Genomic DNA, 226,819 nt, shown 5'->3' on the forward strand with positions numbered 1-226,819 from the left:
TCGACACGGAGGTGGGCCCCGGGCCCGCGCAGCGCGTCCAGGGCGTGCTCATCGCGCGCAAGGGCAAGCTCGTGCTGGAGGAGTACTTCTACGGCTACGACAAGGAGCGGCTCCACGACTTGCGCTCGGCGTCCAAGACGCTGGCGCCGGTGCTGGTGGGCACCGCCATCCAGAAGGGCGCGAAGCTGTCTCCGCAGACGCCCGTCTACTCGATGTTCCCTGGCCATCAGCCGAAGGGGCCCCAGGACGCGCGCAGGGCGGGGCTGACGCTGGAGCACCTGATGACGATGACGTCGGGGTTCGACTGCGACGACGACAACGAGGAGACGCCCGGCAACGAGAACAACCTCCAGAATCAGGAGGGGGACTGGTACGCGTACACGTTGGATTTGCCCATGGCGCGGGCGCCGGGTGAGACGCAGGCGGTGTATTGCTCGGCGGGCATCAACCTGGTGGGCGGCGTGGTGCGCAACGCGACGGGCACGTGGTTGCCGGAGCACTTCGAGCGCACCGTGGCCACGCCGCTCCAGTTCCGTCACTACGCGATGAACCTGATGCCGGACGGGGAGGCGTACCTGGGCGGCGGCCTCTACGCGCGGCCCCGGGACGCGCTGAAGCTGGGGCAGCTGTACCTGTCGGGCGGCGTGTGGAACGGCAAGCGCGTGGTGTCCAGGCAGTGGGTCGAGCGCTCCACCGCGCGGCACTCGGTGATGAGCCCCGAGCGCACCTACGGGTATGCGTGGTGGCGCCACGAGGTGCGCGTGGGCGAGCGCGTCTACACGGAATACGAGGCGGGCGGCAACGGCGGGCAGTACGTCATGGTCATCCCCGAGCTGGAGCTCACGGTGATGTTCACCGGGGGCAATTACGGGCAGTTCAACGTCTGGAAGACCTTCCGGGAGGAATTGCTGCCCCGATACATCCTCGCGGCCGTGCGGCGGTAGGGGCGGGGGAGGGGGCGTCGGGCCCGTGTCTTGGCTCGACGCCCGGGGCGGAACGTGGGTAGAAGGCCGGTGCAATGGAGCCTGTTTCGAAGCCCAAAGTCTCGCTGGTGACCGAAATCTCGAGGGAGTTCACCTTCGAGGCCGCGCACTTCCTCCCCAACGTCCCGCCGGGGCACAAGTGCTCGCGCGTCCACGGGCACAGCTATCGCGTCGAAGTCACCGTGCGCGGTCCGGTGGACCCCCACTACGGCTGGGTGGTCGACTTCGCCACGCTCACCGAGGCCTGGCAGGCGATGCACGCGCAGCTGGACCACCGGCTGCTGAATGACGTGCCGGGGCTGGAGAACCCCACCAGCGAGCTGCTGGCCGCCTGGGTCTTCAGCAAGCTGAGCTTCCCCACCGCGAAGGTGGTGAAGATTCGCGTCGCGGAGACCTGCACGTCTCAGTGTGTCGTCTATCCCGAAGAGGGCTGACTCACTCGCGCAGCAGCAGCCCGCCGTCGAGCACCAGCTCCGTGCCGGTCATCCAGGACGCGCCCAGCAGGTGGCGCACGGCCTCGGCGACGTCCTCCGGATGTCCCAGTCTGCCGAGGGGATGCAGAGAGCGCAGGCCCGCGAGCTGGGCCTCCTGACGGCGGGTGTACTCCTCGGGCGGTGGCGTCGCCTCGCCCGGTGCGAGCCTCACCTCGCGCACCATGTCCGTCTCCACGACTCCGGGCAGCACCGCGTTGGCGCGGACGCCCCGGGCCGCGCCCGCCAGCGCGAGGACCTTCATCACCTGGAGCAGGCCCGCCTTCGCCGCGCTGTACACCGCGCTGGTGACGATGGGCCGCGTGGCCAGCGTGGACGCGACGAAGACCTGCGCGCCGCCGGGCTCCAACACCTCCAGCGCCTGCTCACCCAGGCGCAGCGGCGCGACGAGGTTGATCTCCAGCTGGGAGCGCAGCGCGTCCTCGCCGATGTGTCCCGGCGGTTGATGCACCACCTGGCCCGCGCTGTGGACGAAGCCGTCCAGGCCGCCCAGCAGCTCCGCGGCCCGACGCAGCAGTCCCTCGCGCTCCTTGGAGGACGACACGTCACAGGGCAGGGCGAAGGCCTGTCCTGGCCACGCGCGTGACACCTCGTTGAGGACGTCCGCGCGACGACCCGTCACGACGACGCGGCCACCCGCGCGCAGCAGGGCCTCCGCCACCGCGCGGCCGATGCCCGTCCCGCCTCCGGTGATGAGCACCTTCCGGGTGCCTGTCGGCGTCATGAGCAGCGCTCCCATCGCACGTCCACCTGTGCGCGGCGGTCGCTCACGGTGACGGGCGTTCCGGCAGGGCTTGCGTCACCTGGAAGGGCGTCGTTCGAGCGGGAGTCTCTCCTCGGTCCTTCATGCCCGGTCAGGTGCTCGTCCGTTGCCACCGCGCTCATGACCGCGTCCCCGTCGAGGACTCCGAGGCGACCAGCTCATCGTGCGGATAGTAGGAGGTGCCCGTGACGGGTGTCAGACCCTCGGCGGGGGCCTCGGTCTCCACCTCGTCCGACGGGATGAAGCCGGGCTTGTCGACACAGAGCACGGTCTGCTCGGTGGACGAGGGGTTGTCGTAGCGATGCGGGAAGCCGCGCGGCCAGTGGAACGCCTGTCCCCGGGCCACGGGCCGGTGTTGCAGGTGCAGCCCTCCGCCCAGCACCAGCTCGCTCTCCTCCATCTTCTGGTGCACGTGCGTGGGGATGTGGCCTCCGGGCCTGACTCGCAGCCGGTAGACGCCGTAGCCCGTCCCCTCGTGGATGATGTCCACGCGGCCGAAGGACTTCTCCTCCTTGCCGTAGACCATCTCCTGCGCGCTGCGGTGCACCTGGAGAGAGGGAATCGCCAGCCCGCCCAGCGCGTGGGGCTTGGTGACTCGCACCGTGGCCGCGTGGACCTGAGCGCGCGGCACGTCCTCGGTGGGTGGCGCCAGCACGTAGCGGCAGATGGCCTCGGCGGCGGACTCGAGCAGCTCGAAGCGACACGACTCCAAGAGGAAGCGCAGCTCCCCCGCGAGCCGGCCGTAGTTCACCGTGTGCGAGAGCTTGCCGCCCGCCGCGGAGCGCGTGTCCAGGAACAGCGCCACGTCGACTTGCAGCGGCTGGGCGGAGATGCGCTCCCGATTGAAGATGCCCACGATGCAGTCCACCGTGAGGCCCCGCACCTCGATGACGTCCAGAGGTCGGCCCTCGGCCGTGGTGATGGTGGGGGGATGGAAGGCGTGCTCGATGCTCATGGCTGTCCTGGAATGTAGGCCGCCCATCGTCCGAGGGAAACGCGGACGAGGGCTCCCGTCTCCTCAGTAACAGGCCGGGGCGGTGAAGGCACCGCCGACGGGCTCCCTGGCCGTGCCCGAGCGGCGTCCGGGCCCCCCTGCCTCCGAGGCCCCCGGTGTGGTCGTCCCGAGGCGCTCGTTCCTGTTTCCCGGCTGGAGGTGCAATCCAGTGGCATCGAGTCCTCCAGGTCCTGGCCTTGGGGGCGCGAGTTGCGCGATTCTGCGCGGTACATGCTCCTCGTCCTCCTGGGTGTGCTGCTGTCCGCGAAGCCGGCGCCGGCCGCGAAGGTCTTCGTGCCGTGTCCCCAGACCACGCCCGAGTGGAGCGCGGCCCACGAGCGCCTCGTCGCGCTGGACGCGAAGCTGGAGTCGCTGCCCGACGGAGCCGACGGCAAGCCAGGCGTGACGGCGCTGCGCGAGCTCTTGTCCTCGCGCTGCTTCGAGCTGAGCCGCGAGGTGGACGAGCCGGTTCCCGCGGACGTGTCGCTCCTGGCCCTGAAGGACTGGTGGCGTCGGGGCGGGCGCACGTGGGTGGAGTCCTATCTGGAGCTGGGCAAGCCGGGCGTCCGCACGGTGGTGTTGCCACCGACGGTGCGTGCGGTGCTGATGCTCGACACGGTGAAGCCGGACCACAAGCTCGCGCCGTGGCTGTGCGCCATGGGGGACAGCGCCTGTGTAAGGGAGACCGAGCCCTGGGTCGTCCGGGCCGAGGCGGCCTTCGCCGCCCACCGGGAGAAAGAGGCGAAGCATCTCGCGAGCGTCGTGGATGCGGCCACCGCCGATGAGGGCTTCGGACCCGCGTTCTGCGAGAAGGAGGCCCGCAAGAAGTCCAAGCGCTGGCGATATCCCGCCTGGCGCTTGTGCCTGTCCAACCTCGGGGCCTCGGTGGAGCTGCTCCCGCTGGCGGGCTTGCGAGTCCCCTCGGAGGGCTGGCTGGTGTTGCGCGGGCGTCGCGGGCACTACTCCTTCTGCGACGAGGTGCGCGCCTACCACCTGGGCACGGGCACGGCGTGGGTGTCGCAGAGCTGCAGCGAGCTGGCCCTGTACGAAGACGCGGAGCACATCGGCAAGGTCGACGTGAAGACCACGGACGCGAACCGGAAGGCACGCGTGGCGGCGGGGACGGTGAGTCGCGACGGGCTGCGAGAGCTGACGTGGATGCTCCTGTTGTCGGGCGAACTCGACGACGTACGGCGGCTCGCCCCCATCCGGCAACGGGTTCCCGAGGGCTTCGCCATCGAGTGGCGGGAGCTCCCCGACGACTTCACCACCGTGGGCGGCGTCTCCGGGGGCGTGGTGTGGGGCAACACCGGGCAGACCGTCCTCCGGTGGTCGTGGTTCCCTCCCGAGCGTGGCGAGCCGCTCTCGGGAGATCTGACCTGGCCCGAGGCCTCGGACCCCGGCGATGACCATGCGGACTCCTTGGTGGAGGCGCTCGAGCAGACCTTCCAGGCGGGCTGTCCGACGCGCCCCGTGCCCGTGGACCTGCTCGACTTCACCCGTCCGACCACCGTCAGTCGGGTCGACGCCCCCGAGGGCGTGGCCCAGGTCCAGGATGCCCGTGTCACCGCCCTGCGCGAGTGGACGCCGCCCCCGGGCTGCACCGTCCCCGGCAGGTGAGGCCCCGCGAGATTGCGTTGCGCTCCGGGGCGCCGGGCAATTAGTAATGGGATATGTTGCAAATTACCTCGGCGGTGAGGCGCGCCGCGCCTCGGGCGTTCCGTTCATCGGGACGCTGTTGTCCCTCCATGTGTCGTTAGCGTCGTCATCGGACCTCGCGCGGAGGGCCGGGCCATCTCACGGGTCCGGTGCGTCGCGCCGTCGGCTCCGAGCTCCTCGATAGGTACCGCCGTCCTCCCATCGGTGACGCGTGCACCGGAGGGTCGACGTGTGCCTCCACACCCCAGTGTGTCGCCTCCGGCGGCCCTTGCGCCGAAGGGGTGACGTGCGCGTCGTCTCCCGTCCTGTCCGCTTGAGTCCATGACGTCGTAATCCCAGCCACCTCCATGTCCTCCGCCGGCGACCGCGCGCGCCGGACGGCAGACGTCCGTGAAGTCGTAGCCCCAGACACCCCTGTCCCCCGTCGGCGACCTCGTGCGCCGCACGGGAGATGTCCTCGAAGACGCATTCCTAGAGCCACCCCAGTCCCCCGTCGGCGACGTCGCGCGCCGCACGGCGGACGTCCGTGAAGTCGTTCCTCGTCCTGTCACTCAGGGACCGTCGGCGGTGGGCGCGCACGAGCGCGAACGCCACCGGTGTGTCCCGACCCTTGGAAGAAGTCGGAGTCCCCCATGAATTGGAAGCGTGCAGCAGTCGGAGGGGCCCTGTCCCTCCCTCTCGTCATCGGTGGTCTGGTCCTCGCGCGGAGCGAGAGCGCGGATGCGTCCGGTGGAGCAGGTGGCGCGAAGATGGCGGCGGCCCCCGTTGTCGCCGCGGAGGTCGTCACCCGGCAGGTGGCCGACAGCGCCGAGTTCACCGGTACGTTGGCGGCGGTGCAGAGCGTGGAGCTGCGGCCTCGCGTCGGCGGCTACATCGACTCGGTGCGCTTCGCGGAGGGCGGGCTGGTGACGGCGGGGCAGGTGTTGTTCCAGCTCGACTCGCGCACCTTCGAGGCCGTGTTGGACAGGGCTCGCGCGGACCTGCGTCAGGCCGAGGAGCGCCGCACGCTGGCCGACAAGCGGTTCGAGCGCGGCGAGAAGCTGGTCGCCGAGCAGGCCATCTCCCAAAGTGACTTCGACGTGCTGACGGCGGAGCGCGCGGAGTCGCGTGCACGCGTCGAGTCCGCCAAGGCGGCGGTGCGAGGCGCGGAGGTCGACCTGCAGGACACGCGCGTGCGAGCGCCCGTGAGTGGACGGGTGGGGCGGGCGGTGGTGACGCAGGGCAACCTGGTCAGCAGTGGCGCGCTGCTCACGACCATCGTCTCGGTGGAGCCCTTCTACGTCTACTTCGACGTGGACGAGGCCACGTACCTGCGCTTCGCGGGCACGACGTCCGGCGCGCGCGGGAAGGATGGGCGCGTCAACGCGGTGCCGGTGCGCGTGGCGCTGACGGGGGACGAGGGCTTCCCGCGCGAGGCGCGGCTCGACTTCCTGGACAATCAAGTGGTGGCGGGGACGGGCACGGCGCGAGCGCGCGCGGTGCTGCCCAATCCGGACGGGAAGCTGACGGCGGGGCTCTTCGCGCGGGTGCGGCTGGAGACGGGCGCGGCGCGGCCCACGGTCCTCATCCAGGACCTGGCGGTGGGCACGGACCAGAAGGGGCGCTACGTGCTGGTGGTGCGTCCGGACCAGACGCTGGAGCAGCGGCGCGTGGAGCTGGGGACGACGGAGGGCGGCCTGCGGGTGGTGCGCTCGGGGCTGGCGGCGGGTGAGAAGGTGGTGCTCAAGGGCCTGGCGAGGCCGGGGATGGCGGTGGCGCCCACGCTGGTCGCCATGGCCGGCTCCGAGCACGCCGAGGGGGCGCGGCCGTGAAGTTCGCGCACTTCTTCGTCGACCGGCCCATCTTCGCGGCCGTGTTGTCGGTGCTGCTCCTGATTGGCGGCGGCCTGTCGTTGTTCCAACTGCCGTTGAGCGAGTACCCGGCCGTGTCTCCCCCCACGGTGGTGGTGCGAGCGGCCTATCCCGGCGCGGACCCGGCCGTCATCGCGGAGACGGTGGCCGCGCCGCTGGAGCAGGAGATCAACGGCGTGGAGGGCATGCTCTACATGTCCTCGCAGGCGACGAGCGACGGCCGGGTGGCGGTGACGATTACCTTCGGCATGGGCGTCAACCCGGACACCGCGCAGGTGCAGGTGCAGAACCGGGTGGCCCGCGCGATTCCGCGGCTGCCGGCGGAGGTGCAGCGGCTGGGCGTGCTCACGGAGAAGTCGAGCCCGGACCTGCTGATGGTGGTGCACCTGGTGTCCCCGGAGGGGAAGCAGGACCCGCTCTTCCTCTCCAACTACGCGGTGCTCCAGGTGCGGGACGTGCTCCAGCGCGTGCCCGGCGTGGGCAGCGTGAACGTGCTGGGCGCGGGTGAGTACAGCATGCGTGTCTGGCTGGACCCGAGGTTGCTCGCCGCGAGAGGCCTCACCGCGAGCGACGTGGTGGCCGCCATCCGCGAGCAGAACGTGCAGGTGGCCGCGGGTGTCATCGGTCAACAGCCGGACGAGCGCTCCGCGTTCCAGCTCACCGTCACCACGCAGGGGCGGCTCACGGAGGAGGAGCAGTTCCGCGACATCGTGGTCAAGGTGGGCGAGGAGGGCCAGGTGACGCGCCTGCGGGACGTGGCCCGCGTGGAGCTGGGCGCGAGCTCCTACTCCGTGCGAGCGCGACTGGACGGCAAGTCGGCGGTGGCCATCGGCATCAGCCAGGCGTCCGGCTCCAACGCGTTGGATGTGTCCGCGGGCATCCGTGCGCGGATGACGGAGCTGAAGGAGGCCTTCCCCCAGGGCATGGAGTACAAGATTGCCTACGACCCGACGCTCTTCGTGCGCGCGTCCATCCGCAACGTGGTGACGACGTTGTTGGAGGCCGTGGTGCTGGTGGTGTTGGTGGTGCTGCTGTTCCTCCAGACGTGGCGCGCCTCCATCATCCCGCTGGCCGCGGTGCCCGTGTCGCTGGTGGGAACAGCGGCGATCATGCAGATGCTGGGCTTCTCGCTCAATACGCTGTCGCTCTTCGGCCTGGTGCTCTCCATCGGCATCGTGGTGGATGACGCCATCGTCGTCGTGGAGAACGTGGAGCGGCACATCGCGCAGGGCGTGAATCCGAAGGAAGCGGCCCGCAGGGCGATGACCGAGGTGACCGGTCCCATCATCGCGATTACGTCCGTGCTGTCGGCGGTGTTCGTCCCCACTGCGTTCCTGGGTGGTTTGACGGGACAGTTCTACCGGCAGTTCGCGCTGACCATCGCCATCTCGACCATCCTCTCGGCGTTCAACTCGCTCACGCTCAGCCCGGCGCTCGCGGGTGTGCTGCTGCGCGGTCACCACGGTCCGAAGGATGGCCTGACGCGCTTCATGGAGAAGGCGTTCGGCGGGTGGCTGTTCGGGCCGTTCAACCGCTTCTTCGACCGGGCATCCTCGGGCTACGTGTCCCTGGTGCGCAGGGTGGTGCGCGTCAGCGGAATGGCGCTCGTGGTGTACGGCGGCCTGCTGGTGCTCACGTGGCTGGGCTTCGCGAAGGTGCCCGCGGGCTTCGTGCCGATGCAGGACAAGTACTACCTGGTGGGCCTGGCGCAGCTGCCGCCCGCGTCGTCGCTGGAGCGGACGGACGCGGTGGTGAAGAAGATGTCGGACCTGATGCTGGCGGAGAAGGGCGTGGCCAACGTCGTGGCCTTCTCGGGCATCTCCATCAACGGCTTCGTCAACTCGCCCAACTCGGCCGTCGTGTTCGCCATCCTGGACGACTTCGAGAAGCGACAGTCGCCGGAGCTGTCGGCCGGGGCCATCGCGGGGAAGCTCCAGGGGAAGTTCATGGGCGTGCAGGAGGGCTTCGCGGCCATCTTCCCGCCGCCGCCGGTGCCGGGCATGGGCTCGACGGCGGGCTTCAAGCTGCAGGTGGAGGACCGGGCGGGGCTGGGCTCGCAGGCGCTGTACGAGGCCACGCAGGCCCTGGTGCAGCGTGCGTCCGCGGACCCGCAGGTGATGGGGTTGATGTCGGGGTTCGAGATCAACGTGCCGCAGCTCCACGCGGAGGTGGACCGGGTGAAGGCGAAGCAGCAGGGTGTGCCGTTGGGCTCGGTCTTCGAGACGCTCCAGATTCACCTGGGCTCGCTGTACGTGAACGACTTCAACCGCTTCGGTCGGACGTACCAGGTGAACGTGCAGGCGGACGCGAAGCACCGCATGGAGCCGGAGGACATCGGCCGGCTGCAGGTGCGCAATCCTCAGGGAGGCATGGTTCCGTTGGCCTCGCTGGTGGACGTGAGTCCCTCGTTCGGGCCGGACCAGGTGCTGCGCTACAACGGTTATCCCTCCGCGGACATCAGCGGGGCGGCGGCGCCGGGTGTGAGCACGGGACAGGCGGTGGCGGCGATGGAGCGGCTGGCGGCGGAGACGCTCCCCGCCGGCATGAGCTTCGAGTGGACCGACCTGACGTACCAGGAGAAGCTCGCGGGCAAGGAGGGCCTGTTCGTCTTCCCGCTGGCCATCCTGTTGGCGTTCCTCATCCTGGCGGCGCAGTACAACAGCTGGTCACTGCCGCTGGCGGTGCTGCTCACGGTGCCGCTGGCGTTGCTCAGCGCGATTGCCGGGGTGGGGCTGGTGGGTGGGGACAACAACATCTTCACGCAGATTGGCCTCGTGGTGCTGGTGGGGCTCGCGGCGAAGAACGCCATCCTCATCGTCGAGTTCGCCCGGGCGCAGGAGGATGAGGGGATGGGCGTGGTGCAGGCGGCGCTGGAGGCGTGCCGGCTGCGGCTGCGGCCCATCCTGATGACGTCCATCGCGTTCATCATGGGCGTGGTGCCGCTGGCGGTGGCGACGGGGGCGGGCGCGGAGATGCGTCAGGCGATGGGCGTGGCAGTGTTCGCGGGCATGCTCGGCGTGACGCTGTTCGGCCTGGTGCTGACGCCCATCTTCTACATCGTCATCCGGAAGCTCGCGCTGCGCGGCGAGGAGCGGGAGGCTCCGGCCATCCCCGCCGGAGCGACGGGGGCGGAAGGGCACTGACGTCGTTGGAGTTTGTCGGGGGTCGAGGGGCCGTCTTCTCAGGGGGAAGACGGTCTTTCGTGTTTGGGGCGGGGTGCATGGCTCTGGACGAAAGGTGCCGACGTGTGGGGGCGTGCCTGGTTTGGCTGCCAGGAGGTGCACGTGGCGAAGTCAGGGGCGCGGTCCGGTAGGAGGCGGCACGCGACGAAGGTGCGGCGCTCGGACACGGCGCTGCTCATCATCCACGAAGAAGCGCGTCAGTGCATGTCATGGCCCCTTCGGTGAGCGAAGGGCGACGCCCAGGGGACTCTTGTGCGGATGGAGTGGATTCTATCCATCCATCCGCACAACCCTCACCCCTCGCGCGAGCAGTTGGCGCAGCAGTTCCAGCCAGGGGCACGGCCAGCAAGTGCCCATCCTCGCTGCGCCGCTTGTAGCGGCCCAGGACGGCCTGCGCCGAGCCGCTGGCGCGGGAGCGGGCTGCCAGCGCTCGAAACGACGTGCCCCAGCGGCGCTGGTGCGCCTTGGCGTGCTGCTCGGGTTCCGACGCCCAAGACGATCTCGAAATAGATTCAGACGCCGCGTTATGGATCGTCTTGGGGAGAAGGACTTATTGAGAGGGTGTGGACAACGCGGAGGCCCTGACACGGCTCCGACGCTCACCCAGGAGATAAGTGATGCCCCAGGCAAGACTGAAGGCGACCCACGGCTTCCATGCGACGATGCGAGCTCGTCCGGGGCGGGCCGACGCGCTGATCGATGCACTGCTCGCGGGAGCGCCGACGAGCAACGAGAACTGCCTCGTCTATCTCGTGGGGCGCTCGTCGAGCGAGCCCGACGTCATTGACGTCACCGAGGGCTGGACTTCGAAGGAGGCCCACGCCGAGGCGTTCGCGAGCGCGTCGGCGCAGGCGCTGATCGCGAGGCTCGCGCCGCTCGTGACTGACGCCGCGCAGTACCGGGATGTCGTCCCAGTGGGCGGCTCCGTGCGCGGCTGAAGTGAACCCCAAACCCCAAACCCCCAACCCCAACCACCGAAGGAGATTTCCATGAACACCACGAAGACCCTCAAGACTGTTCTCATCACCGGCTGCTCGTCTGGCTACGGCGAGGCGACGGCCCGCTACTTCCACGACCAGGGCTGGAATGTCATCGCGACGATGCGCACCCCTCGGCTCGGCGAGCTGCCGAAGTCCGACCGGCTCCGCGTCCTGGCGTTGGACGTGACGAAGCCCGAGACCATCGCAGCAGCCCTCGAGCAGGCGGGGCCCATCGACGTGCTGGTCAACAACGCCGGCATCGGCGTCGTCGGCGCGTTCGAGGCCACCCCCATGTCGACGATTCGCGAGGTCTTCGAGACCAACACCTTCGGCGTCATGGCGGTGCTCCAGGCCGCGGTGCCTCGGTTCCGCGAGCGCCGGGCGGGCGTGATCGTGAACGTGACCTCGAGCGTGACGCTCGCGCCGATGCCGCTCGCCGCCGTGTACACGGCCAGCAAGCTCGCCGTCGAGGGCTTCACCGCCTCGCTCGCCCACGAGTTGGGCGCCTTCAACGTGAAGGTGAAGCTCGTCGAGCCTGGCTACGGCCCGGGCACGCGCTTCACCGCGAACGGCACCACGCGCATGCAGGGGTTGATCCCCAAGTCCTACGAGGCGTTCGCGCAGCCCATCTTCGCGGCCTTCGCGCAGCCGGGGCTCACGACGACGGCGTCCGATGTGGCCGAGGCCATCTGGCGCGCGGCCAACGATGAGACCGGGACGCTCCGTTTTCCAGCCGGGCCAGACGCCGTCGCGCTCGCGAAGTCGGCGTCGCTCATCAAGGTCGCCTGACGTCGGCACCCACTTCAACCTCAACACCCAGGAGAGAACACCATGTCACAGCTCAACGCGGAACATCGTCTCTTCATCAACGGCACCCTCGTCGAGGCCGAGGGCGGCGCCACCTACGACGTCATCAACCCGGCGACGGAGGAGATCGTCGGCGTCGTAGCCGCCGCCTCCGTCGCGGATGGCGACCGCGCCATCGCCGCTGCCCGCCGCTGCTTCGACGAGTCGGACTGGTCGACCAACACCGCGAGGCGCATCCGCGCACTGACGCAATTGCGTGATGGCCTCAAGGCGGTCAGCGAGGAGTGGCGGCGTCAGGTCGTCGCGGAGAGCGGGTGCCCCCTCGCGTTCACGCATGGCCCGATGCTCGACAGCCCGGTGGCGGACATCGACTACTCGCTGAAGCTCCTCGAGACCTACGACTTCGAGCGCGAGCTCGAGGACCTTGGCTCGCCCATCGGCGGCCCCGCGCGTCGCCTGGTGTGCAAGGAGGCCGCCGGGGTGGTGGTGGCCATCACGCCGTGGAACGCGCCGGTGCAGACCAACATGCAGAAGAGCATCCCCGCGCTGGCCGCGGGCTGCACGGTGGTCCTCAAGGCGGCCCAGAATACGCCGTGGGCGGCGACCATGCTCGGTCGCGTCGCGGCCCAGTGCCCGGACCTGCCTCCGGGAGCCTTCAACGTGCTGACGTCGACGGGGAGCGGCTCGCTCGGCTCGATGCTCACGTCCGACCCGCGCGTCGACGTCATCTCCTTCACGGGCTCGACGGCCACGGGACGTCGCGTGATGGAGAGCGCGTCGAAGACCATCAAGCGCACGCTGCTCGAGCTGGGCGGCAAGTCCGCGATGATCGTCCTCGACGACGCGAAGTTCCCAGAGGCGCTGACGGGCGCGGCCTTCGTCTGCGCCAACGCGGGCCAGGGCTGCGTGCTGAACACGCGCTTGCTCGTCGCGCGCTCCCGTTACGACGAGGCCATCGCGATCCTCGAGCAGATCTACCGCGACGTGCCCTACGGTGACCCGGCCGACGTGAAGAACATCATGGGCCCGATGATCAGCGCGGGGCAGCGCGAGCGCGTGCTCGCCTACATCGAGAAAGGCAAGGCCGAGGGCGCTCGTCTCGTGGTGGGCGGCGGCACGCCGAAGCACCTCAGCAAGGGCTACTTCGTCGAGCCGACCCTGTTCGCCGACGTCGACAACTCGATGACGATCGCGCAGGAGGAGATCTTCGGCCCGGTGCTCGTCGTCATCCCGTTCGATGACGACGACGACGCGGTCCGCATCGCGAACGACTCCATCTACGGGCTCTCGGGTTCGGTCATCTCGGCGTCGCCGTCGCGCGCGATGCGGGTGGCCCGTCGCATCCGCACGGGCTCGATGAACGTCAACGGCGCCTTCTTCTTCTCTCCGAACGCACCCTTCGGCGGCTACAAGCAGTCGGGGCTGGGCAGGGAGAACGGCGTCGAGGGCTTCGAGGAGTACCTTGAGACCAAGACCATCGCCGTCCCCAGCGACTTCCCGCGCCTGGTCGGATGACATCATGGGACGCCTTCTTCCGCTCGTCGTGTACCTCCCCGCCGGCGTCGCCATCGTCGGCGGGATCCACTACTACCTCTGGGCGCGGCTCGTGCGCGACGTGGGCTTCGGGCCGACGACGGCGTTCGGATTGAAGGCGCTCCTCGTGTTCCTCGCGGCGAGCGTTCCGCTCGGCGTGATCGCGAGTCGGCTCGTGCCCTATCGATGGTCGGTCTGGTGGCTCGAGCCCATCTACCTCTGGCTCGGCACCTCCATGCTCCTCGCGATGGGGTTGGCCGTGATGGAGGTGCTGCCCATCACGACGTCCCGAGCGTCGAGCGCGGCTGTCGTCCTGGTGATGGGCCTCGGCGCGGCCGCGTTGGCCGCGCACGAAGCCCGCAGGGTGCGTGTCGAACGCGTGGAAATCCCCCTGCGCAAGCTGCCGCGAGAGTTTGATCGGCTGCGCCTCGTACAGCTCTCGGATCTGCACATCGGCCAGACGCTCGGGCGCGCGTTCCTCGAGGAGGTCGTCTCGCAAGTGAACGCCCTCGCGCCCGACGCCGTGCTCATCACGGGCGACCTGGTGGACGGCCGCGTCGCGGACATCGCGGCCGACATCGCGCCGCTTGCCGCGCTCACCTCGACCTACGGCACGTTCTTCGTCACCGGGAACCACGAGTACCACGCGGATGCGCCCGAGTGGTGCGAGCATCTTGGCAAGCTCGGCGTCCGAGTCCTACGCAATGAGCACGTCGCCCTCGAGCGCGCCGGACAGGTCCTCCACCTCGCGGGTATTGATGACTACGAGGCGGCGCACTTCGACGTCGGCCATGGCCCCGATCTCGCGCGAGCCGTCGAGGGCCGCGACCGCAGCAAGGTGCTCATCCTCATGGCGCACCAGCCGAAGGCCGTTCAGGAGGCTGTGCGGCACGGCGTCGACCTGCAGCTCTCCGGGCACACGCACGGAGGCCAGTTCTGGCCACTGCGTTGGCTGCTTCGGGCGGGCCAGCCCGTCGTCGATGGGCTTCGCAGGGTGGGAGACACGCTCGTCTACGTCAGCCGAGGCACGGGCCACTCAGGGCCACCCATGCGGCTCGGCGTTCCGCCGGAGATGACCGAGCTCGTGCTGAGGAGCGAAGACGATGTATGATGTCGAAATGGCAAAACGTTCGCCAGCGTCCGACACGCCGCCGCCCACGCACGAATCCTCCGACCCGCTCGCGGCGGTCATCTCCCTGCTCCGTCCGCAGACAGTCTTGCCCAAGGTCATCAGCGGCGCGGGGCAGTGGAGTGTGCGGTACCCGGCGCACAACGAGCCCGGCTTCTGCATCATGCTGGAAGGGACATGCTTCCTTGATGTCGACGGCGTCGACGGGGTGCAGCTCGAGGAGGGCGACTTCGTGCTCCTGCCTTCGACGCCGGGCTTCACGATGTCGAGCGCCCAGGGGCTGAAGCCGAGGCTCATCACCGCGGCGGACGGCAACGAGCTACGGCACGGTACGCCCACGGGCCGCCCGACGATGCGCCAGCTCGGCGGCTACTTCCTCGTGGACCGCGCGAACGCGAGTCTCCTCGAGAAGTTCCTGCCCGTGATGATCCTCATCCGACGCGATGATCCCGGTGCCGTGCGTCTGCGGCGGCTCGTCGAGCTCATCGCAGACGAGGCGGCGACCCGTCGAACGGGGCGTGCGCTGATCCTCGAGCGGCTCGTCGAGGTGCTGCTCGTCGAGGCGCTGCGCCTTCGACCCGCGGAAGCGGCGGGGCGGGAGACGGGCTTGCTCGCTGGCCTCGCTGACCCTGACCTTGCGCGTGCTCTTCGGAAGATGCACGCCGACGTCGCGCACCGGTGGACCGTCGCGGAGCTCGGACGCGTCGCCGGCATGTCGCGCGCGGTGTTCGCCGAGCGATTCGCGAGAACGGTGGGCATGCCGCCGATGGAGTACCTGCTCGAGTGGCGCATCGCGATCGCCAAGGACGTCCTGCTTCGCGAGCACACGCCCCTCGCCGAGCTCGCCGAGAGGATCGGCTACCAGTCGGCAAGCGCCTTCAGCGTCGCGTTCTCGCGTCACGCCGGGTGTTCCCCGAGCGGGTTCGCGCGCTCGATGCGCGCGTGACCGGAGGCCCGCGAGGGGCCGTCTTCTCAGGGGGAAGGCGACCTCTCGTGTTGGGGGCGGGGTGCACGGTTCTGGACGAAAGGTGCCGGCGTGCGGGGGGAGTGCCTAGCTTGGCCGCCAGGAGGTGCACGTGGCGAAGTCAGGGGCACGGTCCGGCGGGAAGGCGCGCGCGACGAAGGAGCGACGCTCGGACACGGCGCTGCTCATCATCGACGTCATCAATGACCTGGAGTTCCCGGGCGGGGAGAAGGTGCTGCCCTGGGCGCTGCGCATGGTGGAGCGGCTGGGGCCGCTGGCCCGGCGGATGCGCTCGGCGGGGGTGCCGGTCATCTACGTCAACGACAACTTCAACCACTGGCGCAGCAACTTCCGGGACGTCTATCGGCACTGCACCCGCAAGGGGATTCGAGGGAGGCCGGTGGCGCGGGCGTTGAAGCCCGAGCCGAGGGACTACTTCGTCCTCAAGCCGAAGCACTCGGCGTTCTTCGCGACGTCGCTGGTTCCGTTGTTGGAGCACCTGGGGACGAAGAAGCTGCTGATGGCGGGGATGGCCACGAACCTGTGCGTCTTCTTCAGCGCGCATGACGCGCACATGCACGAGTACGACATCACCGTGCTGAGCGACTGCTGCGCGGCGGAGAGCGACGGGGACCATGACCTGGCGTTGGACCAGCTCCAGCGCTTCCTGGGCGTGCGCGTGTGCCGGGCGGATGAGGTGAAGCGCACCCGCCGCGCTCGGAAGCCGGCGCATTCCGCCAAGGGGGCAGGGCGGTTGTGACGTTGGGACGCAAGGTTTCCCGAATCGAGCGCCGCCGCGTCTAGACTGCCCTGCGTGTCCAGGTCTTCCGAGCAGAGCCCCGTGGGCGGCTTCCGCGCCCGTCTCCACACCATCATCTTCGAGGCCGATACACCGGCGGGGAAGGCGTTCGACGTGGCCCTGATGTGGGCCATCCTGTTCAGCGTCATCGCGGTGATGCTGGAGAGTGTCGCCCCGGTGCGGGAGCGCCATGGCACCGCGCTCTCCATCGCGGAGTGGGCCTTCACCGCCATCTTCGCCACGGAGTATGTGCTGCGGCTCGTCGCCGTCCGCCGTCCGCTGGATTATGCGCGCAGCTTCTTTGGCCTCGTGGACCTGCTGGCCATCCTGCCCTCGTTCCTGAGCGTGCTGTTCCCGGGCGCCCAGACGTTGCTCGTCGTCCGAGTGCTGCGCCTGCTGCGCGTCTTCCGCGTGCTGAAGCTGGGGCACCTGTTGGGACAGGCGGAGATCCTCATGACGGCGCTGCGCGCGAGCCGGGGGAAGATCACCGTCTTCCTCGGCTTCGTCCTGACGGTGGTCGTCATCATGGGCTCCGTCATGTACCTGGTCGAGGGCGAGGCCCATGGCTTCGACAGCATCCCCCGCGCCATGTACTGGGCCGTGGTGACGATGACGACCGTGGGCTTCGGTGACATCACGCCGAAGACGATTCCGGGGCAGTTCATCGCGTCGGTGTTGATGATCATGGGCTACGGCATCCTCGCGGTGCCCACGGGCATCGTCTCCGTGGAGCTGGCCGCCGCCGCCCGTGGCCCCGTGGACACCCAGGCGTGCCCCGGCTGTGGCAACCAGGGACACGACCTGGACGCGCGCTTCTGCAAGAGCTGTGGGTCGGTGCTGGACTGGACGCCGCCGAAGCCTCCACCCACGCCCTGAGTCGCGCCGTTGTTCGACGCAGGCCACCTGCTCCAGTCGGGATGTTCATTGCTGGCCGGGGCGTGCCCGGCCCGTGCATCAATCCGAGGCTCTCCGCTCCGGGCGCGGCACAGTGAGGCCCTTCCTTTCCTGGAGACCTCACGATGAACCTCTTCATCACTGGCGCCACCGGCTTCATTGGCGGCTCGCTGGCCGTGGACCTCAAGGCCCGGGGCCATTCGATTCGGGGACTGGTGCGCGATGAGGCCAAGGCCCGGAAGCTGGCGGCGCTCGGCGTCGAGCCCGTCCTGGGGGACCTGGACAACGTCGCGGTGCTCACGGCCGAGGCCCGGCGCGCGGACGGTGTCATCAACGCGGCGAGCAGTGACCACGAGAAGGCCATCCGGGCCCTGATTGAAGGCGTGAAGGGCTCGGGCAAGCCGCTGCTGCACACCAGCGGCTCCAGCGTCATCGGCGACGACGTGAAGGGCGACGCGCTGTCACCCAACGTGTTCGACGAGGACACGCCGTTCATCGTCGAGCCCGAAAAGCAGGCGCGGCACGCGCTCGACAACAGCGTCCTCGCGGCGCCGGGGGCTCGGGGCATGGTGCTGTGCAACACGATGATCTACGGCACGGGGAAGGGCCTGAGCCGCGACAGCGTGCAGATTCCTCCGCTGGTGGCGCAGGCTCGCAAGAGCGGCGTGGTGCGCGTCGTCGGCAAGGGCGTCAACCGCTGGTCCAACGTCCACATCGACGACGTCACGGCGCTCTACGCGCTGGCGCTGGAGAAGGCCCCGTCGGGGGCGTTCTACTTCGTGGAGAACGGCGAGGCGTCCTACGCGGAGATTGGCGAGGCCATCGCGGCGCGGCTGAAGCTGGGCCCGGTGCGGTCCTGGTCCGTGGAGGAGGCGTCACGCGAGTGGGGCGAGGGCCACGCTCGCTACTCGTTCGGCTCCAACAGCCGGGTGCGCGGGAAGCGCGCGCGGCGCGAACTGGGCTGGGCGCCTCGCCATGACTCGGTGACCCGCTGGATTCGCGAGGAGATGCCCCTGGATTGAGGCGGCTTGCGTCCGCCGTCCGACATCCCCACATCCTTTTCGCGCGAGGCTCGCGGCACTTCGTGTTTGCTGCGCGTCGTTCGTCCCACCTGGAGGAGTGTGCTCATGCGTTCCCTGTTGGCGTCCCTGGCTTGTACTTCCCTGCTGACCCTCGCGGGGACCTCGCATGCACAGCCCGCGGGCAAACCCGCGGACCAGGGCGGCAACCTGGCCCCCGGGCAGGCAAAGGGCAGTCAGCAGACGGATCCTCGGCAGGGCCCCAACCCGACGGGCGCTCCCGTCGAGCAGGCCCCGCCCAACGTCCCCGAATTCAAGCCGGCCTTCCCCGGCCAGACGCGCGCGCCCGCCGTCAACACGCGCACGGCCCTGCAGGTCACCGAGGTCGCCTCCGGCTTCAACAAGCCCTGGGCCATCGCGTTCCTGCCGGACAAGCGGATGCTCGTCACGGAGAAGCCGACGGGGAAGCTCTTCATCGTCACGCCCGAGGGCAAGAAGTCGCCGGCCATCGCGGGCCTGCCCAAGGTGGATGGTCGCAACCAGGGCGGTCTGCTCGACGTCGAGGTGGGGCCGGACTACGGCACCAGTGGCCTCATCTACTGGACCTATTACGAGCCCCGGAAGGGCGGCAACGGGCTCGCGGTGGCGCGCGCCAAGCTGGTGGATGGACCCAAGCCCAAGGTCGAGGGCGTGAAGGTCATCTTCCGCATGGAGCCGACGCTGGAGTCCACGCTGCACGCGGGTGGCCGACTCGTCTTCACGCCGGATGGGAAGCTGTTCGTCACGCTGGGCGAGCGCTCCATCATGGAGGGCCGCGTCCAGGCTCGCGACCTCAAGAGCGACTTCGGGAAGATTGTCCGCATCAACCCGGACGGCTCCATCCCGAAGGACAACCCCTTCGTGGGGCAGAAGGACGCGCGGCCGGAGATCTGGACGCTGGGGCACCGCAACATCCTGTCGGCGGCGCTCGACAGCAAGGGACGCCTCTGGGAGGTGGAGATGGGGCCTCGCGGTGGTGACGAGCTCAACCTCATCGAGCGCGGCAAGGACTACGGCTGGCCCACCATCGGCTACGGCGAGGAATACTCCGGCGAGCCCATCCACAAGACCACCCAGGGCCCGGGCATGGAGCAGCCGGTGTACTACTGGGACCCGGTGATTTCGCCCTCGGGCATGACCATCTACTCCGGTGCGCTGTTCCCCGAGTGGAAGGGCAACTTCTTCATCGGTGGCTTGTCCAGCACGGCCCTCGTGCGACTGGTGCTCGAGAACGACCGTGTCGTGGGCGAGGAGCGGCTGTTGATGGACCAGAAGGCCCGCATCCGCGAGGTCGTCCAGGGCCCGGAGGGCGCGCTGTACCTGCTCACCGACGACTCGAACGGCAAGCTGCTGAAGGTGACGCCGCGCTGAAGCCAGGCGGGGTGCTCGCGTGCGGGGGCGGGCCCGGTTCGCCTCCGCGCGCGGTGGTTGACCGCAACAACCGGGTCGCCTTGCGTCATCACGTGCGTCATTCCTGAACCGTGTCCGAGCGCGAGCTTCATGCCTCGGTGACGAACGGGAGTGGGCACATGCGGAGAAGCAGGGTGGGGTTGTCGGGAGTCCAGCTGAGAGGGGCGTCGTGAGTGCCCGAGCCCTTCGTGCGCGGCCGATGCGCAGCGCCGTGTCGGTGGAGACGAAGCTGGAGGCGCTCGACTGGACCGGGCTCGGCGCGGAGCTGGATGCGCGCGGGTGCGCCACCCTGAGCGGCTTGCTCACGCCCGAGGAGTGCGGCGCCTTGTCGGCGCTCTATCCGGCGGATGCACCGTTTCGCAGTCGGGTCGTCATGGCTCGCCATGGCTTCGGGCGAGGGGAGTACAAGTACTTCGCCTATCCGCTCCCTGAGCTCGTGGCTCGACTGCGGACCTCGCTCTATCCCGGGCTCGCGTCCATCGCGAATCGGTGGAACGAGGCGCTGCGCATCGACGCGCGATACCCCGAGACCCACGCCGCTTATCTCCAGCGGTGTCACGCGGCGGAGCAACTCCGGCCGACGCCGCTGCTGCTCCAGTACGGAGAAGGGGACTACAACTGCCTGCACCAGGACCTCTACGGCGACGAGGTCTTCCCGCTCCAGGTGGCCATCCTCTTGTCCGAGCCGGGGCGCGACTTCGCTGGTGGCGAGCTGGTGCTCACAGAGCAGCGTCCCCGCATGCAGTCTCGCGTGGAGGTCGTGCCGCTGCGGCAGGGGGATGGCGTCATCTTCCCGGTCCACCATCGCCCCGTGCAGGGCACTCGCGGCGTCTACCGCGTCAACATGCGTCACGGTGTCAGCCGCATCCGCTCCGGTCACCGGCACACGGTGGGCATCATCTTCCACGACGCGCGCTGACGCGGGGACAGGTCGCCTCCTCGTCGCGCCTGGTGTCGGCCGTATCCGCTCAGGGCGCTGCGCGATGGGGTTCGGCAGCCCAAGATGCTTGCTGCTGCGAAGAGAGCCTCTCTTCGCGCTGCCGGCAGGGCGTGCGCATGAAGGGCCTCGGGACAGGCCGTGTCTCGTGCCGGTTCCTTGCTGCGGTGTGTCCTGGGAAACCTGCACGGAGGGCGGGCTCGCGCGGCTATCCTGGCGCCCAGGCAGGTGGGCGCGCGATGGACGACTTTCAGGCGATTCTCGACGAGGTGATGACGGCCGTCCTGCCGGTGGTGGGGCAGGGCCGTGTGGCCAACTACATCCCCGCGCTGGCCGCAGTGGACCCGTCGCGGTTCGGCATGGCGCTGGCCACGCTCGATGGTCAGGTCTTCGGCGTGGGCGATTGGCGCACGCCCTTCTCGGTGCAGAGCATCTCGAAGGTCTTCGCGTTGGCGCTGACGCTCGCGAGAGACGGGGACGCGCTGTGGCGCAGGGTGGGGAAGGAGCCCTCGGGCAATCCGTTCAACTCCCTGGTTCAGCTCGAGTACGAGCAGGGAGTGCCCCGCAATCCGTTCATCAACGCGGGCGCCCTGGTCGTTACGGACCGGCTGCTCAGTCTCACCGGGGACTCACGCGGTCTGCTGCGGGAGTTCCTGCGCGAGGAGAGCGGAAATGCCTCGGTGGACTTCGACCCGGTCGTCGCCGCGTCCGAGGCCGAGCATGGCCATCGCAACTCCGCGCTGGCGCACTTCATGGCGAGCTACGGGAACATCGAGAACCCGGTGCCCCGAGTGCTCGAGCACTACTTCTGGCAGTGCTCGTTGCGGATGAGCTGCGCGGACCTGGCGCGTGCTTGTGGATTCCTGGCGCGGCATGGGCAGGGCGCCTCGGGGAGGCGGCTGCTCACGCGCAGTCAGGCCAAGCAGGTCAACGCGGTGATGCTCACCTGCGGCACCTACGACGCCGCGGGCGAGTTCGCCTATCGCGTGGGTCTGCCGTGCAAGAGTGGTGTCGGTGGCGGCATCATCGCCGTCATCCCGAATCGCTGTGGGTTGTGTGTGTGGAGCCCCGGGCTGGATGCCCACGGGAACTCGGTCGCGGGCGTGGAAGCCCTGGATCGATTCACGACGCTCACGGGCCTCTCGGTGTTCTGACGTCGCCGCGTGGATGAAGGCGAACCGGTCCTCGCGAAGTTACGCTTCCGCCGAGGACCGGCTCCCACCGCCCATCCTTCACGCCCGAGCCGTCTCACCTTGTTGAAGCGGTCTCCCGCCTCGCTCGCTGCGACACGCCCATCCAACCCGCCGCCCGTACCGCCCCGAACTACCCCGTACCGCGTGCTGCTCGTGCTGCGTGCTGCCCCGTCCGACCCGCCGCCCGTACTGCCCCGTCCGACCCGCCGCCCGTACTGCCCTGTCCTGCGTACTGCCCCGTCCGACCCGCCACCCGTGCTGCCCCGTGCTGCCCGTCCTGCGTACTGCCCCGTCCGACCCGCCGCCCGTACTGCCCCGTCCCGCGTGCTACCCCGTCCGACCCGCCGCCCTTACTGCCCCGTCCTGCGTACTGCCCCGTCCGACCCGCCGCCCTTACTGCCCCGTCCTGCGTACTGCCCCGTCCGACCCGCCGCCCGTACTGCCCCGTGCTGCCCGTCCTGCGTACTGCCCCGTCCGACCCGCCGCCCGTGCTGCCCCGTCCTGCGTGCTGCCCCGTCCTGCGAACTACCCCGACCAACCCGCCGCCCGTCCTGCCCCGTACCGCCCCGTCCTACGTGCTGCCCCGACCAACCCGCCGCCCGTCCTGCCCCGTACCGCCCCGTCCTGCGAACTGCCCCGACCAACCCGCCGCCCGTACTGCCCCGTACCGCCCCGTCCTGCGTGCTGCCCCGACCAACCCGCCACCCGTGCTGCCCCGTACCGCCCCGTCCTGCGTACCGCCCCGACCAACCCGCCGCCCGTGCTGCCCCGCCCGACCCGCCCACCGCTGCGTCATCTTCGCTGCGTGCTCTACCCCATAGCAGGGCGCGTGCCGTCCGAATGACCTCCACTGATCCAAGTTTTTCCAAGCACTTGCACCGCACCCCCAGCAAGTGAGTCACGCGGTCCAGTAAGAAGTCCGGTGCCGTCCTTCCGGAATACCGAAAGCGCGTCACCGCGTTGACCCTGAATGCCCATCAAGACCCGTCGCTGGTGTGTCCCTGGCGAGCCCGATGACGGCTGGAGAGTCCTCATCTGCCGCTACAGGCCCCGCGGCCTCCCCAAGGCCAAGGAGACCTGGGACGAGTGGCGCCGCGAGCTCGCCCCCAGCCCCGACCTCTTCGACGCCTTCTATGGAAAGGGCCAGACGCCCATCACCCTGGACGCCTATCGCGCCCGCTATCTCGAAGAGATGCAGTCCCAGCGTGGAATCATCACGTCACTGGCCCGGCGCGTGGACGCGGGCGAAACCGTGACGCTCCTCTGCTCCAAGGACTGCATCCTGGAGCCGGTGTGTCACCGCACCATTCTCGCCGAGCTCATCCAGTCCGCCCGAGGCACCTGAACCCTCACCTCCCCGGACACGACTCCGCCGGCGCGGTGAAGGAGCCTGGTCGCTCCCTCACCGGCCGGCGGGCCCGTACCGCCAACCTTCAGGGCGCGTGGGCCGGCGCCGGCAGCTCGTCCTCCGACGCGTCACGCCGGGACGTCTCGCCGCGCACCTTCTGCATCAGCACGTAGAGGCCCGGGATGAAGATGAGGTTCACGATGGTGGACACCAGCATGCCGCCGAACACCGCGGTGCCCAGCGAGTTGCGCGCCGCCGCGCCCGCGCCCTGCGCCAGCATCAGCGGCACCACGCCCAGCAAGAACGCAATCGACGTCATCAGGATGGGACGCAGCCGCACCTCGGCGGCCTCGACCACCGCGTCCAGCGCGCTCTTGCCCTGCTCGCGCAGCTGCTCGGCGAACTCCACGATGAGAATCGCGTTCTTGCTGGCCAGGCCCACCAGCATCACCAGACCCACCTGACAGAACACGTCGTTGGCGTAGCCCCGGAGCAGCTGCAACGCGACCGCGCCCATGATGGCCAGCGGCACCGACAGGATGATGACGAACGGCAGGCTGAAGCTCTCGTACTGCGCCGCCAGCACCAGGAACACGAACAGGATGCCCAGGCCGAAGATGATGAGCGTCTGCCCGCCGCTCTCCTTCTGCTCCAGGCTGATGCCCGTCCACTCCGCCGCCATGCCCTGCGGCAGGTTCTGCGCCGCCAGCGCCTCCATCGCCTCGATGGCCTGACCGGAGGACACCCCCGGCGCGGGCTGGCCGTTGATCTCCGCCGAGCGGAACAGGTTGTAGTGCCGGATGACCTGCGCGGACACCGTGGGCGTCACCTTCACCAGTGACTCGAGCGGAATCATGTCCCCGCTGTCGCTGCGCACGTAGAACGCGCCGATGTCCTGCGGGCTGTCGCGGAACTGCTGCTCGGCCTGCGTGTACACGCGGTAGGTGCGGTTGGCGTAGTTGAAGTCGTTGACGTACTGGCTGCCCATGTAGACCTGCATCGTCCCGAAGATCTGCTCGATGGGCACCCCGAGCGCCTTGGCCTTCTGCCGGTCCACGTCCACGTCCAACAGCGGCGTGTTCGCGTTGAACGCGGTGAACACGCCGCGAAGCTGTCCGCCCTCGTTGCCCTTGTTCACCAGGTCGTCCGTGGCCGAGGCCAGCTCGTCCAGCGTGCGCGAGCCCGCCACGTCCTCCACGATGAACTGGAAGCCGCCCACGCTGCCCACGCCGCGAATCGCCGGCGGCTGGAAGGGCAGCACGCGCGCCCCGCCGATGCGGCTCAACGGGCCGCGCAGCCGCTCCACCAGCGCCGCCACGGTGCTGTCCTTGCCGGGGCGCTCCTCCCAGGGCTTCAAGCTGCTGAAGACAGTCGCCATGTTGGCGCCGGAGCCCTGCATGGAGAAGCCGCCGATGGCGAACATCGCGCGCACCTCAGGCTGCGCCTTGAGGATCTCCTCCACCTGCACCAGCACCTTCTCCGTCTGCGCCAGCGACATGCCCTCCGGCCCCTGCACGGAGATGATGACGTAGCCCTGGTCCTCGTCCGGGATGAAGCCCGTGGGCGCCACCTTGAACAGCACCACCGTGGCGCCGATGCAGGCGAGGAACGCCAGGAGCACCAGCACCGGGTGGCGGAGCATGGCGCGCAGGCCCCGGCCGTACGTCGCCTTCGTCGCGTCCAGCACCTTGTCCACCCAGCGGAAGAACACCCACTTCTCACCATGGTGGTGCTTGAGCATGCGCGCGCTCAGGGCGGGCGTCAGCGTCAGCGCGCAGAAGGTGGACAGCGCCACCGACGCGGCGATGGTCAGCGCGAACTGGCGGTAGATGGCGCCCGTGGTGCCCGGGAAGAGCGCCACCGGCACGAACACCGCCACCAGCACCACCGAGATGGCGATGACGGCGCCGGACACCTCCTTCATGCCCTCGCGCGCCGCCTGTCGGGGTGACAACCCCCGCTCGGCCATCAGTCGCTCGATGTTCTCGATGACGACGATGGCGTCGTCGACGACGAGGCCCGTGGCCAGCGTGAGGCCGAACAGGGTGAGCGTGTTGATGGAGAAGCCCAACAGCTGCACGAAGGCGAACGTGCCCACCAGCGAGACGGGCAGGGTGAAGGCGGTGATGAGCACGCTTCGCCACCCGTGCAGGAACAGGAAGATGACGAGGATGACCAGGATGATGGCTTCCACCAGCGTCTGGAGCACCTCGTGGATGGAGGCGCGCACCGCCAGCGTGGTGTCCGTGCCCGTCAGGTACTCCATGCCCGGGGGGAACTGCTCGGACAGCCGGTCCAGCTCCCGGTACACGCCGTCGCGCACGTCCAGCGCGTTGGCGGTGGGGAGCTGGAAGATGCCCATGCCCACGCCCACGCGGCCGTTGAAGCGCAGGATGGTGCCGTAGTTCTCCGCGCCCAGCTCCACCCGGCCCACGTCCTTCACGCGCACCGCCTTGCCGCTCGGGTCGCGCATCAGGACGATTTCACCGAACTCCGCCGGCTCCACCAGCCGGCCGCGCGCGCGCACCGCAATCTGGTACGGCTGCTCCTCGGTGGAGGGCGGCTGGCCCACCTGGCCCGCAGCCACCTGGAGGTTCTGCTCTTGAAGCGCGCGCGTCACGTCCATGGGCGTGAGCTTGCGGCGGGCGAGCTCGGTGGGGTCCAGCCACACGCGCATGGAGAACTTGCGCTCGCCGAAGATGCGCACGTCGCCCACGCCGCGCACGCGCTTGATGGCGTCCTTGAGGTTCACATCCGCGTAGTTGGAGAGGAACTGCGCGTCGTAGCGGTTGTCCGGGCTGGACAGGGCCACCGTCATCAGCATCTGGCTGGAGGCCTTGTTGACCACGATGCCCGTCTGGTTCACCTGAGAGGGCAGGCGCGAGGCGGCGCGGCTGACGCGGTTCTGCACGTCGACGGCGGCGACCTCGATGTCGCGCGTGGGCTCGAAGGTGACGGTGATTTGACTGGTGCCGTCGTTGCCGCTGGTGGAGGTGATGTAGCGCATGCCCTCCACGCCATTGAGCTCCTGCTCGATGGGGATGGTGACGGCGCTCTCCACCACCTCGGCGCTGGCGCCCACGTACGTGGACGTCACCGTCACCTGCGGTGGTGCCAGGTCCGGGTACTGGGAGATGGGCAGGGTGGGGATGGCAATCAAGCCCACCAGCGTCAGCAGGATGGAGCAGACGATGGCGAAGACGGGTCTGCGGATGAAGAAGTCGACGAACACGGCGTTCAAGCCCTCGAAATCATGGTGGGGGCCGGGCCTCGCGGCGTGCCGTCCGAGGCCCGGTCCATCCAGCGCTTCAGCGGCTGCCCGCCGTCGCCGCGCCCGCGCCCGTGCTCGGGGCGCTGTCCGCGGACTTCACCTTCACTGCCATCCCGTCACGCAGGGCCTGCAGCGAGGACACCGCCACGCGGTCCCCCTGCTTCAGCCCGTTCTCGATGACGTAGGCCATCTCACCCAGCGCGCCCAACGTAATCGGGCGGCGCTCCACCACCGTCTTGCCGTCCTTCTCCTGCACCACCATGGCGAAGGGCTGGCCGCTCAGGCGCACCACCGCGAGCGCGGGAATCTGCAGCGCGTCCCGCTTCGCGTAGACGATGCGCGAGCGCACCAGCTCGCTGGGGCGCAGCCCCACCGTGTTCTGGAACGCGGCCTTCACCTCCACCAGCTGCGTGCGCGGGTCCGCCTGCGGCGCGACGAAGAACAGGGGGCTGGTGAGCAGCACCTTGCCCTGCGCGTCCAGGACCTCCAGCTGCGTGTCCGGCTTGAGCGCGCGCGCCCGCTCCGAAGGCAGCGACACGCTGACCTCCAGCACGTCCGCCTGGGCGATGGTCGTCAGGGGCGTGGTGGCGCCCACGAAGTCACCCAGGCGCACCAGCACGTCGCCCACCGTGCCCGCGAAGGGCGCGCGCACGGCGTGGAACTGCAGCTGCACCTGGCGCTGCGCCACCTGCGCGGCCGCCGAGCGCGCCGCGGCCTCCGAGGCCTCCAATTGCGCGCGGCCCTGCTCCAGCTCCTGCGCGCTGGCGAGGCCCTCCTTGTAGAGCGCCTCCGTGCGCGCGAAGGTGCGCCTGGCCAGCTCGCGGTTGATGTTCGCGGAGCTCTGCTGCGCCTGCGCGCTGTCGAGCGCGGCCGTCTCCGTGCGCGAGTCGACCTCCAGGAGCGTCGCTCCCGCCTCCACCTTCTGGCCGGGCTTCACGTGGATGCGGCGCACGTAGCCGGCCACCTGGGGCAGCACGGTGATGTTCTGCCGCGACAGCAGCGAGCCCAGGTACTCACCCGTGTCCCGCACCTCGCTGGGCGACAAGGTCAGCACCTGCACCTCGCGGGGCGGAGGCGCGGCGGGCGCCGCGGCCTTGCCCGAGCACCCCGCCGCCATCAACAGGGCCGTGCTCCACACCGTCATCTTCAGCGCCATCAGGGGGCGCACCCGTCTCACCAGTCGCACCGGGCCTCCGTCAAGAATGCGTCCAGGCGCGCCTGGACCGCCTCGAATTCACGCAGCGCCAGGGCCAGCTCCGCCTGGCGCAGGGCCGCGCCGCTCTGCACCAGCTCCAGGCTGCTGCCGCGGCCCACTTCAAAGGAACGTCGCGTCAGCCGGTCCGTGCGGTCCGCCAGCTCGCGCGCCTCGCTCGCCGTCTTCACCAGCGCGTCCGCCACCTCGACGCTGCGCCGGGCCTGCGCCACCTCGACGGACACGTCGCGGCGGTTGCCCTCCAGCGTCTCGGCCGCCTGGCGCTCGATGCCCGTGCGCTCGCGCACCAGGCCCCCGCGCAGGCCACCCTCCCAGAGGGGCACGGCGATGACGGCGGAGATGGTCCACGTGGAGAAGCGGCCGAAGCCCGGGTCCGTCGTCACGCCGTTCAGGTTGGAGGCCAGGCCCAGCGTGGGCAGGTAGCCCGCGGACGCCTGACGCCGGCTGTCGCGCGCGGAGTCCACCTGCGCCTTCGCGGCGACCAGGTCCGGACGGGACTCCAAGTCCTGGAGCGGCGTGCACGCCTGGCGCGCCTCCTCCATCAGCCCGTTGAGGTTGAAGGAGGGGTCCACGCCCACCGCGTGGCCGAAGCCCAGCGCGATGCCGAGCGCCTCGCGCGCCCGCCGCAGCTGCTCGTCACCGGCCACGAGCGACCCGCGCGCCAGCGCCACGTCCTGGTTCACCCGCACCACGTCCAGCTGGTTGCTCGCGCCCAGGTCGAACGAGCGCGTCGTCAGCGCGGCGCGCTCCAGCGCCTGGAGCAGGCCCACGCGGTTGAGCTCCGCGGCGCGCTCGGCGGCCACGGTGGCCACCAGCGTGCGCGCGAGGCCCAGCGTGAGGCGACGCCGGGTGTCCTGGAGGCTCGCCACCGCGCCCCGCTCGGCCGCGGACGCGGCGGAGAGGTTGCGCCACGCGCCCACGTCCACCAGCGACTGTGTCAGCGAGGCCGTCAGCGTGCCCAGGATGGGCGCGGTGGGCGTGCGGCCGTCGAGCGCCGGGGAGGGGAAGACACCCACGGCGGTGTCCGGGTTGAGCAGGTCGTGGGCCGCCGTCGCCCGGGCGTTCGCGTTGGGCAGGAGCGACGCCAGGGCCTGACGCCAGCGGCCCTCGGCGCGCTGCACGCCCGCCTCGGCGGAGCGCAGGTTGGTGGAGCGCTCCCGGACGAGCGTCAGGGCCTCAGCCCAGGTGCGCACCTGCTGCTGGGCGGGCGGGACGGGGGCCAGCATCGGGTCCTCCACCTTCGTCTGGAAGGGCTGGGGCGGAGGGACGGAAGGGCTCGACTCGGGCGGCGTCGAGGTCGCGACGAGCGCCAGGAGGATGACGGTGGGGGCGGACATACCAAGGGGGTAGGCAAGGGTGACGACAGGTGCGACTGGACTCCCCCCGTGCGGCCAGATGCGCCGAGCCGATGTAATTGACAACCGTTGTAGGTGACAACTATTTCGGAAGTCAGATGACTTTCGCGGAGCAACTCGCTTCCTTGCGTCGTGCCATCCGCCGCCACCTCACCGAGAAGCTGGGTGCGCGGACGAACCGGCCGTTCAATCAACTGTTGGCGTTGAAGGGCATTTCCGAGGGCGCGCGGCGACAGGCGGCGCTGGCGGAGCGGCTGCTGGTGGACGCGCCCGCCGCGAGCCGGCTGGTGGACCGGTTGGAGGAGGACGGGTTGGTGCTGCGGCGCGCGGGAGAGGACCGGCGCTGCGTGCGGCTGGAGTTGACGGCCGCGGGTGAGCGCGAGCTGTCCTTCCTGGTGGACGCGCTGCGGGAGCTGGATGGAGAGCTGGGGGAATACCTGCCCGCCTCGGAGGTGACGGAGCTGCAGCGGCTGATGGGCAAGCTCCAGGAGGGGCTGGTGACGCGGCAGTCCGGCGACGGCGCGCCCCCGACGGACGGGTGCGAGTGACGCCTCGGCGCGCGCGGGGGCCGTGAACGACGAAGGGCCCGGCCCACCGGAACGGATGTCCCGGAAGGCCGAGCCCCTCGGGCTCGACAGGCGCGGCGTGGGGCTCAGGCCTGCTGCGCGGACTTGGCCTCGCCGTCGGCGGCGTGCGAGTCGGTGGCGGCGGGGGCCTCGGTGGCCTGCTGCTGGGCGGCGGCCTGGGCCTCGGACTCGGCGCGCACGCGCGAGGTCTCCTCGGTGCGCTGGTCGCTGGCGGCCATCTCCTCGGGGGTGAGCTCGGTGCGCTCGGCGAGGATGCCCGTCTTCTTCTCCAGGTCCTTGATGGCGCGGCGCATGAGGTCGCGCTCGAGCAGCGTCCGGTTCAGGCGCTTCTCCAGGGCCTTGTACTTGTCCTTCATCAGGTCCAGGTCGTGCTTCGTCACGGTGTAGACGCGCTGCTGCGTCTCCGCGCGGCCCTTGACCCGGCGCACTTCCTTCTCCAGCTCCACGGCGCGCAGGCGGTCCTTGTTGGCCGCCTGCTCCAGCCGGTCCATCTTCTCCTTGTCCGCCTCGCTCAGCTCGCGGATGACGCGGCGGGGCGTGCGGTCCTCGCGCGCGGCCTCGGCGGCGGGCACCACCGGCACGGCGGCGGCGACGACGGACTCACCCTCCTTGGCGGGGGCGGAAATCTGCGGCGCGGGGGCGGCGACGGGCGCGGGAGCCTGGGGCTCACGGCGGCGGCCCTTGCCCTCGGACTCGGCCTTCAGGCGCTGGTTCTCGGTGAGCACCTGCGCCAGCTCCAGGCGGGTCTGCTCCAGCTGGATGGAGGCGTTGCGCTCCACCTCGGCGCGGGCCTTGGCCAGGTCATTGGAACCCTTGTCGGACTCCTTCTGCTCGAAGACCTTGCGCTTGGTCTGCTTGAGCTGCTCCTTCACCTCCTGCAGCTGGACCCGCTGTTCGTCGAGCTCCTTCTGCTTGCGCTGCAGCTCCGCCTCGGCGCGAGCGCGCGCGGCCTTGTGGTCGGCCTCCAGCTCCACGCGGGGCGCGTTGGTGGAGGCGGAGGAGGACGACGGGAGCGCGGCCTGCTTCGCGCCGCCGAAGAGGTTGAAATACAGCGAGATGGCGAGCCCGACTGCCAGGGCGATGACCAGGAACGACACGGGACGACCTCCACGGGAGGGATCTGCAAAAAGCGGGGCAGCCTACCGTCCAGCACAGGCGCGTCAAGGGTGCGCTGGGGGCGTGCGCGGGGTTCACCGCCTCCCTGCCTCGTCCGTGCGCGGGGGGACTGCTGGAAATCTCCACGAAGCCGGGCGTCCGGCTGGTCGGGGTCTTCCCCGCCCCGTCGTGAGCCGCGATGCTGCACCGCCGTCGATCTCCCCGTCGAGGACCCGCCTGACATGGCGCACCTGGAGCTGAGACCCAAGCCGCGCATCTCCAGCTTCCGCAAGCTGGCCCTCGGTAGTTGGGCGGCGCCGTATGACCCCACGGTCTACGGCTCGCTCACGGTCCGGATGGACCGGGCGCTGGCCTACATGGACGCCTTCCAGCGGGGCACGGGGACGCGGCTGACGGTGACGCACCTGGTGCTCAAGGCCCTGGCGGTGGCGCTGCGCCGCTGTCCCGACGCGAACGCGGTGCTGCGCTTCCACCGGCTCTACCTGCGCGAGCGCGCCACGGTGGCCGCGCTGCTGGGGGACACCTCGGGTGGGGAGGCGCGGTGGAGTGCGGTGCGGGTGGCGGACGCGGACCTCAAGGGCCTGCGGGACATCGTCGCGGAGCTGGAGGCGGGGCCGCGCGACGTGGAGGCGACTTCGCGGGGTTGGCGGTGGGTGGAGCGGATGCCTGGGCCGCTGATGCGGGGCTTCACCCGGTGGGTGTCGTTCCTGGCGGTGACGCTCAACGTGGACTTGAGCCGCTTCGGGCTGCCCCGGGACGCGTTCGGCGCGGCCATCGTCACGGACGTGGGGGCGCTGGGGCTGGACGCGGCCTATCTACCGCTGGTGCCCTTCACCCGGGCGGCGGTGTTCCTGGCGCCCGGCGCGGTGCGCGAGGTGGCGGTGGTGGAGCAGGGGCGGGTGGTGGTGGGGAAGGTGATGAGCCTCAACGCGTCCATCGACCACCGCTTCATCGACGGCTTCCACGCGGGCGTGCTGGCGAACACGTTGAAGGTGCTGCTGGAGGACCCGGAGGCGGCGTTCGGTCCTCCGGGGTGAAGCGCGGCGGGAGCCCGGTGTCCTGGGCTCCCGCGCTCGGCGGTTCCGTCAGTACGCGTACTCCCAGCCGCCGCGGCCTCGGGCGCGCGAGCCGCCCGCTCGGGCGCTCATGGCGCGCAGCCGGCGCACCCGCTCGGGGATGGGCGGGTGGGTGGAGAACAGCGCCATGACGCCGCCCCTGTGCAGCGGGTTGACGATGAACAGGTGCGACGTCGCCGGCGCCCGGTCATACGGCATCATCTCCGCGCCGCGCTCCATCTTGAGCAGGGCGTCCGCGAGGGCATCGGGGTCCCCGCTCAGCTCGGCGCCGGTGGCGTCCGCGCCGTACTCGCGCGAGCGGCTGACGGCGAGCTGCAGCAGCGTGGCGGCGATGGGCGCCACCAGCAGCAGGCCCAGGTTGGCGAAGGCGCCGGCGATACCGCCGCCCTCCTCGTCATCGCTCCGGCCGAGCATGGAGCCGCCGAACCAGAAGAGCATCTGCGCCGCGTAGCTGATGATACCGGCGAGCGTGGCCGCCACCGTGCCGATGAGCGTGTCGCGGTTTCTCACGTGACCGATTTCATGGGCGAGCACGCCCTCCAGCTCGCGCTGGTCGAGGATCTCCATGATGCCGGCCGTCACCGCGACGGCGGCATGCTTGGGGCTGCGGCCGGTGGCGAACGCGTTGGGCGCGCGCGTGGGCAGGATGTAGACCTTCGGCTTGGGCATGCCCGCGCGGGCGGACAGCCGCTCCACCATCTGATGGAGCCAGGGGGCCTGCTCGTAGGGCAGCGGCTGGGCGCCATGGATGGCCAGGGCGATCTTGTCGCTGAACCAGTACGAGCCGAAGTTCATCACCACGGCGAAGAATCCGGCGAACATGAGGCCCTGCGCGCCGCCCAGCCGCTGGCCGATGACGAGCACCAGCGCGGTGAGGCCCGCGAGCAGCACCGTCGTCTTGAGCGCGTTGCCCAGGCGGTGCCACCCACCGCCGCCGTGCAGCGCCGGACGTCCGCCGCCGTTCCGGGAAGTTTCGTGGGTGTCGGTGAAAGCCATGTCGTCTCGTTCCTTTCCCCCGCTCAGGGGCTTCAGAAACGTAAACAGGGGCGCTGGCTCGTCAATGAAAGCCCGTGGAGAGGCCCGTGAATCCAGGGGCTTGCGGCCGCTCCGCGTCGACGGTCGGACTGTCCGTTGGCGGGCTGGCGGGCAGGCGCCTGTATGCATGTATCGGCACCGTGAGCGCGATGCGCGACAGGCGCCGACGTTTCACTCGGGTGTCTGTTTGAAAGACGGGAGGGTGACCGCTGCGCGGCTTCGCTCGCTCCAGGACGCGAGAGCGGGACTCCCGTGTAGGGTCGGAGGCCGAACAACAACATTCGGACGTTCACGCATGTCTCGAACATGCACGACGAGTCGGCGCATCGCGCGGGCGCAGCGCGTGAGCATGCATCCTGTGCCGATGATCCGCCGTGCAGGTGTCACGCGCCTGCGTATCGCTCAATCACGCGCCATTTGCTGACGCAGTGTCGGAGCACAATGTGCAGCCGCATCGCTCGCGCACGTGCCGATGCTCGGTCCAAGCACGTACCCCTCGCCGACGCGCAACTTGCGCACGCACGACATGATGCGGGGGCCGGCAGACATGTGCTGCCGCATCGCTCGCGCACGTGCCGATGCTCAGTCCAAGCACGTCCCCCTCGCCCACGCGCAACCAGCGCACGCACGACCTGATGCAGAGGCCGACTGACCCGCGGCACGCGAGAGACGTGTCCCGCGGTGCCGCGGCCATCGTCGCGTGTGACTCAATGCACCTGCGCGCGCCACGTTGGGCGCAGCTTCACGGGAGGCGTCTCGGGCGCCGGGAGGATCCACGGCTTCGCGGCGAGTCCATCCTCCACGCGCGCCAGGTCCACGTCCGGGTCCACGAGCAGCTGCGCCGCGCGCCCGTTCAACGACACGCGCACGTCGGCGCGCACCTCGACGGGCCCCAACCCCCTCGCCTCGAAGTCGCGAGCGATGTGCCGCGCGAGCTGGAGGATGAGGTCCGGCTGCACGGACATCTCGCGCTCCTGCAGCCGCGTGAGGTAGTCGCTGGGCGGCACGTGCCACTCACGCCCCGTGGAGGGCGAGGTCACCACGAACGTCGCGCTGCCGTTCTTCTCCCGCGCCATCACCCGCCAGGAGAAGCGCATGCCCTGCTCGTGCCACAGCACGTTGCCGCCATACAGGTGCGTGCGCAGCGGCATCGCGACCTGGAGCACGCCGTACACCACGGCCACCGCGAGCCCCGCCCACGCGAGCCGCGTCACGGGCTGAACAGGGACGGGAAGGGCAGGCACGGACACTGGAGCCACCGTCCCTCGCCGCCACGCGCGCACCCGCGCCGCGATGCGACGAGGCCACGACGCGTCGAAGAAGACGAGCGCCGCCGTCACCATGATGAAGGGGAACATCCCGATGGGGAACAGCACCGACGTCGCCGCGTGGAAGCCCACCACCACCACGTACGCGAAGGGCCGCAGCCTGCGCGACAGAAGGAAGGCGACGATGGTCGTGTCGAACAGGAAGCCGGCCCACGCCGCCGTGTACGCCACCCAACGCTCATCCAGGAACGGCCCCACGAGCGGGAGGCTCGTTCGCGCGGACAGCCAGATGTTGAGCGGCTGCGCGTGCACGAGCCAGTCGGACGTGAGCTTCGCCAGCCCCGCGAACACGTAGACGACGGTGACCTGGAAGCGCAGCAGGTACGTGCACCACGCCGGCAGCGTGTCGCTCCTCAGCACGGGCCTGCGCCACGCATCGAGCGAGAAGGCGCGGTGCGCGGGCACGAAGACGAGCAGCCCCAGCAACAGGCTCACCAGGTAGTAGTGGTTGAGGTAGTTGCTGACGTCGACGAACTGCACGTACGAGAACGCGACGAACAACAGCACCGTCGTGGCCCGGTAGAACAGCCCCGCCGACAGCAGCACCCCGAGCACCGCCAGCCCCGCGAACAGCGCCTGCATCCACGGCGCGGGCAACGCCCGCACCCAGCCGAAGCCCCAATAGGTGAAGTGGTAGCGCGGCCCCGTGAAGAGCACGTCCACCCAGCCGTAGGCCAGGAAGCGCACCGACGAGACGGTGATGAGCGCGCCAAGCGCCACGCGGAACGCCACCAGCGCCGCGATGTCCCGCGGCGCCAACAGCCAGCTCCAGAGCCGCGCGGCCCCCCGAGCCTGCTCAGTCATTGTCCCCTTCGACGGACTGCGGCAGCTCCAGGTCCAGCACCGTGACGAGCTCCGTCTTCAGCACGTCCGTGACGCCCTTGAAGGCGTCATGCAGCGCGCGCACCGACGCCTTGTCCTGCGCCAGGGCCTGGTGCAGGTCGTCCTCCTCGATGGCGGAGAGCGCGGCCTCCGCGGCCACCACGCGCTCGACCAGCTTCTGCGCCAGCGCCTCCGCGCCCGCGGCCTTCAGCACGTCGTCGAAGCCCGTGCCCTGGTAGCCCTCCTCGCAGCCCTCCGCGAGAAGCCGGAAGCCCTTCACGTTGGCGCGCAGGTTCGCCTTCGAGCGGTGCGCGAACTGGGACTCGAGGTGCTCCGGGCACGTGTCCGTGGAGCACTCGCGCATGCCCAAGGGCCGTGCCAGCTTCAGGTCCTTGCCCTCGCGCTCGAAGTAGAACATCGCGTCGCTGATGGAGTTGAGCGCCGCCTGGCTCGTGGGGAACACCGCGTTGCCGGAGCCCGCCGACGCCAGCGTGTTGGCGAAGTTGTCCTGGTCCGCCGCCCACGCCTTCACCAACTGCGCGGCCTTCACGTCCACCTCGCGCGCCACCACGGCGGCGTACGCGCGCTTGCGCGAGGCCCGCTCCTCCGTGGACAGCGCCGCCCACGTCCCCTGCGCGACGATGGGCGAGGTGCCCTGGCACACGGTGTCCTCGCCCGCGTAGAACATCAGATACTCCAGCGCGTACAGCCCGCGCCGGCTCACCAGCGACGTCGGGAAGCCCGGGGCCTCATAGCCCTTGGAGACGAGCTGCTCCTCGATGGCGCACCGGCTCACCAGCGGCCACGAGTAGATGTTGTCGCGAAGCTCCGCCCCACCCGCCGCGCTGCGAGGCGCCGCCGGGCCCACCTGCATCACCTCCGCCACTTGCCACGCATCCATGGCCGCGTGGTACGCCGCCTTCGCCTGCGCCAGGCTCGCCGCGTCCGGCTGGGCCGCCCACGCGGACACCGCCTGCGACAGCGCGGTGCTCGTCGTGTGGAACTCGCGCGCCGTGCGCTCCACGCACACGCCCGTGGCCTTCAGGAGCGCCCCCCGAGACGTGTCCGGACCACCCGGACCGCCGGGCCCCGCGTCGTCCTTGCCGCGCTCGGACTCCTTGCAGCCCCCGAGCGTCGCCAGGGCGGTGATGAGAAGCAGCGCGCGAGTGCTCCGCGCGCGAGGGGAGGAAACGGAGGGGAAAGACATGGATTCTCGCTTGTCTCGGTCGGGTTCGCGGCTCTTGCCTTGACACCCAGTGAAGCCCTGGGCTAGGAGCCGCATCCGATTTTGAGAACGATTATCGTTAGCAGGTTACTGCTTATTACCATCACCCGGGAGCGGGGCCACCATGAAGCGAAGCAGTGAGCAGCGAAAGTTCGTCGGCGTAGCATTCCTCACGGCGGCGTTGGCCGTTTTCAGCAGCGCGTGCGGTGATGACGACGAGAAGCAGCCCCAGCAGCAGACCCCGGATTCCGGCACGCCCGACGCTGGCACGCCTGACTCCGGCACGCCCGACGCGGGCCCGGGCACGGCGCTGCTCGACAGCGACATCGGCCTGATGCGCTTCAACGCGGACGGCACGGTGGACACGACGTTCGGCGCGGGTGGCACGACGCGGCTGGACCTGACCACGGTGGTGCCGGGCGGCGCCCGCGACTCCGTGTGGGGCGTGGCGGCGGATGCCACGGACCGGCTGGTGGTCTTCGGTGCTCGCCGCGGTGACGGTGACCGCGTGGACGCGGACCGCGTGGTGGTGCGCTTCACGGCCAACGGCGCGCGCGACACCACGTTCGCGACCGAGGGCGTGCACACGCTGAACATCTCCAACCTGAGCGACGGCGCGCGCAACGGCATCGTGCAGGCGGACGGGAAGATCCTCGCCTCGGGCTACACCAGCCAGCCGACGGGCGCGGGCACCCAGGCGGCCAACCGCATCGTCCTGCTGCGTCTGGATGACGCGGGCAAGCCGGACAACAGCTTCGGCTGGAAGGGCGTGGTCAACGACGCGCCGTTCGGTCGGGTGAGTGACGTGAACCCCGAGTGGGGCATGGCCGAGGCGTACACGGCGGGCCAGCTGTCCGACGGCAGCTACGTCACCACGGGCTACGGCCGCAGCGCGTCCACCGGCACGGTGGACATGGTGAACTTCAAGTACAAGCCGAATGGCGAGCGCGACCTGACGTTCGGCACCGGCGGCGTCGTGCTGCTGGACCTGGTGGGCGACAACGACCGCGGCCGCAACCTGGTGGTCCTCAACGACGACCGCGTGGTGACGGTGGGCAGCGCGACGCCGGCGGCGCAGAAGATCCAGGGCCTCATCCACATCACCGACAAGAACGGCGTGCCCACCACGCAGCTCGGCACGGACGGCTACAAGCTGTACGACTTCGAGCGCCCGGAGCAGGCGTTCTTCGGCGTGGCGAAGTCGCAGGACGGCAACTGGGTGGCCGCGGCGGGCTACCGCGCGGGCGGCGACAACGATGACGACGCGGTGCTCGTCATCCTCCCGGTGGGCGCGAATCCGGGCGCGGACATCGCGATCGCCGCGCCCATCTCCGAGACGGAGAACGACCGGTTCTGGTCGGTGGCCTTCGACTCGACCAACCGCATCTACGCGGCGGGCTTCGTCACCGAGGGCGGCGACAACCGCCTGGCGGTGGCGCGCTACACGACGGCCGGCGTGCTGGACACGTCGTTCGGCACGGGCGGCGTCGTGAAGCACAACTTCTCCGTCGGCAAGACGGAGGAGGCGGTGCGCGGCATCGTGGTCCAGTCCGACGGCAAGATCGTCGTGGCGGCCACGGTCGAGAAGTAGTCACGTAGGAGTGGTCAGTGCCGGAGCCGGGGAGGTGGGTCCATGTCCGGACCCGCTCGCCCCGGCTCCTGGCGTCTGACACAGTGCCACCGCAGCACCGGGATAGAGGCGTACTTCGCAGATGGCATGGCTCAAGGACAGGTTGAGGCGGGCACGAGGCTGGGCGGCCCCGGTGCTCCTGGTGGGAATCGTCGCGGCCCCCGCGGCCGGGCACGCGCAACAGGCGTCGGGCGCGGAGGGTGCCCCCGCTCCGACGGACGCTTCCGTGGCTGCGCCCCCCGACAGGGCGCCGGCCGCCACCGGGCAGGTGTCCCTCCCGACAGGGGCGGCACCGGTCCAGCCCTCCTCCGAGCAGGGCTCCGCCGCGCCGGCTGAAGCCACGACGCAGTCGGCCGAGCAGGGCGCCGCCGCGCCGGCTGAAGCCGCGACGCGCACCGCCGCTGAGCAGGGCGCCGTCGCTCCAGACGCGACCCCGGCCGGAGCCCCGCCCGCGGCGGCGGGTGACGCCTCCGGCGAGGCTGCGGGAGCGCCGCTGTCCGACCCCGCGCCCGGGCTTCCGGGTGACGCGCCGACGCAAGCCTCGACCGAGGCGCCTCCCGCGTCGCCGGACCCGACGCCCGAGCCCGGGCAGCGCAAGTTCGAGAGCGTGGTGGTGGGGACGTCGGAGACGCGCACCAGCGGCTCGGTGCATGTCCTCAAGCCGTCCCAGCTGGAGCGCTTCAAGCGCGATGACCCGAGCATGGTCCTGATGACGGTGCCCGGCGTCTACGCGCGCGGCGAGGACGGCTTCGGGCTGCGGCCGAACGTGGGCCTGCGCGGCGTCAACCCGGACCGCAGCAAGAAGGTGACGCTGCTGGAGGACGGCGTGCTCTTCGGCCCGGCGCCCTACAGCGCGCCCGCGGCCTACTTCTTCCCGCTCGTCACGCGCATGCAGTCGGTGCGCGTGCTCAAGGGCCCCTCGGCCATCCAGCAGGGGCCGCAGACGGTGGCGGGCTCCGTGGAGTTCATCACCCGCGACATCCCCGCCTCGGAGTCCGCGTGGCTGGACATCGCCGGCGGCGGCTACCTGTACGGCAAGGCGCACGGCGTCTTCGGCGCGAGCACCGAGCGCGCGGGCTTCCTCCTGGAGGGCCTGCACCTGCGCAGCAACGGCTTCAAGGAACTGGACGGCGGCGGCACCACGGGCTTTCGCCGCAACGAGTGGATGGCCAAGGGCCGCTACTGGCTGGTGCCCGACGGCGAGGTGCGCCAGAGCCTGAACCTCAAGCTGGGCTACTCCGACGAGGTCTCCAACGAGACCTACCTGGGCCTGTCCGACGAGGACTTCCGCGCCAACCCGCTGCGCCGCTATGCCTCCAGCGCGCTGGACCGGATGGAGTGGCACCGCACGCAGGTGGCCGTCAGCCACGTGCTGGAGGCGGGCTCGCTGGCCATCACCACGACGGCCTACCGCCACGACCTCACGCGCGCCTGGCGGAAGATCAACCGCCTGGGCGGCGCCGCCATCGCCACCGTGCTCGCGGACCCGACCAGCGCGCGCAACTCCATCTACTACGGCGTGCTCACCGGTCAGCTCGACAGCTCGTCCTCGCAGGAGCTGCTCTTCATCGGCCCCAATGACCGGACCTTCGTGTCCCAGGGGGTCCAGAGCGTCGCGCGGTGGACCACCACCACGGGTCCGCTGAGCCACAACCTGGAGTTCGGCGCCCGCTTCCACTTCGACAGCATCGACCGGCTGCACACCGAGGACGCGTTCCGCATGGCCGGCGGCGAGCTGGTCGCCACCCACACCGCCACGTCCACCACCGCGAACAACAAGGACGCCACGCACGCGCTCGCGCTCCACGTGACGGACGCCATCGCCTGGGGCCCGCTCGTGCTCACGCCCGGCGTGCGCCTGGAGGTCATCCGCTCCCGCTCGTACGACCGGCTCACCGGCGAGGACACGAACGGAGCGCTCGAGGTGCTGATGCCAGGCATGGGCGCGTTCGGCGCGCTGACGCCGAACCTGGGCCTCTTCGCCGGCGCGTACCGGGGCTTCTCACCGCCGGCGCCCGGCCAGCCGGACTCGGTGGGCGCGGAGCGGAGCATCAACTACGAGACGGGCGCGCGGTGGACCCGCCGCGGCGAGCGCCTCGAGGTGCTGGGCTTCTTCAACGACTACTCGAACCTCACCGCCATCTGCACCTTCTCCAGCGGCTGCGTGGACGACGACCTGGACCGCCAGACGGACGCGGGCCGCGCCCACATCTACGGCCTGGAGGTCTTCGCGGAGAAGGTCTTCCGTCCCGGCGGCGGCCTGACGTTCCCCGTCACCGCGTCGTACACCTTCACGCGCACGGAGCTGCTCGAGGACTTCCAGTCCGCCGACCCGCAGTTCGGCAACGTGAAGGCCGGCGACGAGCTGCCGTACGTCCCCCGGCACCAGCTCTCCGCGTCCGTCGGCGTCGAGGGCCGGCTGGGCGGCGTGGCCGTGAGCGCCCTCTACATCGACACGATGCGAGAGAAGGCGGGGCAGGGCGAGGCCCCTCCCGGGGAGCTGACGGACTCGCTGCTGACGTTCGACGTCAACGCGAACTGGAACTTCTCGCGCTGGGGGCAGCTCTACCTGAGCGCGCGCAACATCCTCGACACGGTGGAGATCGCCTCCCGCCGGCCGTACGGCGCGCGCCCCAACGCGCCGCGCACCGTCATCCTGGGCTTCAAGCTCACCCACTGAGGCCCGCTCGGGCCCCGCCCCGGGCCGTGACTCCCGGGGCGGCGTGGGCCTAGAGGTAGAAGCGGTCCGTCACCCCGGCGGTGCGCTGGAGGATGGCGCTCCAGCCCAGCCAGAGCGGGATGCGGCTGTCGCCGGTGAGCGCCTCGCCGCCCAGCGCCCCGAGCGAGCCGGTGCAGCCCGCGAGCGTGCACAGCCCTGAATCCGTCAGGTGCTCCAGCAGCGCGCGCAGCGTGGGCATGCCCCGGGACTCGAAGCGGTCCGCCACGTCCTCGCGGCCCGCGAAGTCCGGCTCGTCCAGCGCGTCCTTCAGGAAGCGCTCGAGCGCCCACCAGAAGAGGTAGATCTCCGCGCGCCGTCCCGCCGCCGTCGCCGCCGCCGCGATGGACAGGCCCTGGTGCACGCGGTCGTAGTCTCCACTGTGAAGGAAGACGACCACCTTGGGCGACGCGGGGACGCTCATGCGGGCCTCATACTGTCCCGCAGTGGATTTCGTCCATTGGCATGCCCTCTTGGACCGCTCGGCCCTTTGGCTTGCACCCCTCCCCCGGCGCTTGCTAGGTAACTCGGGCCTTCCGCACACCTCCGCCTTGTCGGGCACCCGGGACGGACCCACACCAAATGGTCGAGGACATCACAGCGCGGCGCAAGGACGCTCACCTCGACCTGTGTGCGACGGGTGACGTGGAGCCCGGTCAGAACAGCACCCTGCTGGACCTGGTCCACCTGGTCCACTGCGCCATGCCGGAGATGTCCGTGGAGGACGTGGACCTGTCCACGCCGTTCCTGGGCAAGCGGCTGCGCCACCCGCTGCTCGTCACGGGCATGACCGGCGGCACCGAGCGCGCGGGGGTGGTCAATCGCGACCTGGCCCTGGTGGCCGAGCGCCACGGCCTGGCCTTCGGCGTGGGGAGCCAGCGCGCCATGTCGGAGGACGCGACGCGGGCGGCCTCGTTCCAGGTGCGGCAGGTGGCGCCCACGGTGGCGCTCCTGGGCAACATCGGCCTGTACCAGGCGGTGCGGCTGGGCGTGGACGGCGTGCGGCGGCTGATGGACGGCATCGGCGCGGACGGAATCGCGCTGCACCTCAACGCCGGGCAGGAGCTGACCCAGCCCGAGGGCGACCGGGACTTCCGCGGCGGCTACGCGGTGGTGGAGTCGCTGGTGAACGCCCTGGGCGAGCGGCTGCTGGTCAAGGAGACCGGGTGCGGCATCGGCCCGGAGGTGGCGCGGCGCCTGGTGGAGTTGGGTGTGCGCAACATCGACGTGTCCGGGCTGGGAGGCACGTCGTGGGTCCGGGTGGAACAACTTCGGGCCACGGGCGTACAAGCCCAGGTGGGCGCGGAATTCAGCGCGTGGGGCATCCCCACGGCGGCGGCGGTGGCCACCGTCCGCGGGGCCGTGGGCCCGGACGTGCGGCTGGTGGGGAGCGGAGGCATCCGCACGGGGTTGGAGGTGGCGAAGGTGCTGGCGCTGGGGGCGGACGTGGCGGGCATGGCCCTGCCGTTGTTCCGGGCGCATCATGCGGGCGGGGTGGCGGCGGCCGAGCAGGCGCTGGAGGTCATCCTGACGGGGCTTCGTCAGGCGCTCGTGCTCACCGGAAGCAGAAGCTGCGCTGAGCTGAGGCGGCGGCCGCGGGTGGTGACCGGTGTATTGAAGGATTGGATGGCGGCGCTGTAGTGGGGACCGCCAACGCAGGAAGAGGGAAGACTCATCATGTCTGAGACGGTGACGTCCCGGCTATCCGGGTTCCACAAGCTGCCGATGGACGAGCGCCTCGCGACGCTCGCCCGCATGTTCCGGCTGTCGCCCGGGGACCTGGAGCAGCTCCGTGGGACCGAGGCGCTCCAGCCGGTGCTGGCCAATCAGATGATCGAGAACGCGGTGGGGACCTTCTCCCTGCCGCTGGGCCTGGGGCTCAACCTCCAGGTGAACGGGCGCGACTACCTGGTGCCCATGGCGGTGGAGGAGCCGTCCGTCGTGGCGGCCGTGTCCTTCGCCTCGAAGATCGTCCGCGAGAACGGTGGCTTCAGCGCCGAGGCGGACGAGTCGATGATGATCGGCCAGATCCAGGTGACGCGCTTCGGCGACCCGACGGAGGCGGCCGAGAAGATTCTGGCGCACAAGGAGCAGCTGCTGGCGCTGGCCAACAGCTTCCACCCGGCCATGGTGGCGCGCGGCGGCGGCGCCCGGGACGTGGAGGTGCGCATCCTCCCGGCTCCGGAGGGCCCCAGGGGCGAGCCGCTGCTCGTGGTGCACATCCTCATCGACACGCAGGAGGCGATGGGGGCCAACCTCATCAACACCGTGGCGGAGGGCGTGGCGCCGCTCGTCGAGCAGATCACCGGCGGCAAGGTGTACCTGCGCATCCTCTCCAACCTGGCGGACCGGCGGCTGGCGCGCGCCACGTGCCGCATCCCGCTGGCGGCGCTGGCGGACTTCGAGATGCCGGGGGAGATCATCGCCGAGGGCATCGCCCAGGCCAGCCGCTTCGCGGAGGCGGACCCGTACCGCGCGGCCACGCACAACAAGGGCGTGATGAACGGCATCGACGCGGTGGCCATCGCCACGGGCCAGGACTGGCGCGCCATCGAAGCCGGCGCGCACGCCTTCGCCTGCCGCAACGGGCAGTACCGTCCGTTGTCCACCTGGTACCTGGAGGAGGGGCACCTGGTGGGCCGCATCGAGCTGCCCATGGCGCTGGGCATGGTGGGCGGCCCCATCAAGGTGCACCCCGGCGTGCAGATGGCGCTCAAGCTCTTGCGCGCCTCGGGCGTGCGCGAGCTGTCCATGGTGTTCGCGGCGGTGGGGCTGGCGCAGAACTTCGCGGCGCTCCGGGCGCTGGGCAGCATCGGCATCCAGAAGGGCCACATGGCGCTCCATGCGCGCTGCGTGGCGGTGACGGCCGGCGCGCGCGGCGACTGGGTGGAGAAGCTGGCGGACCTGTTGGTGAAGGCGGGCCACGTGAAGGTGGAGAAGGCCCGGGAGATTCTCGCCAGCCTGTCCGCCGAGGACGCCAAGGCCGCCACCACCGGTACCACCGTCTAGCGCGCCCGTGGCCACCTCGCCCCCACTGTCCACGTTCGGCGCCGGCAAGGTCATCCTGCTGGGCGAGCACAGCGTGGTGTACGGCCACCCCGCGCTCGCGGGGCCGCTGTCGCAGGGGGTGAAGGCGCGGGGCGTGCCGGCCCGGAAGTGTCAGCTGACGCTTCCCGCCACGATGAGCCGCGCCCAGCGCGCCCAGCTCACCGGCGCCTTCCTGCGCGCGGCGAGGCTGGTGGGCGAGCCTCCCGTGAAGGTGTCGTTGGACCCGGAGCTGCCCCTGTCGGCGGGGCTCGGCAGCTCCGCAGCGGTGTCCGTCGCCTGCGCGCGCATGTTGCTCTGTGCCGCGGGCCGGGAGCCCACGCCCAAGGAGGCCGGACGCCTGGCGTGGGAGATGGAGCAGGAGTTCCACGGCACGCCCTCGGGCGTGGACCACACCACCAGCGCCCATGAGCAGCTGCTCTTGTACCGCCGCGCGCCGGGCTCCTCCGACGTGGGGCGCGGCAAGGTGGTGGACAGTCCGCGTCCCTTGCGCGTGGTGGTGGCGCTGGCCGGTGAGCGCAGCCCCACGAAGAAGACCGTCGGGGCGCTGCGCGAGCGGCAGGCGCGCTGGCCCGAGCGCTACCAGCGCCTCTTCGCGCAGATGGGGAAGCTGGCGTCGGAGGGCGCGCGGGCGGTGGAGGCCGGTGACCTGGAGGGCCTGGGCGACGCGATGAACGTCAACCAGGGCCTCTTGGCGGCGCTGGGCCTGTCCTCGCCGGCATTGGAAGAGATGGTGTACCGACTGCGGGGCCTGGGAGCGCTGGGCGCCAAGCTCACCGGAGCCGGTGGGGACGGCGGGGCCGTGGTCGGTCTGTTCCTCGAACCCGAGCCCGCGGTGGACCAGCTCACCCGGCTCGGCGTGCGCTGCTTCAGCAGCCAGCTCGCGGGTCCGCGAGCGACCTAGGTGTCCGCATGAAAGCCACTGTCCTGGCGCATCCCAACATCGCCCTGGTGAAGTACTGGGGGAAGCGGGACGACGCCCTCATCCTGCCGCACCAGTCCAGCCTGTCGCTGACGCTCTCCCCGCTGTCGGTGACGACGACGGTGGAGTTCGGCGTCCCCACGGACGCGGTGGAGCTCAACGGCCACGTCGCCAAGGGCAGCGAGCGCGAGCGGGTGCTGCGCCTGTTGGAGTCCGTGCGCGCGCAGGCCGGCGACAAGTCCCTGGGCCCGGCGAAGGTCGTCTCGCGTGGCGACTTCCCCATGGCGGCGGGCCTGGCCAGCAGCGCGGCGGGCTTCGCGGCGCTGGCGGTGGCGGGGCGCGCGGCGGCGGGCCTGCCGCGGGACACGAAGGCGGAGAGCATCCTGGCCCGGCTGGGCAGCGGCTCGGCGTGCCGCAGCGTGCAGGGCGGCTTCTGCGAGTGGCAGCGCGGTGAGCGCCCGGACGGCGACGACAGCTTCGCGGTGCAGCGCTTCGACGCGGCGCACTGGCCGGAGCTGCGCATGGTGGTGGCCATCCTGGACCGCGGCGAGAAGGACGTGAAGTCGCGCGACGGGATGAAGCAGGCGGTGGAGACCAGCCCCTACTACGCGGCCTGGGTGAAGGACGCGGAGGCGGAGGTGCCCCGCGCGCGCGAGTACATCGCCCGTCGGGACTTGCAGGCGCTGGGCGAGATGTGTGAGCGCAACGCCTGGCGGATGCATTCCACGTCGCTCGCGGCCGACCCGCCGCTCTGCTACCTGAACGCGGCCACGGTGGGGCTCATCCACCACCTGCGTGAGCACCGCAAGAAGGGCGTGCCCGTCTGGTTCACGCTGGACGCGGGCCCCAACCCGGTGCTGCTGACGGACGCGGCGAACGAGGTGGCGGCGGAGGCGCTGGCCCGCGCGTGCGGCGCGCTGGACGTGATTCGCTGCGTGCCCGGTGGTGACGCGACACTGAAGTCGGAGCACCTCTTCTGATGGAGCGCGCGCTCTCGGCTCCGGGCAAGCTGTTCGTCTCCGGCGAGTACGCGGTGCTGTGGGGTGGGGTGGCGCGGCTGGTGGCGGTGGCGCCCCGCACGCACGCCTACGTGCGGCGGCGCGAGGACGCGCGCGTGCACGTCTGCCTGGAGGAGGGGACGCTCGCCGGGAGCATGACGCCGCGCGGGGTCCGCTGGGAGCGCGACGTGCCGGCGGGCTTCTCCTTCGTGGCGCGCACGCTGGACGAGGCGCTGCGCGCGCACGGCCGGGCGAGCCAGGGCTTCGACTTCGCGGTGGCGCCGTCCGCGGTGGGGCCCAACGGCCAGAAGCTGGGCATGGGCGGCAGCGCCTGCGCCACGGTGCTGGCGTCGGAGGGCGCGCGCTGGGTGCTGGACGAGCGCTACGACGCGCTGAAGCTGGCGCTGCTGGCGCACACGCAGGGGCAGGGCGGCAAGGGCAGCGGCGGGGACGTGGCGACGAGCTTCGCGGGTGGCGTGCTGCGCTACCGGCGCTACGACGTGGCGGCGCTGGTGGAGGCGAGCAACCACGGCCGACTGAGCGCGGCCATGACGGAGTCCGCGTCCGTCGACGTCTGGCGGCTGCCTCCGCCCCGGGTGCCCATGGCGTATGCCTTCACGGGCGAGAGCGCCTCCACGCGGGTGCTCATCGGCCAGGTGGAGGCGCGGCTGGAGGAGCGGGGCCGTCAGGCCTTCGTCGCGCGCTCGGACTCGGTGGGGCAGGCGGTGGAGGACGGGCTCGCCGGCTGGGACTTCCGGGCGTTCTCCGAGGCGGTGAAGGCCCAGCACGCGCTGCTGCTGGAGCTGGGCCCGCTGGAGACCGAGGGCATGCGCCGCGTGCTGTCGCTGGCGGCGGCCTACGGTGGTGTCGGGAAGCTGTCTGGCGCGGGCGGAGGGGATGGCTGCATCCTCTTCGCGCCGGACGTGGCGGCCCGCGCCGAGCTGTGTGAGGGCCTGGAGGCGCGCGGCTTCCACACGCTGCTGCTGGAGCCGGAGCCCGGCGTCCGCGGCGAGGCGCACCTGGACGCGCGCCTGCGGGCCTGGGTGGACGCGCTCGTCTGAAGCGGGGCCCCGGTGGGCCCCTCAGGCATCAGCCGACCGAGAGGCGCGGCCCCTCGTCGAGGAGCTCCTGGGCGGGCTCGTTGCTCGCGCGCGCGCGCCGGGCGTTGGGGCGCCGGGCCACCACGGGGGCGTTGCCGCCGAGCCAGTCCCACTTCTCTCCGTCCCACAGCTGCTCCCGCCAGCCCAGCTGGGTGGCGGCCTCGCGCGCCTTCTCGCCGTGGGCGATGAGCGCCCAGCCCGCGCGCGACTGCTTGCACTCACCGCTCTTGAACTTCAGCAGCCGGTGCTGGCCCTGGGCCTCGTCACGGTCCGCGTCCCACAGCGCCTGCTGCTTGCCGCCCGTCCCCTCGTAGTCGACGCCGTTCCACTCACACCAGGCGATGACGTCCTTGAGCCGGACCAGCTTCGCGCTCCGCGACAAGGAGAGTTCCGTCACGGCCGCCACGAGGAGGCCAGGGGAGATGACACGCATGGAAGAAGCCCCGTTGCAGGTCAGCGATTGCAGCCAACCTACAGCGGGGGTGGTGTCGGAAGGTCCATGACGACTCCATGCCTTTGTCATGGTTCTGTCATGCCTCACGCGGAGCTTGACTCGCAGCGTTGAAGACAGCGCGCGGCGTCATGGCGAGCAAGCGTCAGAACATGTGGCCGAAGGTGATGTAGACGCGCTGGCGTCCCGTCTCGGTGGAGCGCGCGTAGTCCATGCGGACCACGGCGGCGCGGCGCATGAGGCGCAGGCCTCCGCCGATGCCCGGGTGCCACTCGTGCCACTTGCCGTCGGGCACGCCCGGGTGCCACACGCGGCCCAGGTCCAGGAACATCACCGCGCCCACCTTCATGCTCTTGCCGAACACCTGGAGGTTGGCGGCGTGGTAGCGCAGCTCCGTGTTGCTGAAGGCCTTCACGTTGCCGGAGAAGCGGTTGCGCTCGATGCCGCGCACGCTGCTCATCCCGCCGATGCCCTCCGACACGTTGACGCCGCCGGTGTTGCTCCACTCGAAGAACGGCACCTCGCCGAAGAGCATGTCCAACGTCAGCCGCTGCGCCAGCGTCAGCCGTGACGACAGCTTGAGGTAGCGCCGCTCGCTCAAGGTGATGCCCGCGTACTGGTACCGGCTGCCGGTGGCCATGCCGGAGACGCGCAGGGCGATCTCCTCCACGCCGCCCTCCAGCGGGTCCGTCTCGTCGTCGCGCGTGTCCCACAGCGCGCCCACGAGCAGCTGCCCCGTCATGCCGCCCTCGATGCCCAGCGGACGCTGCTGGTGGAGCATCGATTCGTCGTACGTGTCCACGCTGGTGTAGCGCAGCGCATAGCCCACGTAGGACTGGAGCGGATGGGTGGGACCGAAGGGCCGCCCCCGCAGCCGGAACCAGCCGCCCGGCGCGCCCTTGTCGAAGGTGTAGCGCTCGTTGTCCAGGTCGCCCCGGAAGTCGGGCGCCGAGAGGTTGCCCGCGCCGAAGAAGGGGCTCTTCAGCTCGCGCCTGTACTCCAGGCCGGCCTCCAGGCGCAGCGGGCCAATGAGCCGGGGCCCGTCGTAGCGTACGTAGTGGCTCTGCACGCCGCGGCTGCTGAAGAGCACCTGCGCGCCGATGCCGTGCGCGTACGGCGTCTTGCCGGGGCCGTACAGGTAGATGCCGCCGACGGCGCCGTAGCTGATGCCGTGGTCCGAGCTGAACGTCATCATCGGCAGGGCGATGATGTCCGAGCCGGAGTCCGCCTTCGTTTGCGGCAGCCCGGGCGCTGGACGGGAAGGCGACTTCACCGGAGCGGCGCCGAGCACGACGAGGAGGACAGCGGGAAGGAGCATGGGGACCGTGGTGACGTCTCTCTGAGTCGGAACCATCCCGACAGAAGGACGGCGCTACCTGCCCGCCTGCTTTCCAGGAGGGCTGCCTTCGACTGAAGGCGGCCGTCCCCCCGAGTGCTCATTCTGGCGGGTGAGGGAGGGGAGGCGTCAACGTGAGTGGTGTGATTACTCCGGCGTCCTGGATGTGGGCCCATGGGCTCGCGCGGCGGATTGGAACGAAAGTTCCGCCCGCAGCGGCGCATCGGCGCAGGAATCTGCTGCTCATCCACCTCGACGGCGTACCCAAGGCCCTGCTGGACGAGGCGATTGTCGCCGGCAAGCTCCCGTTCGTCTCACGACTCATCCGCTCCGGCACGTTTCAATTGGATGACGCCTTCTGGGGCGCGCCCACCTCCACGCCGTACTTCCAGGCGGGGCTCCTGTACGGCCTGCGGAATTCGAACCTGCCCGCATATTCCTGGTTCGACAGGGAGCTGGGACGACAGGTGCGGATGAGCACGCCCACGGACGCACACGTCATCGACGAGCGCCTGCGAGGCCAGGGGCGCGAGAGCCTGTTGGATGGAGGCGGCCACGGCTACTTCTCGCTGTTCCGCGCGGGCGCCCGGAACGCGCTCAGCATGAGCACGCTGGCGAGCTTCAAGCAGATGTCGCGCGCGTTCTCGTACGAGATGATGGGCCTGTCGGCGGGGCGCACGCGCGGCCTCTGGGACTTCCTCGGCGCGTTCGGCATGGACACGTGGCGCTCGGCGCGCGAGGTGGCCCGCTGGGCCCACGCGCTGCACGACTGGCGGCACGAGCAGTCCTTCCTCGTCAGCCGCGTGTTGTTGCAGCGGCTGGGTTGGAGCTTCGCGTACACCAAGGCGCTGGTGGACATGGTGCGCGGCGTGCCCGCCATCTACCTGGTGTTCGGAAACTACGACGAGGTGGCCCATCGTCGGGGACCTCGCTCGGAGCTGGCGCTGGCGGAGCTGCACCGCGTGGACGGGTACCTCGAGGACCTGTACGCGATGTCCCAATCGGTGGAGCGCCCCTACGACGTCGTCATCCTGTCGGACCACGGCCACGTGGACAGCATGCCGTTGGAGCAGCGCCAGGGACGACGACTGGAGTCGCTGCTCCTCGAGGGCTCCCCCGGCGAGCTGGCCGAGGACGTGGTGCGCGGACTGCGCGACGGACGTCCGCTTCAGGACTCGGTGCCGAGCGCGCCCTTCGAGCCCGTCATCGTCGAGTGCGGCAACTTCGCGCACGTCTATCTCTCCGGTGCGCGAGAGCCGCTGGAGGCTCGCGCGCTGCTCGCGCGACATCCGGAGGTGCTGGCACGCGCCACGCGCAGCGAGGACATCGGCATCATCGCGCTGAGACGAGGTCACTCCGCGGTGGCGGTGATTCGCGGCGGCGTGTACGGCCCGGACGAGGTGGAGCGCGCGCCGCTGTCACCCGAGTTCAGCCGCCGCGCGGTGGCGGACTTCCTGCGAGGGTTGCCGGCGATGACGACGGCGGGAGACCTGGTCGTCTTCGGAGAGGCGGTGCGCCGGGGCGGCACGGTGGGCTTCGCGTGGGAGTTCGGCTCGCACGGCGGGCTGACGCGCACGGAGGCCAACAGCCTGGTGTGCTGGCCCACGAACGCGCCGGTGGACCTGTCCGGACTGGGGCACTGCGCCCAACTGCATGACCGGCTCGCGGAGGTCTATGTGCGGCAGGCGCCTCGCTTGAGGTGGGTGCAATGAAGGCCCCTGGGCGTCGCACGAAGGCCGTGTGGCCCAGGCCGTCCGCGCGGGGCCTGAGCCTGCCCAAGGTGCTGCTCGGCGTGGTGGGGCTGGTGCTGTCCGTCGTCCTGCTCTCCACGGCCTTCTTCCACTGGAACCCGAAGGGCCCAGGCCCCCTGCTGCAGCCGCGCTTCCCGCTGGACGACTTCCTGAGGGACCTGCCCGGTCACCTGGTGTGGCTGGTCCCCTTCGTCATGCTGCAGGGCTCCATCATCCCGCTGCGCGCGGTGCAGTGGCAGAGCACCCTGCGCAAGCGCGTGCCCTTCCGCGAGCGCTACCACCTGGTGGCCATCGGCGCCTTCGTCCACAACGCGCTGCCGGGGAAGCTGGGCGACATCCTCCGCTCGTTCCTGCTGTCGCGCACCGAGCGCATCCCGTTCCTGCGCTGCCTGGGCACCGTCGCCGTCGGCAAGCTGATGGAGTTCGCCGCGCTGATGATGCTGGTGACGCTGTCGCTGCTGGGGCCCTTCGGCTCCACCCTCACGCGCTTCCAGGGGCAGCTGAAGGTGGCGGTGTCCCTGTGCGTGGGGCTCGTCGCGCTCGTGGTGCTGCTGGCCCACTGGTCGCTCCCGCTGGCGAACGCGATGCACCGGCGCCACCGCTTCCCGCGGCTGGAGGGCTTCCTCCACCACGTCAGCGACGGGCTGGGCTCCGCGCGCTCCTTCATCGGCATGGGCAAGGTGCTCTTCTACTCGGTGGGCCCGGTGCTCGCGTCGGCGCTGGCCTACGGGCTGGCGCTCCACGGCATCGGCATCTCCGGGGGTCTCTTCGCGGGCGCGGTGGTGCTGGGCGCCATCTCCCTGGGGCAGGCGCTGCCGGGCGTGCCCGCGGGCATGGGCATCTACTACTTCGTCACCAGCTGGGCGGCCCGCAGCCTGGGCGCCACCCCCGAGGACGCGGCCGCGTTCGCCACGCTCACCCACCTGGGCACGGTGTTCAGCCAGGCCGGCGTGGGCGCCGTCTCCGTCTACATCCGGAAGATTCGAATCCGCGACCTGAGGAAGGGCGGCAGCCTGGCGCGCGAGGCCGCGCAGCACGTGGCGCATGAAGCGGTGGAGCCGGCGCCACAGTGAGCCGGGCGCGAAGCGCGGACCCCTGAAAAGCGAAAAGGGGCCCCGGTTTGAAACCGGGACCCCTTATCGACTTTGTGCCCAGGAGAGGACTCGAACCTCCATGCCCTTGCAGGCGCTAGACCCTGAATCTAGTGTGTCTACCAATTCCACCACCTGGGCAGGTGGCTTCACCGCCTCGGCGCCGTGGCGTCGCTGCGATGGGGCGGACATATAGGTGTCCTGCCCCGGCTCGTCAAGAACTACGTAACAACCTCACTTCTTCAGCGGCCATTTCCCCTCGGCCTCCAGGGCCCGGCGGATGACCGGGTTCTCGTCCATGAAGGCCGTGAGGGACTCCTCGGTGATTTCGACCACCACGTCCTCCTGGCTGACCTCCGTCTGGCAGCTCAACCGGGAGTACGGACGCACGTCGAACCCCATGTCCAACCGGTCCGCCTCCGCGTCCGATTGCTCGCTGAGCGAGTCCAGGCCCTTGCGGACCCAGATGTGACAGGTGGAGCAGCCGCAGACCCCGCCACAGCTGTGGCCCACCTGGGCCCCCGACTGTTCGGCGGCGTCCAGGAGGATGGTCCCGGGGGGGACGTCCACGCTGACCTCGGCCAGCGGGCTCTTGAAGGTGACCTTGGGCACGTCAGTACTCCTCCACCGAGTGGCCAGCGACAACCTGGGTGATGGCCTTGTTCATCACCCGCTCGATGAAGGGCCGGGACGTCTCGTCCAGGGCGTGCACGGCCTCCTTGAGCTTCAGGTAGTCGTTGCCCTGGGCCGCCTCTCGCACGCGGGCGATGGCCGCGTCGATGGTGGCCTTCTCCCCGTCCTGGAGCAGCGAGGCGTGCTCGCCCAGCTGACGGTCCGCCTCAGCCAGCACGCGCTCGGCGTCCACGCGCTGCTCGCGCAGCTGCCGGGCCTGGATGTCATCCTCGGCGTACTCGATGGAGTCGAGCAGCATCCGCTCGATTTCATCCTCGGTGAGGCCGTGGCTGGGCTTGACGGTGATGGACTGGGTGGCGCCGGTGCTCTGCTCCTTCGCGGAGACGGAGAGGATGCCGTCGGCGTCCACCTGGAAGCGCACCTCCACGCGCGCCATGCCGGCGGCGAGCGGGGGGATGCCGGAGAGCGTGAAGCGCGCGAGGCTGCGGTTGTCCTCCACCAGCTCCCGCTCGCCCTGCACCACGTGCACGTCCAGGCCCGTCTGCGCGTCCTTGAACGTGGTGAACACCTGCGCCGCCGCAGTGGGGATGGTGGAGTTGCGCTGGATGAGCTTCTCGGTGATGCCGCCCATCGTCTCGAGCCCGAGCGACAGCGGAATCACGTCCAAGAGCAGCACCTCGTCCTGCCGGTCCGCGTTGGTGAGCAGGTCCGCCTGCACCGCGGCGCCCAGCGCCACCACCTGGTCCGGGTCGATGTCGCCCAGCGGCTCGCGGCCGAACATCTCCGCCACGAAGCGGCGCACCGCCGGCACTCGCGTGGAGCCGCCCACCAGGATGACGCCGTCCAACTCGCCCGCCGCCACGCCCGCGTCCTTCAGGGCCCGGCGGCACACGATGCCCGTCTTCGCCACCAGCGGCTGAATCCAGGCGTCGAAGTCCGCGCGCTTCACCGCGTGCGTCCGGCCATCCACCGTGACGGTGGCCTCGGCAGCGTCGGTGAGGGCCTCCTTGGCCTTGCGCGAGGACGCGAGCGCCTCGGCGACCAGGGCAGGGGAGGGCGCGGTGATTCCGAGCGCCTCGAACACCTTCGTGGCAATCGCCCGGTCGAAGTCGTCGCCGCCCAGGGCCGAGTCGCCGCCGGTGGACTTCACCTCGAAGACGCCGTCCACCAGCTTGAGGATGGAGATGTCGAAGGTGCCGCCGCCCAGGTCGTAGACGGCGAACGTGCCCTGGCTGCCCTTGTCCAGGCCGTACGCGAGCGCGGCGGCGGTGGGCTCGTTGAGCAGGCGCAGCACCTCCAGGCCCGCGAGCCGCCCCGCGTCCTTGGTGGCCTGGCGCTGGGCGTCGTCGAAGTACGCCGGCACGGTGATGACGGCCTGCTCCACCTTGCTGGAGAACTGCGCCTCGGCGCGGCGCTTCAGCGCACGCAGGATTTCGCCGGAGACCTCAATCGGCGTCACCGGGTTGCCGCCCGACACATCGAAGCGGACCACCTTGGCGCCGGGGACGAACTTGTAGTGGCCCAGCTTGCGCGTCTCGGCGTCCTCGGGGCCTCGGCCCATGAAGCGCTTCACCGACGCGATGGTGTCCGTGGGGTGCGAGGCCGCGAGCGCGCGAGCCCGGACGCCCACCACCACGCCGCCGTCCTGGCCGTAGTGCACCACGGAGGGCAAGAGCAGCGAGTCGCCCTCGTCCACCGGGACGCAGCGGGGCTTGCCCTGCGTCACCGCCGCCACCAGCGAGTGGGTGGTGCCCAGGTCGATGCCCACCGCCTGGCCCTTGGGCTTGAGCGGATCATGGATCTGCAGGTAGCCGTTCTTGCTCACGACAGACTCTCCTCCTCGAACGCTTCCACCTGCTCGAGAAAGCGCGTGAAGTAGCGCACCCGACCCAGGGCATGCGATGCCTTTCTCACCGGAGACTGTGAGTCACCCTCGCCCTCCAGGGCGCGCAGGGCACCGGCCGCCTCGTCGAGCGCCGCCTTGCGCCGCCCCTCCACCTGGGTGCCCATGGCCTGCACCCGCGCCAGGTCCTTCTTCTCCATGGCGGTGTCGAGCGCCTCGCGCAGCTCCATGACCTCCTCGAGGAACTCCAGGGGCATGTCCTTCTGCGCGCCCGCGTCCTCGCGGTCCAGGTCCACGCCGTGGAGCTTGAGCAGGTAGAAGGCGCGGCGCACCGGGTCCTTGAGCGCCTTGAAGGCCTCGTTGAGGGCGGTGGTGCCCTCCAGGGCCTTGAGGCGCTCGCGCGCGTCGGCCTGGGCCACGCGGTCCGGATGCAGCTGGAGCGACAGCTCGCGGTACTGCTTCTCCAGCGCCGGCACGTCCACGTCATAGGCGCGCGGCAGCCCGAAGACGTCGAAGTGGGTCCTCACTCGGTGTGCTCCATGGGGGCAGGGGGCGGATAAACGAAAGGGGCCCGGCGGCTGGCCGGACCCCGCGTGACTGGAGGTCCCCCGCGCGAGGCGAGGGACGAGGGCTGTCCCCACGTCAGACGGAGAAGCTCTCTCCGCAGCCGCACGCGGCCTTGATGTTGGGGTTGTTGAGCTTGAAGCCGGAGGCCATGAGCGTCTGCTCGAAGACCAGCTCCGTGCCGATGAGGTACAGGTAGCTCTTCGGGTCCACGAAGACGCGCACGCCGTCCTTCTCGAAGATCTTGTCGCGCTCGCGGGCCTTCTCGGACCACTCCATGGAGTACTGGAGGCCCGAGCACCCGCCGCCCTTCACGGCCAGCCGCAGGCCGGCCTCGGGCGTCTGGCGCTGCTCCAGGAGCTCCTTGAGCCGCGCCACGGCGCTGTCCGCCACGACGATGCCCTTGGGGGCGGCCTTGGCCACGGGCGCCGCGTTGGCCACCGGGCCGGGCGTCATCTGCTGGGTCGCCTGTTCGCTCATGGGTTCACCTCCTGGAGTCATGTGGAGAGCACCGTGCTCCCAGGACTCAAGATGCCTGGGCCTTGCGCGCGGCGCGCTTCTTCTTGAAGTCCTCGATGGCCGCCTTGATGGCGTCCTCGGCGAGGACCGAGCAGTGGATCTTCACCGGCGGCAGCGCCAGCTCCCGGGCCACGTCCTTGTTGGAGATGGTCATCGCCTGGTCCACCGTCTTGCCCTTCACCCACTCGGTGACGAGCGACGAGGACGCGATGGCGGAGCCACAGCCGAAGGTCTTGAACCGCGCGTCCTCGATGAGGCCGTCGTCCGAGATCTTCAGCTGCAGGCGCATCACGTCGCCGCACGCGGGCGCGCCGACCAGACCCGTGCCGACGTTCGGGTCTTCCTTGTCCATCGTCCCGACGTTGCGGGGGTTCTCGTAGTGGTCGATGACCTTGTCGCTGTAAGCCATGCCAACTCCTTCAACCGATGCTTCGCACCAAAGGTTCCGGCGAGCAATGCCCACCGTCCGGGGAGCCATGCGCCCCGCTGATTGCTCGGGAAGGCGCGCTAATGCGCCGTCCACTCGATGCTCTTGAGGTCGATGCCTTCCTTGGCCATCTCGTACAGCGGGCTCATGTCGCGCAGCTTGCGCACCTTGTCCACGACGAGCTGGACGACGTAGTCGACCTCCTCCTCCGTGGTGAAGCGCCCCAGGCCGAAGCGGATGGAGCTGTGCGCCAGCTCCTCATCCACGCCCAGCGCGCGCAGCACATACGAGGGCTCCAGCGAGGCGGACGTGCACGCGGAGCCGGACGACACCGCCACGTCCTTGATGCCCATCATCAGGGACTCGCCCTCGGCGTGGGCGAAGGAGATGTTGAGGTTGCCCGGCAGGCGGTGCTCCAGCGAGCCGTTGATGATGGTCATGTCCAGCGCGTCCGTGAGGCCCTTGCGCAGCTTCTCGCGCAGCCGGAGGATCCGCGCGGACTCCTCGGCCAGCTCCTCGCGCGCCAGCTGCGCCGCGTGGCCGAAGCCGACGATGGCCGACACGTTGAGCGTGCCCGAGCGCATGCCGCGCTCATGGCCGCCGCCGTCGATGATGGGGGCGATGCGCACGCGCGGCTTGCGGCGCACGTACAGCGCGCCGATGCCCTTGGGGCCGTACATCTTGTGCGAGGTGATGGAGGCCAGGTCCACCTTCATGGCCTCGACATCGAAGGGCACCTTGCCGATGCCCTGCACCGCGTCGCAGTGGAAGAGGATGCCCTTCTTGCGGCACAGCGCGCCAATCTCCGCGATGGGCTGCACCACGCCAATCTCGTTGTTGGCGAACATGATGGAGACCAGCACCGTGCGAGGCGTCATCGCCTCCTCGAGCTTCTCCAGGTTGACCCGGCCGTCCTGCTCCACGTCCAGGTACGTCACGCGCGCGCCGCCGGTGGGCAGGTCCGCCCACTTCTTGTACGTCGCGTCGTTCTCCAAATCATGCTTCGCGGAGAGCTCCGTCACCTCCTCGGGCGACACGTCGCGCTCGGCGAGCTGCGACAGGCGCAAGAGCTTGAGCTCGTCCAGGCGCTCCTGGCGCACGCGCTCCAGGCGCTTGCAGGTGTCCAGGATGGCCTTGTGCTCGGTCTTCAGGGTGATGATGTGGTCACCCTTCGACTTGTAGTACTCGATGACCCCCTTGATGGCCAGGTTGTCGGACTCGGTGGCGCCGGAGGTGAAGACGATCTCCTGCTCCGTCGCGCCGATGAGCTCCGCCACCTGCTGTCGGGCCTTCTTCACCGCCGCCTCGGCCTTCCAGCCGAACACGTGGTTGCGGCTGGACGCGTTGCCGAAGTCCTCGCGCAGATAGGGGAGCATCACGTCCAGCACGCGCGGGTCCAGCGGCGTGGTGGCGTGGTTGTCCATGTAGATCGGCAGCTTCACCATTGCGTCCCACACCTTCCTGAAGGGGCTTGCGACTGCCCCCGCACCCCGGCGCCACCCAGGGGGCGCGCTGCGGCGGGCATACACCGTCTCACATGAATGTGGACCGGACTGGTCAATTATAAAATCGGGTGCCCTCGGGTCAAGCGAACATAAGGCGTACGGGAGACCCGCCGGGACTGGCCGGAAGGAGGGGCTGTCGGCGTTGGAACGGCTGCGCCGGGGTGGATCAACCCGGGTGGGCCGCCCTGGCGCGGGGTGGTCCGGAATGGGGCGAGGCGGGGGCCTCATCGGGCGCAAGCGGCTGATTTCCCGAGGGGCGTGGGGCTGGCCGGGGGGCTGCAACCGGGGCGCGTCGCCAGGAGGCAGGCATGAGCGCGAACGCGAAGCGGGTGAAGGAGTCGTCGGAGTCGACAGAGCAGGGCCGTGCACAGCTCGTCCGGATGGAGGGGGGCGGTGGGGGGATGGATAAGAACCGTTACTCGGACGGCTGGCGTGCGGGGAAGCCCGCGGAGGACCCGGAGAAGATGAAGCGCTGGGGCCTCATCACCGCCCGGCCGAGCGAGTTCCTGGTCCACATGCGCCGCGGCCGCGTGCGCGACATCAGCGGCCAGGGGGCCAGCTGCTTCAAGCTGCCGGGTGACTCGGTGGCGATCGTCCCCACCAGCATCCAGCGGCTGCAGTTCACCGCGGACCAGGTGACGAGCGAGAAGGTGGGCGTGCAGGTGACGGGCCTGGCGGTGTACCGCATCGCGGATCCGCTGGTGGCCTTCCGCATGCTGAACTTCTCCTTCCCGGAGCGGGCGCAGGAGAAGCTGGCGGAGCTCTTGCGCGAGATGTTCGTGGGCGCCGCGCGCAGGCTGGTGGCGAACCTCTCCGTGGAGGAGTGCCTGTCCCGGCGCAAGGAGGGCATCGCCGCGGAGCTGATGCGCGAAATCGCGCCGGTGCTGTCGGGGCAGGGGCGCCTGGCGGACTCGACGGACGCGGGTTGGGGCGTGCTGCTGGACACGATTGAGATCCAGGACGTGCGCGTCCTGTCGTCCACCGTCTTCGAGAACATGCAGGCGCGCTTCCGCCGCGAGCAGGAGCGCCAGGCCCGCGAGGCGGAGCTGGCCAAGGAGCGCTTCGTCCACCGCGAGGAGACGGAGGCCGAGCGGCAGCTGAGCCTCCAGAAGCTCGAGGCCGAGGACGAGGTGCGCCAGCGCCGGCAGACCGCGGACGAGCAGTCGCGGCTGGAGACGCTGGCCGTCGAGGCGCGCGTGGCCGAGGCGAAGCTCGCCCAGGAGCGCACGCTCAAGCAGGAGCAGGCCACGGTGGAGCGCGAGGTGGCGCTCACCAAGCTCGCCGCCGAGCAGGACGTGCGTCAGAAGAAGCAGGTGGCCGACGAGCAGGCCAAGCTGGAGGCGCTCACCGCCGAGGCGCGGCTGGCCGAGGCGAAGATCGTCTCCGAGCGGCAGCTGGCGACGAGCCGCGCGCAGGTGGAGATGGAGAAGCTGTCGCGCGAGCAGGAGCTGGAGGGGGCCCGCGCGCGCATCGCCCTGGAGAAGCTCAAGCGCGAGCAGGACGCGGACGTGGGCCGCGCGAAGCTGGAGCTGGAGAAGCAGAAGCTGTTGCAGGAGGCCGAGGCCGCCCAGGCGCGCTTCGAGCTGGTGCGGCTGCAGCGCGAGCAGGAGACCGAGAGCGCCAAGGCGACCATCGAGCTGGAGCGGCTGCGCCGTGAGCAGGAGCAGCAGAACGCGCTGGCGCAGATGGAGCTGGAGCGGCTGCGCCGGGAGCAGGAGCAGGCGGCGGCCCGGCACGAGGGTCAGCTGGCCGAGCAGCTCCAGGAGGTCGAGAAGCTCAAGGCGCAGCTGCAGGTGGTGCAGTCGCGGCGCGGCATCGCGGAGGCGGAAGTGGCCATCGCGGAGCTGGAGGTGCGGCGGGAGAACGCGCGGCAGGAGCTGGAGCTGTCGCGGGCCCGGGCCCTGCGGGACATCGAGAACACCATCAGCCCGGAGGTCATCCAGATGACGCTGGCGCAGCAGCTCCCCCAGGTGGCGGCCGCGTTCCAGCAGAAGATGGGCGAGGTCCACGTCACGGCGGTGGATGGGGCGAACCCCTTTGGCTACATCGCCGCCGCGGTGGAGGGCGTCATGGGGCTGGCGCGGTCCGCGGGCCTGAAGGTGCCCGCCTCCTCGCTTGCCCCCACGGCGCAGTAGCCCCCGGGCCGGGGCCTGCGTATACAAAGCGGGCCCTTTTTGCTGGGGATGACGGAAGAGAGCGCGCATGGATGCCAAGAAGCTCGGGTTGATGGCCGTACTGGCCGGCGTGGCGGTGGTGGTGGTGCCGTGGCTGTTGCCCACCGGCCCCAGCACGGAGCTCGACGCGGCGCGTTTCCTGGAGTCCGGCAGCCTCTTCCTCGGCGCGGCCATCGTCTTCGGCGGCGGGTTGCTCACCGCGCTGACGCCCTGCGTCTACCCGCTCATCCCCATCACGGTCTCCGTCTTCGGGGCCCGCAAGGCGGAGAGCCGGGGCAAGGCGATGCTGCTCACCACGTCCTACATCGTGGGCATGGGCGTGGTGTTCAGCGGGCTGGGCATCCTGGCGGCGAAGACGGGCCAGGCGTTCGGCTCGATGTTGGGGCACCCCGCGGTGGTGACGGGGCTGGCGGTGTTCCTGCTGTTGCTCGCCTCGTCGATGTTCGGCGCGTTCGAGCTGGCGCTGCCGTCGGGGCTGCAGACGCGGCTGAACTCGGTGGGCGGCGCGGGGGTGGCGGGCGCGTTCCTGATGGGCAGCGTGTCGGGCTTCCTGGCGGCGCCGTGCACGGGGCCGGTGCTCACGGGGCTGCTCGCCTTCGTGGCGAAGACGGCGAACGTGACGCTCGGCGCGTCGCTGCTGTTCATCTACGCCTTGGGCATCGGCGTGCCGTTCTTCATCCTCGGGGTGTCCACGGTGCGGCTGCCCAAGAGCGGCGTGTGGATGGAGTGGGTGAAGAGCGTGCTGGGCATCATGCTCGTCGCGCTGGCGTTCAGCTACCTGAAGGACGCGTCGCCGTGGGCGCGCGACGTGGTGAAGGCGGCGGGCGCGGAGCTGGGGCGTCTGCCGGGCGCGGCGCTGGCGGGGGGGCTCGCGGTGGTGGGCGTGCTCCTGGGCGCGGTGCACCGCTCGTTCAAGGAAGGCGCGCGCGACTTCTCGTTCAAGGCGTTCGGTGTGGCGCTGGTGGTGGTGGCGCTGATGGTGCGCGGCGGCGCGCTGGACGCGGGCCCGGTGGGTGAGCTGTGGGTGCGCCTGGGCATGGCCGAGCGTCCGCGTGCGCCGACGTGGGCGTGGGACCACGTGATGCCCGCGAAGAAGGCGACCTTCTCCCGCGAGGCGTTCGACCAGGTGCTGGCCCAGGCGAAGGCCGAGGGGCGGCCGGTGCTCATCGACTTCTTCGCGGACTGGTGCGCGGCCTGCAAGGAGCTGGACCGCGAGACGTACCCGGCGCCGCAGGTCATCTCGCAGTCGTCCGAGGGGCAGTTCCTCACCATCAAGATCGACGCGACGAACAGCGACGACGCGCTCGACGCGCTGATGGAGCGCTTCGGCGTGGAGGGCCTGCCCACGGTGGCCTTCGTGTCGCAGACGGGCACGGAGCTCAAGCGCCCGCGCGTCACCGGCTTCCTGGAGCCCGTGCCGTTCGCCGAGCAGATGCGCAAGGCGCGCTGCACCGAGGGCGCCTCCTGCTGAGTCCGCTGTCCGCTTCGTGAGACGACGCGACGCTCAGTCGCCGTCGTCCTCGTCACACGAAGGCGCGGGGCCCCGGCCGCGGCTCGCGAGCACGCGGTCGATCATCTTCTCGTGCAGGTCGTAGAGCGGGCGGGACACGTCCTCACCCTCCAGGTACGTGAGCGCGCCGGCGATGGCCTCAATCGTCGACATGCCGTCCGGATGCGGCGGCCTGCGCAGCCGGCGTGAATCCAGGGGCGGCGGAGGCAGCTTCAGTCCGGGCAGCCTGAGCAACCCCGGCAGTCGCTGCACCATGCGGCGCGCCTGTCCCCAGCTGCCATCCAGGACGATGAGCCGCCGGGGCTTCTCGGCCTCCGGCGCGGCCGTCTGCTGCGCGTCCGGGAAGAGCAACCACGTGGAGCCGTCGTCCTCCAGCACCGACGCATCGAAGCGCTGACCCGGCGAGCCATACGAGACGATGTGACAGCGCGGCAGCGCGAGCGCCGCCATGCGCGCGGTGTTCGTCGACTTGAGCGTCTCCTTGTGGTGCCGGATGACGAGCAGTTCCGTGCGCGTGGGGATGCTCGGCAGCTCGGCGCACAGGCACAGCGGGGAAGGCAGGAAGCAGCGCGGACAGCGGCCCGCGAGGTCCTCCGGAGTTCGAGACCTCATTTCCCCTGACGGTAGCGCTCCATCAGGACGCGCGCCTCACGAAGCTTCTCCTCCACGAAGCGGTCATCCGCGTCCGGCTCGTAGTCCGCGTCCGGCACGTCGAGCTGGAAGATGGCGGAGAGCAGGATGGGCGCGACCTCCAGCCACTCGGCCGTGCGGTTGAGCGCGGCCTGCCGACGGCCCGCGAAGGTCTCCGGTCCATCCTCCGGCCCGCAGCGACAGATGCGCGCCGAGTCTCCGGAGACGTCCACGTAGAGCCCCAGCACCTCGGCGTCGACCTCGGCCGCCAGCGCGCACGTGGCCTCGCTGACGTACGCGGCCATGGCCTGCGCCGCCGAGCGCTCCGTGAGCGAGCGCACCAGGTACACCTGCCACCCGGCCTCCGACAGCGCCCCGGACTCCTGGATGGGCGTCAGCTCCGCGGGCGGGGCCTGGATGCGCGACAGCAGCCGTCGCACGGGCGCCTCCAGCCGCTCCAACCTCGCGCTCGACGCGGGGCAGAAGAAGAGGACGCGGTACTCACGACTGTCTGCTGCGGTTTCCATGGGCATACGGCGTCGCAAGCACGGCGCTGCGGGGAGGAGCTGCGTTGGCCCAAGAGGACCAAAGGATTCCCCGACCTTGCAAGTGGGGAGTTGGGTGGAGATTTCAAGACGTGGCGGACGGGAGGGCCATGCTTGACGCGGGCGCCCGACGCTCGGAGGCGACCCAGACCCCCGCGGCCAGCACCAGGAGTCCCCCCGCCACGCCCACGGGTGTGAGCGCCTCGGAGAAGACGGCCCAGCCCACCAGGGAGGCCGTGAGCGGCTCCAGGTACGTCAACGCCCCGGCCGCCGCCGTGGGCACACGGCTCAGCCCCGCATTGAAGAGGCACGTCCCGGCAAGGCCGCACACCGCGCCCCCGGCGAGCACCTGGAGGGTGGCCGGGTCCAGCGCGGTCGGCAGCGCGTCCGTCCCGGCGATGAGAAGCAGCACCCCGGCGGACACCGGCGCGTGCAGCGAGGCCACGGCCAGGGGTGAGTAGGCTCGCGTCGCCGCCTTCGTCCCCAGGACGATGGCCGCGAAGAACAGGGCGCTGCCCGCGCCGAGCGCCGCCGTCATCCCCGTTCCTCCCTGTCCGTCGGGCCGGCCGATGAGCATCACCAGCCCCGCCAGCGTTACGGGCCCGGCCACCAGGGCCCGCACGGAGCGCTTCTCCCCCAGCACCCAGGGCGCGGCGAGCGCGAGCAGCAGGGGCGCGAGATAGTGCGTGAGCACGGCCACCGACACGGGGCCCCGCTTCATGGCGGCGAAGAACAGGCTGATGTTGGCCGCGTCCGCCAGGGCCACGACGAGCAGGGCCACGGTGGCGCGCCGGTCATGGAACGGGGCGCCGCGCAGCAGCAGGGGCACCGGCAGCGACATGGCGACCAGCGCCAGGAACGCGTTCTGCGCCCAGGACAGGCCCGCGGGCCGGAGGAAGAGGGACCAGCACCCCCACAGGGTGGCCCCTGCCGCGACCATCGCGAAATGCCGCACTGCTCATGACTCCTGGTGACGTCGGAGCGCCTCGAGGCGCCGACGGGGCGCACACTAGGAACATCTGCCACACTCCGTCCATGGGGCCCCTGTTCGCCTACAGCCTGGTGCCGGTCCTGTCGGTGTCGCTCCTCTTGTGTTTCACGGCCGCGCTGCGAGGCCGCGACGCCGCGGGGCTGACGCTGTACTGCCTGGCCACCGCGTTCTGGAGCGGCTCGCTGCTGCTGCTGTGCGTGCCCCAGGCCGCGTGGCTCGGTGAGCGCTTCGCCGCCAGTGGCGCCTTCACCGCCGCCGCCTTCTTCCACACCGCGCAGGACGTCTCGCGCCAGCGCTCCCCCCGGCTGGTGGTGCTCGCGTACGTCGTGGCCACCGTCGTCACGCTGGTGGGGGCGCTCTTCCCGGACGCGCTGTACGGCCCCCTGGCGATGAGGCGCGGCCCGCTGTTCTGGCCCACCATGGCGCTGTCGGTCTCCGCGGCGGGCGTGCCCCTGGTGCTCCTGGCGCGCTCGTACCGCAAGGAGACGCCCGAGCGCCGTCCGCTCCTGCGCAGCCTGGGCATCGTCGGCGCGCTCGCGTACTCGGGCGGGCTGGCCACGGCGCTGCTCCTGTCCGCCGGCTACGCGCTGCCCTTCGGGATGTACCTGGTGCTGGCCTCGTTGCTGGTGCTCGTGCACGTCATCAACGCGCACCAGCCGCCCTCCGAGCGCAGGCTCCTGGAGCGCAGCCTCGTCTACTCGGCGATGGCGGCGGTGCTGTCCGCGGGCTTCCTCTTCGGCGTGCTGACGCTGATGGCGGGCAGCGGCCAGCCCTTCCTCGCCGAGTACCGCGCGGGCGCCTTCTTCCTGCTCGCCCTGGCGGCGCTCGCCTTCGAGCCCCTGCGCCAGGGGCTCCAGGAGTGGCTGGGACGCAGGCTGCTGCGAGGGCGCGCCACGGGCACGGAACTGGTGGCGGCGCTGGCGGAGCAGGAGACCCGCGCGGACCAGGCCGCGCGCCTGGCGGAGCTGGGGCAGTTCTCCTCGGCCGTGGCCCACGAGGTGCGAAACCCGCTGGGCGTGCTCGCCGCGCAGCTGAAGCTGCTGGAGCGCCAGGGCGCGGACGCGGACACCCTGGCCGGCATGCGCGAGCAGATTTCCCGCGCGGGGCACTTCGTCGACGAGCTGTTGCGTTATGGCCGGCCCCGCCCGCTGGAGCTGCGCCGGGTGGATGTCCATGCCACGGTGGCGCTGGCGTACTCCACCGCGCGACAGGGATTGGGCACCCTGGCGCCGGATGTCTCCTTTGACCTGGAGGAAGGCGAGCCCCTGGCCGTCGAGGCGGACCAATCCCAGCTCTCCCAGGTGTTTGTCATTGTCCTGGAGAATGCCTTGCTCGCGCTGGGGGAGGTCGCGAGGCCCAGGCTCCAGGTCCGCCTGTCTCAATCCGACACGATGCTCCAGGTCCACGTGGAGGACAGCGGTCCGGGCATCCCACCGGAGCTGTTGCCCCGGCTGTTCCAGCCCTTCGTCACGGGGCGGCGGCGCGAGGGTCCTCGTCCGGGGACAGGGCTGGGATTGGCCATCGCTCGAGGCATCCTGGAGCGCCACGGAGGCACCGTGCGGGCCAGCCGCTCCGAGTCGCTGGGGGGCGCATGTTTCACCCTCACGTTGCCGCTGAAGCAGCCCGCACCGCTCTCCGCCGCTGCGTCATGACACCCCGCGGGGCCGTGTCGTGTTGTCATCACAACACCCCACCTTGGACGTTCCCTCCTCATCCCAGGGGTGGCGTGTTTGTAAGAATAAGGGGGTGTCGGCAATAAAGCAGACCTGACGCGTTCTCTGGTCAAGGAGGAGGGGCAATGCGCTCGAGGCCGCGATTGAGGGTGGTGGAGCCTCCGTCAGGGGAGCCAGGCTCGGACTTCGAGGCCTTCGCCCGTCAGTATCAGCCGCTGTTGTTTGCCATTCTTCGCAAGTACTGTGTCGGGATTGAACACGAAGTGGAGGACTTGGTGCACGATGTATTGCTTCGTGCGCTCCTCCGGTGGGAGCACCTACAGCGATGGGACTGCTTCAAGCAGCGCTCGTGGCTGGGGCGGGTGGCGGAGAACTGTTTCCTGGACCGGTGTCGGCGTCGCCGCAGTGAGTCGGACCGGCTGCGGGGGCTGCTCGAGCTGTCGGTGGACGCGGAGGAGCACGACGGGCTGGAGCAGGACGAACTCTGGGGCTACGTCGGCGTGGAGGACTTGCGGTGGGCGCTGAGCTTCCTGAGCCCCACGCTGCGTCGGACGTTCGAGCTGTATCTCCAAGGGTGGTCCTACTCGCGAATCGCCCGGGAGACGGGCGTGGCGCCGGGCACGGTGGGGGCGCGGCTGCACCACGCGCGCTTGGAGCTGCGCGAGGTCTTGAGGGAGACGGCTGAGCGGCGTCGGCGGGAGCGGAGGCAATGACGGTTGATTGCAAGGACTTGCAACGCTTCCTCGATGGACAGATGCAGGCTCGGGAGCAGGGGAGGTTCCGACAGCATCTGGGGGGCTGCGGCGCGTGCGAGGCGCGCTTCCGGGAGTCGATGCAGCTCGAGCTGCTCGCGCACCTCGCGCAGGCGCAGGAGGTGGCCTCGTCGGACGCGCCCGCGCCATCGGCGCCCGCGGAGCGGCGGGCTCGGCGGACGTGGCTCCGGGGGCTGCGCGGGCTCGAGGTGTTGGTGGCGGGCGTCGCGGTGTGGATGCTCCTGCCCTTCTCCCTCCCGTGGGGCGGGGAGCAGAGCGCCTGGCTGTCCGCGGAAGGCCCTCGCGTGCTGGAGGGGCGGGTGACGTATCGGGCGGTGGATGCCCACCATCGACCGTATGTGCCGGACCGGGGGGCTGACGCGGCGCAATCGCCGGTACCCTCGCTGCCGCTGCAGGACTTGTGGCGGATGGAGGCGCGCGGAGATCTCCACGGCGTCGCCACGGCCTATCTGCTCCATGGCGCGCCCCGACAGGCACAGGCCTTCTTGAAGCGCATGCCCGCCTCGGCGGACCGGGATTGCGACCTGGCGCTGCTGGCCCTGGAGCAGGCGCGACAGGAGGGCTCGCTCGACACCCGACCGGCGCGGCTGGAGGAAGCGCTGGAGCTGCTCTCGGGGGTCCTGCGCGAGTGGCCTCGACACCCCCAGGCCCTGTGGAACCGGGCCCTGGCGTTGAGCGAGCTGGGGCTGCCGCTCCTGGCGGCCGACGCGTTCGGTGAGGTCGCCCGGTTGGGGGAGCCCGGGTGGCGCGAGGAGGCGGCGCAGCGCGAGCGCGTGCTTCGCGAGTCCACCTCGCTGCGCGCCCGGGCCTGGAAGGACGCCTACGCGTCGGTGCGGGAGCTGGTGACGGATTCGTCCGCGCCCCTGCCGCTCGCCGCGGCGCGTGAGCATCCCGGCATCCTCCGGCTCGGCTTCTACGATGCGGTGAGGGCGGCGCCCTCGCGTGAGGCGGTGCTGCGCCTGGAGCCGCTGGCGCGCGTGCTCGACGAGCGCTACGGCGGGAGCGTCCTTCGCACGTGGCTCGCGCGGGTGGCGGAGCGGGACTTCACGCACCGGGGGCCGCTCGCGCGGTTGTATGGGCGGCTCGTGATGGGCTCGCTCGCTCCGGCGGGTGAGGTGCTGGAGACGCTCCGGCGCTCGGGCGAGGAGGACTTGTACCTGGGCGCGCTGGTCCTCGCGGACTCACAGCGGCAGCCCGTCGACTCGCAGGCGGTGATTCGTCTGGCGCGTGCCTCCGGGGACCCGTGGATGCGCGTCCTCGCGGACCAGGAGCAGGCGAAGCTCTGGCAGCGCGAGGGCCAGTGGTGGAAGGCCGAGCAACGCTTGTTGGATGCGCTGGATACCTGCCAGAAGCAGGGGTTGGTGTACCGCTGCCTGGGCCTGCAGCGGAGGCTCGCCGACCTCTACCTGGACCAGCACCGCCCCGCGGAGGCCTTCCAGCACGCGTGGAAGGGGTGGGCGCGCGCGCTGGAGGCCCGGGAGTGGCGCTTCGAGCAGGAGTTCCTCCAGGAGCTGGCGGACGTGGCGCGCTACCAGCACGCGTTCACCACCGCGCGCGCGTATCTGGAGGAGTCCCTGGGCCGCATGCCGGAGGACTGCGCCCAGCGCACGCATGTGCATCGGACCGTGGCGTTGCTGGAGTGGCAGCGCTTCCGACCGGAGGCCGCGCGCGCGGCGCTGGAGCGCGCGATGGAGTGTGAGCGGCCGCTGGGGCTGACGGGCGCCTGGGTGTTGTCGGAGATGGCGCGCTCGGTGCCCCGGCCGCAGGACGGCGCGCTGCTGCGTCGGGCCCTGGCTGACTTGCGACGGGGGCCTGTCTCTCCCGGGCTGGAGTCGCTGCTGCTCGTCATCGAGGGGCAGTTCCTGCTCGCGCAACCGGGCAGCTCCGGCCGTGAGCTGGTGCATCGGGCACTGTCGATGGCGGACCTCGAGCCGGACAGCGTCGATGCGCGCAAGGCCCGCGCCTTCGGCTACTCCGCGCTGCTCTCCGAGGCGGGGCGCACGGGGGCGTGGGATGAAGCCCTGACGCTGATGGCACACGAGCTGCGTGTGGAGCCCGTGGCGCAGCGCTGCCTGCTCGCGGTGTCCGTGCAACACGAGCGGACCCTCGTCCTCGTGCGTGGGCCCTTGGGAGAGCTGAAGGGGGCGTACTCCACGGGGCGCCAGGTGCCGCTGCGCGACGAGGCCACGGGCCTGGTGCCCGCCGAGCTGGAGAAGGAGCTGTCGGGCTGCGACCACGTCGACGTGCTCACCCGTCCTCCGGTCCATGGGCTCGCGGGGTTGTTGCCGGACTCGCTCGCGTGGAGCTACCGCGTGGGGCGGGGGGCGCGGGGAGTGCCTGCTCGCACCGGGCCCTCGACCCACCTGGTCGTCACCGAGGTGGCGAGCCCGCCTTCCCTGCGGCTGTCGAGGCTGGCCCCGTTGACGCCGCCTCGCGTGCCGGACCCGTGGCGCGTGGAGCTGCGCGGCGCGGAGGCCACGGCCTCGCGCGTGCTCTCCGAGATGGCCCAGGCGTCGGAGGTGGAGCTCCACACGCATGGGCTGTTCAGCGCGTCCCAGTCGGATGCGTCCATGGTGGTGCTCGCGCCGGAGGCCGACGGCAGCTACGTGCTGACGGTCGACAAGGTCCGCCAGGCGCGGTTGAGCCACGCGCCGCTGGTGTTGCTGGCCACCTGTGGGGCCGCGAGGACGGCGCCCTTTCCCCACGAGTCCTTCAGCCTTCCCATGGCCTTCATCGAGGCGGGCGCGAGCGCGGTGCTGGCGGCGTCCGTGGAGATTCCCGACTCCGCGGGCGCCTTCTTCGAGCGGGTGCGCGAGCGCATCCGCGCGGGAGAGCGCCCCTCGGTGGCGTTGAGGGACTTGCGCGCCTCGTGGTTGCTCGAGCGCCCCGACGACGCCCGCTGGCTGTCGCGCGTGCTGCTGTTCGAGTGAGCCCGCCTCGCGGCACGCGCGCTCCCTGCCCGCTGGGATGTGGGAGGTTCAACGCAACAAGAAGGACCTGGGGCGTTTTGTTCCATGAGGACCGCGCGCTCCCGCATCCGGCGGGAGAGGGGCGAGGTCCCAGGAGCCGCGTGCCATGACGGGCAGGATGAACGAGGCGCAGTCTTCGGAGCAGCTCACCGCGACGGTGATGCTCCCGGAGGTCCACCCCCCCACTCCGGGACAGTCCTCCGACGTGGAGCCGGGTGGCGCCGGGGAGGTGGCCGTGCCGCCGCCTTCCTCCAAACCGGACGTGAGGGACCCGCCTCCGGGTGGGCCGCCGGGCTGAGCGCGTGCGCGGCCGACGGCGCGCGTTGCTCGTAGGGCATCCGAGCGGGCGTCCGAGGTGCTCGGTGTCAGTCCCACCACGTCCCGGGGCCACCCCCGGCCCCAGGGCCCGGAGCGATGTCCTGGAGCCACCGGAACCCTGCGTGACTGCGTCGGTTTCCAGACGACGACCCAAGGATTCCGGGTGGCTGCGTTTCGAGTGGGCGTGGAAGGAGGGCGAGGGGTCGATGAAGGACCATCGCATTGCCTCGGTGAAGCGATTCGCCGTGGCCTACAGTGCCCGCGTGGCACACGAAGGCTTCGAGGAGTTTGCTCAGCGCGTCAGGCCCATGCTCGTGGCCCTGGCGAAGCGTCTGTGCGGTCAGGGGGGCATCGACCCGGAGGACCTGGCGCAGGAGGCGCTGGTGCGCGCGCTCGTGCACCACGCGGCGTTGTCCGCGCAGCCGGAGCCCGTGTATCGCGCGTGGCTGTGCCGGGCGTTGACCAATCATTTCCTGGACCAGTGCCGCAAGCGCCGCACGGAGCTGCTGGAGCAGGAGCGCCGGGACATCCGGCTCGTGCGCGAGGACGTGGGCTCTCCCGACGCGGTGACGGGGGAGATGTGGGAGCGGATCTCCGACGCCGACCTGCTCAAGGCCATCGCCCGGCTGCCCAACGCCCGCGTGCGTGAGGCCTTCGAGCTGCACGCCAAGGGCCTGCGCTACCGGGCCATCGCCCAGCGCATGGGCGTGCCCGAGGGCACCGTGGGCAGCTGGCTGTTCCAGGCGCGCAAGGAGCTGCGCGAGCTGCTGATGCCGCTGACGGATGGCGGAGGGGACGCATGAGCCCCCCGTGTCACAAGCTGTACCTGTTCCTGGATGGTGAGCTGCCCCCGGTCGACGAAGAGAACTTCCGCCACCACCTGGCGCGCTGTCCCATGTGCGCCACGGGCCTGCACGAGGCGATGCAGCTCGAGCTGCTGGGCTTCCAGGCGCTCCACGAGGAGGGGCTGCCGTCCGATGACGCGCTGACCGCCGCGCCGGAGGTGGTGTTGCCCGCGTGGCCCACGCCGCCCTGGCCCCGGCCGTCGTGGCGACAGCGGCTGCGCTCGCTGAGCCCCACGCGGCCGCGCGCCGTGCATGTCTGGGCCGTGGGAGGCGTGGCGCTGGCCGCGGTGCTGCTGGCGCTGGTGCTGGCCGTGCCGATGTCGCGCGAGGCGCCGCCCGAGGTGTGGGGCACCCATGTCGAGCAGCGAGGGCTGGAGGGGCGCGTGGCGTATGCGCGGGCGGATGGGTATCGGCGCTACGTGCCGATGCGCGCCGGGCCCGGGGCGCCGGAGTCGACGACGCCCCTGCCGCTGAGCGAGCTCGCCGAGCTGGAGGAGCAAGGAGACCTGCACGGCATCGCCGCCGCGTACCTGGTGCGGCAGGACTGGCGTCAGGCGTCGGATTTCCTGCGACGCACGCGGCCTTCCGTCGACCGCGACAGCGACCTGGCCCTCATCGCGCTGGAGCAGGGGCGGCGCGAGGAGGCGCTGGAGCTGCTGGAGGCCGTGCTGCGCGCGGCGCCGGACCATCCCCAGGCCCTGTGGAACCGGGCGCTGGTGCTGCGCGAGCTGGGGCTGTCGCTCCAGGCGGCCGAGGCCTTCGATGCGGTGGTGAGGCTGGCAGAGCCGGGCTGGAGCGAGGAGGCGCGCCTTCGCGCCACGGCGCTGCGCAGCGAGACGAACCTGCGCTCGCGCGACTTCCATGATGCCCGCGCGGCGGCGCAGAACCTCGCTTCGTTGGATGGCTCGCGCCTTCCGCTCGAGGAGGCCCGCCGCTTCCCGGGCGTGGTGCGCCTGGTCTTCTATGACGCGGTGAGGGCCGCGCCCACGCGCGAGGCGGTGCTGCGACTGCTGCCGCTCGCGCGGGTGCTGGACGAGGTCCAGGGGGGCTCCACGCTGGCCGACACCGTGAACCGCGTCTCGCTCGCGGACTTCGAGCGCCGAGGGCCCCTGGCGCGCGACTACGCCCGGCTGCTTCGCCAGGAGCACGCCGCCCCGGACGCGTTCCTGGAGACGCTGCGACGCTCCGGAGAGGACGACCTGTACCTGGGCGCGCTCGTCACGCTGGACGCGGCGGAGCGGCACCTGGACGACTTCGAGCGCATCGCGCGGGCCAGCCAGGACGCGTGGCTGGTGCTGCTGGCCGAGCGCGAGCTGTCCGTGCGCGAGGAGCGCGAGGGGCAGTGGTGGAAGGCGGAGCAGCGGCTGCGCGCGGCCCTGGCGTCCTGCACGGGGCGGGGGCTGGCGTACCGGTGCGCGACGCTGCGGCGCAGGCTCGCGGACCTCTTCGTGCGCCTGCACCGCCCGGCCGACGCGCTGGAGGAGGCTCGCGAGGGCCTGCGTCTGACGCGTGAGTTGGGCGAGTGGAACCTGGAGCAGCAGTTCCTCCAGGAGATGGCGCAGATCGCCCGCTACCGCCACAGCGCCGCCAGCGCGCGCGCGTTCCTGCGCGAGTCGCTGTCGCGCATCCCCGATGACTGCGAGCAGCGCACGTACGTGCACCGCAACCTGGCCTCCGTGGCGTGGGCGGACTTCCGTCCGGACGAGGCGCGCGACGAACTGGAGCAGGCCACGCGCTGCGGACGTCCCCTGGGCATGCCCGGCGCCTGGGTGTTGTCCCATCTGGCCCGCCATGGCGCGCAGGTGCGCGACGAGGACCTGATGCGGCGCACGCTGGGCGAGCTGCGACGCGGCCCGCGCACGCCGGGGGAGCTGGCGCTGCTGTCCTTCCTGGAGGGCCAGTTCATGCTGGAGCGCGAGCGCGCGTCCGGGCGTGAGCTGCTGCTCGGCGCCATCGACGCGGCCCAGGCGCTCCCGTTCGACGTGGACGCGCGCAAGGCCCGCACCTTCGCCTATGGCGTGCTGGTGAGCGACGCGGGCCGCGCCGGCGCGCAGGAGCAGGTGCTGGAGCTGATGGGCCAGGCCCTGCGCGTGCCCGTGCCGGAGCGCTGCGTGCTCGCCGTGGCGGTGGACCACGAGCGCACGGTGGCCGCCGTGAAGGACTCCCAGGGGGCGCTCGTGGGCACGTACGACGACCACCGCACCGCGCCCCTGCATGCTTCCGCCGACGGGCTCGTCCCGGCGAGGCTGGTGGCGGCCCTGCGCGGCTGCGCGCACGTGGATGTGCTGGCCCTTCCTCCCGTGCATGGCCTGCCGGGCCTCCTGCCGGCGGACCTGGCGTGGAGCTACCGCGTGGGTCGCTCGGGCGTCGCCCCGGAGACGCGCGGACAGGCGGGCCATCACCTGGTGGTGACGGGCGTGGAGGCGCCCCGCTCGCTGGGCCTCGAGAAGCTCCAGCCCCTGGAGGCGCCGCGCGTCCCGGACCCGCTGCGGGTGGAGCTGCGAGGCGCGGCGGCCACCCCCTCGCGCGTGCTGCGCGAGATGGCCCAGGCGCGGGAGATAGAGCTCCACACCCATGGCCTCTTCAGCCCGGAGCTGTCGGACGCCTCGCTGCTGGTGCTGGCGCCCGAGGAGGATGGCCGCTACGCGCTCTCGGCGACGCAGGTGCGCGAGCAGCCGCTGCACGGCGCGCCCCTGGTGCTGCTCGCCGCGTGTGGCGCCGCCCGCGCCGCGCCCTTCCTCCACGAGTCGGTGAGCCTGCCGGTGGCCTTCATCGAGGCGGGCGCGCGCACCGTGCTCGCCTCCACCGGCGACATCCCCGACACCGCGGGGCGCTTCTTCGAGTCCGTGCGCGAGCGCATCCGCGCCGGAGCCCCGGCCTCCCAGGCCCTGCGCGACGAGCGCCTGGCGTGGCTGTCGCGCGAGCCCTCCGCGACCTGGCCCGCCCTCGTCCTGCTGTTCGAGTGAAGTGTCCGCTCCTCAAGGATTCCGACCCGCCACGTTCTGGTGTTGACGCTCCGCCACACGTCGCGGCGCGTCGACCTTGAACCGTCGAACCCAGGGGGAGCCTCACATGAGGAATTCGAACTCGAGGATGCCGGGCCTCATCGCCCACGAGATTCCAGATCCACCGCCGGAGCGGGACCGGGGCCTGCGCGCCCCCACGGAGGAGGCCCCCGAGGCCCTCTCCGCCAGGCCCTCCGTCCCGCAGCCTCCCGCCAGCCCCGCTGTCAATCCGGAGCGGTGAAACACGTCTCAGGAGTGACATGACTCTCCCGATTTTCCGGTGAGTTGCATGTTTTGCGGGCGTTTCTCGTGAGGAGGAGCGCCCGTTTTATTTCACCGCGAAACACTCAAGAAAAAGGGCTCGCCGCGTATTTCAGATGGAAGACGGCGGCGGCGGGGAGTGGAGCTGCATCGACTGCATCGCGACAGGGGGGAGTGATGTTCCGATGTGACGCGAGGGGCCAAGGGGAGTCTCACGGGATGTGGGCGCCGGAGGAGCGGGGCGCGGGCGGCGGGAGCTGGGGGGCGTTGGCGGAGGGTGGGGGACGGGAGCTGGGCGGGGGGCGGTGCCGGGGGGGCGCTTCTTCTGAAGAGGATGAGCCGCAGCGGGAGGCGCGTGACGCGGAGCTCCTGCTGGACGACGACCTGGATTTCCAGATCGCCAGCTACTGAGATTTTGGCGCGAGGGTTTGGGAGCGCTTCACACGGGCAGGCGGCGTCGGGGGACGACCGTCGCCTCTGACGGATGGCGTCGTGAAGGTGGGGGAGACGACGCGAATGACTCCAGGTCGTGGGGGGGCGTCATCCGGGAGGGCCTGCGTGGTGCGTGGTGGAGGAAGGGGCAGTCCGCGCCCCAGGTCCTCCGCCTCCGGAGTCTCCAAGGGCTCCGGAGGTGGGGGACTTCGGTGAGTGCCGTCTGGGCGATAGGGTGTGGCTCCTGCTCGACTCGGAGTCCCCAATGACCCTGCTGAAGTGGGCGGCCCTGCCGCTCCTGTTGTTGTCCGCGTGTTCGACGTCCCGGTGTGCCCAAGCCCGGGACGAGAAGCCCCGGCTGTTGCCCATGTCCCAGCAGATTGCGCTGCGGGAGGGCTGGCTGCGGAAGCGCCACGACATGTTGCTGGAGATGATGCGCCGCCATGGCGTGGGCATGTGGATTGTCGTCAACGAGGAGTTCCATGACGACCCGCTGACGCAGTACGTGGCGCCGCCGCGCCCGTACGCCGGCAACCGTGACGTCTTCGTCTTCGTGGACGCGGGGGCCGAGGGGCTGCGGCGCGTGGCGCTGACGGGCTACGCGGAGGAGGCGGTGCTCCAGTTCTTCGAGACGCCCGAGGAGGGCAAGTCCGGGCCGGAGTTCCTGGCGGAGCTGGACGCGCGCCACCAGCCGAAGGCGATTGCGCTGGGCATCGACGGCAAGCGGGGCGTGACGCGCAGCCTGACGCGGGACGGGTATGCGTGGATTCTGGAGGCGCTCGGGCCGAAGGCGGAGGCGCGCTTCGTGAGCGCGGCGCCGCTCATCGAGGAGTACCTGGACTCGCGGCTGCCCGAGGAGTGGGAGCACTACCAGGGGCTGGTGGAGCTGACGGACGAGGTGGTGAAGGAGGCCTTCTCGTCGAAGGTGGTGGTGCCGGGGAAGACGACGGTGGGGGACATCCGCCGGTGGCTCTACGACAGGCTGTGGGCGCTGGGCGTGAGCACGTGGTTCCAGCCGGACATGCGCGTGCAGCGCAAGGGCGGGGTGAACTCCAAGTCGCGCGGCTTCCTCGCGGTGACGAAGGAGGAGGTCGTCATCGAGCGTGGGGACCTCATCCACGTGGACTTCGGCATCAGCTACCTGGGGCTGCATACCGACTGGCAGAAGATGGCCTATGTGCTGCGCGAGGGGGAGACGGACGCGCCCCAGGGCTTGAAGCAGGCGCTGGCGAACACGAACACGCTCCAGGATGTGTTGATGCTGGAGGCGTCCCGGCCGGGGCGCTCGTCGGCGGATGTGTATGACGCGACGATGGCGAGGATGGACGAGCTGGGCATCACGGCGCAGGTCTACAGCCATCCGCTGGGCAACCAGGGCCACGCGCTGGGCGCGTCCATCGACTTCCGCTCGGCGACGCGCAAGGAGGCGCCGAAGCTGCTGCGCGAGGGCTCGTACATCGCCATCGAGCTCAACACGTCCACGCCGGTGCCGGAGTGGGACGGGCAGAAGGTCGCGGTGATGGAGGAGGACCCGGCCTATCTCACGCAGGAGGGCTGGAAGTTCTTCGTGCCCCGGCAGGAGGCCTTCTACCTCATCAAGTAGCGGGCCCTGTCAGAAGCCGACGCCGAGCCCCAGGCCCAGCGCCCACATCCGTGACGCGCTGGGCGCGGGGTGGGCCCGGGGGGCGCCCAGGTCGATGCGCACGCCCGCGCGGGCGAAGGCGGGCCCCAGGCGGACCCGGACGAAGGGCTCCAGCGAGACACGGGAGTCCTCTTTGTCCCAGGTCGCCTCGGTGAGGTGGGGCGTGACGACCTGCACCCGCGCGCCGGGCTCCAGCATGCCGAGCCCGAGCGCGGCCTCCAGGCTGGCCTGCGCGACGAAGTGCGTGTCCCTCGCCGTGCGGGAGACGGGGATGAGCATTCCCAGTGCCACGTCCGCGCGGAGCTGGAAGCCGGGCAGGTCCAGGCCCACGGCCATGGGCAGCACGACGGAGGTGGTGTCGAGCGCCCACAGCCACGGGTCCGCGAGCCCGCGCACCGCGGCGGCGGTGGTGTAGTTGGCGTCTTGTGTCTCCGGTCTGCGCGCGTCGAGCTCGTCGGCGTCCTGATGGCGGGCCAGGGGCACGGCGACGCCCACGCCCATGCGCACGAAGACGGTGTCATCGACGAAGGCGCGGACGTTGTGCAGGCCGACGAGCAGGTTGGAGGAGCCCAGGTGGCTCCTGCGTCCCTCGATGGCGCCGGCGGGGTCCACCGAGGTGTAGGGCAGTCCCCAGTCGAGCCGGAGCTGCGAGTGCTCGGAGAGCCGGAAGCCGGCGGCGAGCATGGGCGAGGCATGCCGGGTGGAGACCTGGCGCAGCCGAGGCGCGGAGGAGAGGGTGACGGACGTGGCGAGGAAGTTGTCCGGCTCCCGCACCTGCGCTTCCACGCGCTGTCCCAGCAGGAGGAGGACGATGGCGATGAGCCACGTGCCTGTCCGGCGACAGGAGTCGAGGTGGAGCTGCGGCGTGGACATGGCGGTGCTTTCGTGTCGAAGGTCCGTCCGGCTCACGGCCCCCCATTGCCTTCAACACCGATGAAGACGCGCTCCGTCACCGTCCTTTGCGTGGCCCGTGCTTTTTTCCGGCGGGTCGACTCCAACGGTCGTGGAAACCCCCGAGGGCCTCCCGCCGCGTCGAGTCAGCTCACATCGGCCCAGGTCAGGCCGAAGCGCGCCAGGTACTTCTTCAGTCGGTCCGCGTCGTTGACGCTCGACTTGCGAGCACGGGACTGAGCGAACAGCACGCGCCCGGCCTCCGAGAGCGAGCGGCTTCCCTGGCACACGCCCAACACGTCCGCGAGCTGCACGCGGTCGAACCGGTCCAGCTCCGCGGCGAGCTCTTCACCGAGCACCTCCGCGACCCGGTCCTCGCCGCTCATGGATGACACAGGGCCCGGGCGGGTACTGCCTGTCCGCCACTGCGCGCGCAGGCGCTCCAGTTCCTCGTCCACGACCTCGCGGGTGATGCGCCCCCCGGGCGCGAGCGTGGCCATGCGCAGCACCGCGGCGTTGAGGTCCCGGAAGTTGCCCGACCAGCGCGCATCAGGAGAGGTGGCGAAGCGCAGGAAGCGCTCCTGGGCCTCCTTGTTCAGCGTGATGCGCGCGCCCATCGCCTCCGATGCCCGGTCCAGCTCGTAGAGCAGGTTCGGCGGGATGTCCTCGGGGCGCTCACGCAGCGCGGGCAGTCGGAAGGTCCACAGGTTGATGCGCGCGAGCAGGTCCTCGCGGAAGCGCCCGCGCTCCACCTCGGTCTGCAAGTCCCGGTTGGTGCCGGCGATGAGCTGGAAGTCGCTCTCCACCTCCTTGTCCGAGCCCACCGGCAGGAACCGCTTGTCCTCCAGCGCGCGCAGCAGCATCGCCTGCTCGTCCGCGCCCAGCTCTCCAATCTCGTCGAGGAACAGCACGCCGCCGTTCGCCTGCCGCAAGAGTCCAGGCCGGTCCTGCAGCGCGCCGGTGAACGAGCCCTTCACATGTCCGAAGAGCGCGGACATGGCGCCGTCACCGCGCAGCGTGGCGCAGTTGAGGTCCACGAACGGTCCGCTCACCGTGCCGCGAGACTTCTTCAGTGTGTAGACGCGGCGCGCGAGCTGCGACTTGCCCGCGCCCGTGGGACCGGTGATGAGCAGCGGCGCGCGCGAGTGGCTCGCCACCTGTTCGATGCGCTCGATGATGTGGTTGAACGCCGCGTTGCGCGTGTCGATGCCCGCCTTGAGGTACGACAACCCCTCGCGCTGCTCACGCTGGAAGCGCGCCGCCAGCGTGTCGTAGCGCGACAGGTCCAGGTCGATGAGCGTGTTCGTCCCCGCGCCCGCCTTGTCCCGAGGGTCCGGCGACAGCTGCACCAGCCGCCCCGGAATCAGCCGGCTCTCCACCAACAGGAACATCGAGATCTGCGCGATGTGCGTGCCCGTGGTGATGTGGACGAGGTAGTCCTCCTCCTCGGGGTTGAAGCTGTACCCGCGCACGTAGTCGAGCAGCGCGCCGTACGTCTCCTCCAGGTCCCACGGGTTTCGGATGTCCAGCAGCGTGGTGCGCACCGTGGTCTCCGGCGACACCTGTCGGATGTCCGCCACCACCGTCGCCGCAATCTGTGTGGCCGCCGGCGGGTGCAACAGCTCCAGCCGGTGCACCACCAGGTCCTCCTGCTGGCACAGCGCCACCGTGGGCCGCCACTTCATCCACCGGTTCGGGCCCTGCCCCGTGTCGAGCGTCGTCCCGAGCATGCCCAGGACCACCGTCTGTCGTGCGCGCTTCTTCGCCATCAGGATAGGACTTTATCCGAACGGATACGCCACGCCAGGGCCCACCGGGCGCTCCCCTCTGGAGCGGGCCTGGCACGCCGGCTGCTCTAGGTCCCTGCGTGCCCGGGAAACAGAGCCCAGGGCGAACGACCGAAAGGTGAAGGCCATGGAGCGCAACAAGGTGAACTACGAGGTGCTGTCGGACGAGGCGGGTCGCCCCATCAAGTCGTGGACCGTGGGCGTGCCGTTCGAGGACGAGGCCAAGAAGCAGCTCCGAAACCTCCGTGGCCTGCCCTTCATCCACAAGTGGATCGCCGCGATGCCGGACGTGCACCGCGGTTACGGCGCGACGGTCGGCAGCGTGGTCCCGACGGTGGGCGCGGTGGTGCCGGCTGCGGTGGGGGTGGACATCGGGTGCGGAATGATCGCGGTGCGCACGACGATGCGCGCGGATCAGCTCCCCGACTCGCTGCGTGGGGTGCGCTCGGCCATCGAGCGGGCGGTGCCGCATGGCCGCTCGGACAACGGCGGCCGTAACGACGTCGGCGCGTGGCGCGTGGCTCCGGCCTCCCACCAGAAGGAGTGGGCGCGTCTGATGGAGGGGTATGACCGCATCGTCGCCAAGCACCCTCGCATCGGCCGTGGGCCGGACCTGGGACACCTGGGTACGCTCGGCACGGGAAACCACTTCATCGAGCTGTGCCTGGACGAGTCGGATGCCGTGTGGCTGATGTTGCACTCCGGTTCGCGCGGCGTGGGTAACCGCATCGGAAGCCACTTCATCGAGCTGGCGAAGGAGGACATGCGCCGCTGGTACATCCACCTGCCCGACGCGGACCTGGCGTTCCTGCCCGAGGGCTCCGAGCACTTCGATGACTACGTCTTCGCGGTGAGCTGGGCGCAGGACTACGCGGCGACCAACCGCGAGCTGATGCTGCGTGGCACAATCGAGGCCCTGCGGCTGAGCGGTGAGCTGCCTCCGTTCGAGCTGTCCGACGCGGCGGTGAACTGCCACCACAACTACGTGGCGCGTGAGCACCACTTCGGGAAGAACTGCTTCGTGACGCGCAAGGGCGCGGTGCGGGCGCGCGAGGGTGACCTCGGCATCATCCCCGGCAGCATGGGGGCGCGCTCGTTCATCGTCCGCGGGAAGGGGAACGCGGACAGCTTCCACTCCTGCAGCCACGGCGCGGGCCGGGTGATGTCGCGTGAGGCGGCGAAGAAGCGCTTCACGCTGGAGGACCACGCGAAGGCGACCGCGGGCGTCGAGTGCCGGAAGGACGCCGAGGTGATTGACGAGACGCCGGCGGCGTACAAGCCCATCGACGCGGTGATGGCGGCGCAGTCGGACCTGGTCGACGTGGTCCACACGCTCAAGCAGGTCGTCTGCGTGAAGGGGTAGGCGGTACCACCCCGACTCCTGCACGCGAGGTGACCATGCCGGGATGACGACATCGAGGCGCCCGCTCCCCCCAAGAGGCCGAAAGGCCGCCAGAGTGGGGGAGCGGGCGCCGCTATTTCAGGGCAGGGCGCTTCAGCGCGAGCGGCCCTGACACCAGCCTGAGGAGCTGCACGTGCGCATGCCGTCGCACTGACACGCGCTCCAGCAGCGGTTGGAGCCGCCCGGGTTCCAGGCCTCGTTCCAGTAATAGCTGGGGCTGGTGCAGCTCACGGCGGGGCGCGCGGTGCCCTGGCACCAGCCGGAGGAACTGCAGGTGCGCATGCCGTCACATTGGCAGCTGTTGGTGCACCGGTTGGGGCCGCCGGGGTTGCGGCCCTCGTCCCAGTAGTAGTTGTAGAACTGGCACTGCGACTGCTCCTGGGACGTCACCTCGAGCGCCGAGTCCTCGGGCGGAGCGGACTGCGTCTCCTGGGCGGGAGCCTCCAGGGTGTCCGGGCCGCACGCGGACGTGAGGACCATGAGCAGCGCCGCGAGGGGGACCATCAGATTGCGAGCAATGAGACTGCGAGAGACCACGACTGCCTCCAATGCAAGACACGCTTCCGGAGTGAGCGCCTCGGAAGCGCAGCTCGTGTAAGGCCAGGCGGAGCCGCTCGGTGGCTTTTCTGGAGGAGCGCTGGGTTGTGGATGCTTCGGGTGTTGACTGACACCGCGCGTGGCCGATAGCGGGCCAGGGTGCGGGGCGTGCTCGCGCATGTCAGATTGCGCGGGTGGGGCCGTGAGGCGTGGGAAGACGGGAGAGACGAGACATGCTGCGCATCGATGGTTCCAAGGGAGAGGGCGGCGGCCAGGTGCTGCGCACGTCGCTGGCGTTGTCGCTGGTGACGGGGACGCCGTTCACGATGACGAACATCCGCGCGGGCCGCGCGAAGCCGGGCCTGTTGCGACAGCACCTGACGGCGGTGAAGGCGGCCGAGGCGGTGGGCGCGGCGGAGGTGTCCGGCGCGGAGCTGGGCTCGCGAGAGCTCACGTTCCATCCGCGCGCCCTGGCCGCGGGCAACTACCACTTCGCGGTGGGCACGGCGGGCAGCGCGACGCTGGTGTTGCAGACGGTGTTGCCCGCGCTGCTGGCCGCGAAGGCGCCGTCCACGCTGATGCTCGAGGGCGGGACGCACAACCCGGCGGCGCCGCCGTTCGACTTCCTGGCGCGGGCCTACCTGCCGCTGTTGCGGCGCATGGGCGCCGACGTGACGGCGACGCTGGACCGGCCCGGCTTCTTCCCGGCGGGCGGCGGGAAATTCCGCGTGGACGTGCGGCCCCAGGCCTTGAAGCCGCTCTCGCTGATGTCGCGTGGGCGGGTGCTGCGCCGCGAGGCGAAGGCGGTGGTGTCGATGATTCCCTTCGACGTGGCGAAGCGCGAGCTGGAGACGGTGGGCTCGCTCCTGGAGCTGCGTCCCGACCAGCTCCGTCCGGAGGAGTTGAAGCGCGGACAGGGGCCCGGCAACGCGCTCGTGGTGGAGGTGGAGAGCGAGCACGTGACGGAGGTCTTCACGGGCTTCGGGGAGCGAGGCAAGCGCGCGGAGACGGTGGCGGAGGAGGTGGCCGCCGAGGTGAAGCGCTACCTGAACGCGGAGGTGCCCGTGGGCGAGCACCTGTGTGACCAGTTGCTGCTCTTGTGCGCGCTCGCGCGGGGCGGGGAGTTCCGCACGCTGCCCCTGGATGGACACGCGCTGACGCAGTTGGAGACGATGGCGCACTTCCTGGATGTGAAGGTGGACGTGGGCGAGGTGGACCGCGACGTCCGCGACGTGGTGGTCCGCGGCTGATGCGCGCGCCGCTGGGGCTCCAGGCCTTCGTGGCACTTGGAGCCCTCGGCGTTCACCGCGCCGTCGTCACTGGCCGGTGTGCAGGAACTGGATGGCGCGCAGCAGCTCCGGGTCGGTCCCGTGGGCGATGTCCTGGAGGGTGGGCGCGACCTCGATGTGAGGGACGATGCCCACGCCGTGGAAGCGGGACTGGTCGGGGAAGAGAATCCCCATGCCGGTGAAGCTGACGGCCATCTGCCCGGGCAGCAGCAGTCGGGTGACGTTGCCGTTCGTCCCCGCGCTGCGCCGGCCAATCACCGTCACGCGCCGGGCGCCGGTCATCATGAACGACATGTCTTGGAAGACCTCCGAGACCCGGCCGGAATGGCTCATCAGGTCGCGCGAGTAACGCAGCCCCACGCGTCGCGATATCTCCCGCCAGGGGCGGCGCTTCACGCGACAACTATTTCCGAATCATCTCGTCGGCCGACGACCTGAACCCGGGAGGTGTTCCGTACTGGATTCCGAAGGCCTCGGGCCCGCGGTTCGATAGCGCGTTCCCGGCGCGTTCGTTCATCCGAAGGTCACCGGCAGGGTGCGCTCGAAAACGGGAGCGACTTCCTCGAGGAGCCTTCGATTCCGTGTCGTGGGCGGCGGGCGGCGAGCACTCGCGCCGACCCTGCTTCGTCTGGCGGGGACCCGGGCGAGCGGGCTCCGCCCATCGTCATGTGACTGGCGCAGCGCCTTCCTCGCACGACAGTAAGGAGGACGGAGGTCGTGAGACGGGATGGCCGAGGTCCCCGAAGTCGAAATCATCACACGAGACCTGCGGCAAGCGGTTCTCGGCCGGCGGATCGCCGACGTCGAGGTGCTCGCGCCCGCGGCGGTCCGCTTCCCCTCTCCGGAGGACTTCGTCACGGCGCTCCGGGGCCGGCGAATCGTCGACGCGCGGCGACGGGCCAAGTTCATCCTGTTGGGGCTCGATGACGGACAGACGCTCGCCCTCCACTTCATGCTCTGGGGCGAGCTGTCATTGCGGCCAGGCGGCGCCGAGCGCCCCTCCGAGACGCTCGTCGTCCTGACGTTGGAGGACGGCGAGGCGCTCCACCTCACTGACACGCTGGGCTACGCGCGCGTGGCGGTGGGGCCCACGGCGGAGCTGTCCGCGAGGCTGAAGCTCGAGGAGCTGGGGCCGGAGGTCCTCGACCCGGCCTTCACGCCCGAGTTGCTCGCGCGCCGTCTCGGTCGACGCAGGAGCCCGCTCAAGACGGTGCTGCTCAACCAGCGCATCATCGCCGGGCTGGGCAACCGCGACGCGGACGAGAGCCTGTGGCGCGCGGGACTCGACCCACGGCGTCTGGTGACCTCGCTGTCTCGCGACGAGGTGTCACGGCTGTACCAGTCGACGCGGACCGTGCTCGAGGAGGGGCTCGCGCTGCGAGGCACGCAGCGGGATTTGTTCGGCGTGAAGGGCCAGGCGAAGCATCGGCGCAACGTCTTCGAGCGCACCGGCGCCCCCTGTCCGAGCTGTGCCACCCCCATCACCCACGAGCGCGTCGGCGGGAGGAACACGCACTGGTGTCCCCACTGTCAGCCCGAGGAGGGCACCGCCACGGGGCCGACCCAGGGCGTACTCTGGTAGGGCGCCCATCGCCCGGGCTTCTCGCGCACGGCAGCAAGGCTTGTCCCCGGCACGCCCCCGCTGCGCTTCCCGCCGCCACGCTGTTATGAAGTGGCTGTGTCCGACGTCCCCGCGCCCGCACCGTCCGAGCTCGACTCCGCGCTGGCCCGCGCCAGTGAGGAGCTGGGCTTTCCCAGCTACTACCAATCCTGTGTGCGCCCGCTGCTGCGCAACCCGGAGGGCCGCTGGCCCCGCTGCTGTGGCGGCGGCTGCGAGCCCTGCGCCCAGACGCTCATCCAGGTGGCCCTGAGGACCCTGGAACTCTTGGGCACCCCGCGCCAGGCGCCCCTGCCGGACTGAGCGCCCATCATGGCCCCCGCCCAGCCGCTGCTGCTCGTCGACGACGACGCCGCCTTCCGCAAGGTCTACGGCCGCCTGCTGCGTGACGCGGGCTACGAAGTGGTGGAGGCCGGCGACCGTCCCTCCGCCCGCGCCGCCTTCGACGCGCGCGACTTCCCCCTGGTCCTGCTGGACTTGATGCTGCCGCCGGATGGCAGCGTCTCCGCGGGCCTGGAGGGACTGGCGGCGCTGCTCGATGCGCGGCCCGGCGCCAAGGTCATCGTCGTCTCCGGCGCGGGCGACACCCGCCACTCGCTGGAGGCCATCCGCCTGGGCGCGCATGACTTCCTCACCAAGCCGGTGGACCCGGACGTGCTGCTCGTCGTCGTGCAGCGCGCGCTCGCCCGCGTGACGCTGGAGCGGCGCGTGGAGACGCTGCGCACGTCCCTGGAGCGCGCCTCGGCGGACGCGGCGATGGTGGGGCAGAGCGCCGCGTTCCTCGCCGCCGTGTCGCTGGCCGAGCGCGTGGCCGCCAGTGATTTGCCCGTCCTCGTCACGGGCGAGAACGGCACGGGCAAGGAGCTGCTCGCGCGCACCGTGCATCTCAAGAGCCGCCGCCACGCGGGGCCCTTCATCCCGGTCAACTGCGGCGCGCTGCCGGAGACGCTGCTGGAGAGCGCGCTCTTCGGCCACGTGAAGGGCAGCTTCACCGGCGCCACGAAAGACCACCGCGGACTCTTCGCGGAGGCGGACGGCGGCACGCTGTTCCTCGATGAGCTCGGGGACATGACGCCCTCGCTCCAGGTCAAGGTGCTGCGCGCGCTGGAGACCGGAGACCTCCTGCCGGTGGGCGCGGACCGCCCCGTCCACGTGGACGTGCGCCTCGTCACGGCCACGCACCGTGACCTGGGCCGCATGCTCCAGGAGGGCACCTTCCGCGAGGACCTCTACTGGCGCGTCAAGGGCGTGGAGGTCCGCCTGCCGCCGCTGCGCGAGCGCGCCACCGACCTGCCGTTGCTCGCCAAGCACTTCCTCAACCAGTGCGCGCACCTGTGTCCGGATGGCCGGGCGCGGCTGCTCTCGGACGCCGCCGCGGAGGCGCTCGCCGCGCACGCGTGGCCCGGCAACCTGCGCGAGCTGCGCCACGAGATGCAGCGCGCGTCCGTGCTGGCCGGAGAGCGCCGCGAGCTCCAGCCCGAGGACCTGTCCTTCACCGGCAGCGAGCGGCCACGCGCGAGCACGTCGGGCGGCACCACCCTGGCCGCGAAGGTGGAGGCGCTGGAGCGCCGTGAAATCGAGAGCGCGCTGGAGCGCTGTCACAACAACCGCACACACACCGCGGAGGCGCTCGGCCTGTCGCGGCAGGGGCTGCTCAAGAAGCTGGAGCGCTACGGCCTGACGTGAGTCAGAACAGGCGCGCCCCCAGGCCCGCCTTCACGCCCCAGCCCAGCCGCGTGTCGGAGAGGCCCACGCGCTCGCGGAACGTCTCCAGGCCCAGCTGCCCCGCGAGCAGGATGGACACGTCGTTGCCCAGGTACACCTCCACGCCTCCGCCGCCGAGCACCTGCGCGCGCCGCGACTCGGACTTGGAGAGGCCCACGTCCACGGGCACGTCGACCAGGCCCAGGAGGGTCACCGTCTCCGCCACCCGCCAGCCCACCACCAGCCCGGGCGACAGGCGCAAGAGCACACCCGAGAAGTTCTGGTCGTCCATGTACGTGGAGCCGGAGTTGAGCACCACGCCCAGCCCCAGCGTGGGCGCCATGGACACCGTGCCGTTGTCCATCACCTTCACCCGGCCCACCAGCTCCAGCGCCGCGGACAGTTGGAACCAGTTGAAGCGCGCCCGCGCCTCCAGCTCCAGCAACGACAGGCCCTGGCGGAAGCCCACGCCCAGCTCCGGCGCGCCCGCGTAGCCGTACACCGCCGTCACCCCGGCTGGCAGCGTCACCGGCGCAATCACCGCGCCCAGCCGGTCCTCCGCGGACTCCATCGCCGTCTGCTCCACGCTGACCGAACCCGCCTCCCCCGGTTGCCCGGTGGCGCCCTGTTGAGCAAAGGCGGCGGAGGCCAGGAGCAGTGTGGACACCAGGACGGAGCGAGGGCTCGAGCGCGTCATGCCGCGCACCCTACCGCGCCAGGGAGGTGACGGAAACCCAACGATTCCGAGGACTTGTGTCCAGGTTGCGAAGTTGTCGAACTTCGCTGGAATAATTCGTTATCCATGGCTGACGCGCTTCCTCATCTCCCCCTGTCGAGCTCTTCCGAGGACCCGGTGCCCTCGGAGGTGGGCTCGCGCCGTCGCGGAGGGCGGAGCCGGGCGCGGGTGCTGCTGGTGGACTCGGACGCGCCCGCGCAGTCGGCGCTGGCGGTGGCCCTGGTGGAGGCGGGCTTCGAGGCGCTGCTGGTGGGCGACGTGCGCGGCGCGCTGGAGGCGCTGGCCTGGGACGGGCCGTTGCCGCGGCTGGTCATCGCCGAGGTGGAGTTGCCGGACGGTGACGGCTTCAGCCTGTGCGGACAGCTCCGCGCGGACGCGCGCACCTCTCGCGTGCCGGTGTTGCTGCTGGCCCGGCGCGAGGAGGAGTTCCACCGGGACCTGGCCGCTGGCGTGGGCGCGGACGACTACCTGGCGCGGCCGGTGGACGTGGAGGACGTGGTGGCGCTGGCGAGGCTCAAGTCGGAGCGGGCCACGGGCGAGTCCACCTTCGAGTCCCACACCGCGCGGCTGCCGCTGACGAAGGTGACGCGGGCGCTGCTGTCGGGCGTGCGCTCCGGGCGGGTGGTGCTGGCGGAGGGCGAGGGCTGGTTCTCGTTCCGGCACGGGCTGGTGGTGGACGCCATGTTCCACGGCGTGCGCGGCAGCCTCGCGTTCCGGAGGATGCTGGGCTTCGCCCACGGCGACTACGCGGTGGCGCTGGGGCCGGAGCTGCACAAGGGCTCGTTCACCATGGACCGGGCCTATCTGTGCGAGACGGTATTGCCGGCGCTGGAGCGCTTCGAGGCGCTCAGGGCGCGCGGCCTGCCGCTGGCGTCGCGGCTCACGGTGGACTTCGCGCGGCTCGCGCGGGAGCTCTCCACGCTGCCCGAGGACGTGGGCGTGCTGGTGAGGCTGTTCGATGGACGACGCACGGTGCGCGCCGTGCTGCTCGAGTGCGACTTCCCGGAGGTGGTGACGTACGAGGCGGCCACGCGGCTGTTCGCGCTGGGCGTGCTCGTCCCCGCCTGCCTCATGGAGGAGCGCGAGCGCGGGGCGGGCTCGGGCGACGTGCCCGGCTTCTTCGAGCCCCTGCCCTCGGTGGAGCCCGGGGCCAGCGTGACGGAACCGGACGCGGACCGACGAGGGGTTTGACTCCGCGCCCCGGGCTGGGAGACAAGGCCGCCACGAGGCGACACCTTCCATGTCCGGTCACAATCGGTGGTCGAAGATCAAGCGCCAGAAGGCCGCGATGGGCGCGACCAAGGGCAAGCTCTATTCGAAGGTCATCAAGGAGATCACCGTCTCCGCGAGGCTCGGAGGAGGAGACCCCGCTGGCAACGCGCGCCTGCGCGTGGCGCTGGGCCTGGCCCGCGACGCCAACATCCCCAAGGACACCATCGAGCGCGCCATCAAGAAGGGCACCGGTGAACTGGAAGGGGAGAGCTACGAAGAGGTGATGTACGAGGGCTACGGCCCCGGCGGCGCGGCCGTGCTCGTCGAGTGCGTCACCGACAACCGCAACCGCACCTCCGCGGACGTGCGCTCCGCGTTCGGCCGTCACGGCGGCAACCTGGGCGCCGAGGGCGCGGTGGCCTGGATGTTCCAGAAGAAGGGCGTCGTCACCGTCAAGCCGGGCCCCTCCGAGGACACGGTGCTGGAGAAGGCGCTGGAGGCGGGCGCCGAGGACGTGGTGCCCCAGGGCGCGGAAGGCTTCGAGGTGCGCTGTGCGCCGGCGGACCTGCACACGGTGGCCACGGCCCTGGAATCCGGGGGCCTTCCGCTGGGCGAGCAGAAGTGGGTGTATCTGCCGCAGAATACGCTCCAGCTCGACGGCGACAACGCCAGGAAGATGCTCAAGCTGATGGATGCGCTCGACGAGAACGACGACGTGCAGAACGTGCACGCGAACTTCGAGATCGAGGAGTCCCTGATGGAGTCCTTGTCGCAGTAGCGGCGGGTGGAACGGAGTCAACGGTGCGCGTCCTCGGTGTGGACCCCGGCAGCCGCTTCATGGGCTACGGCGTGGTGGAAGAGAAGCGGGGCCGCCTGGTGCACGTGGGCCACGGCGTCATCAAGGTCGACGAGAGCGCGCCCCTGGCCTTCCGCCTGAAGGAGCTGCACGCGGCGCTCAGCGCCCAGCTGGCGCACTTCCGTCCGGCGGCGGTGGCCGTGGAGGGGGTGTTCACCTTCCGCAACGCGCGCAGCGCGCTGGTGCTGGGACACGCGCGCGGCGTGGCGCTGCTGGCGGCGGCCCAGGTGGCGCTGCCCGTCTTCGAGTACCCGCCCGCGAAGGTGAAGAAGTCGGTGGGCGCCGGCGGCGCGGACGGCAAGGACGCCGTGTCGCGCATGGTGAAGACGTTGCTGGGGCTGCAGGCGGTGGACCTGGGGCGCGCGGACGCGAGCGACGCCCTGGCCGTGGCCCTGTGCCACCTCAATCACGGCCGGTCCGCCATTCCCACGGCGGGCCCGACCACGAAGAAGCGCAAGGGCGCCGCGGCGCTGCTCGCGGACAGGCTGGCGCCGTCCTATCGGCGTCCGGAGGCGGGATGATTGCTCGGTTGCGGGGAGTGGTGCTGGAGAAGGACGCCGAGGACGCCGTCATCGACGTGCAGGGCGTGGGCTACCGGGTGAACCTCTCCACCCTGTCGCTGGGCAAGCTGCCCCCGGAAGGCCAGCCGGTGGAGGTGCGCATCCGCACGGTGGTGCGCGAGGACGCCTTCGAGCTGTTCGGCTTCCTCTCCAAGGCCGAGGAGGACGTCTTCCTGCTGCTCAACGGCGTCTCCCGCGTGGGCCCCCGCATGGCGCTGGGCGTGCTGTCCGGCATGGAGGTGCCGGAGCTGGTGGCGGCCCTGTCCCGCGGCGAGGTGGCCCGGCTGGCGAAGATCCACGGCGTCGGGAAGAAGACCGCCGAGCGGCTGGTGCTGGAGCTCAAGGACAAGATGAAGAACGTCCACCTGGAGGCGGTGTCCCGGGGCACCGCCCCCGCACCCGCCAGCGCCACCCAGTCCGACCTGGTCTCCGCCCTCCTCAACCTGGGCTACAAGCCCCCGCAGGCGGAGAAGGCCGCGGAGCTCGCCACCAGCCGGCTGGGCGCCGACGCTTCCTTCCAGGACCTGTTCCGCGAAGCCCTCAAGTCCCTCCGGGCAGGGGGCTGATGCCTTCCGGACAGCCTCGTCCCCGGGTGTAGCCAGGAGGCCAATTCAAGACCTCCCTGGACAGCCCGCACAACCGTTTCTCCTCTAAGAAATCGAAACGGTCCGAGGTCCGACGGGCCCGGTGTCCTCCGCGTGGCACCTGTTGGCCTACGTCGCAGCATGGCGGACACCCTGAGCCTCCCGGTTCCCTCGGTGAGTAGCGAGTTCCGCCACTGGTGACACTTTCCAGCCACAGCGGTGGGGTCGCGGCCTCACGCAGGACAAGGAGTTGCTCACATGAAGGCATGGCGTGGCATCCCGGTGCTCGTGTCCGTTCTTTGGGGAGGGCTCCTCGCGGTGGGGTGTGGTCCCGCGGTCGAAGGCGTCGACGCGGAGGGCGAGGCGGCGGTGGAGTCCGCGCGGGCCGAGGTGGTGGCGGCGGGCCGCGCCTGCGCGTCGGAGCGGGTGATGCCCTCGGGCACGAAGCCGGAGTGGCTGGTGCGCGGCGTGGACCGGCTGTTCTTCAGCGCGGACTCGCAGGAGCAGGGCCGCGAGCTGTGGAGCAGCCCGGGTGGCGGTGGCTGCGCGGGCCTGGTGAAGGACATCCGGGCGGGAGCGCAGGGCTCGGTGCCGCGCTACCTGACGGCGCTGGGGCGCTGGGTGCTCTTCGCGGCGGATGACGGGCTGCAGGGGCCGGAGCTGTGGCGCACGGACGGCACGGAGGCGGGCACGGTGCGGGTGCTGGACGTGTGGCCGGGCGAGCGGGGCTCGGCGCCGCGCGCGCTCACCCGCGTGGGCACTCACGTCTACTTCCTCGCGGAGGCGCCGGGAAATGGCCAGGAGCTGTGGCGCACGGACGGCACCGCGTCCGGCACTCGGCGGGTGCACGCGTTCATCCCCGGCAGTGACGTGTTGCAGCTGACGGCCTGGGGTGAGCGGCTCGCGCTGGTCTCCTACGACGCCGAGGCCGCGGTGCTCTGGGTGGTCGAGCCGAGCGGCGAGACGCGCGAGGTGTTCCGCTCGGCCGTGGGCGTGTTCGACTCGCTGACGGCGGTGGAGCGTCGGCTCTTCTTCGTGCGCGACACGGGAGAGGGCATCGTGGAGCTGTGGGTGGTGGCGGGGCGTCAGGCCGTCGCGACGAAGGTGCGCGACTTCAGCGGCGGGGCGCCCTCGGAGCTGACCGCGCTGGGGGACCAGGTGTTCTTCCATGCGGGCTCGGACGGCAACTATGGCGAGCTGGGCGACACGCGGCACGGCGGCGAGCTGTGGCGCAGCGACGGCACGACGCAGGGAACCCGCATGGTGCGGGATATCTGGCCGGGGCCGAAGGGCTCGCTGCCCTCGGACCTGGTCGCCATGGACGGCGTGCTGTACTTCGCGGCGGAGGACGGCTGGCGCGGGCGCGAGCTGTGGCGCAGCGACGGCACGGCCCTGGGCACGTGGATGGTCTGGGACCTCCAGTGGGGACCGGAGGGCAGCGAGCCGCGGCAGCTGGTGGCGCAGGACGGCTGGCTGTTCTTCTCGGCGACCACCGCCGCGCATGGCCGCGAGGCGTGGAAGAGCGATGGCTGGCTGTGGAACACGCGCCGGATGACGGACATCGCCCCCGGTGCGTCGTCGTCGAACCCCCGCTCGTTCGTGCGCTCGGGCCGCGACGTGTTCTTCCTCGCCAACGAGGCCGCCGTGGGCGAGGCGCTCTGGGTGTTGCCGCTCCACGGCGCGTGGCCGTGCGCGGGCCCCCGGGGTGGGAAGGGCTGCTGAAGTCCCCTCAGGCGGCGCGGCGGCTCGCGGGCGTGGGCCGCACGTCGCCGAAGTTGGGCGCGGGCAGGACGATGGTGGGCGACAGCCCCGGCGCCAGCAGGTGGGACGTCAGCAGCGAGGACGGATGGAAGTTCACGAAGGCGCCCTCCACCGCGGAGGGCCCGGCGAAGAGCTTCTCCACCACCATGGAGGAGTATTGCAGCAGGGAGTCCTCGCGGCTGTTGCCGTTGAGCACAACCTCCCAGCCCATGTGCTCGGCGAAGCGGCGCACCCCGGGGATGGCGGAGAGCAGCGGCGTGTAGCTCTCCGTGGCCACGCCGTTCTCGCTGGTGACGAACACCTCGCGCGAGGTGGCCACCGCCAGGGACATGTTGCCGCGCGTGTGGCCCGGCGTGCTCAGGATGGCCGCGCCCGTGCCCAGCCACGTGTGCCCGTCCAGCAGCACCACGCGCTCCTCGGGGATGTCCGCGCCGCCGGGGACGAACCACACCGACTGCATGGGGTGCAGGTCCTTCACCATCTCCCACTCCGCGCGCTGCACCAGCAGCTTCGCGCGCGGGAAGTACGCGGACAGGCCGTCACCGCCCAGCCACCCGCGCAAATCCTGGATGTGCAGGTGGTCGAAGGCGAGGAAGTCCACGTCCCCGGGCGTCAGCCCCAGCGAGGCCAGGTGGCTCTGCACCGTGCCGTGCTGGGTGGACATGACCTTGTCGGAGACGAACGCGCCGTAGCGCTCCCGCAGCGAGCGGTAGAAGGGCGCCGCCTGTCCCCGCTCGTAGTCGGAGGGGTTGAACAGGAGCGTGCGCCGCTCGCCGTTCGCGTCCACGAACTGCACCACCTGCATGCGGTGGGTCATCATCACGTAGGGCGCCGGCGAACTGGCCGCGCCGCTGAAGGCGAACAGCGACGGGTAGGGGAAGGTGACGAGCTCGCACGTGGCCACCGCCGCCACCGGGCCCTCCTGGACGAAGCGCTCGCGGGCCTGGAGCGCCGCGCGGCGCAGCTTCTGGAGGCGCGGGCCGGGCAGCGTCTCGGCGTGGGCCTCGGCGAGGAAGGGCAGGGGACGGAACGCGGGGCTCTGGCTCATGGGCTCACCGTGACTGCGAGAGGTCGATGACCTTGGCGACCGGAAAGGTGATTCGCGAGGGCATGTTCTCGCGCCCCCGGGCCGTCCCGCCAAGTCGCCTGGGACGTGTTTCTCACGAGCGTCCGCCAGTCCACAGGCGCGCCTGCCGGGCGGCCTCACCGCGAGCAGAGGGCGCCCGTGCGTCGACGGGCGTCCGGGGCGGGCTCCCGCTCGCCGGTCGGCTGGTCTCCGGGGCGTCCCGGGGGGCTTGCTCCGAGGATGTGGGCGACACGCGCGGCCTTCCTGTATAGGGTCACATGGTCATGGCGAGGAAGTCCGACACTCTCTCCGAAGAGGTCCTCCCGGAGGACGTCCGGCTCGAGGCCTCCCTGCGTCCGCGCTCGTTCGACGAGTACGTGGGGCAGGGCTCCGTCGTCGAGAAGCTCAAGGTCTACGTGCAGGCGGCCAGGAGCCGGGGCGACGCGCTGGACCACTGCCTGTTCTCCGGGCCCCCGGGCCTGGGCAAGACGTCGCTGGCGCACATCATCGCCAACGAGCTGGGCGTGGGCATCCACGTCACCAGCGGCCCGGCGCTGGAGCGCAAGGGGGATCTGGCCGGTCTGCTCACCAATCTGAACGCGCGCGACGTCCTCTTCATCGATGAAATCCACCGCCTCAACGCCGCCGTGGAGGAGTACCTCTACCCGGCGATGGAGGACTTCCGGCTGGACATCACCATCGACACGGGGCCGGCCGCCCGGGCGATGAAGATCGACTTGCCGCCCTTCACGCTCATCGGCGCCACCACGCGCACGGGCCTGCTCACGTCGCCGCTTCGCGACAGGTTCCAGATTCAGGAGCGCCTGGAGTACTACGACGCCCAGGCGCTGGAGCTCATCCTCCACCGCTCCGCGCGCATCCTAGGCATCCCGCTGGACAGGGACGCCGCGCGCGAGGTGGCCACGCGCTCGCGCGGCACGCCCCGCATCGTCAACCGGCTCCTGCGCCGGCTGCGCGACTTCGCGGAGGTGGAGGGCAACGGCCGCATCTCCCTGGAGCTGGCCAAGAAGTCCCTGGACCGGCTGGGCGTGGACGCCAGTGGTTTGGACTCCATGGACCGGAAGATTCTCCTCACCATCCTGGACAAGTTCGGTGGGGGCCCGGTGGGCGTGGAGACCATCGCCGCCAGCGTGGGCGAGCAACGCGATACGATTGAGGACGTGTACGAGCCCTTCCTCATGCAGGAGGGCTTCCTCCAACGCACGCCCCGGGGCCGGATGGCCACGCACCGCACCTACCAGTATTTCAAGAAGCAGCCACCGCCCACGCCCCAGGGCAGCCTCTTCTGACCTCCCGCGAGCCATGAGCCAGGCCACCTCTCCCGCGTCTCCCGCCTCCGGACCCACCACCCTCCGCGTCGCGCGTGACTTCTACGCGGACCTGATGCGGGCCTCGCAGACGTCGCGCGCGGGCTTCCTCGCCGAGCGCGAGCGCTGGCTGCGCGGCGTGCCGGTGGATGGCCGCGAGGAGCTGCTCTTCGAGTTCGAGATGCTGCTGCGCGCGGTGGAGCGCTACCTCAACCTCACCGCCGTGGTGGACGCCAAGGACCGGCCGCTCGTCACCCGCGACTTCCACGAGGAGCTGGTGGACGTGCGCGACGCCATGGACCGCGCCATCCGCGTCGCCCGCCACCTGCAGGACCCCGACAGCGACCAGAAGATGGTCTTCCGCAAGTACGTGGAGACCCAGCTGGCCGACGATCGGGTGCGCCGCGCGCTCATCGAGGAGGAGCTGGACCAGCAGACCGCCCCGGAGAGCCTCTTCGTGCTTCGAGAGGACCTGGACGCGCTCCGCAACCTCCTGGACCACCTGCTCCAGCTGCCCACCGCGCGGCTCAACCTGTTCCAGGATTTGGGCAAGCTCGCGCTGAAGGAGATCGTCCTCAACCGCTACTTCCGGCCCTTCCGCCCGCTGGAGTTCCGCGTCGAGTACGACCGGCTGCGCTCCGTGCGCATCCTGGACACCCTGTCACAGATGTCAGAGGAGCCGCGGACGGCCTTCGCCACCGCCTTCCTGGGCCTGTTCCGGCTGTTGCACTACCTGTCCTACGTGGACGCGGAAGGGACGCCCCCCGTGCCGCGCCGCGTCCGGGTGCTGCTGGCCCTGGTGCGCAGCGAGACGCACGCCCTGGCCACGTGGATGCACGCGGAGCTGTCCCCCAGGGCGGGCTCCAAGGCGCTCCAGGCCGCCGCGCTGAGGGCCGCGCGGGACCTGGCCAAGGAGGCCGAGCGCATCGGCCGGGAGGTGCTCGCCCACGTGGACCGCGAGCCGGACGCGCCCCAGCGCGCCGCCGCCGCCTTCACCACGCTCCTGCGAACGCAGGTCGTCGCGCTGGTGGAGTCGCTCGCGCCCAACGGCGGGCTGACGGACGGCGTCTTCGACCACCTGGTGAGCCCCCAGGACGCCGCGCTGCGGCTGCGCAAGGACCTGTGGGTCTACGCCCAGCTGTGCCGCGCCGCCGAGGGCCACCTGCGCGCCGACGACGTCCCCGCCGCCGAGCGCGCCCTGGACGCGCTCAAGAGCTTCCTGGGCTACTTCCACGACGGCGGCTACCAGCTGCTGCGCTACGCGGACTACGACGCCTTCGACCGCTTCACCGCGCTGCTGGTGGAGCTGCCCTGGCCGCCCGAGGGCCCCGGCATCCGCTCCCGCCTCGCCGAGGACCTGCGCCGCTTCAGCCAGACGCTCGAGTCCACCTTCCACGCTGTCAGCCGCCGCACCCTCCTGCAGGGCAGGGGCTTCGACCGCCAGGAGGCCGAGGCCCTGAGGGACCGCTTCGTGGCCCCCGCGCCCCGCTGAGCCGCTCAGGACGGGGTTGCGAGGACCCACGCCCACGCGCACCGTATGACGCAAGCCCCCACGACGGGTGCTCATACGGGGCGTGTTTGCTTCCAGCCAGTTCCTTGCGCTATGGACGCCCCCGTGTTGCATGGAAGACACGCTTCGTTACGAAGCGCGTCACGGTGATGGGCGGCGGCGGAGGCGGTGATGGAATCCCGGACACCAATGTCACGGTTTCGGGCGATTTCACCGGGCCTCCAACGGGGGGCGGGTGTCTGGCCACGATGGACACCCACCGCGATGTCAGAAAAAGACCAGCCATTCCAACGGGTTCGAACCACTCAAGGACCCCACGGAGGCCCCCGGGATGTCACGCGGTCGTGGCATGCCACTTGCTGAATCTGCGCGTCGCGTCAGACCACTGTTGAACGATTCCGGCGCCATCTGGCCAGATGACCGTTCGGAAGTCCCGCAGCACGAGCAGCCACGAGGCGACACCGACATGCCCCCGTCTTCCTACAACCAGCGCACCCTCTCGAAGACCGCCAGCCTCCAGGGCATCGGGCTCCACTCGGGCGCGAAGGTGACGCTCACGCTGCGTCCGGCCCCCGCGGGGCACGGCATCGTCTTCGTGCGTACGGACCTGCCCCGGCCGGTGAGCATCCCCGCCCTGGCGGAGTACGTGGTGGACACGGTGCTGGCGACGACGCTGGGCCGCGACGGCGCCAAGGTGGCCACGGTGGAGCACCTGATGTCGGCCATGGCGGGCATGGGCATCGACAACGCCCGGGTGGAGCTGGACGGCCCGGAGGTCCCCATCATGGATGGCAGCGCCGCCCCGTTCGCGGCCCTCATCCAGGAGGCCGGCGTCCGCGAGCTGGACGCGCCCAAGGAGCTGCTCGTCATCAAGAAGCCGGTGTCCGTGGTGGACGGCGACAAGCAGGCCTCGCTCACCCCGTCGCGCCACTTCCGCATCAGCTGCACCATCGACTTCGAGCACCCCGTCATCCAGGGCCAGGCGTTCGACCTGGACTTCAGCGACCGGGACTTCTCGCGCGAGATTTCCCGCGCGCGCACGTTCTGCTTCCTGCGCGACGTGGAGAAGCTCAAGAGCCTGGGCCTGGCGCGCGGCGGCTCGCTGGACAACGCCATCGTCGTGGACGAGGTCTCCATCCTCAACCCCGAGGGCCTGCGCTTCACCGACGAGTTCGTGCGTCACAAGATCCTGGACGCCATCGGTGATGTGTCTCTGTTCGGCAGGCCTGTCATTGGCCACCTGACGGCCTACAAGACGGGGCACGCGCTCAATCACAAGCTGGTGCGCAAGGTCCTGTCGGACCCGAGCTGCTATGAGATTGTCCCGGCGCGTCGCCGCGACGTGGAGGGCCTGGAGCTGGGCCTGCCCGGGCTTGCTGGCGCGCTGGAGCTGGAGCCGCTCGTCGCCTGAAAGGGCGTCTTGCATTTCCTTGCAGGTCGGGGCTGCCTCGACTAAGTCGCGGGCTTATGCCCATGCGTCCAACCCCCGTCATCCTCGCCGCGCTGCTGGCGGCTTCGTTCACCGCCGGTTGCAACAAGGAGAAGGCGCCGGCCACCGCGCAGGCTCCCGCCGCCGCCGCGGCCACTCCGGGTGAGCCCACCCCGGACACCGTGGTCGCCACGTTCGGCGACGGACAGAAGATCACCTACAAGGAGCTCAACGAGCGCGTCTCGGAGCCCCTGGCCAACCTCGAGAAGCAGAAGTTCCAGCTGCGCAAGCGCGGCCTCGAGGGCATGGTGACCGAGAAGCTGGTCGACGCGGAGGCCAAGAAGCGCGGCATCTCCCAGGACCAGTTCCTCAAGGCGGAGATCGACGACAAGGTCGAGGCGCCCACCGAGGAGAAGATCAAGGAGGTCTTCGACGGCGCCAAGGGCCAGCTGCCCCCCGGCTCGACGTTCGAGCAGATGAAGCCGCAGATCGTCGACTTCCTCACCCAGCAGCCCAAGCAGGAGCGCGCCCAGGCCCTGTTCGCGGAGCTGCGCAAGAACGCCAACGTGCAGATCACCCTGCCCGAGCCGCCGCGCCCGCCGGCCGAGCGCAAGCAGGTGGCCGCCACCGGCCCGTCGAAGGGTCCGGACAACGCGCCCGTCACCATCGTCGAGTTCAGCGACTTCCAGTGCCCGTTCTGCAGCCGCGCCAACGCCGCCGTGGACCAGGTCTTCAAGGAGTACGACGGCAAGGTGAAGCTGGTGTTCCGCCAGTTCCCGCTCGACTTCCACAAGGAGGCGCAGAAGGCCGCCGAGGCGTCGCTGTGCGCGGCGGACCAGAACAAGTTCTGGGAGATGCACGACAAGCTGTTCGCCAGCCAGAGCGCCCTGCAGGTGGAGAACCTCAAGAAGTACGCGGGCGAGCTGCAGCTGGACCAGGCCAAGTTCGACAAGTGCCTGGACTCCGGTGAGAAGGCCACCATCGTGAAGACGGACATGGCGGACGCGCAGAAGGTCGGCGTCAGCGGCACGCCGGCGTTCTTCATCAACGGCGTCATGCTCTCCGGCGCGCAGCCGTTCGAGGAGTTCAAGAGCATCATCGACGCCGAGCTGAAGCCGACGGCGCAGAAGTAATCCCGACGCACGGAGGACACGGGCGGTGGCCCAGAAACCCAAGGCCACGCCCCGGCTCGGCGGCGAGGCGGCTTCCCTCGACCTGGAGAAGTCGCTCTCCCAGGGCCTGTCCTCCTCCCGTCCCCTCTCGGCCTGGTTCCACGGGCCGGAGGGGATGGTGCTCCTCCATGAGCCCTCGGGCTTCGCCGGCTTCCTGGCCGGGACGCTCGGGACGTTGTCCGTGGAGGAGGTCTTCGCCCACGTCCTGACGGGCATCCGCAGCGGCCTGTTGGCCGTGCAGCACGGCGCCGTTCGCAGGACGGTGTCCTTCCGGGACGGGCAGGTGGTGTTCGCCACGTCCACGGAGCGCTGGGAGCGGCTGGGCGCGGTGCTGGTGCGGCTGGGGCTGGTGACGCAGGCGCAGCTCACGCAGGCGCTCTCGCGCGTGACGCCGTCGCGGCGCATCGGCCAGGTGCTCACGTCCGAGGGCATGGTCTCCGAGGCGAACCTCTACAGCGCCATGACGTACGTGGTGCGCGAGGTGGTGCTGAGCCTCTTCGAGCTGACGGAGGGCAGCTTCCTGTTCGTCGAGGGGCCCGCGCCCATGGCGGACGTGGTGAAGCTGCCGGAGCGCACGCGGGACCTGGTGCTCACCGGCATCAAGCGCTCGGAGGAGCTGTCGCGGCTCAGGCGCCGCTACCCGGACGACACGCGCGTGGAGGTGGGCCCTGCTGGCGCGCGCGCGGGTGAGGAGCGCTTCTTCCAGCGGATGGGCTCCGGCACGACGGTGGGCGAGCTGCGGTTGGTGCGCGAGAGCGGCGCGCACACGTTCTTCACGTGGCTGGAGGAGTGCGTGCGTGGGGGCCACCTCCAGGTGAAGCCCGCGGCGCCTGCCGTGCCCCCGGCGCCCGCGGTGGAGGGCATGGCCTGGGAGCTGTTGTCCGCGGAGGAGCGCTACAACCTGCTGTTGTCGCTCATCCACCGCGCGCTGCGCGACGCGGGGCAGGACGTGGACTTGATGCGCGGCTTCCTCGACGCGCCGCCCTCGGGGCTGGAGGACGCGTTCTCCGGTGTGGTGCTCGGGCCGGACGGGCGGGTGGACGTGACGCGGCTGCGGGCGAACCTTGCGTCAGGTGGTGAGGCCGTGGCGCGGGCGCTGACGCTGGAGGCGCTGGACGCCATCGTGTCCTATGCGCTGTTCACCGCGCGCAACGTGCTGCCTCCGGACGTGGCGGAGCGGCTGTCCAACACCTACCGCACCCTCCAGGGAGGGCTGGCCTAGCAGGCGCCACATGGCCACGTTCGCGACCACGGCGTTGGTGGTCGGGGGATGCGTGTCATGGGTGTTCTGCGGAAGCTGGCGTGGGGTTTCCTGGTGTTGGGCACGGCGTGCAGTGGCTCGCGCCAGGCCGTGAAGGCCGACGCGGCGGCGACGGAGCCGGGCACGGGCGGCTCCGGTCCCCCGGTGGCGGCTCAGACGGCGTCGGTGTCCGGGCCCTACGTCGACGAGGAGCTGGGGTTCGAAATCATCCGCCCCAGCGACGAGTGGCACCTGGTGGTGACGAACGAGCGCACGCCGGAGGGATTAGCGATTCCCGTCGTCCTGCGCCACCCGCCCTCCAACGCGCAGGTGGTGCTGCAGGTGGCGCCGGAGGTGGTGTCACCCACCCAGTTCGCCGAGCGGCTCGCGGAGGGCCTGCGTCAGCAGCCGGGCTTCACCACCACGGACCCGGTGCCGCTCGCGCTGTCGGACAAGGCGGTGGGCTTCGACTTCCAGGTGGGGGAGGGCGTGCACGGCCGCGTCGCCGTGCGCGAGGGACAGGAGGGCCGCGTGCTGATGATGCTGGCCACCTGGCCCGCGCTGGCGCCCGCCGGTGACATCCAGAACGTGGATGCCCTCATCCAGGGCATCCGGCCGCTGCCGGAGCGCAAGAAGCCGCTGCCGGGCACGGTGCCCCAGGCCGCGCGTCCCTGAGCTTCCTCCGTTGCTGGAGGCAGCCCGGCGCGCCCGAGCCTCGAGCGGCGCCGCGCGCCTGAGGGGTACGCGCAAGCGCCGCTGCCACGAGCTCCACGAAGGCGTGGGGCTCGCGGACACCGCCGACAGGAGGCGTCAGCCGCGCGTGGACTTCTTCGCGCCGCGCGCCTGGCGAGCGGGCTTCGCGGGGGCCTCGGCCACCTCTTCGCCCTGCGTCTGCGCGCGCAGCCGCACCCACTCGACCAGGGTGCGCACGCCCACGCCGGTGCCGCCCTTGGAGAGGTAGCCGCGCTCCTTGGGGCTGTTGGACGGCCCCGCGATGTCCAGGTGCACCCACGGCGTGTCGCCGACGAACTCCTTGAGGAACAGCGCGGCGTTGATGGAGCCGCCCCAGCGCTCGCCGGAGTTCTTCATGTCGGCGACCTCGGAGCGCAGCGCGTCCTTCTGCAGCTCGCTCACCGGCAGGCGCCACATCTCCTCGCCCGCGGTGCGCGCGGACTGGAGCACCTGGTTGACGGTGTCGTCGTCGTCGCCGAAGGCGCCGACGATGTAGTTGCCCAGCGCGACGATGCACGCGCCCGTGAGCGTGGCCAGGTCGATGACGGCGGACGGCTTGTGCTCGCACGCCCACGTCAGCATGTCGCCCAGCACCAGCCGGCCCTCGGCGTCCGTGTTGGTGATCTCCACCGTCTTGCCCAGCCGCGACGTGAGGATGTCACCGGGCTTGTACGCGTTGCCGGCCGGCATGTTCTCGCACGCGCCGATGAAGGCATGCACGGGGAAGGGCGGCTTGAGCTGCGCGATGACCTGCATGGCGCCCAGCACCGCGGCCGAGCCCGCCATGTCCGTCTTCATGTCCACCATGCCCTCGGTGGGCTTGAGCGACAGGCCGCCCGAGTCGAAGGTGATCGCCTTGCCCACCAGCGCCAGCGGAGGCCGCTTCGCGTCGCGCGCGTTCTTCGGCGTGTACTCCACGTGGATGAGCCGCGGCTCCTCGGTGCTCCCGGCCGTGACGCCCAGGAACATGCCCATCCGCAGCTTCTCGATCTCGCGCTGACCGCCGATGGTGATCTTCAGCCCGTGCTCCTTGGCGGACTTGCGCGCCGCCTCGGCCAGCACCGTGGGCGTCACCGCGTTGGGCGGCTCGTTCACCAGGTCGCGCGCCCAGTTGGCCGCCTCGGCCACGCGCTTGCCCAGCGCGAGCGCGTCCTCGAGGTCACGCGACTTCTCCACGCCCTCGGGCAGCACCAGGGACACCTTGACGGGCTTCTTCGCGCCCTTCTCCTCGCGCGCGGAGGACTTGTACTTGTCGAACTTGTACGCGCCCAGCTCCAGCCCCTCCACCACCGCGCGCACCGCGTCCGCCTGCGCGTCCGTGACGGGGAGCGCCACCACGAGCGAGGCCACCTTCAGCCGCTGGGCCGTCTTCGCCGCGCGTCCGGCGGCCAGCCGCAGCACCTCCGGGTGGAAGCGCGCGCGGCTGCCCAGGCCCAACAGCAGCACCCGGCCCGCCGGGATGCGGCCGAGCGTGTGCATCACCAGGGACTGGTCCGCCTTCGCCTTGAAGCCCTCCTGGGTGGCGGCGCCGCGCAGGCGGCCCTCCAGCGCGCTGTCCGCCGCGACGAGACCCGCCGGGGCACCCTCACCCAGCTCACCCTCGAAGAGCGGGATGACGAGCAGCTCGCCATTCGCAAGGGAGGCGTCGCCGGAGACGAAGGAGAAATTCATGGGCCGATGGACTCCTGAACGGATGAGGGAAGACGAAAGGCCGCGGACTGTAACGCCCGCCCTGTTGCACGCAAAGCGTTGGATTTCATTCGAGCGTTGCATTGCCGCGGGGGGCTGGGTAGCAGTCAGGCAATGCCCACCTTGCTGATGCATCTGACCGCCATCGAACGGTTGGCCGCCAACCCCGGAGAGCTGCCTCCGGAGTGGGTGCGTGCGCTCTCGGAGGACCTGCCCTACGCGCGCTTCGGCGCCGCGCTGCCGGACCTGCCCCTGTGCGAGGGCGTCCGAGGCGGGCTCGCCGCCTTCCTGCCCGAGCGCGAGATGCCGCTGTTCTCGCGGCTGTACCACGAGCGCGCGCCGGTGGGCTTCGGCCTGAAGATGGCGGAGCTCGTCGCCACGGGCGCGCTGGTGGGCACCGAGCCGGGACTGGCCCTGCTGTCCGGCTACTTCACGCACCTGTGCATGGACCGCCGGCTGCACCCCATCGTCGACCAGCTCGTGGTGAAGCACCGCCGACGGGGCGAGCGGGCGCTGGCGGCGCACCGCGACATCGAGTGGGCGCAGACGCTCTTCTACCTGCGCGAGCTGCACGGCGTGGACCTGCTCGGCACGCCCCGGCTGCGCGAGAAGTGTCAGGTGGTGAAGAGCCCGGGCTTCCCGTGGCGCGGCATCGGCCGGGGCATCTACGAACTGGTGCGCCTGTCCTCGCAGGAGCGCGTGGGGCAGGCGCCCTCCAAGGCGGACGTGGATGGCTGGGTGCGCGGGCTGTACGTCTCCGGACTCTTCCTCTCCAGCCCCGTGGGCCGCACGCGCGCGCTGCCCGCCTTCGCCCGCCTGTCCTTCCAGGAGCTGTATCGCAACGACACCTTCGACTTCGCCCAGGAGGTCGAAGGTGCGCTGGAGTCGGCGCGTGGAGTCCTTCGGAGGTTGCACGGCTACATGGCCAGGGGCACCTTCACGCCTCGGACGCGGGCGCGCTTCCTGGAGGCCTTCCCCGAGGGAACGCTGGGGGTTCGAGCGGCTTGACGCACCCGCCCCACGCCCTGCGGTGCCAGGGCGTTTCGCGCGCAGAGCAACCGTCCTGCCGAGCCTGCCTGCCGTCGGGGAATGCCGCTGTGCGAGGCGGCTCACCGCTCCTATCCTCGTGGAGGAATGACGGTACTTCTCCTCATGGTGGTGGGCGGGCTCGCGGGGGCGTTGGGAGCGATGCTCGGCATCGGGGGCGGCATCGTGCTCGTGCCCGCGCTGGTGCTGGGCTTCGGGCTGCCGCTGGAGGAGGCGGTGCCGGCGAGCCTCATGTGCGTGGTGGCCAACTCGTGCGCGGCCGCCGCCGGCTATGTGGACAACCACCTGAGTGACATCCGGCTGGGGCTGACGCTGGAGCTGGCCACGGTGCTGGGCGCCATCGCGGGGGGCCTCGTCGCGGCGCTCATCGCGCCGGCGATGGTGGCGGTGGTGTTCGGCCTGTTCACGCTCTACGTGGCGCTGCAGATGATTCTGCTGCGCTCGCCCCGACGCGAGCCGGCGACGCTGGACGACTACCAGCCGACGAACTATCCGCTGGGCATCTCCGGCTCGTTCGTGGCCGGTGGCCTGTCCGCGCTGCTGGGGGTCGGCGGAGGGCCGCTGAAGGTGCCGCTGATGAGCTACGGCATGCACGTGCCCTTCAAGGTGGCCAGCGCCACGAGCAACCTGATGATTGGCGTGACGGGCGCGGCGAGCGTGGCCGCGTACGCGCTGCGCGGGCACCTCAAGCTGGCGCTGGTGTCGCCGCTGGTGGTGGGCGTGCTGGCCGGCGCCTATGTGGGCAGCCGGCTGATGCCGAAGGTCCCCACGGCGGTGCTCAAGCGGCTGTTCGCGCTGGTGCTGCTGACGGTGGCGGGGCAGATGTTGTGGAAGGGAGGGGCGGGACTGTGGCCGAGCATCTGGGAGTGAGGGGTGAGGACCCGGACGGAGAAGAACCTCCAACGGTCTCCGCGGTGATGGCGGAGCCTGCGAGGCTGACGCACAACGCGGTGGCGGCGACGTCCGCTCCGGCCGCGGCGGAGACGGCGCCGGAGCTGGAGTCGGAGCCCGTCACCGCGAGCACCCTGGAGGCACCCGCGCCGAGCACCCCGCGCGTGCGCGACAGGGCGCTGGCCGGAGACCGGTGGATTGCCCGCGTGCTGCGCGTGGGCGCGGTGCTCAGCGGCGGCATGTTCGTGCTGTCGCTGGGGCTGGAGGCGCTGCCGGGCTCGGAGAGCACGCACGTGGCCATCGACCAGCTTCGCAAGGCGGCGGCGTCGCTGCTGCTGGTGACGCCGGTGGCGCGGCTGGGCGTGGCGGGCACGCTCCTGGGCCTGCGCGGAGAGTGGCGCTACGCCGTCATCGCCGCGGGAGTGCTGGGCCTGTTGGCCCTGGCGGTGGGGGCCGGCATCCAGGCGTGACGCGCGGCACCCCGTGAGGCGGTGGGGCGCTTCAGGCGCCCCGGGCGGCGAAGTGGGCGAGGATGTTGCGCACCTTGGCGACCTCGTCCATGCGCCCCTGCTCCTCGTAGAGCGGCAGCACGGCCTCCAGCTGCTCCCGGGCCGCGGGCAGGTCCTGCGTGTAGTAGCAGGACAGGCCCAGGTCCCACCGGGCGCGCGCCTCGTGCACGTGGTCGTGCAGCTCCTGGTACAGCTCCACCGCGCGCAGCAGGTGCGAGCGCGCGCCCTCGTGGTTGCCCAGCAGGCCCTCGGACTCGCCGAGCAGCAGGTGGCCCAGCGCGAGCGCCTCGGGGTCGTCGCCCTGCTCCAGCAGGGGAATCGCCTCGAGGAAGCGCTTCCGGGCCGGCTCGTACTCGGCCTTCTCCATGCGGATGTCGCCGATGTCGAGCAGCAGCCGCGCGGTGCGCCCGGTGTTGCGCGTCTGGCGGTAGAGGATGAGCGCCTCCTGGTACTTCTCCTCGGCGGCCTCGGGCTGGCCCAGCGCGCGCAGGGACTCGCCGACGCAGGCGCGGCACATCGCCTCGCCCTCGCGGTCCTTGGTCTCGTTGAAGAGCATCGCGGCCTTGGCGATGAGCTCCAGCGCGCCGCGGTGGTCCTCGAAGTTCGCCTTGGCCACGCCCATGCCGAAGTACGCCTGGGCCAGGCCCGGCTTGTAGCCGGCCTCCTGGAACATCCCGAGCGCCTCCTCGTAGCACTGGCGGCTGGCGGCGTGGTCCTCGAGCAGGCCGTGCAGCTCCGCCAGGCTCACCAGGCCCTGGCCCACGGTGGTGGGCGTGCCGGTGATGCGCAGGGTGGCCAGCTGGTTCTTCTGCTTCTGGAGCGCCTCCAGCAGATGGGCGCGTTCGGTGTCTTCGGGCGGGTGCATGCTCACGCGTCGCCACCCTTGCGGCGCCGGGCCGCCTTGTCCAACGAATCGTGCTTCTCGCTCCCGTCAGCGCCATTGACGCCTGGCTGAGCGCCGCCGCCATTTCCAGTGGCGCCGTGGGCACCCCCGACGTGGCGCTCCTTCTCCACCTTGTCGGCCTGCTCGTAGCCCAGCAGCGGGGAGAAGAAGCAGTCCTTCTTCGTGTACTCGTCGAACGCGAAGGCGAAGCGGTAGCTGGCCGCCGCGCGCTGGTTGCAGTCGGTGCGCTCGCAGAAGCGGCAGGAGATGCCGGAGGGGATGGCATCCTTGCGCAAGTCATTGGTGGGCAGACCGTACGCCAGGTACTTCGCGTTCTCCGCGTGGGTGCCCAGGCCGATGGAGTAGGCGGTGCCCTTGACGATGGAGCCCTCCGTCGGCTGCAGCTGCACCTTGGCGAAGCAGAAGTACGTGGTGCCGTCCGGCATCATCGAATACTGCCGGGTGAGCTGGGACGGGTTGAGGAACGCCAGGTGCACGGCCCACTTGCCGCAGCTGCCGCCGCCGCTGGCGAAGCGGATGCCGGTGCCGCTGTAGCGCTTGGAGATGTTGCCGGCGATGTCCGAGCGCAGGAAGTGGAACGGGATGCCCGGGCGCTTCGGGTCCGACAGGTTGCACAGCCGGTGGGCCACCGTCTCGTAGGTGGAGCCGAAGATGCTCGACAGCAGCTCCACGTCGTAGCGCGTGCGCTGCACCTCCTTGAAGAAGTCCCCGTACGGCAGCATCAGCGCGCCGGCGAAGTAGTTGGCCAGGTTCACCTTGATGAGCCGCGTCGTCTCGCCGTGCCGGGTGCGCCCCGCGCCGAGGATGCGCTCGACCAGCTTCTCCTTGTCCAGCATGAGCAGGCCGATGGACGCGGCGATTTGAAACTTCAGCGGCTGCTCGGTGAGGTCCGGTGACAGCGTGAGCGTCTGCTCCTCCGGGTCCAGCCGCCGCACCACGGACGAGCCGCTGGGCGAAGCGTCGATGAGCACGCGGTAGCCGAAGCGCTTCTCCAACAGCTGCATCAGCTGCCCGCTGGTGAGCTGGCGCTCCAGGCTCACGTCGCGCCGCAGGGCCTCCGCCTGCTCCTCGATTTCGGGGAAGTAGTTGCGGTGCGTCTCCAGGAAGTCACTCACCTCGTCGAAGGGCGAGTAGTCGAAGCGCACGCCGGGCACCGTGCCGTTGCCGGCGCTGCTGCCTTGGGTCCGCGTGCGCTCCTCCACGTTGAGCTGCGCGAGCACGTTCTCCAGCTGCGTGCGCGTGTTCTTGTAGAGGTTGAAGAGCGCGGCCACGGTGCCGGCGAGCTTCGGCTCGGCCGACAGCGACTGGAGCGACTCCGGGTCGATGTCCAGGCTCTTGAGCAGCGGCTCGTCGAGCAGCTTCGCGAGCGCCTCGTCCACCCGGCCCTCGCCCAGCGTGGACATGAACTGCTCGGGGTCCTGGTCGAAGTAGCGAAGGGCCTTCCAGAGCAGCGGGAAGGGCATCACGCGCTTGCCCTTCTCGATGAGGTTCAAGTAGGCGGGGGAGACCCCCAGGTCCTTCGCCGCGTCCGCCTGCTTGATGTTGCGGGCGAGCCGCAGACCCCGGAGCTTCAGGCCCACGTTGGCGTTCAGTGCGTTGTCGTTCATGGCTGAGTCGGGTCCACCACAGGGCGCGCCTGGCCCTCGCGCCTCACGGACCCTTTCAACCACTTTGCAAATCGATTTACCGATTTGCAATCAGCGTTTTTCGACCGCGCTCCCCCTGTGCGGCCGGCGACGGAACAGCCAACTGCCACCTGTCCGATACCTGTCGAGCATGTGCAACCACATGTAATCGTTGCACTTTGTTCTCGCGCGGATGTGCGTTCCGGGCGGTGCTCGACGCACCTTGTCAAGTGTTTACCGCCGCGATGCGGCATGCGGTTCGCATGCGTTGGTAAACGAGTTTTCGCGGTTTACAGGGGTGATGCGGGACAGGGCTCAGGGGATCAGCCTTCGGAAGATGAGCGACACGTTGGTGCCGCCGAAGCCGAAGGAGTTGCTCATGACGGCGTCGACCTGGGCGGGCCGGGCGGTGTTGGGCACGCAGTCCAGGTCGATGCGTGGATCCAACCGCTCCAGGTTGATGGTGGGCGGCAGCAGGCCCCGGGTGAGGGCGAGGATGCTGATGACGGCCTCCGCGGCGCCCGCCGCGCCGTTCATGTGGCCGGTCATCGACTTGGTGGAGGAGACGGCGACGGAGCGCGCGGCGTCGCCGAAGACGTGGTGGATGCCCTGGACCTCCATGAGGTCGCCCACGTCCGTGGAGGTGCCGTGCGCGTTGATGTAGCCGATGTCGGCGGGGCGCAAGGCGGCGTCCTTCAGGGCCGCGCGCATGCTGCGTTGGGCGCCCTCGTGCTCGGGGGCGGGCGCGGTGACGTGGTGCGCGTCGGCGCTGGCGCCGTAGCCGGTGAGCTCCGCGTGGATGCGGGCGCCGCGGGCGCGTGCATGCTCCAGCTCCTCGAGGACGAGCATGCCGGAGCCCTCGGCGAGCACGAAGCCGTCGCGGTCCGCGTCGAAGGGGCGACTGGCGGCATGGGGCGCGTCGTTGCGCAGGGACAAGGCCTGCATGGCGGCGAAGCCTCCGACGCCGAGCAGGGAGATGGGGGCCTCGGCGCCTCCGGCCACCGCCACGTCGAAGTCGCCGCGCTGGATGCCGCGCATCGCCTCGCCGATGGCGTGGGCGCTGGTGGAGCACGCGGAGTTGGGCGCCCAGGAGGGGCCCTTGAGGCCATGGCGCAGGCTCACATAGCCGGGGGCCATGTTGATGATCATCTGCAGGACGAAGAAGGGGCTGATGCGGTCCGGCCCCTTCTCCAGCGCGCGGCGGAACGTCTCCTCCAGGCTTCCGATTCCACCGATGCCCGAGCCGATGATGGTGGCGATGCGCTCGGCGTTCTCGGGGGTGACCTTCAGGCCCGAGTCCTCCAGGGCCATGTCGGAGGCCACCACGGCGAAGTGGGCGAAGCGGTCCATGCGTCGGGCCTCGCGCCGCTCGATGTGGTCCTCGACCTTGAAGTCCTTCACCTCGCCGGCGATGCGGCAGTCGAGCGCGCTCGCGTCGAAGAGGGTAATGGGGCCCACGCCGCTCTGGCCGCGCACCAGCGCCTCCCAGCTCTTCTCCACGCCCGTCCCACAGGGGCTGATGAGCCCCAGTCCCGTCACCACCACGCGCCGCTTCTGCATCCGCCGCTCCCTTGCATGGCACGCCAGGAGAACACACGGTCCGGCCGTCCGTGGGCCCTCCTTCTTCGCGACGTGCGCTCGATGCCCCTTTGTATTATGGGTATCATTCCATCTGGCAAGCCTCATTGTCGAGGAACGTGTGGATGTCCGGTTCTGGGACGATGAGGGTCATCATTTCATCGAGGGAGAGGCCATGAGCGAGGCGGAGAGCGACGCGCGGACCCGGACGGTGACCTGGCGGGACTACCGGGAGGGGGTGGCGGCGGCGAAGACGATGTCGGGGCTGGAGTACCTGCGCGCCATCGTCCGGGGGGAGGTGCCGGGGGCGCCGATTGCGTCGCTGATGGGCTTCGCGCCGGTGGAGGTGTCGGAGGGGCGGGCGGTGTTCGAGGTGGAGCCGGGGGAGTACCACTACAACCCGATCGGGACGGTGCACGGGGGATTGGCGGCCACGTTGTTGGACTCGGCGCTGGGGTGCGCGGTGCACAGCACGTTGCCGGTGGGGGCGGGCTACACGACGTTGGAGCTGCACGTGAACATGGTGCGGGCCATCTCGCAGGACACGGGGAAGCTGACGTGCACGGGGGAGGTGATTCACGTGGGAGGGCGGGTGGCGACGGCGCAGGCGAAGCTGACGGACGCGAGCGGGAAGCTGTACGCGCACGGGACGACGACGTGCATGGTGTTCAGGCCCGCGGGCCCGGGTGGCCGGGAGTAGGGCGGCGATGCGCTACGCACCCGAGCACAAGCAGGCCACGCGCGAGAGAATCCTGGCGGCGGCGGAGTCGCTCTTCCGGAAGGAGGGGTTCGCGGGCGCGAGCGTGGAGCGCGTCATGCGCGCGGCCGGGCTGACGGTGGGCGGCTTCTATGCGCACTTCGCCTCGAAGGACTCGCTGCTCGCGGAGTCGGTGCGGGCGTTCTTCCAGCATCAGCACTCGCGCTGGTTGGGAGGGCTGGAGGAGCTGCGTGGCGCGGAGTTCCTGAGTCACTTCGTGCGGCGGTACTTGAACCGCCACAACCGTGACGACATGGAGGAGGGCTGCATCCTCCCCTCCGTGTTGTCGGACGTGACGCGGGGCACGCCCGAGGCGCAGGAGGCGCTGGGGCGGGGCGTGGAGACGCTCGCGGCGGAGCTGGGGGCCCGGGTCGCAAGTGGGGAGGGTGTCACCGGGAGGCAGCGCGCGCTGGCGACGGTGGCGCTCCTGTTCGGGGCGATGACGCTCGCGCGGGCGACGAAGGCGACGCCGCTGTCGGATGAAATCCTGGAGGCGGCGCGCGCCTTCCTGCTCGCGGGCGCGGGGGCTCCGGAGAAGAAGCAGAGCGACTGACGTCGAGTGAGCTGTGCCCACCCCTGAGCATCATCGGCGGAGTCGGTGGCTCCGAAGACGCAAGGTGATGGGATCCCACGGCAGCCCGGTGACCTCTTCCTCATGCAGGAAGGGTTCGAGGACCCGCGTCATCTCCCGATAGGGCAGCGGGATGGCGTGATTTTCGGTGTCGATGGCTTCGGGCCACTCTCCCAAGGTGACCAGAATTCGCTCCTCGTCCACGGCTTGGACAGAGACACCTGGCAAGTCGAGCTGTTGCTCCACAATCTCGCGACCTCCAAGCTGACTGAGCAACGGCTGTCCCAGAAACGTGAGCCAGTAAGCGCCTCGTGCGCGCGTACCGATGTTCCGACTGGTGTCTCCCAGACGTGGGAGGTCCAGGCCTAGGTAACGTTGGAGCACCTCTTGGACCTGCTTCCGGAGGGAGAACCAGGCCCCTGATGAGGAGATGAGCGCGGGGCTGGCGTAACCAAAGCTGAACGGAAGCTCACGAGCAATCTCGAGGGCCAGGGTGCGGAAATGCTCCGGGCTATGTGTCATGAGGTACTCGGTGGGGAACAAGAAGCAGAGCCCACTCGTTGCCCTGTCGTCGCGTGAGAAGATGGGGTCATCGAGCTTTCGACCGTCGTATCCGAAGTGGTAGTCGCTGGCCCCGCCGGGCAACTCGGACAGATCAACGAGCCACTCGCCCCCCCAGGCACGTTCGACAATTTGCTGACGGATGTGCGTCCACCCTGCTTCATCCAAGGGGAGCATGTCTCCATCGTCCGCTCCATACCACCCCAGTGCCAGGGGAGGGATGGCACGCCGGTACTTCTCCAGGCAGGACCAGACGCGGTCGGCCACATCCCGGTGTGAGTGACGCATGAAGAAGCAGAGCGCGAGTCCATCACGGGCCACCAGGTCTCCGTGCTTGTTCATCAGTCGGATGACTGGAAGCGAATCGCTCATTGTGTGATTCCCCATCGAGGCGAAATCATGACTGCCTCTCCTTTCAGGGCCTCTCTGTAGACTCGTCCCTGGTTCGAGCCCTGGTAGGCGCTCTTCTCCCCATAGAGAGTCCACCGGGCCTCATTCGAATCGGGGCAGGGGAACTTGAAGTCCAGGATGAGGATTGAGCTCAACAGGTTGGAATCGGAGTGCAGGACCACATCCGGCTTGATGGTGCGCCACAAATCACGCGTGCAGCCCTCTGCGAGAAGTCGAGCCTCTTCGCTTCGGCTGATGGTCTCCAGGAGGTCTGCATGAGGATAGTAACGATAGCGTTGCTCGATGCTGAAAGGCGCCGTCCAGGCTCGCTCCAGCACCTCGCGAGCACATTGGAGCGCCAGCAGGTGCTTGCGCTTCCCAAGGGCCATGGCGCGGGTGACAACGTCACCGCAGCCATCTCTCTCCACTTCCTCACCGCACTCTCTTCGGGTCGGGGAGCGCCCGCCGAAGAACTCATTGTTCACCTGGCGCTCCGCCTGGATGGCGCAATCCACGAGATGCTCTTCAAGCTCATCCACTGCATTGTCATCCTTCAGCACGACAAGCAGAACTGGAGCGAGTTTGATGAGTTGCGAGGCCGTTTCCTGGGTCGCCGCAGCGCCAGTCGCGCTACGCGACACCGCAGCCGCATGGCGAAGCCTCGCAGCGGTTTCTGTGTCGAGACGTAGGTCGACATGCCCGGATCGACTCGGGTTGCTCGCGCACGCTGTCAGCAGGACCAGGGAAAGGCACCATGGCGTGGGCTTCCGGGGATGATGTGGCATCAGGCGCATGAAGTCGGAATGCACGGCGCGGAATCTACCCGTCGCCCTGTGAGTCCGATACGGCGCAGTCATGGGGCGGGGCTCGTGTCCAACGGAGAGGCCCGCGCGGCCTCCAACGCTCCGAGTCCATCGTGCGCCAAGGGGCCTCGGGGGGAGACACGCATCGAGCCATGGGATGTGCCCGCGCAGGCTCTTGAGGGGCTCGGATTGCGGCCCTCCCTCGGACTGGCGCGTCTCGGCCCGAAGGACCCACTGTCCCAGGTCGCTCGGCACCGATCGCGTCCTCGGCGCGCGGAGGGCCCTTCCCACACGCTCGCAGCGAAGCGCCGACGGTCGCTCCCGCGCACGCTTCGCTCCAGGCTAGGGTTGTGCCCGTGATGTCCCCCGCGCGCATCCGTTCGATGCTCCCGCTGCTCTGCCTCGTGGCGCTGTCCTGCCTCGGCGGTGTCCGCCCGCGCGCGGCGAAGGACCCGGCGGCGCTGCGCTACAACCTCACCTACGTCCGCGAACCCACGCCCGCGCTCGACGTGGAGGTCGTCCTCGTCCGAGGCGCACCGCGCACCTTCCGCTTCACCCGCCCCGGCGGCGTGGACTCCGTCAGCGCATTCCGCGAGGACGGCGAGCGTCTCGACGTCCCGGTCCGCGACGGCCTGGTGCAACTGCCCCGGGACATCCGCTTCCTGCGCTATCGCTTTGCACTCGAACCCCGCCGTCGTGGACACGGCTGGGACTTCTTCTCGGGGAGCACCGAGGAGGACACGTGGCACCTCACGGGCCGCATGTACCTCATCCGCCCCAACCTGGCGCCACCCGACCTGCGCGTGGAGCTCGTCGTCGAGGGCATCGATGCCCTGTTGCCCTGGCAACCGGATGACACGGGCCTGTACCACCTGCGCGCCGAGGACCTCGTCGACTCGGGGTTCCACGCCTTCGGCGGACGACGGTGTCAGGTGGTCCTTCAAGACGCGGTGCTGGACGTGGCGGTGCTCGGCCACTTCACCCACCTCGACGACGCGCGCGTGTGTCACTGGCTGAAGCGGACCGCCGACGAAGTGCTCACCGTGCGCCGCGCCTTCCCCTATCCCCGCGTCACCGTGCGGGTCATCCCCGTCCCCGGGCGCGAGGGCCCCGGCCTCTTCGGCATGGTGCTGTGGAGCTCTCCACCCAGCATCTCGCTGCTCGTGGGACAGGACGCCACCGAAGCCTCGTTCGAGCGCGACTGGGTCGCGCTCCACGAGATGCTCCACCTCGCGCATCCCGCCATCCTCCCGCGCGTGCCGTGGTTGTCGGAGGGGCTCGCCACCTACCTCACTGAGATGGCGCAGGTCCGCTCGGGAAGACAAAGCGCCCAGCGCGCCTGGGGCGAGCTGGTGGACGGCTTCGCGCGCGGCCGAGACGTGGCGAAAGCCCGCACCATGAAGGAGGTCGTCGCCGACAGCGACTTCTCCCCAGGCACCTATTGGACCGGCGCGCTCTTCGCCCTGCATCTCGATGTGGAAATCCGCCGTGTCACTGGAAACCGACGTCACCTGGAGGATGTGTTGGAGGGGCTCGCGGCGCGGGGGAGCACGTCCACCTTCGGTGCCTTCGGCGTGGCGGTGGACGAGGTCGCGGGGCGGCCGCTGTTCGATGCGCTGCTCGCCCGCCACCTCGAGCGGCCTGCTTTTGTGGAGCAGGAAGGTTTGCTACAAGCGCTGGGCGTGACGACGGGCGACGAGGGCATCCACTTGGTGCCGGCCCGTGACAGCGCGCTGCGCGAGGCACTGGAAACGGGTGGGTGTAACCCACGTGCGGGAAGTTGCGTATCGGATGCATCCGCGATTCATCGACATCCGTAGATGAGGTCCGCCATGTCCAGAACGACGCTGGCGCTCATCGCGCTTCCAGATGACTCGCGCGCTCGAGCAGTAACCCCCTCAACGCAGTACCGAAAGGAAGCAACCCCATGAACGCGAAGGCTCTTGCGGCGATTGTCGGCACCCTGTCCCTGGCCTCCCTCGCCACCGGCTGTGCCTCCACCAAGTCCGCCGAGGCCCAGCCGGCCGCCGCGGAGAAGGGCGCCGAGGGCAGCTGTGGCGCGCAGAAGGCCGAAGGCGACAAGGGCGCCGAGGCGGGCTGCGGCGCGCAGAAGACCGACGGCACCACCCCCGCCGCGACGCCGGAGAAGGGCACCGAGCACGCCTGCGGCGCGGGCGGCTGCGGCAAGAAGTAGTCGTCACGGGCCGCATCCAGGCCCCCTCCGGGCGGTGGGAACATCCGCTCCCACCGCCCGGTTTCGCATCAACCCCGTAGGAGGTCCCCCGCCGTGGTGGCGACGTACGCGCGAAGACACGGACTGAAGCCCCTGGGCGCGGGCATCGGCCTGCGACGGAGCTTCTACGAGGAGCTGCCGCGCACGCAGCGCACGCTCGACTGGGTGGAGATCATCCCGGAGAACTTCCTGTCGCTCGGCGGTCGTCCCCAGCGCGCGCTGGACGCGTGCGTGGAGCGCTGGCCCGTGTTGCCGCACGGCGTGGGCCTGGACATCGGCGGGCCGGACGCGCTCGACGTCGACTACGTCACGGCGCTGGCCGCGCTGGTCGAGCGCGTGGACGCGCCGTTCTTCTCCGACCACCTGTGCTACTCGCGCCTGGGCGGCGTGTACCTGCACGACCTGTTGCCGCTGCCCTTCAGTGAGGCCGCGGTGGAGCACGTCGTGCCGCGCGTGCGCGAGGTGATGGCCCGCGTGGGCCGCCCCTTCCTGCTGGAGAACCCGAGCTACTACGCGAACATGCCCGGGGGCACGCTGGGCGAAGCGGACTTCCTGCGGCACGTGGTGGAGCAGGCGGACTGCGGCTTCCTCCTGGACGTGAACAACGTCTACGTCAACGCGCTCAACCACGGCTACGACGCGCGCGCCTTCGTGGACGCGCTGCCGCTCGAGCGCGTGGTGCAGGTGCACCTCGCCGGCCACACGCGCTACCCCGACGTCATCATCGACACGCACGGAGACCGCGTCTGTGACGACGTGTGGTCGCTGTATCGCTACGTGCTCGAGCGCACCGGCCCCGTGTCGACGCTCATCGAGTGGGACCAGGACATCCCGTCGATGACGGCCGTGCTGGACGAAGCGGACCGGGCGCGCGCCGTGCTCGGCGACACGGAGCGACGATGAAGCCCGAGCTCAAGCACTTCTTCGACGGCATGGGCGCCTACCTCGCGAAGCCGGGCACGGCCTCACTGGAGCAGCTCTACGCCAGGCACCCGGGGTGGGACGCGCCCGCCCGGCGCGTGTCCCTCTACGGCGACTTCGTGCGAGGCCACGTGCGAGGCGCGGTGGAGAAGCTCTATCCGCTCCTGCGCCGCGCGGTGGGGCCGGAGGCATGGACCTCGCTCGTGGAGGGCTACACGCTGACGCGCCCCGCGCGGCACCACGAGGTGAACCGGCTGGGCGAGGGCTTCCCCGCGTTCATCGCGGACTCGCTCGTGTCCCACGGCCTGCCGGCTTACTCCGCCGAGCTGGCGCGCTTCGAGTGGACGGACTTCGCGGTGTTCTCGTCCCAGGCGCCGTCGCCGGCCCGCGTGGAGACGCTGACGCCGAACCCCACCCTGGCCGTGCTGGAGCACACCTTCCGCCTCTGCGCGCACGTGCGGAGTCGGGGGGAGGGTGGGGCGCCCGAGCGCGGCGAGGAGCTGGCGCTCCTGTGGCGCCACCCCGTGGACCTGGTGACGTACTACCAGGAGGCCACGCCGCCCACGCTGCTCGTGCTGAAGATGGCGGTGGAGGGCCTGTCCGCATCGGACGTGACGGCGGCCACCGGGATGCCCGAGTCCGACGTCCTCGGCGCGGTGGCCCGGCTCTCCCGCGACGGGCTCGTGCTCACGCCGGGCGGGTGACTCAGGGCCCTCAGTCGCGGACCGAGCACACGCGACCGTCCAGGGTGTCCTCGCAGCGCGAGGCGCCCGGGCAGTCCAGGTCCTCGACGCACGGCACGGTGCACTGGCGCTCCACGCACAGGCCCGAGGCCATGCCCAGCCCCTGGCAGCGCTCGTCGTCCATGCACTCCGCGCCGAACTGCAGGAGCGCGCTGCAGCTCAGGAAGCGCTGCGTGTCCGGCAGGCAGCTGCCCGCCTGGCAGGTGAAGCCCGCCTCGCAGCGGCTCGCGGCGAGGTCGTCCTCGTCCACCGTCTCCGTGCAGGACTTCACGCACGTCGGCCCGCCGCCGACGAGCAGCATGCACGCGGAGCCGTCATCACAGCTGCGGCCATTCACGCACGCGCCGCACTGGGGGCCGTTCGCGTTGCAGCGGAAGCCCTTGCACGACATGCCCGCGCCGCACTGGTCGTCCTCCACGCACTCCACGCAGCGGCCACCCGGGCCGCACACCAGGCCGTCCTCGCAGCCCGTCGCGGCGCACCGGTTCACCAGGTCCGCGCGGGGCTGCAACTGGACGCGCAGCTCCTTCTTCTCTCCCGAGCCGACGCACGCCGAGGAGCGCACCTCCGGAAACCCCATGCCGACGATGGACAGCTCGTAGCACCCGTCCGGCAGGGGGCCCACCTGCACGCGCCCCTTGCCATCCAGTTGCAGTTGGTCCAGGTGCGTGCCCAGCACCGTCACCTCCACGCCCGCCACCCGCTCGCCCTGGGTGGACCGCGCGCGCAGCTCCAGGAAGCCCGCGGCCTTCGGCTCGACGCGCTCGACCTCGAGCGCCTTGCCGGCGGAGACCTTCACCTTCACCCGCGTCGCCTTCTCCCGCGTGGCGACGACGAACAGCTCCACGTCCCCGGAGGGGACCTTCTCCAGCTTGAAGCGTCCCTGGTCATCCACCGTCGAGCGCAGCTGTGGCGCGCCCACCACCGACACCAGGGCGTGCGCCGGGTCGTACTCCGACAGCGCCCCTTCGATGGTGCCCAGCCGCAGGGGCGCGTTCTCCAGGTTGCCGCACGCTCCCGCGCCCAGGGCCAGGAGGACTCCCAACGCGATGTGCAGTTTCGAGCGCATCAAAAGCGGTACCCCACACCGGCCCAGCCGCCGGTGAAGCCCACGGCCTGTCCCTTCCCGTCCAACACCACGTACGTCAGCATGAGCTGCGCCTGTCCCACCAACTCCAGGCGCTCTCCCACCCTCAGCACCACGCCTCCGACCACGCCGGGGCTGACCGTGAAGAAACTCTGCCCGGCGGCGTACGTCTCCACATCGAAAGACCGCCCCAGGTACAAGGTGGCCACACGCGGGCCGGCGAAGAGCGTCAGCCGCTCCCAGCGCCACAGGTAGGGGAGCGCCACGCCGGCGGAGAACGTCGTGTAGCGGAAGGGGACCGTGTCCTCCGGCAGGAGCCGCAGCGAGCGGCGGCCCGTGCTGAAGCTGACATCGAACAAGAGCCCGAAGTCGCGCAGCGGACGGTCCTCCAGCCGCAACGACACCGCCACCTCCGGCGCCATGGGCAACAGCTCCCCGCGGCTTCTCGCGTCCGCGAAGGTGAACATGCCGCCCAGCAGCGACAGCGAGCGCCGGGGGAAGGCCTCCGACAACAGCTGCTCCAGGGGCAGCCGCTCCCCGTCACCCACCTCCACCTCGCGGCGCACCAGCACCGCGTCACCCTTGGTCAGCTCCACCGTGCGCTTGCCCGGCACCACCGCCGCGCCGCCCGGCAGCTCCGTGCGCGGCTCCCCGTCCACCTTGAGCGTGAAGCCATCCAGGCGCGGGTTGTAGGAGAACAGCTCCGGCCGGCCCGTGCGGGAGATGCTGCCCGACAGCACCACCGGGTCCGCGCCCACCTCCAGGATTTCCGCCGACGGCCGCTGCCGTCCTTCCGTGAAGGCGAACGTGCGCCGGCGCGCGTAGTCGTGCGCCTCCGTCGCGGTGACGGCTCCGTCCGCGTTGCGGTCAGCGCCGCCGCCCAGCCCCTCGACGAGGAAGTGCGTGTAGATGTCGTTCTGCAGGCCCTCGTCCTCGCGCGCCGTCTCGCCCCAGTCACAGGCGGCGAACACCATGGAAGCCCGCGAGGACTCCTCCAGCGGCCGCGCGTAGAAGCCGGACTTGATGCCCGACAGTTCCTTCTCCAACTCCTTGGGCAACAGCGACTTGCCGTTGCCGCTGTGACACGAGGCCAGCACCAGCAGCCGCCGCCGGCTGGAGAGCGCGTCGAACTCCGCCTTCAGCGCGTCCATGGACAGCGCCGTCTGCGCGATGGCGCGGTAGGACGCGTCCCGCGTCACCAGGAAGCGGCGCAGCTCCCCGGTGGCGTCGCGCGCCAGCGTGCCGTGCGCGGAGAAGTAGACCACCACCACGTCATCCGGGCGGTGCGCCTCCTTCCGGAGCTGCCTGAGCGCGGCGAGGATGGCCGCGCGTGTCGTCTCCTCCGGCCGCGTGAGCACGCGCACCTGGTCGAAGCGGCCCTTCGTCGGGTCCAGCATCGCCGCGGCCAGGTCCTTGGCGTCCTTCGATGGGTAACGCAGCCCCCGCCAATGGGGGTCGTCGAACTCGGAGATGCCCACGAGCAGCGCCATCCGCCGGGGCGTGTAGGCGCTGGAGAGCGCCTCTTCGTCGAGCCGCAGCGGCACGAGGCCGCCCTTCTCCGTCCCCAGGGACGAAGGAGTCGCGCACGCCATCAGCGCCGCCAGCAGGATGGAGAGCAGGGGCCTCACGGTGACTCGGTCAGCGCGGATTCTCGCCGCTTCCCACGCGCACGTCGAACCTCGTCACGGCGAGCGTGCCTTGTTCCCATCGCTCACCTCCTCCCACCAGGACCCGCCTCACCTCGTCGGGCGAGGGCTCCAGGCCCGAGGGGGTGGCGGCCAACCACAACGTCACCGGCCCCGATTCCCCCTCCAGGCTGACGCCCGACAGGCCCTGGGGGTCGCGCAGGTCATGGGTCCCCGCCTCCAGCACGAAGGTGCCCAACAGCTCCGGCTCCTGCTCGGCCCGCTGCTGGAAGAGCAGGCCCGTGCCCGCCTCGGTGGCGTGGTAGCGCAGGAGCAGCACGTCGCCCGGGGCCACCTGGGTGTCCGGGTCCAACCGCCTGAGGCTCCCGTCCGCGCCGCGCGCCACCACCGCCAGCTCCAGGGCAATCTTCCCCACCTGGCCCTTCACGCCCGGCGCCAGCGAGTCCGTGCCCACCTCCACCCCGGCGCCCGACTGGCGCACCCGGGGCACCACCACCACCGCGACGAGCGCCGCGGCCACCGCGCCCGCCACCACGCCCCAGCGCCGCGCGTCCCACCGGGGCGGTGCGCGAAGCTGCTTCTTCACCCGCGCCAGGCCCACCTCGTCCAGGGGGGCCTGGGGGCGCGGAGGCGCCAGGGCCAGGAGCACCGCGTCCACCCGCCCGTCCAGGACGTCAGGGCCGGAGTGGGTGGCGAGGTAGCCCTCACACGCCTCACACGCGGTGGCCAGGTGCTCGCGGAAGTACGTCACCGCGTCCGGCTCACGACGGGCAAGGGCGCCGAGCGCCTCGTCATCCAGGTGTCTCATGACCTCTCACTCCCACCGACCGGCGAGCACTCGCCGCAGCAGCTCTCTCTTGATACGACCCCGGAAGCGCTCGAGTCTCATCGTCACGGCGCTTTTGCCCACGCCCATCTGCTCCGCAATCTCACGCGCGGACAGCTCCCCTTCGATATAGAAAAGCTGCACTGTCCGCTTCTCCTCGCCCTCGGGCAGCTCGGCGATGAGCTGACGGACCACCTCGATGTCGCGCTCGAGCTGCAGGGACTCCGGCACGGGCGGCACCGCCTCCGGCTCCGGGTCCGCGATGTCGTCCTCCAACCTCCTGAGGTGGGCCTTTCGCTCCAGCCGGGTGCGCGCCCGGTTGCGAGCGATGGACAACAGCCAGGCCTCGAAGGCCCCCGGCTCCTTCAGCCGGGGCAGCGCCCGGAACGCCCGGACGAAGGACTCCTGGATGACGTCCTCCACCTCGTCCGAGTCCAGCGGGGCGAACCCCGCCACCAACCTCGCCACGAGGGGGCGGGTGCGCCGATACAGCTCACTGAAGGCGGAAGTCTCCCCACTCGCCGCGCGCCGTACCCACTCCGCCAGTCCCTCCGTGGAACCCACCTGACCTCCAGACCCCCGGGACGGCCCGGTGGCCACGCTGCATTTCCCGTCCCCGGGGCCGCTCCTGGAGGAGGCGGACGAGGGCGGACCGCTTCCTACTGGCTCCCGGGGGGGCGTCGGGAGGAAGAATGGGCCCCGCCGTTCCATTTCGAAGAGGAGCCCTGTCCGCCATGCGCGTCATCAACTTCAACCCCGGTCCCGCCGGCCTGCCCCTTCCCGCCCTGGAGCGCGCCCGGGACGAGCTGCTCGACTTCCAGGGCTCCGGCATGTCCGTCATGGAGCACAGCCACCGCGGCAAGGAGTACGAGGCCGTCCACGACGAGGCCATCGCCCTGCTGTCGGAGCTGACGGGCCTGCCGTCCACGCACCAGGTCCTCTTCCTCACCGGCGGCGCGTCGCAGCAGTTCGCCCAGGTGCCGATGAACTTCCTCACCCCCGACACGAGCGCGGACTACCTCATGACGGGCGTGTGGAGCGAGAAGGCGCTCGACGAGGCGAAGTACTACGGCAAGCCCCGCGTCGCGGCGACGACGGTGCAGCCCGACAAGCACTACACCCGCGTGCCACGCCAGGACGAGCTGTCCCTGGACGCGAAGGCCGCGTACGTCCACGTCACCACCAACAACACCATCTACGGCACCCAGTGGCACACGCTGCCGGACACCGGGCCGGTGCCGCTGGTGGCGGACATGAGCTCCGACTTCCTGTGGAAGAAGATGGACCTGTCGCGCTTCGGGCTGGTCTACGCGGGCGCGCAGAAGAACCTGGGGCCCTCCGGCGTCACGCTGGTGGTGGCCCAGAAGGACTTCATCGCGAAGGGCCGCAAGGACATCCCGAAGATCTTCCGGTACTCCGTCCACGCGGAGAACAACTCGCTCTACAACACGCCCCCCACGCTGGCCATCTACCTGGTGCGCAACGTGCTCGCGTGGATGAAGGACGTGGGCGGGCTGGGCCAGATTGAAGCGTGGAACCGCCAGAAGGCGGACCTGCTCTACGGCGCGCTGGACACGCACGCGGGCTTCTACCGGGCCCCCGTGGAGCGCGCGTCGCGTTCAGTGATGAACGTCGTGTTCCACCTGCCCACGCCGGAGCTGGACGCGGCCTTCGTCGCTGACGCGAAGCGGCAAGGAATGGTGGGGCTCAAGGGCCACCGGACCGCTGGAGGAATCCGGGTTTCCACGTACAACGCGGTGACTGTGGAGAATGTGCGCACCCTCGTCACCTTCATGGAGCATTTCGTGAAGACGCGTGGCTAGTGTGCGTCGGAGCACGTGAAACAACCCACTTGGAGGGATTCATGAAAGCCACCCTGTCCGCCGTCGCGCTCTGCCTGCTGTTCGCCCTGCCTGCTTCCGCCGCTCCGGGAGAGGCCCAGGAGGTCGCCGGGGTGAAGTTCCCCGGAACCGCCAAGGTGGAGGGCAAGGAGCTGAAGCTCAACGGCGTGGGCCTGCGCAAGAAGATGATGTTCAAGGTCTACGCGGTGGGCCTGTACGTGGAGACACCGAGCCAGGACGCCGCGGCGCTCGTGTCCGCGGACGAGTCCAAGCGCGTGCGCATGTACATGCTGCGCGACCTGGACAAGAAGAGCATCACCGACGCCATCGTGGAGGGCTTCAAGAAGAACGCGGGCGACAAGCTGCCCGCGCTCCAGGAGCGGCTGAACACCTTCGCCAACGCCATTCCGGACGTGAAGAAGGGCGAGGAGATCATCCTCACCTACGTCCCGGGTTCCGGCACGAGCGTGCGGAGCACCAAGGTGACGGAGCCCATCTCGGTGGAGGGCAAGGACTTCGCCGACGCGCTGTTCTCCGTGTGGCTGGGCAAGTCGCCGGTGGACGGCGGCCTGAAGGACGGCATGCTCGGCAAGGACTGAGCCGCGCCTTCGTGTCGTACACGCGCCCCATGTCTCCCTCGGGAGGCGTGGGGCGTTTTCGTGAGGGGGCGTGGGGCCTTGAAATACGTGGGCACGTGGGCCGTAGTGGCCTGTGTGGGCCCGGGTGCACGGCGACGCCGGGTCTGATAGCAACCCGCCGGTCAGGAGGATGACATGGGAATCTGCTCGTGGCTGGTGCTGGGAGGGCTCGCGGGGTGGATCGCGAGCATCATCAAGGGAACGAACGCGAGGATGGGAATCTTCGCCAACATCGCGACGGGCATCGTCGGCTCGATGATTGGCGGCTTCCTGTTCAGCCTGCTGGGCGGGCGCGGCGTGACGGGGTTCAACCTCTACTCGTTGGCGGTGGCCACGGTGGGGGCGGTCATCCTCATCAGCATCGTCCAGGCGATACGCAAATAGGCGCGCTCAGAAGAGGCTGAGCTGGGGCGAGGGCGGTGGCTTTCGCGGCGGGCGCTGGAAGGTGTCCGGTGCCGGCTCGGTGATGTACGAGGTGCGCAGGCCCACCCTGCGCGCCGTTGTCTCGAAGAGGCGGTGGATGGTCTGGGCGTAGAGCCCCTCGCCTCGCATGCGGTGCTTGAAGCGGGAGTCGCTGAGCTCCCCGCCGCGCGTCTCCCGGATGCGGTGGAGCACGCGCTCGGCGCGCAGGGGGAGCCTGGCGCGAAGCCGCTCCTCGAAGACGTCCTTCACGGGGCCGGGCAGGCGCACCAGGGTGTAGTGGGCGCGGCGGGCGCCGGCCTCCTTCGCGGCGGTGAGGACGCGGTGGATGTCCTCGTCGTTGAGGCCGGGGATGATGGGCGCGAAGGAGATGGCCACGTCGATGCCCGCGTCCGCGAGGCGGCGGATGGCGAGCAGCCGCCGCTGGGGCGAGGCCGCGTAGGGCTCCATGGCGCGGGCGATGTCCGCGTGGTGGAAGGGCAGGCTGATGCTGACCCACAGCCGCGCGTCGCGGGACAGGCGCTGGAGCACGTCGAGGTCGCGCTCGATGAGCACGCCCTTGGTGACGATGCCGACGGGGTTCTTGTACTCGGCGCAGACCTCCAGGCACGCGCGCGTCAGCCGCATGGAGGCCTCGAGCGGCTGGTAGCAGTCGGTGACGCCGCTGAAGACGACGGTGTCCCCCTTCCAGGAGGGGCGCTCGAAGGCGTCGCGGAGCAGCTCCGCCGCGCGCGGCTTCATCACCAGCTTCGTCTCGAAGTCGGTGCCGGCGCCGAAGTCGAGGTACTGGTGGGTGGGGCGCGCGTAGCAGTAGGCGCACGCGTGCAGACAGCCCCGGTAGGGATTGACGCTCCAGTCGAAGCCCACGTCCGGGCTGTCGTTGTGGGAGAGGACCTGGCGGCTGTGGTCCTCCCAGACCTCCAGCTTCGCGGGAGGAATCTCGTCCAGGTACTCCACCGCGGTGCTCGCCCAGGGGTTGGGCGGATTGTCGACGGGGCGGGCTTTCACCGTCCCAGAGTGGGACTGAAACTCCGTTCAGTCAAGTCCCATGTCTTTCAGGTCGGGATGTCTGTCATTCCAACACGGCTTCGGCTTCATGCGCCCAGATGGGCGAGCATGACGTCCTTGTCGCCCGTGGCCAGGGTGTACGGGGGGCCGGGAGGGATGACGTCCTGGCGTGCCGCGACGCCCTCCACCGCGTCCCGGGCATGGACGAGCTGCACCCCGGCGCCGCCTCCGCCGAGCACGAGCGGCGCGCCCATCTTCAGGTCCAGCACCACCACCTGTCGTCGGGCGGGGCGCGGCTCCGCCATGTCCACGACGACGAAGTCCCCCGCGAAGCGGCGCTGGTCACAGCGGAAGACCCAGAGGTTGCGCTTGCGCTCCAGCAGCGCCTTCACGAAGGGCTTCTCGTTGCTCTTCAAGGCGTAGCGCTCGGAGAGCAGGGCGGCGGTGGAGAGCGGATAGCCCTCCTCCTTCACCAGCAGCAGCGCCCACGGGTTCGCGTGCCGGAGCAGAGGCAGCAGGACGGGCAGGACGATGGGCGGCTCGCGGGGCATGCGCGGACGGGCTCGACGAGCCACACAGCTCGTGTCGGACGGACATTCGAACACACCACCGCGTGTCTCGACGATGGCGGTTGTCTCAGGACTCCCTCAGAATCCACGGCTCTGGTAGAGGGGCGACGCTGTCAACCTACTCCTGGAGTCTCCGCATGTCCCGGTTCTCGCGCCACGCGCTCGTACTCTCCCTGTTGCTCACCTCCACCTCGGCGCTCGCGGGCTCGCAGTGGGCGCAGGCGCGCACGGTGCTCAACACGTGTGGCTACTTCAGCACCTCGCAGGCGGAAATCACCCTGACGTACCGCAACGACGATTTGCCCTGGGGCACCCGCGTGTTCCTCATCTACGGCTGGGGCGGCAGCTCTGGTCCGTCGAGCACGTTCGACTGGGCTCCGGCGCCGCAGACCGTGGAGGTGCCCGCCGTGGCGCCTTGGCACTGGGGCACCACCGTGACGGGGGTCATCCGGTCGCGCTCGTCCACGCAGTACACGAGCCTCAACTACGTCTGGAAGGTGGTCCTCCCGGACGGGCACGAGTTCTACGAGAAGGGCAACGGCTCCACCTACGGCTACTACGCCGCGGACTTCTCGCAGGTGCCCATGCCGTGCACCACCACCGCCGGCACCTTCGTGGGCAACGCGACGCCGCTGACCATCACCACCGTCGTCAAGGACTGACGCCGCTCGTCCCCGCTCGCGCCACGGGGCCTCATGAAGGAAACCCTCGCTTGACGTTGTGAGTCACCACGGGGGGACCTTCTCGAAAAGGGGCCCCCAAGGTAAACCCTGTCCCCGAGGCGGCCACTCGGGGCGGCCGGCAGGAGAGGGGGACGTCTTCGTGTTGAGCGAACGTGGTGCCGAGCGGGAGTACCTTCACGACAACCTCCGCAGCGGTCTGAAGACCGACACGCGCCTGGATGGCGTGATGCCCCACCTCGGGGTGGGGTGGATCGCCTGGGACAGCGGGTTTCGGGGCTCGGGCCTGCGCGTGGGAGACCGCATCGTCGCGGTCGACGGCGAGCCCATCGTCACGCCTCCGGACATGCCCACCCGGCAGCGCACCGGCCCGTATCTGCTGGGCCAGCACGCCGAGAGCCAGACCTGGGCGCGGCAGGGGCGCAAGGAAGGGGACCTGGTCCGCTTGCGAGTCCTGCGCAGGCGCGCGCCAGGGGACGGCTGGGAGACGCTCGAGCTCAGCGGCACGCTGCGCCATGAGCGGCTCTGGAGCATCGGCGAGACGACGAAGCGAATCCTCGGGCCGGGTGGGCCCGAGCAGCTGGGCCGAGACGGCTTCGACGAGTCCTGGTCGGGCTGGGTCGACAAGCGTGTCTCCGAATGGGAGCGCCTCCTCGACGGGACCTTCGGCGTCTGGCGCACCGCGCGCGGGACGCGGATGGAGCTCGCCAACCACCTGGCGCACAAGGCGCGCGTGGACTACCTGGTCGAGCACTTCCCCGGTCCCCTGGCGACGGCGATGCGCGACGACTGGGAGCGGGTGCGGGACTGTCTCGACGGCGACCTCGTCTCGCTCCCCGAGGGCGCCCTCGACTTCCGCAGCCGGGGCGAGGAGCAGGTCAAGGCCATCGGCCTGCGGGCCACCGCGGCCTGGAGGGCCCTGCTGGAGTCGCGCGCCGCGGAGACCCTCGGCGTGTTCCCCGTCGTCGACCCCTTCCGCGGCGACCGCTCGGTGGTGACGGGCAAGCTGGTCGCGCTGCCGCAGGTGAGCCAGCGCGACTGGATTGTCGACATGGGCAATGCCTATCTGGCCTGGAACCAGTCGGGGGCGTGGGTCTTCTGTCCCGTCAACACCCCGGCCATGGCCCGGGTCTTCGCCGCCATGCATCGCTATCAGCGGCTCGTCTCTCCCTCGATTCGGGGCGACATCGCCCTGCTCGGTCGCATCCTGCCGGATCCGCGTCTGCTCGCCGGCTCGGGGCGCACGGCCGCGGGGCTGGAGGTGGAGCCCGTCGCGGCCCTCATCGGCGGCGCGGTCTGCGTCGACGTCACCGACACGCGCGAGGGTGGGCCCCTCTTCGCCGGCGAGGAGTCGCTGCGGCAGGAGACCTCGGGGCCCCTGTCCGACGACGCGAGCCCGCGCGCGGTGCTGGAGGCGATGATTGCCGCCGTGAAGCGCGGCGACCAGGAGACCTGGAACGGCCTCTTCGCCGACTGGCGCGCCGTGCCGGACGAACAGCGGCCCATCTACTACCCGGTCTACACCTGGAACGGCCGCGACAGCGAGTGGGTGCGCTCGCGGCGCCTGCTGCTCGACAAGGTGCTCGACGCGCGGGTGCACTGGTGTGGCGACGCGCGCACCGTCATCCGCGGCGACGAGGCCCCGGGCCTGCCGCGCATCGAGCAGGTGGAGCTGGAGGTCGACCACGTCGGCCTCTTCGAGGGCCAGACGCGCACGTTCAACTCGGTCGAGGTGCACCGGCGCTGGGAGCTGCAGCGCCGCGCTGGCGGCCCCTGGCGCATCACCAGCCAGCAGAGTCTGTGAGGAGCACCCATGGGTGGGTATTCGAGCCGAGTCGCCGAGCTGCAGGACCAGATGACCCGTGCCGCCGAGGGCGCTCCGGACACGGTGAAGCGCGCCTTGGCGGAAGGCCTCAAGCGGGCGGGGCGCGCGGCGGAGGACGCCCTGTCGGCCCTGCTCGACGCGAGCGAGCGCGCCAGTGCCGGCAACCTGGGCACCTGGCGAAAGTGGCAGGACCGCTGCGCCACGGCCCGGGCGGAGATCAGCCGGGCCTTCGGTGATGCCGCCAAGGACCACCTGCTGACGCCGCCCCTCCAGCTCTTCTGGTACCAGGCCCTCGAGCACGAGATGGCCTTCTTCGACTCGCTCGCCAAGGTCCAGACGCCCCAGCTGCACGACGACCTGCTCGTGCATCAGGACGTGCTCAACAAGATGCTCGGGGAGCTGTGGGACAAGTGGACGTTCCTCCTGTCCAAGGACGTCGCGTTCGAGAACGACCAGCGGCAGGTGGTGCAGCAGGTCGCGCAGATGGCGCAGAAGATCGTCGACGACCTGGCCCCCGGCGCCGTCAAGCGCCTCTCCGAGGGCGTCGCGCGCGCCACGTCGAAGTCGCTCGACAAGGCCCGTCAGCTCGATGACAAGCACCTGGGCGGCAAGGGCATCGACCTGGCGAAGTTCATCACCTCGCTGTTCGACATCGACATCCCCGACGGCATCGACCGGGATCTGCTCGACGCCGTGCAGGGCGGCTCGGACGTCTACCAGACGCAGAAGGGCCACTACCGCGCGCTGGTGGCGACCTACCAGAGCCTGGTGCAGGCGGAGAAGGGCAGCGTCCTGTTGCTCTTCAACTCCACGCGGGCGGAGGTGCTCACGTACTACGACAAGAACGACCTGGGCAAAGCGCGCGTCCTGCTCGACCAGGCCAAGGGGCATCTCTCCGACTGGGCCTCCCGCGTCGCCACCTCCGCGCAGCGTGGCGAGGCCTCGGGCTTCAAGGACAAGGTCTGCGCGGCGCTCGACACCGACTGGAAGCTCACCGAGGAGCTCGACGGCAAGTTCCGCGACAGGTTCAAGGGCATCTTCATCCAGTCGCTGGGCAGCGAGACCATCGAGCAGCTCGCGGAGTCCTATCTCTTCAGCAAGCACCTGGAGGAGGTCACCCGCAGGGGCGCGGCCAGCACGCTCAAGGCACTGCCGGGCCGACTCCAGAGCGAGGTGGACCGGGCCGTCGACCAGGGGCTGAGGCCGCTGGATGACCTGGTGGACCGTGTCCCGGAGGAGGTGCGTGCGCTGGCGCGGATGGAGAACCAGGGGTTCAAGGAGCACGTGCGCGCCCGGCTCAAGGACCGCATCCAGACGCTCCTGCCCATCATCATCGAGCTCGCCGAGTTCCTGGAGCCGAGCAACCTCTCCCGGGACTTCAGCCGCGACGAGCTGACGCGCGGCCTGCGCTGAGAAAACACGAACCGGGAGGCCTCGACAGAAGCCCCCCGGTCCGGTGTGTCACTCACGAGGGACGCGGAGCGAGTGCCCCGCTACCCGGCATGTCGACTCAGAGCGCCGCGCAGGTGGACGGCACCTGGAAGCCGTTGGTCGGCGTGGTGCTGGCCGAGCCACCGGAGACGGCGTTGCTGCCCAGGCCGAAGGCGGCGAAGGCCGTCCACAGGCGGCACACGTCCTCGCCGTTGTGCAGGGTGGTGGCGGCGCTGATGATGCCGTCGCGCACCTGGGTGAACGTCGGGCTGCAGGGCGTGCGCTTCAGGCCCTCGGTGAAGTACAGCATCATGCGCTGGTTACCCGCGTTGCCCTGGGCGTTGTAGAGGTTCGCGTCGAAGCCCCAGTGGTTGACGAGCGCCCAGTAGGCCTCCCACATGCCCTGGGTGAACACGGAGCCCACGCCGTGCGGCACGGCCATGCCGTTGATGCTGGCGTACGTCCACGTGTTGCGCGTGGAGTCGAGCGTGTACGGCTGGGTGCGGATGCCGTTGCCCGTGGTCGCCTGGTTCAGCGCGTAGGTGCCCACGCCGCGAATCTTGTTCGCCGTGTCACCCGTGCGCGCCGTGTAGAAGAGCGAGAGGAAGTCGCTGATGCCCTCGCCCGGCTGCTGACGGTTGGAGAGGCAGGACACGTTGCTCGGACCGCCGACCAGGCGGTTGGAGATGCCGTGGCCGTACTCGTGCACGATGATGCCGCTGTCGAGGTCGCCGTCCTTGTCCGGGGTGGGCGCCGTCCAGATGTACATCTGCATGCGCGGGGGCGAGCCGTCCGCGGGCGTGGAGAAGTTGGCGTTGTTGGTGCCGCTGCCGTCCTGCGCCTCGGCCCGGACGTAGTCGTTGCCCGCGCCGCCGCGGCCGTAGTTGTTCTGCTGGAAGTTGCCGGCCACTTCGTTGAAGCCGTACTGGTACTGCACGTCGTGGATGATGTTGTTCCAGTAGAACAGGTTGGTGACGGCCGCCGGGATGTACGTGGAGGGCGCGCCGGTCAGGTTGATGGTGAAGACGCAGTTGATGGCCGCGCCGCAGTCCGGCTGGGAGGCGGGCGCCGCGTTGTTGGCGTCGCGGTCCTCGTAGGCGTGGACGTTGTTGCCGCGCGGGATGGTGTACTCCGCGCCAGCGACGCCGTTGGTGTCATGCCAGCCGTAGGGCGAGGCGACGGCGTTGGCGGGGTTGGTCACCGTGACGCGGCCATCGGAGGGCGGCAGCGGCGAGGTGTGGTTGGGGCTCTCCACGGGCACGGGGTAGACCTTGTACGAATCCGCGGCCACCCAGTCGAAGCGCGTGAGCACCTCGCCCGTGTTGGCGTCCACCGTCACGTCGTAGTCGTGCTGCGAGTCCAGCGTGGACACCTGGAAGTGCCACACCAGGCGCGCCTCGCCGCGGCGCATGGGGAGGATGGCCAGCTGCGCGTTGATGGGCTCGCGCGACAGGCCGTCCACCTCGACGCCCGTGCGGCGCTGCACGCCCGCCTCGGCCTGCAGCGCGCGGGGCTGGGCCGCCAGCTCCACGCCCAGGTGCCGGGCGAGCCCCGCCACGGCCTGACCCGCGTTGATGCGCGGCTCGGTGCCCGCGAGCGCCTTCTCGATGGAGGGCAGGAAGTCGCTGTGCACGCCCAGCACGCTGCCGTCCTTGGCGACGTTGACCTGGAGCTGCGCGTTGTAGACGGGCAGGCCCTTGAAGGTCTGGCGCAGATACAGGTGCGTGGCCCCGCTGACCTCGGAATAGACGCGGTCCGTGACTTCGAACGTGGACACGTCGCTGAGGCTCAGCCCGAGCGCCTCGTGGTGCTTCTGGACGAAGTCCAACGCGATGGACATCGGGTCACCGCTGCTGGGGCCCGTCAGCGCGCCCACGGGGTTGACCAGCGAGCGCACCAGGCCCGTGGACTCGTCCGTCTCGACCATCAGGTCCGGGATGCTGCGGCGCAGGGACTCGACGTGCGCCTTCTGCGTCGTCGAGAAGCTGAAGCGCGCCTGCGCGTTGTAGCTGGTGCGCGCGTCGAAGTGACGCTCGCCACCATGTGCGTGCTCCGGCGCCACTGCGAACGCCGTGGACCCCGAGAGGGTCGCCGTGAAGACCACCGCCTGGAACAGCCGCCTTCGGTATGCACCTACGGACATGTCGTGCTCCTGCGCTGCGGGTGAAGTCGCCCCGTGCGGGGCGGGACTGGCAGTATGAGGAAACACGCATTTCTGGTTTAATGCAAATCAACGGAAATACGTGAAAAATACGCTTAAATTGTAGATGTGGTATTGGCGCCGCCGCGCGTCGGGTGACGGATGCGGCGCGGACGGGCGTGCGTCCGTGGGTGCGGGAGGACCTTGGGAGGTGTTGGTGGCGCGTGTCGGGGTGGCAACTTCCCCAGCAATTTGGCGCTGTTCAGGCGGCGCGGGAGGGAAGGGAGCAGTCGCCAACGTCCTTGACGCTCCCGGGGGGCTGCGGTACACCGGCCGGGTCGCTCGCGGTGGTAGCTCAGTTGGTAGAGCACGAGCTTCCCAAGCTCGGGGTCGAGGGTTCGAATCCCTTCCGCCGCTCTTGAAGGCCGGTAGTCCTCGAGGAGACTCGGGACTACCGGCCTTCTTGTTTCCAAGGGCTACATCGCGATGCAGCCGTAGACCTTCTCGTAGTGGACGGTCTGGGTGCCGGTCAGCACCCGCTCGGGCACGCTGCAGCCGCACTGGAGCTCGCCGACCTTGGTGAGCTTCGCGGCCTCCGCGTAGTACGTGATGACGTAGTCGCGTCCCGTGATGTCACGACACGGAATGGCCTGCGCCTCCGTCTCGGATTCGACGCTGACGTCGTCCTCGACTCCGCCGCAGCCTACGAGCAACCCCATCGCCAGCAGTCCCGCCATGATTCCAGCGCGCATGTGTCTCTCCGTTCGGGGTGTGGTGGGGGTTACATCGTGCAGGTGTACCGGACGAGGCAGCCGCCCGAGTACACCGGGGTGATCGTGCCGAACTCGCAGAAGCCGGGGCCCGGGTAGACGATCTGGGGACAGTTGGCCTTGGCGGCGCGGGGAACACACTCGAAGCCGATGAGGCACGTGCCCGAGTAGATGGGGTAGAGGTCGCCGTCCTCGCACAGCGGAGGCATCACCTCCGGGCAGATGGGAGGCGGCACGCGGCCACCCGCCATGCTGGTGACAGTCTCTTCCGAGGTCTCCGCGACGGGTGCTTCCGGACCGCAACCAACCAGCGCCAACAGGCCGCACATCGCGGCAAGACGTCCAAGGGTGTTCATCCAGGCTCTCCGTGTCAGACCCGCCAAAGCGGCGGGTGTACGGAGCCTCTACCAGCCGCGTCTGACGCCTTCAAACCCAGCACACGCCGAGTGCGGATGTCGCAAGGCTCACGCCGCCGAGAACAGCTTTGTCTCGTGCGACTGCAATGACACACCGTTGGACGGCGGACGTTACAGGCAGTCACCGCTCAAGGGGCCAAGGCTCAGCGGCCCCGTGCTCCAGCCATACTCCGCGGGCTGCGGCCCTTCACCCGGCACGAGCTGCACCTCGAAGAAGAAGCTCCTGCCCTGGTCGAACGGATACTTGCCGGCCTGCAGCTTCCAGGGGCGCGCGGGCTCCTTGCCGGCCGTGATCTCCACGCCACCGCTCAAGGGACGCCAACGGCCCGCGGGCTGCTCCGTCATGTCCTGGAGCGTCTCCACGACGCGCTTGTCCGCCGCGAGGGTGATGCTCTTCGGCAGCTGCCCCGGCCGGAGGAACCACCAGTCGGACGTGGTGCCCAGGATCTTCTCCCGGATGCCCTTCTCCTCCACCAGCACCGAGATGGCCTGACGCCACTTCTTGTATTCATCACGCGCCTTGAGGGCCTTGAGTCCCTGGGTGTCCTCGTCGATCTTCGGCAGGATGGCCTTGGCGTCCAGCTCCACCGCCTTCGACAGGTCGCCCAGCGCCAGGTAGATCCAATTGCGCTCGTAGGCGCAGGAGTCGAAGTCGTCGGCGTCCTCCTGGCCCTGGTTGAGCAGGGTGGTCGTCCTCGCCCGGTTGAGCCGCGCATAGGCGTTGGACGGGTCCTGCTTCAGCGCCTTCTCGAAGAGGGCGTGGGCTTTCTTGTAGTCGCCCTTGCCATACGCCGCGAAGCCCTGGGCATTGGCCTCCGGGGCCTTGGCGAGCACGGGCTGGCTGATGCCCAGACAGAGCATCATGAGCAGCGAACCTCGGGTGGGTTTGCACAGGGAGATGGGTATCACGCTCACGGCTTCTAGCACATTCCGTGTGGGCTGGAATGTGCCGCGGTGCCGTCGGACCGACGGCCAGTTCCAGGTGGCGCAGCGAGATTTCGATGGTACGCTTCGAGCGGCTGGTCTTCACTCCGAGTCAATGAAAGGTCAGTCCCAGTCTCACACTCAGCGAGCTCCTCATGTTCCATGTCGGTGTGCGTCTTGTTCTCCTCGCAGTCCTCTCCCTCATCATTCCCTCCGCTGCGATGGCTGCCAATGCCGTTGCGGGCACTGCGTCTCATGGCCAGGCCATTGCTGCCCCAACGGGGACGAGCGTCAGCGATTGGAACGTCCTGCTCGTCCCGAGGGGAATGGGTTTCCAGGAGCTCGGCTCCGAGGGTGACAATGCCCTCCTTCGCTTCGAGGTATCGGCTCCTCCACTCAACAGCACCGCGTGGTCGGTCTCCGCCCGTTTCAAGTATCGAAACAGCAGTGGGAATGGCACCTGGTATTCCGGCAGCGTCGATTATCTGCTGGTCCGCAAGAGCGTGAGCGTCGGCGGTACGCTCACGAATGGTGAGAGCATTGCCGTGCCAGCGGGCACGTCGATGGCTGACTGGAACATCATCGTCAGCCCCGCGTCGGCCGGGCTGGAGGAGACCGGCGCCGAGTTCGACAATTCGCTGCTGCGGTTCTCGGCGTCCTACTCCGTCGTCAACAGCTCCACCTGGCAGATCCAATCCACCTTCAAGTTCCGCTACTCCAACCAGGGCCTGTCGCTCGTACACTCGGGACAGGCGAGCTATCTGCTGGTCCTGCGCGACGAGAGCTTCGTTGGCTCCACCACGCATGGCCAGAACTTCACGGTGCAGGGCAATACCTCCGTGAGTGACTGGTCGACGCTCGTGATTCCCTCGAGCGTGGGCCACGAGGAGCCGGGCAGCGAGGGTGATAATGCCCTGCTGGGCTTCGATAGCGCCGTGGAGGTCGCGAACACCAACCAGTGGCGGCCGTTCGGTGCATTCAAGTACCGGTTTCATAACGGCGACGGAAGCTGGCAGATGGGGCCGCTCAGCTACATCATCGTCCGCAACTGATTCAAGAGGTGGGGTGGCCGGGTGTGGCGCCCCGCCTGCGCACGCGGCGCGCTACACCTGGGCGCGCCGTGGCTCGTCGCGGCGGTCCGGGCGTACCCTCGGAGAATCGCTCACCGAGCAGTTCGATGAATCGCGCCAGTGGTGCGGAGCGCTGGCGTGAGGCGCGGGTGACGGCGCTCCAGCGGCGTCGGATTCCCCGAGGGGTGAGTCGGACGGTCCGCAATCCCTGGCGTTGCGTCGGCAGCATCCACTCGGGCAGCGCCGTGACACCGATGCCGCCGCGCACCAGCTCGATCAGCGCCTCGGTGAGGGGCACGGGGGAGACACGTTGCGGCTCGAGCCCCGCGGGCCACAGCACCCGCGTGAAGACATCGAGCTGTTCCCGGGGCGCGGCGTAGGTGAGCAGGTGTTCGCGCACCAGGTCCTGCGCCGTGACATGTGCACGCTGCGCGAAGGCGTGCGCCTCGGGGACCACCAGCATGAGCTCGTCCTCGAAGAGGGGCGTTCGTGCGAGCCGTGCCTGCTTCGGGACGTCGGGAGTCAGGGCGAGGTCCAACTGCCCATCGAGCAGCGCTCCGAGCGGCTGACGCGTGGCCTCCAGGACGATTCTCAGCTCGACGCGAGGGTGCTCCGACTGCCACTGCCCGAGGATGGGCGGCAGCCAGCCATACACGGTGTAGCAGCCCGTGCTGAGCCTCAAGAGGTCATCCTGGGGATGCGCGCGACACACGGCCTCCGCCTGGGCGACTTCACTCAGGACCCGCCGCGCGGAGAGGAGCAGCTTCTCGCCCGCGCCAGTCAGCAGCAGCCGTCGCTGGCGACGCTGGAAGAGCTGCACGCCCAGGCGCTCCTCGGCGTCGCGGAGCTGGTGGCTCAGGGCCGAGGACGTGAGGTGGAGCTGCCGGCTCGCGGCGGCCAGACTTCCCGTGTCGGCGACCGCGGCAACCAACTTGAAGTGACGAAGCTCGAGCATGGCCGGGGCAGCTTCACATGAAAACGGTTCAGCATCTTGGAGAAATCGTTTCGCTGCGCTCAGCTCGTGGTGCTCCTTAACGTGGGTGCACCACAGCCAGAGGAGCGGATGGATGCCGCGAACAGACAGCTTCCCGAGAGTGCAGGGCCCCTTCGTCCCCGTGATGATTGACGACGTCGAACCCGTCATCGTGGGGCCCGGCTGCCTGCGGAGGGACTTGCCGAGCACCCGTGACGTGAGGGTCTGGGTCGTGGACATGGCCCCGGGGAGTCAGTGGCCCTTCGTGGACGTCCATGACACGGGGGAGGAGGTCTTCGTGCTGAGCGGTGAGCTCATCGAGGGAGAGCAGCGCCTGGGCCCGGGCTCGTACCTGTTCTTCCCACCGGCGAGCCGTCATCAGCCGAGGACGGAGACGGGGGTGCGTCTCTTCGGCATCAACCCCGTGCGTGCTCCGGAGGCGCGATGAGCCGCCGAGGCTTCTTGCGCGCGGCGCTCTCGCTCTCGGCGGGAGCGGTCCTGTTTCCTCCTGGTCTGGGTCGGGCGGCGAAGCCCATGGAGACCGAGTCGCTTCGCGCCCAGCGCCTGGCCTGGGCCGGAGTGCGGTTGCAACTGGGGAAGGACACGCTCTTCCTGGACCCGTTGAGCGACCCCTCCGTGTGGGGCGCGGCGCTGAAGGACCCGCTGGTCCCGATGGAGGTGGGGGAGGGCAACCGCTACGTCCTGGTGACGCATCGTCACCCCGACCACTTCGACCGACAGGCGGTGCGACAGGCGTTGGGGGACACGGGGACGCTGGTGTGTGGGCCGGACATGGCGGCGACGGCCGCTGCGTCGGGCTTCCGGGTGCGGCCCGCGCCGCTCCACGAGCCCGTCCTGCTCAATGAGTTCACCGTGACGGCCGTTCCTGCGGTGGACGGCTACGGAGACCCGCAGGTGTCGTGGGTCGTCTCCGGGGGAGGGCGTCGCATCATCCACTGCGGAGACACGCTGTGGCATGGCTCCTGGTGGAGCATCGGCCGGCAGCTCGGGCCCTTCGATGCGGCCTTCCTGCCCATCAACGGCGCACGCTTCGGGTGGCGCAAGCCCGTCAGCGACCTGCACGGCGTCCTGACACCGGAGCAGGCGGTGGCCGCGGCGAAGGTGTTGGGCGCGAAGCTCCTCGTGCCCATCCACTACGGCGTCGCGCCCTCCGAGGACTATCGGGAGGTGCCCGATGCGGAAGCGCAGCTCCTCGCCGCCGCCCGTGCGCGGAAGGTGGACGTGGAGCTGGCGCGTCCTGGCGAGTGGCTGACCTGGCGACCCAGGACCTGAGACCGCCGGGCCTCGCGCCGCTCGCGCTACACCGGGCGGAGCGAGGCGCGGTCGATGTCGATGGAGTCCTCTTCATCCCCGAGGTGGACCTCGGTGCCCCGGAAGCGCTGGCCATCCGGCGTCACCAGGTACCAGGTGACGGCGATGGCGGGGTCGCCCGAGGGGGGAGACACGAGGACCTCCTCCCCGAGCAGCACGGCCACCCTCGCGGCCAGCTCCTGCGAGGTGAGCGCCTCTCCGCCGCGGACGCGAGACGCGTCGACGTACAGACTCACGTCCGTGCGGAACCCCGCCGGCCGCGACGTGGTCGTCACGAGGACCATCTCATTCCCCGGCCGGTCGACGTCGAACAGCGACACCTCTCCGACCTGGATGCCGAGCGCCCGAGCGATGCCGTCGAAGAGCCGCTCGTCGCTCAGCGCGGCGCGGACGAGGAACCCCAATGGAAGTCTGTCGGCCATGTTTCCTCCTACCCGGCCTTGAAGGCCTTGAGCGCGGCCTTCCTATCAGCTTCGGGGACCTTCATCTTGTCCAGGACCTCCTTGGCGCGGGGCGTGTCCTTCATCTCGTTGTAGATGCCCAGCGCCTTGAACGCCCCACGGTTCAGCTCGTGGATGCCATCGCCGCGCATGGGGTACAGGGTGCCATCGTGGCTGCCATAGGTCCGCCGGTTGATGGTCCATGTCTGGACCCCGGACTCGTTGCCCTTCTTGGCCTTGCCTTCGTTGATGTCCTGCACGTCCCGGTGGATGTTCACCCGGGACTCCACGACGCTGTTGTCTTCACGGACGTAGGACTTCTGGGTGACCTTGCGGATGGAGTGCCGATCGGCGGGCTTCTTCAGCGGCTTCGCCGGCATGTCACCCGCCCAGGCGGGCATCCCGCCCAGCAACACCCCGAGCACCAACAGCAGGGTCATCGGGAGCGGGACTCGCGAGGTCGTGGAGCGATGCATCGGGTTCCTCCTGCGCAGATGGACGAGCGTCGTTCTGGACCAGTCTGGCTCGACGCGCGAGATTCGAGGAGTGGGTATTCATGAGGCCAGGCGGGTGGAAAGCACCCTCCCGAGGACTCCAGGAAAGGTGCATCCGTGACCGCCGCTCCGACACTCCGTTTCGAACGCTATCGCGAGGTCCATCGCGGCGATGCCCGCCCCGTCATCGAGCGGTGCGAGCTGGTTGCGCCCCAGGGCGTCGACCCGCTGTCCTTGAAGCTCACCTTCCTCCCGTACTTCGGGGAGACGAAGCCCGACACCACGCTGGGCGCGTTCCTGGAGGAGCAGGAGGCCCACGCAGGGAGCGCTCAGCGGGCGCTGTTCCCGTCGAACCTGGAGGGTTGTCTGCGCCACCCGGCCGAGGAGCGCCGCCAGTTCCGCACGCTCGTCGAGCCCCAATCCCAGTACACCGACCTGCTCGTCGTGAGACGCGGCGATGCGCGGTGGTACGTCGACGAGGTCTTCTACCGCATCGAGTCGCTGTCGGGCTGGGCGTCAGGGGCGCGCACGGACGTCGTCGAAGGTCGGTTCGAGGACTTCCGCCGCTTCTCCCCGCTGGTCCAGTTGCGGCTGCACGAAGGGCTTCCGTGGCTCGCGCATCCGGAGGCCGCGCCCGCGCGCTCCGCGGAGGACCACGTCCTCGAGCTGTCGAAGTCGCCCGGCCTCCCCAACACGCGGAGCTTCTCGCTCACCGTCTTCCGGGACGGCCGCTTCCTGCGCCGCTCCACCCTCGAAGGTGAGCAGTCCGGCGCCGACGTCCATCGGCTCACGACCTTGCTCATCGCCGCGAGTCGGCTTGCGCCCATCCAGGCGTTTCCAATGCCGCCGGGCTTCGCCCACGATGCCCAGACGCTGTCGGTCTCCTTCCCCGTGGCGAGGGGGCTGGAGCGCGTCACGTTGGACGAGAACGCGCCGGCCGACGTCCTGGCCTTCGCACGGCAGGTGGCCGCGGCCTACGGCCTGGAGTTCTGAGCCGGCGGCTCAGCGGCGCGAGCGTCGGGGCCGCCGTACGGCGCGCACCTTGCCGCTCGTGCCGCCACCGGCGTAGAGCACGTCACCGCCGTCGGACTCCAGCCCGGTGACGCTCACACCCTCGGGCAGCGTGAGCCTGACGAGCACGCGTCCATCCACGGGGTCGAGTCGCCGGAGGTCGCTCGCGCCATCCTCCAGCGTGCCGTGCCACAGCTCGTCCTGGGCCCAGGTGACGCCGGTGACGAAGCGGTTGGATTCGAGCGTGCGCAGGATGGCTCCCGTCTCGGGGTCGATGCGATGGATTCTCCGGGCGTGGTACTCGCCCACCCAGAGCGAGCCCTCGGCCCAGGTGAGCCCCGAGTCATCGCCCTTGCCGGGCGCGGGAATCGTCTTCAGCACCTGTCCCGTCTCCGGGTCCACCTTCCGGATGACGCCACCGCCGAGCTGGTAGAGGTGTCGCCCATCGAAGGCGGTCCCCGCGTCACAGGCCACCGCGAGCGTGCGCACGGGCTCGCCGCTCGTGGGGTCGAAGGCCCGGAGCCCCTCGTCTCCCGCGAACCAGACCCGCGCGCCGTCATACGTGACGCCATGGATGCGCGCCGCGCCGTCGAAGGGGCCGTATTCGCGGAGGATCTCCGCCGGCTGCGTCTCCTCGACTTCGTCCCGATGCTTGTCCATGGCCCGCTCCATCCCCTTCGGTCCGCTCTAGCCCGGCAGGGACAAGGTGGGGAGTAACAATGTCGTCGTGAACCCGCTGAGCGGAGGTGCCACCCAGCGCCTCGCCCGGCCTCGTCCCAACACGCGGACCTGCCCGGCCGCTTCCAGGGTGGTGAGCACGCGCTGCACCGTGCGCTGGCTCGCGCCGAGCGCGAGTGCGAGCGCGGAGGTCGACCAGTGCTCCCCATCCGCGAGCAAAGCCAGGACGGCGCCGCCCGCGCCCTCGACGGGGGGCGCCAGGACACGGACCTCGACCGCGCCTCGAGGCTCCAGGACGAAGCCTCGGGGCGTGGCCTGGATTCCCGCCACCTCGCGCACCTGGGCGCGCAGCCTGCCCAGCTCGACGCGCAACCGCGCGCGATGCGAGGCGTTCATCCTCCGCGCTCCGAACACCTGTTGAACGAGCTCCTCGCGCGCGGCGTCTTGAGGCCAGGCCTCGGCCAGCACCCGCAGCAGCGAGAACAGGATGGGACGCGTGGACAAGGTCACGACCCGCGGGCCCGCGCGGAGCACCCGACGGCACGCGTCGACGACCAGGTGCTCCGATTCGAGGAGGGCTTCGACCTCGTCGAGCACGACGGGGCGGGCCTCGCCTCGCGAGACGACCCGCGCGGCGGGGAGGTCCAGGGCGCCTGCTGCTTGTTCCACCTCCGCGACGAGCGCGGGGATGCGGGCGCGCCGCGCGGCGATGCGGGCGCGCTCCAGGGCGGCGCGCGCGGTGCGAGGCGTTCCCCTCCGCACGGCCACCTCGAAGGCCAGGAGCCACGCGAGCGTGGACGGCATCGCGGGCGTTCCCCCTGGTACGAGCGGGGCCTGTGTCACCTTGGCCGTAGCGGGCTTCGCGGGCGTTCCCCCTGGTACGAGCGGGGCCTGTGTCACCTTGGCCGTAGAGGGCTTCGCGGGCGTTTCCTCCCGTGCGAGCGGGGCCTGTGCCACCTTGGCCATGGATGGCGTCGCGAGCATTTCCTCCCGCGTGAGCGCGGAGTGTTTTCCCTTCGCCGTAGAGGGCCTCGCAGGCGTTTCCTCCCGCGCGAGCGGGGGCAGTGCTCCCTTCTCCGAAAAGGGCTTCGCGGGCGTTTCCTCCCGCGCGAGTGCGAACAGTGCTCCCTCCGCCTCCTCGATGCGTCCCAGCAAGAGGGCATGTCGCGCCCGCAGAAGCCGTGTGTAGCGCGCGTTCTCCACATCGCCGTGGCGTGTGAAGACGCGGACGGCTCCATCGAGCGCGAGGTCGATGCCCTCGAGCTCCCGGGTCGCGAGCGCCACCTCCGCCCGCGCGACGTCGCAGCGCGCTCGGGCGAGCGTATCCCCGGAGCCATACGCACGCGCCGCCCGCTTCAGCAGCGCCGCCGCCTGGGCGAACTCACCCAACTGCGCCATCGCGATGCCCCTCAGGGCCAACGCCGGCGCGTCCTCGCGCAGCGCCACGCGCTGGAGAGCCCCCAGCGGATCTCCCTCGCGAAGGGCCCGGGCCGCCACGCTGACGAGCGCATCCATGCGGCGCATCCTCCGTCGCTCCCTCGTCGATGGGAAGCCCGTCGTCTTTGTTACTCCCGACCCACGGGCTCGGACCGTTACGTCTGGGTGCATCCAATCCCTGGAGGAAACCCATGTCCCAGAAACTGACGGAGTCGAGGAGTGAGTGGCTGTCCGCGCGCAAGGCGCTGCTGGCGAAGGAGAAGGCGCTGACCCGGATGCACGACGAGCTGAGCGCCGAGCGTCGCGCGCTGCCCTGGCTGCGCGTGACGGAGCCCTACACGTTCGACACCCCGGATGGGGCCAAGACGCTGTCGCAGCTCTTCGAGGGCCACAGCCAGCTCGTCGTCTATCACTTCATGTTCGCTCCGGAGTGGGAGGTCGGTTGCAAGAGCTGCTCCTTCTGGGCGGACTCCTTCAACGGCGCCGTCGAGCACCTGGCTCAACGCGATGTCCGCTTCACCGCGGTCTCCCGTGCGCCGCTGCCCAAGCTCCAGGCATTCCAGCGACGGATGGGGTGGACCTTCTCATGGGTGTCGTCCCAGGCAAGCCGCTTCAACTTCGACTTCAACGTGTCCTTCCGTCCGGAGACGCTGGCGAGCGGCGAGGCCGTCTACAATTACGGACCGCTGGGGGAGTCCAACACGGAGATGCCGGGGTTCAGCGTCTTCGCGAAGGATGCGCGTGGTGACGTGTTCCACACCTACGGCACGTATGGACGAGGCATCGAGGTCGCCAACGCCGCCTATCAGTTGCTCGACATCTCGCCGAAGGGGCGCGACGAGGATGGGCTGTCCTTCTCCATGAGCTGGGTCCGCTTGCGGGACCAGTATGGACGCTGAGCAAATGTCCCAGGGCCCGACAGCGCGGCGCGTGCCGGCCGTGTCCCTGGTCCTGGGCCTGCTGGCCGCGCTTCTCCCGAAGTGCCCTCTGTGCATTGCCACCTGGCTGTCATTGCTCGGTGTCACGGCGAGCGTCGCGGGCGGAATCGGGACCATGGTGCGCCCCGCGGGCATCTGCGTGGCGGCGGTCTCATTGGGATTGCTCATCGCGCGGCGTCTGCGGCGGCGCAGATAGACGGTCCAGGGCGGAGGTCTGCCGAGGACCGCAGTCGATTCCGCGGCGCGGGGCGGCCCGGGCGCTACTCAGCGCTCGTGGTGGATTCCGCGGGGGGCGCCTCGTCCCCCAGGGCCTGCGAGGTGCAGATCCAGTACTCGAGGTCGCAGTCGTTCTGCTTCGCGTCGCGAGCGCGTTCGTCCGACTCGAGTGAGGCCAGGTAATAGCAGTAGGCGTATTCCTCCTCGCAGGTGTTCGCCAGCGAGGGAGGCGCCCACAAGGTCGATGCGGCAATCGGCGCTACCAGGAATCGCATCCACTTGAATGACATGTACGGCTCCTTTCCGGAGGCGCTGACTCTGTCAGTTTCCAACAGATAGGACTAGCGCCTGGCGCAATCGCTCATGGGTGCGCACAAGGAGGGACTCCGCGCACACCTGTGACTCATCTGAACTCCGTCATCTTCCGCAGTCCGAGTCTCTTCATGGCGGCGATGCGTGTCTGGCCTCTTTGTTGGGACACCGCCACCGCCGTGTTCGATTGGAGCGATGCGCAGCCGTCGGGAGGGACCACGCCCCGCACCGCACCCCGCGGACACTCGTCCTCTCGGGCTCTCACAAATGCGCATCAATGACAAACACATCGGACATCGGGCGCGTTGACGGGTTGCGCGAGGATGTCTAGACAGCCCATCGCCTCCTGGAACCTTGTGCCCCAGGATGGCTTGAAGGAGCTGTCATGAAGCAACCTGTCGTTTGGCTGGCCATCCTCGCCGTGCTGGGTTCTGGTTTCGTGGGCTGCGGCCCCGGGACGGAGGCCCCCGAAGTCCCTGTGGATGAGACGTCGCAACCCCCACCCTCGGAGGAGGTCTCGTCCGAGGACAGACCCGTCGAGGCGTTCGCGCGCAACTGCAAGACGACCTGCTCGGGCTTCACCGCGAGCGGCGGCACCTGCAACGTCGTCGGCTTCGGCGCCACCACGTTCCTTGGGGGCTGCAAGAAAGCGTGCCGGTTCGCGCGCCAGGACGCCGATGCGAAGGCGGCCAGCTACGGCTGTCAGCTCGCGCAGTGCAGCGATGCGTGTAACTGACGACTGAGTTCCACCCCCGGCCGGGGACCTCGGGTGTGCTGCCTTCCGTCTCCGGCCTTCTTCTTGGACACGGGCGTGCTGGGCCCTGCTCGCGTGGCACCGTACACTCCCGTGCGTGACGTTCGCTCCCAACGACCTGGCGGCCATCTCCCCTGAGACGGACACCCTTCGCCTTCGTCGCGTGGCTCCCAGAAGACCTGGCACTGCTCCTCGCGGTCGAGGGGCTACCCGCCTTGCGTCAGCTCGAACTGCGCAACCGCGTGTTCGGCGATGCGCAGTGCCGTGAGCTGGTCCACCTGTGGCACGCCCCCAACTGGAGGTGTTCGAGCTGACAGGTGCTGCTCTCTCGGACGAGGGTTCCCCTGCGTCATCGAGACCACTTCCCACGATTGCGGCGGCTCAGCTGTGGCCCCTGGGGTCTCTCCGATGCCCGGTGGACCGAGCTGCGAGGCGAGTACCCCGTCGATTCTTGAACTCCAATGGAGTGGGTGGCGGAGCGTCGAGTCGGCGAGCTGCGGGTGGCTTTACTCCGCATGACATGGCTGGAGGCGACGGCTAGCGTCCGCGCACCAGGCATCTTCCTGGCTCGTGGTCGGAGCAAGCATGTCGACGCAGTCGAATGAGAGCGCGGTGACGCAGGCGGTGGAGCGGCTGAAGTCCTTCGTGGAGACGAAGGATGGCATGTCCGTGGAGTTCGCCGCGCCGGTGGACGCCGCGGCGGTGGCGGGTCTGGAGGCGAAGTACAAGCTGAAGCTGCCCCCCAGCTACGTGCGCTTCATCACCACGCTCGGCACCTTCAAGGTGGTGTACGGCGGGCAGGAGCTCATCGGGATGGAGGAGCCGGGACTGCTGCGCGCCGCCGCGCCGGACCCGTCGGACGCCGTGGATGGCGAGGACGCCGAGGTCGCGGAGGCCATCAACCAGGCCCTGTTCTTCCAGCGCCGCGATGACGACTCGGTGGAGAACTTCTGGTGCTTCAACCCGCGCGCCCGCTCCCCGGAAGGCGAGCTGGCCGTCGTCGCCTACAGCCATGACGAGGCCTTCAGCCTCTCCGACGGCGAAGATGACTTCCGCGACTTCTCGACCCACATCGTCAAGGTCATCGACGACTTCATCGAGACCTACGCGGAGGCGTAGTCCTCGGTACCCGGCGCGGGCGGGGCTCCCCGCCGCGCCCTGGGGGGGCCCATGAAGGTCTGCACCGCCATGCTTCGCTACCACCTGGGCCAGGTCATCCTGACCTGCTTCGTCGACCACAACGAAGTGCCGGAAGACCTCGGTGAACTCGACAGCGACATCGAGACCATAGGCCACGGGGCACAGGCCTCGGGAGACTTGCCCTGGCTGCTCCTGGGCTTGCGGCAGCTCCTCCATGACCCGCGGGCCGACCTCGCGTCCTACGGTGGCGGTGTGTTTCCCCTCGAGGACGGCGACATGCGGGGCATCATCATCCACGTGCTCAGCAGGCTCGATGCCCGCGGTGGATTCTCCTCCTCGCCCGATGTCCCCGTTCAGCGCGAGAGCATGGGCGGCGAACTCTGGCGGACGTACCGCGACCGCTGGGGCGCCTCGTCCTGAGGGACTGACTGCTCGGAATCCCACCGCGACGTGGTCTCACGCTTTCGTGCCCACTTGAGGGGCACCCTCTCGCTCCCTACCTTCCGCCGCTGCGTTTGGAAGGAGCGGTCATGCGTGTCAGGAATGGTGGTGCCCTGGTGTGGTTGGCTTTGCTGGCCTCGGGCTGCGGGGGCCTCGCGATGGAATCCCATGCGGTGACGGCCCAGGCCTGTCCGCCAGGCGTCGTTCTCGTGTCCTCCGGGTGCGGCAGCCGAGTCCCTGTGAGCGCTATCGGCTCAGCGGGTCATCGGGCCGGGTCCCCCGGTCCAGCTCATCGCGGTCGAAGACGCCGTCCAGGTCCCGGTCGATGCCGATGCGCACCTCCGAGCCCTTGGGCACCACCGTGAACGTCAGCTCGTTGCCGGGCAGCGCCATCGTCTGGAGCTGCGCGGCGGTGACGGTCTCCGCCGCGCGGTCGGCCTGGAACAGACCCCCGCCCACATAGGTCGCGCCGCGCGCGATGCCGCCCTGGTTGCCCTTCGCCACCAGCCCCACCTTGCCGCTGTCGGCGAGGGCCTGGAACGAGGCCAGGGTGCTCGTCTGCGCGGGTGTGGGGCTCGCCGTGGTCAGCGTCACCTGCCTGCCCACCGCCGCGTGGGTGTCCTTGCTGTCCGGCCCGGGCGGCTCCGCGACCGTCGTCGTGGTGCCCTTGGGCAGGTCCGAGCCCGAGAACGCGAGCATGAACGCCACCATGTCCGCGACCTCCTGGTCGCTCTGGAGCGTGAACACCGGCTCGGTGATGAAGCGGGCAATCGAGTCCACGCTGCCGTCATGCGAGAAGCCGAAGCCCGCCAGGTTCGACGTCTGGGTGAACTCCATGCCCACCTTCTCGTAGAGGTTTCGCAGTTGTGAAATCTTCATCGTCACGTTGGTGAAGCCATCCACGGAGACGAGCCCCGTGTGACGCTCGCCGTTGGGGCCCGCGTTGACGGGCAGGAACTGGCTCCCGTTCCAGCGCACGTCCGCGCCCAGGCCCGTGGGCAGGGTGTGGCACGTCGAGCAGGCGAAGACGCCCGAGTCCAGCAGGCGCGGCGGCCGGTAGATGCGCAGACCGTTGACCGCGTTCCCGTTGGGCAGCGGCTGTCCCGCGGCGCCGAAGCGCCCCGTGGTGAAGTGCCCGGGCAAAGGCAGGCTCGTGGGCAGCGAGTTGTCGAGGTTCCGGAAGGGATTGGGCGGGAAGGTGAGCGTCGCGAGGAAGTCCTCGAACTGCTGCATCTCGATGACGGTGAGCTGGGTGTCGTCTCCCTGGAGGCTGGTGAAGGCGCCGTTGAACTCCTCGATGCCCGCGCGGTCTCCGCGCCAGTGCAGAGGCTCCTTGCCGATGAGGTCCTGGAGCGTCTGCGTCGTCATCGGGCCCTTCATCGCGTGCCACGGCTGGAAGTTCGACGTGAGCCCGGGGATGCCCATGCCCAGGTTCTGCCCGGTGACGGCCTTCATCTCGCCGGCGGGGTCTCCCAAATCCCACGCGAGCCGGTCGAGCCGGCCGTCGATGTGGCACGACGCGCACGACACGTGTCCCAGGCCCGAGCCCGTGTGCGTGTCGTAGAGGTGCCTGCGGCCGACCTTGATGGCGCCGGGGGAGGGGTCGAAGAACGGCACCCGCGCGACCTCGGTGTTCGAGGTGGTGTCCACCAGGGAGATGCTCGCGGCGAACTTGTTGAGCACGTAGAGCCGCGTCCCGGAGAGCACCACGCCCGTGGGGCCCTCGCCGACCGTCACCTGGGTGATTCTTCCGCCCGCGTCGTCCATGACGGCGACGTTGTTGGAGCCCATGCCGGTGATGTAGACGCGGCTGCCGTCCGTGTTCCAGGCGAGCCCTCGCGGGTCTCCCAGCGCGAGCCGCCGCGTCGCCAGGGGCACCGTGCCCGTGGTGTACGTCAGGTGCGGATTGAGGTCGAAGCGGGAGACGACGGAGGGATTGGTCGGGTCGAACGCGGCGGCGAGCACGCGCAGGAAGCGGCCCTTGAGGTTGGGCTCGAAGCGGACCTCGTTCACCGCGTCCGTGCCCACCACGACGACGTGGCCGCCCGGGTGGACCGCCAGCGCCATGTTCAGGTTCATCGCCCCGCTGGCGTACGTGACGGCCAGCGTGGACGCGTTGATGATGGCCACGTCCCGGTCCGGCAGATCCCAGCCCGGGCGACGTCCGGACGCGGACGCGTTGCTTCCCGAGACGACGCTCGTCCAGTCACGGCTGTTGTCGTCCATCCACTGGCCGCTGGCGTTCTTCTTCACGATGAGCGCCACGGGAGGAGGCGCGGGCGTGCCGCTGCGCCTGGGCGGGTTGAACGCATTGCCGGCGTTGGGGGGCGGGTTGACGCCGCCGTAGGGGCCCAGCCCGCTGCTCACCACGTTGGGGGGGAAGCCGCCGCCGCCCATCGCGTTGCCACCGCCGAGCACCGTGCTGCGATTGCCGGACTCGAAGAAGGCGACATAGACGTGGGTGCCCGCCGCGTTGGTGGCGAGCGCTCGAGGCTCTTCACCTTGCAGCGCGAGCCGCGTGGGCGTGGCGAGGGGGTTGGTCGGGTCCAGCACCAGCACGCGGTTCACCTGCGAGCAGGAGATGAACGCGCGCTGCGGTGAGCCCGCGAAGATGACGTCCGCGGGCTCGTCATCCGTGGGGAGGGTGGCCCTGACGTTGAGCGTGGTGAGGTCCACGATGCTGACGCTGTCGGAGACGTGGTTGACGACCCACGCCTCGGTGTTGCTCCGGGCGCGCACGGACACGGGGTCCAGGCCCACCGGGATGGAGGCCGTGAGCACCGGCGCCCCGCCCGTCACGGAGAACACCATGAGCCGGTTGTCCGCCGTGTTCACCGCGAGCAGGCGCGTGCCGTCCGGCGTCAGCTCCAGCGGGTGGACGTGGGGGTGCTCCCAGTTCACGAAGGTGCTCGGTGACTGGGCCCGCGCAGCGCCCGCCACCAGCACCACGCACAGCAACAACGAGAGCCGCACCTCTCGGACACAGGGCATGGAGCCTCCCGCGCGACACCCTCGTTCGCGCGTGGGTGGAGAATTCAGCGATGACTGCTAAATCTGACTATCCTTAATTGGATGAGTCTTTAGCATGAACCGCTGACGCGCGCTGTGGGGAGGGGGCGCCACCTGGGGGGCAGGTGGCGACGTGGCTCAGGTGGGCTGCGGTGCCCCCGAGGTGTTCGTCACCTTCGCGGGGGCCTGCTGGGTGCTCTCCTGTTTGATGTGCTCCAGCACGTCCTCCATCGTCGCCATCATCGCGTGCGGACTGGTGTCCGACCACGTCCCGTCCGTCTCCATCATCTTGGCGACGCCGTTGCGCGCGCCCGCCACCAGCACCCGGCCCCTGCGGACGGCCAGCGCATCGGACAGCTCGCGCAGGGTGCGAAGCCCCGCCGCGTCCATGAACTTCACCTCGGAGAGGTCCAGCACCAGGAAGTCCGGCCAGGGCGGAGCCTGCAGCGCCGCGCTCACGTTGGCGCAGGAGCGCACATCCAGGTCGCCGCGCACGCGCAGCAACTGCACCGGAGGCCGCGCGTAGGTGTCCTGCCCCTCGGCGCCGAGCGGGCGGAAGAGCGGGCGGCCATCGGGGCGCAGCAGCAGGCTGCGCACATGGGCCCTGGGCCGCGAGAAGAAGCCCCACGCCAGTGACAGCAGCACGCCCGCGACCAGGCCCGGCAGGAAGCCCACCGTGGCGATGAGCAGCGCGGTCGCAACGGACACCGCCCCCTTGCCCGCGTTCTGCCGCATCAGCGCGCGCAGCCCGCGCAAGTCCAACAGCCGCGTGGCGACGACGAGCAGGATGGCGGCGAGCGCGGCCATCGGAATCAGCGCGACCAACGAGCCGGCCAGGATGCAGGCGCCCAGCAGCATCACCGCGTGCAGCACGGAGGCGGCGCGCGTGCGGCCCCCCGCCTGGACGGACACGGACGAGCGGACGATGGCGCCCATCACCGGCATGCCGCCGAACATCGCCGATGTCGCGTTGGCGAAGCCCTGCGCCACCAGCTCCTGGTCTCCGTCCGTCCGGTGGTTCTCCAGCCCGGGCAGCTGGTCCAGCGCCCGCGCGGACAGGAGCGAGCCCAACGACGCCAGCACCGTCAGCGCCAGGATGTCCGGCAGGAGCGCCTGGAAGTCCAGCCCCGCGAAGGAGGGCATCACCGGCATGGGCAGGCCCGTGGGCAGCGCGCCGACGCGCGCCAGGCCCTCGGAGAGCACACCCAGGCTGGACGCCGCGGTGGCGACCACCAGCCCCACCAGCACCGCGGGAATGGAGCGGTGCAGTTTGGGCATGAGGAGCATGCAGGCCACCACCAGCACGCCCACCACCACGGAGGCGCCGTGCACGGACCAGGTGGACCACGTGGAGGGGAGCACCAGCGCGCGCGCGGAGGACGTGCCCTCCGTCACCGCGCCGAGCAGCCGGGGAAGCTGACCGTCGAGCAGCAACAACCCGATGCCGGCGGTGAAGCCACGGGTGACCTCGGAGGGCATGAACTGCGCGAGCCTGCCCGCGCGGGACAGGCCGAGCACCACCTGGAGCGCGCCGCACGCGAGCGTGGCCACGATGACGCCCGCCACGCCGTGCTTCATGGAGATGAGCAGCACGGTGGGCACGAGCGCGGCCTCGGGGCCCGTCACCTGGAGCCGGCCTCCGCCGAGCATCGCCGCGACGACACCGGCGACGGCGCCGCTGATGAGGCCGACCTCGGGAGGTAGCCCCGAGGCCACCGCCAGCGCCAGATTCAAAGGAAGCGCGACACACGCCACTGTCAGAGCGGCGCTCGCGTCACCCGGGAGCGTCCGGCGTGACACCATCTGCTTCCAGTCCGTCCACAACCGCTTCGGACCTGCGGTCCATCCACGGGGCGTCTTGAGCGTAGGAGTCTCGACCATGATGCCCGGGCCATCTACATGGACCGTGCCGACGGCCTCTCCCCTCTGAATGCTGATTCAACTGTCGGCCGAGGCCGACGCTTCGTCGTCACCTGTCGGCCGACACCTGTCTGTCGGAACCGACAGGAAGATTCACGAGGGAACACCCGCTCGAAATTGCTGCGCGACGCTCGTCAGCTCGGTAGTGAGACTTCCGGAACAAGCGCGCCCTCACATGCGTATGAATCGGCCTCATGCGACTCGCTCACCGACTGCTCATCTCCCACGCACTCATGACCGCCGCGCTGCTGGGCGCGGCTGCCTTCTCGGGGGTGGCCATCGTCCGGATGACGTCCCTGCTCACGGAGGTCCGTGAGGAGCAGCTCGGCGGAGTCATCAAGGAGGAGGCCGTCCATCAGGCCGCCTGGGCCGTGGAGGTGGCCGCCCGTCAGGGCCTGTTCGCTTGTGAGCACAGTCCCCAGGAGGTGCCCGCTGCCGCGGCGACGCTCGGGCAACGGCTCACCCACCTGGACGCCCTCCTGAAGCGTCACGGCGCCGCCACACAGCCGTTGCTCCTGCGCGCGGCCGAGGGCTTCAAGAACTACGCAAGCCACATCCTCCAGGGCGACACGTGCGAGCGGCTGCAGAACGCGGCGCTGCGCAACCAGCGCCTGCACCTGGCGGAGCAGCTCACCGACGCGTGGATCAACACCACGCTCGCGCTGCACTCGGCCATCCGTCAGCGCGAGATGCGGGCGCACGACATCGGCTCGTCCGCCATCGCGGTGGGGCTCATCCTGGGGGCCATGGCGGTGGTGGCGGCGTGGGCGGTGGCGCGGTGGGTGGCTCAAGGGGTGACGCGCCCGCTGGGGCAGTTGTCCGCGCTGGCGCACCGGGTGGGGGACGGCAACTTCGCGCCGCTGCCCGCGGTCTCCGGGCCCAGTGAGATTCGCGCGCTGTGGGCGGACCTGGACCGCATGCGGGGCCGGCTGTCGGAGCTCGACCAGCTCAAGGACGCCTTCGTCGCCTCCGCCTCTCATGACCTGCGCACGCCGCTGGCGCGGCTGCGCACGGCCATCGGTCTGTTGGCGGACGGCACCGCGGGCCCCTTGACGGCGCAGCAGCAGCGCGTGGTGGCGCTGGCGCAGGTGGCGTGCGAGCGCGAGATCCGGCTGGTCACCGCGCTGTTGGATTTGACCCGGGTCCAGGCGGGCAAGGCCGTGCGCCGGGACGAGGGGTGTCGGTTGGATGACGTCATCGCGCGCGCCGTCGAGGAGGTCAACGAGCTGGCGGAGGAACGCGGTACGAAGCTGGTGCTCCAGGCCGAGGGCACGACGCCTCCGGCCTCGCTGGATGCCGCGCTGGTGGAGCGCTCGTTGGTGAGCCTGATGACGAATGGTGTGCGCGTCTCCGCGCCCGGTCAGACTGTCTACGTCACCCGCACGCTCATGCCCCGGGGGCCGGATGGCCAGCCCGGGACGTGGGCGCGGATCGAGGTGCGGGATGAAGGCCCCGGCGTGCCCGACGACGTGCGTCCGCGGGTCTTCGAGCCCTTCTTCACCCGCGCGGTGGGCGCCGCCGCCGCGGATGGGTTGGGGTTGGGGTTGCCCCTGGCGCAGCGGATGATGCGGGCGCTGGGCGGTGATGTGCTGGTGCTGGAGAACGCGAACCCCGGCGCGCGGTTCGTGCTGGTGTTCCCGCTGGGGTTGGGAGCACCCGCCCCGGTGGCGACGGAAGCGATGTCCAAGAGGATGGAAGGATGAAGCACCCCCGCGGTGGACATGTGTTGGTGGTGGACGACGACGCGGAGCTGTGTGAGCTCATCTCGTTGAGACTGGAAGCGCGTGGGATGAAGGTCACCACCGCGCTCACGGCGGCCCGCGGGCTGGAGCTGCTCGAGCAGGAGGAGGTGGACGCCGTCGTGCTCGACCTCCGGCTGGAGGGGGCGGATGGGCTGGAGGTGATGGGACAGATGCGGGCCCGCTCGCCGGACCTGCCCGTCGTCATCCTCACCGCGCACGGCACCATCGAGACGGCCGTGGAGGCGATGCAGCGGGGCGCGTATGGCTTCCTCACCAAGCCCTTCCAGGACCACGAGCTGGTCCAGAAGCTGTTGCACGCGACGGAGCGCAGTGACTTGCGGCGGGAGCTGGCCGACCTGCGCCGCATCGTCGCGGGCACCACGCCCGAGCGACTGCTGGGCACCAGCTCCGCCATCGCCGAGGTGAGGGACCGCATCGCGCGGGTGGCCCCGTCCGAGGCGACGGTGCTCATCCTGGGCGAGTCCGGCACGGGCAAGGAGCTGGCGGCGCGGCAGGTCCATGCGCTGTCGCGGCGCGCGAGCGGGCCGTTCGTCGCGGTCAACTGCGGGGCGCTGCCGCCGGAGCTTCTGGAGAGCGAGCTGTTCGGCCACGTGAAGGGCGCCTTCACCGGGGCCACGCAGACGCGCGAGGGGTTGTTCGGCGCGGCGCGCGGCGGGACGTTGTTCCTCGACGAGATTGGCGAGGCGGCGCTCCGGGTCCAGGTGAAGCTGCTGCGCGTGCTCCAGGAGCGGCGCTTCGCGAGGGTGGGCAGCACGGTGGAGGAGGAGGCCGACGTGCGCATCGTGGCGGCGACCAACCGCGACCTGCGTGAGGAGGTCGAGGCGAAGCGCTTCCGCGAGGACCTCTACTACCGGCTCGCGGTGCTCCCCATCGTGATGCCTCCGCTGCGCGAGCGGCTGGAGGACATCCCGATTCTCGCCACGCGGCACCTGGAGCAGGCCGCCGCGCGCAACGGGCTGCGGCTGCCCCGGCTGGCGCCGGAGGTGATGGACCTCTTGCGCTCGCACTCGTGGCCGGGAAACGTCCGCGAGCTGGTGAACGCCATGGAGGCGCTGGTGCTGCTGGCGCCCGAGGACGACATCCGCTTCGAGCACGTGGCGCGCATGTTCGACCCGCCGACGTCCTCCCGCGCGCCAGCGGACGCCGCTCGCGAGGAGGAGCAGGACTGGCTGAGCGCGGAAGGGGAGCTGCCCACGCTGCGCGAGGCGAGAGACCGCTTCGAGCGGCGCTACCTGTCCGAGGTGCTCCGCCGCTCGAAGGGCAACGTGGCCGCGGCCGCGCGCACCGCGAGCCGCAACCGGACGGACTTCTACGAGCTGTTGCGAAGGCACGGCCTGTCGCCCGCGGAGTTCAAGTAGCGCCGGGGACGGAGGGACGACGGGCTTGATTGGTTTTTGCAATCGAGTTACGTAAGCGTCCGATGCTCCGCCCCATGTCCCTTCCAGCGCGCGCCTGCGCGGCCACCCTCGCGGTGTTGTGGCTGACGTTGCCGCTGGTGGGGGTGCTCCATTCGGACGAGCACGCGCACCGCTACTGCGCCGAGCATCGGGCGTTCGAGGAGTTGGACGACGCGGGGCTCCTCGCGTCCGCCGTGCGACAGGGGCCCGGGGCCGAGGTCGCGCTCACGGATGGCGAGGAGGATGGAGATTCGCATGCGCGGTGTGCCCTGGCCTGGGCACAGGCGCGTCAGGCGGTGTTCCTGCCTGCTGGACTCCTGCTGACGGTCCCGTCGTCGCGGCCGCTCCTCACGCTCGAGGAGTCCGTGGGGAATGGCTCCGGAGTTCCGTTGCTGGCGCTCGCACCGAAGGGCTCTCCGCCCGGTCGCTGAGCCGTCGCAGTCCGTCTCGTGTCGCGGGCCTGGGCCATGGCGCCCAGCGCCTCGTCGCGCGCGTTTCCTTCAATTCCTCTCTCAATGGATTCATCATGCCCAAGGGCAATCGGACCATCGTCCATCTCGTGTCGACCGCGAAGACCGGCTACTTCTACACGACGACGAAGAACAAGCGGAAGTCGCAGGACAAGCTCCAGCTCAAGAAGTACGACCCTCGCGTGCGCAAGCATGTGCTGTTCGTGGAGGGCAAGCCATGAGCGAGCCCGCCGTGAAGCGCCGCCTTCCCACCACCGTCCTCTCCGGTTTCCTCGGCGCGGGGAAGACGACCCTGCTCAATCACATCCTCAACAACCGTGAGGGTCTGCGCGTCGCCGTCATCGTCAATGACATGAGCGAGGTGAACATCGACGCGCGGCTCGTGCAGGGCGGCGCCTCGCTCAGCCGGGTGGACGAGAAGCTGGTGGAGCTGTCCAACGGCTGCATCTGCTGCACGCTCCGGGAGGACCTGCTCGAGGAGGTGGGGCGGCTGGCCCGTGAGGAGCGCTTCGACTACCTGCTCATCGAGTCCACCGGCATCTCCGAGCCGCTGCCGGTGGCGGAGACCTTCACCTTCGCCGACGAGTCCGGCCGCAGCCTGTCCGACGTGGCGAGGCTGGACACGCTGGTGACGGTGGTGGATGCGCTCAACTTCCTGCGCGACTGGGAGGGCTCGCAGGGGCTGGCCGAGTGTGGCCTCGCCATCGCCGACGAGGATGAGCGGACGGTGGTGGACCTGCTGGTGGAGCAGGTGGAGTTCGCGGACGTGCTGGTGCTGAACAAGACGGACCTGGTCTCCGCCTCCCAGTTGGAGGAGCTGGGCGAGATTCTGCGCAGGCTCAACCCGGAGGCGCGGCAGGTGCTGGCGGAGCGGGGCAGGGTGCCGCTCGCGGAGGTGCTCGATACCCGGCGCTTCGACTTCGAGCGCGCGAGTCGTGCTCCGGGGTGGCTCAAGGAGCTTCGCGGCGAGCACGTGCCGGAGTCCGAGACGTACGGCATCCGCAGCTTCGTCTTCCGCGGCCGCGTGCCGCTGCATCCCCAGCGCTTCTGGGACTTCATCCATGGGAGCTGGAAGGGCGTGCTGCGCAGCAAGGGGTTCTTCTGGCTCGCCACCCGGATGGACATCACGGGCGTGTGGGCCCAGGCCGGTGGCGCGTGCAGCTTCGAGCCCGCGGGCCTGTGGTGGGCCGCGGTGCCTCGCGAGGAGTGGCCGGAGGAGCCCGAGGCCCAGGCGGAGCTCGAGCGCGAGATGACGGGGCCGTATGGGGACCGGCGTCAGGAGCTGGTCTTCATCACCCGGGATGCGGACCCCGAGGAGGTCCTGGGGCAACTCGAGGCGTGTCTCTTGACGCCCGCGGAGCTCGCGCTGGGCCCTTCCGGATGGTCTGCGCTGGAAGACCCCTTCCCGGCGTGGGAGGTGGTGCGCGACGAGGACGCGGCCGCCGAGGAGCGGAGCGCCTGATGGAGCCCGCCTCGCGGTGGGAGTCACGCGCTCCCGAGTCATGGTCCGCCTCGCACGTCCTCGTCTGGCAGCCCTCGGAGCTGACGGAAATCTATCGCGAGGGTCTCAACCTCTGCGTGTGGCGCCGGGGCCTGGGCTCCGAGCTCAGCCGGTGGTTGGGGACTGTCTGTGCCCGGCACACCCTCCACGTCGTCGAGCGCGTGGATGCAAGACGCCTGGACTTCCGAGGGACACTCGCGGAGCTGTCGGGGGTGGAGGAGCGCGAGGCCTGGTGTGAGGACCTGCGCCAGCTCTGCCAGGTGTACGCGGACCTCCTCGAGTGCCGGTGGCTGGGCGTGCGGCTCACCACGTTGGAGCGGGAGATGTGTCCGCGCTTCCACGTGGACCGGGTCGGCGTGCGGTTGCTCTGCACCTACGCGGGCCCCGCCACCGAGTGGCTGCAGAACGCGGACGCGCTGCGAGAGGGGCTGGGGCCGAAGGGCGAGGTGCTCCGCGCGGGCGGGCGCGTGCAGCGATTGGAGCGCTTCGACGTGGCGTTGTTGAAGGGAGAGTCGTGGCCCGGGAACGCGGGGAACGGTGTCGTCCACCGCTCCCCGGCGCTCGTGTCAGGGCAGCGGCGCATCATGCTCTCCATCGACGCCGTCGACTGAAAGGGCATGGCCTGCGATAACGGGCGGGCCCTGTCCTCCGAGGGGCGGGCACCTGCACCCGGCCCGAGTTGGGGGCGTCAAAGGAGTTGCCGATGGCGTGGGGACTTCGGGTGGCCTCGTACAACCTCCTCGCGGATTCCTACATCCGACCGGAGTGGTTTCCGAACACGCCCGCGCACCTCTTCGAGCCGCGAAGGCGACAGGAGGCCCTGGCCCGACGCATCCTGTCGCTGGACGCGGACATCGTCTGTCTCCAGGAGGTGGAGGCCTCCACCTTCGACGCGCTCCAGCGGTCCCTGTCCTCGCACGGGTACTCCGGTGTGCTGGCGTTGAAGCAGCAAGGCAAGCCCGACGGTTGCGCGGTGTTCCATCGCGTGGAGCGCCACGTGGGGCACCGGGCCCACTACTTCAAGGACGTGCTGGAGGACGGGCGCGTCTCGGGGCACCTGGCGCTGGTCGTCGACTTCGCGGTGGGGCAGGACCGCTTGCGCGTGGCGTGTACGCACCTGCGATGGGACCGGCCCGACAGGCCGGTGGCGCTGCACCAGGGGATGCAGCAGGCCACGGAGCTGCTCGGGGAGGTCGTCCAGGCGGACCCAGGCGCGCTGTGGGTGGCTTGCGGTGACTTCAATGCGCGCCCCGGCGAGCCGCTGGTTCGCGCGTTCACCGAGGCGGGGCTGGAAGACGCCTTCCAGGGCCAGCACGCGCCCACGTGCAACGCGAATGGCGAGGCCAAGGCCATCGACTTCATCTTCCACTCACGGGGCCTGAGCGCCCGCCCCGTTGCTCCGCCGGTCATCGATGACCTGACGCCGCTGCCCTCGGAGCAGGAGCCCTCGGACCACCTACCCCTGGTCGCGACGCTGCGGCGGGCGTGAGGCAAGGCCAGTCCGTTCCGCGCTAGATGCTGATGATGAAGGGGCCGATCTGGAAGGGGCGATGGTCGACACGCAGCGTCTCCCCGCCGCGGTACGGGTCGCCTCGGGAGTTGTTGATCACCGCGTCCTCGTCGAGGAGCAGGACGAAGCGGTGGTAGCCGCCGGGATACCACCGGGCATGGTGTGCGCAGACCTCGGGTGACGCGAGCACGATGTCACAGTCCTCGGCGGAGCCGATGACGATGCCCGTCTCCCGGGAGCAGCGCGCTTCCAGGTTGTCGACGTGGCGTGTCTCCACCTGCCCGGTCCGGGTGTCTTCGATGTGCACGGCAATCTGGCTCATGTGAGGGATTGTAGAGGAACTCCTGGGAAGCCTTCAGTCAGGGGCGGAGCGCCCCGTGGCTGGCGGCCCTCTCCTTGTGGTCCTGGAGCCGCGTTCTCGACGCGCCATGTCGCGGGCCCGTGTGTCCCTCCAGTCGGAAGACGAGGCATGCCGTCTGCAAACCCATGGTGCATGAAGAGGAATCCATGAACGACCGAGTCCACCGCGCCGCATCCTCTCCGTCCCGGGCGCCTCGGATGCGACGGCACCCTGGCCGAGCCCTGGCGCTCGGGCTGTGGCTCGGGAGCACGACGACCCTGGCCGCTCCCACCGAGCCTTGGTTCGACAGGGGTGCGGTCCTGGTCGAGACGCCCGAAGGTGGCGCGTACTACGGGTTGGATACGCAGAAGCGGATCGCCTGCGAAGGTCGCCTCTGTCTTTGGCGCGTGGTCCAGAGCATGGGGCCCTGCTTCTACGGACTCTGCACGAGCCAGCAGATGGTCATGTCGGACCGGGAGGGGAGATTCCTGGGGGCGGCACATGACCTCGACGCGTGGTCCCCGAGCACCCTGCGCTTCATCGACGCGGGGCATGTCGAGGTCGTCACCACGAGCAGGAATGAGCCCTTCAGCATCCCCGCCAATGCATTGGACCCGACCGCCGTATCCCGCCAGGTCCTGAAGGTCGCGTCGGATGGCTCGCGATTCATCGCGGCCCCCCTTCGAACGCCGAAGTGGACGAAGCCCGCGGCGCGGCGTGGGAAGGCGCCAGTCGACCCGAAACCTCCCAGGTCCCTGCCCGTGGATGACGCGCTCCTCGCTCGGGCTCGCGCCCTGTGCCGCGAGGACCTGCGCTTCAATCCCGTGGACCATGCCTGTCGGGACGGGACCTGTTTCCTGCTGCTCTCCGGCGTCGAGCCCTCGTCCGAGGCCGATACCGAGGACGCCTCCCCACCGGCGGAGGCCGGCCTCAAGGGACCTTTCTGTGGCCTCCTGGTGAGGGGGGACGACCTCCGGTCGCTCGGCTTCGACGAGGACGGGGTCGAGGTCCAGGTGTCATCCACCGCGTACGCCTTGTCGGGACCTGTCGGCGCCCGCGGCTCGATGGAGCACATGGAGACGCTCTCCCGCAGCCGGCCGGGCTACATGGTGTTCAGTGACACCGTGGGCGCGGTGGTCGACGGAATCAGGCCGTACCCCGTGCGGTCGGCGCAGTCCACGGAGGCCGCGCTCGCGTTGGCCCCCACGGCCCAGGCCTATACGCCCGCCCATATCACCTGGGGGCTCGCGGGTTGGAAGGACGCGGAGGACCTGGCTTTCGCCTGGCGGCTGGCGCGCGTGGGTGGGGCGCTTGCCCTCCACGTGGAGGTGCACGATGACAGGGTTGTTCCTCTGGGCACCGGTACCGGTGTGCACTCGGACCATGTGGAGTTCACCGTGCACCGGATGCGCACGCCTGGAGCGTTCTCCGAGCTCAAGCTGGGCCTCCTGCTCGCGGCGGGAGGAAAGGTCGAGGCGCGTGACTGGACGGGAGAGGCGAACACCCCCCTTCCCGCCATCCAGGGCACCTGGCGCAAGCGTCCTCGGGGATACGAGATGACGCTCACGCTCCCGTTGGCGGACCTCCTCGGCGCGGCGGAGCCGAATATCTCCCTCGGCGTCTCGCTCGCGGTCTCCGATGCGGACGCGCGAGGCAAGCAGGAGACGCTGATGAAGCACAGCGGAACCCTGATGTTCTGGACCGAGTACCCGCCGAGCATCGACGAGTACCGGCGCCACGGCGCCATGGAATGACGCGCGGGCGGGGGCTACTGCATCGTCGTCAGCACGCAGCCCCAGCCGTCGTAGTCACCCTCGTGGGCCTGGAGGACCTCCAGGATCTCCACCGTCACCTCGTCCGCGCGCCCCTCCGCCAGCGAGTCCTCTCGGGTGAAGGACACGGCCCACCGCGTATCGGGAGGCTCGGGCGCGCGCGGGGCGGAGACCTTGAACCCCTTCTTCGCGAGCTGCCCCCCGGCGCGGGTCGCCTGCTCCTCGCTGGAGAAGTGCGCCAGATGGTCCACCTCGCGCGCCACTTCACTCCGGTCTCCTTGCTTCGCCAGCAGGTCGAGCAGGCTCCGGTTCGACATCAGGTGGCGGTGGAGCTCCGGCGGATAGAGCCAGTCGAAGTACACGGCCCACTCCGGGTCCTCCTCGAGCTCCAGCTCCAGCGTGTAGTCACCCTGCACGGGGGTCACCACGCGCTGGACCTCGGACTGCGAGACGCCGCGCGGGCCGAAGAAGAACGCCTCCGTGAGGCCCTGCCCCACGCTGCGGCCCACGAAGAGGAACCCCAGCGCCCCGAGCGCCGGGACGAACGCATCCTCCAAAGCGAAGAGCGCGTCCGACTCCTCACGCGAGCGCAGGCCGTCCGGCCGGGGCGACTTCATCGCCACGCGCACGGTGAGCCGGAGCGGATGGCTCGAAAGAGGCGCCTGGGACGCCGCCTCCATGTCCAGGAGGAACGACGTGGGGCCGTCCTCCAGCTCCATCAGATACGTATCGAAGTTCTCCTCCCAGGCCTTCACCGCGCTGCTCACTGCTCACCTTCCTCCACCGTGAGCTGGTACGAGTCCTGGAAGTTGGCCTCGCGGTTCTTCGCGTCGCGCACCTCGAAGATGTAGACGCCGGGCTCCGCGCTGAAGCGGATGCTCTCCGGCTGGTCGCCCTTGGCCCGGTCCGCCGTCTGCACCAGCGACAGCTTCCCGTCCGGCTGCACGCGGTGCAGGTACAGGCCCACGTCCACCTTGAGGATGCCCAACAGCGTCGCCTTCAGCGGCGTACGCACCGGACGGTCCGACAGGTCCAGGCGGTAGAAGTCCGTGTCCTTCACCGGGAACACCGTGCCGCGCACCGCCTTGCCGAGCGTCAGCTCCTGCGCGCGCTCCAGGTTGTTGTTCGGCTCGCGCTCCTCGCCGCCGTTGTCCGGCACCGTGGTGATGCTGATGCGGTAGGGCTGCTCCGCGTTCTCGAAGTCCTTCACCCACTTGCCCTCCACCTTGCGCGACGCGCCCTCCACCCGGAACCAGCACGAGCCACTGCACGCGACGTTGTTCAGGCGCTCGGGCTCCTTCAGCGCGCCGTCGTTGGCCCGCAGCAGCACCGTCTCCTGCTGACCGTCACCCTGGGGCGGCTCCACCATGGAGAGCACCAGGTCCAGCCGCTCCACGCCCGACAGCTCCACCTTCGCTAGCACCGGCTCCGTCGTGCGCAGCACGAAGTGGTCCACGTCGCCCTTGGGCGAGATGAAGCCCTCGCGGTAGCCGCCGGCCGTCAGCGGCGTCGCCTTGTACAGCTCGTCGTTGGGCTCCAGCTCCGCGTTCGCGCCGGCCTCCTCCTGTGTCACGGTGAGCGTGTACGGCGTGCCCGAGTTGAACGTGCGGCGCGCCTCCTTGCCCGTCCCCGTCCAGCCGCCCTTCACCACCACGTAGACCACCCGGTCCGTCGCCCGCACGCCGATGTTGCGCAGCGACAGCGCCTCGCCCTCCTTGCCTCGCAGCGAGAACAGCGGCGCCTCGGCCGCCGACAGCACGGAGAGCTCCGGCCGCACGCCCTCCACCGCGGACAGTTCGATCTTCAACGCCACCGAGGGAGGCTCGGGCGGCACGGCGGTGCCCGCGTCCGTCGCCTGCGCCACCGCCGCGCCCTGGGGCCGAGGCGCCGCGGGGGGCTCTCCTCCGGCGAAGGTGCCCGAGGGGGCGGGCGGCGTGTCCAGCGGCGCCGCGCCTTCCTCCGGCGTGCCCGTGGCCGCGCCGCTCTCCGAGCCCGGAGCGGGGGAGGGCGCCTCACCCTGCGCGGCGGCCGCGCCCTGCGCCACGGCGCCCTGGAGCGCCTCGGCTCCCTGGGGCGCGGCGCCCTGCGTCGGCGTGGCCCCCTGCGCGTCGTCCGGCGCGGGGACGCCCTCGCCCGGCGGAGGCGTGGGGACGGCGGCCTCGGGCAGCTCCACCCGGTACCAGTCCTCGTCGCCCGCGTGGCCCAGGAACGCCGTCACCGTCTGCCCCAGCGGCAGGGGAATCGCGTCCACCGCGCGATCATTCGGCTCGTGCTCCTCGCCGTCGTTGGGCGCGCGCATCTTCACCGTCAACGTGTACGCCCCGCCCACGCCCTTGCGCGCGGGCGCCACGCGCACCCAGCGCTCCTTCTCCACGTAGAGGTTGGGGAAGCGCTCCGGCTTGCCGTCGCCCTCGCTGTTGACGGCGGCCAGGCGGTTCCTGTCCCGGTCATGGACCTCCAGGGTGATGTCCCCGCCGGGCAGGCCCGACACGGTGACGTCCACCACCCGGGGCGCGGAGGGCGCCAGCCGGTACCAGTCCTCGTCGGCCTTGTTGGGCTGCGCCGTCAGCTCCGCCGTCACCGTGCTGTCGCGGGTGATGTCGAGCGCCTGCTCGGGCCGCTCATTGGGCTCCTGCTCCGTGAGCGCCGCGGGCCCTGTCTCCACGGGCCCCGCGTCGGGCACCTCGGCCGGCTTGTCGTCCTTGCAGGCGACCAGCGTCGCGGCCAGCACACAGACCCACCCCCAGCGTCGCGTCACGTTCATTCTCCGCATCGTGCCGCATCACTTCCTCGCGGCGTCCGAGTGTCAAGCACCCCAACATCGCGGCGGGCGCTTTCATCCCCCCGGGCCGGGGATCCGCTGTCGCTGGATTCACCGCGAAGACTTCCAGCCAGGGACTGGAGCCGTCGACGCGGGGCGATCCAAGATGGCGCCATGAGCCGCCTCCCCCTCGCCCTGCTGCTGCTCTCGAGCGCCGCGCCCGCCGCGTCCACCGCCCCGCCGGGCTACGCCCAGGCCTCCGACTACCTGGAGCGCGAGCGCCAGCCGGAGCGCTACTCGCCCCTGCACCTGTTGGATGGACGCGACACGACGGCCTGGTGCGCCACGGGGACGCCGCCCGCCGCCGTCACCATCGGCTTCAAGGACGTGGTGACCATCGACGAGGTGCGCGTCTACACGGGCGACGGCACCGACAAGGCCGCGTACAAGGCCCACGCGCGGGCGAAGAAGCTCACCCTCACCACCGTGGACACGTCCAAGAGCCTCAAGGTGGAGGACAAGCGCGGGCTCCAGGTCGTCCCCATCAGCCCCGCCATGACGGGCAACCGCTTCACGCTGGAGGTTTCCGAGCGCTTCCCGGGCACGGCGGAGAACGGCCCCGTCTGCGTCACCGACCTCATCTTCTACTCGGGAGGCAAGGCGCTCAACGGCACGTGGCTTGCGCCCCGGCTGCGCTACGACGCGCGGCTGGCGCCCCTGTTGGGCACGTGGTTCAGCGGCCTGGAGGGCGCTCCGGACCGCTTCCTCTCGCTCTACGTGGACGGGACGTACCGCTTCGCGCACGAGCCGCTGGAGGGCGGCGAGCCCAGCGCCGTGACGGGCACGTATGCCCTGTCCGGTTCCCGACTCACGCTGGAGGTGCCCAAGCGCGGCAAGGTGACGCTGCGGCTGCAGAAGGGCGGCTCGGACGATGCGGGCGCCACCTTGGAGCCCGAGGGGGCCCTGGCCGAGGAGTGGGGCCGCGGTTTCCGCGGCCAGCCCTAGGTCCGTCCGGCGTGCCGCCCGTCTAGAGGGCGGCCACCTTCTTCTTGGCGCTGAAGCGGCGGAAGAAGTCGATGATCTCCTTCTCCGCGACCTTCACGTCGGTGGCGTCCTGGAATTCCGACTCCAGGAAGATGCCACCGCAGGACTCGCAGGTGTCGTAGTGGAGCGGGTGCTGGCGGTCGCCGCCGTCCACGCGGACGAGGTCGACATGGCACTCGGGGCACTGGCCGGTCAACGCCTCCGCGTCCACCTTGCCTCCCTGATGCTCCAGCCCTTGGAGGTTGTTGTGGAGCAGGACCCGGTTCAGGTCCGCGACGTCGATCCAGAGCCCGCCGCAGTCTCCACACTTTCGCAACGTCTGGTCATCCCCCTCGAGATCGGCCATCTCGACGTTGCAGCTGGGGCAATCCATGGGACGGTTCATTCTCCTGCAATGGGGGACGCACGTCCCCAGTGGTCCGAGAATGATAGGTCGCGCGAAATTTGGGATGCAACCCACGTTGCCGCTTCTGTTGGCAACGCGCCGTCTGGGGGTCGAAAGGCCCCGTGCTCCTCAGGCCTTCGCCTTGACCCGGCGGATGTCCGCGCCCAGGGCGCGCAGCTTGCGCTCCAGCCGCTCGTAGCCGCGGTCCAGGTGGTAGACGCGGCTGACGTCCGTGCGCCCCTCGGCGCGCAGGCCCGCCAGGATGAGCGAGGCGCTCGCCCGCAGGTCCGTGGCCATGACGGGCGCGCCGCTCAGGTGCTTGACGCCCTTCACCACCGCGGTGTGCCCCTGGATGGTGATGTCCGCGCCCAGACGGTGCAGCTCCGGCACGTGCATGAAGCGGTTCTCGAAGATGTTTTCGCTGATGACGGATGTCCCCTGGCTCACACACATGAGGGCCATGAGCTGGGCCTGCATGTCGGTGGGGAAGCCCGGGTGCTCGGTCGTCGTGATGTTGACGGAAGTCAGGGTGCGCGGGGCCTTGCAGCGGATGCCGCCGGCCTCGGCCGTGAGGGTGCACCCGGCCTCGCGCAGCTTGTCCATGACGGCGTCCAGGTGCTCGGGGACGGCGTGCTTCACCAGGACGTTGCCGCCGGAGATGGCCGCGGCGACGAGCAGGGTGCCCGCCTCGATGCGGTCCGGGAGGATGGCGTGCTCGACGGGCTTGAGGCCCTCCACGCCCTCCACGGTGATGACGGAGGTGCCGGCGCCTTCGATGCGCGCGCCCATCTTGTTGAGCACCCGCGCCAGCTCCTCGATTTCGGGCTCGCGCGCGCAGTTCTCCATGATGGTGCGGCCCTTGGCCAGCACGGCCGCCATCAGCACGTTCTCCGTGCCGGTGACGGTGATGACGTCGAAGTTGACGGTGCCGCCCTTGAGCTGCTTGGCGCGGGCCTCCACGTAGCCCTCCGTCAGGTGGATGTCCGCGCCCAGCGCCTTGAGGCCCTTGAGGTGCTGGTCGATGGGGCGCGCGCCGATGGCGCACCCGCCCGGCATGGACACCCGCGCCCGCCCGAAGCGCGCGACGAGCGGCCCCAGCACCAGCACGCTGGCGCGCATCGTCTTGACCAGGTCGTACGGCGCCTCCGGGGTGATGTGGCCGTTGACGCCCACCTCGCAGACGTCCTTCTTGCGCGCGGTGAGCCGCTCCGCGCCGCAGCCCATGGTGCGCAGCACCTTGAGCATGGTGGCGACGTCGGCCAGGTCCGGCACGTTGCGGAAGGTGGAGGTGCCGTCCGCCAGGAGCGCGGAGGCGAGGATGGGCAGCGCCGCGTTCTTCGCGCCCGAGACGACGACCTCGCCGTGCAGCTCCGCGCCGCCCTTCATCACGATCTTGTCCATGTTGCTTCCGGCCCTCAGCCCTGTGGCCCGCTGACCGCGGGCTGTGTCCCAAATGCCATGCGCTCCCGCCGCTCGAGGTCCTTCTCCACGCGCGCGTCCTCGTAACCGGCCGCGCGCAGGAGCTCCAGGACGGCGGGGCCCTGCGTCTCCCCCATCTCCAGTGCAAGCAGTCCGCCAGGCTCCAACCACTTCCGGGCCTCGCTGACCACGCGCTGGAGGGCGACCAGCCCGTCGGGCCCTCCGTCCAGCGCCAGCCGGGGCTCGCGCCGCACCTCGGCGGACAGCCCGGCAATCTCCTCCGACGCGATGTAGGGCGGGTTGGACACGACGACGTGGAAGCGGGCGTCGGCGGGCAGCGGGGAGAACAAGTCCCCCTGGAGCACCGTCACGCGCTCGGAGACCTTGAGCGCCTCCGCGTTCTCGCGCGCCAGCGCGCACGCGTCCGGCGACAGGTCCGTGGCCGTCACGGACAGCAGGGGCCGCTCGGCCGCGAGGCTGATGGCGATGCAGCCGGAGCCCGTGCACACGTCCAGCGCGCGCGCGGGCGCGTCCTTGGGCAGCTTGCGCAGGGCGGCCTCCACCAGGAGCTCCGTCTCCGGGCGGGGGATGAGCACGCGCGCGTCCACCTTGTAGGCGCGGTTGTAGAACTCGCGCGTCCCGGTGAGGTACTGCGTGGGCTCACCCGACAGGCGCCGGGCGATGAGCGCCTTGTAGGTGGCCAGCTCGTCCTTGGAGAGCGGGCGGTCCAGGTCCACGTACAGCCGCACGCGCCCGGTCTTCAGCACGTGCGACAGGAGGATTTCCGCGGTGAGTCGCGGCGCGTCCACCTGCCGCTTCTCGAAGTGCTGCGTCGTCCAGGTGAGGACCTTGCGGATGGTCCAGGTCTCGCTGCTCATGCTTCGGGCTGTGGCCTCGGACCGCCGCCCGTCTGCGCCTTGAGGGCCTCGGCCTGGTAGAAGGTCCGGCAGGCGGTGATGATGTCCTCGATGTCGCCCATCATCACGGCCGGCAGGTTGTGAACCGTCAGACCGATGCGGTGGTCCGTCAGCCGGTCCTGCGGGAAGTTGTACGTGCGGATCTTCTCGCTGCGGTCGCCCGTGCCCACCTGCGAGCGGCGGGTGGAGTCGCGCTCGGAGCGGATGCGCTCCTGCTCGATTTCGTAGATCTTCGCGCGCAGCATGCGAAGGGCCATGTTGTAGTTCTTCAGCTGGCTCTTCTCCTGCTGGCACTTCACCACGATGCCCGTGGGCCGGTGCGTCAGGCGCACCGCGGAGTCCGTGGTGTTGACGCTCTGGCCGCCGGAGCCCGTGGAGCGCATGGCCTGCCGGTCGATGTCCGCCTCGTTGATCTTCACGTCCACCTCCTCGGCCTCGGGCATGACGGCCACCGTGATGGTGGAGGTGTGGATGCGGCCCTGCGTCTCGGTGGCCGGCACGCGCTGGACGCGGTGCACGCCGGACTCGTACTTCAGGCTGCTGAAGACGGCGTCGCCCGACAGCGTCACGGTGGCGTCCTTCACGCCGCCCGCGTTGCCGGGGCTCATGTCGATGATGTCCGACTTCCAGCCGCGCGTGTCCGCGTACCGGAGGTACATCTGCATGACCTCCTCGGCGAACAGCGCCGCCTCGTCGCCGCCCGCGCCCGCGCGAATCTCCAGGATGACGTTCTTGTCGTCATTGGGGTCCTTGGGCAAGAGCAGCACCTTGAGGCTGGCCTCGAGCGCGTCGCGCTGTTCCTTCAGTCCGGGCAGGGCCTCGCGCGCGTAGGTCTTCTCGTCGGCGCTGCCGGCGTCGAGCCAGGCTTCGACCTCCTTGAGGTCCGCGAGCACCTGGCGGTACGTCCGGAACGTCTCCACCAGCTTCTCCAGGCCCGCACGCTCCTTGGAGACCTTCTGGAGCCTCGCCGAATCGGCGAGCACGTCCGGGTTGGACAGGTCCGCGGTGAGGCGCTCGAACCGGCGCTCGACGTCTTCGAGTTTGTCAATCATCGTCGTTCCAGGGGGTATTGCCCCTTTGTCCGGCTGCTGGCAAGGGAGGACGGAGTCAAGAAATTCCTTGGCCGCTCGGGCGGTAGCATGAAAGAAGGGCCGCCCTCACCGCCGAGCCTCGTGCCCGAGCGGTCGGTCTCACATCACCTACACGGAGTCCTTCCATGCCCGCCCAGAAGGGAAATCGTTCCAAGAAGAAGGTCGCCAACCGCGCCAAGGGCCGGAAGGCCCAGCTGAAGCGCCGCCGCAGCCGCGCCAAGAAGGGCCAGTCCAACAACAAGGTCTGACGCGCCGGTTACTCCCTCCCGCCTGTCGCGGGGGAGGGAGTCGGCCCGGCCCACGGCTCCAGCTCGGGGAGCATCTTCCCCAGGGAGCGTGAGCTTTCGGCCACCAGGCGCAGCACCTCCTCGGCCGCCGGCCCCGTCACGGGCACCGGCTGGAAGGGGAGCTCCGGGAAGCGGTCCGTGCGCAGCGGCAGCACCTCGCTCTTGAGGTAGCCCTCCGGTCCGAAGGTCCCCTTCCACAACGCGCTGCGCTTGTCGCGCGGGTTCCAGTTCCCCCCGAAGACGAAGTTGCCCAGCGAGTACACCACGGGCCTGCCCTGGAAGAGCTCCATGCCCTGGAGCACGTGGGGGTGGCTGCCCAGCACGCCCGAGGCGCCCGCGTCGATGGCGGCGTGCGCCAGGCGGACCTGGTAGGGCTCCAGCACCTGGGTGCCCTCGCGGCCCCAGTGGAAGTAGGGCAGCACGACGTCCGCCTGGGCCTTCGCCAGGGCGATGTCCTCGCGCAGCATCCGCTCCATCACGTCCACGTCGGAGAAGTGGCCCGCGACGCCCGGCGTGGTGTCGGTGGCGTAGACCTCCGGCGGCTCGATATTGCGCTCGCCCAGGAAGAAGTAGCCCAGCAGCGCCACCCGCAGGCCGCCCACGGTGAGGACTGCGGGACGGCGCGCCTCGGCCAGGGTGCGCCCGGCGCCGAAGTAGGGGATGCGCGCGGCCTCCAGCGTCGCCAGGGTGTCGAGCAACCCCTGGGCGCCGTAGTCCATCAGGTGGTTGTTGGCCAGGCTGACCACGTCCACGCCGCCCGCGGTGAGCGCGCCCACCAGCTCCGGACGGGCCCGGAAGTTGAAGTTCTTGGGCAGCTTCTCGCCCCCTTCGGTGAAGGGGCACTCCAGGTTGATGACGAAGAGGTCCGCCGCGTCACCCAGGGCGCGGACCTCCTTGAAGCCATAGGCGAAGAGCTCCTCCCGGGAGCGGCCCTTGGCCAGCTCGTCGTCGAAGAACTTCTGGTGGTTGTGGCCGAGCGTCACGTCCCCGCCGAACAGGAGGGTGATGGGGCGGGGGACGGCGGGCGGGGAGGGGGGCGCCAGGGCGGCGGGCGTCCCGGCGTCCTCGGTTTGTCGGGCCGGGGCGGGAGGGGTGGGGTCCACCGTCACCGGGACGGGGCGTGGATGACAGGCGGAGAACAGGAGGAGCAGCAGGGCGGCGTGGCGCATGGACGGAGGGAAACTCTACCTTGCACCCGTGTTTGCGCGGCGCGTAGATTGCCCCGCGCTCTCATGGCCCGGGAAAAGGACAACATCGCGCTCTCCGACGAGCACAACACTCGCGGAATCGAGCTGGCGGACCGGGGTTGGCTGGACGAGGCCATCAAGGAGTTCAAGAAGGCCATCGAGCTGGACCCCAGCTCCGCCCATGCCCACGACAACCTGGCCACCGTCTACGCGGAGAAGAAGCTCTTCCGCGAGGCGCTCACCGAGTACCTCACCGCCCTGAAGCTGGAGCCGGAGAGCGCCACGGCGCACTACAACCTGGCCTGCTTCCTCTCCACGCACGCGGGGGAGATGGCGGTGGAGGAGTACAAGGAGGCCATCGAGCTGGACCCCGAGTACCCGGACGCGCACCTCAACCTGGGCCTCACGTACGCGGACCAGGGCCGGGTCGAGGAGGCGATGCGCGAGCTGCAGGCGGCCATCGAGCTGGACCCCCAGGACGCGTTCCCCCGGCACGAGCTGGCGGCGCTGATGATGGACGAGGGCGACTACCGCTCGGCGATTACCTTGCTCAAGGACGTGGTGCGGCTGGAGCCGGACAACTTCGAGGCCCAGTTGGATCTGGGCATCTGCTACGCGCAGAAGGGCTTCTACGCGGAGGCCGAGCGCGCGTACGAGCGGGCCCGGGCGCTCAACGCCGAGGACCTGCTGCTCAACTACAACCTGTCCGCGCTGTACGCCCTGTGGGGGCGACCGAAGGACGCGGTGACGTACCTGAAGTCGGCGCTCACGGCGGACCGGCAGAAGGTGATGGGGTGGTTGTCGACGGACCCCATGTTCGACGCCCTCAAGGGCGACACCGACTTCGAAGCCTTGTTCTGAGCCATGGGCATGGAATGGGTGTTCCTGGGGCTGGCGATCCTCCTGGTCTTCGCCAACGGCTTCTTCGTGGCGACCGAGTTCGCCATCGTGAAGATTCGCGCCACGCGGCTGCAGGCGCTGGTGGACGAGGGCCAGCCGGGCTCCACGCAGGCGCTGAAGATGGTGGAGCAGTTGGACGCGTACCTGTCCGCCACCCAGTTCGGAATCACGCTGGCGTCGCTGGGGCTGGGCTGGCTGGGTGAGCCCGCCTTCGCGAAGCTGTTGGAGCCGGTGCTGACGCGGGTGGTGCCCGAGGGCGCGAGCCCCACGGTGGCGCACACCGCGTCGGTGGTCATCGCCTTCAGCATCATCACGTTCCTGCACATCGTGCTGGGGGAGCTGGCGCCCAAGAGCCTGGCCATCCAGCGCGCGGAGGCGACGACGCTCGCGGTGGCGCTGCCGATGCGGGCCTTCTACCTGCTGTTCTACCCGGCCATCGTGCTGCTCAACGGGCTGGCGGCGTGGGTGCTGCGGGTGGTGGGGCTGCAGACGGTGGGCGAGGCGCACGAGGCGCACAGCGAGGACGAGCTGCTCGTCATCCTCCACAGCTCCGCGCAGGCGGGGGCGATCACGACGGCGCGCGCGGAGCTGCTCGAGCGCGCGCTGGAGATGGCGCAGAAGACGGCGCGGCAGGTGATGGTGCCGCGCAACCAGGTGAAGTTCCTGGACGTGGAGGAGCCGCTGGAGAAGTGCATCGCGGACGCGCGCGCCGCGGGGCACACGTGGCTGCCGGTGTGTCGGGGCAACCTGGACGAGGTCGAGGGCGTGGTGAACGCCAAGGACCTCTTCTTCCTGTTGTCGCGCGGCGAGCTGCGCAGCCTGGCGCAGGTGCAGCGGCCGGTGCTGTTCATCCCGGAGAACGCGACGCTGGAGCAGCTGCTCGCGGAGTTCCGGCGCCGGCGTCGTCAGACGGCGCTGGTGGTGGACGAGCACGGCGGTACGTCGGGCCTGGTCACCATCGCGGACGTGGTGGCGGAGGTGGTGGGCGACGTGGCGGAGCTGGGCCGGCGGGTGGAGGAGGTGCGTTCGCTGCCCGGTGGACGCTTCGAGCTGCCCGGCACCGCGCAGTTGGACGACCTGGAGGAGCGGCTGGACGTCAGCTTCGACCTGGACGAGGACGAAGAGGGCGAGGTGACGACGATTGCCGGCTTCCTGATGTCGAAGCTGGGGCGGGTGCCGGAGAAGGGCGACTCGCTGCGGCTCGACATGTGGCGCATCCTCGTGGAGGAGGTGGACGGGCCCCGCGTGGTGCGCGTGGTGGTGGAGCCCCAGTCCCGCGCCGCGCCCAGGACGCCCGCGGATGGCTCCGCGCCGGCGACGTCGACGGACGGCTCCCCGGGTGAGCCTCCCCCGACGGCTTCCTCGGGCTCGGGCGGCGAGTCCGCCTGACAACGTGAGACGTGCTTGTATGGACGTTCTGGGTGAGGGAGCAGCAAGCGTCAGAAACGCCAGGGATGATTCGCTAGGTCAGACCGAGTCCCGCCCGTTCAAGAGGAATGTGATGACGCCTGTGTCCCCACCGACGAGGGTCGAACTGCCTGATCCGGCGCCGCTATTGCGTTGGTTGGCGCACGATCCCGTAGGGCTCCCGCTCGGCTCTGTCGACCCCATCGAGATGTGGGGTCTGGTGGCGCTCGCGGCGCTTGCGAGGATGGACGGGGCGACTCCGCTGCGTGTGACGCTCGACTCCAACTCGCGCTCATGTCAGTTCGCGCGCGCGGTGGGGTTCGAGGATGTCCTTTCCACGACGGGGCAACTCGCCACCGCGCCTGCGGAGCAGGGCCGTACCGTCAAGCTCACTCGCATCCGCAGGCAGGACTCGACGGAGCCTCCCTCCGACAAAGTCTCTCGACTGCTGGTTCCCGACAGCCGCTTCGAGGACACCCGCCGCACGCTGTACTACGTACTGAACGAGCTGCTGAGGAACATCGTCCAGCACAGCCATGACCCCCTAGGAGGTGTCGTCGGGGCGCAGCTCAACCGGGGCGGACGCAATGCTGCGCAGCCCATGGTCCAGGTTGCGGTCGCCGATGCGGGAATCGGGATTCCCCAGAGCCTCGTGGGCCGACACCCGAGCCTCGTGGATGCCGGAGCCGCGCTGGAGAAGTCGCTGTGGCCTCATATCTCCAGCGCGTTCGACGAGGGAGAGACTGGCAGCGCCCAGAACGCTGGCATGGGCCTGTTCTTCATCTCGGAGATGACCAAGCTGGTCGGTGGTCGCCTGCTCATCGCGACGCGGGGGGTCACACTGACGCTGCAGGGGGATGAGAACTTCGAAGACCCCCACGGCATCCAGCACGTCCTGAGAGACGTGGGGTTCCCTGGGACGTTGGTTGCGTTCGAAATGCCAGCGGAGGCGGAGCAGGACTACGACGGCATGATCGAGACGATTCGTCAGCGCGCCAAGGACCGTACGCCAAGGCGGGCGGTCCACAAGTGGCTCACGTTCGATGCGCCTCCACCCCAGAGCTTGCGGGTCATTGTCCGCTCTACGGGTGTGGAGGACGCGAGGGCGGCTCAGCGCTACTCGGAGGATGTCCTCCTCCCCAGGCTCATCAAGCGGCAGCCCGTCGCGCTGGACTTTGTTGGCATCCCGACGTGCACGCAGAGCTACGTGCACGCCTTGCTCTACGAGGCCCTCCGCCTTGCTTGGGCGCGCAAGACGCCCATTTACGTCCTCAACGCTCAGCCCGCGGTGCGCAGTACGTTGGAGCTCCTGGAGAACTACGCCCTGGGCGGGTAGCTCCAGCGCGCTCAGGGCGCGGACGTGCCCTTCTTGTCGGCCGCGGCCTTCTTCACGGGCCGCTTCTCCTTGCCGGAGGACTTGGCCTGTGCGGGCTGGGGCCTTTCAACCTTGAGCAGCTCCAGATCCGTGCTCTCCGGCGTGGCGAACTTGATGATGCCCACGCCCGGCGCGAACCAGATGTAGCTCTCCATGGAGCGGCCCTCGGAGCCGGGGCGGCTGGCGCGCGCGGTGACGATGTTCTTCACCTTCAGGGCCTTGAACGTCCCGGCCGCGACGGTGACCTCCTCCTCGCCCACCACCGTGGACTCCTTGTCGAACGTCGTCGCGATGATGGGGCGGATGCCGCCCGTCTTGCCCACGGGAGGCTGGAGCTTCACCGACAGGCTGTTCTTCCAGGTGCCACCCAGCACCATGCTCGACGGCGCGGGCACGGCCACGCCCTCGGAGCTCACCACCTGGACATCCATGCCGGACGCCGACAGCAGCGTACCCTCCAGGCCACCCAGGCCCGTGCTCATGCCCAGGCTGCTACAGGTTGCATCCGTCTCGCCCTGTCGGCCCTTGAGCTTCACGGCGACCTTGCCGGTGAGGCCCTCGGGCGTGGGCGTCACGCCGTGCGTGCTCAGCACCATCTGCGAGGACCTGCCCGCCCGGTAGGTGAGCGTCAGCCCCTCCTCGAGGGGGAAATACGGGTTGGGGCAGGCAGAGACCGCCTCCGCCGCTTGAGTGTCAGACCGGGGTGCTACCTCCGGCGTAGGAGACGCTCCCATGAGGAGCGTCACGGCGAGAAAGGGCTGGAACGTATGCAACCTCCGGAAAAGTCAATGGGAAGGTAGGGTGGGGCGCCCAGGGTGCAAGTCCGAGAGAGGACCCTGCTGGCCGACTCCCGTCCGACCGAAGGGCAAGCAGCCGAACGTATGGCCACGCGTGGCATGGTCACGCTTGATCGCCTGGGAGGCGGCTGGTAGTCCTCGGAGAAATCGTTCCGAGGCCGATTTCTAGGCCTCGCGCTCACTTTTCACTCAGTACCTCGCGCGTCTCCCGGGAGCCCGCTGGCATGCGTATCAAGCGGTTGGACATCACTGGCTTCAAGTCCTTCATGGAGCGCAGCGTCTTCACGTTCGACGAAGGCGTCACCGGCATCGTCGGCCCCAACGGCTGCGGCAAGTCGAACGTCGTGGACGCCATCCGCTGGGTGATGGGTGAGCAGAGCGCGAAGAACCTCCGTGGCCGTGGCATGGAGGACGTCATCTTCAACGGCTCGGAGAACAAGCCGCCCCTGTCCATGGCGGAGGTGTCGCTGACCTTCCTGGTGGACGACACGGACCAGCTCGCGCCCCAGTACCAGGGCTTCTCGGAGATCACCGTCACGCGGCGCCTGTTCCGCAACGGGGACTCGGAGTACCTCATCAACAAGACGCTGTGCCGCCTGCTCGACATCACCGAGCTGTTCCTGGGCACGGGCGTGGGCACCAAGGCCTACTCCATCATCGAGCAGGGCCGCGTGGGCCTCATCGTCTCCAGCAAGCCGGAGGACCGCCGGCACCTGCTGGAGGAGGCCGCGGGCGTCACCAAGTACAAGGCGCGCCGCAAGGCCGCCGAGCGGAAGATGGAGGCCACCGAGGCCAACCTCCTGCGCGTCACCGACATCACCAGCGAGCTGGAGAAGCGGCTGGACGCGCTGTCGCGTCAGGCGAAGAAGGCGGAGAAGTACAAGAAGCTCAAGGCGCGCATGCGGGACATCGACCTGCACGCGGCAAGCCACCGTCACCTGGAGCTGCTCGCGGAGAAGCAGGTCCTCCAGTCGCGCCTGTCCAACCTGGGCACCGAGGAGCGCGACAGCCTGGACCGCGTGAAGGAGCTGGAGGAGACCATCGCCCGGCGCCGCGCGGAGCTGGACGCGGAGGCCGCGGCGCTCCAGGCCCTGGCCGCCGAGGTGCACGCGCTGGAGAGCTCGCTGCAGCGCGACACGCAGGACTTGTCCTACGGCAAGCGCGACCTGGAGGAGACGCAGGCCCGCGTGGCCCAGGCCCGCACGGAGCTGGACGGGCTGCTCGCGCGCCAGGCGGAGATGTCCGAGGCCATGGCCGCGCGCGAGGCCGAGCTGTCCGGCATCGCCGGCTCGTGGAAGGAGGACGAGGTGGCGATGCAGGTGGCGCAGGAGGAGCTGCGCCGCGTCACCCAGCTGCAGACGGAAGTGGCCCTGCGGCTCGAGCAGGAGCGCGCGGGCCTGGTCGCCGTGGCCACGCGGCTGGCCAACCACGAGAGCAACCTGGTGGGCCTGGCCCGTCAGCGCACCGATTTGGAGGGCCGCCGCGCCAAGCTGCAGGCGGAGCTGGCGGCGCTGCGCGAGCAGGAGGCGCAGCTGGAGACGGCGCGCGGTGAGGTGGCGAGGCGGGTGGAGGACACCCGGCACCTGGCCGCGGAGCTGGCCGAGCACAAGGCGCAGGAGGAGGACGCCCTGTCGCGCACGCGCGCGGCCTTCACTGAGAACGAAATCCAGGTCATCGCCCTGCGCGAGGAGCTGAGCGACAAGCGGAGCCGCCTGTCGTCGCTGGAGGACATCCAGAAGAACTACGACGGGTTCGACCGCGGCGTGCGCGCCGTCATGGTGCGCGCGGGCACGGTGGCCCGGGAGCAGGGCATCTTCGGCCTCGTCGCCGACGTGCTCACGGTGACGCCGCGCTACGAGCGCGCGGTGGAGGCCGCCCTGGGTGAGCGGCTCCAGCACGTCATCGTCGAGAGCCGCGACAAGGGCGTGGAGCTGGTGGAGTACCTCAAGGGCCACGCGGAGGGCCGGGGCAGCTTCCTGCCCGTGCCCGCGCTGGACGCCCTGCCGCCCGTGGAGGCGCCGGACTTCGAGCGCCCGGGCGTGCTGGCGCACGCGCTGGGCGAGGTGACGTGCGAGGAGGCGCTGCAGCCCGTGGTGCGGCTGCTCCTCGGAGACGTCGTCATCGTCCAGGACCTGGCGGCGGCGCGCGCGTACTCGGAGGCCGGCGGCCCGGCGCGCACGCTCGTCACGCAGGACGGCGAGGTGTTCCGGCAGGACGGCACCATCGTCGGCGGTGAGCGCGAGGGCGCGGCGGTGGGCGCGCTCCAGAAGAAGCGCGAGATCGCGGAGCTGGCCACCGAGGTGGCCCGGGTGGAGGAGCGCTACAACGAAATCCTGACCCGGCACTACACGCTCCAGAAGCAGATGGGGCACACCGAGGGCGTCCTCAAGGGGCTGGCAAAGAACCAGCACGCCGAGGAGGTGAACCTCGCCAGCCAGGAGAAGGACCTGCACAAGGCGGGTGAGGACCTGGCGCGCGTGCGCGAGCGGGTGCGCTCCCTGGAGCAGGAGGACGGGCAGCTGGGGCAGAGCCACATGGCGCTGGCCCACGAGGAGGAGGCCAGCCGCGGCGAGGTGGCCCACGGCCAGACGGACCGCGAGGCCCGCGAGGAGCGCGTCAAGCAGCTCGCCGGCGAGCAGGAGTCCCTGCGCCAGCGCGCGGAGGCCGCCAACGCGGACCTGACGGGCCTGCGCATCAAGGTGGCCGCCGGCAGCGAGCGCGGCGAGTCCGCGCGCAAGGAGCTGGACAGCCTGGTCACCCAGCGCCGGGAGATGGAGACGCGCGTGGCGCGCCTGCAGGCGACCCTGGCCGAGGGCGGCGCGCGCACGGAGGAGCTGGGCAAGCGCACCACGGAGACCGAGGCGGGCCTGTCCCAGCGCGTGGAGGAGCACCGCGTCGCCGCGGAGGGCCTGGAGTCCCGGCGCGCCGCGCACCTGCTCGCCTCCAGCGAGGTGCGTGAGCAGGACTCCCAGTTCCGCGAGCTGCGCGGCCGGGTGGAGGAGCTGATGCAGGGGCTGTCGCAGATTTCGCTGCGCGAGCGCGAGATTGCCCTGGAGCTCGAGCACCTGTCGGCCGGCATCCGCGAGCGCCACCAGGTGGACCTGGCGCTGGAGCTGCACCGCTACCACCTGCTGCCGTCGCTGACGCCGGAGACGGAGGCGGAGCTGAAGGATCTGCGCGCCCAGGTGGAGAAGATGGGGGAGATCAACCTCACCGCCATCGACGAGCACGCGGAGCTCTCCAAGCGCTTCGACTTCCTCACCGCGCAGAAGACGGACCTGCAGGCCTCCATGGGGCAGCTCAAGGAGGCCATCCAGCGCATCGACGCGACCAGCCGCGAGCGCTTCAAGCAGACCTTCGACGTGGTGAACGAGAAGTTCCAGGCCATCTTCCCCCGCCTGTTCGGCGGTGGCCGCGCCAGCCTGGTGCTCACCAATGACGGGCCCAACGGCGAGCCGGGCGTGGAAATCGTCGCGCAGCCGCCGGGCAAGAAGCTCCAGAGCGTCAACCTGCTCTCCGGTGGCGAGAAGGCCCTCACCGCCGTGGGCCTCATCTTCGGCATCTTCCTCATCAAGCCCACGCCCTTCTGCCTCCTGGACGAGGTCGACGCGCCGCTGGATGAGGGCAACGTGGGCCGCTACAACGACATGGTGAAGGAGATGAGCCGCCAGTCGCAGTTCATCCTCATTACGCACAACAAGCGCACCATGGAGGTCTCCAACACCCTCTACGGCGTCACCATGGAGGAGCCGGGCATCTCCAAGCTGGTCAGCGTGAAGATTCGCGAGGCCAACGCGGCCAACGACGACAAGATCAGCGCGTAGTCGCGCGGGTCTGGGGCCGGGGAGTCCTCCCGGCCTCCCTGCTGGCGGCGGCACACAGGCCAGGAACACGGAAGGCGCGGGCCCCGACTTTCGGGAACCCGCGCCTTCGTGCGTTTCAGGCGGTGCCTGGGGCTACTTCTTGTAGCTCTTCTTCGGGCAGGCCTTCTGGTCCGCCTCGACGCGGGCCTGGGCGGTGCTCAGGTCCTTCTGGGTGTTGGTGAGGGCCGTCTGGCTGGCCGTCTCCACCGGCGTCCAACCCTCGGCGTCGGTCGTCTTCAGCTCCTGCACCAGCGCCACGGAGGCCTGGTCCACGACCTGCTGGGCCTCCAGCGCCTTCACCCAGCCCTGCGCGGCCTCGACCAGGCTGTTGCACTTGCCGGACAGCTCGTCGAAGAGCTTGTAGTCCTTGGTCTTCTGGTACTTGGCCACCACGGCCTCGAAGGCCTCGGCCGCCGCGGCGCGGGCGCCGAACGCGATGGCCGCGTCCGCCGCGCGCTGGTTGCGCACGACCTCCAGCTGGAAGAAGCGCAGCTGCGGGGGCAGCGAGGACGTCGCCTCGGTGGCGTTGGAGTTGAAGTGCACGAAGCGGTGCGGGTAGGTGAGCTTGTCGGTGGACACCTTCGCGGGCACCGCGAGCACCTTCGTCTTGAGGCACGCGGCCAGCTGGTCACCCTCGGTGCTGCCGGAGGCGTCGAACGTCACCTCGGCCGTGGGCTGCCCCTTGACGAGCGTCACGTGCGACGTCAGCACGGGCGGCGTCGCGCCCTTGTAGCCGGCGTAGCAGTCACACCACTCCTGCTGGGCCAGGCGCACCGCGCCGGAGAAGTCCGAGCCGTCGTTCACCCCGAACTTCACCGAGGCGCTGCTGCCGGTGTCGTGCTCGAAGGTCGCGGTGGACTCGACGGCCGCGGCGCCCTTGGCGAGCAGCTTCGGCTTGACGAGCTTGTCCACCACGCCCTGGATGCACTGCTGGCCGGTGGGGGTGAGGTTGTCACCGCTGATGGCGTGCGTGGCGCTGGTGTCCGTCACGGTGGTCTTCACCGTCACGACGGTCTTCTCGGCGGGGCCCCGGTTGCTGGGGCTGACCAGACACTCGAGCACCTCCGGACGGGTGGTGAGCATGGCGCCCACGAGCACGCCCTGGTTGGACGGGGGCAGGTCCAGCTCACGCGGGAAGCAGCTGGCCACGTCGAAGGCGGGCTGGTTGCCGATGCGCACGCGCTCCTCGGTGCTCACGGGCTTGCCGCCATTGCCATTGGCCGCCGCATCCTCTGCGGGCTTCTGCTGACCGGCGCAAGCGGCGGTGAAGACGACGGAGGCTACGACGAGACGACGCAACATGCGGTTGTTCTCCCTGGGGTAGGACTGCGAGGGGGCACTCACTTCTCCAGGCCCTCGGCGTTCTTGAGGTCCTTGAGGCGAAGCCCGTTCTTCTTGAGCAGGCGGTAGAGGCTCTGCATGGACAGCCCGGTGCGCTGCTCGGCGGCCTTCATGTCGAAGCCCACCGTGCGCATCACCTCGGCGAAATACAAACGCTCGAAGTCGGCCAGCACCCGGTCCTTGGCCTCGTGGTACGGCATGCCGGTGACGAGCGTGGCCACGTGCGTGCCGGGCGGCTGCCCGTCCGGGCGGCGCGAGGGCTGGGCCAGGAAGTCCAGCCAGCTGGTGTTGCCCGTCTCCTCCATCAGCGCGCCGCGCTCGAGCACGTTGCGCAGCTCGCGCACGTTGCCCGGCCAGTCGTAGCCCTCGAAGAGCGCCAGCGTCTGGGGCGTGAGCGACACGCTGGCCCGCAGCGTCTGGGACAGGGCCTGCGCGAGCGACGGCAGGTCCTCCCGGCGCGTGCGCAGAGGCGGCAGCCGCACGCGCGCCACGGCCAGGCGGAAGTAGAGGTCCGCGCGGAAGCGGCCCTGGCGCACGTCCTCCTCCAGGTTGCGGTGCGTGGAGGCGATGACGCGCACGTCCACCGGCACCGGCTGCCCGTCCAGCGACGGCACCTCGCGCGCGTCCAGCACGCGCAAGAGCTTGCCCTGCACGAGCAGCGGCAGTTCGCCCACCTCGTCCAGGAAGAGCGTGCCTCCGCGGGCGGCCTCGAAGACGCCCCGGGCCTCCTTGTCCTCCGGGTCGCTGGCGCGCAGGCCGCCGAACAGCTCGCGCTCCGCCTTCTCCTCGGAGATGAGGTTGCAGTCGACGACCTTGAAGGGGCCGTGACGCCGCGACGAGTGCTGGTGCACCGCCCGGGCCGCCAGCTCCTTGCCCGTGCCCGTCTCACCCTCGATGAGCAGGCTCATGTCCTCGCGGGCCACGCGGCGCAGCTCCGTGAAGACCCAGCGCATCTTCTCCGACGTGCCCACCAGCGCGCCGAAGGACTCCGCCCCGGCCAGCTCCACCTCCGTGGGCTTGGCGGCCACCTTCACCGCGAGCTTCGTCTTGCCCAGCTCCACCTTGTCGCCGCGCCCCAGGTACGCCTGGAGCACCTGCCGGCCGTCGAGGAAGGTGCCGTTGCGGCTGCCCGTGTCGCGCAGGAGCAGGCCCCTGGGGGTGCGCTCCACCTCCAGGTGCCGACGGCTCACCGTGGTGTCGGTCAGCACCAGGTCGCTCGCGGGGTCCGAGCCCACGCGCACCAGGCCATCCTGGGTGGTCACCTTCTTTCCCTTGTCGGGGCCCGACACCACCTCCACCGTCCACTCGTGAATGGGGATGCGCGTCGTGCGGCCTTCGTCCTTGTCCGTCTGGGTGGTCTGGGTGACCTCGGGCCTGGGTTCCATCATGGGTCCTCTTTAGGTGCGAGGGGACCGGGCGGGCAAGCCCGACGCACCAGCTGCGCGCCCCCACTTCGTGGGGGCAACACGAGTGAAAGATTCTTCCCGGAAGGCAGCTGTAAGCGCGCCTCCAGCGAGAAGGAAAACCCGGGCATCGCGGCCCGGGACCTGGGAAACGTCGAGGGGGGACGCTTCATGGCGAGGGAGGGTTCCGCGCGCGTGTGCAGCGCGAGCGCGGCCTCGCGGGTGGGCTTCGGGAGGACGCGTCGAGGGGCGGCGCCTGGAGCCACAGACGCTCCAGTCAGGGGTCGGCGGCGAGTGTCCACCAGGACACGTTCACCACCGGTCGCGCGCCAGGACGCGTCGGGCTCATGGCGCGCGGCCTCGTCCAGCGCGCGCCGGGGAAGGCGCGCGGGAGGAGAGGCCACGACGTCGTGGGTCCGAGGGCCCCCTCCGGAAGACACGGCACAGCCGACACGCCGCCACGGGGGCATGCGCGCCGGCTCGTGTCGTCCGGGGAGAGAAGGGCCGTTCCTGAAACTCACGGCCGGCATCCAAGACGAACGCCTCGCGCGAATCCAGTGCTCACGCGAGGGCGTGCCTCACTTCAGTACGTCGCCGGCGCGTCGCTGGCCGGGAAGGACTCCTTCGACAGCTCGTCGACGAGGTCGTCGGACGCGTTGCCGCCGGACTTCACGCCCGCATTCACGGGAGCGCCGGCTCGCGGCGTCTTGCTGGAAGCGCTGGACTTGCTGGAGCCCGAAGCGCGCTTCCTGCCGGGCTCCGCGGCGGGCTTCTCCACGGAGGCGAGGCGCGAACCCAGGAGGTTCTTCGCCCGCTCGGCGAGGTGGCGCTGCTCGTCCTGCCAGTCGCGGAAGAACTGCGCCAGCTCCGGGTCGCCCGCCTGCTCGGCGTCGCGGATGAACTGCTCGGCCGTCGAGGCGCCCTTGAGCAGGTGGTACAGCGTGCTGATGACGTTGTAGTGCGCGTCCCGGGTCCCCGTCTGCCGCTCTTCACCTGCCATGTCCGCCTCCCGAGAAAGGGTGGTGTGCCATGGGGGGAAGCTAGCCACGGTGGCGGTGGGCGGCCCCGGGTGGGGCGCCCGCCCGCCTGCCTGCACGTGCTCAGGCTTGCAGCATGGGGTCCAGCTTGCCTTCCTTGTCGAGCTGGGCCAGGTCCGAGTAGCCGCCGACGTGCGTGTCGCCGATGAAGATTTGCGGCACGGTGCGCTGGCCGCCGCTCATCTCCACGAGCTTGGCTCGCGTGTCGTCGTCTCCGGTGACGTCCAGCTCCTGGAAGTCAACGCCCTTGCGCTTGAGCAGGTCCTTCGCGCGGACGCAAAAGCCACAGTAGTTCGTGGTGTAGATCTTCACGGGCTTCACGGTGTCTCCTCCTTCATTCCCAAACGTAAGGGCGTGGCCTGCCCCGCGCCACCCGGGCATGAAAGCACGACGGCCCCCGGCTCCCTGAAGAGGAACCGGAGGCCGTCTGGCGCAGCACTCACCCCGGCCGAGGCCCGGGTGGGAAAATCACATCCCCATGCCGCCCATGCCGCCCATGCCGCCCATGCCACCGGCGCCAGCGGGAGCGTCCTTCTCCTCCTTCGGACGCTCGGCCACCATCGCCTCGGTGGTGAGCATCAGGGAGGCCACGGACGCGGAGTTCTGCAGCGCCGTGCGGCTCACCTTGGCCGGGTCGATGACGCCCGCGGCCAGCAGGTCCTCGTACGCGCCCGTCGCGGCGTTGAAGCCGAACGCGCCCGTGCCTTCCTTGACCTTGTTGACGATGACGCTGCCCTCGAGGCCGCCGTTGCCGACGATCTGGCGCAGGGGCTCCTCGACGGCGCGGCGGATGATGTCCACGCCGAACTTCTCACCCTCGGCGAACGTCTGACCCTCCAGCGCCTTGAGGCACCGGATGTAGGCCACGCCGCCGCCGGGGACCACGCCCTCCTCGACGGCCGCGCGGGTCGCGTTGAGCGCGTCCTCCACGCGGGCCTTCTTCTCCTTCATCTCCGTCTCGGTGGCCGCGCCGACGTTGATGACGGCCACGCCGCCCACGAGCTTCGCCAGGCGCTCCTGGAGCTTCTCGCGGTCGTAGTCGCTGGTGGTCTCCTCGATCTGCGCGCGGATCTGCTTCACGCGCGCGTTGATCTCCTGCTCGCTGCCCGCGCCGTCGACGACGGTGGTGTTGTCCTTGTCGACGGTGATGCGCTTGGCGCGGCCCAGGTCCTTGAGCTCCAGGGTGTCCAGCTTGATGCCCAGGTCCTCGGCGATCATCCGGCCGCCCGTCAGGGTGGCGATGTCCTCGAGGATGGCCTTGCGGCGGTCGCCGAAGCCCGGCGCCTTCACCGCGCACACGTTCAGCACGCCGCGGATCTTGTTGACCACCAGCGTGGCCAGCGCCTCACCCTCGACCTCCTCGGCGATGATGAGCAGCGGCTTACCCGCGCGCGCCACCTGCTCCAGGATGGGGAGCAGGTCCTTCATGGAGGAGATCTTCTTCTCGTGGATGAGGATGAGCGCGTCGTTCAGCACCGCCTCCATCCGCTCCGGGTCCGTCACGAAGTACGGGGAGAGGTAGCCGCGGTCGAACTGCATGCCCTCGACCACGTCCAGCGTGGTCTCCAGGCCCTTGGCCTCCTCCACCGTGATGACGCCCTCCTTGCCGACCTTCTCCATCGCGTCCGCGATGATCTGGCCGATGGTGGCATCGCCGTTGGCGGAGATGGTGCCGACCTGGGCGATCTCCTTCTTGTCCTTCGTCGGCTTGGCCAGCTTCTTCAGCTCGCCCACGATGACCGACACGGCCTTGTCGATGCCGCGCTTGATGTCCATCGGGTTGTGGCCCGCGGCCACCAGCTTCGCGCCCTCGCGGAAGATGGCCTGCGCCAGCACGGTGGCCGTCGTGGTGCCGTCACCGGCCACGTCGGAGGTCTTGGACGCGACCTCCTTGACCATCTGCGCGCCCATGTTCTCGAACTTGTTCTCCAGTTCGATTTCCTTCGCCACCGTCACACCGTCCTTGGTGATGGTGGGCGAGCCGAAGCTCTTCTCGATGACGACGTTGCGGCCCTTGGGGCCCAGGGTCACCTTGACCGCGTCGGCCAGGATGTTGACGCCACGGAGGATGGCCTCGCGGGCGCGCACGTCGAAAAGCAGGTCCTTCGCCATGATGGGGATTCCTTGAGTGAAGGGGTGGGGGCGGGATTACTTCTCGATGACGCCGAGCACATCCTCCTCACGGAGGATGAGGTGCTCCTCGCCGTCGAGCTTGATCTCGGTCCCGGCGTACTTGCTGAAGAGGATGGTGTCGCCGGCCTTGATGTCCAGGGGACGCACCTTGCCGTCCTCCTGCACCTTGCCGTTGCCGACCGCGACGACCTTGCCCTCGAGGGGCTTCTCCTTCGCCGTGTCCGGGATGAAGAGGCCGCCCTTGGTCTTGTTCTCCTCGGCGACCCGCTTGACGATGAGCCGATCCTGCAGGGGACGAATCTTCATGGTCTGCTCCTTGATGGGGCGCCCTCCGTCCGGGGACTCCGGGCGGCTTGGGGCGCCGCTGGGGGTTGAAAAAGGGCCGTGACGACCCGCGGCATTAGCACTCCGACCTCGCGAGTGCTAACGCCTAGGCGCGGCGGATAATAACCAGGGACGATGACCCGTCAAGCGACGCGGGACGCTCGGGCCGTGAGCTGCCAACTGCCCGGCATTGCTGTCTTTTTCTCCTCCCGTTGCGTCCGTGACAGGTAGAGCCCGTCCCCATGCCCGCACGGCTCGGATTGGCACTCGGACGTCACGAGTGCTAGCGCAAGTGCCTGGAATCATTGACGGGCGCTTTTGCGACGCGGAGGGTCGATTGCTACCGTTCCCGTATTCCCGCAGGCCACGCGGGCCGGGCGGGGGGAAGGGAGTGTCGATGAGTCAACTGGTGGCGTCCCTGTCGTTGAAGGAGTTCTTCAAATCGCTCCTGGACGAGGTCACCTCGCGGCAGCGGGTGATGCTGGAAGAGGTGACGGAGTTCTACCTGGTGAACCTGCTGGCGGAGTTCGCCAGCACCGACAACCTGTTCGACCGCCAGGAGGACGGCCGCCGCGCGCGGGAGCCCCTGGCGGTGCTCTACCACCAGGCCCTTCAGCAGGAGCGTGAGGCGCGCATCAAGACGCTGCGGCGGCTGGGCGACGTCTCGCTCTACACCGTGGGGTTCTTCTCCGGCGCGCTGCAGGGCGGGGTGGTGGGGCCCGACTACTACATCCAGATGGGCGGCACCGCGTACGGTCAGGTGGCGGACCTGTCGCCCCGTGCGGGCTTCGCGGGGGTGTACCGGGAGCTGCGCGACAAGTTCCGCGCGGTGGCGGAGGTCCTGGAGGAGATCGCCGCGCGGGGCATGGTGCAGGCGGGGCCCAGCGGGGCGCTCAAGGTCTACGAGACGTGGGCGCGCACGGGCAGCGACCGGCTGGAGCGGGTCCTGGTGGATGCGGGGATGATGCCGGCGCCCAAGGGCCAGCTCCCCAACTGACGCGAGGGAGGTCGCCACATGATTGGCCGCGTTCAGGACCACCTGGAGGCCATCTACGGCTTCACGTGCGAGGCACGGGCGGAGACCTTCGTGGTGGACACGGAGGCCGCCGCCCGGCTGGGCGCCACCGGGCGCAGCGACGAGGAGCTGCTGGTCCACGAAGCCGACGACGCGCTGGAGCTGGCGCTGTACCTGTCCCCGGCGCTCCTGGACCGGCTCAAGCCCTACGAGGCCGGGCCCCTGGGGTACGTGCTGGACGGGGACCTGGCCGGCTACTGCCAGGTGGCCGAGGGCGTCAGCCACTTCCTCTACATGGCCCACACCGCGGCGCACGGGCGCACGGTGTCGCTGCTGGAGCTGGAGGCCCAGGCGGAGGTGGACAAGTTCGCCGTGTGCCTCCTGCACCGCTGGGGCGAGGGCGTGGGGGCCTGGGCGCAGGAGCTGCTCACCCGGCTGTTCGACCGGGTGTCCTACCGCGACAGGCTGTCCTCCCAGGAGCGCTGGCGCTACGAGGAGGCCAACCGGCTGTCCCGGCGGTTCTGCTCGCGGATGATGACGCACGTGGCCGGACGGCGGCTGGAGCGGCTCCTGTCGGACCTGCGGTACGCCTACCGGCTGGGGGCGGAGGCGAAGCTGAGCCACTTCGCCCACGGAGGCTGAGTCCGGGCCCCCACGTCCCGCCGCCATCGGTTAGGGTAGGTGGGCATGCCACGCGAGGCGTCCGCAGGCGGGATTGTCATCCGGGAGAGTGACGGCACCTGGGAGGTGGTCGTCATCCGTCCGCATGGCCGTCCCCTGTGGGCGCTGCCCAAGGGGCACGTGGACCCGGGCGAGACGCCGGAGCAGACGGCGAGCCGCGAGGTGCACGAGGAGACGGGCCTCACCGCCGCGCTCATCGCGCCGCTGGGGGAGATCCGCTACGTCTACCAGTTCCGGGGTCAGCGCATCTTCAAGCGCGTCCACTTCTTCCTCTTCCGCTACCAGGAAGGCGCGCTGGGGCCGCTGCCGGGGCCGCGCGTGGAGGTGGACGAGGTGAGATGGGTGCCGGTGGGACAGCTGGTGCCCCTGCTCGGCTACAAGGGCGAGAAGGCCGTGGCCGCGCGCGCCGTGCGGTGGATGCGCGCCCAGGGCCTGTTGCCCGAGGCCCCTTCCCCGGCCGTGGGGCCCGAGGGGAAGGGAACCTAGAGGGACGGCGGACTACTTGGCGGTGTCGGCCGTGTACTTGCCGGACAGCGCCTCGCGCACGTCACGGTCGAACTTCACGCGGCCGGTGGCCACCTCGCGCAGCGACAGCACGGGGGGCTTGTTCTTGGACTGCTCGATGATGGGGCGGGCGCCGGCCATCAGCTGACGCGCGCGCTTCGCACCGAGCAGCACCAGCGCGAACCGGTTGTCGACGAGGGGGAGGCAGTCTTCGACTGTGACGCGAGCCATGGAACGTCCTTCGGAATTTCGGTGGGGCTACCTGAGAACACTGAAACCTAAAGAGCACCCCGGGGGGAGTCAAGGAAGGACATACCCCCAGGGCCGCCGGGCGGACAGGCGCTTCGTGGATCAGGTGTACCACCAGGCCCAGAGGATGAGGACGCCCTGCAAGGGGAGCCTCGCCCAGAGGGCGGCCTTGGGAATCTTCCGGAAGCGCTCCGGCTCGCGCGCCATCTGGACGTTGGCGGGGAAGACGGCGATGAACAGCGCGATGAGCCCCCAGGCGGACACCACCCGGGTGGCGGGGATGAGCAGCCCCACCCCCAAGAGCACCTCCGCCACCCCGCTCCAGAAGACGAGCGGGCCGTGCCAGGGCAGGTACGGCGGCATCATCCGCACGTAGGCGCGCGGATGGACGAAGTGGTTGATGCCGCCGGCCACCATGAAGAGGGCCAGCACGTACATCAGGACGGTCTTCACGCTCCGGCGAAGGCCTGGGCGACGATGGCGCGGGCCTCCTCGAGGATGGCGTTCAGGTGGGCCTCGTCGCGGAAGCTCTCCGCGTAGATCTTGTACACGTCCTCGGTGCCCGAGGGCCGCGCGGCGAACCAGCCGTTCTGGGCCACGACCTTGAGTCCGCCGATGTCCGCGTCGTTGCCGGGCGCGCGGGTGAGGCGCTGGAGGATGGGCTCGCCGGCCAGGCTCTGCGCCTTCACCGCGTCCGGGGAGAGCTTCTTGAGCACCGCCTTCTGCGCGGGCGTGGCCGCCTGGTCGATGCGCGCGTAGTAGGGCGTGCCGAAGCGCGCGGCCAGGTCCTGGTAGTGCTCGCCCGGGTCCTTGCCGGTGCGCGCCAATATCTCCACGGCGAGCAGGTCCAGCAGCATGCCGTCCTTGTCCGTGGTCCACACCGTGCCGTCGCGGCGCAGGAAGGACGCGCCCGCGCTCTCCTCGCCGCCGAAGCCCAGCGTGCCCGCGAGCAGCCCGTCCACGAACCACTTGAAGCCCACCGGCACCTCGACGACGCGGCGGTGGAGGCTTTGCGCCACCCGGTCGATGAGCCCGCTGGACACCAGCGTCTTGCCCACCGCGGTGCCGGCCTTCCAGCCGGGGCGGTTCTGGAACAGGTAGTGGATGGCCACCGCCAGGTAGTGGTTGGGGTTCATCAGCCCCAGCGAGCGCGTGACGATGCCGTGCCGGTCCGAGTCCGCGTCGTTGCCGAAGGCCAGGTCATACTGGTCCTTGAGCTTCACCAGGTTGGCCATGGCGTACGGCGACGAGCAGTCCATTCGAATCTTGCCGTCGTGGTCCACCGGCATGAACCGGAACGTCGGGTCCACGGTGGGGTTCACCACCGTCAGATTCAGCCCGTAGCGCGTGGCGATGGGCTCCCAGTACGCCACGTTGGAGCCGCCGAGCGGGTCCGCGCCAATCTTCAGCTTCGCGCCCTGGATGGCCTCCATGTCGACGACGGAGCCCAGGTCCTCGACGTACGGCGTGATGAAGTCGTATGGCTTCACGGTGGGCGCCGTGCGCGCCCGCTCGTACGGCGTGCGCTGGACGCCGCGGTTGTCCTCGCCCAGCAGCGCGTTGGCGCGGCGCTCGATGAGCGCGGTGACGTTCGTGTCCGCGGGGCCGCCGTTGGGCGGGTTGTACTTGATGCCGCCGTCCTCGGGCGGGTTGTGGGACGGGGTGATGACGATGCCGTCGGCGAGCCCCGTGGTGCGCCCCTTGTTGAACGTGAGGATGGCGTGGGAGATGACCGGCGTGGGCGTGGCGCCGTCGGTGAAGCGCACCTGCACGCCGTTGGCGGCCAGCACCTCCAGCGCCGTCTGTTGCGCGGGGGCGGAGAGCGCGTGGGTGTCCATGCCCAGGTACAGCGGGCCGTCGATGCCCTGCTGCTGGCGGTACTCGCAGAGCGCCTGCGTCACCGCGACGATGTGCGCCTCGTTGAAGCTGGTGCGGGCCGACGAGCCACGGTGTCCCGAGGTGCCGAAGGCCACGCGCTGCTCGGGGACGCCCACGTCGGGCTTCTCCGCGTAGTAGCGCGCGCGCAGCTTCTCGGGGTCGATGAGGAGGTCTTCGGGCGGGAGCTTTCCGGCGAGAGGATGGGCCATGTCGGCCGCACCATAGGCGCGCGGGCCGACAGTTTGCTCTGCCTTCTCGACCCGCTGTCCTCGGGTGGACCGAGACCCGCCCGAAGTCCCGCTACGGACTGGGCGCGCCGGAGGGGGAGGGGGGCGCCTCCTGCTCGGGCAGGTAGAAGGCCCCGGAGCGCGCGGCGAGCACGGCGGCGGTGAGCAGGCCCACCGTCAACCCGAAGACGATGATGCTCGCCAGCGTCACCCAGTCGGTGACACCCGCCGGCTGGAACAGCGCGCCGAAGGGCGTGGCGAAGTCGAAGCCCGCCTGGGGCGTCTTGCGCAGGTTCTGCACCGCGGTGAGCAGCGCCGTCGTCACCAGGCCCAGGCCCATGCCCACCACGGCCGCGAGCGCCGCGCTGCCCACCATCATCGGCCGGCTCACGGCGCGCGTGGTGGGGCGGCTCTGCACGTCGAAGTCCGGGTCCCTCACGCCCAGCGGCACGAAGCGCGCGAGCAGCAGCAGGCCGGGGATGCCGCCCACCATGGTGAACCAGAAGAAGGGCTCCCAGCCGATGGAGTACACGAGGAAGCCGGCGATGGGGCCCGCCACCACGCGCGGAATCGAGAACAGGCTGGAGAGCAGCGCGAACTGCGTGGCGGAGAAGCGCTTCTGCGTCAGCCGCATCAGCAGCACGGAGAAGGCGCCCGTGCCCAGGCCTTGCGTCACCTGCTCGAAGCCGATGGCGCTGTACATCAGCCACACGTTGGGCGCGCCCGCCCTGGCCACGAGCACGTAGCCGATGTTGGAGACAATCTGGATGACGCCGAACACCCACAGCGCGCGGCCCAGCCCCAGCACCGTCGTCCACGCGCCGCCCACCAGCGTGCCCAGGATGGTGCCGAACAGGCCAATCGTCCCGAGCGCCACGCCGCGGTGCAGGTCGCTGTAGCCCATGTCCACCAGGAACGGGCGCAAGAGCGTGCCGCCGAGGTTGTCGGCCAGCTTGTAGAGGAAGACGAAGGCGAGGATTTCGAGCGCGCGGTGCCGCGACAGGAATCCCACGAACGGATACCAGACGGCGTCCTTGAGGGACTTGGGCGGGGTGAGCCGCTCCTCGGGCTCCGGCGCGAAGCGGGTGATGACGAGCATGGGCAGGTACAGCGTCGCCAGCCCGATGACCACCCACTTCCACGACACGCGGCCCGCGAGGGTGATGGCCGCCGAGCCCGCGATGAACATGGCCGCGCGGTACAGCGCCACGCGCGCGCCCACCGCCACGCCCTGCTCCTCCTTGCGCAAGACCTCCACCGCGTACGCGTCGATGGCGATGTCCTGCGTCGCGGACGCGAAGGCCACCGCCATGGCCAGCGCGCCCACCACCCACGCGGCCTCGGGATGCTCTCCCAGCCCCGCGAGCGCCAGCGTCGTGGCGAACAGCGCCACCTGCGCCACCGCCATCCAGCCCCGCCGCCGTCCCCAGAAGGGCGGCACGTAGCGGTCCATCAGCGGCGACCAGATGAACTTGAAGGACCAGGGCGCCTGCGCCAGCGTGATGAGGCCCACCACGCGGATGTCCACGCCGATGCTGCGCAGCCAGTCCGGGATGGCGATCCACACCAGGCCCAGCGGCAGACCCGAGGAGAACGAGAGCAGGGTGACGGAGGCCGTCCGCCAGGACGCCATGGCCCGAGCCAGGCTGGCCCACGTCCCCGGTCGCTTCTCCCCACTCTTGCCGCCCTGCTCGCTCATAGGCGGCGGACTCTATACCAGCCGCGTGCGGGGCCCAGGCCGTCCCGCGCTCCTGCGCTCGGAGGGTTGGCCGGTCACCGGTCCAGCGCCGACAGGTCCGGGCAGGAGGCTCGCACGCCCTCCGTCGGATTGAAGATGTCCCAGGAGCGGGCGATGAACGTCACCTTGCCCTGGGCATCCCAGCACTCGGTGTACTTCGCGCCCGGGATGTCGCCCTTCAATATCTCCACCGCGCCCAGGCCCCGGCCGTCCGGCGCCCAGCGCGTGGTGAGCGCCATGTCCTCCTTCAACCCCCCGAGCACGAAGTCCGTCTGGGCCAGCTCGAAGGTCATCTCCGCCACGCCGCCCTCGCCCTCCCGGTACACGTAGCGCGAGGGCAGGGGCCGGGTGGTGTCCGCGAAGGTCCAGACCAGCTCCACCCGCGTGGGGAACGTCTGCGTCTGGTAGTGGATCTCCTGCCGGTCGATGACGTCCACGCCCAGGTACCCCTCCTCGCGCGAGCGCTTCAGGTCCAGGATGAGGCCGCCCGTCCCCCGGCGCACGCCGCCGGTCGCCTCGAAGTGGCCGGAGAGGAAGCTCCACCAGTCGCCCTCACCCTCGCCGACGTCGCGAAGCTGGAGGTGGTAGTCGAAGCGGCCCCCCTCACGCGTCATCACGAAGCGCGTGTCGAACTTCATGTCGTTCCTGCCCGGGAACGGCCCCCAGACCCGACGGTTGGGGCCGCGGGAGGTCGCCGGCTGGGTCCGGATGTTCTCGATGGCCTGCAGCATGTTGCCGACCGAGTCGTTGAAGTCGCGGCCCGTCTCGGACGTGTCGCCGACGATGCCGGAGACCTCTCCCAGCCTCCCCAGTCGCAGGGCGTGGACCTTGGACGCCACGCGCAGGGCCCGGGTCTTCGCCTGCTCCTGCCCGAGCACCTTCGCCATCAGGTCCTCGCGCCGGGGGATGGCGTTCTGGAACTCCAGGTCGTCGTTGGAGAAGTCGCCGCCGCACGCGGCCAGGGCCAGACACAGGCAGATGGGCGTCAGGTATCGCATCGAACGCTCCTTCATGGCCGGTAGGTGAGGAGCGCGCCCAGCTCCCAGAAGCCCAGGGAGCGTTGCTCGTCCACGGTGTAGAGCAGGTAGTGGAGCCGGGCACGCCCCGTCACGTGCAGGCGTCGCAAGGGCTGCCAGCGCAACCCCGCGACGAGCCCCGGTGAGAACATCGCGAACTTCTGGTCCGGATACGCGGCCTCCTCGAAGTCGCGCCGCATCACGAGGTACGCCATGCGCGCGCCGACGAAGGGGGTGACGCGTCCCTGGGGCCACTCGGACGCGAGCGTCGTGCCCAGGCTCGTCACCGAGTACCGGTACGCGGGGCCACTCAACGTGGGCAGGTCCAACAGCGCCTGCTTGCGCCCCAGCGCCACGTCCACGCCCCACACCCAGTCGCGTCGGAAGTAGTCGTGCAGCTGCGCCTCCGCGCCCAGCAGGCCCACCGAGAGGAACAGCGACTGGCGCGTGGGCGCGTCGAAGTAGGACTGCACCGCGCCGGACAGGCCCAGCGTCCACCACGCGCCACCGTCCAGGCTCACGCCCTTCACCGGGTCGTCGGAGAAGGGCGCGTCCCTCAAGCGCGACTCCTCCAGCACCACGGGCTGTCCGCGCGACACCTGCACCTCGCCGATGCGCAGCTTGTCCGGGAGCCGGCGCTTCACGCGGTACGTGCCGGGCGCCAGGGCCACGCGGCGCTCCACGCCGTCCGTCTTGTCCAGCTCCGCCACCACCAGCCCGGCCGGGTCCACGAAGTAGTACATGCCCGGAGGCGCCACCCGCGGCACCACCAGCCCGTCGCCACCCGCGCGCAGGTCCGTGAGCACCAGGTCCCCGTTGCCCGCCAGGTCGTAGCTGAACGTGGGGTGCTGCGCGCCGCCGCTGCTCGCCGCGGTGTCCGCCACCGTGCGCGCGTACGCGTGCGAGTACGCCTCGAACAGCGTCACCCGCCCATCACCGCTGCGGTCCGCGTCGCCCAACAGGCCGCTCGCCAGGTGGTGCGAGAAATAGCTGCCGCCCAGCGCGTCCGACTCCTGCGAGTCCTCGTCCGCCGCGCTCGAGGTGAGGATGACCAGGCCCCGCGCGTCGCGCGACGCGCCGGACTCGATCTCGAAGGCCGGGGCCCGCCGCGCGCCCTTGGTGCGCGTCATCGCGCCGGAGCGGCACGAGTCGAGAATCGCGATGCGGATGTCCGCGGGCGCGCTCGACAGCCGGCGCTTCAAGTCATCGAAGCCCAGGCGCGTGTTGCCCAGCCGCAGCGTGCCGTCCTTCGCGTGGCCGGAGTAGTAGACGAGCAGCGCCGTGCGCTCGCCCCGCTCCTGGGCGGCCTTCGCGCGCGCCTCCAGGTCCGTGAGCGCCGCGAGGAAGTCCTTCGACGTCTCGTTGAGCAGGAGCTTCGCGTCGCCGGGAGCCACGCCGCCCAGCCGCGCCAGCAGCCCGTGCATCTTGCGCGCGTCGTCGCGGGCGAAGCGCAGGGGCCGCGTCTCGTCGCCGCCCTCGTCGTTGCCGGCAATCAGCGCGAAGCGGCGCAGGCTGTCCGCGTGCGCCACCGAGGCCACGGTGAGCGCGAGCACCAGGCCCAGGGCCCGCCCGAATGGGAAGAGGGGTGGGCTCATGGCTTGAGCAGCACCCAGTGCGTCTGCGCGCCCTTCACGTCCAGCGGCGCCATCCGCTCCACCTCGCCGCCCGCCGCCGCGAACGCGCGCCGCGTCGCCTCCACCAGCGACTCCACCGCGAAGGGCTCGTCACCCAGCACCAGCACCACGCGCTCGACGCCCGAGCCGGTGAACTCCCAGCTCCCCTCCAGCCAGTGCACCTCCGTGCCGGGCTCCACCGCCACGCTGGCGCCGGACTCCGGATGCAGCGCCGTCACCTCGCCGATGGCATCCACGGACACGGCGGCCATGTACCGGTGCGCGCCCGCCTTGTAGCCCAGCATCACCCGCTCGCCGGGCTCCAGCGCCTCGGGCCTGTCCGGCCGTGCCTCGCGCTGCGGGCCCGTGCCGCCGCCGATGCGCAGCTCCGCTGCGTCGCCGCCACCCTTGCGCCGGTTCCACTCCGGGCCTTGTTCCAGCAGCGGCTTCGCGAGCACCACCACCAGCAGCGACGCGGCCAGGGCCACCGTCGCGGGCACCCAGCGCCGGGGGGGAGGGCGCGGGGCCCGCTGTTGTTGCTGGCGCTCCAGGGCGCGCTCGACGCCCGCCTCGAAGCGCTCGAAGGGGTGCTCCGCCTCGAAGCGCGCCTGGTGCTCCTCGAGTCCCTTCAGCACGGCGCCGCAGGTGACGCAGCCGGCCGCGTGGGCCCGGACGCGATGGGCCTCGGGGGAGGCCAGCTCGCCGGCCCTCAGGCGCCGCAGTGTCCACTCCGACTCGTGCGCGCTCATCGAACCCTCAGCTCCTCTCCGCCCAGATCGGCGAAGCGCTCCAGCCGTTTGCGGATGGTGGGCACCGAGCGCCCCAGCATCGCGGCCACCTCTTCCAAGGTCATCCCGTCCACGTGGTAGTGGACCACCGCCGCCTGCGTCTCCTCATCCACCTTCGACAGCAGCCGGCGCACCAGGTCCCGCGTCTCCAGCTCACCGTCCCCGCCGTGTCCCTCCGAGCGCGCGGCGGCGTCGCGCTCGAACCACTGCCTCCAGCCCGCGCGCTCCGAGCGCAGCTGGTTGAGGCAGTGGTGGGTGGCGATCTTCATCAACCACGTCAGCGGCGAGGCGTCCGCGCGGAAGTCCTCCGCGTGGGCCAGGGCGCGCGCGAAGACGTCATGCATCGCGTCCTCCGCCTTCGCCGCGTCCTTCAACAGATAGCGGCAGCGTCCCATCACGCTGCCGCCGTACCGCGTGTACAGCTCGCGCAGGAAGTCACGCCGGTCCGGGAGGGGACCGCCTTGGATGACCCGGAGGGCCGGCTGGCGCGGAGCTGTCACGCACCCCAGACTAGCGCGAGCCGCCTCACAACGAGGAGTAGACCGCGGTGCTGAACCCGCCACAGGCGCTCACCGCCCCGTAGCCGATGACCGGGTTGTAGCTGGCCGCGTAGTAGGTGCTCATGTGCCCCGGGTCCCAGCACTCGTTGACGGTGGCCTCGCCGAAGAGGTCCCCGCCCGACAGCTTGATGTCCGAGCGGCCAGACCCGTCGCGCTCCCAGCGGCTCTTGATGGCCAGCCGCTCCAGCTTCGCGCGCGTCGGGTCCGCGTCGATGTCCTGCTGCGACACGAAGTCCAGCTCACCGCCGGAGCCCGGGGCCTGCTTGAAGCGATACTTCGCGCTCGTCACCAGGTCACCCGTGTTGGTGTAGTCGAAGTCTGCCTCCACCGACGCCGTCGCGTTCGGCCCGGTGCGCGAGTAGCGGACCTCCAGCGTGGCCAGGGGCTGCTCGCCCGCCTCGTTGCCGGGCAGCGCGCGCTCCTTCTCGAAGTCGATGAGGAACTGGCCGGAGCCGTAGCCCGACAGCCGCTCGCCATCCCCGTCCACGCCCGCCGTGTGCGAGCCGGACAGCACCGTCTTGAAGCCCGAGTCCGGCTCCAGCCGGCCCTTGGCATCCAGCACCCACGAGTACGTGTCGCCTCCGGTGTGCTTGACGGTCAGCTTCCACGTGAGGGGGTCCAGGGGGCCGGTGTGCGGGCCCCACACGGCGATGTCCCCGTCGATGGAGGAGGGCGGGTGCTTGACGATCTCCGCCACCAGCCCGAGCACGCTCAGCGTGGCGGCGTTGATGCTCACGGCGGCGGTGGCGGTGAGGAGGTAGTTCCCCGACAGCTGACCTTCGCCGTAGTACGCGGACGTCTTGCCCTGCCCGTCGCCCGTCGGTCCCGGCGACGACACCTCCACCATCTGCTTGGAGGGCACTCCCTGGCGGAACGACTCCACGTCCTGCTTCTTGTCGGAGTCACAACCCACCAGCATCAGGGCGGCACACAGCAGGCTCTTGCGCAGCATGGTCCTTCTTCCTTCCTGTTCGGATGGCCCCCGGCGGGCCGTGCGGCAGCGTGTTCGCTCCTATGGACACAGCCCCGTCGGAAAACAGAAAAGGCGTCCGGCGGACCTTGAAAGCCTCCGTGATTCCAGGGGGTTGAAGGCCGCCTGGCTGCTCCTCGGGCGACTTCGGGCGGCTTTCGGACGATGGAAATGCAGCGTCCCTACCTTTCGCCCATGGAAAAACGACACCCCAACCATCCTGGCGAGATGGGCACCGACGCGGCGTTGGCCGAGCGCGAGCGCACCTCGGACGAGCTCAACGCGCGAGCGCGGGCCGTGGGGCTGCTGCGTGAGGCGGGGGTGCCCTTCGTGGTGGGCGGCGCGTATGCATACGCCACCTACACCGGCATCTATCGTGACACGAAGGACCTGGACCTGTTCCCCCGCAAGGCGGACGCGGCGCGTGCGCTGGAGGTCCTGGGGAAGGACGGCTGGCGCACCGAGCGCACCGACGAGGTGTGGCTCTACAAGGCCTTCAAGGGGGAGTACTTCGTCGACTTCATCTTCTCGTCCGGCAACGGTGTGGCGGTGGTGGACGACGGGTGGTTCGAGCACGCGCGGACCTCCACCATCTTCGGACACGAGTGCCTGGTCGCGCCCGCCGAGGAGATGATCTGGTCCAAGGCGTTCGTCGCCGAGCGCGAGCGCTTCGACGGCGCGGACGTCAACCACCTCATCCTCAAGGCGGGCAAGCAGATGGACTGGGAGCGGCTGATGCGCCGCTTCGACCGGTACTGGGAGGTGCTGCTCAGCCACCTCATGATGTTCCGCTTCGCCTATCCCTCCGAGCGGGACCTCATCCCCGACTGGGTGATGGCGGAGCTGATGCGGCGCACGCTGGACAGCATGCGCGACGGCGGCTGGGAGCAGAAGCTGTGTCGGGGCAACCTCGTCTCCAAGGTGAACTACCACGTGGACATCCACCACTGGGGGTTCGGGGACGGGCGGGCCTGGGACGAGAGCGAACGACGACTGGGGGGCGAGCGTGGCGAGGGATCCGAGCTCGAAGGTTCGATTGGCGGCGGTCGGTGACCTTCACTGTCGTGAGGACCAGCACGGCCGGTTCCGGCACCTCGTCAAGCAGGTGAACGCGACGGCGGACCTGCTGGTGCTGTGCGGGGACCTCACGGACCGCGGCATGGTGGAGGAGGGCAAGGTGCTCGCCGAGGACCTCTCGGCGCTGCGCGTGCCGTGCGCGGCGGTGCTCGGCAACCACGACTACGAGCAGGGCCACGTGAAGGACATCTGCGCGGAGCTGGCCAAGGCCGGTGTGCACATCCTCGACGGGGACCACTACATCTTCGAGAAGGTGCTCGGCGTGGCCGGGGTGAAGGGCTTCGGCGGCGGCTACGGCAACGCGACGCTGCAGGCCTTCGGTGAGGGGCAGACCAAGGCCTTCGTGCAGGAGGCGGTGACGGAGTCGCTCAAGCTGGAGGCGGCGCTGAGCCACCTGGACACGCCACGCAAGGTCATCATCATGCACTACGCCCCGATTCCGGAGACGCTGGAGGGGGAGAACATCGAGATCCGCCCCTTCCTGGGCACCAGCCGTCTGGCGATGCCCATCGACCACTACGGCGCGGAGGCGGTCTTCCACGGACACGCGCACCACGGCTCGCTGCAGGGGAAGACCAAGAGCGGCATCCCCGTCTTCAACGTCGCCATGCCCCTGCTCACGAAGCACACGCCGGACCAGCGCTACGTGCTGCTGGAGGTGTAGCGCCGCCGCTCAGGTGGTGACGACCATGCCGTCCTCCACCTTCACGGGCCAGGGCGTCAGGGAGGCGCCGTTGCACGGGCCTCCCACGCACCTGCCGTCGTCGGGGCGGAAGAGCGCGCCGTGCCAGCCGCAGACCAGGTGCTGCTTGTCCGGCGTCAGGTACTGGTCCAGCACGCGCGCCAGCGGCAGGCCCGCGTGAGGACACCGGTCCACGAAGCCGTGGACCTGGCCGTTGTGGCGCACGAGGAAGCCGTGGAAGAAGGCCTCCTCTATCTGGAGGACGAAGTTGCGCGCGCCCGGGTCCGAGAGGGAGTCCACCGGGCACAGCGTGACATCAGGAGGCGTCGTCCAGACGCGCTGCCGGGTCGGAAGGCTCAAGGCAGACGGGCCTTCTCGAAGCCCGCCCAGCAGTCGTCGTAGTCGAGCTGCATGGACGACGTCTCCATGGCGAAGCGCGTGGGGCGGATGACCCAGCGCGACTCGAACATGAACGCCATCGTGTCTTGAATCTTGTGCGGCTTGAGCTCCGCCTTGATGGCCTGCTCGTAGCTGGCGCGGTCCGGACCGTGCCCGCTCATGCAGTTGTGCAGCGACGCGCCGCCCGGAGCGAAGCCGCCGGCCTTGGCGTCGTATACGCCCTGCACCAGCCCCATGAACTCGCTCATCACGTTGCGGTGGAACCAGGGCGGCCGGAACGTGTCGTCGGCCACCATCCACCGCGGCGGGAAGATGACGAAGTCGCAGTTGGCCGTGCCGGGCGACTCGCTGGGCGACGTCAGCACCGTGAAGATGGACGGGTCCGGGTGGTCGTAGCTCACCGTGCCGATGGTGTTGAAGCGCGCCAGGTCGTACTTGTACGGAGCCAGGTTGCCGTGCCACGCCACCACGTCGAGCGGTGAGTGGTCGAACCGCGACGCCCACAGCCGGCCCTGGTACTTCTGCACCACCAGCGTCGGACGGTCCACGTCCTCGAAGGCGGCCACCGGCGTGAGGAAGTCGCGCGCGTTGGCCAGTCCATTCGAGCCGATGGGGCCCAGGTCCGGCAGCCGGAAGAGCGCGCCGTGGTTCTCGCAGATGTAGCCGGCGACGGGGCCGTCCGGCAGCTCCGCGCGGAAGCGCACGCCGCGCGGCACGACGGCGACTTCACCCGGGCGCAGCTCCAGCACGCCCATCTCCGTCACCAGCGTCAGCCGCCCCGCCTGCGGGACGAGGAGCAGCTCTCCGTCCGCGCTGTAGAACACCTTGTCGGTCATGGACCGGTTGGCGCGGTACAGGTGGATGGAGATGCCGCAGCTCGTGGCCGTGTCGCCGTTGCCGGCGTAGGTGATGAGGCCCTCGACGAAGTCCGTGGGCTCCGTGGGCACGGGCTGGGGGCTCCAGCGCATGCGGTTGGGCGAGGGCGGCACCTCGTCGAAGGGACCGCCGCGCACCAGCCCCTGGGGGTGGGGTTGATACGCGGGATGGTTGGCGCTCGGACGCAGGCGGTACAGCCAGGAGCGCTTGTTCTCCCGGCGCGCCACCGTGAAGGCCGTGCCGGACAGCTGCTCCGCGTACAGTCCGAAGGGGACCTTCTGCGGAGAGTTGCGCCCCACGGGCAGCGCGCCGGAGACGGCCTCCGTCGCCACTTCGTTGCCGAATCCGGAGAGGTAGTCGCCGGGCGCCTTTCGGAGCCCGCTCTTCGGAGGTACCGCGGTTCGATTCTCGAGGCTCACCGTGAAGTTCCTCCGGAGTCGGGCCGGGAGCTACTTCCGGGACTTCTCCACCTTGATGACGCCGCGGCGGATCTGGTCCAGCTCGATGGACTCGAACAGGGCCTGGAAGTTGCCGTTGCCGAAGCCCTCGTTGCCCTTGCGCTGGATGATCTCGAAGAAGATGGGGCCGAAGAGGTTGTTGGTGAAGATCTGCAGCAGCAGGCCCTCCTGCTCGTTGCCGTCGATGAGGATGCGGTTCTTGCGCATCCGCTCCAGGTCCTCACCGTGGTTGGGCACGCGCTTGTCGACCAGGTCGTAGTAGGCCTCCAGCGTGTCCTGCAGGTCCACGCCGCGCGCGCGCAGCCGCTCGACGGTGCCGTAGATGTCCTGGGTGGACAGGGCCAGGTGCTGGATGCCCTCGCCGTTGTACTCGCGCAGGAACTCTTCGATCTGCGACTTCTCGTCCTGGCTCTCGTTGAGCGGAATCCGGATGGCGCGGTCCGGGGCGATCATCGCCTGGCTGAACAGGCCCGTGGCCTGGCCCTTGATGTCGAAGTACTTCTGCTCGGTGAAGCCGAAGATGCGGTTGTAGAAGGTCGACCAGGTGCGCATCTGACCCCGGCGCACGTTGTGCGTCAGGTGGTCCAGCGACTCCAGGCCCACGCTGTTCTTCGCCTCGGACTCGGCGGCGCCGGGAATCTGCACCCAGGAGTCGTAGAGGGTGCCGGCCGCGCCGTGACGGTCGATGAGATACAGCAGGCTGCCACCGATGCCCTGGAGCACATAGAAGCCCTCGCCCAGGGAGCTGGCGGCGGGGTCCGCGGCGACGGCGCCACGCTCCAGCGCCAGCTCGTACGCGGCGCGGGCATTGGCCACGCGGAACGCCATGGCGTTGGCGGACGGGCCGTGCGCGGCGCGGAACTCGGCGGCCTGACCCGTGGGCTCCTGGTTGATGAGCAGGTTGATGTCGCCCTGCTTGTAGCGGACCAGCGCCTTGGTCGGGTGCCTGGCGTAGGCCGTGAAGCCCAGCTTCTCCACCAGCGCCACCATCGCCTCGGGCGCGGGGCTCGTGAACTCCACGAACTCAAAGCCATTCAGCCCAATCGGGTTTTCCGCCGTGGTCGCCATGACACTGCCTCCGAACATCATCTACGAGTGTGACCAAAAGGTAGGGAGGGGCGGAGGAGGAGGAAAGCACAAAGAATTGCCAGAGAATGTCAGCGGCCCGCACCATCTCCCGAGGGAAGGCCCACGCGAATGTGCACGAGGTGCGCGTCAAATCCGGCGGCGCGCCGCGTCACCTTTCCGACGTAGTGGATTGTCACGATGCGGCCGTGTGCGCCCTCACGGGCCGCGTGCGTTGGCGGGCTCCGCTGCGGGCGCGGCGTCCATCAGGTCCTCGGCCCGCTGGGGCAGGGCGAGGCCCTCGACGGAGACCTCCATCACCTCGGGGCCGGAGCCTCGGGCGTAGCGCAGCTCGGAGGACTCCGGGACTTCGGTGCCCAGCCACAGTCGCGCCAGCTCCTGGCCCTGTGCACCCAGCAGCACCGCGCCGCGCGAGGCGTCGTCGATGCCGTACTTCGCCCAGCTCCGGGGCTTCGCCTCACCGAAGCTCGTGGCCTTGATGGCGCCCAGCGCGCGCAGCAGCGATACGACGCGGAAGTGCTGCGCCTTGCCCTTCACGGGCGCCTCCACCTGCCAGGACTCGGTGCCGCCGTCACCCTCGGCCACGTTGACCAGGGTGATGGCGGGCGCGCCGCCGCCCGGGTGGAACACCACGCGCCGCACGTCCTCGCGGCGGAAGCTCAGCACGTGCTTGTCCTTCAGCTCGAGCACGTCCACGTCCAGAACGTCGAGCGCGCCCTCGGGCACCTCGGCCAGCGTCGCGACGAAGCCCTGCTCCCGCAGCGCGTGGAAGCGAGGTGCTCCGTCCTCCATCACCTGCGCCATCCGGATGCGGACCGTGTCGCCCGAGGTCCGCGTGAAGCGCGCGTCCACCAGCGGCGCCTCCAGGCCGAGCTTCTTGCGAGTCTCCGGTGTGTCCTTGGGGAAGGAGAGCGCGCGGTGCTCCTTCAGCGCCTTGAGCAGCGCGGACACCCGGGCCTCGTCCGCGCGCTCGGAGACGGGCTTCGTCAGCCGCCAGCGCGAGGTGCCCTTCTCATGCTCCAGCACGTAGGTGTGCGTCCGAGCGCGGACCTCGATGCCCGCAAGCGCGGTGACCTCCAGCTCGCCGAGCAGCTCCTTCGAGCGCAGCGCGAAGGTGTCCTTGTCCAGGCTCCAGCGCACGGAGCCCTGCGCCGCGTACACCTTGGGGTCTCCTTCGCGGCGCACGTACACGGAGCCATCGAACGTGTTCTCGACGCCGCCATGCAGCGTCACCGCGTGCGGCGAGCCCGACACCTGGGCCTGCGCCGTCACGGTGAACACGGGCGAGTCGAGCCCGTACTTCTTCAGGTCCGCGTCGGTGGGGGCCTCGGCCACCAGGGTGCTCGACTTCGAGCGCTCCAGGGTCTCGAGCAGGGCCTCCACGGCCGCCGGCTCCGCGCGGGCCTGCACGGGCGCGACGATTCGCCACGAACCGTCCGGCCCACGCTCCAGCTCGGTGGTGTCACCTTGCGCGCGAACGGTGATGCGGGTGAACACGGGCGCCGCGTCCTTGCCCGTCGTCGTCCCTGTCGGAGGCGCGAAGAGCTGCTCCGCCACGGCTTGCTCACGTGGCTCGCGCGGCCCGGACTCCTTGCACGCGGGCAGCGCTCCGGTGCCGAGGACGAGCAGCGCGACGAACCCTCCGCGCGAGGCGCTCACTTGTTCCGCCGCGTCAGCCAGATGGCCAGTCCCAGGCCCATCATGGAGAGGGGAATCAGGTCGGTGGAGATGAAGCGGATGTGGTCCATCGCGTCCGTATCCAGCTCCAGCGTCGACACCTCGCGGTCCGGAGGTCGCATCGTCACCTTGGTCACCTGGTTGGAGGCCCAGCCCAGCGTGTTCATCACCAGGTTGCGGTTGGGCTCGTGGCCCCAGTTCGGGTCCAACAGCAGCTCCGAGTCGCCCACCACCACGAGCCGCGCCTCGTCGAAGCGCTTGTCGGCGGCGTCCTTCGTGTCGCGGACGATGGCGGCCGCGAGCGTGAGCTGGCCCGTCTTCTCTCCATCCGACGGCACCGCGTTCTCGTCGGGCTTCGTCTCCACCCAGCCGTGCTGTGAGGTGTGCACCAGCGGCTCCACGCGCACGCCCTCGGCCATGCCCTCGCGCAGCACGGTGAGGCTGCGCGGCGTGGGCAGCTCCACGTTCAGGCCCCGCTGCTTGAGCGGCGCGACGATGGCGTGGGTGCTGTAGAAGGGGGACTGCACGACGTACGGGTTGCCGCTGTTGAACTGCGCATCCGCGGCGATTCCCTCGTCCACCAGGATGCCGTGCTCGGCGAGCAGCTCGCCCAGTCCATCCACGAGCCCCGCGTCGGTGAAGTAGACGAGCCGTCCACCGCTCGCGAGGTACTTGCGCAGCACGGCCACCTCCGGCTGCGTGTACGGCACGCGGGCTCCCGCGATGACGACGAGCGAGGCATCGCGGGGGATGTCCGTGGTGCCCACCAGGTACATGGCCTCCGCGGCGTAGCCTTCCTGGAGCAGCTGCCGGCGCAGCTCCGACAGCGAGCCGCCCGGGTCCGAGGGCGCGGCTTCATCCTTGTCGAGAGGCCACTCGCCGTGCCCGGTGATGAAGTAGACGCGCTGGGTGCCCACCGCGCCCAGCTTGATGAGCGCGTTGGTGAGGTCCTGCTCGGACACAGCGGCGAGCGTCGTGTGCGACTCGCCGCGTGCCAGCACCACGCTCGCCTGACCTTCCTTGAGCTGGTACTTCGAGGCCATCTCGGGAGAGCGGCGCGGGTCCCTGAACTCGTACTCGAACTTCGCCGGCGCCTCCGCGTGGTAGCGCTGGAAGAGCGTCTCCAGCAGCGCGTAGGACTCGTGCGTCGGGGGCAGGAAGCCGATGGCCTTCACCTTCTCCGGCATCGTGCCCAGGGTGGCGATGGTCTGCGGCGCCAGCGTGTGGATGCGCTCCTTCGTCAAGTCCCACTGCGGCGCCTGCTGATGGGCCACGTAGTTGATGCCCACCAGCGCGCCCAGGACGCCGAGCACGGTGAGGACGGAGGTGATGAAGAAGGTGCTCGACTTGCGCGTGGCGAGCTGGCCGAACTGCTTCAGGTTCGTGGCCAGGTACACGCCGACGAGCGCCAGGCCCACGCCCGCCTTCACCCCCGAGGCGATGAGGCTGCCGGAGGTGATGAAGAGGGTGAAGGGGCTGGAGACGAGGAGCAGCAGCCCGAAGGCGCCCAGGTACCTGCCGATGAGGGTCGCGTTCATGTCCGGGGGTTGCCTTTCACGTGAGGGCGGGCCACGTCACGAGACCCAGCGTCGCGCTTCCACGGTGCGGTGCGTGAGCACCAGCGAGAAGACGATGACGGAGGCGAAGAAGACGAAGCTCTTCACGTCCAGGATGCCCTTGAGCAGGTTCTGCAGCTGCGCGTCGAAGGACAGGTGCATCAGCACCGAGCGCGCCGGCTCCTCGGCCCCCTGCGCCACGCCGGACAGCAGCATCCACGGCAGCAGCACCGCGAAGGTGAGGAAGGCCGCGAGCATCTGGCTCTCCGTCAGCGCGGAGATGAACATGCCCACCGCCATGCACGTCGCGCCCCACAGGAGGATGCCGCCGTAGCCCAGCATCACCGTGGACCACTCCAGCGCGGTGCCGGAGTCCGCCTTGCCGAACGCGGAGAGCACCACCGGGAAGACGAGCGTGAGGCCCAGCGTGGCGCAGATGATGCCGACTCCGCCCAGGTACTTGCCCAGCACGATTTCGATGGGGCGCACCGGCGCGGTCATCAGCAGCTCGAGGGTCTTGTTGCGCTTCTCCTCCGCGAACAGGCGCATGGAGAGGAAGGGGGCGACGAACAGGGTGATGATGATGACGATGCCCCACAGCTGGACGACGACGCCGTCGGTGAGGTTGCGGTACGCGGTGAAGTCCTCGGGCAGCTGGGACCAGTTCGTGCGCCGCGCCATCTCCTGCACCTGCTGGAATCGCTCCAGCAGGCCCACGAAGAAGAACGACGAGAGCGCCACCATCGCCGTGAAGACGCCATAGGCCCACGGGGTGGTGAAGTAGAGGGACAGCTCCTTGCGAGCGATGGCCAGGGCGATGCGCATGGGCCGACGGGTTTCCTTGGAAGAGGGACGAAAGGCGCGCGCTCAGGCGGCGGTCAGCTTGATGAAGACTTCTTCCAGCGACGCGCTCTCGGCGGTGCCCTGGGTTCCGGCCAGCTTGCGGAGGTCGTCGTAGGCGGCGATGCGCCCCTGGTTGAGGATGAGGACCTTCTCGCACGTCATCGTCACCTCCGGGAGGATGTGCGTGGAGAGGATGACGGTGTGCCTGCCCGCGAGGCTCTTGATGAGCGCGCGCACCTCGGCGCGCTGGGCGGGGTCGAGCCCTTCGGTCGGCTCGTCGAGGATGAGCACCGGCGGCGAGCCGAGCAGCGCCTGGGCGATGCCGGTGCGCTGCTTGTAGCCCTTGGACAGGTTCGCGAGGACGCGGCCCAACACATGGGTGACGCCGGTGAGGGCGGCCACGCGCTCCACCTCGGTCTTCTGCTCACGCGAGGGCAGGCGCTTGAGCGAGGCGACGAAGCGCAGGTAGCTCTCCACGGTCATCTCCGGGTAGAGCGGCGGCGTCTCCGGAAGGTAGCCGATGCGGCGCTTCACCTCGAGCGGATGCCGGTGGACGTCGAAGCCACCCACCCGGGCCACTCCCTCCGACGCGGGGAGGAAGCCGGTGAGGATCTTCATCGTGGTGGACTTGCCCGCGCCGTTGGGCCCGAGGAAGCCGAGGATTTCGCCCTCTTCGACGCTGAAGGTGAGGTCGTCGATGGCCACGCGGTCGCGATACCGCTTGGTGAGGTGCTGCACCTCGATCATCGCCATGGGGAGGCTCCAGGAAGACGTGCTCGACCTGGGCCGCCGGCCGTGGAGGTGTGTCTCGGACGGCCCGGGCAGAACCGCCGCCGACTATAGGAGGGGTCTTCGGGGTGTCAAGGCGACGCCCGGCGAGCGGCCTGGGTGCTTCCCTTCGCTGGCCGGGCTCCTGCAAGACTCCACTCCGGTGTGGTTCCCCGGACACGCCCAAGAAGGGTAGTGAGACGCTCATGCCTATCGTGGTCCAGAAGTACGGCGGCTCGTCGGTGGCCGACGTGGAGAAGATTCGCAAGGTGGCGCGCCGGGTGAAGGACAAGCGCGACGCCGGGTACCAGGTGGTGGTGGTGGTGAGCGCCATGGGCGACACCACGGACGAGCTGCTGGCGCTGGCCAAGCAGGTGTCCCCGGACCCCGCGCGGCGGGAGCTGGACATGCTGCTGACGTGCGGCGAGCGCATCTCCATGGCGCTGCTGTCCATGGCGCTCCAGGAGATGGAGGTGCCGGCCATCAGCTTCACGGGCAGCCAGAGCGGCATCATCACGACGGACGCGCACGCGCAGGCGCGAATCGTGGAGGTGCGGCCCTACCGCATCCACGACGAGCTGGCGCGGGGCAAGGTGGTCATCGTCGCCGGCTACCAGGGCGTGTCCTACAAGAAGGAGGTCACCACGCTGGGGCGCGGCGGCTCGGACACGACGGCGGTGGCGCTGGCCGCGGCGCTGGAGGCGGAGGCGTGTGAGATCTACTCGGACGTGGATGGCATCTTCAGCGCGGACCCGCGCGTGGTGCCGGACGCCCGCAAGCTGGAGTCGCTGAGCTACGACGAGATGCAGGAGCTGGCGAGCGCGGGAGCCAAGGTGCTCAACGCGCAGGCGGTGGAGTGGGCGAAGTCGCGCGGCATCGCCATCCTCGCGCGCACGGCGCACGCGGAGGGCAGCGGCACGGTGGTGCGTGAGCTGACCGCGCCGTCGGACAGTCGCATCAAGGGCGTCACCGCGGACGCGGAGCTGGCGGTGCTCGCGGCGGGCGCCGAGGTGCCGCTGGCGGAGCTCCTGGAGTTCCTGGACGCCCGGGGCGTGCGAGGCCGCTCGCTCGGGTACGACGGGCTGACTGGGGGCGCCGGGCACGCGTACCTGCTGGTGCCGCTGGCGGACATCCACGGGCCGGAGGCGCTGCGCAAGGAGCTGGCCACGCGCTTCGGCGCGGCGGTGACGTGGCGCGAGGAGCTGGGCACCGTGACATGCGTGGGCGTGGGCCTCAACGCGGACTGGGCGCCCTTGCGTCAGTCTCTGGCGGCGGCCGAGGAGCTGGGCGCGAAGGTGCATGCCGCGCACACGTCTCCGCTCCAGCTCACGCTCCTGGTGGACAAGCCGCACCTGAAGCCGCTGACGGCGCGGCTGCACCGCGAGCTGCTCGGCGCGTAGAAGCGAAGACCGATGTCGACACGGCCCGCGCATGTCGGATGCGTGAGGCCGTGCACCGCGGGCGGCGGCCGCGAGCCTCGAACTCGCGACTCACCGCGCGAAGCAACCTCCCACGCGACAGCCCGCGTGGGAGGTCATCACCTGAGTGCTACTCGGTGAGCTCCGCCGTCGCCGTCTGCATGGCGGTGGGGCAGTCGGACTCGATGGCGCCCACGTCCGGCGCGGCGCCGCAGTAGGGCAGGCCCAGGTCCATGCCCTTGTCCACCGCGCCCGGCCCGGGCTCGAGCGAGTCCGTGTCGACCAGCGCGTTGAGCGCCTCGATGGAGGTGACGTCCTGGCCCTCCTGCTGCTTCCACGCGGCGAACAACGTCCCCACCCACGACAGCTCGGGGACGAAGAAGTTGCCCGTCGTGAAGTTGGCGCCCGGCCGGTAGAGGTTGGACTCCATCTTCAAGCCCGGCGCGCTGTGGCCCAGGTGCACCGCGTTCTTCGTGTCGAAGATGTTGTTGCGCACGGCCACGTTGGTGGAGTCGCCCCCCGTGCCGTGGCCGAGCACCAGCGCGAACCCGTTCGTCCCCGTCACGGTGTTGTGCAGCACGCGCACGTCCACGCCGTTCTCGATGCGGATGGCGGAGCCCTCGGGCGTCTTCAGGTTGAAGATGCGGTTGCGCCGGATGGACACGTTGGTGGGCGGGGCATTCAAGCGGTTGCCGCCGATGGCGACGCCCAGCGAGGACTGCGAGATGTCGTTGTCCTCGATGATGATGTTCTTCGCGGAGTAGTGCACCACGATTGCCTCGCCCCGCGACGTCGCGGACTTGGTGAAGCCGTGCATCCGGTTGCCGCGCACCGTGACGTCGTGACACGTCTTGATGTCCACCGCGTTCTCGCGGTTGTCATACATGTCGTTGCCCTCGATGAGGACCCCGGCGGCGGGCGCGTCGTTGCTGAAGCCCTCGGGCCCCAGGCACTGCACGGAGTCACCCGAGTTGTCGTGGATGTCGTTGCCGCGCACGGTGATGTTCTTCGACGTGGGGGCGATGACGACGCCGTGGGAGTCGGTGCTCCCCTGGGCGAAGTGGTGGATGTGGTTGTTCTCGATGGTGACGCCCCGCGCGCCGGCGTCGGTGCTGATGCCGCTGCCGAAGGAGCCGTGGTGCAGGTCGTTGTTCGCCAGCACGCTGCCCTGCGTGTCACCGGCGAACGTCACCGCGACCTGGCGCTGGCCGCGCACGTCGAACTCGAAGCCCTCGATGCGCCAGTTCGGCCGCTGCACGAGCGCCATGTACCACCCGCCCGAGGTGGGGACGATCTTCGCCTTGCCCTCACCACGCAGGGTGATGGGCGCACTCGCGGTGCCCGCGCGCACGCTGGAGTCGAACACCAGCTTCTCCGCATAGGTGCCCGCCTGGACGCGGATGATCTCGCCTGGACCCGCCAGGGTGATGGCCTTGGAGATGGTGCGCAGCGGCCTCGACTCGTTGCCGGCCGCGGAGTCGTTGCCGGCCGGACTCACGAACCACTCGCGGGAGTACTGGGGCTCGGTGGGCGCCTCGGGTGAGGGCGTGTCCGGAGTGGTGGGCGTCGTTGGAGACGGTGTTGGAATCTCCGTGACGGGGGGCGTGGGGTCCGGCTCGGGCTGCTGGGGATTGCCGGTGGACGGGAGGGTGGGGCGGGTGGGGTTGGGGATGGCGCCCGAGGGGGAGGTGGACTCCGTGTTTCCGGTACAGGCGAGGCCTCCCACGGAGAAAGCTCCGATGAGGCACAGGCTGCGCAGCGTGGACATGGGGGGTTGACTCCTCTGGGGGGTGAGCGAGCCAATGAACGTCCGGGAGGGCGAGCGCTATTCTGGCTCCCCGCGCCGTCCGTTCCCTCGTGAAGCAGGCGACCTGTCTTCCTTCCCGCGCGAGAAGCACTGGTGAAGGAGGGCCGTAGCTCGGTCCATTCCGGTACCACGAAGCGCCAAGCCGATGGAACGTCACTCGTGCTCGGCCACCTGACGGGCGGCGATGGCTCGCAAGGCCCGTCGTCGAGCGACGAGGCAGTCACTCGCGACGGTGTCCGTTACGCGGCGAACACGAGGGCCTGGAGGGCGAGACAGGAGTCGAGGCGGGCGTGCCTACAGTGCGCCGCCTCGCACGCTGGCCGCTGCGTGGACATCGTGCGACCGGACCCGACAGGAGGAGCGCCCATGGCCCTGCAGAACGACTATCAGGACGTGCTCGAGGTGGCGAAGACGGTTGGCGCGAAGGTCGAGTCCCGAGAGGAGAACGGGAAGCTCATCCTCAAGGGCTCGGTGGACCACGCGTGGGACCGCGACCGCATCTGGGATCAGATCAAGGCGAAGCACGCGAACTGGCAGCAGGAGATCATGGTCAACCTCACCGTGACGAACGCGGAGCCGTACGGCCTCTACACGGTGAAGTCCGGCGACACGCTGGGGAAGCTGGCCAAGGACATCTACGGGGACGTGAAGCTGTACCCCAAGATCTTCGAGGCCAACAAGGACCAGCTCAAGGACCCGGACAAGATCAAGGTGGGCCAGGTGCTCAAGCTGCCGCCCAAGTCGATTGCGCAGGCCTGACGGAGCCGGTCAGGGCAGCAGGCCCGGGATGCTGCCACCGGGCCTCGGCGTGAGGTGGAAGCGGATGGTGCCTGGCGCCAGCAGACACGCCGGAGGCACGGGGGCCGGGAGGATGGCCCGGTGCGGCGGCCGCGAGCACATGCCGAGCAGCGGTCCGGTGGAGTAGGGCGCCCAGGGCCATCCACGCTCCACCCGCTCCGGGAGACGGGGCGGCTCGGGGGCGTCGCTCAGGGCGAGCGAGTCCTCCTCGGGCAGCGGCGTCGTGTCCGGCACGAAGACGATGCCCTCGGGGATGGGCTCCTCGCGCTCCGGTGTCCCGATGATGGCCGCGATGCGCTCGGCGCCCTCATCCCGCGACGCGACCCGTCCCGAAGTACACGCACACAGCACCGTGGCGCCCAGGAGGGCGAGGCGTGCGGAACGGGCTGGGAGGGTCAGGCGAGGCGACATGGCTCTCCGGGGCGCTCGGACCGATGTTCCCCTGGGGCTGACCCGAAAGGAAGATGTGCGGCCGGCCTCACGCGGGGGCAATGTCCCCGGGGGTGAGGTGACGCGCTCATGCGTGTCCACCCTCCGAGGAGCAGGAGGGCGCCTCGTCAGCACGCCTGCTCGTGGCCGAGCCCCACGCCCGCCTCCGTCCCTAGCTTGCCCGAGGGAGTGGAGCGCGGAGGTCGTCGACCATGCTGTGTCAGAACTGTGGAACGCGCCCGGCCGCGGTCCAGCTCAAGAAGCGGATGGAGGGACAGGAGACGACCCTCCAGCTCTGCAACCACTGCGCGAGCGCGATGGGCGTGGGGCTGAGCGGAGCGAACGGCTTCGGCAGCCTGGAGAGCCTCGTCGAGCAGTTGATGGGCCCGCGCCCGCGGAGCCGGGAGAACCTGCTCACGCAGCTGTCGGAGATGGCGCAGCAGGTGTTGGAGCGCGCGGCGCGGATGACGCTCGACTCGGGCTATGAGCGGATGCGCATCGAGCATCTGCTGTTGTCGTTGTTGCACTCGGTGCCGGAGCTGCGCGAGGCACTCAAGCACCTGGGCGCGCCCGTGGACGAGTTCGAGACGCGACTGGACGCGGTGATGCCGCGCCGCGAGCCGCGCAAGGCGGCCGTCGTCGCGCTGTCCTCCGGCGTCAAGCGCGTGCTCCAGATCGCGCGGCTCCAGGCCCTGCAGATGGGGCACAGCTTCATCGGTCCCGAGCACCTGTTGCTGGGCATCCTGATGGAGGCGGAGAGCTTCGCCGCGCAGTTCCTCTCGGGCGTCGACGTCAACGAGCTGCGCAAGCGCCTGATGGCCTCGATAGGGGGCCCGGCCACGCCCGCGCCCGGAGGCGCAGCCCGTCAGGGGGGCGGAGGCCTGCCTCCGAACCTCACGCGCTTCACGCGGGATGTGTCCGCGCTCGCGCGAGCCGGCGAGCTGGACCCGGTCATCGGGCGCGAGAAGGAGATCAGCCGCGTCATCCGCATCTTGAGCCGCAAGACGAAGAACAACCCGGTGCTCATCGGCGAGCCGGGTGTGGGCAAGACGGCCATCGCGGAGGGGCTCGCGCAGCGAATCATCTCGGGGGATGTGCCGGAGGTGCTCAAGGACAAGCGCGTGCTGTCGCTGGACCTGGGCAGCGTGCTGGGAGGCACGAAGTTCCGGGGCGAGTTCGAGGAGCGCTTCAAGGGACTGATGGATGAGATTCGCGCCCTCAAGGGGCAGATCATCCTCTTCATCGACGAGGTGCACACGGTGGTGGGCGCGGGCGGCGCGGAGGGCGCGGTGGACGCGTCCAACCTGCTCAAGCCCGCCCTGGCGCGGGGCGAGCTCCAGTGCCTGGGTGCCACGACGCTGGACGAGTACCGCAAGAACATCGAGAAGGACGCCGCGCTCGAGCGGCGCTTCCAGCCGGTCATGGTGGCGGAGCCCACGCCGGAGCAGGCCATCGAAATCCTGCGCGGGCTGCGTGACGCGTACGAGGCGCACCACCGGGTGAAGATTCTGGACACGTCGCTGACGGCGTCCGTCGAGCTGTCGGACAAGTATGTCAATGACCGCTTCCTGCCGGACAAGGCCATCGACCTGCTCGACGAGGCCTCCGCCATGGTGCGCCTGGGCGCGCGCACCGCGCCGGACCGCCTGGGCGAGGTGGAGGCGATGCTGGAGCAGAAGGAGAAGGACAAGAGCGCCGCGGTGGCGGGGGAGCGCTACGAGGAGGCCAGCCGCCTCAAGGGCGAAATCGAGACGCTGCGCACCGAGCTGGAGGGGCTGCGGACCCAGTGGCAATTGAAACGCGGTGTCACCGAGCCCTCCGTGACGCCCGAGGACATCGCCACCGTGGTGAGCGAGTGGACGGGCATCCCCGCGCGCAAGCTGCAGCAGGAGGAGAGCCAGCGACTCTTGGAGATGGAAGACGCGCTGAAGCAGCGCGTGGTGGGGCAGGAGGACGCGCTCCGGGCCATCGCTGAAGCCGTGCGCCGTGCGCGCGCGGGGCTGAAGGACCCGAACCGGCCCATCGGCTCGTTCCTGTTCCTGGGGCCCACGGGCGTGGGGAAGACGGAGACGGCGCGCGCGCTGGCCGACTACCTGTTCAACGACGAGGCCGCGATGATCCGCCTGGACATGTCCGAGTTCCAGGAGCGCCACACCGTGAGCCGTCTCATCGGCGCGCCGCCCGGTTACGTGGGCTACGAGGAGGCCGGTCGGTTGACGGAGGCGGTGCGGCGCAGGCCCTACTCGGTGCTGCTGTTCGACGAGGTGGAGAAGGCCCACCCGGACGTGTTCAACCTGCTGTTGCAAATCCTGGATGACGGCCGGCTCACGGACTCACGCGGGCGCACGGTGGACTTCAAGAACGCGGTCATCATCATGACGTCCAACCTGGGCTCGGAGGCGATGGGGGCCGCGAGGGCGGCGCTGGGCTTCCAGCGCTCGGAGGACGAGGAGAAGACGGGCCGGGAGCGCGCCAGCGAGGCGGTGATGAACGCGCTGCGCGGCCACTTCCGTCCGGAGTTCATCAACCGCATCGACGACATCATCGTCTTCCATCCGCTCAACCCCGCGCAGTTGAGGCGCATCGTCGACACGATGCTGGAGGCCACCCGCCGCAAGCTGCACGGGCAGAACCTGCGCCTGGAGCTGACGGACGCGGCGCGCGACGCGCTGGCGGAGCGGGGCTTCGAGCCGCGCTATGGGGCAAGGCCCCTGCGCCGCGTCATCCAGCGCGAACTGGAGACGGAGATCAGCCGCATGCTGCTCCGAGGCTCGGTGAGCGAGGGCCAGCGCATCCTCGTCGACTTCCAGGACGGACACTTCGTCTTCACCGCGGACGCCGGTGTCTCCGTCACGCCCGAGCCGACGACAGCCCCGTCATGACGGCGCGCGGGTGCTGTCCAGGATCCAGGCCAGGTAGGGCGCATGGCCACCGGCGATGTCGAAGCGCAAGACTTCCGGCACGTCGTAGGGGTGCAGCTCGACGATGCGCGAGCGCAGGGCGTCGAAGAGGGAGGCGCGCGTCTTGAAGAGGATGAGCGCCTCCGCGTCGTCCTGCACCTTGCCCTCCCAGTGGTAGATGGAGCGCAGCCCGGGGAGGATGTTGCCGCACGCGGCGAGCTGCTCCTCCACGAGGCTTCGCGCCAGCTCGGCGGCCTTGTCGGCGGAGGGCGCGGTGACGAGGACGAGGATGGCGTCGGTCATCCGCGCATTGACGCAAAGGACCCGCGGGCACGTCCACTGTCGTGAGCCGGAATACCCGGCTCCGACCCGGAAGCGCTCAGCGGCCCGCGCTGCGCATTCCCGCGGGCGGGTTGTGCAGCGAGTCCATCTCCTGCCGCGTGCGCCGACGGTCCGGCGTGTCCTTCGGCAGCTCCACGAAGGTGCACATCTCGCACAGGCGGCTGTAGATGCGCTCGCCCACGCGCTCGCGCAGCAGCTCGTAGTCCTTCACCGCGGCGCGCGCGTCCTCCGTGGTCCGGTAGCCCGTGGGCCCGTGGGTGCGCTGCTTCTTCTCCGGCTCCAGCGAGTAGTTCGTCGCGAACAGCGTGGTGCGCCCCGCGTTGTAGCGGCGGGCGATGAGCTCATCGAGCGTCTCCATCTCGAAGGGACTGCCGCGCCCCTTGCCCAGCTCGTCGATGGCCAGCACCTCCACCTCCGACAGCGGCCCGATGATCTCCCCGCCGCTCTTTCCCTCCTGGAAGCCGCGCCGGATGGTGGCGTAGAGCAGCGAGATCTCCACGTACCGCGCCCGCACGCCCACCTCGATGACCAGGTGGCCGAGCGTGGCCGCGAGCAGGTGCGTCTTCCCCGTGCCCACCGGGCCACTCAGGATGAAGCCCTTGGACGTCGCGCCCTTCACGTACTGGTGGCCGAAGTGCATCGCCACGCCGCGGCCCCGGTCCTGCGCCTCGTTGAAGGCCCGGTAGTTGTCGAACGACGCATGCGCCACCACGCCGGGCAGCCGCACCTCGTTGTAGAGCGACACGCGCCGCCGCCGCCGCGTGCACGTGCACGGCTCCATCACCTCGTAGCGCTTGGGGCCCACCTTCTGGCTGAAGACGGCCTCTCGCTCCACGAGCACATGGCCACGTCCCTCGCAGACGGAGCAGCTCTCCGAGCACACGCACACGCGCGCCTGGGCCTGGTCTCCCTGCCGTTCGATGACGTACGTCCGGCCGGAACACACACGGCAGCTGTCGCCGCCCACCTTCGCTCCCACACCCATCTCGCGCATCGCCATAGCAGAGCCCTTCCCCGTCCCCTCGTGAACTGAACGCACGAGCAGTGTCGGGCCGCTTCTCACACTTCCTTCACGCCCAGTCGTCGCCGCACCGCCGCCACCAGGCGAAAGCGCCGCGACAGCTTCCTCGCGCGCACGGACATCACCTGTTGTTCGCTACCCACCGAAAGCGCGTCGCGCCACACCTGGTGACGTTGAGAGAAGGGCAGGGCGCGCAGGAGCACCAGGAAGCTCAAGGACTCCTGGGCATCCAGCGCGGAGGGCTCCTCCGGAACGCGGGCCAGCACCGTCCCACGCAGCCACGCCACCCGGGGCGCCAGCGTGGAGTCCCGCCCCGCCAGGTCCTCGAGCGCGTCCACCAGCCGGGCGTGTCGGGTCTCTTCCCACGACAGCGCCTTGCGACGTCGCGAGGGGGCCTCCGGCTCCGCGGCCACGCCCGCGCCCGCCGCCAGCGCGCGGTACTTCTTGATCTCCGCGTCCACCTGCCGCCGGCACGCGCGCAGGTTGCGCAGCACCGGCTCACCCGGACGCGCATCCCACAGGGCCTTCTCCGCGGAGCGGGAGATGCCTCGCGCCACCACCTCGAAGGGCACGCCCTCCCGGGCCCACGCCGTGAGCAGCTCCGTGTCCAACGCCGACAACATGAGCCCCGCGCCACGCACCGCGAGGAAGTAGTCCTGCACCAGCTCCTCGAAGCTGGCGCTCTCTGGCAACAGGCTCATGATCCAGCACAACTCCCAGCAGGGCGACCGGACAGCCGGCCGTCCGCTCCCCCATACCCGGTGGGTCCGACAAGGCAACCACCTTGTCGTCCTTTTCACAGTCGTTCTGGAAGTTTGCCGGCATGCTTTCCACTTCTGGAGCGGCCAGCCAGTCAGGGTTGACCCTGCCCTTGGAAACCGCGCATAGTGGTTCTCCCCGAATGGAAATTCCCGAAGATTCCCGGCCACTTGGCTGTCTGGCAAGCAACCGGGGACGCCGGTCCCCCCCGCTTAGGAAGACCATGCGCCGTTCGCTCCTCGTCTGCCTCGTGCTCCTGGCCACGGCCTCCGCCGCTCAGGAGAAGAAAGCGCCGCGTGACGCCGACCTCGGCAGGAAGTCCGCCACCGCGGTGGACAAGTCCCTTGCCGGAGACATCACGCGAGAGAAGAAGAAGGAAGAAGTCGCTCCCGCGCTCCAGTACGACCAGTTCCGCCTCGGCGTCGAGTTCCAGGTGGCTTCCAAGCGGCGCGAGCAGATCGCCTCGCTGAAGAAGATCATCTCGCTGTCGCCGGACCCGAAGGAGGTCCCCAGCCTGTTGTTCCGGTTGGGTGAGTTCTATTGGGAGGAATCGAAGTTCTATTTCTTCGAGGCCAACCGCAAGGACGACGACCTGCTCAAGGCGATGAACGCCAACGACGCCGCGGGCCAGCAGCGCGCCAAGGCGGAGAAGGCGGAGCTCGTCGCCAGGCAGAAGGAGTACGGCAAGCTCGCCGTCGAGCAGTACACGAAGATCGTCCAGGAGCACCCGAAGTTCGAGCGCACGGACGAGGTGCTCTTCTTCCTCGGTCAGTACCTGATGGAGGAGGGCCAGGACAGGAAGGCGCTCGTCGCCTTCAAGCGCCTGGTGGAGAAGCACCCGACGTCCAAGTTCATCCCCGACGCGTACCTGGCGTTCGGCGAGTACTACTTCAACAACTCCAAGGGCAAGCGCCCGGAGCTGGAGAAGGCGCTGGTGGCCTACAAGAAGGCCGCCGAGTTCCCCGAGAGCCAGGTGTACGCGTTCGCCCTCTACAAGCAGGGCTGGTGCCACTACAACCTGGGCGACTACGAGGCGGCGAAGGACAAGTTCAAGACGGTGGTGCTCTACGGCGAGCTGGCCGGCGCCAACGCGGTGGAGAAGGACGGCGGCAAGAGCGGCCGTGGCTCGCTGGTGCGCGAGGCCCGCACGGACTACGTGCGCGCGTACGCGCATCAGGGTGACGTGGCCCAGGCGCGCGCGGACTTCGGCAAGGTCGCGTCCAATCCGGACGACCGCTTCACGATGATGAAGCAGCTCGCCAACATGTACTACGGCGACGGCAAGGACCGCGAAGCGGCGCTGACCTTCAACTCCCTCATCAAGGAGAAGCCGCTGTCGCCCGAGGCGCCCGGCTTCCAGGGGAAGATCGTCGACTGCATCCTGCGCATGGGCAACAAGGAGCGCACCGTGGCCCAGGTGCGCCGGCTCGTGAAGATCATGAAGGAGGTCGAGGGCTCCGGCGTCATCAAGGAGGACAAGGACAAGAAGCTGCTCGCCGAGGCGAAGGAGCTGTCCGAGCGCACCCTGTCCAACCTGGCCGTCACCTGGCACAACGAGGGCAAGAAGACGCGCAACGAGGACACGTTCCGCTACGCGGACGCGGTCTACAGCGACTACCTCACGCTCTTCCCGGACAACCCCAAGGCGTACGACCTGCGCTTCTTCTGGGCGGAGCTGCTCAACGACAACCTGCAGAACTACGAGAAGTCCGCCGCCAACTACACGCTGGTCGTCCTGCAGGACGCCAAGGTGCTGGAGGCCAAGGACGACAAGGGCAAGCCCAAGCCGGGCAAGCCGGGCAAGTGGCTGCAGAACGCCGCCTACAACGCGGTGCTCGCCTACGACGAGGTCGTCAAGACGGCCGAGTCGCGCGGCGAGGCGAAGAGCGAGGGTGTGTCTTCCGACATCACCAAGAAGGCCACCATCCCCACGCTGAAGAAGGCGCTGCTGGACGCGTGCGAGCGCTACCTCAAGTACGTGCCCAAGGGCGACAAGCGGGTGGAGATCGCCTTCAAGGCGGCCAACATCTACTACCGCCACAACCACTTCGACGAGGCGGTGCTGCGCTTCAGCGAGATCGCGCTCGGCTACCCCGAGTACAAGTTCGAGGACGGCTCGCGCGCGGCGGAGATCAGCGCCAACCTCATCCTGGACTCGTACAACCTGCTGCAGGACTTCGCGAAGGTGAACGAGTGGGCGCGCCGCTTCTATGCCAACGACAAGCTTGCGACGGGCAAGTTCCGCGACGACCTGGCGAAGCTCATCGAGCAGTCGTCCTTCAAGCTGGTCAGCCAGCTGGAGGAGAAGAAGGAGTTCGCCAAGGCGGCCGAGGCATACCTCAACTTCGTGCACGACTTCCCGCAGACGGAGATCGCCGACCTGGCGCTCTACAACGCGTCCGTCGACTACTACAAAGCCAAGATGCTGGATAAGACCATCGAGGTCCGCGCCCGGCTCTTCGCGCAGTACCCCCGTTCCAAGTACGTGCCGGACTCCATCTACGCGAACGCGGAGGCGCTGGAGGCCATCGGCGACTTCGAGCAGGCCGCGACCACGTACGAGCTGTACGTGAAGGGCTACGAGCGCAGCCTCGGGGAGAAGGGCGGCGGCGGCGCCAAGGCGCGCGGCAAGAGCGCCAAGAGCGCCAGGAAGGGCGGCGGCGACGACAACAAGCCCGCGGTGGTGCAGAAGTGGGACGAGTCCAAGGCGCAGGTGGCGCTGTTCAACGCGTCCACCTACCGCGAGGGCCTGGGCCAGACGAAGGCCGCGCTGAAGAACCGCGAGCGCTACCTGGAGCTGTGGCCGAAGGCGAAGGATGCGGACGACATCCGGCTGTCCATCATCGACCTGACCGGCAAGAGCGGCGCGGCGATGAAGGCCATCAAGATGCTCGAGGAGTACGAGCGCGACAACATGCGCTCGGCCAGCAAGTTCCTCACGGCCGAGGGTCGCATCATCGACCTGTACAAGAAGATGAACAAGACGCGCGACGTGGTGCGCATGTACAAGCGCGTGGGCGAGCACTTCGACCAGCTGCCGCGCCGCGTGCAGACCACGCTGGAGAAGCCCGCGCTGGCCACCGCCGCCCAGGCGCACTTCCTGGGCGTGGAGCCGGACTGGGCCGAGTACAAGCGCCTGAAGCTGTACTGGGGCGCCCCGCCGTCGCCGGACCGCTTCCGCGCCAGCATCCAGGACAAGAGCCGCGCGCTGCAGGTGGTGGAGAAGAAGTACGTGCAGACGGTGTCCCTGGGCGCGCCCGAGCCGTCGCTGTGCGCGCTCAACCGCATCGGCCTGGCGTACGACCACTTCGCCGACCGCGTCACCAACGCGCCCATGCCCCGCGGCCTGGACGAGGAGTCCCAGCAGGCGCTGCGCGACGAGTTCTCCAACCAGGCCCAGCCGCTCAAGGACAAGGCCACGGAGGCCTTCGCCGCCACGGTGGCCAAGAGCCGCGAGCTGGACGTGTTCAACGACTGCGCCGCCGAGGCGCTGAAGATGCTGCGCACGACCTACCAGCCGGACCGCTACCCGGAGATGCACGAGGAGAAGGTCGCCCTGAAGAGCCGCAGCCAGCTCATCGGTGGTGACGTGCTCGCGGGCATCCAGGACGTGCCGCCCCCGGCGCCCACCGCGGTGGCCGAGGCCCAGAAGAAGAAGGAGACGCTGCAGGAGGACCTCACGGACCTCACCGCGCAGCTGCGCTCGCAGACCGAGACCCAGGTGGACACCAAGTCCACCGCCTCCACCCCGGATGGCACCAAGCCCGCCAAGTCGGGCGGCGCCGACGAGGAGCCGGAGGACTTCCTCTAATGAACCGGACGACCCGTACCATGCGCCTGTTCCCCCTGCTGGCCGCCGCGGCGCTCATCGCCGCCGGCTGCTCCTCGTCCAAGGCCACCGGCCCCGCGGCTCCGTCCAAGGGCCCCGTCGCGAAGTCCCCGTCGGACGCGCCGCCGCCGCCCATCTCGAACACGGCCAAGGCCCGCTTCGAGGACGCGGTGAAGTCCTTCGACACGCAGAAGAAGGCCAAGGCGTTCGACTACCCGGCGCTGGAGCGCAAGTTCAAGTCGGCCCTGGAGTCCGACGCGAACCTGGCCGAGGCCGAGTACAACCTGGGCGTCATCGCCGAGCGCCAGGGCAACACCACCGAGGCCAAGGCCCGCTACAAGGCCGCGCTCACCAAGAAGCCTTCGCTGCGCCAGGCGTCGGAGAACCTGGCCGTCATGGAGCAGAACGCGGGCAACGTGGCCGGCGCCGTGGCCCTCTACCAGGAGGTCCTCCAGCGCTACCCGGACGACGCGCAGTCGCGCGCCCGTCTGGCGGAGATCTACCGGCAGCAGAACGACCACGACAAGGCGATGGAGCTGTCGCGCGGCGCGCTGATGCGCGACCCCGCGTCCACCACCGCGCTGAAGGTGATGATCCGCAGCTACCTGGACCGCAAGCAGCTCTCCATGGCGAAGCTGGTGGCGCTGCGCGGCGTGAAGCTGGACGGCGCGGACCCGGAGCTGCACCACCTGGTGGGCATCATCCAACTGCGCGAGGGCAACGCGGACGACGCGCGGCTGTCCTTCAAGAAGGCCCTGGAGGCGCGCGACGACTATGTCCCCTCGCACGTGGAGCTGGCCCAGCTGTCGCTCGACGCGGAGGACTACCCCGGCGCCGAGGAGCACCTGCGCCGCATCCTGCAGGCGGACGGGAAGAACGCCACCGCGCACCTGAACCTGGGCCTCTCCTACAAGGGCCAGGGGCAGTACGACAAGGCGATGCAGGAGTACGACGAGGCGGAGAAGCTCGACCCGGAGCTGGCGGCGGTGAGCCTCAACCGCGCCATCATCCTGCACAAGGTGAAGGACGCCCCCGAGCGCGCCCTGGAGCTCTACAAGAAGTACGTCGCCATGGCGGGTGACGGCGTGGGCCTCTCCGGTGAGTCCCCGGTCTTCGGGCTGCTGCGCGAGGCGGAGACGCTCGTCAACGCCAAGCGCGAGGCCGCCATGGCCGAGCAGCAGGCGAAGAAGATGGAGGAGCTCCAGAAGCAGCAGCAGTCCCAGATGCAGGCCGCGGAGAAGAAGAACCAGGAGAAGAACCAGGCCCCGCCCCCGGGTGGCGCCGTGGCTCCGGTGGCCGGCTCCGGTACGGGCGCGCAGGCCACGCCCGCGGGTGGGACTCCGCCCCCGTCGCCCGCACCTGCGCCCGCGCCCGCGGAGAAGAAGAATGCAGGCACGGCGGATCCTTCCGAGCCGGGTGAGCCCGAAGACGACCTGCTGTGAAAGTTGGGACGTCCCCGGGTGCCTTCGCTGTGGCGGGCCCCGGGGCGATGATGCGAACCTTCGCGGTGTCCGCGTCAGCGGACACACGGTGTGGAACGGGCCCGGCGGGGCCCGCGTGGGAGACAGTGATGCGGAAGGCTCTGATGCTGTGCGCGGTGCTCTCGGCGGCGACCGCGTTCGCCCAGGATGACGACGCCGCCAAGCCGGCGGGTGGTGGGGCGGGCGACGGCAATGTGCGCTACTCGAAGACCACCAACATCGACTTCGAGGACGACACCATCGAAGGCGACCTCACCAAGCCGGACGGCGAGTACATCGAGGCGCGCGACAAGGTGAAGCACTCGAACCTCATCCGCATCCGCGAGGACTTCGAGGACAAGGTGATGCAGTCGGTGGGCGAGCTGTAGTTTCCGCCTTCCTGCGCCGGTGGGAACCTGCCGGCGCGCGCGTTGTCATACCGGGCATTGACCCCACGCAGGAGCCTTCATGGCCGTTCCGCTGACACTCAAGGTCTTCAAGGGCGAGACGTTGGTCACGTCCAAGGACTACGAGCGCGACATCATCAAGATTGGCCGTCTGTCCTCGGCGCACCTGTGCCTGGAGGACGAGAAGGTCAGCCGCATCCACTCCGTCATCGAGGTCGCCGGCGACGGCTCCATGTCCATCATCGACATGGGCAGCGTCGAGGGGACGTACGTCAACGACAAGCGGGTCAACAAGGGCCAGCTGTCGTTCGGTGACAGGATTCGCGTGGGTGGGACGACCATCCACCTGGAGAACCCGGCCGCCGTGGCCGCGGTGAACCTGGCCGTCGCCGCCGCGAGCACCGACGCCACCACGGAGAAGAACCCCGTGCTGGCCGCGGGCGCTCCGGCCGCCGGGCTCGCGCAGGCCGCCGCCGTGGCCGCGGAGCCCGAAGCCCCCGCTCCGACCGCCGCCGCGAGCTCGGGCGCGCTGGATGCCTCCGTCGCCGCCACGCAGAAGAACGCCATCGTGGCCGCCGAAGAGGAGCCCGCTCCCGCGGCCCGCGAGGCCGCCGCCGAGGCCGCGCCGCGTGCTCGCACCGTGCGCCGCTCCAAGTCGAGCGGTCCGCAGGGCGTGGCGCTGCGCTTCTCCTGGGGCGATCAGCGGGTGGGCGAGTTCTTCGTGGGCCCGGGCGCCAAGCGCGCCGTGGCGGTGGGCAGCGCCGCGGGCGTCGACTTCGTCATGGGGGACGCCAAGCTGGGCGGCCCGCGCTTCGAGGTGCTCCGCACCGACGGCCAGTCCTTCACCGTGCGCTTCACCGGCAAGATGAAGGGCGAGCTGGTGCGCAAGGGCGAGACGCAGGAGCTCAAGGCGGTCATCGAGTCCGGCAAGGCCTCGCACGAGGGTGACGCGTACACGCTCACGCTCGACGCGGAGGACTTCTTCTGGGTGGACCTGGGCGGCGTGACGATGGAGGCCGTCTTCCAGTCCGTTCCCAAGCGCGTCGTGGCGCCGCTGGGCGAGTCGCTGGACTACACCGCGCTCAACATCTTCCTGGTGATGTTCTTCGCGGCCACCGCGTTCGTCATCACCGCGATGAATCGCACCGGCGAGGGTGACGAGTACGCGGACGAGCTGTCCGCCAACTCCGCGCGCATCGCCAAGCTCATCATCAAGCCGCCCGAGGTGCAGAAGAACAAGTTCCTCGAGCGCCTCAATCAGCAGAAGGAGGCGAAGAAGAGCGGCGAGATGGCGGCCAAGAGCCGCGGTGACGAGGGTCAGATGGGCAAGAAGGACGCGCCCAAGACCAACAACCGCACCGCGCCCAAGGGCGACCCGAACAAGAAGGACGAGGCGCGCGCGCTGACCGCGAAGATCTTCGGCGGCGGCAAGGGCGGCATCTCCACCGTCTTCGGCAGCAAGGGCCTGGGCGGCGACCTGAAGAGCGCCATGGGCAACATGTTCGGCGCCAAGGCGGGCAACTCGGGCGGCTTCGGCGGCCTGGGCCTGCGCGGCTCCGGCGGCGGCGGCGGCGGCACGGGTGACACCGTGGGCATCGGCGGCATCGGCACCAAGGGCCGCGGCGGTGGCACCGGCAGCTACGGCACCGGCGTGGGCGTTTTGGGCGGCAAGTCCAGCGTGGACGTGGGCATCACCTCGTCCGACCCGGAGGTCATGGGCTCGCTGGACAAGGAGCTCATCCGCAAGGTCATCCAGGCCAACCGCGCGCAGATCCGCTACTGCTACGAGAGCATGCTCAACCGCTTCCCGAAGCTGGGCGGCAAGGTGGCGGTGAAGTTCGTCATCACGGCCACCGGCTCCGTGGCGTCGTCCTCGGTGGCGCAGTCCACGGCGGGCAACGCGGAGCTGGAGACGTGTGTGGCGGGCCGCGTTCGCACCTGGAAGTTCCCCGAGCCCAAGGGTGGTGGCGTGGTGGTCGTCACCTATCCGTTCATCTTCAAGCAGTCCGGCGAGTAGCGCGCCGGATGTTCATTGTCGGACGGGCGGCCCTTCCCCGGGGCCGCCCGCGCAGTCACCCCGGCTCCCGTCCCCCGTGGGAGCCCCCGTCAACCTCAGGACCGCATGAAAGCCCTCGCCCCCATTGCCCTGTGTGCCGCGTTCGTCCTCCCCATGGCCGCGAGCGCACAGCAACCACCCACCACGGCGACGGGCGACCGGCCCGCCACCACGTTCGATGAAATCGAGCGGGGCTTCTACTTCGCGCTGCTCGGCGGTCCGCTGTTCGTGACCAACCCGCCCGCGGCCGAGGGGACGCCCCGGCCCTTCTCCTCCGGCCCCATGGCCCAGGTGGAGGTGGGCGTGGACCTGGGCGAGCGCATCTCCGTGGGCCTGTTCGTCATGGGCTCCAGCATCCGCACCAGCGCCGAGTACATCGGCGAGTCCGGCGGCGCGGTGTCCGGCGACTACTCCACCTTCGTCCCGGGCGCGGTGCTGCGCGCGCGTCTGGTGGGCCTGGCCGACAGCCAGGAAGTGAAGCGCACGTGGTTCTATCTCCGCGCGGGCGCGGGTTATGCGATGTTCTCGCCGAAGCGTCTCCTTCCGGATTCCGACATTCTTGTGTTTGCCGGGCCCGGAGTGGAGTACTACACACGGTTGCGCCACTTTTCCGTGGGGCTCGAGGTCACGGGGAACTACCTCGTTTCCGGAGGCTCGTTCGGATTCGCTGTGGCGCCGAACATTCGCTACGCGTTCTAGCGGGAGATAGACGTGCCTCAGGAGAATGGAAGCGGTGGGCCGCGCCAGGGTGGGCGCGGTCGTGACGGGGGTGCGCCGGGTCAGGGCCCGCGCCGTGATGGTCCTGGCGGTGGATTTGGTGGCCGCGGCGGTCCCGGAGGCCCTGGTGGTGGCAGGGGCGAGGGACGTGGCCGCGGCGAGGGTCGGGGTCGTGGCCGCGACGAGGGCCCCGTGGGCCCGGGCCAGCGGGTCATCTCCGAGCTGAGCGTCCTGGAGAAGGCGCTGTCCAAGACGGACTTCACGGCCGAGAAGGCCCCGCTGCAGGCGATCGTCCGCTCGCTGCGGCCCATGCGGCTGAAGTCCCTGGATGATCTGGACCTCAACACGCGAGGTCGCCTCATCACCACGATGCTGCGCGTGCAGCGTCAGCCCAAGCCGGCCGCGCCGGAGGCTGCCGCCGCCGACGCGGCTCCGTCCGAGGCCCCCGCGGCTGCTGCGGAGGCGGCGGCTCCGGCCGAGGGTGCCGAGGCTGTCGCCACGGAGGGCGCGCCCGCGGAGGCGGCGGCTCCGGCTGCGCCCGCGGTGGACCCGGCGAAGGAGAAGTTCGACTCGTGGACGGAGGTGCTGTTCCTGGTGGGCCAGGTCTGGCGCGCGGCGGGCGACAAGGAGCGCGCCGAGGCGGCCTTCACCGCCAGCGGCCGTCAGCCGGGTCCCGAGGTCGAGGAGCCCCAGGCGCCCGCGCAGGCCCGGACGGAGTCGCGTCCGGAGCGCGGTGAGCGTCGCGAGCGCCCGGAGCGGGGTGAGCGTCGGGAGCGCGGTGAGCGTCCGGAGCGCGGCGCGTCCGGTGAGCGTCGTGAGCGCCCGGAGCGGGGCGAGCGTCGGGAGCGCGGTGAGCGTCCGGAGCGTGGCGCGCCCGGTGAGCGCCGTCCGGTGCCCGAGCTGACCGGGGACTGGAAGGAGCAGGCCAAGCAGCTGGAGGCCATGGGCCGCACGCGTGACGCGGGCCGGCTCCACGAGCGCAACGGCGGCTTCGCCGACGCGGCGCGCCTGTTCGAGGCGGGCGGGGACCTCAAGAGCGCCCTGCGCAACGCCCTCGCGGGTGGGGACAACGACTCCGCGCGCAAGCTGGTGAGCACGCTGCCGGCGGATCAGCTCGCCCCCACGCTGGAGAAGGCCGGCGCCTACGAGCTCCTCATGGAGCACTACGTGGGCAAGGGTGACTTCGAGAACGTGGCGCGCCTGTACGAGCGGGCCCGCCAGTTCGACCAGGCGGCGCTCGCCTATGAGCGCGCGGGCAAGCTGACCCTGGCGCGCAAGTCGTACGAGCGCTCGCGGGACATGGCCAGCGCCAACCGCATCCGCGGGCTCGAGGTGAAGAGCCTGGTGGAGCGTGGAGACCGTCTGGGCGCGGCCACGCTGCTCGTGGCGGCCGGCCAGCGCCGCGAGGCGGTGGAGGTGCTCGGCACGCTGCCTCCGCCCAAGGCGTTCCACTTCATGCAGCGGCTGAAGCTGGACGACGAGGCGAAGGAGCTGGCGCAGCGCGAGCTGGCCCGGGCCGAGTCGGAGCAGAAGCCCGCGGGCCGTGCCCGCTGGCTGGAGCTGCTGGGCGACGTCGCCGCGTCCGCCGAGGCGTGGGAGGCCGCGGGGCGCAAGGACAAGGCCCTGCCGCTCCACGAGAAGCTCGGCAACCTGACTCGCGCCGCCCAGCTCGCGGAGGAGCTGCAGCAGCGCGACAAGGCCGTGGCCCTCTACACCCAGCTGAATGACAGCGCGGGTCTGGAGCGGGCCAAGGCGCTGCCCGAGGCGGCTCCTGCTCCGGCGCCCACCGAGGCGTCCGCCGGGGGCGAGGACGGGGACACATCCCCCGACGCTTCCTCGGCCGAGTAGCAAGAAGGCCAATGATTCCCGCCCTTTGGCGGGTTTTGCACGATTGCTCGGGGGCGCTCGCGGCCGGTAGAGTCCGGCGGCTGGCGCCCCCGCTGCGTTCCATTTTCACCCCCGAGGCCCGCCGTCCCCATGCAACAGCCCACGTCTGCTCGACCCACGCTGCGCGTGTCCGATGACCGGAGCTTCGTCGAAGCCGAGGCCGCCCTGGAGAAGGCCGGCCGTGTGGAGGAGTTGATCCGCCTGTACGAGGGGCGCTCGCGCGACGTCGCCAGTGACGAAGCGGTGCGCCTGTTGTGCCGCGCGGCGGAGCTCGCGCACGAGCGGCAGCGCAACGCGCCGCGGGCGGAGGAGCTGCTCAAGCGCGCGCTGCTGGTGGCGAAGGAGCCGCTGCCGGCGCTTCGTGGCCTCAAGCGCCTGCACGAGTCGCGGCAGGACGCCGCGGCGCTGTCGGACGTGCTGGAGAAGCTGGGCAGCGCGACCCAGGGCGAGGAGAGCGCGGGCCACTACCTGAAGGCGGCGGACCTCTACGAGCAGAAGCTCTTCCGTCGCGACAGGGCGGTGCTGTGCCTGCAGCGAGCGGCGCGCGCGAAGTCGGACCGGGCCATCTTCCGGCGGGTGCGGCAGCTGCTCCTGTCCGAGGAGCGCTTCCAGACGGCGTTCGAGGCGCTGGAGCGCGAGCGCGAGGCGCTGGGCGACGCGGGCATGGCCGAGGAGTACGCGGCGCTCGCCGAGCGACTGGTGGACGACCCCACCGAGCACGAGCTGGCGCAGCGGGTGCTCGACGTCGCGCGGACGTTGGAGCCGCAGAACGCGCGCGTGGAGAAGGCCACCCGCGCGCTGCAGCGCTTCGAGCAGACGTGGCGCGACCGCGTGCGGATGCTGCGCGGCATGTCGCTGGAGGAGCGCGACAGGAAGAGCGCCGCGCGGCTGTCGCTGCTCGTGGCGAAGCTGTTCGCCTGGTACGACCCGGGCTCGGCCGGCAAGGTGAAGGAGGCGTTGGACCGCTGCTTCCTGCTGTGGCCGGGCATGCCGGAGGGCCTGTCCCTCATCGAGAAGATGGCCGCGCGCGCGGGCACGGACTTCGCGCCGGCCATCGAGCAGATTGAAGCGATGGCGGGCGAGGTGAAGGACCGCGGCGCGCAGGTGGACCTCTGGCTGCGCGTGGGCACGCTGCGCCTGGGCCGGCTGAACGACGCGCCCGGCGCGCTGGCGGCCTTCGAGAAGGCGGTGGCGGCGGACCCGTCGCGCGCGGACGCGGCGAGCCTCACGGCGGAGCAGCTGCTGGAGGGCGGCCGGGCGCAGGACGCGGTGGTGGTGCTGGAGCGCTACCTGGGCACCGTGAAGGACAAGTCGGGCCAGGCGGCGATGCGCCTGCGGCTGGCGGAGCTGTGTCTGACGCAGCTCAAGGACGGCGCGGCGGCGCGCGCGCACCTGGAGGCGGCGCTCAAGCTGGACCCCACGCACGCGCTGGCGGCCTTCCAGCTGGCGCGGCTCCTGGCGGAGGACGAGGAGCTGGAGGCGGTGGTGCCGCTGCTGGACCTGGCGCTGCTGGCGCCCCGTCCGAGGGCGGAGCGGGTGGCCTTCTGCGAGGCGCTCGCGCTGATGTTCGAGGAGAAGGACGACGCGCGCGGCGCCTTCGAGGTGCTGTCGCGGGCGCTGGAGTTGGATCCGGCGCGTCCGCTGCTGCTCGGCTCGGTGGTGGAGCACGCGGAGAAGGCCAACGCGCGGCCCGCGCTGGCCCTGGCGCTCCAGCGCGCGGCGCAGGCGGCGCCCGTGGTGGAGGTCGCGGCGACGCTGTGGCGGCAGCTCGCGCAGCTGCTCGAGGGACCGCTGGCGGACCCCGTGCGCGCGGAGGCGGCGTGGCGCGAGGTGCTGGTGCGGGTGCCCGGTGACGAGGCCGCCGCGGAGGCGGTGAAGTCGCTGCAGGCGGCCGCGGCGCTCGCGGACGACCCGAAGGCGCGCATCGAGGCGGAGGTGACGCGGCGCGAGGCCGCGGGCGCTCCGCCCGAGGAGCTGGAGCCGCTGGTCCGTGAGTGGACGCAGCTGGCGCCCGACGAGGTGGGCGCGGTGCAGCGGCTGCAGGCCTTGTGCGTGGCGTTGTCCCGCTTCGACGAGGCGGCGGCGCTGGCGGGGCGGCTGGCGGCGCTGGCGGAGACGCAGCTGGAGCGCAACGAGTGGACGGCGCGCCAGGCCAAGCTGTACGCGGAGCGACTGGGACGTCAGGAGGATGCGGCGGACCTGTTCCTGGGCCTGCTGACGGAGAACGTGTCCACGGGCGTGGTGGTGGGCGGCCTCGAGCGCCTGGCGGCCTCCGGCGTGAGGACGCAGGAAGTCACCGAGGCGCTGGCGGCGCACTACGGGCGCACGGGCGACCACCAGCGTCAGGTGGCGGCGCTCCAGCAGCAGCTCGAGTCCACGACGGACGGGGCCGCGCGCAAGCGGCTGTTCTCGCTTCTGGCGAGCATCCACGAGAAGCAGCTCGCGGACAGCCGCGCGGCCTTCGATACGCGCGTGCGCGTGGTGCGCGAGGACCCTCGGGATGAGTCCTCGCGCGGCGAGGCCCTGCGGCTGGCGAGGGACCTGTCGGCGCACGCCGAGCTGGGGCGCGTGCTGCGTACCCTGGCGGCGGAGGCCGAGGACCCGGCGGTGGCGCTGTCGCTGCTCACCGAGGCGGCGGGGCTGGCGGAGGAGGGCGGGCTGGTGGCGGAGGCCATCGCCGCGCTCGAGGCGGCGGTGGAGCGCGCTCCGGAGTCGGGCGCGGTGTTGCAGCGACTGGTGCGCCTGTACGGTCGCGCGGGTCGCGCGGCGGACGCGGAGGAGCTGCTGCGCAAGCGCATCCAGGGCGCTCGCGGCGCGGAGAAGCTGGAGCTGCTGCTCCAGTTGGTGGACCTGAACACGGAGCTCGGGCGTCCGGCGCAGGCCGCCGAGGCGCTCCAGTCCGCGCTCTCGCACGGCGCCGAGGAGGGGCGGCACCTGCCGCGCCTGGCGGAGCTGTACGAGAAGGCCGGCCGCACGCGGGAGCTGGGCGACACGCTGGCGCGGATGATTGGCCTGGCGGAGTCGGCGGGTGAGACGGACAAGGTCTCGCGGCTGAAGCTGCGCCGCGCGCAGCTGCTGCAGGGCCTGCAGGACGGCAGCGCGGAGGCGGTGAGCAGCTACGCGGACATCCTGCTGCAGCGCCCCTCGGACCCGGACGCGCTCGCGGCGCTGGAGGCCATGCTGGCGTCGGGCACGGCGCGCGAGGCCGCGGCGCGCGTGCTGTTGCCCGCGCTCGAGCGGACCAAGGACTACCGCAAGCTGGTGGCCACGCTGGATGTGCTGGCGGAGGTGGCCAAGGACGACGCGGCGCGGGTGCAGGTGCTGCGGCAGGCCGCGCAGGTGCATCTGGCGCATCTGCGGCAGCCGGAGCTGGCGTTCGCGGCCCTGGCCCGCGCGCTCCGACTGGCGCCCGGCGACGCGGGCCTTCGCTCCACGGCGCGTCAGGCGGCCGAGGACGCCGACGCGTTGGACAGCTACGCGGAGATCATCGAGGAGCTGGCGGAGGAGGGGGACGTGGGCTCCGCGCGCGCGGCGCTGCTGCGCGAGCTGGCCGAGGTGCAGGAGAAGAAGCTCGACGACAAGGCGGGCGCGGTGAAGGCCCTGCGCGCGCTGCTGGTGCTGGAGCCGGGCAACCTCGACAGCCTGCGCGCCTTGCAGCGGCTGCATCGAGGCGGCGAGGAGTGGGCCGCGCTGGCGGAGGTGCTGGAGAAGCTGGCGGCCGCGTCGCCGGAGCCCGCCGAGCAGCTCGGGTTCCTGCGCGAGGCCGCGCTGCTGCACGAGGCCCGCCTGTCGGACCTGGAGAGCGCGGCGGAGGCGTGGCGCGCCATCGCCCAGCGGGACCCCGGCAACCGCGAGGCCGCGGCCACGTTGGACCGGCTCTACACGGAGCTCGGGCGCCATCAGGACCTGGCGTGGGCGCTGGCGCTGCGCCGCAATCAGGAAGGACAGAGCCCGCAGGGCCGCGAGGTCTCCTTCCGCCTGGCCGAGCTGCAGCGCACGGTGCTCGACGACTCGAACGCGGCGCTGGGGCTCTACAAGCGCATCCTCGCGGAGGACTCGGGTCACCCCGGGGCTCGCGCCGCGCTCGAGGCGTGGGTGAAGGCGGCGGTGTCCGCCAGTGGCGCCGCGCTGGATGTGTTGGACCCGGTGCTCGTGCAGGTGGGGGACCATGCCCGCCGCGTGTCGCTGCGCGAGGCACGGATGGAGTCCGCGCTCACCACGGAGAAGATCCTCCTCGCCGGGGAGATTCGTCGCATCTACGAGCGCGACATGAGCCAGCCGTCGCTGGCCTTCATGTCCGCGGTGAAGTCCTTCGCGCAGGGACTGGACCGGGACGGTGTGCGCCCCGACCTGGAGCGCCTGGCGCGCGAGACGGGCTCGCACGAGGTGCTCGCGGAGATCTACGAGACGGCGGCGGTGGAGCTCACCGAGGGTGACCCGGCCGCGCTGGACCTGCTGCGCCGCGCCGCGGAGCTGCGCGAGTCGTTGGACCAGCCCGAGGAGGCCGCGCGCCTCTGGAAGAACCTGCTCGCGGACGCGCCGCAGGACCGCCAGGCGCTGGAGGCGCTGTCCCGGCTGTACGAGAAGGGCCAGAACGCCAAGAGCCTGTCGGAGGTCTACACGCGTCAGGCCCAGCTCTCCCAGGACGCAGAGGAGCGCGTGGGGTTGTTGCTCAAGGCGGGCGAGGCGTACGCCAACGCGGGTGAGGACGCCCGGGCCATCGAGACGTACCGCTCGGCGCTGGCGCTGCGGCGGCTGCCCGAGGGGCTGCTCGCGCTGGAGCGGCTGTACGCGAAGGCGCGGCGCTTCGTGGAGCAGGCGGACGTGTTGGATCAGCTCGCGGACGGCGCGGCCGACGACGCCGCGCGGCGGGGCTGGCTGCTCAAGCGCGCGCAGTTGCTCGAGAAGGAAGTGGGCCCGGCGGAGGCGCTGCCCGTCTATCGCCGGCTCCTGGAGCTTGCGCCCGGGGATGGCCAGGTGGTGGCGGGCCTGGAGCGGCTGATGGCGCACGACGGGCCCCGCGTGGAGGCGGCGCGCCTGTTGGAGCCCGTCTACCGGGGCCTGAACGACACCCGGAAGCTGGTGGAGGTGATGGAGGTGCTGCTGCCTGGCGTGGCGCCGGAGCGGCGGCTGGAGCACATCCAGGAGATCGCCACCCTGCGCGAGGCGCTGGGGCAGACGTCGCTGGCCTTCGTGGCGCGGCTGCGCGCGTTCAACGAGTTCCCGCAGGAGACGTCGGTGCGCGACGAGCTGGAGCGGCTCGCGGCGGACTCCGGCTCGTTCGAGGAGGTCGCGGGCGCGTACGAGGACCAGCTCGAGCGGGACACGCAGGAGCCGCTCGCCGGGGACTTGTGGCGCCGGCTGGCGGCGCTCTACGACAACCGCCTCAAGCGCTACGACCTCGCGGTCCGCGCGCTGGAGGAGGTGAGTCGCAGGGACCCGAAGAACAAGGCGGTGCTGGAGTCCATCGCCCGCGTCCATCGGCGCACGGGGGCTCACCGTGAGCTGGGGCTGGTCATGCGGCGGCAGGTGGCCGCGGAGCCGAACGCGGCGTCGCAGGTGAATCTGCTGTTCGAGCTGGCGCACCTGGCCGAGGAGACGCTCGCGGACAAGGCGCTGGCGGCGCAGGCGTACCGCGAGATCCTTCTGCTGCGTCCGGAGAACGCGAACGCGCTCAAGCTGTTGGGGCGCGTGCTGGCGGAGATGGAGCGCTGGCCGGAGCTGGCGCAGCACATCGAGCGTGAAATCCAGCTCGCCGACGCGCGCGGTGCCCAGGAGGAGTCGTCCGATCTGCGCGTGCGGCTGGGGCGCCTGAAGTTCTCGCGCCTGGACGACCCGCGCGGGGCGCTGGAGCTGTACCAGTCCGTGCTGGAGCGGCGGGCGGGACACGCGGGCGCGGTGGGTGCGCTCGAGGAGATGGCCCGCTCGGAGAGCCCGCTGCGTGGCGCGGCCGCGAGCGCGCTGGAGCCGGTCTTCGTCGCCGTCGGCAACCACCTCAAGCAGGTGGAGATGCTGGAGTCGCGCGTGTCGGCGGAGGCGGTGCCCCAGGAGCGCGCCGCGCTCCTGCGCCGCATCGCCGAGATGTACGCCGGTCCGCTGGAGAACGCGGAGATGGGCTTCCTCGCCGCGACGCGCGCGTTGCGTGAGCTGCCCGATGACCTGCGCTCGCTGGCGCTGTGCGTGTCGCTGGTGGACCGCGCCGAGGCCCCCGAGGAGCTGGGCGCGGTGCTGATGGAAGTGGCGCCCAAGGCGGGAGACGCGGCGCGCGCCGAGCTGTACCGCGCGCTGGCGCGGCTGCAGACGGACCTGGGCGAGCCCGCCGAGGCGCTGGCGTCCTGGAAGCGCGTGCTCGAGCTGCGGCCCACGGACGCCGAGGCGCTGGATGGCACCGTGCGACTGGTGGCGTCGCAGGGCAAGCCGACGGAGCTGCTCGAGGTGCTGCGCCGTCAGCTGGCGGTGGCCGAGGAGCCCGCGCGCCGTGCGGCGGTGCTCTTCCAGATCGGACACCTGCAGGAGGAGCAGCTCCAGGACGCCCTGGGCGCGCTGGCGACCTTCCGGCGCCTCCTGGAGCTCAAGCCGGACGACGTGGCCGGCCTGGAGCGCATGGAGGCGCTGTGCCAGAAGCAGGAGCGCTGGCCGGAGCTGGCGGACGTGCTGGCCCGCCGCATCGCGCTGATGCCTCCGGAGGCGGGGCTGGAGCTGAAGTTCCGCCTGGCCTCGGTGCGCGAGACGCGGCTGTTGGACCGCACGGGCGCGCTGGCGCTGTACGGCGAGGTGCTGACGGTGCAGCCCAACCATCCGGGCGCGGTGGGCCGGATGGAGGCGCTGGTGTCGCGCGAGCCGCAGAACCTGCTCGCGGTGGAGACGTTGCTGCGCGCCTTCCGCGCGAGCGGCGACGTGCCGCGGCTGGCGCAGCTCATCGAGACGCGCGTGGGCGTGTCCACGGATGCCTTCGAGCGCAAGGCGCTGTTGGGCGAGCTGGCGACGCTGCGCGAGTCGCAGGGCGAGTCGGAGCTGACGTTCCTGGCGCTCTTCCGCGCCTTCAAGGAGGACCCGAACGACGGTGAGGTGCGCCGTCGTCTGGAGAACGCCACGGATGCCTCGGACAGCTACGACGAGCTGGTCGCGGCGTACGAGGAGGCGCTGCCGCGCGTGGCCGAGGCCGCCGACGCGGCGCAGGTGTGCCTGAAGCTGGGCCAGCTGCTCGAGTCGAAGTTGAGGGACTCGGACCGCGCCGTCTCGTACTACGAGCGGGCGCGCACGCTGCATGTCGCGGTGCAGGCCAAGGCGCTGGTGGCGCTGGACCGGCTGTACCTGGAGCTGCAGGCGTGGCCGGAGCTCGCGGGCATCCTGGAGGCGCTCGTCACCGGCGCCACCGAGCAGGCCGAGCGCGTGGGCTACCTCTTCCGCCTGGGACAGCTCTACCAGGAGCGGCTGGACAGTCCGGACCGCGCGGCGAGCGCCTACGAGGGCATCCTCAAGCTGGAGCCCGGGCACCTGGCGTCCGCGCGGCTCCTGGAGAGCATCTACGAGGCGGCCTCCGCGTCGGAGAAGCTCTACGCCATCCTCAAGCTCCAGTCGGAGAAGGTGGCGGGGGCGGAGCGGGACCGCGTCCTCGCGAAGATGGCGCAGGTGTCCGCCGAGGGGCTGTCGGACCTGGGCGGCTCCATCGAGCTGTACCGCGAGCTGTTGGCGAAGAACGCGCGCAACGACCAGGCCTTCTCCGCGCTCGAGTCGCTGTACGAGCGGGCGAACCGTCCGGAGGACCTGCGCGCGCTGCTCGAGGGCCGTCTGGCGATGACGCTGGACCCCCGTGAGGTGGTGCGGCTCAACGAGCGGCTGGGGCGCGTGGTGTACCGGCTGCTCAAGCAGCCCGAGGCCGCCGTTCCGTACTTCAAGGCGGCGTTGGACCGTGACGCGCGCAACCGCGCGGTGCTGGACACGCTGCGCGAGCTGTACGACGAGACGGAGCAGCGCGAGGAGCTGGTGGGCGTGCTGCGCCGCCTCATCCCGCTCCAGGAGAACAGCGAGGGCGTGAAGGCGCTGCGCCTGCGCCTGGCGGAGGTGCTCGCTGGGATGGGGCGCCGCGAGGAGTCGCTGGACGCCGCCCGTCGCGCGTTGGAGGTCGAGCCCCACCAGGTGGCCGAGCTGGAGCGCGTGCACACGCTGTTCGTCTCGCTGCGCGCGTGGAACGACGCGGTGCGCGCGCTGGAGCTGAAGGTGCAGGTGCACCTGGGCGCCGAGGAGCGTGAGCGCGCCGTCGCCACGTACTACGAGGTGGCGGATCTGTGGGCGGGGCCGGGCGGCAAGCCCGAGCAGTCCACGGGAGCGCTGGAGAAGGTGCTGGAGCTGGACCCCGCCAACCGCACGGCGTACGAGCGCGTGTGCGACCTGTACCGGACGTACAACGACTGGCGCGCCTACGCGACGGCCGTCGACCGGTACATGCCCCACTTCGTCACGGACGAGGAGAAGATGGCCGCCCTGCGCGAGCTGGCTCGCGTGCAGGAGGAGCGGCTGGGGCAGAAGGACGTGGCCTTCCTGGCGCTCTGCCGCGCGCTGCAGCTGGATGCCTCGGACG

At 70.2% G+C, this 226,819-nt stretch carries 194 protein-coding genes and 2 tRNA genes (2 of these 196 only partly in view); 108 read left to right on the top strand and 88 right to left on the bottom strand.

The window, feature by feature from the left end; genetic code table 11:
* Together K8625_RS24125 and queD are read left to right on the top strand one after the other, a co-directional pair.
* Window positions 1–944, top strand: the 3' portion of a protein-coding gene (locus K8625_RS24125; RefSeq protein WP_223784030.1) for a serine hydrolase. 844 nt of this gene lie to the left of the window's left edge; only the last 944 of its 1,788 coding nucleotides appear in the window; its start codon lies off the left edge, out of view; it ends in the stop codon at window positions 942–944.
* Between the two features lie 104 nt (window positions 945–1,048).
* The gene (queD, locus tag K8625_RS24130) at window positions 1,049–1,417 is read left to right on the top strand and encodes a 6-carboxytetrahydropterin synthase QueD (protein ID WP_370640309.1); all 369 of its coding nucleotides are present in this window, start codon (window positions 1,049–1,051) and stop codon (window positions 1,415–1,417) included.
* Between the two features lies 1 nt (window position 1,418).
* Here the strand turns inward: queD and K8625_RS24135 are convergent, their stop codons facing one another.
* Together K8625_RS24135 and K8625_RS24140 are read right to left on the bottom strand one after the other, a co-directional pair.
* On the bottom strand, window positions 1,419–2,213 hold the full coding sequence (locus tag K8625_RS24135; RefSeq protein WP_223784031.1) for an SDR family NAD(P)-dependent oxidoreductase: 795 nt from the start codon (window positions 2,211–2,213) through the stop codon (window positions 1,419–1,421).
* Window positions 2,214–2,355: 142 nt separating this feature from the next.
* Entirely contained in the window at window positions 2,356–3,192 is an 837-nt protein-coding gene (locus K8625_RS24140) for a dihydroneopterin aldolase (protein WP_223784032.1), read from the bottom strand.
* A gap of 270 nt (window positions 3,193–3,462) precedes the next feature.
* Between K8625_RS24140 and K8625_RS24145 the strand changes: the two genes are divergently transcribed.
* From K8625_RS24145 to K8625_RS24215, 15 genes are all read left to right on the top strand, one after another.
* Window positions 3,463–4,851 (top strand): hypothetical protein, encoded by a 1,389-nt coding sequence (locus K8625_RS24145; RefSeq protein WP_223784033.1) that lies wholly within the window; start codon window positions 3,463–3,465, stop codon window positions 4,849–4,851.
* Between the two features lie 671 nt (window positions 4,852–5,522).
* Entirely contained in the window at window positions 5,523–6,701 is a 1,179-nt protein-coding gene (locus K8625_RS24150) for an efflux RND transporter periplasmic adaptor subunit (protein ID WP_223784034.1), read from the top strand.
* Window positions 6,698–9,883: a multidrug efflux RND transporter permease subunit gene (locus K8625_RS24155; protein WP_223784035.1), complete on the top strand. Its 3,186-nt coding sequence runs from the start codon at window positions 6,698–6,700 to the stop codon at window positions 9,881–9,883. Before K8625_RS24150 ends, K8625_RS24155 begins: the two co-directional genes overlap by 4 nt.
* Window positions 9,884–10,539: 656 nt before the next feature.
* On the top strand, window positions 10,540–10,860 hold the full coding sequence (locus K8625_RS24160; protein ID WP_223745861.1) for a putative quinol monooxygenase: 321 nt from the start codon (window positions 10,540–10,542) through the stop codon (window positions 10,858–10,860).
* A gap of 51 nt (window positions 10,861–10,911) precedes the next feature.
* Window positions 10,912–11,691: an SDR family oxidoreductase gene (locus K8625_RS24165; RefSeq protein ID WP_223784036.1), complete on the top strand. Its 780-nt coding sequence runs from the start codon at window positions 10,912–10,914 to the stop codon at window positions 11,689–11,691.
* A 42-nt stretch (window positions 11,692–11,733) separates the two neighbouring features.
* Entirely contained in the window at window positions 11,734–13,224 is a 1,491-nt protein-coding gene (locus tag K8625_RS24170; RefSeq protein ID WP_223784037.1) for an aldehyde dehydrogenase family protein, read from the top strand.
* Window positions 13,225–13,228: 4 nt separating this feature from the next.
* Window positions 13,229–14,353: a metallophosphoesterase gene (locus tag K8625_RS24175; RefSeq protein WP_223784038.1), complete on the top strand. Its 1,125-nt coding sequence runs from the start codon at window positions 13,229–13,231 to the stop codon at window positions 14,351–14,353.
* On the top strand, window positions 14,346–15,317 hold the full coding sequence (locus K8625_RS24180; RefSeq protein WP_223784039.1) for an AraC family transcriptional regulator: 972 nt from the start codon (window positions 14,346–14,348) through the stop codon (window positions 15,315–15,317). The genes K8625_RS24175 and K8625_RS24180 overlap by 8 nt, the downstream gene beginning before the upstream one ends.
* A 130-nt stretch (window positions 15,318–15,447) precedes the next feature.
* Entirely contained in the window at window positions 15,448–16,095 is a 648-nt protein-coding gene (locus K8625_RS24185; protein ID WP_223745594.1) for a cysteine hydrolase family protein, read from the top strand.
* Window positions 16,096–16,149: 54 nt separating this feature from the next.
* Complete coding sequence (locus K8625_RS24190) at window positions 16,150–17,010, top strand: ion transporter (protein WP_223745595.1); 861 nt, start codon at window positions 16,150–16,152, stop codon at window positions 17,008–17,010.
* A gap of 143 nt (window positions 17,011–17,153) precedes the next feature.
* Complete coding sequence (locus tag K8625_RS24195) at window positions 17,154–18,050, top strand: NAD-dependent epimerase/dehydratase family protein (RefSeq protein ID WP_223784040.1); 897 nt, start codon at window positions 17,154–17,156, stop codon at window positions 18,048–18,050.
* A 105-nt stretch (window positions 18,051–18,155) separates the two neighbouring features.
* On the top strand, window positions 18,156–19,457 hold the full coding sequence (locus K8625_RS24200; protein ID WP_223745597.1) for a PQQ-dependent sugar dehydrogenase: 1,302 nt from the start codon (window positions 18,156–18,158) through the stop codon (window positions 19,455–19,457).
* Window positions 19,458–19,695: 238 nt separating this feature from the next.
* Complete coding sequence (locus tag K8625_RS24205) at window positions 19,696–20,415, top strand: 2OG-Fe(II) oxygenase (protein ID WP_223745862.1); 720 nt, start codon at window positions 19,696–19,698, stop codon at window positions 20,413–20,415.
* Window positions 20,416–20,672: 257 nt separating this feature from the next.
* Window positions 20,673–21,587 (top strand): glutaminase, encoded by a 915-nt coding sequence (locus K8625_RS24210; RefSeq protein ID WP_223745598.1) that lies wholly within the window; start codon window positions 20,673–20,675, stop codon window positions 21,585–21,587.
* A gap of 1,009 nt (window positions 21,588–22,596) precedes the next feature.
* Window positions 22,597–22,971: a DUF488 domain-containing protein gene (locus K8625_RS24215; RefSeq protein ID WP_223784041.1), complete on the top strand. Its 375-nt coding sequence runs from the start codon at window positions 22,597–22,599 to the stop codon at window positions 22,969–22,971.
* A gap of 88 nt (window positions 22,972–23,059) precedes the next feature.
* Here the strand turns inward: K8625_RS24215 and K8625_RS24220 are convergent, their stop codons facing one another.
* The 3 genes from K8625_RS24220 to K8625_RS24230 form a co-directional block, all read right to left on the bottom strand.
* Window positions 23,060–26,206: a multidrug efflux RND transporter permease subunit gene (locus K8625_RS24220; protein WP_223784133.1), complete on the bottom strand. Its 3,147-nt coding sequence runs from the start codon at window positions 26,204–26,206 to the stop codon at window positions 23,060–23,062.
* A gap of 76 nt (window positions 26,207–26,282) precedes the next feature.
* On the bottom strand, window positions 26,283–27,422 hold the full coding sequence (locus K8625_RS24225; protein ID WP_370641975.1) for an efflux RND transporter periplasmic adaptor subunit: 1,140 nt from the start codon (window positions 27,420–27,422) through the stop codon (window positions 26,283–26,285).
* Entirely contained in the window at window positions 27,419–28,795 is a 1,377-nt protein-coding gene (locus K8625_RS24230) for a TolC family protein (RefSeq protein ID WP_223784042.1), read from the bottom strand. Before K8625_RS24230 ends, K8625_RS24225 begins: the two co-directional genes overlap by 4 nt.
* A 143-nt stretch (window positions 28,796–28,938) precedes the next feature.
* On the opposite strand from K8625_RS24230, the gene K8625_RS24235 reads away from it, so the two are divergent.
* Window positions 28,939–29,361 (top strand): MarR family winged helix-turn-helix transcriptional regulator, encoded by a 423-nt coding sequence (locus K8625_RS24235; protein WP_267700192.1) that lies wholly within the window; start codon window positions 28,939–28,941, stop codon window positions 29,359–29,361.
* Between the two features lie 104 nt (window positions 29,362–29,465).
* Here K8625_RS24235 and K8625_RS24240 read toward each other — a convergent pair whose 3' ends face one another.
* Window positions 29,466–30,497, bottom strand: a complete 1,032-nt coding sequence (locus tag K8625_RS24240) for a cell envelope biogenesis protein TolA (protein WP_223745600.1) — start codon at window positions 30,495–30,497, stop codon at window positions 29,466–29,468.
* Window positions 30,498–30,737: 240 nt separating this feature from the next.
* On the opposite strand from K8625_RS24240, the gene K8625_RS24245 reads away from it, so the two are divergent.
* On the top strand, window positions 30,738–31,553 hold the full coding sequence (locus K8625_RS24245; RefSeq protein ID WP_223784043.1) for a 2-oxo acid dehydrogenase subunit E2: 816 nt from the start codon (window positions 30,738–30,740) through the stop codon (window positions 31,551–31,553).
* 48 nt (window positions 31,554–31,601) lie between these two features.
* Here the strand turns inward: K8625_RS24245 and K8625_RS24250 are convergent, their stop codons facing one another.
* The 3 genes from K8625_RS24250 to K8625_RS24260 all read right to left on the bottom strand — a co-directional run bounded on the left by K8625_RS24250 (window position 31,602) and on the right by K8625_RS24260 (window position 35,984).
* Complete coding sequence (locus tag K8625_RS24250; protein ID WP_223745602.1) at window positions 31,602–32,588, bottom strand: zinc metalloprotease HtpX; 987 nt, start codon at window positions 32,586–32,588, stop codon at window positions 31,602–31,604.
* Between the two features lie 746 nt (window positions 32,589–33,334).
* Complete coding sequence (locus K8625_RS24255) at window positions 33,335–34,759, bottom strand: HTTM domain-containing protein (protein WP_223784044.1); 1,425 nt, start codon at window positions 34,757–34,759, stop codon at window positions 33,335–33,337.
* Window positions 34,752–35,984: an imelysin family protein gene (locus tag K8625_RS24260; protein ID WP_223784045.1), complete on the bottom strand. Its 1,233-nt coding sequence runs from the start codon at window positions 35,982–35,984 to the stop codon at window positions 34,752–34,754. Before K8625_RS24260 ends, K8625_RS24255 begins: the two co-directional genes overlap by 8 nt.
* 142 nt (window positions 35,985–36,126) lie before the next feature.
* Here K8625_RS24260 and K8625_RS24265 point away from each other — a divergent pair, with 142 nt between their 5' ends.
* A complete protein-coding gene (locus K8625_RS24265; protein ID WP_223784046.1) occupies window positions 36,127–37,593 on the top strand; it encodes a hypothetical protein in 1,467 nt (488 codons plus the stop codon).
* 265 nt (window positions 37,594–37,858) lie between these two features.
* On the top strand, window positions 37,859–40,312 hold the full coding sequence (locus tag K8625_RS24270; protein WP_370640303.1) for a TonB-dependent receptor family protein: 2,454 nt from the start codon (window positions 37,859–37,861) through the stop codon (window positions 40,310–40,312).
* Between the two features lie 49 nt (window positions 40,313–40,361).
* On the opposite strand, the gene K8625_RS24275 is transcribed toward K8625_RS24270, so the two are convergent.
* Window positions 40,362–40,772, bottom strand: coding sequence for a hypothetical protein (locus tag K8625_RS24275; RefSeq protein ID WP_223784047.1), 411 nt, complete (start codon window positions 40,770–40,772; stop codon window positions 40,362–40,364).
* A gap of 158 nt (window positions 40,773–40,930) precedes the next feature.
* Between K8625_RS24275 and fni the strand changes: the two genes are divergently transcribed.
* From fni to K8625_RS24300, 5 genes are read left to right on the top strand one after another with little or no spacing between them, the layout of a single operon-like run.
* Window positions 40,931–41,989, top strand: a complete 1,059-nt coding sequence (gene fni, locus K8625_RS24280) for a type 2 isopentenyl-diphosphate Delta-isomerase (protein ID WP_223784048.1) — start codon at window positions 40,931–40,933, stop codon at window positions 41,987–41,989.
* 36 nt (window positions 41,990–42,025) lie between these two features.
* A complete protein-coding gene (locus K8625_RS24285) occupies window positions 42,026–43,357 on the top strand; it encodes a hydroxymethylglutaryl-CoA reductase, degradative (protein ID WP_223745608.1) in 1,332 nt (443 codons plus the stop codon).
* A 7-nt stretch (window positions 43,358–43,364) separates the two neighbouring features.
* Window positions 43,365–44,297, top strand: coding sequence for a mevalonate kinase (gene mvk, locus K8625_RS24290; protein ID WP_223784049.1), 933 nt, complete (start codon window positions 43,365–43,367; stop codon window positions 44,295–44,297).
* Window positions 44,298–44,305: 8 nt separating this feature from the next.
* Window positions 44,306–45,295 (top strand): diphosphomevalonate decarboxylase, encoded by a 990-nt coding sequence (mvaD, locus tag K8625_RS24295; protein WP_141325180.1) that lies wholly within the window; start codon window positions 44,306–44,308, stop codon window positions 45,293–45,295.
* The gene (locus tag K8625_RS24300; RefSeq protein ID WP_223784050.1) at window positions 45,295–46,374 is read left to right on the top strand and encodes a mevalonate kinase; all 1,080 of its coding nucleotides are present in this window, start codon (window positions 45,295–45,297) and stop codon (window positions 46,372–46,374) included. The genes mvaD and K8625_RS24300 overlap by 1 nt, the downstream gene beginning before the upstream one ends.
* Before the next feature lie 28 nt (window positions 46,375–46,402).
* Here the strand turns inward: K8625_RS24300 and K8625_RS24305 are convergent, their stop codons facing one another.
* Both K8625_RS24305 and K8625_RS24310 read right to left on the bottom strand, forming a co-directional pair.
* A complete protein-coding gene (locus tag K8625_RS24305) occupies window positions 46,403–46,810 on the bottom strand; it encodes a hypothetical protein (protein WP_223784051.1) in 408 nt (135 codons plus the stop codon).
* Between the two features lie 199 nt (window positions 46,811–47,009).
* Window positions 47,010–48,182, bottom strand: coding sequence for a BamA/TamA family outer membrane protein (locus K8625_RS24310; protein ID WP_223745611.1), 1,173 nt, complete (start codon window positions 48,180–48,182; stop codon window positions 47,010–47,012).
* A gap of 182 nt (window positions 48,183–48,364) precedes the next feature.
* On the opposite strand from K8625_RS24310, the gene K8625_RS24315 reads away from it, so the two are divergent.
* On the top strand, window positions 48,365–49,912 hold the full coding sequence (locus tag K8625_RS24315; RefSeq protein ID WP_223784135.1) for an alkaline phosphatase family protein: 1,548 nt from the start codon (window positions 48,365–48,367) through the stop codon (window positions 49,910–49,912).
* Window positions 49,909–51,024: a lysylphosphatidylglycerol synthase transmembrane domain-containing protein gene (locus K8625_RS24320; RefSeq protein ID WP_223784052.1), complete on the top strand. Its 1,116-nt coding sequence runs from the start codon at window positions 49,909–49,911 to the stop codon at window positions 51,022–51,024. The genes K8625_RS24315 and K8625_RS24320 overlap by 4 nt, the downstream gene beginning before the upstream one ends.
* 75 nt (window positions 51,025–51,099) lie before the next feature.
* Here K8625_RS24320 and K8625_RS24325 read toward each other — a convergent pair.
* From K8625_RS24325 to K8625_RS24355, 7 genes are all read right to left on the bottom strand, one after another.
* Window positions 51,100–51,183, bottom strand: a tRNA-Leu gene (locus K8625_RS24325).
* Window positions 51,184–51,276: 93 nt separating this feature from the next.
* Window positions 51,277–51,654, bottom strand: coding sequence for a 2Fe-2S iron-sulfur cluster-binding protein (locus K8625_RS24330; RefSeq protein WP_046715064.1), 378 nt, complete (start codon window positions 51,652–51,654; stop codon window positions 51,277–51,279).
* A gap of 1 nt (window position 51,655) precedes the next feature.
* Window positions 51,656–53,500, bottom strand: a complete 1,845-nt coding sequence (gene hscA / locus K8625_RS24335; protein WP_223784053.1) for a Fe-S protein assembly chaperone HscA — start codon at window positions 53,498–53,500, stop codon at window positions 51,656–51,658.
* A complete protein-coding gene (gene hscB, locus K8625_RS24340; protein WP_223745614.1) occupies window positions 53,497–54,045 on the bottom strand; it encodes a Fe-S protein assembly co-chaperone HscB in 549 nt (182 codons plus the stop codon). Before hscB ends, hscA begins: the two co-directional genes overlap by 4 nt.
* Window positions 54,046–54,160: 115 nt before the next feature.
* Window positions 54,161–54,562 (bottom strand): iron-sulfur cluster assembly accessory protein, encoded by a 402-nt coding sequence (locus K8625_RS24345; protein ID WP_141325174.1) that lies wholly within the window; start codon window positions 54,560–54,562, stop codon window positions 54,161–54,163.
* Between the two features lie 46 nt (window positions 54,563–54,608).
* Window positions 54,609–55,010, bottom strand: coding sequence for a Fe-S cluster assembly scaffold IscU (gene iscU, locus K8625_RS24350; RefSeq protein ID WP_015351027.1), 402 nt, complete (start codon window positions 55,008–55,010; stop codon window positions 54,609–54,611).
* 98 nt (window positions 55,011–55,108) lie between these two features.
* On the bottom strand, window positions 55,109–56,470 hold the full coding sequence (locus K8625_RS24355; RefSeq protein WP_223784136.1) for an IscS subfamily cysteine desulfurase: 1,362 nt from the start codon (window positions 56,468–56,470) through the stop codon (window positions 55,109–55,111).
* 371 nt (window positions 56,471–56,841) lie between these two features.
* Between K8625_RS24355 and K8625_RS24360 the strand changes: the two genes are divergently transcribed.
* Window positions 56,842–58,668 (top strand): SPFH domain-containing protein, encoded by a 1,827-nt coding sequence (locus tag K8625_RS24360; RefSeq protein WP_223745615.1) that lies wholly within the window; start codon window positions 56,842–56,844, stop codon window positions 58,666–58,668.
* A gap of 67 nt (window positions 58,669–58,735) precedes the next feature.
* Window positions 58,736–60,178, top strand: a complete 1,443-nt coding sequence (locus K8625_RS24365) for a protein-disulfide reductase DsbD (protein ID WP_223745616.1) — start codon at window positions 58,736–58,738, stop codon at window positions 60,176–60,178.
* A 33-nt stretch (window positions 60,179–60,211) separates the two neighbouring features.
* On the opposite strand, the gene K8625_RS24370 is transcribed toward K8625_RS24365, so the two are convergent.
* The 3 genes from K8625_RS24370 to K8625_RS24380 all read right to left on the bottom strand — a co-directional run bounded on the left by K8625_RS24370 (window position 60,212) and on the right by K8625_RS24380 (window position 62,347).
* Window positions 60,212–60,829 carry a tRNA-uridine aminocarboxypropyltransferase gene (locus tag K8625_RS24370; protein ID WP_223784054.1) on the bottom strand — a complete coding sequence of 206 codons (618 nt, stop codon included), beginning with the start codon at window positions 60,827–60,829 and terminating at the stop codon, window positions 60,212–60,214.
* A complete protein-coding gene (locus K8625_RS24375) occupies window positions 60,826–61,374 on the bottom strand; it encodes a hypothetical protein (protein ID WP_141325169.1) in 549 nt (182 codons plus the stop codon). Before K8625_RS24375 ends, K8625_RS24370 begins: the two co-directional genes overlap by 4 nt.
* 103 nt (window positions 61,375–61,477) lie before the next feature.
* Window positions 61,478–62,347, bottom strand: a complete 870-nt coding sequence (locus tag K8625_RS24380; RefSeq protein ID WP_223745618.1) for a DMT family transporter — start codon at window positions 62,345–62,347, stop codon at window positions 61,478–61,480.
* 80 nt (window positions 62,348–62,427) lie between these two features.
* On the opposite strand from K8625_RS24380, the gene K8625_RS24385 reads away from it, so the two are divergent.
* The 9 genes from K8625_RS24385 to K8625_RS24425 all read left to right on the top strand — a co-directional run bounded on the left by K8625_RS24385 (window position 62,428) and on the right by K8625_RS24425 (window position 74,262).
* Window positions 62,428–64,035, top strand: coding sequence for a sensor histidine kinase (locus K8625_RS24385; RefSeq protein WP_223745619.1), 1,608 nt, complete (start codon window positions 62,428–62,430; stop codon window positions 64,033–64,035).
* Window positions 64,036–64,181: 146 nt separating this feature from the next.
* Complete coding sequence (locus K8625_RS24390) at window positions 64,182–64,769, top strand: RNA polymerase sigma factor (RefSeq protein ID WP_223745620.1); 588 nt, start codon at window positions 64,182–64,184, stop codon at window positions 64,767–64,769.
* Entirely contained in the window at window positions 64,766–67,759 is a 2,994-nt protein-coding gene (locus tag K8625_RS24395; protein ID WP_223784055.1) for a CHAT domain-containing protein, read from the top strand. Before K8625_RS24390 ends, K8625_RS24395 begins: the two co-directional genes overlap by 4 nt.
* A gap of 145 nt (window positions 67,760–67,904) precedes the next feature.
* The gene (locus K8625_RS24400; RefSeq protein ID WP_223784056.1) at window positions 67,905–68,096 is read left to right on the top strand and encodes a hypothetical protein; all 192 of its coding nucleotides are present in this window, start codon (window positions 67,905–67,907) and stop codon (window positions 68,094–68,096) included.
* A gap of 226 nt (window positions 68,097–68,322) precedes the next feature.
* Entirely contained in the window at window positions 68,323–68,919 is a 597-nt protein-coding gene (locus K8625_RS24405) for an RNA polymerase sigma factor (RefSeq protein ID WP_223784057.1), read from the top strand.
* Complete coding sequence (locus K8625_RS24410; protein ID WP_223784058.1) at window positions 68,916–71,927, top strand: CHAT domain-containing protein; 3,012 nt, start codon at window positions 68,916–68,918, stop codon at window positions 71,925–71,927. Before K8625_RS24405 ends, K8625_RS24410 begins: the two co-directional genes overlap by 4 nt.
* A gap of 106 nt (window positions 71,928–72,033) precedes the next feature.
* Window positions 72,034–72,207, top strand: coding sequence for a hypothetical protein (locus tag K8625_RS24415; protein ID WP_153882679.1), 174 nt, complete (start codon window positions 72,034–72,036; stop codon window positions 72,205–72,207).
* 239 nt (window positions 72,208–72,446) lie between these two features.
* Window positions 72,447–72,638, top strand: coding sequence for a hypothetical protein (locus K8625_RS24420; protein ID WP_223784059.1), 192 nt, complete (start codon window positions 72,447–72,449; stop codon window positions 72,636–72,638).
* Window positions 72,639–72,924: 286 nt separating this feature from the next.
* Window positions 72,925–74,262, top strand: coding sequence for a M24 family metallopeptidase (locus K8625_RS24425; RefSeq protein WP_223745626.1), 1,338 nt, complete (start codon window positions 72,925–72,927; stop codon window positions 74,260–74,262).
* Window positions 74,263–74,271: 9 nt separating this feature from the next.
* Here K8625_RS24425 and K8625_RS24430 read toward each other — a convergent pair whose 3' ends face one another.
* Both K8625_RS24430 and rtcR read right to left on the bottom strand, forming a co-directional pair.
* The gene (locus tag K8625_RS24430) at window positions 74,272–75,174 is read right to left on the bottom strand and encodes a hypothetical protein (protein ID WP_223784060.1); all 903 of its coding nucleotides are present in this window, start codon (window positions 75,172–75,174) and stop codon (window positions 74,272–74,274) included.
* Window positions 75,175–75,338: 164 nt separating this feature from the next.
* Window positions 75,339–76,961, bottom strand: coding sequence for an RNA repair transcriptional activator RtcR (gene rtcR, locus K8625_RS24435; RefSeq protein WP_223745628.1), 1,623 nt, complete (start codon window positions 76,959–76,961; stop codon window positions 75,339–75,341).
* 145 nt (window positions 76,962–77,106) lie between these two features.
* Here rtcR and K8625_RS24440 point away from each other — a divergent pair, with 145 nt between their 5' ends.
* A complete protein-coding gene (locus K8625_RS24440; RefSeq protein ID WP_223784061.1) occupies window positions 77,107–78,342 on the top strand; it encodes an RtcB family protein in 1,236 nt (411 codons plus the stop codon).
* Between the two features lie 132 nt (window positions 78,343–78,474).
* Here K8625_RS24440 and K8625_RS24445 read toward each other — a convergent pair whose 3' ends face one another.
* A complete protein-coding gene (locus tag K8625_RS24445) occupies window positions 78,475–78,918 on the bottom strand; it encodes a hypothetical protein (protein WP_223745630.1) in 444 nt (147 codons plus the stop codon).
* 233 nt (window positions 78,919–79,151) lie between these two features.
* Here K8625_RS24445 and rtcA point away from each other — a divergent pair, with 233 nt between their 5' ends.
* Entirely contained in the window at window positions 79,152–80,168 is a 1,017-nt protein-coding gene (gene rtcA / locus K8625_RS24450) for an RNA 3'-terminal phosphate cyclase (protein ID WP_223784062.1), read from the top strand.
* A gap of 66 nt (window positions 80,169–80,234) precedes the next feature.
* On the opposite strand, the gene K8625_RS24455 is transcribed toward rtcA, so the two are convergent.
* Window positions 80,235–80,501, bottom strand: coding sequence for a S41 family peptidase (locus K8625_RS24455; protein ID WP_223784063.1), 267 nt, complete (start codon window positions 80,499–80,501; stop codon window positions 80,235–80,237).
* 433 nt (window positions 80,502–80,934) lie between these two features.
* On the opposite strand from K8625_RS24455, the gene mutM reads away from it, so the two are divergent.
* The 3 genes from mutM (at window position 80,935) to K8625_RS24470 (ending at window position 83,511) form a co-directional block, all read left to right on the top strand.
* Window positions 80,935–81,789 (top strand): bifunctional DNA-formamidopyrimidine glycosylase/DNA-(apurinic or apyrimidinic site) lyase, encoded by an 855-nt coding sequence (gene mutM / locus K8625_RS24460; protein ID WP_223784064.1) that lies wholly within the window; start codon window positions 80,935–80,937, stop codon window positions 81,787–81,789.
* Between the two features lie 96 nt (window positions 81,790–81,885).
* Window positions 81,886–82,128, top strand: a complete 243-nt coding sequence (locus K8625_RS24465) for a hypothetical protein (RefSeq protein ID WP_046715044.1) — start codon at window positions 81,886–81,888, stop codon at window positions 82,126–82,128.
* Between the two features lie 9 nt (window positions 82,129–82,137).
* A complete protein-coding gene (locus K8625_RS24470) occupies window positions 82,138–83,511 on the top strand; it encodes a sigma-54 dependent transcriptional regulator (protein WP_223745635.1) in 1,374 nt (457 codons plus the stop codon).
* 1 nt (window position 83,512) lies between these two features.
* Here K8625_RS24470 and K8625_RS24475 read toward each other — a convergent pair whose 3' ends face one another.
* Entirely contained in the window at window positions 83,513–84,226 is a 714-nt protein-coding gene (locus tag K8625_RS24475) for a hypothetical protein (RefSeq protein ID WP_223784140.1), read from the bottom strand.
* A gap of 105 nt (window positions 84,227–84,331) precedes the next feature.
* Between K8625_RS24475 and K8625_RS24480 the strand changes: the two genes are divergently transcribed.
* The 5 genes from K8625_RS24480 (at window position 84,332) to K8625_RS24500 (ending at window position 89,199) form a co-directional block, all read left to right on the top strand.
* A complete protein-coding gene (locus tag K8625_RS24480; RefSeq protein WP_223784065.1) occupies window positions 84,332–85,456 on the top strand; it encodes a PleD family two-component system response regulator in 1,125 nt (374 codons plus the stop codon).
* Window positions 85,457–85,505: 49 nt separating this feature from the next.
* Complete coding sequence (locus K8625_RS24485; RefSeq protein WP_223745638.1) at window positions 85,506–86,255, top strand: YebC/PmpR family DNA-binding transcriptional regulator; 750 nt, start codon at window positions 85,506–85,508, stop codon at window positions 86,253–86,255.
* A 23-nt stretch (window positions 86,256–86,278) separates the two neighbouring features.
* The gene (ruvC, locus tag K8625_RS24490; RefSeq protein ID WP_223745639.1) at window positions 86,279–86,854 is read left to right on the top strand and encodes a crossover junction endodeoxyribonuclease RuvC; all 576 of its coding nucleotides are present in this window, start codon (window positions 86,279–86,281) and stop codon (window positions 86,852–86,854) included.
* Window positions 86,851–87,459 (top strand): Holliday junction branch migration protein RuvA, encoded by a 609-nt coding sequence (gene ruvA, locus K8625_RS24495; protein ID WP_141325881.1) that lies wholly within the window; start codon window positions 86,851–86,853, stop codon window positions 87,457–87,459. Before ruvC ends, ruvA begins: the two co-directional genes overlap by 4 nt.
* Before the next feature lie 276 nt (window positions 87,460–87,735).
* The gene (locus tag K8625_RS24500) at window positions 87,736–89,199 is read left to right on the top strand and encodes an ELWxxDGT repeat protein (RefSeq protein ID WP_223784066.1); all 1,464 of its coding nucleotides are present in this window, start codon (window positions 87,736–87,738) and stop codon (window positions 89,197–89,199) included.
* Window positions 89,200–89,206: 7 nt separating this feature from the next.
* Here the strand turns inward: K8625_RS24500 and K8625_RS24505 are convergent, their stop codons facing one another.
* Entirely contained in the window at window positions 89,207–90,286 is a 1,080-nt protein-coding gene (locus tag K8625_RS24505) for a hypothetical protein (RefSeq protein ID WP_223745641.1), read from the bottom strand.
* A 296-nt stretch (window positions 90,287–90,582) separates the two neighbouring features.
* Here K8625_RS24505 and ruvB point away from each other — a divergent pair, with 296 nt between their 5' ends.
* The 6 genes from ruvB to K8625_RS24535 all read left to right on the top strand — a co-directional run bounded on the left by ruvB (window position 90,583) and on the right by K8625_RS24535 (window position 97,658).
* Window positions 90,583–91,614 (top strand): Holliday junction branch migration DNA helicase RuvB, encoded by a 1,032-nt coding sequence (gene ruvB / locus K8625_RS24510; protein ID WP_223745642.1) that lies wholly within the window; start codon window positions 90,583–90,585, stop codon window positions 91,612–91,614.
* 13 nt (window positions 91,615–91,627) lie between these two features.
* Entirely contained in the window at window positions 91,628–93,124 is a 1,497-nt protein-coding gene (locus tag K8625_RS24515) for a hypothetical protein (RefSeq protein WP_223745643.1), read from the top strand.
* A gap of 484 nt (window positions 93,125–93,608) precedes the next feature.
* Window positions 93,609–94,553, top strand: a complete 945-nt coding sequence (gene lpxC, locus K8625_RS24520; protein WP_046715035.1) for a UDP-3-O-acyl-N-acetylglucosamine deacetylase — start codon at window positions 93,609–93,611, stop codon at window positions 94,551–94,553.
* A 62-nt stretch (window positions 94,554–94,615) separates the two neighbouring features.
* Window positions 94,616–95,704, top strand: coding sequence for a thioredoxin domain-containing protein (locus K8625_RS24525; protein WP_370641965.1), 1,089 nt, complete (start codon window positions 94,616–94,618; stop codon window positions 95,702–95,704).
* Window positions 95,705–95,729: 25 nt separating this feature from the next.
* Window positions 95,730–96,965, top strand: coding sequence for a DUF4388 domain-containing protein (locus tag K8625_RS24530; protein WP_223784067.1), 1,236 nt, complete (start codon window positions 95,730–95,732; stop codon window positions 96,963–96,965).
* A 57-nt stretch (window positions 96,966–97,022) separates the two neighbouring features.
* Window positions 97,023–97,658, top strand: coding sequence for a hypothetical protein (locus tag K8625_RS24535; RefSeq protein ID WP_223745647.1), 636 nt, complete (start codon window positions 97,023–97,025; stop codon window positions 97,656–97,658).
* Between the two features lie 135 nt (window positions 97,659–97,793).
* Here K8625_RS24535 and K8625_RS24540 read toward each other — a convergent pair whose 3' ends face one another.
* Window positions 97,794–99,386 (bottom strand): leucyl aminopeptidase, encoded by a 1,593-nt coding sequence (locus K8625_RS24540; RefSeq protein WP_223784068.1) that lies wholly within the window; start codon window positions 99,384–99,386, stop codon window positions 97,794–97,796.
* Window positions 99,387–99,518: 132 nt separating this feature from the next.
* On the opposite strand from K8625_RS24540, the gene K8625_RS24545 reads away from it, so the two are divergent.
* From K8625_RS24545 to K8625_RS24555, 3 genes are all read left to right on the top strand, one after another.
* Window positions 99,519–100,412: a zinc dependent phospholipase C family protein gene (locus K8625_RS24545; protein ID WP_141325890.1), complete on the top strand. Its 894-nt coding sequence runs from the start codon at window positions 99,519–99,521 to the stop codon at window positions 100,410–100,412.
* A 126-nt stretch (window positions 100,413–100,538) separates the two neighbouring features.
* On the top strand, window positions 100,539–101,321 hold the full coding sequence (locus K8625_RS24550; RefSeq protein WP_046715030.1) for a sulfite exporter TauE/SafE family protein: 783 nt from the start codon (window positions 100,539–100,541) through the stop codon (window positions 101,319–101,321).
* A 44-nt stretch (window positions 101,322–101,365) separates the two neighbouring features.
* Complete coding sequence (locus tag K8625_RS24555; protein ID WP_370640311.1) at window positions 101,366–101,812, top strand: hypothetical protein; 447 nt, start codon at window positions 101,366–101,368, stop codon at window positions 101,810–101,812.
* A gap of 31 nt (window positions 101,813–101,843) precedes the next feature.
* Here K8625_RS24555 and K8625_RS24560 read toward each other — a convergent pair whose 3' ends face one another.
* The 3 genes from K8625_RS24560 to fabF form a co-directional block, all read right to left on the bottom strand.
* Window positions 101,844–102,716, bottom strand: coding sequence for a tetratricopeptide repeat protein (locus K8625_RS24560; protein ID WP_141325893.1), 873 nt, complete (start codon window positions 102,714–102,716; stop codon window positions 101,844–101,846).
* Window positions 102,717–102,718: 2 nt separating this feature from the next.
* On the bottom strand, window positions 102,719–104,362 hold the full coding sequence (locus K8625_RS24565) for a short-chain fatty acyl-CoA regulator family protein (RefSeq protein WP_141325894.1): 1,644 nt from the start codon (window positions 104,360–104,362) through the stop codon (window positions 102,719–102,721).
* A 333-nt stretch (window positions 104,363–104,695) separates the two neighbouring features.
* Window positions 104,696–105,940, bottom strand: a complete 1,245-nt coding sequence (gene fabF / locus K8625_RS24570) for a beta-ketoacyl-ACP synthase II (protein WP_223745650.1) — start codon at window positions 105,938–105,940, stop codon at window positions 104,696–104,698.
* Between the two features lie 193 nt (window positions 105,941–106,133).
* Here fabF and K8625_RS24575 point away from each other — a divergent pair, with 193 nt between their 5' ends.
* Window positions 106,134–106,658, top strand: coding sequence for a PaaI family thioesterase (locus K8625_RS24575; RefSeq protein ID WP_255665944.1), 525 nt, complete (start codon window positions 106,134–106,136; stop codon window positions 106,656–106,658).
* Window positions 106,659–106,665: 7 nt separating this feature from the next.
* The gene (locus K8625_RS24580) at window positions 106,666–107,268 is read left to right on the top strand and encodes a TetR/AcrR family transcriptional regulator (RefSeq protein WP_223784069.1); all 603 of its coding nucleotides are present in this window, start codon (window positions 106,666–106,668) and stop codon (window positions 107,266–107,268) included.
* 30 nt (window positions 107,269–107,298) lie between these two features.
* Here K8625_RS24580 and K8625_RS24585 read toward each other — a convergent pair whose 3' ends face one another.
* Together K8625_RS24585 and K8625_RS24590 are read right to left on the bottom strand one after the other, a co-directional pair.
* Window positions 107,299–108,219, bottom strand: coding sequence for a type VI immunity family protein (locus K8625_RS24585; protein WP_223784070.1), 921 nt, complete (start codon window positions 108,217–108,219; stop codon window positions 107,299–107,301).
* Window positions 108,216–109,046 (bottom strand): hypothetical protein, encoded by an 831-nt coding sequence (locus K8625_RS24590; protein ID WP_223784071.1) that lies wholly within the window; start codon window positions 109,044–109,046, stop codon window positions 108,216–108,218. The genes K8625_RS24585 and K8625_RS24590 overlap by 4 nt, the downstream gene beginning before the upstream one ends.
* 353 nt (window positions 109,047–109,399) lie before the next feature.
* Here K8625_RS24590 and K8625_RS24595 point away from each other — a divergent pair, with 353 nt between their 5' ends.
* The 4 genes from K8625_RS24595 to K8625_RS24610 all read left to right on the top strand — a co-directional run bounded on the left by K8625_RS24595 (window position 109,400) and on the right by K8625_RS24610 (window position 112,898).
* Window positions 109,400–110,860, top strand: a complete 1,461-nt coding sequence (locus K8625_RS24595) for a hypothetical protein (RefSeq protein WP_223784138.1) — start codon at window positions 109,400–109,402, stop codon at window positions 110,858–110,860.
* A gap of 107 nt (window positions 110,861–110,967) precedes the next feature.
* Entirely contained in the window at window positions 110,968–111,234 is a 267-nt protein-coding gene (locus tag K8625_RS24600) for a hypothetical protein (protein WP_223745656.1), read from the top strand.
* Window positions 111,235–111,330: 96 nt separating this feature from the next.
* The gene (locus K8625_RS24605; protein WP_370641976.1) at window positions 111,331–112,176 is read left to right on the top strand and encodes a DUF692 domain-containing protein; all 846 of its coding nucleotides are present in this window, start codon (window positions 111,331–111,333) and stop codon (window positions 112,174–112,176) included.
* Window positions 112,173–112,898 (top strand): DUF2063 domain-containing protein, encoded by a 726-nt coding sequence (locus K8625_RS24610; RefSeq protein WP_223784073.1) that lies wholly within the window; start codon window positions 112,173–112,175, stop codon window positions 112,896–112,898. The genes K8625_RS24605 and K8625_RS24610 overlap by 4 nt, the downstream gene beginning before the upstream one ends.
* A gap of 10 nt (window positions 112,899–112,908) precedes the next feature.
* Here K8625_RS24610 and K8625_RS24615 read toward each other — a convergent pair whose 3' ends face one another.
* The 4 genes from K8625_RS24615 to K8625_RS24630 are packed head-to-tail and all read right to left on the bottom strand — an operon-like array spanning window position 112,909 to window position 117,060.
* Complete coding sequence (locus K8625_RS24615) at window positions 112,909–114,006, bottom strand: carboxypeptidase regulatory-like domain-containing protein (RefSeq protein ID WP_223784074.1); 1,098 nt, start codon at window positions 114,004–114,006, stop codon at window positions 112,909–112,911.
* Window positions 114,006–115,652, bottom strand: a complete 1,647-nt coding sequence (locus tag K8625_RS24620; RefSeq protein WP_223745660.1) for a caspase family protein — start codon at window positions 115,650–115,652, stop codon at window positions 114,006–114,008. The genes K8625_RS24615 and K8625_RS24620 overlap by 1 nt, the downstream gene beginning before the upstream one ends.
* 10 nt (window positions 115,653–115,662) lie before the next feature.
* On the bottom strand, window positions 115,663–116,478 hold the full coding sequence (locus K8625_RS24625) for a hypothetical protein (RefSeq protein ID WP_223784075.1): 816 nt from the start codon (window positions 116,476–116,478) through the stop codon (window positions 115,663–115,665).
* A 6-nt stretch (window positions 116,479–116,484) separates the two neighbouring features.
* Complete coding sequence (locus tag K8625_RS24630; RefSeq protein WP_174816707.1) at window positions 116,485–117,060, bottom strand: RNA polymerase sigma factor; 576 nt, start codon at window positions 117,058–117,060, stop codon at window positions 116,485–116,487.
* Window positions 117,061–117,230: 170 nt separating this feature from the next.
* Here K8625_RS24630 and serC point away from each other — a divergent pair, with 170 nt between their 5' ends.
* The 3 genes from serC to K8625_RS24645 all read left to right on the top strand — a co-directional run bounded on the left by serC (window position 117,231) and on the right by K8625_RS24645 (window position 119,359).
* On the top strand, window positions 117,231–118,319 hold the full coding sequence (gene serC, locus K8625_RS24635; RefSeq protein WP_223745662.1) for a 3-phosphoserine/phosphohydroxythreonine transaminase: 1,089 nt from the start codon (window positions 117,231–117,233) through the stop codon (window positions 118,317–118,319).
* 41 nt (window positions 118,320–118,360) lie between these two features.
* On the top strand, window positions 118,361–118,936 hold the full coding sequence (locus tag K8625_RS24640) for a chalcone isomerase family protein (protein WP_046715011.1): 576 nt from the start codon (window positions 118,361–118,363) through the stop codon (window positions 118,934–118,936).
* A gap of 174 nt (window positions 118,937–119,110) precedes the next feature.
* Window positions 119,111–119,359, top strand: a complete 249-nt coding sequence (locus K8625_RS24645; RefSeq protein ID WP_046715010.1) for a GlsB/YeaQ/YmgE family stress response membrane protein — start codon at window positions 119,111–119,113, stop codon at window positions 119,357–119,359.
* A 6-nt stretch (window positions 119,360–119,365) separates the two neighbouring features.
* Here the strand turns inward: K8625_RS24645 and K8625_RS24650 are convergent, their stop codons facing one another.
* Together K8625_RS24650 and K8625_RS24655 are read right to left on the bottom strand one after the other, a co-directional pair.
* Complete coding sequence (locus K8625_RS24650; RefSeq protein ID WP_223745663.1) at window positions 119,366–120,403, bottom strand: PA0069 family radical SAM protein; 1,038 nt, start codon at window positions 120,401–120,403, stop codon at window positions 119,366–119,368.
* 86 nt (window positions 120,404–120,489) lie between these two features.
* Window positions 120,490–120,954, bottom strand: coding sequence for a hypothetical protein (locus tag K8625_RS24655; protein WP_223745664.1), 465 nt, complete (start codon window positions 120,952–120,954; stop codon window positions 120,490–120,492).
* Window positions 120,955–121,109: 155 nt separating this feature from the next.
* Here K8625_RS24655 and K8625_RS24660 point away from each other — a divergent pair, with 155 nt between their 5' ends.
* From K8625_RS24660 to K8625_RS24670, 3 genes are all read left to right on the top strand, one after another.
* On the top strand, window positions 121,110–121,634 hold the full coding sequence (locus K8625_RS24660; protein WP_223745665.1) for a hypothetical protein: 525 nt from the start codon (window positions 121,110–121,112) through the stop codon (window positions 121,632–121,634).
* A gap of 163 nt (window positions 121,635–121,797) precedes the next feature.
* Window positions 121,798–123,456 carry a hypothetical protein gene (locus K8625_RS24665; RefSeq protein WP_223745666.1) on the top strand — a complete coding sequence of 553 codons (1,659 nt, stop codon included), beginning with the start codon at window positions 121,798–121,800 and terminating at the stop codon, window positions 123,454–123,456.
* A 9-nt stretch (window positions 123,457–123,465) separates the two neighbouring features.
* Window positions 123,466–124,890, top strand: a complete 1,425-nt coding sequence (locus tag K8625_RS24670) for a hypothetical protein (protein ID WP_223745667.1) — start codon at window positions 123,466–123,468, stop codon at window positions 124,888–124,890.
* A 97-nt stretch (window positions 124,891–124,987) separates the two neighbouring features.
* On the opposite strand, the gene K8625_RS24675 is transcribed toward K8625_RS24670, so the two are convergent.
* A complete protein-coding gene (locus K8625_RS24675; protein ID WP_223784076.1) occupies window positions 124,988–127,051 on the bottom strand; it encodes a M36 family metallopeptidase in 2,064 nt (687 codons plus the stop codon).
* Window positions 127,052–127,392: 341 nt separating this feature from the next.
* Between K8625_RS24675 and K8625_RS24680 the strand changes: the two genes are divergently transcribed.
* Window positions 127,393–127,465: transfer RNA gene (locus K8625_RS24680), tRNA-Gly, on the top strand.
* Window positions 127,466–127,524: 59 nt separating this feature from the next.
* Here the strand turns inward: K8625_RS24680 and K8625_RS24685 are convergent.
* From K8625_RS24685 to K8625_RS24695, 3 genes are all read right to left on the bottom strand, one after another.
* On the bottom strand, window positions 127,525–127,800 hold the full coding sequence (locus K8625_RS24685; RefSeq protein ID WP_223745669.1) for a hypothetical protein: 276 nt from the start codon (window positions 127,798–127,800) through the stop codon (window positions 127,525–127,527).
* 29 nt (window positions 127,801–127,829) lie between these two features.
* Complete coding sequence (locus K8625_RS24690) at window positions 127,830–128,174, bottom strand: hypothetical protein (RefSeq protein ID WP_143097246.1); 345 nt, start codon at window positions 128,172–128,174, stop codon at window positions 127,830–127,832.
* Between the two features lie 171 nt (window positions 128,175–128,345).
* Entirely contained in the window at window positions 128,346–129,098 is a 753-nt protein-coding gene (locus K8625_RS24695; RefSeq protein WP_223745670.1) for a tetratricopeptide repeat protein, read from the bottom strand.
* Between the two features lie 215 nt (window positions 129,099–129,313).
* Between K8625_RS24695 and K8625_RS24700 the strand changes: the two genes are divergently transcribed.
* Complete coding sequence (locus tag K8625_RS24700; protein ID WP_223784077.1) at window positions 129,314–130,210, top strand: hypothetical protein; 897 nt, start codon at window positions 129,314–129,316, stop codon at window positions 130,208–130,210.
* 1 nt (window position 130,211) lies between these two features.
* Here the strand turns inward: K8625_RS24700 and K8625_RS24705 are convergent, their stop codons facing one another.
* Window positions 130,212–131,183, bottom strand: a complete 972-nt coding sequence (locus K8625_RS24705; protein ID WP_223784078.1) for a LysR substrate-binding domain-containing protein — start codon at window positions 131,181–131,183, stop codon at window positions 130,212–130,214.
* Window positions 131,184–131,295: 112 nt separating this feature from the next.
* Between K8625_RS24705 and K8625_RS24710 the strand changes: the two genes are divergently transcribed.
* Both K8625_RS24710 and K8625_RS24715 read left to right on the top strand, forming a co-directional pair.
* Entirely contained in the window at window positions 131,296–131,649 is a 354-nt protein-coding gene (locus K8625_RS24710; protein ID WP_223784079.1) for a cupin domain-containing protein, read from the top strand.
* A complete protein-coding gene (locus K8625_RS24715) occupies window positions 131,646–132,494 on the top strand; it encodes an MBL fold metallo-hydrolase (protein ID WP_223784080.1) in 849 nt (282 codons plus the stop codon). Before K8625_RS24710 ends, K8625_RS24715 begins: the two co-directional genes overlap by 4 nt.
* A gap of 26 nt (window positions 132,495–132,520) precedes the next feature.
* Here the strand turns inward: K8625_RS24715 and K8625_RS24720 are convergent, their stop codons facing one another.
* Window positions 132,521–132,955: a hypothetical protein gene (locus K8625_RS24720; RefSeq protein WP_223784081.1), complete on the bottom strand. Its 435-nt coding sequence runs from the start codon at window positions 132,953–132,955 to the stop codon at window positions 132,521–132,523.
* 8 nt (window positions 132,956–132,963) lie between these two features.
* Window positions 132,964–133,449, bottom strand: coding sequence for a hypothetical protein (locus K8625_RS24725; RefSeq protein ID WP_223745675.1), 486 nt, complete (start codon window positions 133,447–133,449; stop codon window positions 132,964–132,966).
* Window positions 133,450–133,584: 135 nt separating this feature from the next.
* On the opposite strand from K8625_RS24725, the gene K8625_RS24730 reads away from it, so the two are divergent.
* Entirely contained in the window at window positions 133,585–134,460 is an 876-nt protein-coding gene (locus tag K8625_RS24730) for a hypothetical protein (RefSeq protein WP_223745676.1), read from the top strand.
* A 9-nt stretch (window positions 134,461–134,469) separates the two neighbouring features.
* Here the strand turns inward: K8625_RS24730 and K8625_RS24735 are convergent, their stop codons facing one another.
* Together K8625_RS24735 and K8625_RS24740 are read right to left on the bottom strand one after the other, a co-directional pair.
* Window positions 134,470–135,138, bottom strand: a complete 669-nt coding sequence (locus K8625_RS24735) for a glutamine cyclotransferase (RefSeq protein WP_223784082.1) — start codon at window positions 135,136–135,138, stop codon at window positions 134,470–134,472.
* A gap of 27 nt (window positions 135,139–135,165) precedes the next feature.
* Entirely contained in the window at window positions 135,166–136,671 is a 1,506-nt protein-coding gene (locus K8625_RS24740) for a helix-turn-helix domain-containing protein (protein ID WP_223784083.1), read from the bottom strand.
* A gap of 113 nt (window positions 136,672–136,784) precedes the next feature.
* Here K8625_RS24740 and K8625_RS24745 point away from each other — a divergent pair, with 113 nt between their 5' ends.
* Window positions 136,785–137,492 carry a thioredoxin family protein gene (locus K8625_RS24745; RefSeq protein ID WP_223784084.1) on the top strand — a complete coding sequence of 236 codons (708 nt, stop codon included), beginning with the start codon at window positions 136,785–136,787 and terminating at the stop codon, window positions 137,490–137,492.
* A gap of 299 nt (window positions 137,493–137,791) precedes the next feature.
* Here K8625_RS24745 and K8625_RS24750 read toward each other — a convergent pair whose 3' ends face one another.
* On the bottom strand, window positions 137,792–138,037 hold the full coding sequence (locus tag K8625_RS24750) for a hypothetical protein (RefSeq protein ID WP_223745680.1): 246 nt from the start codon (window positions 138,035–138,037) through the stop codon (window positions 137,792–137,794).
* A gap of 407 nt (window positions 138,038–138,444) precedes the next feature.
* Between K8625_RS24750 and K8625_RS24755 the strand changes: the two genes are divergently transcribed.
* The 3 genes from K8625_RS24755 to K8625_RS24765 all read left to right on the top strand — a co-directional run bounded on the left by K8625_RS24755 (window position 138,445) and on the right by K8625_RS24765 (window position 140,373).
* Window positions 138,445–138,795, top strand: coding sequence for a hypothetical protein (locus K8625_RS24755; protein WP_223784085.1), 351 nt, complete (start codon window positions 138,445–138,447; stop codon window positions 138,793–138,795).
* 603 nt (window positions 138,796–139,398) lie between these two features.
* Window positions 139,399–139,932 (top strand): SMI1/KNR4 family protein, encoded by a 534-nt coding sequence (locus K8625_RS24760; protein ID WP_223784086.1) that lies wholly within the window; start codon window positions 139,399–139,401, stop codon window positions 139,930–139,932.
* A 51-nt stretch (window positions 139,933–139,983) separates the two neighbouring features.
* Entirely contained in the window at window positions 139,984–140,373 is a 390-nt protein-coding gene (locus K8625_RS24765) for a hypothetical protein (RefSeq protein ID WP_223745683.1), read from the top strand.
* Between the two features lie 267 nt (window positions 140,374–140,640).
* Here K8625_RS24765 and K8625_RS24770 read toward each other — a convergent pair whose 3' ends face one another.
* On the bottom strand, window positions 140,641–143,385 hold the full coding sequence (locus K8625_RS24770) for a YncE family protein (RefSeq protein WP_223784087.1): 2,745 nt from the start codon (window positions 143,383–143,385) through the stop codon (window positions 140,641–140,643).
* Between the two features lie 156 nt (window positions 143,386–143,541).
* Entirely contained in the window at window positions 143,542–145,284 is a 1,743-nt protein-coding gene (locus K8625_RS24775; protein WP_223784088.1) for a SulP family inorganic anion transporter, read from the bottom strand.
* Window positions 145,285–145,517: 233 nt separating this feature from the next.
* Between K8625_RS24775 and K8625_RS24780 the strand changes: the two genes are divergently transcribed.
* The 7 genes from K8625_RS24780 to K8625_RS24810 all read left to right on the top strand — a co-directional run bounded on the left by K8625_RS24780 (window position 145,518) and on the right by K8625_RS24810 (window position 151,943).
* Complete coding sequence (locus K8625_RS24780; RefSeq protein WP_223745687.1) at window positions 145,518–147,026, top strand: HAMP domain-containing sensor histidine kinase; 1,509 nt, start codon at window positions 145,518–145,520, stop codon at window positions 147,024–147,026.
* Window positions 147,023–148,444, top strand: a complete 1,422-nt coding sequence (locus tag K8625_RS24785; protein WP_141329971.1) for a sigma-54 dependent transcriptional regulator — start codon at window positions 147,023–147,025, stop codon at window positions 148,442–148,444. Before K8625_RS24780 ends, K8625_RS24785 begins: the two co-directional genes overlap by 4 nt.
* A gap of 74 nt (window positions 148,445–148,518) precedes the next feature.
* The gene (locus tag K8625_RS24790) at window positions 148,519–148,914 is read left to right on the top strand and encodes a hypothetical protein (protein ID WP_223745689.1); all 396 of its coding nucleotides are present in this window, start codon (window positions 148,519–148,521) and stop codon (window positions 148,912–148,914) included.
* Window positions 148,915–149,009: 95 nt separating this feature from the next.
* Window positions 149,010–149,174 carry a 50S ribosomal protein L33 gene (rpmG, locus tag K8625_RS24795; RefSeq protein WP_046714983.1) on the top strand — a complete coding sequence of 55 codons (165 nt, stop codon included), beginning with the start codon at window positions 149,010–149,012 and terminating at the stop codon, window positions 149,172–149,174.
* Window positions 149,171–150,415, top strand: a complete 1,245-nt coding sequence (zigA, locus tag K8625_RS24800) for a zinc metallochaperone GTPase ZigA (protein WP_223784089.1) — start codon at window positions 149,171–149,173, stop codon at window positions 150,413–150,415. Before rpmG ends, zigA begins: the two co-directional genes overlap by 4 nt.
* Entirely contained in the window at window positions 150,415–151,065 is a 651-nt protein-coding gene (locus K8625_RS24805; RefSeq protein ID WP_223784090.1) for a DUF1826 domain-containing protein, read from the top strand. The genes zigA and K8625_RS24805 overlap by 1 nt, the downstream gene beginning before the upstream one ends.
* A 92-nt stretch (window positions 151,066–151,157) precedes the next feature.
* Window positions 151,158–151,943, top strand: coding sequence for an endonuclease/exonuclease/phosphatase family protein (locus K8625_RS24810; protein WP_223784091.1), 786 nt, complete (start codon window positions 151,158–151,160; stop codon window positions 151,941–151,943).
* Window positions 151,944–151,965: 22 nt separating this feature from the next.
* Here the strand turns inward: K8625_RS24810 and K8625_RS24815 are convergent, their stop codons facing one another.
* A complete protein-coding gene (locus tag K8625_RS24815; RefSeq protein WP_223745693.1) occupies window positions 151,966–152,286 on the bottom strand; it encodes an FHA domain-containing protein in 321 nt (106 codons plus the stop codon).
* A 236-nt stretch (window positions 152,287–152,522) separates the two neighbouring features.
* On the opposite strand from K8625_RS24815, the gene K8625_RS24820 reads away from it, so the two are divergent.
* A complete protein-coding gene (locus K8625_RS24820) occupies window positions 152,523–154,058 on the top strand; it encodes a hypothetical protein (protein ID WP_223784092.1) in 1,536 nt (511 codons plus the stop codon).
* A gap of 14 nt (window positions 154,059–154,072) precedes the next feature.
* On the opposite strand, the gene K8625_RS44530 is transcribed toward K8625_RS24820, so the two are convergent.
* Window positions 154,073–154,843: a DUF695 domain-containing protein gene (locus tag K8625_RS44530; RefSeq protein ID WP_223745695.1), complete on the bottom strand. Its 771-nt coding sequence runs from the start codon at window positions 154,841–154,843 to the stop codon at window positions 154,073–154,075.
* Complete coding sequence (locus K8625_RS24830) at window positions 154,840–156,849, bottom strand: ABC transporter substrate-binding protein (RefSeq protein ID WP_370641970.1); 2,010 nt, start codon at window positions 156,847–156,849, stop codon at window positions 154,840–154,842. The genes K8625_RS44530 and K8625_RS24830 overlap by 4 nt, the downstream gene beginning before the upstream one ends.
* 162 nt (window positions 156,850–157,011) lie before the next feature.
* Between K8625_RS24830 and K8625_RS24835 the strand changes: the two genes are divergently transcribed.
* Window positions 157,012–157,842, top strand: a complete 831-nt coding sequence (locus K8625_RS24835) for a discoidin domain-containing protein (protein WP_223784094.1) — start codon at window positions 157,012–157,014, stop codon at window positions 157,840–157,842.
* Window positions 157,843–157,864: 22 nt separating this feature from the next.
* On the opposite strand, the gene K8625_RS24840 is transcribed toward K8625_RS24835, so the two are convergent.
* The 4 genes from K8625_RS24840 to prfA all read right to left on the bottom strand — a co-directional run bounded on the left by K8625_RS24840 (window position 157,865) and on the right by prfA (window position 161,654).
* Entirely contained in the window at window positions 157,865–158,254 is a 390-nt protein-coding gene (locus K8625_RS24840; RefSeq protein WP_223745698.1) for a zf-TFIIB domain-containing protein, read from the bottom strand.
* A 141-nt stretch (window positions 158,255–158,395) separates the two neighbouring features.
* Window positions 158,396–159,667: a UDP-N-acetylglucosamine 1-carboxyvinyltransferase gene (gene murA, locus K8625_RS24845; protein ID WP_223745699.1), complete on the bottom strand. Its 1,272-nt coding sequence runs from the start codon at window positions 159,665–159,667 to the stop codon at window positions 158,396–158,398.
* Window positions 159,668–159,681: 14 nt separating this feature from the next.
* On the bottom strand, window positions 159,682–160,563 hold the full coding sequence (gene prmC / locus K8625_RS24850; RefSeq protein WP_223745700.1) for a peptide chain release factor N(5)-glutamine methyltransferase: 882 nt from the start codon (window positions 160,561–160,563) through the stop codon (window positions 159,682–159,684).
* Window positions 160,560–161,654: a peptide chain release factor 1 gene (prfA, locus tag K8625_RS24855; RefSeq protein WP_141329943.1), complete on the bottom strand. Its 1,095-nt coding sequence runs from the start codon at window positions 161,652–161,654 to the stop codon at window positions 160,560–160,562. The genes prmC and prfA overlap by 4 nt, the downstream gene beginning before the upstream one ends.
* A gap of 164 nt (window positions 161,655–161,818) precedes the next feature.
* Here prfA and K8625_RS43835 point away from each other — a divergent pair, with 164 nt between their 5' ends.
* Window positions 161,819–161,941, top strand: coding sequence for a hypothetical protein (locus tag K8625_RS43835; RefSeq protein WP_013941470.1), 123 nt, complete (start codon window positions 161,819–161,821; stop codon window positions 161,939–161,941).
* Between the two features lie 8 nt (window positions 161,942–161,949).
* On the opposite strand, the gene K8625_RS24860 is transcribed toward K8625_RS43835, so the two are convergent.
* The gene (locus tag K8625_RS24860) at window positions 161,950–163,149 is read right to left on the bottom strand and encodes a CapA family protein (protein WP_223784095.1); all 1,200 of its coding nucleotides are present in this window, start codon (window positions 163,147–163,149) and stop codon (window positions 161,950–161,952) included.
* 63 nt (window positions 163,150–163,212) lie between these two features.
* Here K8625_RS24860 and K8625_RS24865 point away from each other — a divergent pair, with 63 nt between their 5' ends.
* From K8625_RS24865 to K8625_RS24875, 3 genes are read left to right on the top strand one after another with little or no spacing between them, the layout of a single operon-like run.
* Window positions 163,213–164,028: a lipopolysaccharide assembly protein LapB gene (locus K8625_RS24865; protein ID WP_223745702.1), complete on the top strand. Its 816-nt coding sequence runs from the start codon at window positions 163,213–163,215 to the stop codon at window positions 164,026–164,028.
* A 3-nt stretch (window positions 164,029–164,031) separates the two neighbouring features.
* Window positions 164,032–165,456: a hemolysin family protein gene (locus tag K8625_RS24870; protein WP_223745703.1), complete on the top strand. Its 1,425-nt coding sequence runs from the start codon at window positions 164,032–164,034 to the stop codon at window positions 165,454–165,456.
* A gap of 19 nt (window positions 165,457–165,475) precedes the next feature.
* Window positions 165,476–166,810 carry an ATP-binding protein gene (locus tag K8625_RS24875; protein WP_223784096.1) on the top strand — a complete coding sequence of 445 codons (1,335 nt, stop codon included), beginning with the start codon at window positions 165,476–165,478 and terminating at the stop codon, window positions 166,808–166,810.
* A gap of 11 nt (window positions 166,811–166,821) precedes the next feature.
* Here K8625_RS24875 and K8625_RS24880 read toward each other — a convergent pair whose 3' ends face one another.
* Window positions 166,822–167,445, bottom strand: a complete 624-nt coding sequence (locus K8625_RS24880; protein ID WP_223784097.1) for a hypothetical protein — start codon at window positions 167,443–167,445, stop codon at window positions 166,822–166,824.
* A 425-nt stretch (window positions 167,446–167,870) separates the two neighbouring features.
* Between K8625_RS24880 and smc the strand changes: the two genes are divergently transcribed.
* Complete coding sequence (gene smc, locus K8625_RS24885; protein ID WP_223745705.1) at window positions 167,871–171,470, top strand: chromosome segregation protein SMC; 3,600 nt, start codon at window positions 167,871–167,873, stop codon at window positions 171,468–171,470.
* A gap of 132 nt (window positions 171,471–171,602) precedes the next feature.
* Here the strand turns inward: smc and K8625_RS24890 are convergent, their stop codons facing one another.
* From K8625_RS24890 to groES, 6 genes are all read right to left on the bottom strand, one after another.
* A complete protein-coding gene (locus tag K8625_RS24890; RefSeq protein ID WP_223745706.1) occupies window positions 171,603–172,811 on the bottom strand; it encodes a hypothetical protein in 1,209 nt (402 codons plus the stop codon).
* A 38-nt stretch (window positions 172,812–172,849) separates the two neighbouring features.
* Complete coding sequence (locus K8625_RS24895) at window positions 172,850–174,235, bottom strand: sigma 54-dependent Fis family transcriptional regulator (protein WP_323394078.1); 1,386 nt, start codon at window positions 174,233–174,235, stop codon at window positions 172,850–172,852.
* 601 nt (window positions 174,236–174,836) lie between these two features.
* The gene (locus K8625_RS24900) at window positions 174,837–175,253 is read right to left on the bottom strand and encodes a hypothetical protein (protein ID WP_223784099.1); all 417 of its coding nucleotides are present in this window, start codon (window positions 175,251–175,253) and stop codon (window positions 174,837–174,839) included.
* Between the two features lie 100 nt (window positions 175,254–175,353).
* The gene (gene grxC, locus K8625_RS24905; protein WP_046714964.1) at window positions 175,354–175,611 is read right to left on the bottom strand and encodes a glutaredoxin 3; all 258 of its coding nucleotides are present in this window, start codon (window positions 175,609–175,611) and stop codon (window positions 175,354–175,356) included.
* A gap of 147 nt (window positions 175,612–175,758) precedes the next feature.
* Window positions 175,759–177,402, bottom strand: coding sequence for a chaperonin GroEL (gene groL / locus K8625_RS24910; protein WP_223745709.1), 1,644 nt, complete (start codon window positions 177,400–177,402; stop codon window positions 175,759–175,761).
* Between the two features lie 36 nt (window positions 177,403–177,438).
* Entirely contained in the window at window positions 177,439–177,729 is a 291-nt protein-coding gene (gene groES / locus K8625_RS24915; RefSeq protein ID WP_013941457.1) for a co-chaperone GroES, read from the bottom strand.
* A gap of 415 nt (window positions 177,730–178,144) precedes the next feature.
* Here groES and K8625_RS24920 point away from each other — a divergent pair, with 415 nt between their 5' ends.
* Genes K8625_RS24920 through K8625_RS24930 form a run of 3 tightly spaced genes read left to right on the top strand, consistent with a single transcriptional unit; the run spans window position 178,145 to window position 179,929 of the window.
* Window positions 178,145–178,744 carry a hypothetical protein gene (locus K8625_RS24920; protein WP_223745710.1) on the top strand — a complete coding sequence of 200 codons (600 nt, stop codon included), beginning with the start codon at window positions 178,145–178,147 and terminating at the stop codon, window positions 178,742–178,744.
* Between the two features lie 18 nt (window positions 178,745–178,762).
* Window positions 178,763–179,404: a hypothetical protein gene (locus K8625_RS24925; RefSeq protein ID WP_046714961.1), complete on the top strand. Its 642-nt coding sequence runs from the start codon at window positions 178,763–178,765 to the stop codon at window positions 179,402–179,404.
* 45 nt (window positions 179,405–179,449) lie between these two features.
* On the top strand, window positions 179,450–179,929 hold the full coding sequence (locus K8625_RS24930; protein WP_223745711.1) for an NUDIX hydrolase: 480 nt from the start codon (window positions 179,450–179,452) through the stop codon (window positions 179,927–179,929).
* Window positions 179,930–179,941: 12 nt separating this feature from the next.
* Here K8625_RS24930 and rpoZ read toward each other — a convergent pair whose 3' ends face one another.
* The 9 genes from rpoZ to K8625_RS24975 all read right to left on the bottom strand — a co-directional run bounded on the left by rpoZ (window position 179,942) and on the right by K8625_RS24975 (window position 188,968).
* Window positions 179,942–180,178, bottom strand: coding sequence for a DNA-directed RNA polymerase subunit omega (rpoZ, locus tag K8625_RS24935; protein WP_141325494.1), 237 nt, complete (start codon window positions 180,176–180,178; stop codon window positions 179,942–179,944).
* A gap of 120 nt (window positions 180,179–180,298) precedes the next feature.
* Window positions 180,299–180,649 (bottom strand): DoxX family protein, encoded by a 351-nt coding sequence (locus K8625_RS24940; RefSeq protein WP_141325495.1) that lies wholly within the window; start codon window positions 180,647–180,649, stop codon window positions 180,299–180,301.
* Window positions 180,646–182,283, bottom strand: coding sequence for a phosphoglucomutase (alpha-D-glucose-1,6-bisphosphate-dependent) (pgm, locus tag K8625_RS24945; protein WP_223784100.1), 1,638 nt, complete (start codon window positions 182,281–182,283; stop codon window positions 180,646–180,648). Before pgm ends, K8625_RS24940 begins: the two co-directional genes overlap by 4 nt.
* Before the next feature lie 91 nt (window positions 182,284–182,374).
* Complete coding sequence (locus tag K8625_RS24950) at window positions 182,375–184,000, bottom strand: MFS transporter (protein ID WP_223745712.1); 1,626 nt, start codon at window positions 183,998–184,000, stop codon at window positions 182,375–182,377.
* 74 nt (window positions 184,001–184,074) lie between these two features.
* Window positions 184,075–185,037 (bottom strand): hypothetical protein, encoded by a 963-nt coding sequence (locus K8625_RS24955; protein WP_223745713.1) that lies wholly within the window; start codon window positions 185,035–185,037, stop codon window positions 184,075–184,077.
* An 11-nt stretch (window positions 185,038–185,048) separates the two neighbouring features.
* Window positions 185,049–186,650: a caspase family protein gene (locus K8625_RS24960; protein ID WP_223784101.1), complete on the bottom strand. Its 1,602-nt coding sequence runs from the start codon at window positions 186,648–186,650 to the stop codon at window positions 185,049–185,051.
* Entirely contained in the window at window positions 186,647–187,417 is a 771-nt protein-coding gene (locus K8625_RS24965; RefSeq protein ID WP_223784102.1) for an ACP synthase, read from the bottom strand. Before K8625_RS24965 ends, K8625_RS24960 begins: the two co-directional genes overlap by 4 nt.
* On the bottom strand, window positions 187,414–187,956 hold the full coding sequence (locus tag K8625_RS24970; RefSeq protein WP_223784103.1) for a sigma-70 family RNA polymerase sigma factor: 543 nt from the start codon (window positions 187,954–187,956) through the stop codon (window positions 187,414–187,416). Before K8625_RS24970 ends, K8625_RS24965 begins: the two co-directional genes overlap by 4 nt.
* A 25-nt stretch (window positions 187,957–187,981) precedes the next feature.
* Entirely contained in the window at window positions 187,982–188,968 is a 987-nt protein-coding gene (locus tag K8625_RS24975; protein WP_223745717.1) for a hypothetical protein, read from the bottom strand.
* Window positions 188,969–189,214: 246 nt separating this feature from the next.
* Here K8625_RS24975 and K8625_RS24980 point away from each other — a divergent pair, with 246 nt between their 5' ends.
* On the top strand, window positions 189,215–190,039 hold the full coding sequence (locus K8625_RS24980) for a nucleotidyltransferase (RefSeq protein WP_223745869.1): 825 nt from the start codon (window positions 189,215–189,217) through the stop codon (window positions 190,037–190,039).
* Window positions 190,023–190,727, top strand: a complete 705-nt coding sequence (locus K8625_RS24985; protein WP_046714952.1) for a metallophosphoesterase — start codon at window positions 190,023–190,025, stop codon at window positions 190,725–190,727. The genes K8625_RS24980 and K8625_RS24985 overlap by 17 nt, the downstream gene beginning before the upstream one ends.
* Window positions 190,728–190,736: 9 nt before the next feature.
* On the opposite strand, the gene K8625_RS24990 is transcribed toward K8625_RS24985, so the two are convergent.
* From K8625_RS24990 to K8625_RS25020, 7 genes are all read right to left on the bottom strand, one after another.
* Window positions 190,737–191,105 carry a Rieske (2Fe-2S) protein gene (locus tag K8625_RS24990; protein WP_223745718.1) on the bottom strand — a complete coding sequence of 123 codons (369 nt, stop codon included), beginning with the start codon at window positions 191,103–191,105 and terminating at the stop codon, window positions 190,737–190,739.
* Entirely contained in the window at window positions 191,102–192,439 is a 1,338-nt protein-coding gene (gene hmgA, locus K8625_RS24995) for a homogentisate 1,2-dioxygenase (RefSeq protein ID WP_223784104.1), read from the bottom strand. Before hmgA ends, K8625_RS24990 begins: the two co-directional genes overlap by 4 nt.
* A gap of 30 nt (window positions 192,440–192,469) precedes the next feature.
* Window positions 192,470–193,546 (bottom strand): 4-hydroxyphenylpyruvate dioxygenase, encoded by a 1,077-nt coding sequence (gene hppD, locus K8625_RS25000; RefSeq protein WP_223784105.1) that lies wholly within the window; start codon window positions 193,544–193,546, stop codon window positions 192,470–192,472.
* 216 nt (window positions 193,547–193,762) lie between these two features.
* Window positions 193,763–195,223, bottom strand: a complete 1,461-nt coding sequence (locus tag K8625_RS25005) for a DUF4340 domain-containing protein (RefSeq protein WP_223784106.1) — start codon at window positions 195,221–195,223, stop codon at window positions 193,763–193,765.
* The gene (locus tag K8625_RS25010; protein WP_223745722.1) at window positions 195,220–196,779 is read right to left on the bottom strand and encodes a GldG family protein; all 1,560 of its coding nucleotides are present in this window, start codon (window positions 196,777–196,779) and stop codon (window positions 195,220–195,222) included. Before K8625_RS25010 ends, K8625_RS25005 begins: the two co-directional genes overlap by 4 nt.
* Window positions 196,780–196,815: 36 nt before the next feature.
* On the bottom strand, window positions 196,816–197,622 hold the full coding sequence (locus tag K8625_RS25015) for an ABC transporter permease (protein ID WP_223784107.1): 807 nt from the start codon (window positions 197,620–197,622) through the stop codon (window positions 196,816–196,818).
* A 42-nt stretch (window positions 197,623–197,664) separates the two neighbouring features.
* On the bottom strand, window positions 197,665–198,387 hold the full coding sequence (locus K8625_RS25020; RefSeq protein ID WP_223745870.1) for an ABC transporter ATP-binding protein: 723 nt from the start codon (window positions 198,385–198,387) through the stop codon (window positions 197,665–197,667).
* Window positions 198,388–198,614: 227 nt separating this feature from the next.
* On the opposite strand from K8625_RS25020, the gene K8625_RS25025 reads away from it, so the two are divergent.
* Window positions 198,615–199,808 (top strand): aspartate kinase, encoded by a 1,194-nt coding sequence (locus K8625_RS25025; RefSeq protein ID WP_223784108.1) that lies wholly within the window; start codon window positions 198,615–198,617, stop codon window positions 199,806–199,808.
* Between the two features lie 148 nt (window positions 199,809–199,956).
* Here K8625_RS25025 and K8625_RS25030 read toward each other — a convergent pair whose 3' ends face one another.
* Window positions 199,957–201,594: a nitrous oxide reductase family maturation protein NosD gene (locus K8625_RS25030; protein WP_223745725.1), complete on the bottom strand. Its 1,638-nt coding sequence runs from the start codon at window positions 201,592–201,594 to the stop codon at window positions 199,957–199,959.
* A gap of 405 nt (window positions 201,595–201,999) precedes the next feature.
* Between K8625_RS25030 and K8625_RS25035 the strand changes: the two genes are divergently transcribed.
* Window positions 202,000–202,392, top strand: a complete 393-nt coding sequence (locus K8625_RS25035) for a LysM peptidoglycan-binding domain-containing protein (RefSeq protein WP_141324405.1) — start codon at window positions 202,000–202,002, stop codon at window positions 202,390–202,392.
* A 9-nt stretch (window positions 202,393–202,401) separates the two neighbouring features.
* Here the strand turns inward: K8625_RS25035 and K8625_RS25040 are convergent, their stop codons facing one another.
* A complete protein-coding gene (locus tag K8625_RS25040; RefSeq protein WP_223784109.1) occupies window positions 202,402–202,842 on the bottom strand; it encodes a hypothetical protein in 441 nt (146 codons plus the stop codon).
* Between the two features lie 230 nt (window positions 202,843–203,072).
* Here K8625_RS25040 and K8625_RS25045 point away from each other — a divergent pair, with 230 nt between their 5' ends.
* Complete coding sequence (locus K8625_RS25045) at window positions 203,073–205,742, top strand: ATP-dependent Clp protease ATP-binding subunit (protein WP_223784110.1); 2,670 nt, start codon at window positions 203,073–203,075, stop codon at window positions 205,740–205,742.
* Here K8625_RS25045 and cutA read toward each other — a convergent pair.
* The 3 genes from cutA to K8625_RS25060 all read right to left on the bottom strand — a co-directional run bounded on the left by cutA (window position 205,737) and on the right by K8625_RS25060 (window position 207,824).
* Entirely contained in the window at window positions 205,737–206,063 is a 327-nt protein-coding gene (gene cutA / locus K8625_RS25050) for a divalent-cation tolerance protein CutA (protein WP_223784111.1), read from the bottom strand. The two genes, K8625_RS25045 and cutA, sit on opposite strands and share 6 nt — an antisense overlap.
* Window positions 206,064–206,139: 76 nt before the next feature.
* On the bottom strand, window positions 206,140–207,102 hold the full coding sequence (locus tag K8625_RS25055; RefSeq protein WP_223784112.1) for an ATP-binding protein: 963 nt from the start codon (window positions 207,100–207,102) through the stop codon (window positions 206,140–206,142).
* Window positions 207,103–207,161: 59 nt separating this feature from the next.
* Window positions 207,162–207,824, bottom strand: a complete 663-nt coding sequence (locus K8625_RS25060) for a hypothetical protein (protein ID WP_141324400.1) — start codon at window positions 207,822–207,824, stop codon at window positions 207,162–207,164.
* Window positions 207,825–208,105: 281 nt separating this feature from the next.
* Here K8625_RS25060 and K8625_RS25065 point away from each other — a divergent pair, with 281 nt between their 5' ends.
* From K8625_RS25065 to K8625_RS25095, 7 genes are all read left to right on the top strand, one after another.
* Window positions 208,106–211,693: a tetratricopeptide repeat protein gene (locus K8625_RS25065; RefSeq protein WP_223784113.1), complete on the top strand. Its 3,588-nt coding sequence runs from the start codon at window positions 208,106–208,108 to the stop codon at window positions 211,691–211,693.
* A complete protein-coding gene (gene gltE / locus K8625_RS25070; RefSeq protein ID WP_223745732.1) occupies window positions 211,693–213,153 on the top strand; it encodes an adventurous gliding motility TPR repeat lipoprotein GltE in 1,461 nt (486 codons plus the stop codon). The genes K8625_RS25065 and gltE overlap by 1 nt, the downstream gene beginning before the upstream one ends.
* 128 nt (window positions 213,154–213,281) lie before the next feature.
* Window positions 213,282–213,560 (top strand): adventurous gliding motility protein CglF, encoded by a 279-nt coding sequence (gene cglF / locus K8625_RS25075; protein ID WP_223784114.1) that lies wholly within the window; start codon window positions 213,282–213,284, stop codon window positions 213,558–213,560.
* A gap of 79 nt (window positions 213,561–213,639) precedes the next feature.
* Window positions 213,640–215,595, top strand: coding sequence for an adventurous gliding motility protein GltG (gene gltG, locus K8625_RS25080; protein ID WP_223784115.1), 1,956 nt, complete (start codon window positions 213,640–213,642; stop codon window positions 215,593–215,595).
* A 105-nt stretch (window positions 215,596–215,700) separates the two neighbouring features.
* Complete coding sequence (gene cglE, locus K8625_RS25085; protein ID WP_141324395.1) at window positions 215,701–216,333, top strand: adventurous gliding motility protein CglE; 633 nt, start codon at window positions 215,701–215,703, stop codon at window positions 216,331–216,333.
* A gap of 210 nt (window positions 216,334–216,543) precedes the next feature.
* On the top strand, window positions 216,544–218,199 hold the full coding sequence (locus tag K8625_RS25090; protein ID WP_370641973.1) for a DEAD/DEAH box helicase: 1,656 nt from the start codon (window positions 216,544–216,546) through the stop codon (window positions 218,197–218,199).
* A 129-nt stretch (window positions 218,200–218,328) separates the two neighbouring features.
* Window positions 218,329–226,819, top strand: the 5' portion of a protein-coding gene (locus tag K8625_RS25095; RefSeq protein ID WP_223784117.1) for a tetratricopeptide repeat protein. Its footprint extends 3,785 nt past the window's final position; only the first 8,491 of its 12,276 coding nucleotides appear in the window; it begins with the start codon at window positions 218,329–218,331; the stop codon falls past the right edge of the window.

Source organism: Myxococcus sp. AS-1-15 (assembly GCF_020037055.1).
Classification (GTDB): Bacteria; Myxococcota; Myxococcia; order Myxococcales; family Myxococcaceae; genus Myxococcus; species Myxococcus fulvus.

Excerpts from the sequence above, each read along its gene's own strand:
- K8625_RS24675 (WP_223784076.1), bottom strand. The coding sequence starts at position 127,051 with ATGTCCGTAGGTGCATACCGAAGGCGGCTGTTCCAGGCGGTGGTCTTC.
- K8625_RS24535 (WP_223745647.1), top strand. The coding sequence starts at position 97,023 with ATGGGTGTTCTGCGGAAGCTGGCGTGGGGTTTCCTGGTGTTGGGCACG.
- K8625_RS25015 (WP_223784107.1), bottom strand. The coding sequence starts at position 197,622 with ATGCGCATCGCCCTGGCCATCGCTCGCAAGGAGCTGTCCCTCTACTTC.
- K8625_RS24310 (WP_223745611.1), bottom strand. The coding sequence starts at position 48,182 with ATGCTCCTTCCCGCTGTCCTCCTCGTCGTGCTCGGCGCCGCTCCGGTG.
- K8625_RS24625 (WP_223784075.1), bottom strand. The coding sequence starts at position 116,478 with ATGAGACACCTGGATGACGAGGCGCTCGGCGCCCTTGCCCGTCGTGAG.
- K8625_RS24195 (WP_223784040.1), top strand. The coding sequence starts at position 17,154 with ATGAACCTCTTCATCACTGGCGCCACCGGCTTCATTGGCGGCTCGCTG.
- K8625_RS24455 (WP_223784063.1), bottom strand. The coding sequence starts at position 80,501 with ATGTCGTTCATGATGACCGGCGCCCGGCGCGTGACGGTGATTGGCCGG.
- K8625_RS24920 (WP_223745710.1), top strand. The coding sequence starts at position 178,145 with ATGAGTCAACTGGTGGCGTCCCTGTCGTTGAAGGAGTTCTTCAAATCG.
- K8625_RS24820 (WP_223784092.1), top strand. The coding sequence starts at position 152,523 with ATGCGACGGCACCCTGGCCGAGCCCTGGCGCTCGGGCTGTGGCTCGGG.
- K8625_RS24400 (WP_223784056.1), top strand. The coding sequence starts at position 67,905 with ATGACGGGCAGGATGAACGAGGCGCAGTCTTCGGAGCAGCTCACCGCG.
- K8625_RS24585 (WP_223784070.1), bottom strand. The coding sequence starts at position 108,219 with ATGAGCGATTCGCTTCCAGTCATCCGACTGATGAACAAGCACGGAGAC.
- K8625_RS24275 (WP_223784047.1), bottom strand. The coding sequence starts at position 40,772 with ATGAGCGTCCCCGCGTCGCCCAAGGTGGTCGTCTTCCTTCACAGTGGA.
- K8625_RS24710 (WP_223784079.1), top strand. The coding sequence starts at position 131,296 with ATGCCGCGAACAGACAGCTTCCCGAGAGTGCAGGGCCCCTTCGTCCCC.
- K8625_RS24580 (WP_223784069.1), top strand. The coding sequence starts at position 106,666 with ATGCGCTACGCACCCGAGCACAAGCAGGCCACGCGCGAGAGAATCCTG.
- K8625_RS24880 (WP_223784097.1), bottom strand. The coding sequence starts at position 167,445 with ATGGTGCTGAGCACGCACGGCGTGACGCCCACGCCCGAGGGCCTCACC.
- K8625_RS24320 (WP_223784052.1), top strand. The coding sequence starts at position 49,909 with ATGAAGGCCCCTGGGCGTCGCACGAAGGCCGTGTGGCCCAGGCCGTCC.
- K8625_RS24660 (WP_223745665.1), top strand. The coding sequence starts at position 121,110 with ATGTCCCGGTTCTCGCGCCACGCGCTCGTACTCTCCCTGTTGCTCACC.
- prmC (WP_223745700.1), bottom strand. The coding sequence starts at position 160,563 with ATGAGCAGCGAGACCTGGACCATCCGCAAGGTCCTCACCTGGACGACG.
- K8625_RS24775 (WP_223784088.1), bottom strand. The coding sequence starts at position 145,284 with ATGGTCGAGACTCCTACGCTCAAGACGCCCCGTGGATGGACCGCAGGT.
- K8625_RS25065 (WP_223784113.1), top strand. The coding sequence starts at position 208,106 with ATGCGCCGTTCGCTCCTCGTCTGCCTCGTGCTCCTGGCCACGGCCTCC.
- K8625_RS24170 (WP_223784037.1), top strand. The coding sequence starts at position 11,734 with ATGTCACAGCTCAACGCGGAACATCGTCTCTTCATCAACGGCACCCTC.
- hppD (WP_223784105.1), bottom strand. The coding sequence starts at position 193,546 with ATGGCGACCACGGCGGAAAACCCGATTGGGCTGAATGGCTTTGAGTTC.
- K8625_RS24140 (WP_223784032.1), bottom strand. The coding sequence starts at position 3,192 with ATGAGCATCGAGCACGCCTTCCATCCCCCCACCATCACCACGGCCGAG.
- K8625_RS24805 (WP_223784090.1), top strand. The coding sequence starts at position 150,415 with ATGGAGCCCGCCTCGCGGTGGGAGTCACGCGCTCCCGAGTCATGGTCC.
- K8625_RS24645 (WP_046715010.1), top strand. The coding sequence starts at position 119,111 with ATGGGAATCTGCTCGTGGCTGGTGCTGGGAGGGCTCGCGGGGTGGATC.
- K8625_RS24420 (WP_223784059.1), top strand. The coding sequence starts at position 72,447 with ATGTGGGCGCCGGAGGAGCGGGGCGCGGGCGGCGGGAGCTGGGGGGCG.
- K8625_RS24515 (WP_223745643.1), top strand. The coding sequence starts at position 91,628 with ATGAGCCAGGCCACCTCTCCCGCGTCTCCCGCCTCCGGACCCACCACC.
- K8625_RS24500 (WP_223784066.1), top strand. The coding sequence starts at position 87,736 with ATGAAGGCATGGCGTGGCATCCCGGTGCTCGTGTCCGTTCTTTGGGGA.
- K8625_RS24145 (WP_223784033.1), top strand. The coding sequence starts at position 3,463 with ATGCTCCTCGTCCTCCTGGGTGTGCTGCTGTCCGCGAAGCCGGCGCCG.
- K8625_RS24790 (WP_223745689.1), top strand. The coding sequence starts at position 148,519 with ATGTCCCTTCCAGCGCGCGCCTGCGCGGCCACCCTCGCGGTGTTGTGG.
- K8625_RS24685 (WP_223745669.1), bottom strand. The coding sequence starts at position 127,800 with ATGCGCGCTGGAATCATGGCGGGACTGCTGGCGATGGGGTTGCTCGTA.
- K8625_RS24425 (WP_223745626.1), top strand. The coding sequence starts at position 72,925 with ATGACCCTGCTGAAGTGGGCGGCCCTGCCGCTCCTGTTGTTGTCCGCG.
- K8625_RS24475 (WP_223784140.1), bottom strand. The coding sequence starts at position 84,226 with ATGACGCGCTCGAGCCCTCGCTCCGTCCTGGTGTCCACACTGCTCCTG.
- K8625_RS24150 (WP_223784034.1), top strand. The coding sequence starts at position 5,523 with ATGAATTGGAAGCGTGCAGCAGTCGGAGGGGCCCTGTCCCTCCCTCTC.
- K8625_RS24770 (WP_223784087.1), bottom strand. The coding sequence starts at position 143,385 with ATGCCCTGTGTCCGAGAGGTGCGGCTCTCGTTGTTGCTGTGCGTGGTG.
- K8625_RS25010 (WP_223745722.1), bottom strand. The coding sequence starts at position 196,779 with ATGAACGCGACCCTCATCGGCAGGTACCTGGGCGCCTTCGGGCTGCTG.
- K8625_RS24575 (WP_255665944.1), top strand. The coding sequence starts at position 106,134 with ATGAGCGAGGCGGAGAGCGACGCGCGGACCCGGACGGTGACCTGGCGG.
- K8625_RS24900 (WP_223784099.1), bottom strand. The coding sequence starts at position 175,253 with ATGGCAGGTGAAGAGCGGCAGACGGGGACCCGGGACGCGCACTACAAC.
- gltE (WP_223745732.1), top strand. The coding sequence starts at position 211,693 with ATGAACCGGACGACCCGTACCATGCGCCTGTTCCCCCTGCTGGCCGCC.
- K8625_RS25060 (WP_141324400.1), bottom strand. The coding sequence starts at position 207,824 with ATGAGCCTGTTGCCAGAGAGCGCCAGCTTCGAGGAGCTGGTGCAGGAC.
- K8625_RS24565 (WP_141325894.1), bottom strand. The coding sequence starts at position 104,362 with ATGAACGACAACGCACTGAACGCCAACGTGGGCCTGAAGCTCCGGGGT.
- K8625_RS24925 (WP_046714961.1), top strand. The coding sequence starts at position 178,763 with ATGATTGGCCGCGTTCAGGACCACCTGGAGGCCATCTACGGCTTCACG.
- K8625_RS24505 (WP_223745641.1), bottom strand. The coding sequence starts at position 90,286 with ATGAGCCAGAGCCCCGCGTTCCGTCCCCTGCCCTTCCTCGCCGAGGCC.
- prfA (WP_141329943.1), bottom strand. The coding sequence starts at position 161,654 with ATGATTGACAAACTCGAAGACGTCGAGCGCCGGTTCGAGCGCCTCACC.
- K8625_RS24545 (WP_141325890.1), top strand. The coding sequence starts at position 99,519 with ATGCCCACCTTGCTGATGCATCTGACCGCCATCGAACGGTTGGCCGCC.
- K8625_RS24615 (WP_223784074.1), bottom strand. The coding sequence starts at position 114,006 with ATGCGCTCGAAACTGCACATCGCGTTGGGAGTCCTCCTGGCCCTGGGC.
- K8625_RS24405 (WP_223784057.1), top strand. The coding sequence starts at position 68,323 with ATGAAGGACCATCGCATTGCCTCGGTGAAGCGATTCGCCGTGGCCTAC.
- K8625_RS24315 (WP_223784135.1), top strand. The coding sequence starts at position 48,365 with ATGTGGGCCCATGGGCTCGCGCGGCGGATTGGAACGAAAGTTCCGCCC.
- K8625_RS24365 (WP_223745616.1), top strand. The coding sequence starts at position 58,736 with ATGGATGCCAAGAAGCTCGGGTTGATGGCCGTACTGGCCGGCGTGGCG.
- mvaD (WP_141325180.1), top strand. The coding sequence starts at position 44,306 with ATGAAAGCCACTGTCCTGGCGCATCCCAACATCGCCCTGGTGAAGTAC.
- K8625_RS24285 (WP_223745608.1), top strand. The coding sequence starts at position 42,026 with ATGTCTGAGACGGTGACGTCCCGGCTATCCGGGTTCCACAAGCTGCCG.
- K8625_RS24765 (WP_223745683.1), top strand. The coding sequence starts at position 139,984 with ATGAAGGTCTGCACCGCCATGCTTCGCTACCACCTGGGCCAGGTCATC.
- K8625_RS24975 (WP_223745717.1), bottom strand. The coding sequence starts at position 188,968 with ATGCTGCGCAAGAGCCTGCTGTGTGCCGCCCTGATGCTGGTGGGTTGT.
- fabF (WP_223745650.1), bottom strand. The coding sequence starts at position 105,940 with ATGCAGAAGCGGCGCGTGGTGGTGACGGGACTGGGGCTCATCAGCCCC.
- K8625_RS24720 (WP_223784081.1), bottom strand. The coding sequence starts at position 132,955 with ATGGCCGACAGACTTCCATTGGGGTTCCTCGTCCGCGCCGCGCTGAGC.
- K8625_RS24640 (WP_046715011.1), top strand. The coding sequence starts at position 118,361 with ATGAAAGCCACCCTGTCCGCCGTCGCGCTCTGCCTGCTGTTCGCCCTG.
- K8625_RS24345 (WP_141325174.1), bottom strand. The coding sequence starts at position 54,562 with ATGAGCGAACAGGCGACCCAGCAGATGACGCCCGGCCCGGTGGCCAAC.
- rtcR (WP_223745628.1), bottom strand. The coding sequence starts at position 76,961 with ATGGCGAAGAAGCGCGCACGACAGACGGTGGTCCTGGGCATGCTCGGG.
- K8625_RS24755 (WP_223784085.1), top strand. The coding sequence starts at position 138,445 with ATGAAGCAACCTGTCGTTTGGCTGGCCATCCTCGCCGTGCTGGGTTCT.
- K8625_RS24725 (WP_223745675.1), bottom strand. The coding sequence starts at position 133,449 with ATGCATCGCTCCACGACCTCGCGAGTCCCGCTCCCGATGACCCTGCTG.
- iscU (WP_015351027.1), bottom strand. The coding sequence starts at position 55,010 with ATGGCTTACAGCGACAAGGTCATCGACCACTACGAGAACCCCCGCAAC.
- K8625_RS24175 (WP_223784038.1), top strand. The coding sequence starts at position 13,229 with ATGGGACGCCTTCTTCCGCTCGTCGTGTACCTCCCCGCCGGCGTCGCC.
- K8625_RS24375 (WP_141325169.1), bottom strand. The coding sequence starts at position 61,374 with ATGGAAACCGCAGCAGACAGTCGTGAGTACCGCGTCCTCTTCTTCTGC.
- rtcA (WP_223784062.1), top strand. The coding sequence starts at position 79,152 with ATGCTGCGCATCGATGGTTCCAAGGGAGAGGGCGGCGGCCAGGTGCTG.
- K8625_RS24165 (WP_223784036.1), top strand. The coding sequence starts at position 10,912 with ATGAACACCACGAAGACCCTCAAGACTGTTCTCATCACCGGCTGCTCG.
- K8625_RS24980 (WP_223745869.1), top strand. The coding sequence starts at position 189,215 with ATGGGCACCGACGCGGCGTTGGCCGAGCGCGAGCGCACCTCGGACGAG.
- smc (WP_223745705.1), top strand. The coding sequence starts at position 167,871 with ATGCGTATCAAGCGGTTGGACATCACTGGCTTCAAGTCCTTCATGGAG.
- K8625_RS24230 (WP_223784042.1), bottom strand. The coding sequence starts at position 28,795 with ATGTCCGCCCCCACCGTCATCCTCCTGGCGCTCGTCGCGACCTCGACG.
- K8625_RS24815 (WP_223745693.1), bottom strand. The coding sequence starts at position 152,286 with ATGAGCCAGATTGCCGTGCACATCGAAGACACCCGGACCGGGCAGGTG.
- K8625_RS24705 (WP_223784078.1), bottom strand. The coding sequence starts at position 131,183 with ATGCTCGAGCTTCGTCACTTCAAGTTGGTTGCCGCGGTCGCCGACACG.
- K8625_RS24390 (WP_223745620.1), top strand. The coding sequence starts at position 64,182 with ATGCGCTCGAGGCCGCGATTGAGGGTGGTGGAGCCTCCGTCAGGGGAG.
- K8625_RS24700 (WP_223784077.1), top strand. The coding sequence starts at position 129,314 with ATGTTCCATGTCGGTGTGCGTCTTGTTCTCCTCGCAGTCCTCTCCCTC.
- K8625_RS24480 (WP_223784065.1), top strand. The coding sequence starts at position 84,332 with ATGGCTGACGCGCTTCCTCATCTCCCCCTGTCGAGCTCTTCCGAGGAC.
- K8625_RS24830 (WP_370641970.1), bottom strand. The coding sequence starts at position 156,849 with ATGCGGAGAATGAACGTGACGCGACGCTGGGGGTGGGTCTGTGTGCTG.
- K8625_RS24780 (WP_223745687.1), top strand. The coding sequence starts at position 145,518 with ATGCGACTCGCTCACCGACTGCTCATCTCCCACGCACTCATGACCGCC.
- K8625_RS24200 (WP_223745597.1), top strand. The coding sequence starts at position 18,156 with ATGCGTTCCCTGTTGGCGTCCCTGGCTTGTACTTCCCTGCTGACCCTC.
- K8625_RS24560 (WP_141325893.1), bottom strand. The coding sequence starts at position 102,716 with ATGCACCCGCCCGAAGACACCGAACGCGCCCATCTGCTGGAGGCGCTC.
- groES (WP_013941457.1), bottom strand. The coding sequence starts at position 177,729 with ATGAAGATTCGTCCCCTGCAGGATCGGCTCATCGTCAAGCGGGTCGCC.
- K8625_RS24785 (WP_141329971.1), top strand. The coding sequence starts at position 147,023 with ATGAAGCACCCCCGCGGTGGACATGTGTTGGTGGTGGACGACGACGCG.
- K8625_RS24750 (WP_223745680.1), bottom strand. The coding sequence starts at position 138,037 with ATGTCATTCAAGTGGATGCGATTCCTGGTAGCGCCGATTGCCGCATCG.
- K8625_RS24385 (WP_223745619.1), top strand. The coding sequence starts at position 62,428 with ATGGGGCCCCTGTTCGCCTACAGCCTGGTGCCGGTCCTGTCGGTGTCG.
- K8625_RS24210 (WP_223745598.1), top strand. The coding sequence starts at position 20,673 with ATGGACGACTTTCAGGCGATTCTCGACGAGGTGATGACGGCCGTCCTG.
- K8625_RS24740 (WP_223784083.1), bottom strand. The coding sequence starts at position 136,671 with ATGGATGCGCTCGTCAGCGTGGCGGCCCGGGCCCTTCGCGAGGGAGAT.
- K8625_RS24265 (WP_223784046.1), top strand. The coding sequence starts at position 36,127 with ATGAAGCGAAGCAGTGAGCAGCGAAAGTTCGTCGGCGTAGCATTCCTC.
- K8625_RS24595 (WP_223784138.1), top strand. The coding sequence starts at position 109,400 with ATGTCCCCCGCGCGCATCCGTTCGATGCTCCCGCTGCTCTGCCTCGTG.
- K8625_RS25020 (WP_223745870.1), bottom strand. The coding sequence starts at position 198,387 with ATGATCGAGGTGCAGCACCTCACCAAGCGGTATCGCGACCGCGTGGCC.
- K8625_RS24840 (WP_223745698.1), bottom strand. The coding sequence starts at position 158,254 with ATGGATTGCCCCAGCTGCAACGTCGAGATGGCCGATCTCGAGGGGGAT.
- rpoZ (WP_141325494.1), bottom strand. The coding sequence starts at position 180,178 with ATGGCTCGCGTCACAGTCGAAGACTGCCTCCCCCTCGTCGACAACCGG.
- rpmG (WP_046714983.1), top strand. The coding sequence starts at position 149,010 with ATGCCCAAGGGCAATCGGACCATCGTCCATCTCGTGTCGACCGCGAAG.
- K8625_RS24160 (WP_223745861.1), top strand. The coding sequence starts at position 10,540 with ATGCCCCAGGCAAGACTGAAGGCGACCCACGGCTTCCATGCGACGATG.
- K8625_RS24300 (WP_223784050.1), top strand. The coding sequence starts at position 45,295 with ATGGAGCGCGCGCTCTCGGCTCCGGGCAAGCTGTTCGTCTCCGGCGAG.
- K8625_RS24525 (WP_370641965.1), top strand. The coding sequence starts at position 94,616 with ATGCGTCCAACCCCCGTCATCCTCGCCGCGCTGCTGGCGGCTTCGTTC.
- fni (WP_223784048.1), top strand. The coding sequence starts at position 40,931 with ATGGTCGAGGACATCACAGCGCGGCGCAAGGACGCTCACCTCGACCTG.
- K8625_RS25055 (WP_223784112.1), bottom strand. The coding sequence starts at position 207,102 with ATGGCGATGCGCGAGATGGGTGTGGGAGCGAAGGTGGGCGGCGACAGC.
- K8625_RS24950 (WP_223745712.1), bottom strand. The coding sequence starts at position 184,000 with ATGAGCGAGCAGGGCGGCAAGAGTGGGGAGAAGCGACCGGGGACGTGG.
- K8625_RS24955 (WP_223745713.1), bottom strand. The coding sequence starts at position 185,037 with ATGCGATACCTGACGCCCATCTGCCTGTGTCTGGCCCTGGCCGCGTGC.
- K8625_RS24360 (WP_223745615.1), top strand. The coding sequence starts at position 56,842 with ATGAGCGCGAACGCGAAGCGGGTGAAGGAGTCGTCGGAGTCGACAGAG.
- K8625_RS24255 (WP_223784044.1), bottom strand. The coding sequence starts at position 34,759 with ATGACTGAGCAGGCTCGGGGGGCCGCGCGGCTCTGGAGCTGGCTGTTG.
- ruvB (WP_223745642.1), top strand. The coding sequence starts at position 90,583 with ATGGTCATGGCGAGGAAGTCCGACACTCTCTCCGAAGAGGTCCTCCCG.
- K8625_RS25045 (WP_223784110.1), top strand. The coding sequence starts at position 203,073 with ATGCTGTGTCAGAACTGTGGAACGCGCCCGGCCGCGGTCCAGCTCAAG.
- K8625_RS24600 (WP_223745656.1), top strand. The coding sequence starts at position 110,968 with ATGAACGCGAAGGCTCTTGCGGCGATTGTCGGCACCCTGTCCCTGGCC.
- K8625_RS24485 (WP_223745638.1), top strand. The coding sequence starts at position 85,506 with ATGTCCGGTCACAATCGGTGGTCGAAGATCAAGCGCCAGAAGGCCGCG.
- K8625_RS24250 (WP_223745602.1), bottom strand. The coding sequence starts at position 32,588 with ATGGCTTTCACCGACACCCACGAAACTTCCCGGAACGGCGGCGGACGT.
- K8625_RS24735 (WP_223784082.1), bottom strand. The coding sequence starts at position 135,138 with ATGGACAAGCATCGGGACGAAGTCGAGGAGACGCAGCCGGCGGAGATC.
- K8625_RS24180 (WP_223784039.1), top strand. The coding sequence starts at position 14,346 with ATGTATGATGTCGAAATGGCAAAACGTTCGCCAGCGTCCGACACGCCG.
- K8625_RS24860 (WP_223784095.1), bottom strand. The coding sequence starts at position 163,149 with ATGCGCCACGCCGCCCTGCTGCTCCTCCTGTTCTCCGCCTGTCATCCA.
- K8625_RS24745 (WP_223784084.1), top strand. The coding sequence starts at position 136,785 with ATGTCCCAGAAACTGACGGAGTCGAGGAGTGAGTGGCTGTCCGCGCGC.
- K8625_RS25040 (WP_223784109.1), bottom strand. The coding sequence starts at position 202,842 with ATGTCGCCTCGCCTGACCCTCCCAGCCCGTTCCGCACGCCTCGCCCTC.
- K8625_RS24215 (WP_223784041.1), top strand. The coding sequence starts at position 22,597 with ATGCCCATCAAGACCCGTCGCTGGTGTGTCCCTGGCGAGCCCGATGAC.
- K8625_RS24890 (WP_223745706.1), bottom strand. The coding sequence starts at position 172,811 with ATGTTGCGTCGTCTCGTCGTAGCCTCCGTCGTCTTCACCGCCGCTTGC.
- cutA (WP_223784111.1), bottom strand. The coding sequence starts at position 206,063 with ATGACCGACGCCATCCTCGTCCTCGTCACCGCGCCCTCCGCCGACAAG.
- K8625_RS24870 (WP_223745703.1), top strand. The coding sequence starts at position 164,032 with ATGGGCATGGAATGGGTGTTCCTGGGGCTGGCGATCCTCCTGGTCTTC.
- cglE (WP_141324395.1), top strand. The coding sequence starts at position 215,701 with ATGAAAGCCCTCGCCCCCATTGCCCTGTGTGCCGCGTTCGTCCTCCCC.
- K8625_RS24655 (WP_223745664.1), bottom strand. The coding sequence starts at position 120,954 with ATGCCCCGCGAGCCGCCCATCGTCCTGCCCGTCCTGCTGCCTCTGCTC.
- K8625_RS24670 (WP_223745667.1), top strand. The coding sequence starts at position 123,466 with ATGGGTGGGTATTCGAGCCGAGTCGCCGAGCTGCAGGACCAGATGACC.
- K8625_RS24205 (WP_223745862.1), top strand. The coding sequence starts at position 19,696 with ATGCGCAGCGCCGTGTCGGTGGAGACGAAGCTGGAGGCGCTCGACTGG.
- K8625_RS24895 (WP_323394078.1), bottom strand. The coding sequence starts at position 174,235 with ATGGAACCCAGGCCCGAGGTCACCCAGACCACCCAGACGGACAAGGAC.
- zigA (WP_223784089.1), top strand. The coding sequence starts at position 149,171 with ATGAGCGAGCCCGCCGTGAAGCGCCGCCTTCCCACCACCGTCCTCTCC.
- K8625_RS24610 (WP_223784073.1), top strand. The coding sequence starts at position 112,173 with ATGAAGCCCGAGCTCAAGCACTTCTTCGACGGCATGGGCGCCTACCTC.
- K8625_RS43835 (WP_013941470.1), top strand. The coding sequence starts at position 161,819 with ATGCCCGCCCAGAAGGGAAATCGTTCCAAGAAGAAGGTCGCCAACCGC.
- K8625_RS24430 (WP_223784060.1), bottom strand. The coding sequence starts at position 75,174 with ATGTCCACGCCGCAGCTCCACCTCGACTCCTGTCGCCGGACAGGCACG.
- K8625_RS24715 (WP_223784080.1), top strand. The coding sequence starts at position 131,646 with ATGAGCCGCCGAGGCTTCTTGCGCGCGGCGCTCTCGCTCTCGGCGGGA.
- K8625_RS24960 (WP_223784101.1), bottom strand. The coding sequence starts at position 186,650 with ATGAGCCCACCCCTCTTCCCATTCGGGCGGGCCCTGGGCCTGGTGCTC.
- K8625_RS25035 (WP_141324405.1), top strand. The coding sequence starts at position 202,000 with ATGGCCCTGCAGAACGACTATCAGGACGTGCTCGAGGTGGCGAAGACG.
- K8625_RS24395 (WP_223784055.1), top strand. The coding sequence starts at position 64,766 with ATGACGGTTGATTGCAAGGACTTGCAACGCTTCCTCGATGGACAGATG.
- mutM (WP_223784064.1), top strand. The coding sequence starts at position 80,935 with ATGGCCGAGGTCCCCGAAGTCGAAATCATCACACGAGACCTGCGGCAA.
- pgm (WP_223784100.1), bottom strand. The coding sequence starts at position 182,283 with ATGGCCCATCCTCTCGCCGGAAAGCTCCCGCCCGAAGACCTCCTCATC.
- K8625_RS24835 (WP_223784094.1), top strand. The coding sequence starts at position 157,012 with ATGAGCCGCCTCCCCCTCGCCCTGCTGCTGCTCTCGAGCGCCGCGCCC.
- K8625_RS25030 (WP_223745725.1), bottom strand. The coding sequence starts at position 201,594 with ATGTCCACGCTGCGCAGCCTGTGCCTCATCGGAGCTTTCTCCGTGGGA.
- K8625_RS24550 (WP_046715030.1), top strand. The coding sequence starts at position 100,539 with ATGACGGTACTTCTCCTCATGGTGGTGGGCGGGCTCGCGGGGGCGTTG.
- K8625_RS24540 (WP_223784068.1), bottom strand. The coding sequence starts at position 99,386 with ATGAATTTCTCCTTCGTCTCCGGCGACGCCTCCCTTGCGAATGGCGAG.
- K8625_RS24245 (WP_223784043.1), top strand. The coding sequence starts at position 30,738 with ATGGCGCACCTGGAGCTGAGACCCAAGCCGCGCATCTCCAGCTTCCGC.
- ruvA (WP_141325881.1), top strand. The coding sequence starts at position 86,851 with ATGATTGCTCGGTTGCGGGGAGTGGTGCTGGAGAAGGACGCCGAGGAC.
- lpxC (WP_046715035.1), top strand. The coding sequence starts at position 93,609 with ATGCCCCCGTCTTCCTACAACCAGCGCACCCTCTCGAAGACCGCCAGC.
- serC (WP_223745662.1), top strand. The coding sequence starts at position 117,231 with ATGCGCGTCATCAACTTCAACCCCGGTCCCGCCGGCCTGCCCCTTCCC.
- gltG (WP_223784115.1), top strand. The coding sequence starts at position 213,640 with ATGGCCGTTCCGCTGACACTCAAGGTCTTCAAGGGCGAGACGTTGGTC.
- K8625_RS24410 (WP_223784058.1), top strand. The coding sequence starts at position 68,916 with ATGAGCCCCCCGTGTCACAAGCTGTACCTGTTCCTGGATGGTGAGCTG.
- K8625_RS24810 (WP_223784091.1), top strand. The coding sequence starts at position 151,158 with ATGGCGTGGGGACTTCGGGTGGCCTCGTACAACCTCCTCGCGGATTCC.
- K8625_RS24875 (WP_223784096.1), top strand. The coding sequence starts at position 165,476 with ATGGACGTTCTGGGTGAGGGAGCAGCAAGCGTCAGAAACGCCAGGGAT.
- K8625_RS24370 (WP_223784054.1), bottom strand. The coding sequence starts at position 60,829 with ATGAGGTCTCGAACTCCGGAGGACCTCGCGGGCCGCTGTCCGCGCTGC.
- K8625_RS24965 (WP_223784102.1), bottom strand. The coding sequence starts at position 187,417 with ATGAGCGCGCACGAGTCGGAGTGGACACTGCGGCGCCTGAGGGCCGGC.
- K8625_RS24930 (WP_223745711.1), top strand. The coding sequence starts at position 179,450 with ATGCCACGCGAGGCGTCCGCAGGCGGGATTGTCATCCGGGAGAGTGAC.
- K8625_RS24760 (WP_223784086.1), top strand. The coding sequence starts at position 139,399 with ATGTCGACGCAGTCGAATGAGAGCGCGGTGACGCAGGCGGTGGAGCGG.
- groL (WP_223745709.1), bottom strand. The coding sequence starts at position 177,402 with ATGGCGAAGGACCTGCTTTTCGACGTGCGCGCCCGCGAGGCCATCCTC.
- K8625_RS24135 (WP_223784031.1), bottom strand. The coding sequence starts at position 2,213 with ATGGGAGCGCTGCTCATGACGCCGACAGGCACCCGGAAGGTGCTCATC.
- K8625_RS24865 (WP_223745702.1), top strand. The coding sequence starts at position 163,213 with ATGGCCCGGGAAAAGGACAACATCGCGCTCTCCGACGAGCACAACACT.
- K8625_RS24260 (WP_223784045.1), bottom strand. The coding sequence starts at position 35,984 with ATGTCTTTCCCCTCCGTTTCCTCCCCTCGCGCGCGGAGCACTCGCGCG.
- K8625_RS24690 (WP_143097246.1), bottom strand. The coding sequence starts at position 128,174 with ATGAACACCCTTGGACGTCTTGCCGCGATGTGCGGCCTGTTGGCGCTG.
- K8625_RS25025 (WP_223784108.1), top strand. The coding sequence starts at position 198,615 with ATGCCTATCGTGGTCCAGAAGTACGGCGGCTCGTCGGTGGCCGACGTG.
- murA (WP_223745699.1), bottom strand. The coding sequence starts at position 159,667 with ATGGACAAGATCGTGATGAAGGGCGGCGCGGAGCTGCACGGCGAGGTC.
- K8625_RS24415 (WP_153882679.1), top strand. The coding sequence starts at position 72,034 with ATGAGGAATTCGAACTCGAGGATGCCGGGCCTCATCGCCCACGAGATT.
- K8625_RS24440 (WP_223784061.1), top strand. The coding sequence starts at position 77,107 with ATGGAGCGCAACAAGGTGAACTACGAGGTGCTGTCGGACGAGGCGGGT.
- K8625_RS24470 (WP_223745635.1), top strand. The coding sequence starts at position 82,138 with ATGGCCCCCGCCCAGCCGCTGCTGCTCGTCGACGACGACGCCGCCTTC.
- K8625_RS24695 (WP_223745670.1), bottom strand. The coding sequence starts at position 129,098 with ATGATGCTCTGTCTGGGCATCAGCCAGCCCGTGCTCGCCAAGGCCCCG.
- cglF (WP_223784114.1), top strand. The coding sequence starts at position 213,282 with ATGCGGAAGGCTCTGATGCTGTGCGCGGTGCTCTCGGCGGCGACCGCG.